Annotated in this window: 207 protein-coding genes, 2 tRNA genes, 2 pseudogenes and 1 riboswitch (2 of these 212 only partly in view); of the genes and pseudogenes, 115 read left to right on the top strand and 96 right to left on the bottom strand. The window is 72.1% G+C overall.

What is annotated here, in order from left to right:
- On the bottom strand, positions 1-895 hold the 5' portion of the coding sequence (gene leuA, locus ACQEUX_RS26275; RefSeq protein WP_433053638.1) for a 2-isopropylmalate synthase. The gene continues 857 nt to the left of window position 1, outside the view; 895 of the gene's 1752 nt are visible here — the first part of the coding sequence; its start codon is at positions 893-895; its stop codon lies off the left edge, out of view.
- Between the two features lie 237 nt (positions 896-1132).
- Positions 1133-2404 (bottom strand): MFS transporter, encoded by a 1272-nt coding sequence (locus ACQEUX_RS26270; protein WP_433053635.1) that lies wholly within the window; start codon positions 2402-2404, stop codon positions 1133-1135.
- A 77-nt stretch (positions 2405-2481) separates the two neighbouring features.
- On the opposite strand from ACQEUX_RS26270, the gene ACQEUX_RS26265 reads away from it, so the two are divergent.
- Positions 2482-3468 carry an ArsR family transcriptional regulator gene (locus tag ACQEUX_RS26265; protein ID WP_433053632.1) on the top strand — a complete coding sequence of 329 codons (987 nt, stop codon included), beginning with the start codon at positions 2482-2484 and terminating at the stop codon, positions 3466-3468.
- Positions 3469-3481: 13 nt separating this feature from the next.
- On the opposite strand, the gene ACQEUX_RS26260 is transcribed toward ACQEUX_RS26265, so the two are convergent.
- Together ACQEUX_RS26260 and ACQEUX_RS26255 are read right to left on the bottom strand one after the other, a co-directional pair.
- Positions 3482-4012 carry a nitroreductase family protein gene (locus ACQEUX_RS26260; protein WP_433053629.1) on the bottom strand — a complete coding sequence of 177 codons (531 nt, stop codon included), beginning with the start codon at positions 4010-4012 and terminating at the stop codon, positions 3482-3484.
- Between the two features lie 84 nt (positions 4013-4096).
- Entirely contained in the window at positions 4097-4885 is a 789-nt protein-coding gene (locus ACQEUX_RS26255; protein ID WP_433053626.1) for a hypothetical protein, read from the bottom strand.
- A gap of 259 nt (positions 4886-5144) precedes the next feature.
- On the opposite strand from ACQEUX_RS26255, the gene ACQEUX_RS26250 reads away from it, so the two are divergent.
- Together ACQEUX_RS26250 and ACQEUX_RS26245 are read left to right on the top strand one after the other, a co-directional pair.
- Positions 5145-6410: an aspartate kinase gene (locus ACQEUX_RS26250; protein ID WP_433053623.1), complete on the top strand. Its 1266-nt coding sequence runs from the start codon at positions 5145-5147 to the stop codon at positions 6408-6410.
- Between the two features lie 5 nt (positions 6411-6415).
- Positions 6416-7477, top strand: coding sequence for an aspartate-semialdehyde dehydrogenase (locus ACQEUX_RS26245; RefSeq protein WP_433053620.1), 1062 nt, complete (start codon positions 6416-6418; stop codon positions 7475-7477).
- Positions 7478-7595: 118 nt separating this feature from the next.
- On the opposite strand, the gene ACQEUX_RS26240 is transcribed toward ACQEUX_RS26245, so the two are convergent.
- Positions 7596-9005, bottom strand: a complete 1410-nt coding sequence (locus ACQEUX_RS26240) for a diguanylate cyclase (protein WP_433053617.1) — start codon at positions 9003-9005, stop codon at positions 7596-7598.
- Between the two features lie 199 nt (positions 9006-9204).
- On the opposite strand from ACQEUX_RS26240, the gene ACQEUX_RS26235 reads away from it, so the two are divergent.
- Together ACQEUX_RS26235 and ACQEUX_RS26230 are read left to right on the top strand one after the other, a co-directional pair.
- Entirely contained in the window at positions 9205-9984 is a 780-nt protein-coding gene (locus ACQEUX_RS26235; protein ID WP_433053614.1) for a phosphodiesterase, read from the top strand.
- A gap of 11 nt (positions 9985-9995) precedes the next feature.
- A complete protein-coding gene (locus tag ACQEUX_RS26230; RefSeq protein WP_433053611.1) occupies positions 9996-10646 on the top strand; it encodes a histone deacetylase in 651 nt (216 codons plus the stop codon).
- An 88-nt stretch (positions 10647-10734) separates the two neighbouring features.
- Here ACQEUX_RS26230 and ACQEUX_RS26225 read toward each other — a convergent pair whose 3' ends face one another.
- Positions 10735-11532, bottom strand: coding sequence for an alpha/beta fold hydrolase (locus ACQEUX_RS26225; protein WP_433053608.1), 798 nt, complete (start codon positions 11530-11532; stop codon positions 10735-10737).
- Between the two features lie 263 nt (positions 11533-11795).
- Here ACQEUX_RS26225 and ACQEUX_RS26220 point away from each other — a divergent pair, with 263 nt between their 5' ends.
- The gene (locus ACQEUX_RS26220) at positions 11796-13502 is read left to right on the top strand and encodes a bifunctional metallophosphatase/5'-nucleotidase (RefSeq protein ID WP_433053605.1); all 1707 of its coding nucleotides are present in this window, start codon (positions 11796-11798) and stop codon (positions 13500-13502) included.
- A gap of 69 nt (positions 13503-13571) precedes the next feature.
- Here ACQEUX_RS26220 and ACQEUX_RS26215 read toward each other — a convergent pair whose 3' ends face one another.
- On the bottom strand, positions 13572-14852 hold the full coding sequence (locus tag ACQEUX_RS26215; RefSeq protein ID WP_433053602.1) for an MFS transporter: 1281 nt from the start codon (positions 14850-14852) through the stop codon (positions 13572-13574).
- A gap of 152 nt (positions 14853-15004) precedes the next feature.
- On the opposite strand from ACQEUX_RS26215, the gene ACQEUX_RS26210 reads away from it, so the two are divergent.
- Complete coding sequence (locus tag ACQEUX_RS26210; RefSeq protein WP_433053599.1) at positions 15005-15478, top strand: hypothetical protein; 474 nt, start codon at positions 15005-15007, stop codon at positions 15476-15478.
- 17 nt (positions 15479-15495) lie between these two features.
- Here ACQEUX_RS26210 and ACQEUX_RS26205 read toward each other — a convergent pair whose 3' ends face one another.
- The 4 genes from ACQEUX_RS26205 to ACQEUX_RS26190 form a co-directional block, all read right to left on the bottom strand.
- The gene (locus ACQEUX_RS26205) at positions 15496-16320 is read right to left on the bottom strand and encodes a class I SAM-dependent methyltransferase (RefSeq protein WP_433053596.1); all 825 of its coding nucleotides are present in this window, start codon (positions 16318-16320) and stop codon (positions 15496-15498) included.
- A gap of 76 nt (positions 16321-16396) precedes the next feature.
- On the bottom strand, positions 16397-18982 hold the full coding sequence (locus tag ACQEUX_RS26200; RefSeq protein WP_433053593.1) for an ATP-binding protein: 2586 nt from the start codon (positions 18980-18982) through the stop codon (positions 16397-16399).
- Positions 18983-19140: 158 nt separating this feature from the next.
- Positions 19141-21150: an FG-GAP-like repeat-containing protein gene (locus tag ACQEUX_RS26195; protein ID WP_433057143.1), complete on the bottom strand. Its 2010-nt coding sequence runs from the start codon at positions 21148-21150 to the stop codon at positions 19141-19143.
- Positions 21151-21461: 311 nt separating this feature from the next.
- Complete coding sequence (locus ACQEUX_RS26190; RefSeq protein WP_433053591.1) at positions 21462-22244, bottom strand: hypothetical protein; 783 nt, start codon at positions 22242-22244, stop codon at positions 21462-21464.
- Between the two features lie 387 nt (positions 22245-22631).
- On the opposite strand from ACQEUX_RS26190, the pseudogene ACQEUX_RS26185 reads away from it, so the two are divergent.
- Positions 22632-23323, top strand: a pseudogene (locus ACQEUX_RS26185) (tyrosine-type recombinase/integrase); the annotation flags it as partial.
- 6 nt (positions 23324-23329) lie between these two features.
- Here ACQEUX_RS26185 and ACQEUX_RS26180 read toward each other — a convergent pair.
- Together ACQEUX_RS26180 and ACQEUX_RS26175 are read right to left on the bottom strand one after the other, a co-directional pair.
- Positions 23330-23403: transfer RNA gene (locus tag ACQEUX_RS26180), tRNA-Pro, on the bottom strand.
- Positions 23404-23535: 132 nt separating this feature from the next.
- Positions 23536-24429, bottom strand: a complete 894-nt coding sequence (locus ACQEUX_RS26175; RefSeq protein ID WP_433053588.1) for a metallophosphoesterase — start codon at positions 24427-24429, stop codon at positions 23536-23538.
- A 25-nt stretch (positions 24430-24454) separates the two neighbouring features.
- Here ACQEUX_RS26175 and ACQEUX_RS26170 point away from each other — a divergent pair, with 25 nt between their 5' ends.
- On the top strand, positions 24455-24910 hold the full coding sequence (locus ACQEUX_RS26170) for a GatB/YqeY domain-containing protein (protein WP_074315185.1): 456 nt from the start codon (positions 24455-24457) through the stop codon (positions 24908-24910).
- 144 nt (positions 24911-25054) lie between these two features.
- On the opposite strand, the gene ACQEUX_RS26165 is transcribed toward ACQEUX_RS26170, so the two are convergent.
- The gene (locus ACQEUX_RS26165) at positions 25055-27487 is read right to left on the bottom strand and encodes a penicillin-binding protein (protein WP_433053584.1); all 2433 of its coding nucleotides are present in this window, start codon (positions 27485-27487) and stop codon (positions 25055-25057) included.
- A gap of 407 nt (positions 27488-27894) precedes the next feature.
- On the opposite strand from ACQEUX_RS26165, the gene ACQEUX_RS26160 reads away from it, so the two are divergent.
- Positions 27895-28215: a WhiB family transcriptional regulator gene (locus ACQEUX_RS26160; RefSeq protein WP_030328078.1), complete on the top strand. Its 321-nt coding sequence runs from the start codon at positions 27895-27897 to the stop codon at positions 28213-28215.
- A gap of 6 nt (positions 28216-28221) precedes the next feature.
- Here the strand turns inward: ACQEUX_RS26160 and ACQEUX_RS26155 are convergent, their stop codons facing one another.
- Genes ACQEUX_RS26155 through ACQEUX_RS26145 form a run of 3 tightly spaced genes read right to left on the bottom strand, consistent with a single transcriptional unit; the run spans position 28222 to position 31085 of the window.
- Complete coding sequence (locus ACQEUX_RS26155; RefSeq protein ID WP_433053581.1) at positions 28222-29373, bottom strand: ArsA family ATPase; 1152 nt, start codon at positions 29371-29373, stop codon at positions 28222-28224.
- 54 nt (positions 29374-29427) lie between these two features.
- Complete coding sequence (locus ACQEUX_RS26150; RefSeq protein WP_433053578.1) at positions 29428-30405, bottom strand: ArsA-related P-loop ATPase; 978 nt, start codon at positions 30403-30405, stop codon at positions 29428-29430.
- A gap of 26 nt (positions 30406-30431) precedes the next feature.
- The gene (locus ACQEUX_RS26145; protein WP_433057141.1) at positions 30432-31085 is read right to left on the bottom strand and encodes an Rv0361 family membrane protein; all 654 of its coding nucleotides are present in this window, start codon (positions 31083-31085) and stop codon (positions 30432-30434) included.
- A gap of 477 nt (positions 31086-31562) precedes the next feature.
- Here ACQEUX_RS26145 and ACQEUX_RS26140 point away from each other — a divergent pair, with 477 nt between their 5' ends.
- The 7 genes from ACQEUX_RS26140 (at position 31563) to ACQEUX_RS26110 (ending at position 39582) form a co-directional block, all read left to right on the top strand.
- The gene (locus ACQEUX_RS26140; RefSeq protein WP_433053575.1) at positions 31563-32045 is read left to right on the top strand and encodes a hypothetical protein; all 483 of its coding nucleotides are present in this window, start codon (positions 31563-31565) and stop codon (positions 32043-32045) included.
- Positions 32046-32089: 44 nt separating this feature from the next.
- A complete protein-coding gene (locus ACQEUX_RS26135) occupies positions 32090-32245 on the top strand; it encodes a DUF4177 domain-containing protein (protein WP_007466198.1) in 156 nt (51 codons plus the stop codon).
- Positions 32242-32703, top strand: a complete 462-nt coding sequence (locus ACQEUX_RS26130; protein WP_179781329.1) for a RidA family protein — start codon at positions 32242-32244, stop codon at positions 32701-32703. The genes ACQEUX_RS26135 and ACQEUX_RS26130 overlap by 4 nt, the downstream gene beginning before the upstream one ends.
- A gap of 125 nt (positions 32704-32828) precedes the next feature.
- A complete protein-coding gene (locus tag ACQEUX_RS26125) occupies positions 32829-33665 on the top strand; it encodes an MBL fold metallo-hydrolase (RefSeq protein WP_433053571.1) in 837 nt (278 codons plus the stop codon).
- Positions 33662-37333, top strand: coding sequence for an adenylate/guanylate cyclase domain-containing protein (locus ACQEUX_RS26120; protein ID WP_433053568.1), 3672 nt, complete (start codon positions 33662-33664; stop codon positions 37331-37333). The genes ACQEUX_RS26125 and ACQEUX_RS26120 overlap by 4 nt, the downstream gene beginning before the upstream one ends.
- Before the next feature lie 218 nt (positions 37334-37551).
- Positions 37552-38055, top strand: coding sequence for a hypothetical protein (locus ACQEUX_RS26115; protein ID WP_433053565.1), 504 nt, complete (start codon positions 37552-37554; stop codon positions 38053-38055).
- A gap of 30 nt (positions 38056-38085) precedes the next feature.
- The gene (locus ACQEUX_RS26110) at positions 38086-39582 is read left to right on the top strand and encodes a serine/threonine-protein kinase (protein ID WP_433053562.1); all 1497 of its coding nucleotides are present in this window, start codon (positions 38086-38088) and stop codon (positions 39580-39582) included.
- Here ACQEUX_RS26110 and ACQEUX_RS26105 read toward each other — a convergent pair.
- Positions 39569-39901 carry a hypothetical protein gene (locus ACQEUX_RS26105; RefSeq protein ID WP_433053559.1) on the bottom strand — a complete coding sequence of 111 codons (333 nt, stop codon included), beginning with the start codon at positions 39899-39901 and terminating at the stop codon, positions 39569-39571. The two genes, ACQEUX_RS26110 and ACQEUX_RS26105, sit on opposite strands and share 14 nt — an antisense overlap.
- 176 nt (positions 39902-40077) lie before the next feature.
- Here ACQEUX_RS26105 and ACQEUX_RS26100 point away from each other — a divergent pair, with 176 nt between their 5' ends.
- The 4 genes from ACQEUX_RS26100 to ACQEUX_RS26085 all read left to right on the top strand — a co-directional run bounded on the left by ACQEUX_RS26100 (position 40078) and on the right by ACQEUX_RS26085 (position 43615).
- On the top strand, positions 40078-41019 hold the full coding sequence (locus ACQEUX_RS26100) for a transporter substrate-binding domain-containing protein (RefSeq protein ID WP_433053556.1): 942 nt from the start codon (positions 40078-40080) through the stop codon (positions 41017-41019).
- Positions 41016-42203 carry a hypothetical protein gene (locus ACQEUX_RS26095; RefSeq protein ID WP_433053553.1) on the top strand — a complete coding sequence of 396 codons (1188 nt, stop codon included), beginning with the start codon at positions 41016-41018 and terminating at the stop codon, positions 42201-42203. The genes ACQEUX_RS26100 and ACQEUX_RS26095 overlap by 4 nt, the downstream gene beginning before the upstream one ends.
- Positions 42204-42257: 54 nt before the next feature.
- Positions 42258-42605 carry a PadR family transcriptional regulator gene (locus tag ACQEUX_RS26090; RefSeq protein ID WP_433053550.1) on the top strand — a complete coding sequence of 116 codons (348 nt, stop codon included), beginning with the start codon at positions 42258-42260 and terminating at the stop codon, positions 42603-42605.
- A gap of 80 nt (positions 42606-42685) precedes the next feature.
- Entirely contained in the window at positions 42686-43615 is a 930-nt protein-coding gene (locus ACQEUX_RS26085; RefSeq protein WP_433053547.1) for a hypothetical protein, read from the top strand.
- 137 nt (positions 43616-43752) lie between these two features.
- Here the strand turns inward: ACQEUX_RS26085 and ACQEUX_RS26080 are convergent, their stop codons facing one another.
- From ACQEUX_RS26080 to ACQEUX_RS26040, 9 genes are all read right to left on the bottom strand, one after another.
- Entirely contained in the window at positions 43753-44916 is a 1164-nt protein-coding gene (locus ACQEUX_RS26080) for an acyl-CoA dehydrogenase family protein (RefSeq protein ID WP_433053544.1), read from the bottom strand.
- Between the two features lie 14 nt (positions 44917-44930).
- On the bottom strand, positions 44931-46892 hold the full coding sequence (locus ACQEUX_RS26075; RefSeq protein WP_433057139.1) for a biotin carboxylase N-terminal domain-containing protein: 1962 nt from the start codon (positions 46890-46892) through the stop codon (positions 44931-44933).
- A gap of 69 nt (positions 46893-46961) precedes the next feature.
- On the bottom strand, positions 46962-48563 hold the full coding sequence (locus ACQEUX_RS26070) for an acyl-CoA carboxylase subunit beta (RefSeq protein WP_433053541.1): 1602 nt from the start codon (positions 48561-48563) through the stop codon (positions 46962-46964).
- 19 nt (positions 48564-48582) lie between these two features.
- Positions 48583-49779, bottom strand: coding sequence for an acyl-CoA dehydrogenase family protein (locus tag ACQEUX_RS26065; RefSeq protein ID WP_433053538.1), 1197 nt, complete (start codon positions 49777-49779; stop codon positions 48583-48585).
- Positions 49776-51482, bottom strand: a complete 1707-nt coding sequence (locus tag ACQEUX_RS26060; RefSeq protein WP_433053535.1) for an acyclic terpene utilization AtuA family protein — start codon at positions 51480-51482, stop codon at positions 49776-49778. Before ACQEUX_RS26060 ends, ACQEUX_RS26065 begins: the two co-directional genes overlap by 4 nt.
- The gene (locus ACQEUX_RS26055) at positions 51479-52288 is read right to left on the bottom strand and encodes a TIGR03084 family metal-binding protein (RefSeq protein ID WP_433053532.1); all 810 of its coding nucleotides are present in this window, start codon (positions 52286-52288) and stop codon (positions 51479-51481) included. Before ACQEUX_RS26055 ends, ACQEUX_RS26060 begins: the two co-directional genes overlap by 4 nt.
- Before the next feature lie 38 nt (positions 52289-52326).
- Positions 52327-52932: a TetR/AcrR family transcriptional regulator gene (locus tag ACQEUX_RS26050; RefSeq protein WP_433053529.1), complete on the bottom strand. Its 606-nt coding sequence runs from the start codon at positions 52930-52932 to the stop codon at positions 52327-52329.
- Positions 52933-53015: 83 nt separating this feature from the next.
- The gene (locus tag ACQEUX_RS26045; RefSeq protein ID WP_433053526.1) at positions 53016-53759 is read right to left on the bottom strand and encodes a metallophosphoesterase family protein; all 744 of its coding nucleotides are present in this window, start codon (positions 53757-53759) and stop codon (positions 53016-53018) included.
- A gap of 109 nt (positions 53760-53868) precedes the next feature.
- The gene (locus ACQEUX_RS26040) at positions 53869-54546 is read right to left on the bottom strand and encodes a Crp/Fnr family transcriptional regulator (RefSeq protein ID WP_007466162.1); all 678 of its coding nucleotides are present in this window, start codon (positions 54544-54546) and stop codon (positions 53869-53871) included.
- Positions 54547-54689: 143 nt separating this feature from the next.
- Between ACQEUX_RS26040 and ACQEUX_RS26035 the strand changes: the two genes are divergently transcribed.
- The 6 genes from ACQEUX_RS26035 (at position 54690) to ACQEUX_RS26010 (ending at position 60020) form a co-directional block, all read left to right on the top strand.
- A complete protein-coding gene (locus tag ACQEUX_RS26035) occupies positions 54690-55352 on the top strand; it encodes an adenosylcobinamide amidohydrolase (RefSeq protein WP_433053521.1) in 663 nt (220 codons plus the stop codon).
- A 55-nt stretch (positions 55353-55407) separates the two neighbouring features.
- Complete coding sequence (locus ACQEUX_RS26030; RefSeq protein WP_433053518.1) at positions 55408-56586, top strand: CapA family protein; 1179 nt, start codon at positions 55408-55410, stop codon at positions 56584-56586.
- A 40-nt stretch (positions 56587-56626) separates the two neighbouring features.
- Positions 56627-57415, top strand: coding sequence for an endonuclease III (nth, locus tag ACQEUX_RS26025; RefSeq protein WP_433053515.1), 789 nt, complete (start codon positions 56627-56629; stop codon positions 57413-57415).
- Positions 57412-58089, top strand: a complete 678-nt coding sequence (locus ACQEUX_RS26020) for a TlpA family protein disulfide reductase (RefSeq protein WP_433053512.1) — start codon at positions 57412-57414, stop codon at positions 58087-58089. The genes nth and ACQEUX_RS26020 overlap by 4 nt, the downstream gene beginning before the upstream one ends.
- Positions 58086-58778 carry an NUDIX hydrolase gene (locus ACQEUX_RS26015; RefSeq protein ID WP_433053509.1) on the top strand — a complete coding sequence of 231 codons (693 nt, stop codon included), beginning with the start codon at positions 58086-58088 and terminating at the stop codon, positions 58776-58778. The genes ACQEUX_RS26020 and ACQEUX_RS26015 overlap by 4 nt, the downstream gene beginning before the upstream one ends.
- Positions 58779-58841: 63 nt before the next feature.
- A complete protein-coding gene (locus tag ACQEUX_RS26010; protein ID WP_433053506.1) occupies positions 58842-60020 on the top strand; it encodes a MarP family serine protease in 1179 nt (392 codons plus the stop codon).
- A 3-nt stretch (positions 60021-60023) separates the two neighbouring features.
- On the opposite strand, the gene ACQEUX_RS26005 is transcribed toward ACQEUX_RS26010, so the two are convergent.
- The 3 genes from ACQEUX_RS26005 to eccCa form a co-directional block, all read right to left on the bottom strand.
- Positions 60024-60767, bottom strand: a complete 744-nt coding sequence (locus tag ACQEUX_RS26005; protein WP_433053503.1) for a phosphatase PAP2 family protein — start codon at positions 60765-60767, stop codon at positions 60024-60026.
- Between the two features lie 52 nt (positions 60768-60819).
- Positions 60820-62160: a type VII secretion-associated serine protease mycosin gene (mycP, locus tag ACQEUX_RS26000; protein WP_433053500.1), complete on the bottom strand. Its 1341-nt coding sequence runs from the start codon at positions 62158-62160 to the stop codon at positions 60820-60822.
- A gap of 74 nt (positions 62161-62234) precedes the next feature.
- Positions 62235-66218, bottom strand: a complete 3984-nt coding sequence (gene eccCa / locus ACQEUX_RS25995; RefSeq protein ID WP_433053497.1) for a type VII secretion protein EccCa — start codon at positions 66216-66218, stop codon at positions 62235-62237.
- 100 nt (positions 66219-66318) lie between these two features.
- Between eccCa and eccD the strand changes: the two genes are divergently transcribed.
- On the top strand, positions 66319-67722 hold the full coding sequence (eccD, locus tag ACQEUX_RS25990; RefSeq protein WP_433053495.1) for a type VII secretion integral membrane protein EccD: 1404 nt from the start codon (positions 66319-66321) through the stop codon (positions 67720-67722).
- Between the two features lie 31 nt (positions 67723-67753).
- Here the strand turns inward: eccD and ACQEUX_RS25985 are convergent, their stop codons facing one another.
- Positions 67754-68260, bottom strand: a complete 507-nt coding sequence (locus tag ACQEUX_RS25985) for an inorganic diphosphatase (RefSeq protein ID WP_109816465.1) — start codon at positions 68258-68260, stop codon at positions 67754-67756.
- Positions 68261-68794: 534 nt separating this feature from the next.
- Between ACQEUX_RS25985 and dacB the strand changes: the two genes are divergently transcribed.
- The 3 genes from dacB to tilS all read left to right on the top strand — a co-directional run bounded on the left by dacB (position 68795) and on the right by tilS (position 72452).
- Positions 68795-70276 carry a D-alanyl-D-alanine carboxypeptidase/D-alanyl-D-alanine endopeptidase gene (gene dacB / locus ACQEUX_RS25980; protein ID WP_433057137.1) on the top strand — a complete coding sequence of 494 codons (1482 nt, stop codon included), beginning with the start codon at positions 68795-68797 and terminating at the stop codon, positions 70274-70276.
- Positions 70277-70378: 102 nt separating this feature from the next.
- Positions 70379-71449 (top strand): zinc-dependent metalloprotease, encoded by a 1071-nt coding sequence (locus ACQEUX_RS25975; RefSeq protein ID WP_433053492.1) that lies wholly within the window; start codon positions 70379-70381, stop codon positions 71447-71449.
- Between the two features lie 10 nt (positions 71450-71459).
- Positions 71460-72452 (top strand): tRNA lysidine(34) synthetase TilS, encoded by a 993-nt coding sequence (gene tilS / locus ACQEUX_RS25970; protein WP_433053489.1) that lies wholly within the window; start codon positions 71460-71462, stop codon positions 72450-72452.
- 117 nt (positions 72453-72569) lie between these two features.
- Here the strand turns inward: tilS and ACQEUX_RS25965 are convergent, their stop codons facing one another.
- Positions 72570-73532: a GlxA family transcriptional regulator gene (locus ACQEUX_RS25965; RefSeq protein WP_433053486.1), complete on the bottom strand. Its 963-nt coding sequence runs from the start codon at positions 73530-73532 to the stop codon at positions 72570-72572.
- 42 nt (positions 73533-73574) lie between these two features.
- Between ACQEUX_RS25965 and ACQEUX_RS25960 the strand changes: the two genes are divergently transcribed.
- From ACQEUX_RS25960 to folE, 4 genes are all read left to right on the top strand, one after another.
- Positions 73575-73820 (top strand): hypothetical protein, encoded by a 246-nt coding sequence (locus tag ACQEUX_RS25960; protein WP_433057325.1) that lies wholly within the window; start codon positions 73575-73577, stop codon positions 73818-73820.
- Positions 73821-73920: 100 nt separating this feature from the next.
- The gene (gene hpt, locus ACQEUX_RS25955) at positions 73921-74496 is read left to right on the top strand and encodes a hypoxanthine phosphoribosyltransferase (RefSeq protein ID WP_433053483.1); all 576 of its coding nucleotides are present in this window, start codon (positions 73921-73923) and stop codon (positions 74494-74496) included.
- Between the two features lie 473 nt (positions 74497-74969).
- On the top strand, positions 74970-76988 hold the full coding sequence (gene ftsH / locus ACQEUX_RS25950) for an ATP-dependent zinc metalloprotease FtsH (protein ID WP_433053480.1): 2019 nt from the start codon (positions 74970-74972) through the stop codon (positions 76986-76988).
- A gap of 35 nt (positions 76989-77023) precedes the next feature.
- On the top strand, positions 77024-77689 hold the full coding sequence (gene folE, locus ACQEUX_RS25945; RefSeq protein ID WP_425687781.1) for a GTP cyclohydrolase I FolE: 666 nt from the start codon (positions 77024-77026) through the stop codon (positions 77687-77689).
- A gap of 85 nt (positions 77690-77774) precedes the next feature.
- Here the strand turns inward: folE and ACQEUX_RS25940 are convergent, their stop codons facing one another.
- Complete coding sequence (locus ACQEUX_RS25940) at positions 77775-78494, bottom strand: hypothetical protein (protein ID WP_433053477.1); 720 nt, start codon at positions 78492-78494, stop codon at positions 77775-77777.
- Positions 78495-78519: 25 nt separating this feature from the next.
- The gene (locus ACQEUX_RS25935; RefSeq protein ID WP_433053474.1) at positions 78520-81081 is read right to left on the bottom strand and encodes an FtsK/SpoIIIE domain-containing protein; all 2562 of its coding nucleotides are present in this window, start codon (positions 81079-81081) and stop codon (positions 78520-78522) included.
- Between the two features lie 194 nt (positions 81082-81275).
- Here ACQEUX_RS25935 and ACQEUX_RS25930 point away from each other — a divergent pair, with 194 nt between their 5' ends.
- A complete protein-coding gene (locus tag ACQEUX_RS25930; RefSeq protein ID WP_433057134.1) occupies positions 81276-81836 on the top strand; it encodes a hypothetical protein in 561 nt (186 codons plus the stop codon).
- A 2-nt stretch (positions 81837-81838) separates the two neighbouring features.
- On the opposite strand, the gene ACQEUX_RS25925 is transcribed toward ACQEUX_RS25930, so the two are convergent.
- From ACQEUX_RS25925 to ACQEUX_RS25895, 7 genes are read right to left on the bottom strand one after another with little or no spacing between them, the layout of a single operon-like run.
- The gene (locus ACQEUX_RS25925) at positions 81839-82441 is read right to left on the bottom strand and encodes a hypothetical protein (RefSeq protein WP_433053471.1); all 603 of its coding nucleotides are present in this window, start codon (positions 82439-82441) and stop codon (positions 81839-81841) included.
- A 13-nt stretch (positions 82442-82454) separates the two neighbouring features.
- Positions 82455-83630 carry a M23 family metallopeptidase gene (locus ACQEUX_RS25920; RefSeq protein ID WP_433053468.1) on the bottom strand — a complete coding sequence of 392 codons (1176 nt, stop codon included), beginning with the start codon at positions 83628-83630 and terminating at the stop codon, positions 82455-82457.
- Positions 83627-84184 carry a hypothetical protein gene (locus ACQEUX_RS25915; protein ID WP_433053465.1) on the bottom strand — a complete coding sequence of 186 codons (558 nt, stop codon included), beginning with the start codon at positions 84182-84184 and terminating at the stop codon, positions 83627-83629. Before ACQEUX_RS25915 ends, ACQEUX_RS25920 begins: the two co-directional genes overlap by 4 nt.
- Positions 84181-86136, bottom strand: a complete 1956-nt coding sequence (locus ACQEUX_RS25910) for an MFS transporter (RefSeq protein ID WP_433053462.1) — start codon at positions 86134-86136, stop codon at positions 84181-84183. The genes ACQEUX_RS25915 and ACQEUX_RS25910 overlap by 4 nt, the downstream gene beginning before the upstream one ends.
- A 1-nt stretch (position 86137) precedes the next feature.
- Positions 86138-89533: an ATP-binding protein gene (locus ACQEUX_RS25905; protein ID WP_433053459.1), complete on the bottom strand. Its 3396-nt coding sequence runs from the start codon at positions 89531-89533 to the stop codon at positions 86138-86140.
- Between the two features lie 49 nt (positions 89534-89582).
- Positions 89583-89945, bottom strand: coding sequence for a hypothetical protein (locus ACQEUX_RS25900; RefSeq protein WP_007466101.1), 363 nt, complete (start codon positions 89943-89945; stop codon positions 89583-89585).
- A 13-nt stretch (positions 89946-89958) separates the two neighbouring features.
- A complete protein-coding gene (locus ACQEUX_RS25895; RefSeq protein WP_433053455.1) occupies positions 89959-90273 on the bottom strand; it encodes a hypothetical protein in 315 nt (104 codons plus the stop codon).
- Positions 90274-90618: 345 nt separating this feature from the next.
- On the opposite strand from ACQEUX_RS25895, the gene folP reads away from it, so the two are divergent.
- The 7 genes from folP to ACQEUX_RS25860 all read left to right on the top strand — a co-directional run bounded on the left by folP (position 90619) and on the right by ACQEUX_RS25860 (position 95196).
- Positions 90619-91494, top strand: coding sequence for a dihydropteroate synthase (folP, locus tag ACQEUX_RS25890; RefSeq protein ID WP_433053452.1), 876 nt, complete (start codon positions 90619-90621; stop codon positions 91492-91494).
- On the top strand, positions 91491-91859 hold the full coding sequence (gene folB, locus ACQEUX_RS25885) for a dihydroneopterin aldolase (protein WP_433053449.1): 369 nt from the start codon (positions 91491-91493) through the stop codon (positions 91857-91859). The genes folP and folB overlap by 4 nt, the downstream gene beginning before the upstream one ends.
- Positions 91856-92383, top strand: a complete 528-nt coding sequence (gene folK / locus ACQEUX_RS25880) for a 2-amino-4-hydroxy-6-hydroxymethyldihydropteridine diphosphokinase (RefSeq protein WP_433053446.1) — start codon at positions 91856-91858, stop codon at positions 92381-92383. The genes folB and folK overlap by 4 nt, the downstream gene beginning before the upstream one ends.
- Positions 92384-92402: 19 nt before the next feature.
- Complete coding sequence (locus ACQEUX_RS25875; RefSeq protein WP_433053443.1) at positions 92403-92942, top strand: DUF3180 domain-containing protein; 540 nt, start codon at positions 92403-92405, stop codon at positions 92940-92942.
- A 120-nt stretch (positions 92943-93062) separates the two neighbouring features.
- Entirely contained in the window at positions 93063-94277 is a 1215-nt protein-coding gene (locus ACQEUX_RS25870; RefSeq protein WP_433053440.1) for an ABC transporter permease, read from the top strand.
- A 53-nt stretch (positions 94278-94330) separates the two neighbouring features.
- The gene (locus ACQEUX_RS25865; RefSeq protein ID WP_433053437.1) at positions 94331-94639 is read left to right on the top strand and encodes a hypothetical protein; all 309 of its coding nucleotides are present in this window, start codon (positions 94331-94333) and stop codon (positions 94637-94639) included.
- A gap of 125 nt (positions 94640-94764) precedes the next feature.
- Entirely contained in the window at positions 94765-95196 is a 432-nt protein-coding gene (locus ACQEUX_RS25860) for a hypothetical protein (protein ID WP_433053434.1), read from the top strand.
- A 41-nt stretch (positions 95197-95237) separates the two neighbouring features.
- Here the strand turns inward: ACQEUX_RS25860 and ACQEUX_RS25855 are convergent, their stop codons facing one another.
- Positions 95238-96242: an ABC transporter ATP-binding protein gene (locus ACQEUX_RS25855; protein ID WP_433053431.1), complete on the bottom strand. Its 1005-nt coding sequence runs from the start codon at positions 96240-96242 to the stop codon at positions 95238-95240.
- A gap of 2 nt (positions 96243-96244) precedes the next feature.
- On the opposite strand from ACQEUX_RS25855, the gene ACQEUX_RS25850 reads away from it, so the two are divergent.
- The 3 genes from ACQEUX_RS25850 to ACQEUX_RS25840 all read left to right on the top strand — a co-directional run bounded on the left by ACQEUX_RS25850 (position 96245) and on the right by ACQEUX_RS25840 (position 98891).
- Positions 96245-96931, top strand: coding sequence for an ABC transporter permease (locus tag ACQEUX_RS25850; RefSeq protein WP_433053428.1), 687 nt, complete (start codon positions 96245-96247; stop codon positions 96929-96931).
- Complete coding sequence (locus ACQEUX_RS25845) at positions 96928-97668, top strand: ABC transporter permease (protein WP_433053425.1); 741 nt, start codon at positions 96928-96930, stop codon at positions 97666-97668. Before ACQEUX_RS25850 ends, ACQEUX_RS25845 begins: the two co-directional genes overlap by 4 nt.
- 218 nt (positions 97669-97886) lie before the next feature.
- Positions 97887-98891, top strand: a complete 1005-nt coding sequence (locus ACQEUX_RS25840) for a glycine betaine ABC transporter substrate-binding protein (protein ID WP_433053422.1) — start codon at positions 97887-97889, stop codon at positions 98889-98891.
- Positions 98892-98949: 58 nt separating this feature from the next.
- Here ACQEUX_RS25840 and ACQEUX_RS25835 read toward each other — a convergent pair whose 3' ends face one another.
- A complete protein-coding gene (locus ACQEUX_RS25835; RefSeq protein ID WP_433053419.1) occupies positions 98950-99303 on the bottom strand; it encodes a hypothetical protein in 354 nt (117 codons plus the stop codon).
- Positions 99304-99466: 163 nt separating this feature from the next.
- Here ACQEUX_RS25835 and ACQEUX_RS25830 point away from each other — a divergent pair, with 163 nt between their 5' ends.
- On the top strand, positions 99467-101146 hold the full coding sequence (locus ACQEUX_RS25830) for a hypothetical protein (protein WP_433053416.1): 1680 nt from the start codon (positions 99467-99469) through the stop codon (positions 101144-101146).
- Positions 101147-101164: 18 nt separating this feature from the next.
- On the opposite strand, the gene ACQEUX_RS25825 is transcribed toward ACQEUX_RS25830, so the two are convergent.
- Positions 101165-102352: an NADH-quinone oxidoreductase subunit D gene (locus ACQEUX_RS25825; protein WP_433053413.1), complete on the bottom strand. Its 1188-nt coding sequence runs from the start codon at positions 102350-102352 to the stop codon at positions 101165-101167.
- Entirely contained in the window at positions 102349-103647 is a 1299-nt protein-coding gene (locus ACQEUX_RS25820) for an SAM-dependent methyltransferase (protein WP_433053410.1), read from the bottom strand. Before ACQEUX_RS25820 ends, ACQEUX_RS25825 begins: the two co-directional genes overlap by 4 nt.
- A 302-nt stretch (positions 103648-103949) precedes the next feature.
- Here ACQEUX_RS25820 and ACQEUX_RS25815 point away from each other — a divergent pair, with 302 nt between their 5' ends.
- The 7 genes from ACQEUX_RS25815 (at position 103950) to ACQEUX_RS25785 (ending at position 110766) form a co-directional block, all read left to right on the top strand.
- Entirely contained in the window at positions 103950-104924 is a 975-nt protein-coding gene (locus ACQEUX_RS25815) for a Rossmann-like and DUF2520 domain-containing protein (RefSeq protein ID WP_433053407.1), read from the top strand.
- 55 nt (positions 104925-104979) lie between these two features.
- A complete protein-coding gene (gene panC, locus ACQEUX_RS25810) occupies positions 104980-105828 on the top strand; it encodes a pantoate--beta-alanine ligase (RefSeq protein ID WP_433053404.1) in 849 nt (282 codons plus the stop codon).
- A 44-nt stretch (positions 105829-105872) separates the two neighbouring features.
- Positions 105873-106301: an aspartate 1-decarboxylase gene (gene panD, locus ACQEUX_RS25805; RefSeq protein ID WP_433053401.1), complete on the top strand. Its 429-nt coding sequence runs from the start codon at positions 105873-105875 to the stop codon at positions 106299-106301.
- A 108-nt stretch (positions 106302-106409) separates the two neighbouring features.
- Positions 106410-107294 (top strand): septum formation family protein, encoded by an 885-nt coding sequence (locus ACQEUX_RS25800; RefSeq protein ID WP_433053398.1) that lies wholly within the window; start codon positions 106410-106412, stop codon positions 107292-107294.
- A gap of 108 nt (positions 107295-107402) precedes the next feature.
- Positions 107403-109097: an L-aspartate oxidase gene (locus tag ACQEUX_RS25795; RefSeq protein ID WP_433053395.1), complete on the top strand. Its 1695-nt coding sequence runs from the start codon at positions 107403-107405 to the stop codon at positions 109095-109097.
- On the top strand, positions 109094-109990 hold the full coding sequence (gene nadC, locus ACQEUX_RS25790) for a carboxylating nicotinate-nucleotide diphosphorylase (RefSeq protein WP_433053392.1): 897 nt from the start codon (positions 109094-109096) through the stop codon (positions 109988-109990). Before ACQEUX_RS25795 ends, nadC begins: the two co-directional genes overlap by 4 nt.
- Before the next feature lie 17 nt (positions 109991-110007).
- Positions 110008-110766 carry a type III pantothenate kinase gene (locus ACQEUX_RS25785; RefSeq protein ID WP_433053389.1) on the top strand — a complete coding sequence of 253 codons (759 nt, stop codon included), beginning with the start codon at positions 110008-110010 and terminating at the stop codon, positions 110764-110766.
- 40 nt (positions 110767-110806) lie between these two features.
- Here ACQEUX_RS25785 and ACQEUX_RS25780 read toward each other — a convergent pair whose 3' ends face one another.
- The gene (locus ACQEUX_RS25780) at positions 110807-111544 is read right to left on the bottom strand and encodes a class I SAM-dependent methyltransferase (RefSeq protein WP_433053386.1); all 738 of its coding nucleotides are present in this window, start codon (positions 111542-111544) and stop codon (positions 110807-110809) included.
- An 88-nt stretch (positions 111545-111632) separates the two neighbouring features.
- Here ACQEUX_RS25780 and lysS point away from each other — a divergent pair, with 88 nt between their 5' ends.
- The 3 genes from lysS (at position 111633) to ACQEUX_RS25765 (ending at position 116682) form a co-directional block, all read left to right on the top strand.
- A complete protein-coding gene (gene lysS, locus ACQEUX_RS25775) occupies positions 111633-113141 on the top strand; it encodes a lysine--tRNA ligase (RefSeq protein WP_433053383.1) in 1509 nt (502 codons plus the stop codon).
- A gap of 111 nt (positions 113142-113252) precedes the next feature.
- Positions 113253-113597 carry a histone-like nucleoid-structuring protein Lsr2 gene (locus tag ACQEUX_RS25770; protein WP_433053380.1) on the top strand — a complete coding sequence of 115 codons (345 nt, stop codon included), beginning with the start codon at positions 113253-113255 and terminating at the stop codon, positions 113595-113597.
- Between the two features lie 553 nt (positions 113598-114150).
- Positions 114151-116682 carry an ATP-dependent Clp protease ATP-binding subunit gene (locus ACQEUX_RS25765; RefSeq protein WP_433053377.1) on the top strand — a complete coding sequence of 844 codons (2532 nt, stop codon included), beginning with the start codon at positions 114151-114153 and terminating at the stop codon, positions 116680-116682.
- A gap of 151 nt (positions 116683-116833) precedes the next feature.
- Here ACQEUX_RS25765 and ACQEUX_RS25760 read toward each other — a convergent pair whose 3' ends face one another.
- Positions 116834-117745, bottom strand: a complete 912-nt coding sequence (locus ACQEUX_RS25760; RefSeq protein ID WP_433053370.1) for an A/G-specific adenine glycosylase — start codon at positions 117743-117745, stop codon at positions 116834-116836.
- Positions 117746-117841: 96 nt separating this feature from the next.
- Here ACQEUX_RS25760 and ACQEUX_RS25755 point away from each other — a divergent pair, with 96 nt between their 5' ends.
- The 3 genes from ACQEUX_RS25755 to ACQEUX_RS25745 all read left to right on the top strand — a co-directional run bounded on the left by ACQEUX_RS25755 (position 117842) and on the right by ACQEUX_RS25745 (position 119782).
- The gene (locus tag ACQEUX_RS25755; protein ID WP_433053368.1) at positions 117842-118354 is read left to right on the top strand and encodes a glycine cleavage system protein R; all 513 of its coding nucleotides are present in this window, start codon (positions 117842-117844) and stop codon (positions 118352-118354) included.
- Between the two features lie 95 nt (positions 118355-118449).
- Positions 118450-118935: a peptide deformylase gene (locus ACQEUX_RS25750; RefSeq protein WP_433057132.1), complete on the top strand. Its 486-nt coding sequence runs from the start codon at positions 118450-118452 to the stop codon at positions 118933-118935.
- Positions 118936-119053: 118 nt separating this feature from the next.
- On the top strand, positions 119054-119782 hold the full coding sequence (locus ACQEUX_RS25745) for a hypothetical protein (RefSeq protein WP_433053365.1): 729 nt from the start codon (positions 119054-119056) through the stop codon (positions 119780-119782).
- A gap of 6 nt (positions 119783-119788) precedes the next feature.
- Here ACQEUX_RS25745 and disA read toward each other — a convergent pair whose 3' ends face one another.
- The 4 genes from disA to ACQEUX_RS25725 form a co-directional block, all read right to left on the bottom strand.
- Positions 119789-120973, bottom strand: a complete 1185-nt coding sequence (gene disA, locus ACQEUX_RS25740) for a DNA integrity scanning diadenylate cyclase DisA (RefSeq protein WP_433053362.1) — start codon at positions 120971-120973, stop codon at positions 119789-119791.
- Positions 120974-121104: 131 nt separating this feature from the next.
- The gene (gene radA, locus ACQEUX_RS25735) at positions 121105-122562 is read right to left on the bottom strand and encodes a DNA repair protein RadA (protein WP_433053359.1); all 1458 of its coding nucleotides are present in this window, start codon (positions 122560-122562) and stop codon (positions 121105-121107) included.
- Between the two features lie 84 nt (positions 122563-122646).
- Positions 122647-123426: a hypothetical protein gene (locus ACQEUX_RS25730; RefSeq protein WP_433053356.1), complete on the bottom strand. Its 780-nt coding sequence runs from the start codon at positions 123424-123426 to the stop codon at positions 122647-122649.
- A 139-nt stretch (positions 123427-123565) separates the two neighbouring features.
- Entirely contained in the window at positions 123566-124405 is an 840-nt protein-coding gene (locus ACQEUX_RS25725) for a UbiA family prenyltransferase (RefSeq protein WP_433053353.1), read from the bottom strand.
- 46 nt (positions 124406-124451) lie between these two features.
- Here ACQEUX_RS25725 and ACQEUX_RS25720 point away from each other — a divergent pair, with 46 nt between their 5' ends.
- The 4 genes from ACQEUX_RS25720 (at position 124452) to ACQEUX_RS25705 (ending at position 128243) form a co-directional block, all read left to right on the top strand.
- Entirely contained in the window at positions 124452-125225 is a 774-nt protein-coding gene (locus ACQEUX_RS25720; RefSeq protein WP_433053350.1) for a class I SAM-dependent methyltransferase, read from the top strand.
- 41 nt (positions 125226-125266) lie between these two features.
- Positions 125267-126433, top strand: a complete 1167-nt coding sequence (locus ACQEUX_RS25715) for an acyl-CoA dehydrogenase family protein (RefSeq protein ID WP_433053345.1) — start codon at positions 125267-125269, stop codon at positions 126431-126433.
- A 94-nt stretch (positions 126434-126527) separates the two neighbouring features.
- Positions 126528-127577, top strand: coding sequence for a type III polyketide synthase (locus ACQEUX_RS25710; protein ID WP_433053342.1), 1050 nt, complete (start codon positions 126528-126530; stop codon positions 127575-127577).
- A gap of 33 nt (positions 127578-127610) precedes the next feature.
- A complete protein-coding gene (locus ACQEUX_RS25705) occupies positions 127611-128243 on the top strand; it encodes a hypothetical protein (protein ID WP_433053339.1) in 633 nt (210 codons plus the stop codon).
- A 19-nt stretch (positions 128244-128262) separates the two neighbouring features.
- Here ACQEUX_RS25705 and ACQEUX_RS25700 read toward each other — a convergent pair whose 3' ends face one another.
- On the bottom strand, positions 128263-128955 hold the full coding sequence (locus ACQEUX_RS25700) for a hypothetical protein (RefSeq protein ID WP_433053335.1): 693 nt from the start codon (positions 128953-128955) through the stop codon (positions 128263-128265).
- A 328-nt stretch (positions 128956-129283) separates the two neighbouring features.
- Here ACQEUX_RS25700 and ACQEUX_RS25695 point away from each other — a divergent pair, with 328 nt between their 5' ends.
- Genes ACQEUX_RS25695 through ACQEUX_RS25680 form a run of 4 tightly spaced genes read left to right on the top strand, consistent with a single transcriptional unit; the run spans position 129284 to position 132059 of the window.
- A complete protein-coding gene (locus tag ACQEUX_RS25695; protein WP_007073334.1) occupies positions 129284-129769 on the top strand; it encodes a CarD family transcriptional regulator in 486 nt (161 codons plus the stop codon).
- A 56-nt stretch (positions 129770-129825) separates the two neighbouring features.
- Positions 129826-130521: a 2-C-methyl-D-erythritol 4-phosphate cytidylyltransferase gene (gene ispD, locus ACQEUX_RS25690; protein ID WP_433053332.1), complete on the top strand. Its 696-nt coding sequence runs from the start codon at positions 129826-129828 to the stop codon at positions 130519-130521.
- Positions 130522-130534: 13 nt separating this feature from the next.
- Complete coding sequence (gene ispF / locus ACQEUX_RS25685; RefSeq protein ID WP_433057130.1) at positions 130535-131020, top strand: 2-C-methyl-D-erythritol 2,4-cyclodiphosphate synthase; 486 nt, start codon at positions 130535-130537, stop codon at positions 131018-131020.
- A 10-nt stretch (positions 131021-131030) separates the two neighbouring features.
- Positions 131031-132059: a tetratricopeptide repeat protein gene (locus ACQEUX_RS25680; protein WP_433053329.1), complete on the top strand. Its 1029-nt coding sequence runs from the start codon at positions 131031-131033 to the stop codon at positions 132057-132059.
- A gap of 21 nt (positions 132060-132080) precedes the next feature.
- Here ACQEUX_RS25680 and ACQEUX_RS25675 read toward each other — a convergent pair whose 3' ends face one another.
- Both ACQEUX_RS25675 and ACQEUX_RS25670 read right to left on the bottom strand, forming a co-directional pair.
- A complete protein-coding gene (locus ACQEUX_RS25675) occupies positions 132081-132815 on the bottom strand; it encodes a VOC family protein (RefSeq protein ID WP_433053326.1) in 735 nt (244 codons plus the stop codon).
- Between the two features lie 39 nt (positions 132816-132854).
- The gene (locus tag ACQEUX_RS25670) at positions 132855-134021 is read right to left on the bottom strand and encodes a homogentisate 1,2-dioxygenase (protein ID WP_433053323.1); all 1167 of its coding nucleotides are present in this window, start codon (positions 134019-134021) and stop codon (positions 132855-132857) included.
- 94 nt (positions 134022-134115) lie between these two features.
- On the opposite strand from ACQEUX_RS25670, the gene ACQEUX_RS25665 reads away from it, so the two are divergent.
- The 6 genes from ACQEUX_RS25665 to ACQEUX_RS25640 all read left to right on the top strand — a co-directional run bounded on the left by ACQEUX_RS25665 (position 134116) and on the right by ACQEUX_RS25640 (position 139001).
- Complete coding sequence (locus ACQEUX_RS25665; protein WP_433053320.1) at positions 134116-134985, top strand: hypothetical protein; 870 nt, start codon at positions 134116-134118, stop codon at positions 134983-134985.
- The gene (fahA, locus tag ACQEUX_RS25660; RefSeq protein WP_433053317.1) at positions 134982-136178 is read left to right on the top strand and encodes a fumarylacetoacetase; all 1197 of its coding nucleotides are present in this window, start codon (positions 134982-134984) and stop codon (positions 136176-136178) included. Before ACQEUX_RS25665 ends, fahA begins: the two co-directional genes overlap by 4 nt.
- 175 nt (positions 136179-136353) lie before the next feature.
- Positions 136354-136563, top strand: a complete 210-nt coding sequence (locus ACQEUX_RS25655) for a DUF397 domain-containing protein (protein WP_433053314.1) — start codon at positions 136354-136356, stop codon at positions 136561-136563.
- Positions 136564-136706: 143 nt separating this feature from the next.
- Positions 136707-137189, top strand: coding sequence for an SRPBCC family protein (locus tag ACQEUX_RS25650; protein WP_433053311.1), 483 nt, complete (start codon positions 136707-136709; stop codon positions 137187-137189).
- Between the two features lie 107 nt (positions 137190-137296).
- On the top strand, positions 137297-138553 hold the full coding sequence (locus ACQEUX_RS25645; protein ID WP_433053308.1) for a PQQ-binding-like beta-propeller repeat protein: 1257 nt from the start codon (positions 137297-137299) through the stop codon (positions 138551-138553).
- Positions 138554-138653: 100 nt separating this feature from the next.
- Entirely contained in the window at positions 138654-139001 is a 348-nt protein-coding gene (locus ACQEUX_RS25640; protein WP_433053305.1) for an LPXTG cell wall anchor domain-containing protein, read from the top strand.
- 49 nt (positions 139002-139050) lie between these two features.
- Here the strand turns inward: ACQEUX_RS25640 and ACQEUX_RS25635 are convergent, their stop codons facing one another.
- The 6 genes from ACQEUX_RS25635 to hppD all read right to left on the bottom strand — a co-directional run bounded on the left by ACQEUX_RS25635 (position 139051) and on the right by hppD (position 144805).
- A complete protein-coding gene (locus tag ACQEUX_RS25635) occupies positions 139051-139740 on the bottom strand; it encodes a hypothetical protein (RefSeq protein WP_433053302.1) in 690 nt (229 codons plus the stop codon).
- A 364-nt stretch (positions 139741-140104) separates the two neighbouring features.
- Positions 140105-140668 (bottom strand): hypothetical protein, encoded by a 564-nt coding sequence (locus ACQEUX_RS25630; protein WP_433053299.1) that lies wholly within the window; start codon positions 140666-140668, stop codon positions 140105-140107.
- Between the two features lie 139 nt (positions 140669-140807).
- Complete coding sequence (gene hisC / locus ACQEUX_RS25625; RefSeq protein ID WP_433053296.1) at positions 140808-141911, bottom strand: histidinol-phosphate transaminase; 1104 nt, start codon at positions 141909-141911, stop codon at positions 140808-140810.
- A complete protein-coding gene (locus ACQEUX_RS25620; RefSeq protein ID WP_433053293.1) occupies positions 141908-142855 on the bottom strand; it encodes an RDD family protein in 948 nt (315 codons plus the stop codon). The genes hisC and ACQEUX_RS25620 overlap by 4 nt, the downstream gene beginning before the upstream one ends.
- A 22-nt stretch (positions 142856-142877) precedes the next feature.
- Positions 142878-143588: an RDD family protein gene (locus ACQEUX_RS25615; RefSeq protein ID WP_433053290.1), complete on the bottom strand. Its 711-nt coding sequence runs from the start codon at positions 143586-143588 to the stop codon at positions 142878-142880.
- An 11-nt stretch (positions 143589-143599) separates the two neighbouring features.
- A complete protein-coding gene (gene hppD / locus ACQEUX_RS25610) occupies positions 143600-144805 on the bottom strand; it encodes a 4-hydroxyphenylpyruvate dioxygenase (RefSeq protein ID WP_433053287.1) in 1206 nt (401 codons plus the stop codon).
- A 136-nt stretch (positions 144806-144941) separates the two neighbouring features.
- Between hppD and ACQEUX_RS25605 the strand changes: the two genes are divergently transcribed.
- The 5 genes from ACQEUX_RS25605 (at position 144942) to ACQEUX_RS25585 (ending at position 153437) form a co-directional block, all read left to right on the top strand.
- On the top strand, positions 144942-145445 hold the full coding sequence (locus ACQEUX_RS25605; protein ID WP_357183539.1) for an Lrp/AsnC family transcriptional regulator: 504 nt from the start codon (positions 144942-144944) through the stop codon (positions 145443-145445).
- 70 nt (positions 145446-145515) lie between these two features.
- Positions 145516-146961 (top strand): PQQ-binding-like beta-propeller repeat protein, encoded by a 1446-nt coding sequence (locus ACQEUX_RS25600; RefSeq protein WP_433057128.1) that lies wholly within the window; start codon positions 145516-145518, stop codon positions 146959-146961.
- Between the two features lie 126 nt (positions 146962-147087).
- Positions 147088-148755, top strand: coding sequence for a fumarate hydratase (locus tag ACQEUX_RS25595; RefSeq protein WP_433053283.1), 1668 nt, complete (start codon positions 147088-147090; stop codon positions 148753-148755).
- Positions 148756-149013: 258 nt separating this feature from the next.
- Complete coding sequence (locus ACQEUX_RS25590; RefSeq protein ID WP_433053280.1) at positions 149014-151992, top strand: BTAD domain-containing putative transcriptional regulator; 2979 nt, start codon at positions 149014-149016, stop codon at positions 151990-151992.
- Between the two features lie 35 nt (positions 151993-152027).
- Positions 152028-153437, top strand: coding sequence for a class II fumarate hydratase (locus ACQEUX_RS25585; RefSeq protein ID WP_433053277.1), 1410 nt, complete (start codon positions 152028-152030; stop codon positions 153435-153437).
- Here ACQEUX_RS25585 and ACQEUX_RS25580 read toward each other — a convergent pair.
- Positions 153382-153725: pseudogene (locus ACQEUX_RS25580) on the bottom strand (hypothetical protein). The gene ACQEUX_RS25585 and the pseudogene ACQEUX_RS25580 sit on opposite strands and share 56 nt — an antisense overlap.
- A gap of 93 nt (positions 153726-153818) precedes the next feature.
- Here ACQEUX_RS25580 and ACQEUX_RS25575 point away from each other — a divergent pair.
- Together ACQEUX_RS25575 and ACQEUX_RS25570 are read left to right on the top strand one after the other, a co-directional pair.
- Entirely contained in the window at positions 153819-153905 is an 87-nt protein-coding gene (locus ACQEUX_RS25575; RefSeq protein ID WP_433057127.1) for a DUF397 domain-containing protein, read from the top strand.
- A gap of 126 nt (positions 153906-154031) precedes the next feature.
- Entirely contained in the window at positions 154032-154628 is a 597-nt protein-coding gene (locus tag ACQEUX_RS25570; protein WP_433053274.1) for a GNAT family N-acetyltransferase, read from the top strand.
- Here the strand turns inward: ACQEUX_RS25570 and ACQEUX_RS25565 are convergent.
- Complete coding sequence (locus ACQEUX_RS25565) at positions 154595-155140, bottom strand: CGNR zinc finger domain-containing protein (protein WP_433053271.1); 546 nt, start codon at positions 155138-155140, stop codon at positions 154595-154597. The genes ACQEUX_RS25570 and ACQEUX_RS25565 overlap by 34 nt on opposite strands.
- A gap of 87 nt (positions 155141-155227) precedes the next feature.
- Here ACQEUX_RS25565 and ACQEUX_RS25560 point away from each other — a divergent pair, with 87 nt between their 5' ends.
- Both ACQEUX_RS25560 and ACQEUX_RS25555 read left to right on the top strand, forming a co-directional pair.
- Positions 155228-156193: an EamA family transporter gene (locus ACQEUX_RS25560; RefSeq protein WP_433053268.1), complete on the top strand. Its 966-nt coding sequence runs from the start codon at positions 155228-155230 to the stop codon at positions 156191-156193.
- 77 nt (positions 156194-156270) lie between these two features.
- Entirely contained in the window at positions 156271-157050 is a 780-nt protein-coding gene (locus ACQEUX_RS25555) for an HAD family hydrolase (RefSeq protein ID WP_433053265.1), read from the top strand.
- A gap of 197 nt (positions 157051-157247) precedes the next feature.
- On the opposite strand, the gene ACQEUX_RS25550 is transcribed toward ACQEUX_RS25555, so the two are convergent.
- Positions 157248-157742 (bottom strand): endonuclease domain-containing protein, encoded by a 495-nt coding sequence (locus tag ACQEUX_RS25550; RefSeq protein WP_433053262.1) that lies wholly within the window; start codon positions 157740-157742, stop codon positions 157248-157250.
- A gap of 1117 nt (positions 157743-158859) precedes the next feature.
- Positions 158860-159582, bottom strand: coding sequence for an IclR family transcriptional regulator (locus ACQEUX_RS25545; protein ID WP_433053259.1), 723 nt, complete (start codon positions 159580-159582; stop codon positions 158860-158862).
- A gap of 63 nt (positions 159583-159645) precedes the next feature.
- On the opposite strand from ACQEUX_RS25545, the gene cysS reads away from it, so the two are divergent.
- Positions 159646-161061, top strand: coding sequence for a cysteine--tRNA ligase (gene cysS, locus ACQEUX_RS25540; protein ID WP_433053256.1), 1416 nt, complete (start codon positions 159646-159648; stop codon positions 161059-161061).
- Complete coding sequence (rlmB, locus tag ACQEUX_RS25535; RefSeq protein WP_433053253.1) at positions 161061-162191, top strand: 23S rRNA (guanosine(2251)-2'-O)-methyltransferase RlmB; 1131 nt, start codon at positions 161061-161063, stop codon at positions 162189-162191. Before cysS ends, rlmB begins: the two co-directional genes overlap by 1 nt.
- Positions 162192-162241: 50 nt before the next feature.
- On the opposite strand, the gene ACQEUX_RS25530 is transcribed toward rlmB, so the two are convergent.
- Positions 162242-162838 (bottom strand): hypothetical protein, encoded by a 597-nt coding sequence (locus tag ACQEUX_RS25530; RefSeq protein ID WP_433053250.1) that lies wholly within the window; start codon positions 162836-162838, stop codon positions 162242-162244.
- 168 nt (positions 162839-163006) lie between these two features.
- The gene (locus ACQEUX_RS25525) at positions 163007-164098 is read right to left on the bottom strand and encodes an ABC transporter ATP-binding protein (protein ID WP_433053247.1); all 1092 of its coding nucleotides are present in this window, start codon (positions 164096-164098) and stop codon (positions 163007-163009) included.
- Positions 164099-164438: 340 nt separating this feature from the next.
- Between ACQEUX_RS25525 and ACQEUX_RS25520 the strand changes: the two genes are divergently transcribed.
- Positions 164439-164515: transfer RNA gene (locus tag ACQEUX_RS25520), tRNA-Thr, on the top strand.
- Positions 164516-164588: 73 nt separating this feature from the next.
- Here the strand turns inward: ACQEUX_RS25520 and ACQEUX_RS25515 are convergent.
- Positions 164589-164744 (bottom strand): hypothetical protein, encoded by a 156-nt coding sequence (locus ACQEUX_RS25515; RefSeq protein ID WP_433053244.1) that lies wholly within the window; start codon positions 164742-164744, stop codon positions 164589-164591.
- Positions 164729-165109: a tyrosine-type recombinase/integrase gene (locus ACQEUX_RS25510; protein WP_433053241.1), complete on the bottom strand. Its 381-nt coding sequence runs from the start codon at positions 165107-165109 to the stop codon at positions 164729-164731. The genes ACQEUX_RS25515 and ACQEUX_RS25510 overlap by 16 nt, the downstream gene beginning before the upstream one ends.
- A gap of 93 nt (positions 165110-165202) precedes the next feature.
- Between ACQEUX_RS25510 and ACQEUX_RS25505 the strand changes: the two genes are divergently transcribed.
- Together ACQEUX_RS25505 and ACQEUX_RS25500 are read left to right on the top strand one after the other, a co-directional pair.
- Entirely contained in the window at positions 165203-165748 is a 546-nt protein-coding gene (locus ACQEUX_RS25505; RefSeq protein WP_433057125.1) for an HAD domain-containing protein, read from the top strand.
- 137 nt (positions 165749-165885) lie between these two features.
- Complete coding sequence (locus ACQEUX_RS25500; protein ID WP_433053238.1) at positions 165886-166389, top strand: DUF6188 family protein; 504 nt, start codon at positions 165886-165888, stop codon at positions 166387-166389.
- Between the two features lie 1324 nt (positions 166390-167713).
- Here ACQEUX_RS25500 and ACQEUX_RS25495 read toward each other — a convergent pair.
- Together ACQEUX_RS25495 and ACQEUX_RS25490 are read right to left on the bottom strand one after the other, a co-directional pair.
- Positions 167714-168106, bottom strand: a complete 393-nt coding sequence (locus ACQEUX_RS25495; RefSeq protein WP_433053235.1) for a GNAT family N-acetyltransferase — start codon at positions 168104-168106, stop codon at positions 167714-167716.
- A complete protein-coding gene (locus ACQEUX_RS25490) occupies positions 168061-168426 on the bottom strand; it encodes a hypothetical protein (protein WP_433053232.1) in 366 nt (121 codons plus the stop codon). Before ACQEUX_RS25490 ends, ACQEUX_RS25495 begins: the two co-directional genes overlap by 46 nt.
- Before the next feature lie 230 nt (positions 168427-168656).
- Between ACQEUX_RS25490 and ACQEUX_RS25485 the strand changes: the two genes are divergently transcribed.
- Positions 168657-169190 carry an N-acetyltransferase family protein gene (locus ACQEUX_RS25485; RefSeq protein ID WP_433053229.1) on the top strand — a complete coding sequence of 178 codons (534 nt, stop codon included), beginning with the start codon at positions 168657-168659 and terminating at the stop codon, positions 169188-169190.
- 328 nt (positions 169191-169518) lie between these two features.
- Here ACQEUX_RS25485 and ACQEUX_RS25480 read toward each other — a convergent pair whose 3' ends face one another.
- Both ACQEUX_RS25480 and ACQEUX_RS25475 read right to left on the bottom strand, forming a co-directional pair.
- The gene (locus ACQEUX_RS25480) at positions 169519-170781 is read right to left on the bottom strand and encodes a hypothetical protein (protein WP_433053226.1); all 1263 of its coding nucleotides are present in this window, start codon (positions 170779-170781) and stop codon (positions 169519-169521) included.
- A 207-nt stretch (positions 170782-170988) separates the two neighbouring features.
- Positions 170989-172191, bottom strand: coding sequence for an acyltransferase family protein (locus ACQEUX_RS25475; RefSeq protein ID WP_433053223.1), 1203 nt, complete (start codon positions 172189-172191; stop codon positions 170989-170991).
- A 232-nt stretch (positions 172192-172423) separates the two neighbouring features.
- Between ACQEUX_RS25475 and ACQEUX_RS25470 the strand changes: the two genes are divergently transcribed.
- From ACQEUX_RS25470 to ACQEUX_RS25460, 3 genes are read left to right on the top strand one after another with little or no spacing between them, the layout of a single operon-like run.
- Complete coding sequence (locus ACQEUX_RS25470; protein WP_433053220.1) at positions 172424-172825, top strand: helix-turn-helix domain-containing protein; 402 nt, start codon at positions 172424-172426, stop codon at positions 172823-172825.
- A 35-nt stretch (positions 172826-172860) separates the two neighbouring features.
- The gene (locus ACQEUX_RS25465; protein ID WP_433053217.1) at positions 172861-173280 is read left to right on the top strand and encodes a VOC family protein; all 420 of its coding nucleotides are present in this window, start codon (positions 172861-172863) and stop codon (positions 173278-173280) included.
- 53 nt (positions 173281-173333) lie between these two features.
- Positions 173334-173987 carry a histidine phosphatase family protein gene (locus ACQEUX_RS25460; RefSeq protein ID WP_433053214.1) on the top strand — a complete coding sequence of 218 codons (654 nt, stop codon included), beginning with the start codon at positions 173334-173336 and terminating at the stop codon, positions 173985-173987.
- Here ACQEUX_RS25460 and ACQEUX_RS25455 read toward each other — a convergent pair.
- A complete protein-coding gene (locus ACQEUX_RS25455; protein ID WP_433053211.1) occupies positions 173975-174478 on the bottom strand; it encodes a hypothetical protein in 504 nt (167 codons plus the stop codon). The two genes, ACQEUX_RS25460 and ACQEUX_RS25455, sit on opposite strands and share 13 nt — an antisense overlap.
- Positions 174479-174672: 194 nt before the next feature.
- Between ACQEUX_RS25455 and ACQEUX_RS25450 the strand changes: the two genes are divergently transcribed.
- Together ACQEUX_RS25450 and ACQEUX_RS25445 are read left to right on the top strand one after the other, a co-directional pair.
- Positions 174673-175440 (top strand): enoyl-CoA hydratase/isomerase family protein, encoded by a 768-nt coding sequence (locus ACQEUX_RS25450; protein ID WP_433053207.1) that lies wholly within the window; start codon positions 174673-174675, stop codon positions 175438-175440.
- Positions 175441-175527: 87 nt separating this feature from the next.
- Positions 175528-177030: a serine/threonine-protein kinase gene (locus ACQEUX_RS25445; RefSeq protein WP_433053204.1), complete on the top strand. Its 1503-nt coding sequence runs from the start codon at positions 175528-175530 to the stop codon at positions 177028-177030.
- 68 nt (positions 177031-177098) lie between these two features.
- Here ACQEUX_RS25445 and ACQEUX_RS25440 read toward each other — a convergent pair whose 3' ends face one another.
- From ACQEUX_RS25440 to ACQEUX_RS25430, 3 genes are all read right to left on the bottom strand, one after another.
- Positions 177099-177542: an HNH endonuclease gene (locus ACQEUX_RS25440; RefSeq protein ID WP_433053201.1), complete on the bottom strand. Its 444-nt coding sequence runs from the start codon at positions 177540-177542 to the stop codon at positions 177099-177101.
- Positions 177543-177831: 289 nt separating this feature from the next.
- A complete protein-coding gene (locus ACQEUX_RS25435; protein ID WP_433053198.1) occupies positions 177832-179361 on the bottom strand; it encodes an FAD-dependent oxidoreductase in 1530 nt (509 codons plus the stop codon).
- Between the two features lie 26 nt (positions 179362-179387).
- Positions 179388-179876, bottom strand: a complete 489-nt coding sequence (locus ACQEUX_RS25430) for an MSMEG_6728 family protein (RefSeq protein ID WP_433053195.1) — start codon at positions 179874-179876, stop codon at positions 179388-179390.
- Positions 179877-179971: 95 nt separating this feature from the next.
- Between ACQEUX_RS25430 and ACQEUX_RS25425 the strand changes: the two genes are divergently transcribed.
- The gene (locus ACQEUX_RS25425) at positions 179972-181939 is read left to right on the top strand and encodes a potassium channel family protein (protein WP_433053192.1); all 1968 of its coding nucleotides are present in this window, start codon (positions 179972-179974) and stop codon (positions 181937-181939) included.
- 134 nt (positions 181940-182073) lie between these two features.
- Here the strand turns inward: ACQEUX_RS25425 and ACQEUX_RS25420 are convergent, their stop codons facing one another.
- Both ACQEUX_RS25420 and ACQEUX_RS25415 read right to left on the bottom strand, forming a co-directional pair.
- On the bottom strand, positions 182074-183321 hold the full coding sequence (locus tag ACQEUX_RS25420; protein ID WP_433053189.1) for an APC family permease: 1248 nt from the start codon (positions 183319-183321) through the stop codon (positions 182074-182076).
- Between the two features lie 10 nt (positions 183322-183331).
- On the bottom strand, positions 183332-184048 hold the full coding sequence (locus ACQEUX_RS25415; RefSeq protein ID WP_433057123.1) for a phosphatase PAP2 family protein: 717 nt from the start codon (positions 184046-184048) through the stop codon (positions 183332-183334).
- A 132-nt stretch (positions 184049-184180) separates the two neighbouring features.
- On the opposite strand from ACQEUX_RS25415, the gene ACQEUX_RS25410 reads away from it, so the two are divergent.
- Positions 184181-185392: a DUF4032 domain-containing protein gene (locus ACQEUX_RS25410; protein WP_433053186.1), complete on the top strand. Its 1212-nt coding sequence runs from the start codon at positions 184181-184183 to the stop codon at positions 185390-185392.
- A 302-nt stretch (positions 185393-185694) separates the two neighbouring features.
- On the opposite strand, the gene nagA is transcribed toward ACQEUX_RS25410, so the two are convergent.
- The 3 genes from nagA to ACQEUX_RS25395 are packed head-to-tail and all read right to left on the bottom strand — an operon-like array spanning position 185695 to position 188677.
- Positions 185695-186804, bottom strand: coding sequence for an N-acetylglucosamine-6-phosphate deacetylase (gene nagA / locus ACQEUX_RS25405; protein ID WP_433053183.1), 1110 nt, complete (start codon positions 186802-186804; stop codon positions 185695-185697).
- Positions 186801-187751 (bottom strand): ROK family protein, encoded by a 951-nt coding sequence (locus ACQEUX_RS25400; RefSeq protein WP_433053180.1) that lies wholly within the window; start codon positions 187749-187751, stop codon positions 186801-186803. The genes nagA and ACQEUX_RS25400 overlap by 4 nt, the downstream gene beginning before the upstream one ends.
- Complete coding sequence (locus tag ACQEUX_RS25395; RefSeq protein WP_433053177.1) at positions 187748-188677, bottom strand: SIS domain-containing protein; 930 nt, start codon at positions 188675-188677, stop codon at positions 187748-187750. The genes ACQEUX_RS25400 and ACQEUX_RS25395 overlap by 4 nt, the downstream gene beginning before the upstream one ends.
- A gap of 200 nt (positions 188678-188877) precedes the next feature.
- Here ACQEUX_RS25395 and ACQEUX_RS25390 point away from each other — a divergent pair, with 200 nt between their 5' ends.
- From ACQEUX_RS25390 to ACQEUX_RS25350, 9 genes are all read left to right on the top strand, one after another.
- Positions 188878-189663 (top strand): DeoR/GlpR family DNA-binding transcription regulator, encoded by a 786-nt coding sequence (locus tag ACQEUX_RS25390; RefSeq protein WP_433053174.1) that lies wholly within the window; start codon positions 188878-188880, stop codon positions 189661-189663.
- 121 nt (positions 189664-189784) lie between these two features.
- The gene (locus ACQEUX_RS25385) at positions 189785-190795 is read left to right on the top strand and encodes an ATP-binding cassette domain-containing protein (protein ID WP_433053171.1); all 1011 of its coding nucleotides are present in this window, start codon (positions 189785-189787) and stop codon (positions 190793-190795) included.
- Positions 190792-191808: an ABC transporter permease subunit gene (locus ACQEUX_RS25380; RefSeq protein ID WP_433053168.1), complete on the top strand. Its 1017-nt coding sequence runs from the start codon at positions 190792-190794 to the stop codon at positions 191806-191808. The genes ACQEUX_RS25385 and ACQEUX_RS25380 overlap by 4 nt, the downstream gene beginning before the upstream one ends.
- A gap of 106 nt (positions 191809-191914) precedes the next feature.
- The gene (locus ACQEUX_RS25375; RefSeq protein WP_433053165.1) at positions 191915-192322 is read left to right on the top strand and encodes a DUF3263 domain-containing protein; all 408 of its coding nucleotides are present in this window, start codon (positions 191915-191917) and stop codon (positions 192320-192322) included.
- A 169-nt stretch (positions 192323-192491) separates the two neighbouring features.
- Positions 192492-193130: a hypothetical protein gene (locus ACQEUX_RS25370; RefSeq protein WP_433053162.1), complete on the top strand. Its 639-nt coding sequence runs from the start codon at positions 192492-192494 to the stop codon at positions 193128-193130.
- Positions 193127-193522, top strand: a complete 396-nt coding sequence (locus ACQEUX_RS25365; protein WP_433053159.1) for a phage holin family protein — start codon at positions 193127-193129, stop codon at positions 193520-193522. The genes ACQEUX_RS25370 and ACQEUX_RS25365 overlap by 4 nt, the downstream gene beginning before the upstream one ends.
- Before the next feature lie 22 nt (positions 193523-193544).
- The gene (locus ACQEUX_RS25360; protein ID WP_433053156.1) at positions 193545-194144 is read left to right on the top strand and encodes a DUF3618 domain-containing protein; all 600 of its coding nucleotides are present in this window, start codon (positions 193545-193547) and stop codon (positions 194142-194144) included.
- On the top strand, positions 194113-195000 hold the full coding sequence (locus tag ACQEUX_RS25355; protein ID WP_433053154.1) for a hypothetical protein: 888 nt from the start codon (positions 194113-194115) through the stop codon (positions 194998-195000). Before ACQEUX_RS25360 ends, ACQEUX_RS25355 begins: the two co-directional genes overlap by 32 nt.
- A gap of 141 nt (positions 195001-195141) precedes the next feature.
- Positions 195142-195651 (top strand): GNAT family N-acetyltransferase, encoded by a 510-nt coding sequence (locus ACQEUX_RS25350; protein ID WP_433053151.1) that lies wholly within the window; start codon positions 195142-195144, stop codon positions 195649-195651.
- Between the two features lie 59 nt (positions 195652-195710).
- On the opposite strand, the gene ACQEUX_RS25345 is transcribed toward ACQEUX_RS25350, so the two are convergent.
- From ACQEUX_RS25345 to ACQEUX_RS25310, 8 genes are all read right to left on the bottom strand, one after another.
- A complete protein-coding gene (locus tag ACQEUX_RS25345; protein ID WP_433053148.1) occupies positions 195711-196643 on the bottom strand; it encodes an SMP-30/gluconolactonase/LRE family protein in 933 nt (310 codons plus the stop codon).
- Positions 196644-196746: 103 nt separating this feature from the next.
- Entirely contained in the window at positions 196747-198972 is a 2226-nt protein-coding gene (locus tag ACQEUX_RS25340) for an AAA family ATPase (RefSeq protein WP_433053145.1), read from the bottom strand.
- 36 nt (positions 198973-199008) lie between these two features.
- Positions 199009-199524, bottom strand: coding sequence for a hypothetical protein (locus tag ACQEUX_RS25335; protein ID WP_433053142.1), 516 nt, complete (start codon positions 199522-199524; stop codon positions 199009-199011).
- Positions 199525-199562: 38 nt separating this feature from the next.
- Positions 199563-200324, bottom strand: a complete 762-nt coding sequence (locus ACQEUX_RS25330) for a GTP-binding protein (RefSeq protein WP_433053139.1) — start codon at positions 200322-200324, stop codon at positions 199563-199565.
- Entirely contained in the window at positions 200302-200784 is a 483-nt protein-coding gene (locus tag ACQEUX_RS25325; RefSeq protein WP_433053136.1) for a DUF742 domain-containing protein, read from the bottom strand. Before ACQEUX_RS25325 ends, ACQEUX_RS25330 begins: the two co-directional genes overlap by 23 nt.
- Positions 200781-201257, bottom strand: coding sequence for a roadblock/LC7 domain-containing protein (locus tag ACQEUX_RS25320; protein WP_433053133.1), 477 nt, complete (start codon positions 201255-201257; stop codon positions 200781-200783). Before ACQEUX_RS25320 ends, ACQEUX_RS25325 begins: the two co-directional genes overlap by 4 nt.
- The gene (locus tag ACQEUX_RS25315) at positions 201254-203779 is read right to left on the bottom strand and encodes a nitrate- and nitrite sensing domain-containing protein (RefSeq protein WP_433053130.1); all 2526 of its coding nucleotides are present in this window, start codon (positions 203777-203779) and stop codon (positions 201254-201256) included. The genes ACQEUX_RS25320 and ACQEUX_RS25315 overlap by 4 nt, the downstream gene beginning before the upstream one ends.
- Positions 203766-204944 (bottom strand): hypothetical protein, encoded by a 1179-nt coding sequence (locus tag ACQEUX_RS25310; protein ID WP_433053127.1) that lies wholly within the window; start codon positions 204942-204944, stop codon positions 203766-203768. Before ACQEUX_RS25310 ends, ACQEUX_RS25315 begins: the two co-directional genes overlap by 14 nt.
- A 373-nt stretch (positions 204945-205317) precedes the next feature.
- On the opposite strand from ACQEUX_RS25310, the gene ACQEUX_RS25305 reads away from it, so the two are divergent.
- Both ACQEUX_RS25305 and ACQEUX_RS25300 read left to right on the top strand, forming a co-directional pair.
- Positions 205318-208182: an alpha/beta fold hydrolase gene (locus ACQEUX_RS25305; RefSeq protein WP_433053124.1), complete on the top strand. Its 2865-nt coding sequence runs from the start codon at positions 205318-205320 to the stop codon at positions 208180-208182.
- Positions 208182-209048, top strand: coding sequence for an ABC transporter permease (locus ACQEUX_RS25300; protein ID WP_433053121.1), 867 nt, complete (start codon positions 208182-208184; stop codon positions 209046-209048). The genes ACQEUX_RS25305 and ACQEUX_RS25300 overlap by 1 nt, the downstream gene beginning before the upstream one ends.
- 9 nt (positions 209049-209057) lie before the next feature.
- Here the strand turns inward: ACQEUX_RS25300 and ACQEUX_RS25295 are convergent, their stop codons facing one another.
- On the bottom strand, positions 209058-209759 hold the full coding sequence (locus ACQEUX_RS25295; RefSeq protein ID WP_433053118.1) for a DUF4232 domain-containing protein: 702 nt from the start codon (positions 209757-209759) through the stop codon (positions 209058-209060).
- Between the two features lie 416 nt (positions 209760-210175).
- Complete coding sequence (locus ACQEUX_RS25290) at positions 210176-210481, bottom strand: ArsR/SmtB family transcription factor (RefSeq protein ID WP_433053115.1); 306 nt, start codon at positions 210479-210481, stop codon at positions 210176-210178.
- A gap of 90 nt (positions 210482-210571) precedes the next feature.
- Between ACQEUX_RS25290 and ACQEUX_RS25285 the strand changes: the two genes are divergently transcribed.
- The 3 genes from ACQEUX_RS25285 (at position 210572) to ACQEUX_RS25275 (ending at position 214363) form a co-directional block, all read left to right on the top strand.
- Positions 210572-211534, top strand: a complete 963-nt coding sequence (locus ACQEUX_RS25285) for a DMT family transporter (protein ID WP_433053112.1) — start codon at positions 210572-210574, stop codon at positions 211532-211534.
- A 67-nt stretch (positions 211535-211601) separates the two neighbouring features.
- A riboswitch (SAM riboswitch) is annotated at positions 211602-211737 on the top strand.
- 11 nt (positions 211738-211748) lie between these two features.
- Entirely contained in the window at positions 211749-213035 is a 1287-nt protein-coding gene (gene thrC, locus ACQEUX_RS25280; RefSeq protein ID WP_433053109.1) for a threonine synthase, read from the top strand.
- Positions 213036-213343: 308 nt separating this feature from the next.
- Positions 213344-214363, top strand: coding sequence for a GNAT family N-acetyltransferase (locus tag ACQEUX_RS25275; protein WP_433053106.1), 1020 nt, complete (start codon positions 213344-213346; stop codon positions 214361-214363).
- 9 nt (positions 214364-214372) lie between these two features.
- On the opposite strand, the gene ACQEUX_RS25270 is transcribed toward ACQEUX_RS25275, so the two are convergent.
- Positions 214373-216562, bottom strand: a complete 2190-nt coding sequence (locus tag ACQEUX_RS25270; protein ID WP_433053103.1) for a hypothetical protein — start codon at positions 216560-216562, stop codon at positions 214373-214375.
- A gap of 134 nt (positions 216563-216696) precedes the next feature.
- On the opposite strand from ACQEUX_RS25270, the gene paaN reads away from it, so the two are divergent.
- Positions 216697-218370 carry a phenylacetic acid degradation protein PaaN gene (gene paaN, locus ACQEUX_RS25265; RefSeq protein ID WP_433053100.1) on the top strand — a complete coding sequence of 558 codons (1674 nt, stop codon included), beginning with the start codon at positions 216697-216699 and terminating at the stop codon, positions 218368-218370.
- A 74-nt stretch (positions 218371-218444) separates the two neighbouring features.
- Here paaN and ACQEUX_RS25260 read toward each other — a convergent pair whose 3' ends face one another.
- Entirely contained in the window at positions 218445-218975 is a 531-nt protein-coding gene (locus ACQEUX_RS25260) for an N-acetyltransferase family protein (protein WP_433053097.1), read from the bottom strand.
- Between the two features lie 370 nt (positions 218976-219345).
- On the opposite strand from ACQEUX_RS25260, the gene ACQEUX_RS25255 reads away from it, so the two are divergent.
- From ACQEUX_RS25255 to groL, 3 genes are all read left to right on the top strand, one after another.
- Positions 219346-219549 (top strand): cold-shock protein, encoded by a 204-nt coding sequence (locus ACQEUX_RS25255; RefSeq protein WP_013288855.1) that lies wholly within the window; start codon positions 219346-219348, stop codon positions 219547-219549.
- A gap of 96 nt (positions 219550-219645) precedes the next feature.
- Positions 219646-220896 carry a hypothetical protein gene (locus tag ACQEUX_RS25250; protein ID WP_433053093.1) on the top strand — a complete coding sequence of 417 codons (1251 nt, stop codon included), beginning with the start codon at positions 219646-219648 and terminating at the stop codon, positions 220894-220896.
- Between the two features lie 273 nt (positions 220897-221169).
- Entirely contained in the window at positions 221170-222792 is a 1623-nt protein-coding gene (gene groL, locus ACQEUX_RS25245; RefSeq protein WP_145778699.1) for a chaperonin GroEL, read from the top strand.
- 56 nt (positions 222793-222848) lie between these two features.
- Here groL and ACQEUX_RS25240 read toward each other — a convergent pair whose 3' ends face one another.
- From ACQEUX_RS25240 to ACQEUX_RS25230, 3 genes are all read right to left on the bottom strand, one after another.
- Positions 222849-223097 carry a hypothetical protein gene (locus ACQEUX_RS25240; RefSeq protein WP_433053090.1) on the bottom strand — a complete coding sequence of 83 codons (249 nt, stop codon included), beginning with the start codon at positions 223095-223097 and terminating at the stop codon, positions 222849-222851.
- 87 nt (positions 223098-223184) lie between these two features.
- Positions 223185-224120: a GNAT family N-acetyltransferase gene (locus ACQEUX_RS25235; RefSeq protein ID WP_433053087.1), complete on the bottom strand. Its 936-nt coding sequence runs from the start codon at positions 224118-224120 to the stop codon at positions 223185-223187.
- Positions 224121-224230: 110 nt separating this feature from the next.
- A complete protein-coding gene (locus tag ACQEUX_RS25230; protein WP_433053084.1) occupies positions 224231-226765 on the bottom strand; it encodes a S8 family serine peptidase in 2535 nt (844 codons plus the stop codon).
- Positions 226766-226844: 79 nt separating this feature from the next.
- Between ACQEUX_RS25230 and ACQEUX_RS25225 the strand changes: the two genes are divergently transcribed.
- Positions 226845-227608 carry the 5' end (the start) of a glycerol-3-phosphate dehydrogenase/oxidase gene (locus tag ACQEUX_RS25225; RefSeq protein ID WP_433057121.1) on the top strand. The gene runs 1054 nt beyond the window's last position, so 764 of the gene's 1818 nt are visible here — the first part of the coding sequence; its start codon is at positions 226845-226847; the stop codon falls past the right edge of the window.

Below are 227608 nucleotides of genomic sequence, written 5' to 3'. Positions count from 1 at the left end.
TGCGCTCGCCGTTGCCGAACAGGCAGCCCTCGATGCGGTCCGCGCCGGCGAGCAGGCCCAGCTCGGCGGCGGCCACCCCGGTGCCCCGGTCGTTGTGCGGGTGCAGGCTCAGCACCAGGCTGTCCCGGCGCGGCAGGTGCCGGTGCATCCACTCGATCGAGTCGGCGTACACGTTGGGCGTGGCCATCTCGACGGTCGCCGGCAGGTTGATGATCAGCGGCCGGTCGGGCGTCGGGTCGATCACGTCGATCACCCGGGAGCAGACCTCCAGCGCGTACTCCAGCTCGGTGCCCGTGTACGACTCCGGCGAGTACTCGTAGTAGATGTCGGTGTCCGGGGTGTGGATCTCGGCGTACTTCTGGCAGAGCCGGGCGCCCGTGGTGGCGATGTCGGCGATGCCGTCCTTGTCCAGGCCGAAGACCACGCGGCGCTGGAGGGTGGAGGTCGAGTTGTAGAAGTGCACGATCGCCCGTTTGGCACCGCGCAGCGACTCGAAGGTCCGCTCGATCAGGTGCTCCCGGCACTGGGTGAGCACCTGGATCGTGACGTCGTCCGGGATCATGTCCTGTTCGATGAGCTGCCGGACGAAGTCGAAATCGGTCTGGCTGGCCGACGGGAAGCCAACCTCGATCTCCTTGTAGCCCATCTGGACCAGCAGCTGGAACATCCGCCGCTTGCGCTCGGGCGACATCGGGTCGATCAGCGCCTGGTTGCCGTCCCGGAGATCCACGGCACACCAGCGCGGCGCGGCGTCGACCTGCCGTGTGGGCCAGGTGCGGTCCGGCAGCTCGACCCGGAACTGCTCCCGGTAGGGCTGGTAGCGGTGGTACGGCATCCGGCTCGGGCGCTGCCGGGCGATCGGATCGGTCTCAGCGTCGGTGACAGGTTGAGCCATCTCAGAGTGCTCCCTGGAACATGTGGCGTCAGCAGATCGGAAGGTGTCGGCGAGATGCCGGGCGACGGTGCGCGGCGGTGCCGAGAAGGAACTCGGATGTGCTGGACGGCGCGATGCAACTCCGCGACGAGGTGCCGGCCGGTCAGGCCTCGTCGCGGCGGCTAAGGAGAACGAGCGCCTGCCACATGACCAGGTCACCCTACGTGATGAAACGGGGGGTGGGAAGGTAGGTCCGGACTATGGGACCGGTGTCATGGTCTGCTCCGGGGCCGCGGCACCCAGCCGCGGCGTCCGTCCGGCCCAGGCCACCACGGGTACGATCGCCAGCCCCACCAGCGCGAAGATCGCTGCCGTCGGTAACCAGCCCCACCCGCCCGTGGTCACCCCGAGCGCGGTCAGCCCCGCCGGGGCTATCAGGTACTGGACCTGCTCGCCGAGCCGCAGCGCCCCCACGTACGCGCCGCGCTCGCCGGCCGGCGGCAGGGTGGCGGTGAGCCCCCAGGTGCCCGCCGACTCGATCAGCTCGGCCAGAATCAGCAACACGGCGGCGGCCACCAGCACCACCACGGTGAGTAGCCCCCGGGTGACCCCGGAGATCGGCAGGACCAGGCAGAACAGGGCGATCAGCAGCCCGCCCCGGCGGGAGGCCCGGGCCGCGCCCGCCGCGGTGTCCGCGCCCCGGCTGACGCGTACCTGGAGCAGCACGATCAGGATCGTGTTGAGCAGCACCAGCCCGGCGATCACCGTCTTCGGGGCGTCGGTGTGGGTGAGGATCCACAGCGGCATGACCGTCAGGTAGAGCACCCCGTGCGCGGTGAGCAGCCCGGACAGCAGGGACACCGCCATGAACGGCCGGTCCCGGAGCACGGCGAGCCGGCTCATCGGCTCCGCCGGTCGGGCCACCTGCGGCAGCCGGGGCAGTCGCCGCACGAAGAGGGCCGTCACGAGGAAGACCGTCGAGATGAACCAGACCATCCCCCGATACGCCGTGATCGTGTCCACCGCCAGCACTAGGCCGCTGATCACCGCGCCGAGCCCGAAGCCGACGTTCAGCGACGATCGCTGGTACGCCATCGCGGTGACCCGCTCGGCCGGCGGGAGCGCGTTGATCGAGTAGACCTGCCGGGCCACGCCGACAGCGGCGTCCACGGCGGCCAGCGCCACCACCACGGCGAGGAAGCCGGCGAAGCCGCCCACGAACGGGTAGGTCGCGAAGAGCGCGGCGTTCAGCACCAGCCCGACCACCCAGACCCGCTGCGGTCCGTACCGGTCGGTGAGCCCGCCCAGCGGCACCGTACCCAGCAGCGACACGCCCGCCGCGATGGACAGCCCCAGCCCGACCTGGGCGGCGCTGAGCCCGAGCGCCCGGGTGAAGAAGACGGCGCTGCCGGCGTGGAACAGACCGCTGCCGACGGCGTAGACCATGGCCTGCACGGCCAGGGCGCGGGTCAGCCCGGCCGGCGGTACGACGTCTCGAACGGCGGTGCGAATGGTTTCTCTGGTCCCCATGATCGGTGAGTGAATCGGGTCCCCATGACCTCGGTCGAGTCTTTTAGGCTGGATCGAATCCTGCTCCAGGGGGGCGCGTGTCCGAGTTGCGGTTCAGCCTGGCCGACGTGGCGGGAGTGCGGCTCGCCGTGTCACCGGCCAACGAGACGGTCATGAGCATGTGGGCGCTGGCCAACCCGGTCCGCTACGCGGTGCACCTGCCCTGGATCGACCGGGCCCGCGTGACGTTGCGTCGTTCCGAGGTAGCCGACCGGGTCCGACCTCTGGTGGGGTTGGTCGTGCCGGGTCGCTGGCTGCCCGACTTCCTCACCCCGGCGGCCCGACCGAACGTGGAGATGGCCGAGCAGCTCGACCAGATCGCCGCGACGCCGCCGGCCGTGGTGGTCCAGGACCTGCTGGCGACCACCTGGCAAAAACCGCTGAGCCCGTTCGGGCGGGCGCTGCTCGCCGACCCCGGCGGGCTGCTGCCACAGGTCGTCGACGCGGTGCGGGTCTGGTACGACGAGGCGATCGCCCCGGACTGGCCGCGGATGCGGGCGCTGCTCGACGCCGACGTGGCGTACCGGGCCGCACAGCTCGCCGAGAACGGTGCCGGTCGGTTCTTCGAGCAGCTCCACCCGAGCCTGCGCTGGCACGGCGACCGGGTGATCAGCGACGACACGTTCGAGCGGGACTTCGACCTTCGCGATCGTGGGCTGGCGCTGAACCCGACGGTGTTCACCGAGCGGCACGTGCTGTGGAACCTGCTGGAGGATTCGCTGCCGGCCGGCGCGTACCCGGTCCGGGCCCTCGGCACGCTCTGGGAGGCGACCGCGCCGCCGCCCGGCGACCCACTGGCACGGGTGATCGGCCCGGGCCGAGCCACCCTGCTGCACCTGCTCGAGACAGCGGTGACCACCACCGACCTGGCCCGACTCGCCAGGATGTCCGCCGGAAACGTCTCTCAGCACCTGGCCGCGCTGCACGCCGCCGGCCTGGTTTCCCGGTCCCGACAGGGTCGGCACGTCCTCTATCGCAACACCGACGCCGCGCTGGTCCTGCTCCGGGCCAGCCGGGGCGAGTGACTTCGGCGGTCGATCAGCACAGCAGCAGGTCGGCGAGCGGGCGGCGGTGACGCAGGCCGGTCTCCCGGGCGCGCAGGTCGGCCGGGAGAGCGAACGGGTCCCCGAGCCGGCCGACGGCGGCGACCACGAGCGGTCGGACGCCGCTGGGCAGGTCGAGTTCGATGGCGAGGCTGGCCTGGTCGAAGCGGCTGAGCTGGCGCACGTGCAGGCCGAGCGCGGTGGCCTGCAGAGTCAGGTGGGCTATCGCCTGCCCGAGGTCGTACGCGGCCCGCTCGGCGTCGCCGCCGGTGTGCGCGCCGACCACCAGGGTCGCCGCGTGTCGAGCCCAGCCCTGGTCGCTGTCCGGGAGGCTGGTGAAAATCCGCTTCCAGTTCTCGTCGTCCCGGTGGCCGAGGGCGAACCGCCAGGGCTGCCCGTTGTCCGCCGACGGTGCCCAGCGCGCGGCCTCCAGCAGCGAGGCCGCCTCGTCCGGGGTCAGTTCGGCACTCGGGTCGAAGGCCCGGGGGCTCCAGCGGAAGGCGAGCAGCGGGGTCAGGTCAGCCATGGCGAGAATCGTCCTGTATGGGCGATTCGCCGCTCAGGATGGGGTCGTCAAATGTGGGCAAACACACCCGTAACGGGACGAAGGTCAGGGCGTTCCCGCGCTCGGGCTGTCGGACGGGTCCGGCGTCGGTGGCGCCGCGGTGTCGAGCGGGTCCCGATCGACCACCACCGGGCCGGCGAGCTGCACGGTGGCCGGCGCCGGACCGGGCGGGGCGGCCAACCTCAGCGTGCCCGCCGCCGTCCGCACGCCCGTCGGCGTGCCGTCCCGGTCATAGCAGTAGATGCCCACGTCCAGCGGGGCGTTGAGCGACGCCGAGGTGGAGTCCACCGAATAGCAGGTGCCGGTGATGCCCTCGGGCGGGCTGGCCGGGGCCACCGCCAACGGTGCGCGCCGGTCGGTGAGCACGTCCAGCCAGTCGGTGAGCGGGTGCTGGACCCGGGGGTCCGACCGGCGCGGAATCGCGTCGTCGCGTTCGCCGAGGCGTACGCAACTCGCCGACTCCGGTCGGCCGGCCGACGGCAGGGCGCACTGGAACAGCCCGTCGGCCGTGGCGGCCATCGAGACGTCGGCGGTGCCACCCAGCGCGCCACCCGGCACGTCGACCCGCCAACTGCCGTCGTTCGCGCTGGTGAACGCGATGGTGCGGTCCGGTTGACCCGCCCGGCTGTACACGTACTGCGTCACCATGTGGCGATCCTGGGCGGCTGCGGCGAGAGCGGCCAGCTCGTCCCGCGCGGCGTCCACCTCGACCACCCCCGGATCGGACGGTGGCGGGCTGGGAGGCTGCTCACTGGTACAGGCGACCAGGAGCCCCGGCAGGGCGAACACGAGCGGCCCGAGCACACGGCCGGCCGAGCGGATGAGGACGGGCACCGGCCCATTCTGGTGGGTGCGAGCGGTTGGTGGGGGCCGGCGCGTACCGGGCTCGTCCCGGCGTGTCGGACGGGGTCGTCCCCGCGTACCGCCCGACCCGGTGGGACCGGGCCCGTCGGCGGCGGAAGGGCCGGATGGTGGGATCACCTGACCCGGCGTCGTTACCCGCCGGATACCCTCAAGGGGTCTGACACGCGCCGCCGGCCCCGGTTCCGGCGGCGTCGGCACGCTCAGGGTCGCTGGGAGGGAGTGCACCGTCGTGGCACTCGTGGTGCAGAAGTACGGCGGATCCTCCGTCGCCAACGCCGAGCGGATCAAGCGGGTGGCTGAGCGCATCGTCGCCGCCCGTAAGGCCGGCGACGACGTGGTGGTGGTGGTCTCCGCGATGGGGGACAGCACCGACGAACTGCTCGACCTGGCAAACCAGGTCAGCCCGCTGCCGCCAGGCCGCGAGCTGGACATGCTGCTCACCGCCGGGGAGCGGATCTCCATGGCGCTGCTCGCCATGGCCATCCACAACCTGGGGTACGAAGCCCGCTCGTTCACCGGCTCGCAGGCCGGAGTGATCACCACCTCGGTGCACGGTCGCGCGCGGATCATCGACGTCACCCCCGGGCGGCTCAAGGGCGCGCTCGACGAGGGTTCGGTGGTCATCGTGGCCGGCTTCCAGGGCGTCTCACAGGACACCAAGGACGTCACCACGCTGGGCCGGGGTGGTTCGGACACCACCGCCGTGGCGCTCGCCGCCGCCCTGCACGCCGACGTCTGCGAGATCTACACCGACGTGGACGGCATCTTCACCGCCGACCCGCGGATCGTGCCCAACGCCCGGCACATCCAGCACATCACCTACGAGGAGATGCTGGAGCTGGCCGCCTGCGGCGCGAAGGTGCTGCACCTGCGTAGCGTGGAGTACGCCCGGCGGGCGGGGTTGCCGATCCACGTCCGTTCGTCATACTCGACCAACACCGGCACGATGGTCACCGGATCGATGGAGGACCTTTCCGTGGAGCAGGCACTGATCACTGGGGTCGCGCACGACCGTAGCGAAGCCAAGATCACGATCGTCGGCGTGCCCGACGAGCCGGGTGCCGCCGCGCGGATCTTCGACACCGTCGCCGGCGCCGAGATCAACATCGACATGATCGTGCAGAACGTCTCCACCGAGGGCACCGGCCGGACGGACATCTCGTTCACCCTGCCCAAGACCGACGGCCCGACCGCGATGGCCGCGCTCAGCAAGATTCAGGAGTCGGTCAAGTTCAAGGGCCTGCTCTACGACGACCACGTCGGGAAGGTCTCGCTGATCGGTGCCGGCATGCGCTCGCACCCCGGTGTGGCCGCCGGCTTCTTCGCCGCGCTCGGCGCGGCCGGGGTCAACATCGAGATGATCTCGACCTCCGAGATCCGGGTCTCCGTGGTCTGCCGGGACACCGACCTCGACGCTGCCGTCCGTGCCATCCACGACGCGTTCGAGCTGGGTGGCGACACCGAAGCCGTCGTCTACGCGGGGACGGGTAGGTAGCGCCGATGACGGCGCTGCCCACCCTCGCCGTGGTCGGAGCGACCGGTGCCGTCGGCACCGTGATGTGTGAGCTGCTCACCGGGCGCCGCAACGTCTGGGGCGAGATCCGGCTGCTCGCCTCGGAGCGCTCGGTCGGGCGCCGGGTGCGCTGCCGGGGCGAGGAACTCGTCGTCCAGGCGCTGACTCCCGAGGCGTTCGACGGGGTCGACGTGGCGATGTTCGACGTGCCCGACGAGGTCTCCGCCGAGTGGGCGCCGATCGCCGTCGCCCGAGGTGCGATCGCGGTCGACAACTCCGGCGCCTTCCGGATGGACCGGGACGTCCCGCTGGTCGTTCCGGAGATCAACCCCGAGCAGGTCCGCAACCGGCCCCGAGGCATCATCGCGAACGCCAACTGCACCACCCTCGCGATGATCGTCGCGATCGCGCCGCTGCACCGCGAGTACGGCCTACGGGAGCTGGTGCTCGCCTCCTACCAGGCGGTCTCCGGGGCCGGCCAGTCCGGCGTCGACATCCTGCACGACCAGCTCACCAAGGTCGCCGGGGATCGGGCGCTGGGCTCCCGGACCGGTGACGTACGGCAGGCGGTCGGCGACGACCTGGGCCCGTTCCCGGCGCCGCTGGCGCTCAACGTGGTGCCCTGGGCCGGCTCCCCGGCCGACGCCGGCTGGTCGTCGGAGGAGATGAAGATCCGCAACGAGTCGCGGAAGATCCTCGGCCTGCCCGACCTGAAGGTGTCCGCCACCTGCGTCCGGGTGCCGGTGGTCACCGGCCACTCGGTGGCCGTGCACGCGGTCTTCGCGACCGAGGTGGACGCCGAGGGCGCCCGCGAGGCGCTGCGCAACGCACCCGGGGTGATCCTGGTCGACGATCCCGCGGCGGGGGAGTTCCCGATGCCGATCGACGCGGTCGGCACCGACCCGTCCTGGGTCGGCCGGATCCGCCGCGCCCTGGACGACCCCCGCGCCCTCGACTTCTTCGTCACCGGCGACAACCTCCGCAAGGGTGCGGCTCTCAACACCGCCCAGATCGCCGAACTCCTGGCCAAAGAGCTGAAGAACTCCTAACCAACCTCCCCGCGTCCTCCTTCGCCCCCGCGATCTTGCACTTTCTGCCCCGACAAAAGGGGCCAAGGCGACTAATCGGCGACCAAAAGTGCAAGATCGCGGGGGTGAAGGGTGGGGGTTAGGCGGCGGAGAGGTGTACGCCGTCTCGGCCTTGGCGTTTCACCGCGTAGAGGGCCTGGTCGGCTCTTCTCAGGGTGCGATCGGGGGACTCGCCCGGTCGGGGCAGTGCGACGCCCACGCTGATCGTGCGGCCGATGCGCCGTGCCGCCTCGGTCAGCCGCTCGGCAATCCGGACCGCCTCCTCGGGGCGGCTCACCTCGATCACGGCGACGAACTCGTCGCCGCCGATCCGGTACAGCTCGTCGCCGTGCCGCAGCGCCCCCTCCAGCGCCCGGGCCAAGCCGACCAGCACCCGGTCGCCGGCCTGGTGGCCGTACGTGTCGTTGACGGTCTTGAAGCCGTCCACGTCGATCGCCAGCAGGGCCGTACGCCCCGGGGTGGCCGCCGCGATCCGCTGCCCGAACGGGCCGGTGTGCCGCAACCCGGTCAGCGGGTCGGAGCTGGCCTGCTCCCGCAGCCGGGACAGCGTGCGCAGTCGGTCCAGGCTCGTCCAGGCCTGCCCGGCGAGCAACTCCATCAGGCTCACCGTGGTCGGGTCCGGGCGCAGCGCGCGTTCGTCGGCGACCAGCAGCACCCCGCCGGCGTCCGGCGGCCCGAGCGGGACGGTGACCAGGGTGCGCACCCCCGCTCTGGTCAGCGGTTGGTAGTCCTCGGTCGGGGGGTGCCCCGGCTCGCCCAGGGTGTAACCGGCGCCGTACCGGTGGGCCCGGTCGACCATCCGGTCCAGTGCGCTCGGACCCGCCTCGGTCAACTCGGTGCGGATTCGGATCTCCAGGTCGCTCGGTGCCACCGGGGACGGGCCGAGTTGACCGGCGATCAGCAGGACGGCGGTGGAGAGGGAAGAGACCTCCCGGGCGGCGCAGGCCGTCACGCCCAATACGTCGCCCTCGGTCGGCGCGGAGGAGAGTGCGGTGGCATGCCGGAGCAGCTTCTCGCTGCGGCTCTCCGGCGGTGGGCCACCGAGGGCGGCGATCCGCGCGCCGAGTCGGCCAGCCAGCCGCTGCGCGGTCTCCCGCCACGGCTCAAGGTCGATCGGCTCACTCCACTGCAGGTCGAGCACGCCGATCGCCCGACCTGCCGGGTCGAGCACCGGTACGCACAGCTCAGCGGTCACGTCCGGGCGGACCGGGAGGTAGTCCGCGTCGACGGTGACGTCCGGGACCACGGCGGGGGTGCCGGTGGCGTACACCCGGCCGACGATGCCGGTCCCCGCCGGCACGGTGGCGAAGACCTGCCAGGCCCCGGTGGCCGCTACGCAGCGCAGACGGTCGTGGACCGTGAGCAGCACGGAGACGGTCGCCTGGGTGTGGCGGGACAGCGCGGTGACCGTCCACCGACAGGCCTCCAGCGCGCTCGACGCCATGGGCAGACGGACGGTGACGTCACGGACGACTCGCTGATGATCCACTCGCACGTCGTTCCAGGTAGGGGAGGGGCCCGGCCGGCGCCGAGCCGCGCGATCAAGCGTACTCACGGTGGCGCGAGGTCGAATTGGCTTCGTACACACGTGCTATCCACAGGCTGTGGACGCAGCCTGTGGGCGCCGGGCCCCCAGGGTGCCGCAGTCGGCGCTAGCGTGAAGCTCCCGGCGTCGAGGAGGCGAGCCCATGCTCATCGCCCAGCTCAGTGACCCGCACCTGACCACCGGCCTGCTCGCCGCCGAACCGGCGGCCGGGCTGCACCGCGCGCTCGGCCGGGTGCTGGCGTTACACCCCCGACCGGACTGCGTGGTGATCACCGGCGACCTGGTCGACCACGGGAGGCCCGACGAGTACGCGGCGCTGCGCGAGCTGATCGGCCGGTTCCCGCTGCCGGTGCACCTGGTCCCCGGCAACCATGACGACCGGGAGTCGCTGCTCGACGCGTTCGGGGGCACGCCGTGGCTCGGGGGCGGTTTCTCCGCCTACTACCACGTCGACCACGAGGCGGCGTCGATCGTGGTGCTCGACTCGCTCGTTCCGGGCAGCGGCGACGGCCAACTCGGCGAGGACCAGCTCGGCTGGCTCGACGGGGTGCTGGCGGGGCGGCCCGAGGTGCCCGCCGTGGTCTGCCTGCACCATCCGCCGGTCGCGGTCGGCATCCCCGCGGCCGATGCCATCCGGCTCGCCGACGGGGACGCGCTCGCCGAGGTGATCGGCCGGCACCGGCACGTCGTGCGGGTCGCCGCCGGCCACCTGCACCGCCCGGTCACCACGGCGTACGCGGGCACGGTGCTCACCGTGGCGCCCAGCACCTGGAAGCAGAGCACGCTCACCATGAGCGCGGACGAGCAGATCGGCTGGGTCGACGAGCCGACCGCCTTCCTGCTGCACCTGGTCGAGGCGGGCGGCTGCGTGACACACACCGTGCAGGTCAGCCACTCCGCCGGCCAGACCTGCGGCTTCTGAGGGCACCCGTCGTGGTTGTCTGGTACGTCGCGTACGGCTCGAACATGCACGCCGCCCGGCTGCAGTGGTACATCAGTGGTGGTTGCCCGCCCGGCGGGAAGCGGACGTACCCGGGCTGCCGGGACCAGCGTCCACCGAGCCGGTCGGTGCCGGTGTCGCTGCCCGGCGGCATCTACTTCGCCGGCGAGTCCGGCGCCTGGACCGGGGGGATGGCCTTCTACGACCCGCACCTGCCGGGCGAGGCCGCGGCCCGCGCCTACCTGGTCACCGTGGAACAGTTCGCCGACATCGCCGCCCAGGAGATGTACCGCCCGGCGGGTCGCACCGCCGACCTGATCCCGGCGACCCGCGCGGCCATCGACGCGGCCGTCGCCGACGGACGGGCCACGCTGGGCCCCGGGCGGTACGAGACGCTGGTCTGCCCGGGCAGCCGCAGCGGCGCCCCGATGCTCACGTTCACCGCACCAGAGGGTGCGTCAGCCGTGCGGTGCCGGCCACCCGCGCCGGTCTACCTGCGCATGATCGCCCGTGGCCTGCGCGAGTCGCACGGCTGGCCGGCCGAGCGGATCACCAGCTATCTGGCGGCCCGCCCCGGTGTGGCGGGCGGCTGGCCGCCCGACGCCGTCGCGGCCCTGGTCACCGAGGCGCTGGCCGACGGCTGATCGCCTGCGCCACGCCGGCAGTGCGGCGGGTCGGCGGCGGTGCGGTCCGGCCGGCCGGCCGGCGGTGCTGTCGGTTGGCCGGCGGCCATCACCCGAGCAGGAACTCGCGCAGCGCGGGAGCGAGCGTCGTCGGCGGCACGTCGTGGTAGTCACCGTCGAGGCTGATGGACCGGCCACCCGGGACCGCCTCGGCCGTGGCCCGACTCGCGTCCCGTAGCCACTGTGGGCTGCCGGTGCTGTCCACCGCGAGGGTCGGCGCGGCGACAGCCGCCAGTCGGTCGGCGGGGAATCGCCCTCCGGCGGTGACGATCGCGTCGTACGGCAGGGTGTGCGCGATCGCCGTCAGGGCCCCCCACATCGGTTGCGCCCTCATCTCGGCGATCGTCTCGGCCGGCAACCCCACCGAGGCGCTGAGGAAGATCTCCACCGCGCCGTCCCGGTCGTCGGCGGCGATCAGCTCGATGAGTTGCGCGGTGATGTCCTTCCAGACGCCCACGTGCGAGCCGACCTGAAACGGTGGCTCGAACACGACCAACCTGGTCACCGGCAGGCCCTGTGCGGTGGCGAGGGCGGCCAGGACCGCGCCGGAGGAGATCCCGTAGACGGCGGCGGAACCACCTGCCGCCGCGATCAGGGCGGCCAGGTCGTCGATTTCCCGGCCGATTTCGTACGGTGGGGTGTCGCCGCTGTGGCCCCGACCTCGGCGGTCGTAGCCGAAAACGGTGAAATCCGGTGCCAACGCCTCCCCGAGCGCGCGGGTCGCGTCGCGATCGCTGAACGCGCCGCCGACCAGAATGATCGGGGGCCCGACCCCGGACCGTTCGAACGCGATGGGCGTGCCATCCGCCGATCGCACCTGCTCCACCACCGGTGTCGCTTCGCTCACGATGCCGCCCTCCGTCCGCGCTGGCTGTCCCGTCCTTTCTAGACCCTGGGTCCGACGGTGTCCGGCAGACCCGCAGCAAACGGCGGGTGTACGCGCAGCTCTGCCTGCTGTCCGGGTCGACCGGTCGGCGTCCGGATGAGAGGCTGTCGGGGCGGGCGGCCACCCCCAGCGCCGCCATCCGCGACCGTTCCGACGGCGTCGGTCGGCGGCCCGGTCGACCCAGAAACCGGGCACCGCACGCGACGATTCTCATGAGGAGTTCCATGTCCATATCCAGGATGCGGCGGGCCGCTGTCGGTCTGACCGTGCTCGCGGTGGCCGCGTTCGGCGTGGTCACCACCAGCCCTGAGCAAGCCGACGCGCGGCCGAGGCCGGTCGACGTCACCCTCTTGGCCCTCAACGACTTCCACGGCAATCTCGAACCGCCGACCGGCTCCAGCGGCACCATCGCCGGGCAGCCCGCGGGCGGCGTCGAGTTCCTGGCCACCCACCTGGCCGAGCTGCGCGCTGCCGCCAAGAAGAAGAACAACATCACGGTCGCCGCCGGTGACCTGATCGGCGCGTCCCCGCTGCTCTCCGCCGCGTTCCACGACGAGCCGACCATCGAGGCACTGAGCATGGCCGGCCTGGACTACGCCAGCGTCGGCAACCACGAGTTCGACGAGGGCGCCGCCGAGCTGCTGCGGATCCAGAACGGCGGCTGCCACCCGGTCGACGGCTGCGCCGACGGCACCCCGTACCAGGGCGCCGGCTTCCAGTACCTGTCCGCGAACGCCTTCACGACCGCGACCGGCAAGCCGCTGATGGCGCCGTACGCGATCCACAGGGTGGCGGGTGTCAAGGTCGGCTTCATCGGGATGACCCTGGAGGGCACCCCGGAGATCGTCAGCCAGCAGGGCGTCGCCGGCCTCACTTTCGCCGACGAGGCGGAGACCGCCAACCGGTACGCTCGCGAGCTGCGCCGCAAGGGCGTGCAGACGATCGTCGTTCTGCTGCACGAGGGTGGCACCCAGGCGTCGACCGGCGGGATCAACGACTGCGTCGGCATGACCGGGCCCATCGTGGACATCACCAACCGGATGGACCCGTCGATCGACGTGGTGGTCAGTGGACACACCCACCAGGCGTACAACTGCGACATCAACGGCAAGCTGGTCACCAGCGCCAGCTCGTTCGGTCGCCTGGTCACCAACATCGACCTGAAGATCGACCCTCGCTCCGGCGACGTCATCAGCGCCGCGGCGGAGAACGTCGTGGTCACCCGGGACGTGGCCAAGGACGCGACGCAGACCGCTCTGATCGACCGGTACAAGACCGTGCTCGGCCCGGTCGCCGGCCGCGAGGTCGGCGTGACCAGCCAGGCGATCACCCGGAGCCAGGAAACCCTCTTCGGTACGAGTCTGGGCGAATCCCCGCTGGGCAACCTGATCGCCGACGCGCAGCTCGCCGCCACCGACGACGAGCAGGGCGCCGTCGCCGCCTTCATGAACCCGGGCGGCGTCCGGGCCGACCTCGACGCCGGCCCGGTCACCTACGAGGAGGCGTTCACGGTCCAGCCGTTCGCCAACAACCTGGTGACGCTGGACCTGACCGGCGCGCAGCTCTACTGCGTACTGGAGCAGCAGTTCGTCACCGGCCGGACGCTGTACCCGTCGGCGACGGTGGGCTACGTGGTCGACCCGAACGGCACCACCGGTACGGCGGCCGACCCGTGCGCCGGCACCCGGGTGGTCCGGGGCAGCCTCACCCTCGGCGGCACCGCGGTCGACACCGCCGCCACCTACCGGGTGACGGTGAACAACTTCCTGGCCGGCGGCGGCGACGGGTTCAGCGCCCTCACCGGCGGGACGAACCTTGTCACCGGCATGATCGACCTGGATGCCTTCGTGGATTACCTGACCGCCCAGTCGCCGGTCTCCGCGCCGACGCTGGACCGGATTCGCACCACCGCCGAGGTCCCCGCCGCCTGACGGACGACCCCGCGACGTCGGGCCCCGGAGCGGATGCTCCGGGGCCCGACCCGTCCCACGGCACTGGCGTCAGGCGGGGGTGGGGATCGGGGCGGGGGACGCCGGGGCGGTCGTCGTGCCGTCCTGTTCGGCGCTGAGCAGCCGGCGCAGGGAGAGCGCGACCAGCGAGGCGACGAGGCAGCCGCCGACCACCGTCGCCACCCAGACCTTGCCGTCCGCGGCACCGATGAGCGGGCCGGCGGTCACCGGGCCGATCACGCCACTGATCCCGAAGATCATCGAGCTCATCGCGTTGTACCGGCCCCGCAGCTCGTCCGTGGCCAGCGCGTTGGTCAGCGCCGGCATCACCGGCGACAGCAGCGTCTCGCCGAAGCCGAAGATCGCCGAGCAGGCCACCACGCACAGGGCGGCCATCAGGGCGTTCTCACTGCTGACCAGGCCGGCCGCGCCCAGAACCAGCCAGGCTGCCGCGAATACCGCCCCCACCACGGCCAGTGCCCGGGTGCGGCTGCGCCCCTCGATGCGGCGGATCACCAGCAGTTGCGCGAGCACGATCATCACGGTGTTGGCGGCGAGTGCCCAGGCCACCACCCGGGGGCTCACCTCGGCGACCCGCACCGCGTACGCGGCGAAGCCCACCTCGACCTGGGCGTACCCGCAGGTGGTGAGGATCAGGCCGAAGATCACCAACCGGCGGAACGGGCGGTCACGGAGCACGGTCAGGTAGCCGCCGGACGATGGTTCGCCAGCGGGCCGCCGGTCGCCGAGCCGGCGCCCGACACCCGGAAGGGTGAGCAGGATCAGCGCCGGCATCAGATAGCTCACCGCGTCCAGTAGGTAGATCGCCTGGAAGGTGCCGGGCCGGGCGGTGTCGATGATCGCCCCCGACGTCATACCGCCGATGCCGATGCCGAGGTTGAGCAGCGCGAAGTTCAGCCCGAAGACGCGTTGCCGCTCGTCGCTGTCGGTCAGCGAGGCGAGGATGGTGTTCTGCCCGGACCAGATCGCCGAACCGCCGATGGCGATCACCGTCATCACCAGCAGAGCCGACCCGGTCGAGTGGACCAGGGCCAGCGAACCGGTGCCCACCGCCTCGGCCACCAGACAGGGCACCACCACCCGGCGAGCCCCGAACCGGTCGATCAGCGTCCCGCCCAACGGCGACAGGGCCAGCGTGACCGCCCCGTACCAGCCGATCGCCAGACCGGCATGGGTGTCGCTGATCCCGCGGACGTCGGTCAGGTAGATGAACAGGAACGGCAGGGTCAGACCACGCCCGATCGCCGACAGGAGGGTGCCGACGAGGAGCCGGCGGGCTTCCCAGCGGCGGGGAAGGGCGCGACGCAACATGACCGGCATTCTGTCTGTCGGGTGTGACGCGGGGCGAACCGTTTTGGTGATGCCCCGCGGTCCACTGGGGGCGACCGGTGACCAATCCCACTATGATCCACCCGATTCGACGGCGGTCCGGTGGTGTCCGCCGGGTCTGCGATGCTGGCCCGATGACCGGCACCTGGCGACACCTGCCCGCTACCGCCCGCGCCATCGCGGTGGCCGCCACCGCGGCCGTCGCCGCCGCCCAGGCCCGCGACGGTCAGGCGTACGACGAGGCGGTCGTGGGGCTCGCCGCGGACGAGCGTTCCGGCCTGGTGCTCGGCGCGGTGGTTCGGCTGCTGCTGGAGGAGAGCCATCCGGACGGTTTGACCGGCGACGACATCCGCCAGGTGCTGACCCGCTGCGTGCAGGGCGCGACGCGGTGGCGTTCGGACGTGGACCCGCACGTGGTGCTCGTTCTGCTGGCCGGCGCGCTCGGGGTGTACGACCCCGAGGGCGACGACTCGCCTCCCGACGCGTCCGCCCTGGCCCGGCACGCCCCACTGCTCGTGGCCGATCTGTTGGCGGCGACCAGCGTGCCGCTGGACGACTACCTGGCCGCCGCGTTCGCCGAGATCGAGCGCACCGAACGGCAGGACTGACGGGCACACTGACCGTGTCAGGCCGGGTGGGGGATTCGCTGCGCCACGACCTCCAGGTACTCCGCCGGGATCCGTACCGTGCCGTCGGTGGCGCGGTTGTGCGTGCGACCCAACTCCACCAGATCGGCGTGCAGGTGCGGACGCCGTTCCTCGGGCAGCGCCTCGAACGCCTTCAGCGTCGGCCCGTAGTTGGCCCGGAAGAAGTCGGCGAACTCCTCCGGGGTGCCGAAACGGAAGACGAACTCACGGCGTACCACCCGCAGGTCGCCCACGGCCCCGCCGAGCAGCTCGCGGACCCGGCCCTCGTCGCCCCACTGCACCGGCGGGCGCAGCCCCGCCGGCGGCGGCACGTGCCGTCCCACCGTGCGGAACAGCTCGCCGATGAACCCCTGCGGCGTCCACGACGCCAGGGCCACCGTGCCTCCGGGCCGGCAGACCCGGACCAACTCGGCCGCCGCCCGCTCCTGGTCGGGCGCGAACATCACGCCGACGACGGAGAGCACCGCGTCGAAGGAACCATCGGCGTACGCCAGGCGCTCCGCGTCACCGGTCACGAACGTGACCGGGAGCCGTTCGGACGCCGCCCGCGTGTGCCCCCGCTCCAACAGTTCGGGTACGTAGTCGACGCCCGTCACGACGCAGCCGCAGCGGGCGGCGGCGATGGCGGCGTTGCCGGTGCCGGTCGCCACGTCCAGGACGAGGGCACCGGCCGACAGGTCGGCCGCGGTCACCAGCAACTCGGAGATCGGGTGGATGAGCGCGGCGACCGCGCCGTAGTCGCCGCTGGCCCAGGTCACCTGCTGGCGTGCCTTCACGGCGCTGAGATCGATTGCGGTGGTCATGATGGTCCCCCCTCGGACGGTTCGTCGTGCCACCGACGCTAGGCGTGGCGAGGCCCCCGGGGATCGGCAGAAACACCTATGTTGGCGGCACCAGGCCCTGCCGGCGGGCCGTCGCGGCCGCCTGGCCCCGGGTGGGCACCGCGAGCTTGCCCAGCACCGCCGACACGTGGTGGTCGACGGTCCGGGTCGAGAGCGACAGCCGGGCGGCGATCTCGGCGTTGCTGAGCCCGTCGGCGAGCAGCACGAGCACCTCCCGTTGCCGCGCGGTCAGACCTGTCGGGTGCGCGGCCGTCGCCGGTCGCGGCCCCCTCGGCACCCGGGCCATTCCGCGTCCGCGCAGGTCGGCCCGGACCCGTCGGGCCACCGCCACCGCACCCAGCCCGTCCAGGATGCGCAGCGCCTCGCCAGCCGCCGGGCCGTCGCCGCAGGCCAGCGCCTCGGCCCGGGGGTACGGGCAGCCGAGTTGCCGCCATTCGTCGGCCGCACCGGCCCAGTCGCCCTCGATCAGCCGCCGGTACGGCGATGCCAGCGCGCCCATGTCTCCGATCGGCTCGCCGGTTCGCCACAGCCAGTACGCCAGCTCGCCGGCGAACCAGGGCTGGCACGCCTCGACCGCGAGCCGGTACGCACGCCGCAGCTCGGCGACCGCCGGCCCCGGCTCCCCGGCCAGCCAGTGCCGTTCTGCCAACGCCGCCGCGACCGGCACCACGAACTGGAGTTCTCGGCTCTGCGCCGCCCAGCGCGCCGCCGTGTCCAGGTGTGTGGTCGGCTCGTCCCGGCGGGCACTGAGCCGGCCCAGTGCGGCCAGGGCCGGGACCAGGCTCCCGCCGGGCTGCGCGGCGCCGGCCAGCGCCTGTTCGGCGTCGGAGCGCGCCCCGGCCCAGTCGCCGGTGGCCAACCGCAGCCGGGCCCGGTAGCCCAGCAGGTGCCGGGTGTACCCGTCGAGGTCCCGGCTGGTGGTGAATCGCAGCGCCCGGCCCAGGGCCTCGGCGGCCGGCGTGACCCGGTGCCACTCCACCGTCATGGTGGCCAGGTTGACCAACGCCCGCGCCGCGTGATCGTCGAGGTGGTGTGCGGCGGCCAGGGTGTGCCCGCGTTCCAGCTCGATGATGCCCGCGACGTCTCCGCCTTGAAGGCGCGCCGAACCGACGTTGACCAGGGCGTGCGCCTCGGTCTCCACGTCACCGAGCCGCCGGGCCAGCTCCCGGGCCCGGTCACCCCAGTCGATGGAACGGTGGTTGTCGTCGGCGAGCATGAGCAGCTGCGACATGTTGCTGTAGGCCATCGCCAACTGCCTGCCGGGAGGCGTGGACTCCAGCACCTGGACGGCTCGGGTGCCCGCCGCCCGGGCCGCCGGACTGTCCCCGGTCCACCAGCACAGCCGGGACACCCAGCGCAGGTTCTCGCCGATCCGCAGCGGGTCGCCGTCGGCCTCCCGTAGGACCAGCGCCTCGCGACGGGCGTCGAGCGCCTGCGCGGCCAGCCCGGCCAGGTACGCCGCCGTCGCGTACGCCTCCAGCAGCTCCGCCCGGCGCGGCGCGGGCAGGCCAGCGGCGTGCGGCAGTGCGACGGCGTAGTGGTCGGCCGCCTGCCGATGGGCACCCGCCCGGCTGGCCCGCTCGGCCGCCACGGGCGCCCAGTGCAGCACGGCCTCCGGATCATCGGCGTGGTGCGCGTGGTGCACCAGCCGGGCGGCGTCCACGTCGGCACGTGGTGTGAGCCGAGCCAGCACGGCGGCATGCAGCGTCACCCGACGCACCGGGGACAGCGACTCGCGTACCGCCCGACCCAGCAGCTCGTGCCGGAACGCCACCGCGTTGCCGACCGACACCAGCACGCCCCGGTCGAGGCATTCCTGCACGGCGGCCGGCGGGTGATCGTCCAGCAGGTACGGTTCGGCCCGGGACGGAACCACCGAGACCAGGGCGGCGACCTCCCGGGCCGGCGGAGGCAGCGCGGCCAGCCGGGCCAGCACCAGGTCGCGTACGGTCGGTGGCACGCCCGGGCCGGTCGCGGCCAGCACCTCGGTGACCAGCAGCGGGTTGCCGCCGGTGGCCTGGTACAACCCGTCCAGGCTGCGGCCGGCGGTGCGGGCCAGCGCCGCGACGGCGTCTGTCGACAGCGCCGGCAGCGGCAGCCGACGGACCAGCGGACGGGGCAGGCCCGCGAGCACCGCGTGCAGTGGATGCTCCGCCCCGAGCTCGTCGTCGCGCACGGTCAGCACGAGCAGCGCCGGGTGGCGGGCCAGCCGCCTCCCCAGGTACGCGATCAGGTCCAGAGTGGCCCCGTCGGCCCAGTGCGCGTCCTCCACCACCATCACCGTCCGGCGGCCGGGCCGGGGACCGGTCAGCTCGTCGAGGAGCGCGTCGAAAACGGCACCCCGGCGTTCGGCCTCCGTCACGGCGTGCAGCGCGGACAGTCGGTCCGCGAGCACCCCGCCCACCTGACGGGCGACGTCGTGCAGCGGCCCGAGCGCCCGAGGCGTCAGCAGCGGATCGCAGCTGCCCCAGAGCACCCTGGCCCTGGTCGTCGCGGCGAACGCGCCGACCAGGGCGGACTTGCCGGCACCCGCCTCGCCCGCGACGAGCGCGATCGCGCCGCCGGGGGAGACCAGCAGCCCGTCCAGGGTGGCGAGCGCGTCCGCGCGCTCCAGCAGCTCCATCGAGGTCGATGCTAGTCAGCGGGGTGCCGCCCAGGCATCGGCCGCGACGGCGGCTTCCCCACGTTTTCGCAGCAGAGCTTGGGCCGGAGGGAGCGCCGCCCGCCGAGCACAACCGCTGCCTGGGCAGCCTCGGCGGGAACGGCGCTCTCCCACGTCACTCAGGCCCGACCCACCTGGACCTTCGCCGACATCGCCGCTGACGCCGCTGCGGGGCGTTGCGGTACCACCACGAGCCCGTAGTTGTAGTTGGCCATCAGCAGGTCCTTCAGGCCGTCGTTGTTGATGTCGGCGACCGCGAGCCCGCGTGGGGTGAAGGAGCTGGCGGGCGGCAGCTGGGAGACGAGGAACTCGTTGCCCAGCCAGCCGTCCGGCCGCTGCAGCAGGACGCCCGCCGAGCTCCAGCCGCCGTGGGTGATGGCCACGTCGTCACGACCGTCGTTGTTCACGTCGGCGATGGTGATCGCGTCCGGCACCTCGTAGACCGGGTAGCGGATCCACTGTCCGAACACGCCTCCGCTGTCGTGGGTGAGCACCTGCACCTGGGCGTTTGGCGCGTTGCCGGACACGGTGACGACGACGTCCTTCCTGCCGTCCCCCGTCACGTCGCCGACGGCCATGGAACTGACCACGCGCAGGTATCCGGCGGGAGCCTGGTAGCCCACCGGGTCGGCGAACGATCGAGGCGCGGTCTGGGTGCTGATCTGGATCAGCTGTCCGAGCTGCACCACCAGGTCCGGCCGGCCGTCCCCGGTCATGTCGACCACGTCCAGCACGAAGCCTCGGTGCGGCGAGACGAGAGCCGCGGGCGCGAAGCCACCGTTCTCGTCGCCGTACCGGACGAGAACGCCGTTGTCACTCACGGCGACGATGTCCGTCCGGCCGTCACCGTCCAGGTCGCGGAGCTTGAGGTCGATGAGGTCGTCGGCGAACGACAGGTGCTCGGCCGTGGAGAGCCCGGATCCGGTACGGCGGAACACGTCGACCCCGTCGCCCGTGGCGACAACCAGTTCGTTGGCGCCGTCGCCGTCCAGGTCACCGATGACCGGGTACATGCTGCCGCCGGTGGGCGTCGACATCGCCACCTGCTGCTTCAGCACGAGCTGGTTCTCCGCCTCCTGAACGAACAGGAAGGCGGAATGGTCGTGGGCGTCGTCGGAGTACTCGGTCGTCGTGACCACCACGTCAGAGAGCCCATCGCCGGTCAGGTCGCCGGCGGCGACGGCTTCCTCCCTGGAGCCGAGCTTCAGCCACGAGGGGCCGCCGAAAGCCACTGAGCCGTAGGGCTGGGTGACCACGGCCACGGCATCGCCGGACACGCTCGCTCCGGCCGGTTGCCAGTCGGACCCCTGGAACTGTGCGTAGACCGAGGTCGGAGTCCATCCAGTGCCATTGACCTTGGCGATCGCCGTGCCGTCGGTGCCGTCGACGTTGGCGAACGCGACCGCGCCGGCCGCGGACATGAACGCCACCTCGCCGCTGGGAATCCGGCCGTCCGCGTACCGCACACTCGCGACGAGCAGGATCGGCTGTCCCTGCTCCACCGAGCCCGGTGACACCGTGACCGTCGTCGTCGTGGCAGGGCCGGTGTAGACCCGTACGGCGTCGGACGTGGCGGTGGCGCCGCCCGCGACGACCGCCCGGATCCAGTAGACGTAGCGGGTGGCGACCGTAAGGCCGGTGTCCACGTACTCGGTCAACGTCGTGGTGCCGACCACCGTCTCCACCGGTGCCGCGTTGCTCAGCCGGACGATCTCATATCGCGTGGCGCCGGGCACGGCCTTCCAACGCAGGGTCATGCTCGTCTCCGCTGCGGTCGCCCGCACGTTGACGGGCTTCGGGAGCGAGGTCTGCACCGACGCCTCGGTCGAGTCGCCCGAGACCCGCTTGCCGGATCGGGACCGCACGACGTAGTAGTAGGCCGTGTCCGGCACGACGGTGTCGTCGACGTAGGACGTCCCGATGGCCGTTCCCACCATTGTGTACGGACCGCCCGACACGGTCCCGCGCCGTACCTCGTAGCTGCTGGCGCCTGCCACGGGCTGCCAGCTCACCTCGACCTGGGTCGCGGAGACTGCCTTCGCGCTGATCGAGGCCGGTGGCGGCAAGGTTGCCGCGAACGCCGGTGTGGTGGACGCCAGCGTCGCGAGCAGGGCCATCAGCAAGACCATCACGCCACGGCCCAGCCTTCGCTGTTGCGACAACATGCACATCTCCAGATCCTGGGGATTTCGTCGTGGGTAGTCGTCGGTAGCAGCGCCAGCGCATGCGAGAACGTCACGGCCGAAAGCGCGAAGGGCCGGTCTACCGTGCGGTGACCCCCCTTGACCTGCTGGCGCTCGCGCATGGCCCAGGGCGGGCTGCGGAGGCTGACGAGGGCGAGAGCGGTGACCACCCGGCGACCTGAGCCGATGGGGGAGAGGGCCGCGCCTGGAGCCTCGCGGTAGGGGCCATCGGGGTCGAAGCTAAAGGAGAAGCCGGATCATCGGCAGGCAGGCTCGGCGTCTCCCACGTATTCGTTCATTGAGATGCGGTAGCTCTCCGAGGCAAGCAAGCCTGCCATAAGCTTCGCGTTCTTGAAATGTTGCCGCGCTTCGTCGCAGGCGCGAACCTTCCGTTCCCAAATCGCCCAAAAGTTCTCGCTATAAGCTTGGCTGTAGATGCGCTCATCATGCGGGTCTGTTGGGGCGGTATCAATAGCAGCCTGCATTGCCTTGCGCGCATCATCTAACTTGCCCTGGCCAAAAAGCGCGCCGCCCTCTATCCTGTAGAGGCGCGGATGGGTTTTCCAATCAACCTTCTTGGAAGTGCCAATCTTGGCAATCTCCACGCTTTCGGCATATCTATCCGAATCGTAGAACGCCTGGGCCACTAGGTAACATTCGTGAGCCGAAACGTCTTGGGGGATCTCTCGAATGATGTCGGCCGCCCGCTGCGCCAGGGCCACTCTTTCGCTGTCGAGTCCCACACGAGGCTGCCTTCCAGTCACCTGCTCCTTGCCATTCTTAATCTCGGCGCCACTTTCTTGTGAGAGATCCGAAATTCGTTGTATCACCTGCCCAAGCTCTGACCTCGCCTCTTTCGATTTCTGCTCTACGTTCTGTTGATAGGTGGCGTAGGCGGACGCCACCGACACAACGAGCGCTAAGACTGCGACAAGGATACTGGGCTCCTTGTACCACGACCTGCGCTTCTGGGTGTCGGCTTGGAGATTTGCGATTCTCGACTCTAGTAGGGCAAGCTTTTCCTGCCCTTCAAACGTCACAGGCGACGTCGTAGACCGTGGCTCAGGGACCGACCGGGCACGAGGAACAGTCCGACGGCGACTCCTACCCAACACCCACCTCCGACTCGCTGGGACCACCCTTCAGCCACAGTAGAGCGATTCGTCAACCACTGAGCTGCGGCTATAGTCCGGAGCGCGCCGGCAGCCGGCCGGGCCGCGCGGCCACGAGCCCGCACCTCGACGGGTGGGGATCACCCGCGGCAACCCACCGGAAGCCGACGACCAGGCACCCACCCGTCCCGGCATCACCCAAGGTCCAGCAACCGGAAGGACCGGTGGTCCGAGGCCGATGGCCTGTGCCCCCGCCCTCCGGCGCGAGCCGCCCTCGCAGGCGGTGCCAGGAGACACCACGAACACCACCGACTGGATCAACGGGGCGTGCTGCGCTCGGCGCTCAACCACGCCGCCACCGAGGAACTGGTCACCCGCAACGCCGCCGCCCTGGTCAAGCTCCCACCCGTCCGCCACCGTAGGGGCAGGGCGTGGAGCAGCGACGAGGCGCGTCGCTTCCTGGAGTCCGCGCGGGCAGACCAGGATCTGCTGTACGCCGCGTACGTGCTGATCCTGGTGTGCGGCCTGCGCAAGGGCGAGGTGCTCGGCCTCACCGAGGATGCCGTCGACCCGGCGGCCGGGGAGTTGTCGATCGGCTGGCAGTTGCAGCGGGTTGGCGGCCAACTGCTGCACCGCGAGACCAAGACGCAGACCTCGGACGCCAGGCTCCCGGCTGCTGTTCACCACCCGCTACGGAACGCCGGTCGAGCCGCGCAACTTCAACCGCTCCTGGGACGCCCGCTGTGCCCGCGCCGGGGTCCGGAAGATCACCGTGCACGACGCCCCGCGTACCTGCGCGACCCTGCTCGTCGACCTGGATGTGCATCCGCGCGTCATCATGCAGGTGCTTCGGCACGTGGAGGTGTCGGTGACGATGGAGACCTTCGCAGGAGTCCTCGGACGCCACCCGCGACGCCCTCACGCGCCTGGGGGAGAGCCTGCGGTGGATCACCACTGCTCTAGGAAAGCATCAGGGGCCACTCTCATCGATGGAGAGTGGCCCCTGACCTCGGTCGGGGTGGCCGGATTCGAACCGACGACCTCTTCGTCCCGAACGAAGCGCGCTACCAAGCTGCGCCACACCCCGAGGCGTGCCGACAAATAGTAGCCCACCCGCCCCGATGGTCAAACTCGGTACCCCCGGGGCTCGGGTGCACCCCGGCCGGCAATCTTGAGGGGCGCGGTGTGTGGGCGCGGAGGCGGGGAGTGCCGCGCGGGGTCAGCGGGGGATGAGGGTGAGGATGCTCGCTTCCGGGGGGCAGGCGAAGCGGACCGGAGCCGTCGGGTGGGTGCCGAGGCCTGCGGAGACGTGCAGCCAGGAGTCCGAGCCCGGCCAGCGGTGCAGACCGCGGGCCATCGAGCGGGGCAGGCCGCAGTTGGTCACCAGTGCCCCGAAGCCTGGTACGCAGACCTGACCGCCGTGGGTGTGCCCGGCCAGCAGCAGCCCGAAGCCGTCGGCGGCCATCTGGTCGAGCACCCGTGGCTCAGGGGAGTGCGCGAGCGCGATGGACAGGTCGGCCGAGGACGAGACCGCGCCGGCCACGGCGGGGTAGTCGTCCCGGTCGATGTGCGGGTCGTCCACGCCGACCAGGTCGAGCTGCCGCCCGCCCGCCTTCAGCATCGTCCGGGCGTTGTTGAGGTCCGCCCAGCCCGCGCCGGTGAACACCTGGCGCAGCTCCTCGTAGGGCAGCTCGACGCCCTCGACGTACTCCCGGTCGGGCAGGAAGTAGGTGAACGGGTTCTTCAACACCGGCCCGGTGTAGTCGTTGGAGCCGAACACGAAGGCTCCCGGGTAGTCCAGCAGCGGTTGCAGGGCCCGCAGCACTCCGGGCACCGCGCCCGGGTGCGCCATGTTGTCGCCGGTCACCACCACCAGGTCGGGGTCGAGGGCGGCCAGCGACGCCACCCAGCGCTGCTTGCGCGCCTGGTCGGGCATCATGTGCAGGTCCGACAGGTGCAGCACGCGCAGCGGCTCCGCGTCGGCCGGCAGCATCGGTACGTCGTACCGCCGAAGGGTGAACATGTTGCGCTCGATGAGCGACGCATAGGCGAGAGTGGCCGCGCCGACCGTGGCGGTTCCGGCGGCGAGCCGGAATAGTGTGCGCTTTCGCATGGCGTTCAGGGTAGTTTGACCGTCCATGAGCACGCTGAAGGACCGCCTCACTGCCGACATGCGTTCCGCGCTCAAGGCGCGCGACGAGCTGACCACCTCCACGCTGCGGATGGCCCTGGCCGCCGTCGGCACCGCCGAGGTCGCCGGCAAGGCCAAGCGCGAGCTCACCGATGACGAGGTGCTCGCGGTGCTGACCAAGGAAGCCAAGAAGCGCCGGGAGGCGGCCACCGCCTTCGCCGACGCCGGACGCGCCGAGCAGGCCGCGAAGGAGACCGCCGAGGGTGAGGTGTTGGACCGCTACCTGCCCAAACAGCTCTCGGACGCCGAGCTGACCGAGCTGGTGTCGGGGGCGCTCGCCGCGGGCGGCTTCACCGGTAAGGCCCAGATGGGCCCGGCGATGAAGGCGGCCCAGGCCGCGGTGGCGGGCCAGGCCGAGGGTGGCCGGGTGGCCGCTGAGGTACGCCGACAGCTCGGCCTCTGACCGGCGGCACCCGGACCACCGCGGTCCTGACACTGCGCGGTCCTGACACCGCGCGATCCCTGACATCGCAGACGCGGTCCGGGCAGACGAAACGGGCGGGCACCCGAGGGTGCCCGCCCGTTTCATGCGTCCTGCTCGTCCGGCTCAGCCGCCGGGGCGGCCCGTGCCGGGTCGGTTGGGGCCGCCGGGCTGGTTCGGGTTGCCCGACGGGGTGTTACCCGGCGGGGCAGCGCCGCCGCTGCTGACCTGGATGGTGACCAGGCCACCCTTGATGGTGCGCCCGTCCGGGCTGGTGCCGGCCGCGGTGCCCGCCGGGCACGTCGAGGCCACCTTCGTGCTGGAGACGACCGGCTCGAAGCCGGCGCCCTTGAGCCGGGACTGCGCGGTCTCCACCGACTGGCACTTCACGTCGGGAATGCTGCGCTGGTCACCCTCGGAGATCTTCTGGCCCGGCGGCTCGAACTGGATTCGCGGCTTGCCCTTCATCGCGTCCCGCAGCGTCTCCCACACCGGCGGGTTGATGCCGTCCTTCTCGGCGTGCTTCATCTTGACGTTCGTCTGCGGCCAGTCCGGGTCAGCCATGATGCCGGCCACCGAGTACTGCTTGGTCATCGCGACCAGGGCGGCGGTCTTCTCCGAGTCGGTGGTACCGGACTTGCCAGCCACCGGCGCGCCGACATCCTTGCGCACGTTGCCGGCGGTGGCTCCCGTGCACTTCGACGACGACGACCGGTCACCAACCGGGCAGCGGGCCGCGTCCACCGCGGCACGGGCCACCTCGGTGCTGAACCGCTTCTCGCAGCGCGGGTTGGCGATGTCCAGCTTGTTGCCCTCCGGGTCCCGGATCTCCTGCACCGGGATCGGCTCGCAGAACTTGCCGTCCGCGGCCAGGGTGGCGTAGGCGTTGGCGAGATCCAGCGGGGTGGTCTGCGAGACGCCCAGGGTGAACGCACCCCACTGGTGCGCTCCCCGCTCCAGGTCCAGATCCTCCTGGGCTCGGAAGTTGATGCCGAGCCTCTTGGCGACCTTGACCACGTTCTCGGCGCCGACCTGCTGCTGGAGTGGCACGAAGTAGGTGTTCACCGACCGGCCGAAGGCGCTCCACATGTTGTGGACGCCGGCCATGCTGTCGCTCGAGTTGGTGGGGCAGTAGAAGTGGGTCCCGGGACAGGCGGCGTCACTGCTGCTGTCGATGATGTATTCCGACTTGAACTGCTTCGGCGCGTTGATGGGGTAGCTGAGCGGGATGCCCTTTTCCAGCGCCGCCACGAGGGTGAACATCTTGAAGGTCGACCCGGCCTGGTAGCCGGTGATGCCGTCACCGCCGGTGAGCAGCGGGTTGACCGTCGCCGGGTAGTTGCCCCGGATGCCCTTCCTGCTCTTCGCCGGATCGCTGGCGATCCTGTTCTTCGGGTTCTTCGGGTCGTCCAGCTTGAACTGCCGGTTGACCGCGAGTGCCCGGACCCGGCCGGTTCCCGGTTCGACCACCGCGACCATGGCGGCTTCCTTGCTGTTCTCGCTCTTGGCCTTGCGGACCGCCGTGTCCGCAGCCCTCTGCGCCTGCACGTCGATCGACGTCACGACGGTGTAGCCGCCGCTCTTCAGCCGCCGCTCCCGGTCGTACGTGGTCGAGCCGAACGTCTCCTGATCCATCCACCAGCGGTAGAAGTAGTCGCAGAAGAAGCCCCAGCTGTTGACGTTGGCCGAGACACAGCCGTTCGGGGTGCGCTTGTCCTTCACCTTGAGCTCGACGGCCTTGGCCGCGTCAGCCTCCTGCTGCGTGATGGCCTTGATCTCGACCATGTTGTCGATGACGTAGTCACGTCGCTCCAAAGCGAGCGGGTAACCCGCCTTGGTGGTCGGGTCGTTCGTCGTCGGTGCCTTGACCATGCCGGCCAGCAGCGCCGCTTCTTCAATCTTGAGCTTGCTCGGCGGCTTGCCGAAGTAGACCTGACTCGCGGCGAAGATGCCGTACGCGCCGTTGCCGAACGAGGCGAGGTTGAGGTAGCGGGTGAGGATCTCGTCCTTGGAGAATTCCTCGTCGACCTGCAGAGCCAGCCGCATCTCGCGGAGCTTGCGGGCGCTGGTGTCCTCGGTCGCCGCGACCACGTCGGCCGGGTGGGTGGCCGAGTAGGCGATGGCCAACCTGACGTACTGCATGGTCAGCGTCGAGGCGCCCTGCCGGCCGGCGCCCTCGTTCTGGTTGTTGACGAACGCGCGGGCGACACCGTTGATGTCGACGCCGTTGTGCTTGTAGAACTCATGGTCCTCGGCCGCGATGATGGCCTTCTGCATGTACGGCGAGATGTCGGCGAGCTTCACGTCCCGCCGGTTCTCGTCGTACATCGTCGCGAGCGGTGTCTTGCCGTCCGACGCCAGCAGGTAGCTGATCTGCGGCGCGCGGGCCACCGTCAGCTCCGTGGGCAGGGCGCCGAATGTCTGGGCGCCGGCCTTGGCGGCCAAGCCGGACATCGCCACCGCGGGGAAGGCCGCCGCAGCGACCACCACGCCGGCCAGCAGGCCACACACGAGCAGCGATGCGGCGTTGGTCAGCACATTGTGGTCACGTTTCCGCATCCAGGTCACCTCGACAGGGTACGCGAGTAGGGAACGAGGGGCGCTGGGGCGTTCTTTCCCCATTTCCTGCGCGCGCTGCCCTCGTTGTGCTAAACGCACGACCCCCGGTGCTTGGTTGCGTGTGACCTGGCGTGAGTCTCCTCTGATTCGAGGAGGCGGCGCAGCGTTATCGCCGACCTCGGCGGGGTAACCGGCGGTCGAAGGCCCGGGAAGCCGGGAGTGTCCGGAATGATGGATTTAGCCGACAACGTTGCGTAATCAGTCGACTACAGAGCATGATGGGGGCGGCGACAGCGCCACATGTCGTCCGCGCCGCCTTGGGGAAGGCGGGCCGGGCGATCGGGGGGAATTGCCGGCTGGCGTGCATCGACGAGGTCGGTAGGTACTGCAAGGGGGGACGTGTACACATGGGCATGATCACTGACTGGCCGTCGCTGGCGGCATGTCAGAACGGGGACCCGGACGCGTTGTTCGTACAGGGCGCCGAACAGAACGTGGCGAAGCGGATCTGCCGGAGCTGCCCAGTTCGGTACGAGTGCCTGGCCGACGCGTTGGACAACCGGATCGAGTTCGGTGTGTGGGGTGGCATGACCGAACGCGAACGGCGGGCGCTGCTACGTCGTCACCCGCAGGTGACGAGCTGGCGCAAGATGTTCGAGGCCGCGATGAAGAAGAACAGCAAGGACAAGGCCGGCAAGGACAAGATTCTCGTCAGCGCGGCCAACTGACGCCGATCACGGCCGGCTGATCGCCGCGCCGATCGTCCGTAGCCCGTCGACGTCGTGCACGTCGGCGGGCTGCGCCGTCACCGACACCGTCGGCACCGCCGGGAACGCCGCGGTGAACCGCGCGGCGACCTGCTGCTCGCGTACCGCCTGACGGGCCAGCGCCGCGTGCGCCCGCAGCACGTCGGCGGTGGCCTCATGCCCACCCAGCTCGGTCAGCCGCTCCGCGGCGACCCGGCTCTGCTCGGCGTCCAGCTCCGGCACCGCAGGCCGGTGCACCCGGTTGAGCACCAGACCGGCCAACGGCATCCGCTCGTCCCGCAGGCGGCCCGCGAAGTAGGCGGCCTCCCGGACCGCGTCCGGCTCCGGCGCCGCCACCAGCAGGAAGGCCGTCTCCCGCGCCTGCAGGATGCGGTACGTCTGCTCGGCCCGCTGACGGAAACCGCCGAACATCGAATCCAGGGCGGCCACGAAGCCGGACAGGTCGGTGAGCAGCTGCGCGCCGAGCACCTTCTGCACCACCTTCGAGAACATCCCGAACGAGGCCGTGACCAGGCTGAACATGCTCCGCCCGCCACTGCGTGCCGGGGCCAGCAGCAGCCGCAGCATCCGGCCGTCGAGGAAACGGGAGAGCCGGGCCGGCGCGTCCAGGAAATCCAGTGCCGAGCGGGACGGTGGCGTGTCCACCACGATCAGGTCCCATTCACCCCGGGCGTGCAGTTGGCCCAGCTTCTCCATCGCCATGTATTCCTGCGTGCCGGCGAAGGTCGAACTCATCGCCTGGTAGAACGGGTTCGCGAAGATCTCCGCGGCCTTCGCCGGGTCGGTGTGCTGCAGCACCACGTCGTCGAAGGTGCGCTTCATGTCCAGCATCATGGCGTGCAGTTCGCCGCCGCTGCTCTCGACGTCGATCCCCTTGACCTGGCGGGGGGTGTTGTCCAGCTCGGTCAGGCCCAGCGACTGGGCCAGCCGGCGGGCCGGGTCGATGGTGAGCACCACCGTGCGCCGGCCGTGGTGCTCGGCGGCCCGCAGCGCCAGCGCCGCCGCGGTGGTCGTCTTTCCCACCCCGCCGGCACCGCAGCACACGACGATCCGCACGCCCGGGTCGGCGAGGATCTGGTCGACGTCCAGCTGCGGCGCCGCGTCTTCGGAAGGCACCAATCGAGCGTATCGGGCCGCGTGGGTCCGCGTGCCTGTGCCGAGCTCAGGTGTGAGTCAATCGGCGCGGACGAGGGCCTGGGCCAGTGTCGAGAGCCCGGGCCGGTCGACCCCGTCGGGCAGCAACGGCAGCTCGATCATCGGCAGCCCCAACTCCACCAGGTCGGCGCGGAGCGAATCCTCCAGTTCGCGCCGGATGAGCTGGTCACGCGCCTCGTCGTGCAACCCGGCCACGGTGTCCCGATCGGCCGGCAGCCCGGCGGCGACCAGCCCGCGCTTCAGCTCGGCGGCGGTGACCGCCCGGCCGGCGGGCAGTGGGGGGCGTGTGCCGTTGACGATCACCTTCCCGATGCCGAAGCCGAGCGAGGTCAGGTCGGCTATCGCGTCCACCGTCTCCTGCACCGGCATCTCCTCCAGCAGCGTGACCACGTGCACCGCGGTCATCGGGGAGCGCAGCAGAGCGGCGACCCCCTCGCTCTGGGTCTTGATCGGGCCCACCTTGGCCAGCCGGGCCGTCTCGGCCGTGACGTTGAGGAACCGACCGATCCGCCCGGTCGGCGGGGCGTCCAGCACCACCGCGTCGTACGCCCGCCGCTGCCCGGAGGTGCGTGTGGTGGCCTCCTTCACCTTGCCGGTGAGCAGCACGTCCCGCAGGCCCGGTGCGATGGTGGTGGCGAAGTCGATGGCGCCGAGCTTGCGCAGCGCCCGGCCCGCCGCACCCAGCTTGTAGAACATGTCGAGGTACTCGAGCAGCGCCTCCTCGACGTCGACCGCGAGGGCGCGCACCTCACCACCGGCCGGCGCGTCGGCGAGGTGTCGCTCCTCGTACGGCAGCGGGTCGATGCCGAAGAGCTGGGCAATGCCCTGTCGCCCCTCGACCTCCACCAGCAGGGTGCGCCGGCCGCCCGCGGCGAGCGCCAGGGCCAGCGCCGCCGCCACGCTCGTCTTGCCCGTGCCGCCCTTGCCGGTCACCACGTGGAGACGGGCGGACCATCCGGTACCGGCCGGGTCGGTCGGCCGCTCAGCTGCACACACCCGTCGAGCCTATCCAGGGTTGGCGGTCAGGCGACCTCGCAGACCCACCAACCTGTCTTCTGCACCACCGTGAAGCGCAGGTCCTGGTCGGCCACCCTCTCGTCGGCGGTGGTCATGGTGACCCGGGTGGAGACGGTGGCCCGGTCCCCGGTCTGGTTGTCCACCTTCGGGCTGGTCCACCGGAAGCGCGGGTTCTGGTACGCGGAGGCGTACTTCTGCACCTCGGCCACCTTCGCGGCGATCTTGTCGTCGTCACGGGAGGCGGTGCAGACGCGGCTGGCCGCCTTGGTCGCGTCACGGTCCTTGTAGACGGCGGTGAGGAACTCGTCGACGGCGACCGCCGGGTCCTTGGCGCCCTCGCCGGTCTCGGCGTTGCGCAGGGTCAGGAACGCCACCACACCGCCGCCCACGCAGAGCACCATGATCACGGCCAGCGCGATCGCCGCGATCAGGAGACCGCGCTTCTTCTTCGGTTCGGCGGTGCCCTGGTAGGGCGGGTAACCCGGCGCGGGCGCCGGGATCGCCGAGGGGTCCAGGGTCCCCGGCTGCGTCGGTGCGGTGGCCGACGTGGCGCCTGCGGGAGGCTCCGGCTGGCCGGCACCGCCGGGCTGCCCGGGGAAGGGCTGAGTGGGAACGGCCGGCGGGGCGGGAAGTGCCGCCGGGGCGGGGGCCGGGGGCAGAGCGAGCGGCCCGGTCGGCGCGGTGGGGGCCGGCTGGCCGGGGATGGTCGGAGCGCCGGGCTGGCCCGTGGGATCCGGGTGGGCCGGCGGGAGGGCGGGTGGGCCGGCCTGGTCGCCGCTGGGCGGTTGGGTCATCGTCGTTCCCCCGGGGGTGCGGCGCCCGCCGCCACCCCTGGCGTCGAGCGTGATCGAACGGGCGGCCGGCGCTGCGCGACCGTCCGACCGGAAGGGTAGCGGTCAATCACCCGGTCGGTGTCGCCCCTGCCGTGCCGAGCGGCCGTTGGCAACCGAGCCCGACCCGACGCCGGGCCTCCCACCTGCGATGTGTCGCATATGTGACTAGTGGTGACCCCTTGTGCGCGTCCTGTTGGCGGGACCGTGGCCACCGACCTACCTTCGTCCCCGGTGCGGGGGCCGGAACGGACGAATGGGTCCGGACCGGAAGCATGATCCGAGAGGTACGACCGGAGGCAGTGCATGCGCGATGCGGACAACATCCCTCGCACCCAGTTCCCGACCAACGATCGGCCGCGCCGGCCCGGTGCCGTGGTCGAGGCCGGCGGGCCGGTCGGCAGCCAGCCGATCAACGAACGGTCGTACCGTCGGATGCAGGAGCCGACGGAGGTGTCCCGGCCGCCGAGCCGACCCGCCGAGCGGGCCCGCGACGACGACGAGCCGGGCTTCGTCATCCACCTGCCGATCCGGGTGCCGAACCTGGCGGCGGCGACCGTGCTGGCCGGCCGGGTCGCGGTGTCCCTGGGCTTCCTTCCCGAGCTGGATGCCGGCGAGACCACCGTGTCCAACGCCGACGACCAGAACAACCGGCACCGTGTCTTCTGCGACCTGCTGCTCCCCGACCGGTCCCGCTGCCCTCAGGGGTACGAGCACGAGGGGCCCTGTGGGGAGCTGCCGGCAGCGCCGGAGCAGCGTCCCGCGCCTCACCCGGCCAGCGGACCGTAGGCTGTCCCTCGAACAATTCCGCACCGAGAGGGAGCCCTTCAGCGATGCAGAAGTGGGAATACTCCACGGTCCCGCTGCTGGTCCACGCGACCAAGCAGATCCTCGACAACTGGGGCGAGGACGGGTGGGAGCTCGTCGCCGTGGTCCCCGGGCCGAACCCGGACCAGCTGGTCGCCTATCTGAAGCGGCCCAAGGCATGAGCAACGGTCCGCACGCCAAGCTCGCCGAGCTGGGGCTCGAACTGCCCGAGGTCGTTCCGCCGGTGGCCAGCTACGTGCCGGCCGTGCAGTCCGGGCAGCACGTGTACGTCTCCGGCCAGCTGCCGATCGCCGAGGGCAAGCTGCTCGCGACCGGCAAGGTCGGCGCCGGCATCTCCGCCGAGCAGGCGAAGGACCTGGCCCAGCGGTGCGCGCTCAACGCGCTGGCCGCGGTCGACTCGCTGGTCGGCCTGGAGAACGTGGTCAAGGTGGTCAAGGTGACCGGCTTCGTGGCGTCCGCGCCCGGCTTCACCGGTCAGCCCGCGGTTATCAACGGTGCCTCCGACCTCTTCGGCACCGTGTTCGGCGAGGCCGGCCGCCACGCCCGCAGCGCGGTGGGGGTGGCGGAGCTGCCCCTCGACGCCCCGGTCGAGATCGAACTGATCGTCGAAGTCGCCTGACGCGTCGCCACCCGCCCCGCGATCTTGCACCTCCGGCCCGGATGAAAAGCCCTGAACGGGGATGAATCAGGGGCTGCTCGTGCAAGATCGTGGGGTGTGGCGGGCGGGGTCGTACGATCGCAGCCATGAGCGGGCACGTGACGGCGCCGGCGGCGGCGCTCGCCGACGAGCTGCCGACCTGGGTGACACTGCTGCGTGCGCCGAACCCGGGACCGATGACCCTCGACGGCACCAACACCTGGGTGCTGCGCGCCCCGGCAGCGAAGTACGGGGTCGTGGTCGACCCGGGGCCGGCGGATGAGGGGCACCTGACCCGAATCGCCGAGCACGGCCCCGTCGGGCTGATCCTGATCACCCACGGCCACCCCGACCACACCGAGGGCTCCGCCCGCCTGAGCGAGCTGCTCGGCGGCGTGCGCGTCCTCGCCGTCGACCCGGTGCACACCATCGGCGCCGAGCCGCTGACCCAACCGGGTGCGCACCTCGAGGGCTTCGGCCTGGAGATTCGCCTGCTCAAGACCCCGGGGCACACCGCCGACTCGGTCTGTTTCCTGGTCGAGCACGGCGACGAGCAGGTGGTGCTCACCGGTGACACCATCCTCGGCCGGGGCACCACCGTGGTCGCCCACCCCGACGGGCACCTCGGTGACTACCTGACCAGCCTGGAGCTGCTGTCCGCGTACCGGGGAATCCCGGCGCTGCCCGGGCACGGCCCGGCGCTGGCCGACTGCGCCGTCGCCGCCGAGTTCTACCTCGCCCACCGCCGGGCCCGACTCGACCAGGTCCGGGCGGCGGTCGACGCGGGCGCCCGCACCCCCGCCGACGTGGTGGCGGCCGTCTACGCGGACGTGGACCGTTCGCTCTGGTGGGCAGCCGAATGGTCGGTCCGTGCCCAGCTGGAGTATCTGGGTGTCGGTATTGGGGAATCCGCGCCCGGGGTCAGTGGGTTGGAGCACACGTGACCTGCCCCGTGTGTGGAACCGTCGCCGTACCCGGCGCGCGGTTCTGCCACAACTGTGGTGCGGCGCTGCCGGCCGCCGCCACGTTGCCGGCGGCCGAGCGCCGGGTGGTCACCGTGCTCTTCGGTGACCTCTCCGAGTTCACCTCCTGGTCGGAGGACCTCGACCCGGAACGCGTCGGCGCGGTCACCGACCGGGTGCTCGCCGCCCTGGCGGGCGCGGTGAAGACCTTCGGTGGGCACGTCGACAAGCTGACCGGTGACGGGATCATGGCGGTCTTCGGCGCCCCGGTGGCCCACGAGGACGACGCCGAACGGGCCGTCCGTGCCGCCCTGTCCATGCAGCGGGCCGTTCGCCGGGTGCTCGACGACGAGCGGGGCGGTGGCGCGCCGCTCGGGCTGCGGGTCGGGCTGAACACCGGCGACGTCATCGCCGGTATCCAGGCCGCCATCGAGTACACGGTCATCGGCGACACGGTGAACACCGCCGCCCGGTTGGCCGACGCCGCTGCGGTCGGCGCGGTCTACGCCGGCGGGCGCACCGCCGCCGCCACCCGCCACGTGTCCTCCTGGCGGGCGCTGCGGCCGCTGCGCCTCAAGGGCAAGCGTGAGCCGGTCGAGGCGTACGAACTGCTGGGTCTGCTGGACGCTCCGGGCACCCGTTCGGGGCTTGGCGACGAGGCGCCGTACGTCGGCCGGGAGACGGAGATCGGCCGGGTGGCCGGCCGCCTCGCCGAGGTGATCGACCAGGGTGACCCGAGGGTGCTGCTGATGACCGCCGAGGCGGGCATCGGCAAGTCCCGGTTCGCCGCCGAGGTGGAGCGCCTCGCCGCCGGGTACGACGTGGGCGCTGGCCGGTACGCGGCGCACACGGGCGCCCGGGTGCTCTCGGTGCGCTGCGCCGCGTTCGGTGAGCGGCGACGGCTCGCGCCCCTGGCCGACCTGGTGCGTGCCGCCGTCGGCCTGCCCAGTGACGCCGCCACCGCGCTGACCCGACCGGCGGTGGAGGAGAGGCTGCGGCGGCTCGGGCAGCGGCTCGCCCGCTCCGGTGGTGAGATCGCGCCGATCGCCAGCGAGCAACTGCTCGCCCTGCTCGGCTACGCCGAACTCCCGGCGCACGGCGGCACCGACACCGGCGAGTGGGGCGGGTCGGGCACCCCGGCCGCCGATGCCGAGGCGGTGCCGAACGCGGTCGCCGGGCTGCTCAGCGGGCTCGCCTCGGAGGCGCCGCTGGTGATCGTGGTGGACGACCTGCACGACGCCACCGCGGAGACGATCAGCGCACTCGGTCTGACCCTGTCCCGGCTCACCGGCCCGGTGCTGGTGCTGCTGCTCGGCCGCCCCGAACTGGTGCGTACCGCCGGCGCGCTGACCCGGGTCGCGGACGCCGAGGTGCACTCCCTGCCGCCGCTGCGCGGCGCGGACGCGGCGCGGCTGCTCACCACCTACCTCGGCGGCGGCAAGCTGCCGCAGGCCGACGCGGACCGGCTGCTCGCCACCGCCCAGGGCAATCCCTTCTACCTGGCCGAGCTGGTCACCCTGCTCATCGAGCGCGGAGCGCTCACCACGGAATCAGCGCGCGGTGTCCGCGCCACGGAATCTGCGGAATCGGCCCGTGGTGTCCGTGTTGGTGGCGAGCGGTCCGGATCCGGCGAGCGGGACCAGAGCGCGCCCGCCGGCTGGCGGTTGGTGCCCGGTTCGCTGGGCAGCCGGCTGCTCTCCCGGGACCTCGCCGCCGTACTCGCCGCCCGAATCGACGCGTTGCCACCGGACGCCCGTTCGGTGCTGCGCGACGCCGCGGTGATCGGTGACGCGGTGCCGACCGGTGCGCTGGAGGCGATGCGTGAACAGCGCGCCGGTCGCGACGGCCGACCGTCGGCGGTGGTCGCCGTGGAGCTTGAGCGGGCTGTCGAGGAGCTGCTGCAACGCCGGATGCTGCACCGCTCCCGTACCGGCTACTCGTTCGCGACCCCGCTGATGCGGGAGGCCGCGTACGCCGGGGTGAGCAAGGCGGAGCTGGCCGAGCGGCACGCCGCGTTGGCCCGCTGGGCGGCACCGGCGGACGAGGGCACGGCCGGGGCGTCGGGTGGGTTCACCGACGAGGCCCGGGACGACTTCGTGGCGACGCACGTCGAGCGGGCCGCGACGCTCGCCGACGCGGTGAAGCTGCGCCCGGACGCGCCGGCCCGGGCGGTGGTTCCGCTCGGCGTCGCCGCGCTCGGCCGGGCCGCCCGCCGGTCGCTGTCCGCCGGTGAGCCGGTGCTGGCCGTCGAGTACGCCGAGCGCGCCATCGAACTGGCTCGCGACGGGGTGCCGGCGGCCGATCGGGTGGTGCACGCCCGTGCCTTGCTCCAGGTCGGCCGGGTCGTCGACGCGCTGGCGTACGCCGAGAAGATCGCCGCGAACGCGGGGGACGAGGCCACCCGGGTTGGCGCGCTGCTGCTGGCGGGGCAGGCCCAGGAGACCCTCGGCGATCAGGGCCGGGCGGTGGCTGCCTGGCAGGAGGCGTTGCAGGTGGCCACGGCGGGCGGGCTGCCCACGCAGCGTGCCACGGCGATGCGCCGGCTCGGCATGGCCGATTTCGTGGCCGGGCGGCTGAGTCAGGCGAGCAGCCGGTTGGCCGCCGCGTACCAGGTCAGCCTCGGCGCGCAGGACCGGCGCGGGCAGGCCTGGTCCCTGCAGAACCTGGCCTGGGTGACCACCACCCGGGGTGACTTCGCCGGCACCGACGCGGTGCTCGGCCGGGCCGCCCGGCTCTTCGCCGAGCTGAAGGACCCGTACGGGCGGGCCTGGTTGCGCGGCACGACGGCGTTCGCCCGGCTGCTCGCGGGTCGACTGCGCGAGGCGTGCCGGCTGGCGCAGGTGTTCCTGCCCTTCGGTGAGCGGGTCGGTGAGGCGTGGGCGGTGGGCACGCTGCGCGCGGTGGCGGCGTTCGCCACCGCCGAGCTGGGTGACCTGGCCGAGGCGGACCGGGAGGCCCGCAGGGCGTACCGGGAGTTCGCCGACGCCTCCGACGACTGGGGGCGCGGGTTCGCGCTGGTGGTCCGGGCGGTGGTGGCGCGCGGGCTGGGCGAGCCGGAGCACGCGGCGGACCTGCTCACCGACGCCCTGGCGTACGCCGAGCGCACCTCGCACCCGCTGCTCACCGGGATGGCCGGCACGCTGCGCGGCTTCGTCGCGTTGGACATGGGCGACCGCGAGACGGCCGAGCAGGTCGCCCGCGCGGTGCTGACCGCCGTGGAACCGCACAACCCGCAGGCCCCGGCACAGGTGGCGCCCCGGGTGCTGCTGGCCACGGCCCGACTGGCCGCTGGCGACTCGGCGACCGCGGTCGGGCTGCTCGCTCCGGTGGCCACGGCCGCCGCGACCGCGCCCTCGCTGCTCTTCTCCCGCCGGCAGACGATGGCCCAGTACGCTGCGGCGCTGCTCGCCCACGGTCAGCGGGAGCAGGCGTTGGACTGGGCCCGGCGGGCGGTCACCGCGCCGGCCGAGGATGTGCGCAGCCAGGTGATCGCGGCCAGCGTGCTGGCCGAGGCGCTGGCCGCCTGCGGTCACCCGACGGAGGCCCTGGCCAGTGCCGACGAGGCGGTCCGGCTGGCGTACGCGACCGAGCAGCGCAGCGAACGAGCCGCCGCCGACGCCCTACGCGCCCGCCTAACACCCCCCACCTAACCCAACCCCCACCCCCCGGTTGGGTCGGGTGATCAAGAGGTTTGCGTCAGGAAACGGGCTTCCGGTGACCGAAACCTCTTGATCAACGTGGCGAGGGCGGTGGGGCGGGCAGGGTTCTGCCGGTTCTGGGGATGTGGTGGTCGGGGTGAGCGGCTAGCGTGTCACCACCGTGTGCCGGTCCACAGTGGTGACCGTCGCCGTGCCTGGGGAGGCTCTTCATGAAGCTGCCGCGTTCGATCGCGGGCTGGACCATCGCGGTCTTCGGCGTGTTGGCGCTGGTGATGGGCGCGGTCGGGCTGCTCTGGCCGGAGGCGCAGCTGCGCATGCTCGGGATCGAGGTGCCCGCGACGCGCGCCGTTGGTGACCACACCGGCACGTTCCTGCTGGCGTCCTCGATGGCGGCGTTCAACATGGGCGTCTACTACCTGCTCGCCACGGTGACCGAGTGGCGGGCGTTCTACCGGTTCACTGTGGTCTTCCGGTTGGTCACGTTCACCGTGTTCAGCATCGCCGTGCTGGCCGACATCGCTCCGGACCGGTTCTTCGGGGTGGCGGCCTGGGAAGGGCTCGGGGCCTTGGCCACCGCCGTCGGCCTGCGCCTGGATGCCCGCAGGGGCGTTTCGGCCGCCGAGGTCGCGACGTCCGAGGGTGCCGGGACGGCCGCGGTCGCCGAGGAGGGTACCGGTCCGGCCGGTGCCGCTCCCGCGGACGCGGTGCGCTGAGCCACCGGCCGGGTTGGGTATTTTCGAGCGGTGACCGACACCCCGACCGGCGGCCCGCCGGTGCCGATTGTGCCCGGTCTGACTGATTTGCGGGTCTTTGCCCGGGGTGGATACGCGACCGTCTACCAGGCCACCCAGATCTCGGTGGGTCGTGAGGTCGCCGTCAAGGTAGAGAACCGGACGCTGGACAGCGAGCGGGATCAGGCCCGTTTCCTGCGCGAGGCGCGGGCGGCCGGCCGGATGTCGTCGCACCCGCACGTGGTGGACCTCTTCGACGTCGGGGTCACCGTCGACCAGCACCCCTACCTGATCATGGAGCTGTGCGACGGTTCGTACGCCGAACGGATGCGCACCTCGCCGCTCGGCCCGGTCGAGGCGCGTGACCTCGGCATCAAGATCGCCGACGCACTGGCCCACTCGCACGCGGCCGGGGTGCTGCACCGCGACGTCAAGCCGGCCAACATCCTCTACTCGCACTTCAACTCGGCGGTGCTCGCGGACTTCGGGCTGGCCGTGCTCGCGGAGCACCGGGACGCCTCGGTCACCCTGGAGGTGCTCACCCCGGCGTACGCGCCGCCGGAGATGTTCAGCCACAGCCCGCCGTCGCCGGCCGTCGACGTGTACGCGCTCTGCGCCACCCTCTACGCGGTGATGCACGGCCGACCTCCCCGCTGGCAGTCCGAGCGCAACCCCAGCCTGGTCACCGTGCTGGAGATGTTCAACCAGCCGCTTCCCGCACTGCCCGGCGTGCCGGACGAGCTGATCGACGTCCTGCGCGCCGGCATGGCCAACGACCCGGCCGAGCGCCCCTCCGCCCTGGAACTGCGCGACCTGCTCGCGAGCCTGTCCCTCGGTTCGGCGTCGGCACCGGTCAGTGGCGCCCCGGCCAGCGGTGGCCCGACCCTTTCCGGCTCGTACGCGGTCAGTCAGCCGGTGCCTCGCCCACCCGTTGAGGACACTCAGCAGGTGGTCCCCGTCGGTCGGCGCTGGCGGCGCTGGTTCCTCGGCGGTGTCGGCGTGCTCGCGCTCGCCGCCTCCGCCACCGTCGGGGCCTGGGTCGCCGACCGGGCGCCGCCGCCCGCCCCGAACCCGACGGTCACCCAGGTCGCCGCGCCGGCGACCGGTCCGCTGCCCGGCTGTGCAACCGGCACCGGCGCGCCCACCGCGCTGCCCGAGGGTGCCCGGTGCCTTGCCGAGTTGGAGTGCTTCGGCCCCATGCGGGTTCGCGGCAGTCGCGCCGAGGCGGCCAGGGTGTCCTGCGCTGGTCCGCATACCTGGGAGACGTACGCCGAGGGCATCCTGCCGGTGTCGCTGGTCGGCGCCGACTACGACGAGGTGATCGCCGCCCAGCCGGTGCGGCAGGTGTGCAGCGCCACGACGTTCCGGTTGACCACCGGGATCGCCGAGCCGACCGGTTGGCACCTGGAGGTGCTGCCGCCGGTCGACGGCAGCATCGACCGGGCCTACCGGTGCCTGGCCGGGCGGGGCGTGGACGCGCTCAGCGCGCCCACCCTCACCGGCCGCTGACCCCGTTCGACCCGCGCCGCCGGTCACGCACCGCACGCAGCGCGTCCCGGCTGTCCAGGGCGTCGAGGGTGTCCGCGTCGATCCCGTACGGGATCAGCTCGGGCGGCCCGACGGTCGCCGAGCGGTCCGCGGGCACCGGCTCGTCAACCTGACGGGCGGCGGAGACGGCGACGCCGGCCACCATGGTCATCAGCACGCACAGTAGCGCCAGGACTACGCCGAGGAGGTCCTGTCGGCGCCAGACGACCAGCATGACCAGGGGCGCAAGAGCTCCCAGCGCCGCGAGCACCGCCACCGTCCGCGCATCGGGTCTGGACAATCGACTCACCCGTCCAGCATGTCGTGACGGGGCCGGCTGTCAACCGCAGAGCCGACCGTCGCACCGATCGGCGTGGATCCGCACTGCACGCCCGACATGGTCGGCAGGTCCACACGGAATGGACGGTAACCGCTACTCTCGGTGTCCCGCAGGCTCTCCCGGCAGCGAGGTCGCCCATGAACCCAGGCAGTTCGCAGTCTCGGCTCCGCTCGGTCGCGTCGACGCTGGCGGTCGCCCTCACTCTGGTCCTGGCCGCCGCCGCCGGTTGCGACAGCCGGAAGGAACCGGACCTGCAGTCGGTGCAGGAGAAGATGCGCGAGACGCACATCTACGGCCAGTCGAAGCTGCGCATCGGTGTCGCCACGAACGAGCCGCTCATGGGTGAGCTGCGAAACGGCCAGCACGCCGGCTTCGACGTCGAGATCGCTCGGTACGTGGCCGCCTCCCTCGGCTACGAGGGGGACCAGCGGCTGGAGTTCGTGTCGGTGGCTACCGAGGACCGGATCCCGTCGCTCCAAGGCGGCACCGTCGACCTCGTGGTGTCCAGCTTCTCCATGACCGAGGACCGTAAGAAGCTGGTCAGCTTCGCCGGGCCGTACTTCGTGACCACGCAGGAGGTGATGGTGCCGGTCCGCCTCAAGGACAAGATCCGCACCATCGAGGATCTGCGCGACCCGGTCTACAAGGTCTGCACCAGCGGCGGCTCCACCACCGAGGCCGAGCTGGAGAAGCACCAGGTCAAGACGTTCGTGGTCAAGGACGTCGGCGACTGCGTCGATGGCATCCGGAAGGGCCGGTACGACGCGGTCAGCTCCGACGAGTCGATCCTCGCCGGTTTCCTGGCCAGCTTCCCCCAGGAGTTCGAGATCGTGGACATGCCGTTCGGTACCAGCGAGCTGCTGGGCATCGGCGTGCCGATCGGCGACCCCGCGCTGCGCGACCTGGTCGCGTTCTTCCTGCAGAAGAGCTACGAGCAGGGCCGGGACGGAGAGGCGAGCCCCTGGCTGACCGCGTACAACCGGACGTTGGGCCCGTGGCTGAAGGCCGAGAAACGTCAGCCGCAGCCGCTGGAGGTGCCGAACCTCGTCGACTTCGACGACAAGGCGCCCTCGAAGTGAGCGCGGCGCCGACCGCCGCCACCGGCGGTGATGGCCCGGTCCCACCGCCCCGCACGTCCGTGCCAGGCGACAACGCCGTCCCGATGTCGGCCGCCGACAGTTCGACCGCTGGTGCGGCACGCGGCCTCGCCTGGCCGGTCGGCGTGCCGCTCGCCGAACCCGCCGAGCCGGTCGTCGCCGACGCGGAGCCCGGGCGGGTGCGCTGGGACCCGGCGGAGCGGCGCGCCCGCGCCAGCCAGTCGTTCTGGACCGCCCTGGTGGGCGTACCGGCGATCTTCTCGGTGCTCCGCCTCGGCGTGGAGGCGGGTGGCGAACTCCAGACCACGCTGCTGCTGGTGGCGAACGTCGGGCCGGTCAACCTGCTCGCCGGTTTCCTGACCACGGCAGCCCGGCTGCTCTCGACCGGTATGGTCGCCGTCTTCGCGCTCGGCGCGGTGCTGGCCGTCAGCGCGGACCGACTCCCGCCGGGCACCGGGCGTCGTCCGCTCTTCGCCCGCTGGGCCGACATCACCCCGGCGTGGGCGGTGCTGGCCAGCTTCCTGCTCGCCCTGATCACCTGGCCGCTGCTGTACCTTCCGCTGCTGTTGCCGGCGTTCGTGGCCGCGTTTCAGCTCCACCCCGGGCGGCTGCACGAACGGGCGGCGCCACGGCTGCTGATCATCATCGCGCTGCTCGCCGGGTACGGCTGGCTGATGCTGCCGACGATGCGCGACGCCGGGCGGCAGGGCGACGTGCTGGTGCTGGCGCTCATCGTGGTGCCTCCGCTGCTGGCCCTGTTCATCGCGGGGCCGCTGCCCGGCGTGGTGATCCGGCCGCTGGCGTCGGTGACCGAGGTGGCGGTGCTGGCCACGCTGGTCTGGGCCGCGGTGCCGGTGATCAGCACGCCGGTGCTGCCGCTGACCGTCACCACGGTGGGCGTGGAGAACGGGCCGACCGAGGACGTACGCGGGCACGTGGTGACCACGGACGACGTCAACATGGTGATCCTGCAGGAGCGGGGCGGCGTTCGGTACGTTCCGGTCGGGTTGGTCCGCGCGCAGGTGCTCTGCCCCAGCGAGGAGGAGTTGCCCCGGCGCCAGCTGCGCATCCACGACTTCCACGTCGAGGACTCCCTGCTGGAGGGCATGGGTCGGCGAGTACGTCCGGTCCACCGCATCGATGCCACCTGTCGTACCCCAGCCTGACCGCCGCGGCCGAACTCTTCCCGTATATACAGTCGGACGGTATATGCTTCGGCAATGGCGAAGGCTTCCATGCATGAATCGACCTACCTCATCCTTACCGCGCTCGTCGAGGCCCCACGGCACGGTTACGCCGTTCTCGACGAGGTCCGCCGGATCTCCGACGGGCGCGTCGACCTGCGCGCCGGCACCCTCTACGCGGCCCTGGACCGGCTGCGGACCGAGGGGCTCATCGACATCGAGCGCGAGGAGCAGGTGCAGTCCAGGTTGCGCCGGTACTACCGACTCACTGCGTCGGGGGCGCAACGCCTGGCCGAGGAGTCGGCGCGTCTGCGAAGCAACGCCGACGCGGCGAGCGTGCGACTGCGTCGTGCCGGTCTCATCTTCGACGGCGGTGCGGCGTGACGTTGGAACACGGTTACCGGTGGCTGCTGGCCTGCTACCCCCGCGCCTACCGGCGGCAGTACGAGGACGAGATGATCGGGGTGTTGCTGGACGACGCGTCGCCAGGCCAGCACAGGCCTGTGGCACGAGACGTGCTTGCCCTGCTCGGCGGGGCGTTCCGTGCGCATGTCCGCCAGGCTGGTGCTCGATTCTCGGGCGATGCGTGGCGGGAGGCGGCGCAGGCGCTCGGTCTGATCGCCGCGCTGATGTTGTTCGTGCGAGCTGCGCGCGTTCCGGTGCTGCACCTCGCCATGTTCGTAGACAGCTATCCCGATGGGATCGGCGAGGAGTTCGTCTTCTGGCCGGGCTGTCTCGTGGCGGTGCTGTGGCTCACCGTGGCGCTGTCGGTCGTGTTCGGGTGGGGCCGGGCAGCAGCCGCGATCGCGGTCTGCGGCGCGGCGTTCGAGGTGGCTCCGGTCGCCGAGGATTACGGGCACCATTCCACGGTGTTCAATCTCTGGCCCGCCGTGCTCGCCGCGATGGTCCCGCTGGTGCTCGCCGTCCGCGCTCCGCGTTCCGCCACGGCTTCCCTCGCGCGCTGGCGGCTCGGCACACTGGCGGTGGCGACGCTGGTCAGCGTCGGTGCTCCGAGCGTCGCCCTGGTGACTGCTGCTGATCGCTCGACGACTCCCGTTTACGGCACATGGATCTTCACCGTCGGCGTCGGCCGGATCGAGGCGATCCTGCTGACTGCGGGATACCTGCTCTTCGCCCTTGCCATCCTGTCGATGCCGGCGGCGTTGCGGCGGCGCCTGCTCGCGCTCGTCGTTCCGGTGGGCGTCACGCTGCTGCTCACCCGGGTGGGGCTCGGCACCACGGGGACGTTCCTGGAGCGTTCCACCCACGACGGTGTCCTCGATGCGCTCACCCCGGCGCAGTGGCTGACGTTGGTGCTGGCGCCCGCGCTGCTCTTCGCGGTGGCCGTGGCGATCCTGCACCACCGGGAGCGGCCGGGCCCGCAAGGAGCGTGAGCAGGCCGTGCAGCGCGGCCTCAGCAGAGGGATCGACTCGGCTTTCTGGAAATCGGGGCGTCGCTGGACCTCGGACACCGCAGAATCGAGGAAACCGAGTCGATCACCCGCCGGGCAGGCCGACGGAGCAGGCCGGCTCAGTACGACTTGTCCTGGCCCAGGACGTGTTGGGCCACGAAGTTCAGGATCATCTCCCGGCTGACCGGGGCGATCCGGCCGGCCCGCACCGCGCCGAGCAGGGTCGCCACCCCGTACTCGGTGGTCATTCCGGCCCCGCCGAGCACCTGGACGGCGGTGTCGACGGCGAGCGCGGCGGCCTCCCCGGCCGCGTACTTGGCCATGTTGCCGGCCACCCCGGCCTCCAGGTCGCGGCCGGCGTCGTACAGGGTGGCCGCCTTCTGGATCATGAGGCGGGCCAGTTCCACCTGCACCGCCGCGTGTGCCAGCGGATGCGAAACGCCCTGGTGGGAGCCGATGCTCCGGCCACCCCACACCGTGCGGGTGGCGGTGTACTCGCTGGCCCGCTCGATGGCGTACCGGCCGGTGCCGGCGCCCATCGCGGCGACCGTGATGCGCTCCGGGTTCAGGCCGGCGAAGAGCGCCGGCAGCCCGGCGTCCAGCGACTCGCCGAGCAGTGCGTCGGCGGGCACGCGCACGTCGTCCAGGTAGAGCAGGAACTGGTTCTCCGGGGACACGATCTCCATGTCCAGCTTGGAGCGGGTCAGCCCGGCGGCGTCGGTCGGCACGACGAACAGCGCGGGCTTGAGCTTTCCGGTGGATGAGTCTTCGGTTCGGGCCACCACCAGCACGTGGTCCGCCTCGTCGACCCCGGAGATGTAGCACTTGCGGCCGTTGAGCAACCAGCCGTCACCGTCCCGGCGGGCCACCGTGCCGAGCCGGTGGAAGTTGGAACCGGCCTCCGGCTCGGTGATCGCGAAGACGATCTTCTGGGACCCGTCGGCGAGGCCGGGCAGGTGCCGCTTGCGCTGGTCCTCGGTGCCGTGCCGGTTGAGCACGGTGGCCGCGATGGCGGGGGAGACCACGAGCAGCAGCAGCGGGCAACCGGCCGCCGCCAGCTCCTCGCAGACGATGGCCAGATCGGTGATGCCGCCACCGCCGCCGCCGTACTCGGTGGGGATGTTGACTCCCAGGTAGCCGAGCCGGCCCGCCTCGGCCCAGAGTTCGGTGGTGTGTTCCCCGGCCTTCGCCTTCTCGACGAAGTAACCGTGGCCGTAGCGACGGCCCAGCGCCCGCACTGCGTCGCGCAGCTGGTCCTGCTCGGGGGTGAGGTCGAAGGTCATCGGGGTTCTCCTCTTCAGTTGTCGATGACGGCCAGCACGGCGCCGGTGCGCACCTGACCACCGGCCGGCACCGGCAGCTCGGCGACCACGCCGTCGGTCGGGGCGAGCACCGGATGTTCCAGCTTCATCGCTTCCAGCGTGAGCAGCGGATCGCCGGCCGTGACCCGCTGGCCGACCCGGACATGCACCCGGGTCACCGCGCCGGGGAGCGGCGCGAGCAGCGACCCGGCCGCCACCTCCGCGACGGGCAGCGGGAGACGCGGCAGCTCGGTCAGGCTCGCCGCCCCGTCCGGGCCGTCCACGAAGACCGCCGACCCCACCCGGTGTACGCGGTACGCGCGCCGAACGCCGTCGACGTCGAGCACGACCCGGTCCGGGGCAGCCTCGACCAACGCCACAGTGGGGTCGGCAACGGTGGGATCGGTGGACCACTCGGCGAGGCCGCCCGTGCGGTCCAGCCGGTAGCGGACCTCGATCTCGCCGTCCGGGCCGGCGAACCGGGTGACCTGTGGGACGGCCGGCACATTGCGCCAGCCCGACGGCAGCCCGGCCAGCACCCGAGCCGCAGCGCGACGACCGGCGGCGGAGGCGAGTGCCGCCGCGAGCGCGGCCAGCGGAAGTCGATCGGCGGGAAGCAGCGGGGCGAAGACCTCCGGGTGCCGGTCCAGGAACCCGGTGTCGATCTCCACGGCGGCGAACGCGGGGCCGCGCAGCACCCGGACCAGCAGATCCCGGTTGGTGGTCACCCCGTGCAGCTCGGCCCGGGCCAGCGCGGTGGCCAGCAGCCGGGTCGCCTCGGCACGGGTACGACCCCAGGCGATCAGCTTCGCCAGCATCGAGTCGTAGTGCACCCCGACCACCGAGCCGGCCACCACGCCCGAGTCGAGTCGCAGGCCCGGCCCGGCCAGCCCGCCGAACTCGGCCGCCACCTGAGGGACCGCGAACCGGTGCAGTGTGCCGGTGGCCGGCCGCCAACCCGACCCGGCGTCCTCGGCGCAGAGGCGTACCTCGATCGCGTGGCCGGTGCTGGTCGGCAGGTCCGCCGGCAGCGGCTCGCCCTCCGCGACGAGCAGTTGCAGCCCCACCAGGTCCAGCCCGGTGCACAGCTCGGTGACCGGGTGCTCCACCTGGAGTCGGGTGTTCATCTCCAGGAAGAAGAACTCTCCACCCGGGGCGAGCAGGAACTCCACCGTGCCCGCGCCCAGGTAGTCGACCGCGCGACCGGCGGCCACCGCCGCCTCGTGCAACGCCGCCCGCACCCGCTCCGGAACGACCGCCGGCGCCTCCTCGACGATCTTCTGGTGCCGGCGCTGGATCGAGCACTCCCGGTCACCGAGGGCCACCACCCGGCCGTGGGCGTCGCCGAAGATCTGCACCTCGACGTGCCGGCCGCGCTCGACGTACCGCTCGATGAAGACCGTGCCGTCGCCGAACGCGGCAGCCGCCTCGCGGCGCGCGGAGGCGACGGCCTCGGTCAGCCCGGCGGCGTCCCGGACGATCCGCATCCCCCTCCCGCCGCCGCCCGCGGACGCCTTCACCAGCACCGGGAAGTCGATGATCTCGTCGGCGTCGGTCCAACTCGGCAGCATCGGCACGCCGGCCTCGGCGAGCAGCGCCTTCGCCGCCAGCTTGTCGCCCATCACGGCGATCACCTTGGCCGGCGGCCCGACCCAGGTCAGCCCGGCGTCGGTCACCGCCGCCGCGAACTCGGCGTTCTCGGCGAGGAAGCCGTAACCCGGGTGGACGGCGTCCGCGCCGCTGCGCCGGGCCGCGTCCAGGATCGAATCCACCCGCAGGTACGTCTCGGCCGGCGTGGCCCCGGGCAGCCGGACCGCCTGGTCGGCCTCGCCGACGAACGGCTCGGCGGCGTCCGCGTCCGAGTGCACGGCGACCGTCTCCACGCCGAGCGCGCGGCAGGTGGCGAAGACCCGGCGGGCGATCTCCCCCCGGTTGGCCACCAGAAGTCGACTGATCATGGTCCCCTGTGCCTGCCCTTCGTTGGTCACTGCGGGACTCCGCTGCGGTGCGTTCCTCGCGCCCACCAGCTACATCCGGAAGACGCCGAAACCGTCGGCGCCCTGCACCGGTCCGTTGTGGATCGCCGAGAGGCAGAGCCCGAGAACGGTGCGCGTGTCCCGGGGGTCGATCACCCCGTCGTCGTAGAGCCGGCCGGAGAGGAACAGCGCGCCGGACTGTGACTCGATCTGCTGCTCGACCATCATCCGCATCGCCGCGTCGGACTCCTCGTCGTAGTCGCGCCCCCGGGCGGCGGCGGCCTGCCGGGCCACGATGGAGAGCACTCCGGCGAGCTGCGCCGGGCCCATCACCGCCGACTTCGCGTTCGGCCAGGTGAACAGGAACCTCGGCTCGTACGCCCGACCGCACATGCCGTAGTTGCCGGCGCCGTACGAGGCGCCGAGGTTCACCGTCAGGTGTGGCACCGTCGAGTTGGACACCGCATTGATCATCAGTGCGCCGTGCTTGATGATGCCCCGCTGCTCGTACTCCGTGCCGACCATGTAGCCGGTGGTGTTCTGCAGAAAGATCAGCGGGGTGTCCGCCGCGTTCGCGAGCTGGATGAACTGGGCCGCCTTCTGCGCCTCCTCGCTGAACAGCACCCCCCGCGCGTTGGCCAGCACGCCCACCGGGTAGCCGTGCAGCTCGCCCCATCCGGTGACCAGCGCGTCCCCGTACGCCGGCTTGAACTCGTCGAAGTCGCTTCCGTCCAGGACGCGGGCCAGCACCTCACGTGGGTCGAACGGCACCTTCAGGTCGGCGCTGGTGATCCCCAGCAGCTCCTCCGGGTCGTACTTCGGTTGCTGCGGCACGGCCGTACGCGGCGACGGGCCCTGCTTGCGCCAGTTCAGCCGGCGTACGCACTGCCGGGCCAGCCGGATGCCGTCCCGTTCGTCCTCGGCCAGGTAGTCGGCGAGCCCGGACGTGGCGGCGTGCATCGCCGCGCCGCCCAGCGACTCGTCGTCGGTGACCTCGCCGGTCGCCATCTTCACGAGCGGCGGCCCGGCCAGGTAGACCTGCGACCGGTTCCGAATCATGATCACGTGATCGGACATCCCCGGCACGTACGCGCCACCGGCCGTGGCGTTGCCGAAGACGACGCTGACCGTGGGGATGCCGGCCGCCGAGAGCCGGGTCAGGTCACGGAACACCCGGCCACCCGGGATGAAGATCTCCGCCTGGGTGGGCAGGTCCGCCCCGGCCGACTCGACCAGGTTGACCATCGGCAGCCGGTTGGCCAAGGCGATCTCGCCGGCCCGTCGGGTCTTCGCCAGCGACCACGGGTTGACCGCGCCGCCGCGTACCGTCGGGTCGTTGGCGACGATCAGACACTCCACGCCCTCGACCACCCCGATGCCGGTGACCACACTGGCCCCGACCGGGAAGTCGGTGCCGTACGCGGCGACCGCCGACAGCTCCAGGAACGGGCTGTCGGCGTCCACCAGCAGCTCGATCCGTTCCCGGGGAAGCAGCTTGCCGCGCGCGTGGTGCCGGGACACGTACTTCTCGCCGCCGCCGGCTCGCGCCTGGCCCAGCGCGGCGTCCAGCTCGGCCAGCCGCTCCAGCAACGCTGCCCGGTTCGCCACGTACGAGGGGGCGGACGGGTCGATCGCGCTGTCCAGGATGCTCACCGTGTCTCACTCCTCGCGCTCACAGGCCCATGCCTTTCGCGATGATCTCGTTCATGATCTCGGTGGTGCCGCCGCCGATGCCGAGGATCCGCGCGTCGCGGTAGTGCCGCTCCACCTCGGCGTCGCGCAGGTAGCCGAAGCCGCCGTGCAGTTGCAACGCCTGGTCGACGACGTGGTCGCAGGCGGCCACCGCCACGTTCTTGGCCATCGCCACCTCGGTCACCACCGGCTCGCCGGCCGCCACCCGGGCGGCCACCTCGTGCACGTACGACCGGGCCGCCTCGGCCCGGGTGTGCATCTCGGCCAACCGGTGCCGAACCAGCTGCCGGCTGGCCAGTGGACGCCCGAAGGTCTCCCGGTCCCGGCACCAGCGCATCGTCAGCTCGACGCAACGCTGGGCAATGGCGTACGCCTGCGTCGCCAGCGAGAGCCGCTCCGTCGCGAAGTGCTGCATGATCGCCAGGAAGCCGGTGTTCTCCGCGCCGATCCGGTTGGCCACCGGCACCCGTACGTCGACGAACGACAGCTCGGCGGTGTCCGAGCAGTGCCAGCCCAGCTTCTCCAACCGGCGCCCCACGGTGAACCCGGGCAGCCCCTTGTCGACGACCAGCAGGGTGAGTTCACCGCTGCCCGGGAAATCGGTGCAGACCGCCGTGGTCACGAAGTCGGCCCGGTACCCGCTGGTGATGTAGGTCTTCGACCCGTTCACCACATAGTGGTCGCCGTCCCGGCGGGCGGTGGTGCGGATGCCGGCCACGTCGGAACCGCCGTCCGGTTCGGTGATCGCCAGCGCGCCGATCATCGTGCCGGCCAGGGTGGGCCGGACGTACCGTTCGATCAGGTCGTCGTCGCCGGGGATCGCGGCGACGCCGAGCCGGCCGCCCAGCGATCCACCGGTGCGGGCGCCGGCCGCCGCGACCATGTGCGGCAACGCGATGCCGTGCGTGAACAGCGCCGCCACCAGCCCGGACGAGCCGCCGGAACGGATCAGCTCCTCGGTCACGAGAATCGAGTCGAGCAAATCACCCCCGCTGCCACCGACCGACTCGGGGAAGCCGATGCCGAGCAGGCCGAGCTTCGCGGCGGTGGCGTGCAGCGACCGGGGCACCTCGCCGGCCCGCTCCCAGTCGTCCAGGTGCGGCAGCACCTCCCGGGTCACGAAGGCGCGGGTCAGCTCGCGCAGCTGCCGCCGCTCCGGAGTGTCCACGATGCTCATTGGGCCACCTCCGCCGGCACCGCGGCCGGCAGGTCGACGATCCGGGCGCGCAGCAGCTCACCGAGCGCCTTGGCCTGCGGGTCGAACCGGGTGGACGCGGCGACCCCCGCCCCGAGCAGACCCTCGATCACGAAGTTGACCGCGCGCAGGTTCGGCAGCTCGTAGCGCCGTACCGACAGCGGCGCGGTCTCCGGCAGCAGCTCGGCCAGCCGCTCGACGGTCAGCCAGGTGCGCAGCCATGCGTACCCGGCATCGGAACGCGCCCAGACACCGAGGTTGGCGTCTCCGCCCTTGTCGCCGGAGCGCGCGCCGACCAGCTCGCCGAGCGCCCCGCGCCGGGTCGGGCCGTCGACCGCCGTCCCGCTGCGCGGTGCCGGCCCCGCCTCCGGGTCGGCCTCCGGGTCGGGCCCCGGCTCGGGCACGGGGGCGGTGCGGATCGGTGGGGCGATCGGCACCCGCTGGCCGTCGGGCAGCACCGCGACGTGCGGCGCCGCGTCCTGCGGCACCGCGTCGGCGGTGAAGACGCCGTACGGAGTCGCGTCGCCCGGCAGGGTGGTCAGTGTGCAGCCCGGGTAGGAGGTCAGCGCCAGCTCCACCGCGGCGGCCGAGAAGGCTCGCCCGGCTCGCACCCTGTCGCTGTCGCGCAGGTGGACGTGGAGGAGGGCGCTGGCAGCCTCGGTGTCGGCGGCGTCCGGGTGGTCGGTGCGGGCCAGGGTGAACTCCAGCCCGTCCTTGCTCACCGCCTCCTCGATCTGCCCCCGGACCAGCGTCGCCTTCGCCTCGATGTTCAGACCGCAGAGGACGAACGTCATCGAGTTGCGGAAACCGCCGAGGTTGTTGACGCCCACCTTGAGCGTGGCGGGAGGAGGCGTGCCCCGGACACCGGACACCCGGACCCGGTCCGGCCCGTCGGAGCGCAGTGTTGCGGTATCCAGTCTGGTGACCACGTCCGGCCCCAGGTATGCCGGCCCACCGACCTCGTAGAGCAGTTGGGCGGTGACCGTCTCCACGGTGACCGCACCGCCGGTGCCCGGATGCTTGGTGATCACCGTTGAGCCGTCGGCGTGCACCTCGGCGATCGGGAAACCGGGCCGGTGCCCACCGTCGGGCAGTTCGGTGAAGAAGCTGAAGTTGCCGCCGGTGACCTGTGCGCCGCACTCGACGAGGTGCCCCGCGACGGTCGCACCGGCCAACTCGTCGAGGTCGTCGCGGCCCCACCCGTAGCGGGCGATGGCCGGGCCGACCACCAGCGACGCGTCGGTGACCCGGCCGGTCACCACCACGTCCGCGCCGCCGTCGAGGCAGGCGGCGATCCCGAACGCGCCGAGGTAGGCGTTCGCGCTCAACGCGTCCGGCCGCTGGATCGCGTCGCCCTCGACGTACCCGACCCTGGTTGGCAGGCCCAGACGGCTGGCGAGTGCGTCGATGGCGGCGGCCAGGCCGGCGGGGTTCAACCCGCCGGCGTTGGTCACGATCCGCACCCCCCGGTCGAGGGCGGTGCCGAGGCACGTCTCCAGTTGCCGAAGGAACGTCTTCGCGTAGCCGAGATTGGGGTCACGCAGCCGGTCCCGGGCGAGGATCAACATGGTCAACTCGGCCAGGTAGTCGCCGGTCAGCACGTCCAGCTCGCCGCCGTCGAGCATCTCCCGCCAGGCGGTGAACCGGTCGCCGTAGAAGCCGGAGGCGTTGCCGATCCGGATCATGCCCGTGCTCCGTCCGCGCCAGCCGGGGCGGTGGCCGGCTGTCGGCCGGTACCCGGCGGGCCGGCGAACGCCTGCGCCACGTCGAGCCACTCGTCCGCGACCGGACCCGTCGCGACCAGGGCGAGGTCCGCACGGTGTCGGCGTTGGGTCACCAACAGGCAGAAGTCCCGAGCCGGGCCGGTCAGTCGGTCGGCGGCCTCCGCCGGACCCCAGCTCCACGTGTCGCCGTGCGGCCCGACCAGCTCGACCCGGACCGGCGTCGTCGGTGCCACCCGGCCGTGCGCGGCGAAACCGTGCCCGAAGGTACGCACACCGAGGTGCGCGACGTGCCGGAGTCGGTCGCTGGCGGGGCGGACGACGCCGAGCGTGTCGGCCACGTCCTCACCGTGTGCCCAGGTTTCCATGATCCGGGCGGTCGCCATCGAGGTGGCTGACATCCGGATGCCGTACCAGGTCAGCTTCTCGCCGGCCGGTACAGCGGCCAGTGCGTCGGCGAGCGCCGCCCGGCCGGCCCGCCAGCGGGCGAGCAGCGCGGCCGGCGGGGCGAGGAAGTCCTCGGCGCCGTGGTCGACGAGCCGGGCCGGGTCCGGCGCGGCCGTCACCGTCGCGAAGAACGCCGTGGGATCGGTGGCGGCCAGCAGCGCCACATGATCGGTCCAGGCGAGGTGGGCGATCTGGTGCCCGATGCTCCAACCCGGCGCGGGGGTCGGCCGTGCCCAGTCGGCCGCTGACAGAGGTGCGATCAGGGCGTCCAGTTGGCCGGACTCGGCGGCCAGATCCGCGAGCAGGTCGGTCAGGTCGACCATGGTGCCTCCCGGTCGGTGGTGGCCGCTGCGGCCGGCGGTCAGGGCGTGAGCAGGGTGACGAGTTGGCGCTTCCAGGTGGTCAACAGGGCGGAACGGCGGGCCGAGTCGTCATTGAGCAGGTTGGCCACCCCGAGCCCGCGCAGCAGGTCGAGGGTGGCCTGGACCGCCTCGCGGACGCCGGGTCGACGCTCGTCGACGCCGAGCATGGCGACGGTGAGGCGGTGCATCTCCCGGCCGACCGTCGCCTCCAGCGGCACCAGGGCGTCCCGAAGCTCCCGATCGGTGCGGGCGGCGACCCAGAGCTCGAGAGCGGCCACGAACAGCGGCCCGGTGAACGCCACGCCGAGCAGGTCGATCACCCGGTCCAGTCGCTGCGGGCCGGCCGGCAGCGCCTCAGCTTCGGTGCGCAGCTCGTCGGCCCGGCGTTCGGCCAGGTGGGCCACGGCGGCCGTCACCAGCGCGGCCTTCGTGGGGTAGTGGTGTAGCTGTGCCCCCCGCGAGACACCGGCCCGCGCCGCGACGAGCGTGGTGGTGGTGCCGGACCAGCCGTGCTCGATCAGGCAGTCGACGGTCGCCTCCAGGAGCCGGGCCCGGGTAACGCGGCTGCGCTCCTGCTGAGGGACGCGCGTCGATGTGGTGGACACGGCAACAGCCTGCGGCCCACGAAACAAACAGTCAAGACTGACTTTTTGTGGCTCTGGTCGTGGTTGGCGCCAGAGCTGCTGCTTCAGCGGCCGTCGCGGGGGCCGAAGACGGCCAGCGCGTCGGCGTCGCTGTGCTGGGAGCGCAGGTACTCGTCGGCCCAGGCGGCGGCGTCGGGAAAGGCCGACTCCGTCGCCACCCGGGCGCACGCCGCGTCCACGTCGAAGACGGTACGGCGCAACTGCACGCCCGGCCCGAGCAGCGCCCACCAGGCACCGGCACCCCCGTACGGCATGCCGATGCTGCCCGGGTTGACCACCAGACGCCGATCGACCAACCGGGTGAAGGGCATGTGGGTGTGACCGCAGACCACCGTCGAAACCTCGGCCGGGAGACCGGCGAACACCTCCGCCCAGCGTGCCATCCGGGAGTCGACGAGCACGACCTCCTCGTCGTCGCGGGGCGTGGCATGGCAGAACAGCGTCGGGCCGAGGCCGTTGATCTCGAACGTCGCCGTCGGCGGCAGCGCGGCGAGACGGGCCAGCTGGTCGTCGCGGAGCTGGGCGGCGGCCCAGTCGGACACCTCGATCGACGCGGGCCGGCCCGACCGCGCCTCGACCAGCTCGCGATCGGCGTTGCCGCCCACCCAGCAGACCCGGTCGCCGAGGCCGGCGAGCACGTCCAGCACCTCGACCGGCTGCGGGCCGGCCGCGATGTCGCCGGTGAGCACGATCAGATTGGCGGCGGCGACGTCCGGCTCGGCCAGCACGGCCTCCAGGGCGGGCAGTACGCCATGGATGTCGGACAGCACGGCAACGCTGTTCACCATGGCCCCACCCTCACCACTGGTGCTGGCCGGCGCCAGCGATTCTGCGCCGGGCAGACGAAAACGTCCCCGCCTCCCGTCACTGACGGGAAGCGGGGACGCGACGTGCTGCTCAGACGCGGGCGCGACGGGCGAGGCGCTCCGGGTCCAGGATGATGATGCTCTTGCCGTCCAGGCGCAGCCAGCCGCGCGAGGCGAAGTCGGCCAGCGCCTTGTTGACCGTCTCCCGGGAGGCGCCGACGAGCTGGGCGATCTCCTCCTGGGTGAGGTCGTGGGTCACCCGCAGGACGCCGCCATCGCGGGTGCCGAACCGGCCAGCCATCTGGAGCAGGTTCTTGGCGACCCGGCCCGGCACGTCCGTGAAGATCAGGTCGGCGAGCGAGTCGTTGGTCCGGCGAAGCCGCCGGGCGAGCACCCGGAGCAACTGCTCGGCGATCTCCGGGCGGTTGTTGAGCCAGGGCCGCAGCGCCTGCTTGCGCAGTCGCACCAGCCGGGTGTCAGTCACCGCGGTGGCGGTCGCCGTACGCGGACCCGGGTCGAAGAGCGACAGCTCACCGACCATGTCCGACGGCCCCATCACCGCGATCAGGTTCTGCCGGCCGTCCGCGGCGCGGCGACCAACCTTGATCTTGCCGGACAGCAGGATATAGAGACTGTCACCTGGCTCGCCCTCATTGAAGACGATCTCGCCCTTGCGGACCTCGATCGTCTCCATCTCCTTGGCAAGCGCCTCGGCAGCTTCCGGGTCGACACCCTGGAAGATCCCGCTGCGGGCCAGTACCTCATCCATCGCGCACCTCCGGTTGCGCGTGCCGTCCGTCGGCCGGGGTCGCCGTCCGCTGAACCCCTCGCGCGCCGCCAAGTCTAGGCGCACGTGAGCATGAATCAGAGGTCGCCCCTGGAATCTTGATCGGTGGGCGTAACCTGCCCGACGTGCTGAGCGAGCCGATTCTGACCAGCCGGGCCGAAGATGGGCGGGAGATCCCACTGCTCGTCTGGCGCGCTGACGTGCCTCTGCGAACGATCAGCAGCGGCGCACTGGGCGGTGGCATCGGTGCCCGGCTCTGGGTACTGAACGCGACCGTGCCCATGTCGTACGACCGGGACGACCCCGCCGCGCACCTGGCGGCGCTCGCCGCCGACCTGGCCCTCGACGGGCCGGGGGTTGGTCTGTTGACCGGTGTCGATGTGGCCGAGGTGATCGCGCGGACCGACACCGGAGTGCGGGCCTGGGTGACGGTCGGGCTCGGCACGCCGGTGCTCGCTGCCGCGCCGGCTCCGGCCGCGCTCGCCCAGCGCGTCGGCACGGTCAACATCGTGGTGTACGTGCCGGCCCGGCTCGCGGACTCGGCGCTGGTCAACGCGGTGGCCACCGCGACCGAGGCGAAGACCCAGGCGATCAGGGAGCTGGGGCTGCCGGGGACCGGCACCCCGACCGACGCGGTCACCGTGCTCTGCCCGGTGGACGGGCCGACGGCCGCGTACGGCGGGCCGCGCTCCACCTGGGGCGCGCCAGTCGCCCGAGCGGTGCACTCCGCGGTGCTCGCGGGCGGCGCCCGGGCGGTCGTGCCCTGGTCCGAGCAGCTCACGGGCTGAACTCCAACCGATCGGCTGTCGTCGGCGCGTTGTGAGGTCGGTAATGTCGCTGACGATGTATGCTCCCGCCCTCCTCGCGTCCCGCCCGCGTCGCCGCGTCGCCCTCGGCCTCGCCGCGCTGCTGGCCGCACTGCTCGTCGCCGGCTGTGCCGACCCGGGCGGGGAGGCACCCGTCTGGCAACCCGGCGCCGGTGGCGGTGGCACCGGCGCGCCGGTGGCCACGGCCGGCCCGAAGGCCACCGGGCCTGCGGCCTCCGGCGGGGGCGGCGCGATCTCGCTCTCCGCCACCGGCGACATCATCATGGGTAACGCGCCCAGCCGGCTCCCCGCCGGCGGCGGCAAGGGCTTCTTCGCCTCGGTCACCGAGGCGCTCAAGGCCGACCTCGTGATGGGCAACCTGGAGGAGCCGCTGACGGTGGACACCGGCACCGGCAAGTGCGGGGCCAACTCCACCCGCTGCTACCAGTTCCGGGCGCCACCGGAATACGCCGCACACCTGCGCGACGCCGGCTTCGACGTGCTCAACCAGGCCAACAACCACGGCTACGACTACGGGCCGAAGGGCTACGAGAACACCCGGAAGGCGCTGGAGAAGTACGACCTGAAGCACACCGGCGCACCGGACCAGATCACCGTGGTCGACGTCAAGGGCGTCAAGGTCGCCGTGGCCGGCTTCTCGTCGTACGTCTGGTCCAACAGCCTGGTCGACATCGCCAAGGCGAAGACGGTGGTCGCCAAGGCCGCCACCATGGCGGACCTCGTCGTGGTGCAGGTGCACATGGGCGGCGAGGGCGTGGACAAGACCCGGGTGAAACCCGGCACCGAGATGTTCCTGGGCGAGAACCGGGGCGACCCGGTGAAGTTCTCGCACGCCATGATCGACGCGGGGGCGGACCTGATCGTCGGGCACGGGCCGCATGTGCTGCGCGGCATGGAGTTCTACAAGGGCCGGCTGATCGCGTACAGCCTGGGCAACTTCGCCGGTGGCGGCAACTCGCTGAACAACGACGGCCGGCTCGGCTGGGGCGGGGTGCTGAAGGTGTCGCTCATGCCGGACGGCGCCTGGGCCGGCGGCTCGTTCACCTCGACGTACATGAACGACGCCGGCAAGCCGACGATGGACCCGGACGACCGGGGCCTCGGCCTGATCGGCGACCTGAGCCGCAGCGATTTCCCGAAGGGCGGCGCCCGGTTCGACGGGCAGGGCAAGATCTCCCCGCCAGCCGGCGGTTGACCCGGCGGGAACATCCGGGGCGCGACGTAGGCTGGCCGTCGTGACCAGTAGTCCTCCCGGTGCCAGCGAGACCGATCTCGGGCGCAAACGCCGTGCCCGCAAGATCGGCCGGGTGCTGGCCGAGACGCACCCCGACGCGCACTGCGAACTGGACCACTCCAATGCCCTGGAGTTGGCCGTCGCCACGATCCTCTCCGCCCAGTGCACGGACAAGAAGGTCAACGAGGTCACGCCGAAGCTCTTCGCCCGCTACCCGACCGCCGCCGCGTACGCCGGGGCCGACCGGGGCGAGATGGAGGAGCTGATCCGGCCCACCGGTTTCTACCGCAACAAGACCGACTCGCTGCTCAAGCTCGGCCAGGCGCTCCTGGACCGGTACGACGGCCGGGTCCCCGGCAGACTCGCCGACCTGGTGACGCTGCCCGGCATCGGCCGCAAGACCGCCAACGTGATCCTCGGCAACGCCTTCGACGTCCCGGGCATCACCGTCGACACGCACTTCCAGCGGCTGGTCCACCGGTGGCGGCTGACCACCGAGACCGATCCGGTCAAGATCGAGCACGCGGTCGGCGCGCTGTACGACAAGCGCGACTGGACCATGCTGTCGCACCGGATCATCTTTCACGGGCGACGGGTCTGCCATGCCCGCAAACCCGCCTGCGGCGCCTGCACGCTCGCGAAGCTCTGCCCCTCCTACGGCACCGGCCCGACCGATCCGACGGCCGCCGCCAAACTGCTCAAGGGTCCCCGGGCGCGTGACCTCGCGGTGGCGGCCGGGGTCGACCCGGAGCTGGTGCCCGCGCAGGCGGTCGCTGCGGAGGTGCCGTGAACCGGCGCCTCGCTCTGGTGATCCTGCCGCTGCTGTTGACCGTCGCCGGCTGCACCAGCGGCACGGCCGACGACGACCCGGCCCCCCGGCCGGCGGCAGCTGAGCGACCATCGCCGTTCCGGGACTGCTCCACGCTGAGCACGGTGCCCACGGCCGCGTCGCCTGGCTCCGCCACGACGGCCCCCGCCACGCCCGGCACGACGGCCCCCGCGTCGCCCGACTCCGGCACGACGGCCCGCGCCGCTGGCGGGCAGGCGCTGCCGGAGCTGACGCTGGCCTGCTTCACCGGCGGCACGCCCGTCGCGCTACGGGATGTGGCCGGGCCGGCGGTGATCAACGTCTGGGCTTCCTGGTGCCCGCCGTGCCGCAAGGAGCTGCCCGCCTTCCAGCGGCTCAGCGAGCGGGCCGCCGGGCAGATCCAGGTGGTCGGGGTCAACAGCCGGGACAGCCGCAGCGGCGCCCAGTCCATCGGTGAGGACTACGGCGTCCGGTTCCCGATCCTGATCGACCAGGGCGAGGCGCTGCAACGCGAGCTGAAGCGCAACGCCATTCCGCTGACCCTCTTCGTCGACGCCGACGGTCGGATCCGGCACATCGACGCCACCGGCGCCCTCGACGATGCCCGGCTCGCCGAGCTGGTCCGCCAGCACCTCGGCCTGGCGGTGCCGGCGTGACCCGTCGACCGCCCGAGTGGATCGAGCCGTTGCTGACCCGGTTGGGCACCGCCCGCGCCGAGGACTTCACGCGGCTGACCACCCCGGCCGAGGGTGGCCGGGAGAGCGCCGTGCTGGTGCTGCTCGGCGAGCAGCCCGGCGCCGGCCCCGACGTGCTGGTCCTGCAACGCGCCGCCACCCTGCGCAACCACGCCGGCCAGCCGGCCTTTCCCGGTGGCGCGGCCGACCCGGAGGACGCCGACGTCCGCGCCACCGCCCTGCGCGAGGCGAACGAGGAGGTCGGCCTCGATCCGACCAGCGTGACCGTGCTGGCCGAGCTGCCGAAACTGTGGATCCCGGTCAGCGACTTCGTGGTCACACCGGTGCTGGCCTGGTGGCACGACCCGCACCCCGTGCACCCCCGGGAGCCCGCCGAGGTGGCGCACGTGGCCCGGCTACCGGTCAGTGAGCTGGTCGACCCGGCCAACCGGCTGCGGGTTCGCCACCCCAGCGGCTGGATCGGGCCGGCGTTCTCGTCGCGCGGAATGCTCGTCTGGGGCTTCACCGCCGGGGTGCTGGCCACCCTGCTGGAGATGGGCGGCTGGGCCCGCCCGTGGCCGCGCGGCAGGGTGGTGGAGCTGCCGCCGACCGGGGCGACCCCGGCGCCGTCGGCCGGCACCGACGAGGCCGACGAGACCGCCCTGCGCTGACCGCACGGTCACCTTCCGCAAGCGATGGTCATCTGGCGGGCGCCCTGCCCGTACGCTTGACCCGTGTCGGTCGTGGATCTCGTCCTGCTGCTGCTCATGCTCGTGTTCGCGATCAGCGGATACCGCCAGGGCTTCGTGATCGGCGTCACGTCGCTGTCCGGCTTCTTCCTGGGCTTGCTGCTGGGTCTCCAGCTCGGGCCGCTGTTCGCCCGACAGTTCGTGGACGCCGGCACCCGGGTGCTGATCTCGCTGGTGGCGATCTTCGGGCTGGCGGTGGTCGGGCAGGCGCTCGCCGGCTGGCTCGGCTCGCACCTGCGCAAGACGATCACCAGCGACGTGGGCAAACGGATCGACGACGTCGGCGGGGCGTTCGTTTCGCTGTTCGCCGTGCTGCTGCTCGCCTGGCTGGTCGCCGTGCCGCTCGGCTCGTCCTCGGTGCCGTGGCTCGCCGCCTCGGTGCGCAACAGCGCGTTGATCACGGTGGTCAACCAGGTCCTGCCGGACCAGGCCCACCAGCTCTCCACCGCTCTGGAGGACACCGTCGACACCGACGGGTTCCCGGACGTCTTCGGTGACCTCGCGCCCACCCGGGCCCGACAGGTCGACCCGCCCGACCCGGCGCTGGCCGGCTCCCAGGTGGTGGTCAACGGCCAGCGGTCGGTCGTCAAGGTGCTGGGCTCCGCGCCCAGTTGCTCGCGCCGCATCGAGGGCTCCGGCTTCGTGTACGCCGACGACCGGGTGATGACCAACGCGCACGTCGTCGCCGGCACCCGCTCGGTCGCCGTGGAGCTGGGCGGCGAGCGGTACGACGGCAAGGTTGTCGTCTACGACCCGGACCGGGACCTGGCGGTGCTGCTCGTGCCCGGGCTGCCCGGCCCGTCCCTGCGGTTCGCCGCCGGCAACGCGGGCAGCGGCTCCGACGCCATCGTGCTCGGCTTCCCGCTCGACGGCCCCTACAACGCACAGTCGGCGCGGATCCGCGACGTCGACCAGATCAAAGGACCGGACATCTACTCCGCCGGCGACGTCACCCGGGAGATCTACACGATCCGGGCACTGGTGCGCAGCGGCAACTCCGGCGGGCCGCTACTTTCCGCCAACGGCCTGGTACTCGGCGTGATCTTCGCGGCGGCGGCGGATGACCCGAACACCGGCTTCGCGGTGACCGCGGCCGAGGCCCGCCCGGTGGCGCTGGCCGGCGCCGAACGCAACCGGCAGGTCGGCACCGGCGAGTGCACCTGAGCGTCAGCCCTGGGGCACGCGCCGGTCGGCGGGTGCCCGCCAGGTGGTGAGGGCGGCGGTGGTCGCCGCGACCACGGCTGTGCCGAGCAGCCAGCCACCGACCACGTCGCTGGTGAAGTGCACGCCCAGGGCCACCCGGCTCAACCCGGTCACCACGGTGAGCAGCGCCGCCGCGACCCACAGCAGCACCCGCCAGACCCCGCGATCCGCGTACGGCAGGAACACCACCAGCAGCACTCCCGAGGCAAGGGCGGCGTTCAGGGCGTGCCCGGACGGGAACGAGTAGCCGGCCGCCGAGGCCACCGGGTCGAGAAACTCCGGCCGGTCCCGGCCGACGAGCAGCTTGAGCAGCGGACCGAGCGACCCGCCCACCAGCATGGTGATGGTCACCCAGAGGGCCAGCCGGCGTACGCCTCGGCGTAGCAGCCAGATCACCACGAGCAGGGCGACGGCGCGCAGCGGCATCGGCGCGAAGACGTCGGTCCAGATCCGCATCACCGTGACCCAGACCGGGTGGTCGAGCGCGTACCCGTACAGCGCGTCGGTGACCGCCCCGTCCAGCCGGTGCAGCGGCGACCAGACCCCGAGCACGAGCAGTGTGAGCAGCCCGAACGGCACCAGCACCAGGAACGCCGCCGTCGCGGCCAGGGTGAGGCGCAGCCCCGACGAACGGGCCGGGTCGAGGCGGCGGTGCCGCCAGGACGGCCGGTCGGCGAAGGCGAGAGTGGGTGGCCGCAGCGTGCGCATGCGTCGGTTGTACCCGACCGGTCGTCCGGTCAGGCCTGGCGGTGGGCCACGATCAACGGGCCCGCTGGCGGAATCGGCGCAGCATGAACGCGGCGCCGCCCACCAGGATGACGAGAAGTGCCGCCCCGGTCCACAGTTGCTCCGGTGCGGAGGTGTCCTGGCCTCCCGCCGCCCGGGCCGTCCACCGGCTCTGCTGTCGGGGTGCGGCGAGGCCGAGCGGATCGCTGCCGGCACCGGCCACCGGATCGTCGTCGGCCGAGCCAGGAGCCGGGCCGAAACCAATCACGCCCGGCGACGTGTGATCGTCCAGCGGGTTGGCGGTCACCGGCGGCACGTCAGCGGTCAGCGCGGCCACCGGGTCAACGACCCCGTACCCGAAGCGGTCGTCCCGCCCGGTCGGGCCGAGGTCCCGAGAGGTGGCCAGCAACCGGTTGACCACCTCACCCGCGGGCATCTGCGGATAGCGGGACCGGACCAGCGCGGCGGTGGCCGCCACCAGTGGTGCGGCGAAGCTGGTGCCCTGCACCCGCCAGTACCCGCTGGGGGGCTTGGCGCCGACCAGCCCACTGGCGGGGGCGGTGAGCACCGTCGCCCGTCCGGTGATCGAACCGGACCACAGGTTGTCGCTGCCGCGCTCCAGGCCGGCGACCGCGATCACCCCTGGCTCACGGGCCGGATACCACACCTTGGTGCTGCTGGAGGTGGCCAGGTTGCCGGTGCAGGCCACCACGACCACGTCCCGGGCGAACGCGTAGTCCAGGGCCGCGGCCAGGGCCGGGCTGTCGCCGCTTCCGCCCAACGACAAGTTGATCACGCGGGCGCCGTTGTCGACCGCCCAGCGGACCCCCTGGGCGACGATCAGCGCGTCGTCGTAGCGGTTCTCCTCGTCGAGCACCCGGACCGGCAGGATCCGGGCGTCCGGCGCCAGGCCGACCACACCCCGTTTGTCGTCGTTGCGCCCCGCGATGAGCCCGGCGACCGTCGTGCCGTGACCCACCGGATCCGGGCCGGCACCACCGTCGGGACCAACCAGGTCCCGGCCCGGTAGCACCTGGCCGACCAGGTCGGGATGAGAACCGTCCACCCCGGAGTCGACCACCGCGACGATCACGCCGCGGCCGGTCGAGCTGCGCCAGGCCGTCTCGGCCCGCAACTCGTCGAGCTGCCACTGCTCGTCGCGGAACTGGTCGGTGCGGACGCCGGTGTCGCCGGGGGCGAACGCCATCGGCGCGCCGGCGAGCTGTCCGCCGTTGGTGGGCGCGGCGACGGGCGCGGCTGCCGCGGCCGGTGCCACGACGGCGAGCGCCGCGGCCACACCGAGCAGCGCCCGGCCGGTCGCCCGTCGGGCCACTGACGGACCGCTGTGCCGAACCCCAGTCACATCCCCAGCCATTCATCCCGACGGAACCATGACGATCGGAGATTACCGGTTTCCCCACCCGTCACGGGAAGAACCGGCGAGTCACGTCATGGCGGCGGCAGATGTGCGAGCTGAACGAGGCGTACGCCCTCCCGTCGGGTGACCAACCGACCACGTCCCGGTGGCAGCGGCCCAGGCCGCACCGGCCCGACGAGTGCGCCCTCGTCCGGGCTGCCCGCCATCACCAGACCCGCGGTCGAGAGCTCCCGCAGCCGCTGCACGATCGGCTCGTACTGTGCGCGGCCCGCTCCACCGGATCGCCGGGCCAACACCAGGTGCAGCCCGACGTCGCGGGCGTGCGGCAGGTGCTCCTCCAGCCCGCGCAACGGATTCGCCGGTCCGGCCGCCACCAGGTCGTAGTCGTCCACCAGCACGAACAGCTCCGGCCCCGACCACCAGGATCGGTCCCGCAACTGCTGCGGGGTGACCTCCGGCCCGGGGGCCCGCCGCTCCAGGTAACCGGCGGCGGACTCGACCAGGTCGGCGGTGTGCGCCGCGGCGGTGCCGTACCCGATCAGGTGTGGCGTCTTGATGGCACCGAGCAGGCTGCGCCGGTAGTCGACCAGGATCACCCGAGCCTGCTCGGGGGTGAACCGGGTGATGATCGACATGGCCAGCGCGTGCAGGAACGACGACTTGCCGCACTCCGAGTCCCCGAAGACGACGAAATGTGGCTCGGTGGCGAAGTCGAGCAGCACCGGGCGCAGGTCCGCCTCCGCGATCCCGATCGGCAGCCGCAGCCCGGTCGCCGCGGCGAGGTCCAGATCGGCGTACGGCAGCACCGGTGGAAGCAGCCGGACCCGGGGTGCCGGCGGGCCCGCCCACCCGTCGGCGACCCGTTTGACCAGGTCAGCGGTGTCCCCGCTGGCGGCGGCGAGCTGGGGCAGCGCGGTGAGGAAATGCAGGCCCTCCGCGGTCACCCCCCGGCCCGGGCGGTCCGGCACGTTCGCGGCGGCACGTCGGGCCACCAGCGAGTCGGCCGGGTCGCCGAGGCGCAACTCCAGCCGGGAGCCGAACAGGTCCCGGATCGCCGGGCGGAAATCCAGCCAGCGCAGCGCGGTGGCGACCACGTGCAGCCCGTACGACAGGCCCCGGGTGGCCAGATCGGTGACCAGTGGCTCCAGGTCGTCGTACTCGCCGCGGACGGTGCTCCAACCGTCGATCACCAGGAACACGTCGCCGAACGGATCGGCGCCCGGCTGACTCGCCGTACCGGCCGCGGCCCGGCGCTGCCGGTACGCGGCCATCGACTCCACGCCCAGTTCCGCGAAGCGGCGTTCCCGATCGGCCAGCAGGGTGGTCATCTCGCCGACGGTGCGTCGTACGGCGGTCGGATCCGCACGACCGGTCACCCCGCCCACGTGCGGAAGGTCGCGCAGCGCGGCCAGACCGCCGCCGCCGAAGTCGAGGCAGTAGACCTGCACCTCGGCCGGCGTGTGGGTGAGCGCCAGCGCGCAGACCAGCGTGCGCAGCGCGGTGGACTTGCCGCTCTGCGGCGCGCCGACCATCGCGACGTGCCCGGCCGCGCCGTCCAGCGCCAGCCAGAGCAGGTCCCGGCGCTGTTCCAGCGGCTTGTCCACGATGGCCAGCGGCACTCCGAGTGCGCCGTGCAGTTCCGGGTTGCCGGCGGTGAGCCCGCGTTTCGGGTCCACCTCGACCGGCCCGAGCAGCTCGTCCAGGGCCGGTGGTTGACCGAGCGGCGGGAGCCAGACCTGGTGCGCCGGTGGGCCCTGCCCGACGAGCCGGTCCACCAGCAGGTCGAGCAACGTCTCTCTGCCCTCATCCTCGGCCACGACGGGCACGACCGGGGTGGCCGGCTCGGGCACCGGCACGACGTGGGTGGTGAAGGTGAGCAGTCGCGCGCCCGCCTGCGCGGCCACGCCGGCCGTCGCGGCCCGACGGCGGACGGCACCGGAGACGTACGCGGCCTTGAACCGGGCCAGCGGGTCGGTGCCGGCGCGTAGGTAGCCATGGCCCGGCGAGCGGGGCAGCTCGTGCGCGTCCGGTACGCCGAGCACGGTGCGGGACTCCAGCGCCGAGAAGGTACGCAACCCGATCCGGTACGAGAGATGGGTGTCCAGCCCGCGGAGCCGTCCCTCCTCCAGCCGCTGACTGGCGAGCAGCAGGTGCACGCCGAGTGACCGGCCCAGCCGGCCGATCTGCACGAACAGGTCGATGAAGTCCGGCTTGGCGGAGAGCAGTTCGGAGAACTCGTCGCAGATCAGCAGCAGCGACGGCAGCGGGGCCAGCGGGCTGCCGGCCGCCCGGGCCCGCTCGTAGTCGCGCACGCTGGCGAAGTTGCCGGCGCGCCGCAGCAGCTCCTGGCGGCGGACGAGCTCCCCGTTGATCGCGTCGACCATCCGGTCGACCAGCGGCAACGCGTCGGCCAGGTTGGTGATCACGGCTGCGGTGTGCGGCAGCCGGTCGAACGAGGCGAAGGTGGCGCCGCCCTTGAAGTCGACAAGCACGAAGTTGAGCTGCTCGGAGCTGTGCGTGGCGGCAAGGCCCAGCACCAGTGTGCGGAGCAGCTCGGACTTGCCGGAACCGGTCGCCCCGATGAGCAGCCCGTGCGGGCCCATCCCGTCCTGGGCGGACTCCTTGAGGTCCAGCTCGATGGCGCCGCCGTCCGCGCCCACCCCGATCGGCACCCGCAGCCGGTCCCGTGCCGAGCGCGGGAGCCAGCCCTGCTCGGCCGTGAAGCTCTCCGGGTCGCCGAGCCCGAGCAGCTCGGGAAGGCCCAGGTCGGCCTGGAGTGGGGCGTCCGGCCCGCGCGCCGTACCGGCGAGCCGGAGCGGTGCCAACCGTCGGGCGACCGCCTCGGCGTCGGCGAGGTCGAGCTGGTCGGCGATGCCCACCTCGGCGTGCCCATCGGACGACCTTGAGTGCAGCCGCAGGCCGTGCAACTCGAGCAGCAGCGCGTACCGGTCGAGCAGCCGAGGCGGCGGGGTGTCGAGGTCCAGCACGGTGACCGCGTCGATGCCGCCGTCGCCGGTCAGGTCGCTGGCACCGGTCAGGTCGCCGCCGTCGAGCACCACCACCACGTGCGGGCCGTCGGTGGCCGGGCCGGCCGGGCTGAACCGGGACCGGCTGGCCAGCACGTCAGCCAGCAGCCGTTCCAGCTCGGCGGCGGAGTTGGTGACCAGCCGTACCGGGCCGAGCGCGTCGGTGCGGCCCGGATGGTGGGCGTGCGGGAGCCACTTCACCCACTCCCAGCAGGTGCGGCGTTCCGGCCCGGCGCAGACCGCGACGAGCAACTCGTCGGGGGCGTGGAAGACCGCCAGCTGGGTCAGCACGGCCCGGACCAACGCCTGCGCCGCCGGGTCGCCGGTGGACGGACCGCCGGTGGTCGGGGTCCCGCCCCCGGTGCGGCCGGCGGACCGTACGTGCACCCGGGCGAAGCTGCGCAGCGACAGCGCCACCGGCAGGTCCGGCACCACGGAGTACGCGTCCAGAAAGCGGCGCAGCGCCCCGGCGGTCATCGGCTCCAGTTCCTCGAGCGGCCGGGTGACCGGGGGGACGAGCGGGGTGGCCAGGGTCTGTGGCCCGACGGCGACCCGCACCACCGCGAAGTCCGGGTCCGCAGGGCGCCGCTCCCAGACCCGGTGGCTGTCCACGGTCGACCAGAGTCCGCCCGGGTCCGGGTGCCGGTAGTAGAGCCCGGCCCGCTGTTGTCCGGCGGTCCGCCGGACCCGTCGCCGCAACGTCGCAAGGTGACGCAGGTACTCCCTGCGGGCGGCCATCATCTCGGACTTCTTCGGGGTCCCGGAGGCGCTGCCCCAGGAGGTCACCAGCATCGCCAACGAGGAGAGGCCGAACATCCCGCCCACCACGTACGAGTAGGCGCCGCCGCCCCGGCCGAACATCATCGCCATCGCCACCGTGCCGCCGAGCATGGGCAGCAGCATGAGCATCTGCTGCCACCGCCCGCCGGTCACCACGGGGATCTCCGGCGGCGCCTCGACCGGCAGCTCGCCAGCGGGGATCTCTGGCGCCGGTCGACGCGGCGGACGCTTGATCACGACGGTGGACACTCGGCCTCCTGACAGCGCTGGGTAACCCGAGCCTGGCTCATGGTAGGTAAAGTCCTGTCGTCCGCGCAGCCTCCGATCCCCTCGATATGGAGACCAGTCGATGACTACCGGGCTGGCCCGCGTCACCATCAGCGCGCCGCAACGACGGGTGGACGTCGCCCTGCCGGAGCAGGTGCCCCTGGCCGAACTGCTGCCCGACGTGCTCCGGCACGCGGGGGAGGGGCTGGCCGACGACGGCGAGCAGCATGGCGGTTGGGTTCTGCGCCGCACCGACGGCGCGCTGCTGGCGACCGCGCAGGCGCTTCTGCCACAGGGGGTCCGCGACGGTGAGGTGCTGCACCTGGTGCCGGCCCGTGCGCACTGGCCCGAGCTGGAGTACGACGACGTGGTCGAGGCGATCGCCGACGGTGCCCGCCGCCGTGGGGGCGCCTGGTCGCCCACCGCCACCCGGGCCGCCGGCCTGGCCGGTGCCGCCGTGCCGCTCTCCGTCGGGCTGCTCGCCCTGCTCGCTGGTGGCCCGACGCATCAAGCTGGCTGGCTGGCGGCCTGCGTGGTGACACTGCTGCTCACGGTGGCCGGCACGGTGGCCTCCCGTGCCAACGGCGACGGAACCGCCGGGGCGACCCTCGGTGGCTACGCGCTGCCGTACGCGTTCACGGCCGGTGCCCTCGCGGTCGGCTCCGGCGACCCGGTCGGGCCGTTCGGGCCGGTCCGCTGGGTGGGTGCTCCCGAACTGCTGGCCGGCTCGGTGGCGTTGCTGCTGGTGGCGCTGCTCGGTCTGCTCGGGGTGGCCAGCCGGCTGCGGGTTTTCGTGGCCGGGGTCACGGTCGGTCTCATCGGCGTCGGCGCCGCGTTCGGTGGGCTGGTGTTGAGCCCGGCCGGCGCGGCGGCGGTGCTGCTCAGCGCACTGGTCTTCGCCGTCGGCGTGATCCCGCTGCTGGCCATCCGGCTGGGCAAGCTGCCGCTGCCGCCCATCACCCTGCCCAGCTCGACCCCCGGGGAAGAGCCGGAGCGAGCCCGGGATCTGCCGAACCGAACCCGGGTACACGCCGCCGTGACCCGCACCGAGGAGATGCTCACCGGGATGTTGATCGGGCACGCGCTGCTGGCGGTGGCCGCGGCGGTCGTACTCGGGGTTGCCGGCGGAACGGCCGGTCGGGTGCTCGTGGCAGTCACCTCGGCCGTGCTGCTGCTGCGGTCGCGGCTGTTCGTGGCGCTGCGGCACCGGGTGCCGACGGTGCTCGCCGGGCTGGCGGGCTACGCGGTGCTGGGCGCGGTGCTGGTCGACCGGGCCGACGACGCCGGGCGGCTGGCGCTGGTCCTGGGTGGTGCGGCGCTGGCCCTGGTGGCCGTCGCCGGCGGCACCGGGTACGCCCGCCGGCCGGTCTCGCCGTACCTCGGAAGGGTCGCGGATCTCACCGACACGGCCCTGGTGGTCGCCGTGGTGCCGATCGCCTGCGCGGTGCTCGACCTGTACGACCGGGCCCGAGGGCTGCTCGGTTGAGCGGCCCTCGGGCCCGGTGCGTCAGCGGTCGTCAGTGGGCGGATTCGCCGCGCGCCTCGGCGTCCCTGGCCCGCTGGTACGAGGCGTGGATCTCGGCCTCGGCCTCGGTGCGGCCGACCCAGGTCGCGCCCTCCACCGACTTGCCGGGCTCCAGGTCCTTGTACACCTCGAAGAAGTGCTGGATCTCCAGCCGGTCGAACTCGCCCAGGTGGTGGATGTCGCGCAGGTGCTCCTGGCGCGGGTCCTCGTAGGGCACGCAGAGGACCTTGTCGTCCCCGCCCTTCTCGTCCGTCATCCGGAACATGCCGATGGTGCGGCACCGGATCAGGCAGCCCGGGAAGGTCGGCTCGGGGACCAGCACCAGCGCGTCCAGCGGGTCGCCGTCCTCGCCCAGAGTGCCCTCGATGAACCCGTAGTCGGCCGGGTACTGGGTGGAGGTGAAAAGGGTGCGGTCCAGCCGGATCCGGCCGGTCTTGTGGTCCACCTCGTACTTGTTCCGGTGACCCTTGGGGATCTCAACCGTCACGTCGAAATCCATCTGCACGCTCCCTCGTCTGCCCACGCTGGCTAACGGAAACCACTGGCGGCCCCCCGGACAGGTGAATGCCCACCCGCCGACTCCGGCCGCCGCATAGTCTTCTGACCGAAGTAGTGTCACCCAAGCCAATTTTTGCTGGGGGAGGAGGGGGTCGTGGGGAGGGAAGATTCACACTACCGCCCGGACGGGGGCTCCGCGCACGGTACCGGACGATCCGGCTCCGGTGGTGCCACGGGGCGGGTCCCGGTGCCCGAGGCCCACCTCCCACGGGCTCCCGAGCCAACGCCGCCGGCACCGGAGACGGTGCCCGAGCGCCCTGCGCCGCTGCCCTGGCGTCCGCCCGGCGGGACGACCCAGCCCAGCCCGAACACCGGCCGCTTCCCGGTGGTCGGCGGTGATCGGTCGGTGAGCGGCCCGCCGCGCGGGAGCGCCGCGGTCCCGGTCAGCCCGGCGCCGGGCAGGCCGCCATCCGGTCACCCGCCGACCGCTCCCGGCGCCACCGGCGCCCCTCCGTTGGGTCCGCCGATCTCCGCGCTGCCCGCGCCCGCCGGTGCCGCACCGGCACCGGCACCGGCACCCGCACCCGTCGCACCGCGCCGACGGCGGCGGCTGCCGGTGGTGCTGGCCGTCGTGCTGCTGCTGGTGCTCGCCGGGGTCGGAGTCGTCGTCACCCGGCCGGGCCCGGTCGCCGGATGGCTGGGCGATGACTCCGGGTCCGCGCCCCGCGCCGCTGGCGTGTCCCCGGATCCCGACCCGTCGGACGTGCTGGCCGGCCCGGACCCGAACGCCCCGGTGCCCACCCCGGACGGCGTCCGTGCCGTGCTCGACCCGCTGGTCGGTGCCGCTGCCCTGGGCGGCCGGGTGAACGTCTCGGTCGCCGACGTGATCTCCGGCCAGACGCTGTTCGCCAAGGGGGCGGACGACGGCACGGTGCCCGCCTCGGTGACCAAGCTGGCGACGGCGGTGACGGTCCTGGCAGCCCGCGGCCCCGGTTACCGGATCCCCACCCGGGCGGTGGCCGGCGCGAAGGCCGGCGAGGTGGTGATCGTCGGCGGCGGCGACCCCACCCTCGCGATCGACAAGAAGGGCTACTACCCGGGAGCGGCGCGCCTGGACGATCTGGCCGCCCAGGTGCGCACGGCGCTCGGCGGCACCACCCCGACGAGTGTCACCGTCGACGGTTCGCTCTACTCCGGCCCGGTCTATGGCCCGGGCTGGGACGACGACATTCCCACCGGCGGGTCTGGCGGCGCGGTGACCGCCTTGATGACCGACGGTGCGCGCCGGGACCCGGGCGTCGAGCACGGGGCTGCGGAGCGCTTCGCCGAACCGGACCTGGCAGCCGGGAAGGCGTTCGCCCGGCTGCTCGGCGTGCCGGCCAATGCCGTGAAGCGCGGCAGCGCCCCGGCCCCGGCCGCAGCCGGCGGCACCCCGGCAGCGGGCGCCGAGCTGGGCGTGGTGCAGTCTCCGCCGTTGATCAGGATGGTCGACATCATGATCAGCGAGAGCGACAACCTGCTGGCCGAGGCGCTCGCCCGCCAGGTCGCGTTGGCCCGCAACCAGCCCGCCTCGTTCGACGGGGGAGCCGCCGCGATGGACGCGGAGGTGGCCGAGCTGGGCCTGCCCGCCGACGAGATCACCCTCTCCGATGGCAGCGGCCTGTCCCGCCGTAACCGAATCAGCCCCTCCCTGCTGACCGACCTGGTCCGGTTGGCGGCCAGCCCGGACCACCCGGAGTTGGCCGGCGTGTTCGGTGGCCTGCCGGTCGGCGGCTGGTCCGGGACCCTGAACGAGCGCTACCGCACCGCCCCCGGCACCGCCGCCGGGGCGGGCACCGTCCGGGCCAAGACCGGCACCCTGACCGCCGTGCACTCCATCGCGGGCCTGGTCACCACCGCCGACGGCCGGCTGCTCACCTTCGCGGTGCTCACCGACCAGGTGCCCGGCGGGAAGGAAACCGCCCAGCCGGCGCTGGACCGGATCGCCGCCGCGTTGGCCGGCTGCGGCTGCGGCTGACCGTCACCGGTCGGAGCTTCCGGCCCCTACCGGCGTCGCCATCGACATCGGTCGGGGGCGCGAGCCCGGGCCGGGGTGTCGCGGCGCGGGTACGGTGGGTCCATGGCGCAGTTCGTGGACTGGGATCTGGCCGCCGCCACCGCGGGGGCGCTGAGCAAGTCGGGCCCCCGGGTGTCGTACACCGAGGCCACCGACGTGGTCGGCGACCTGCGCCGACTGACCGATGAGGCGGCCGGGCACGTGGCCGACTACACGGGCCTGCGGGCGCAGGTGGCGCATCCGCCGGTCCGGGTGGTCGACCGCCGGGACTGGGCCGCGACCAACATCGCCGGTCTCCGCCAGGTGATCACTCCGCTGATGGGCCGGCTCTCCGGCGACAAGCAGCCGGGTGCGTTGACCGAGGCGATCGGGTCTCGACTGACCGGGGTGCAGGCGGGGACCGTGCTGGCCTACCTGTCCGGCCGGGTGCTCGGCCAGTACGAGGTCTTCTCGGCTGACCCGGGCCAACTGCTGCTGGTCGCACCGAACATCGTCGAGGTGGAGCGCAAGCTCGGCGCCGACCCACGGGACTTCCGGCTCTGGGTGTGCCTGCACGAGGTCACCCACCGGACCCAGTTCACCGCCGTGCCCTGGATGCGGGCCTACTTCCTCAGTGAGGTGCAGGCGTTTGTCGACGCCTCGTCCAGCGGCAGCGAGCCTCTGGTCGAGCGGCTGCGGCGCGGGGTGGCCACCCTCTCCGAGGCGGTCCGTGACCAGGAGAGCCGCACCAGTGTGCTGGACATCGTGCAGACCCCGGCGCAGCGGGCCGTTCTGGACCGACTCACCGCGTTGATGACCCTGCTGGAGGGGCACGCCGAGTTCGTCATGGACGGCGTCGGCCCACAGGTGATCCCGAGCGTGGAGCGGATCCGAGCGTCGTTCAACCGGCGCCGGGAGGCGGGCAACCCGCTGGAGAAGGCGATCCGCCGGCTGCTCGGGGTGGACGTCAAGATGCGCCAGTACGCCGAGGGGCGCAAGTTCGTGCACGGCGTGGTGGAGCGGGTCGGCATGGACGGCTTCAACTCGATCTTCAACTCACCGCTCACCCTGCCCCGGCTCTCCGAGTTGGGTGACCCGGATGCCTGGGTGGCCCGGGTACACGGCCCGGCCGGCACCATCCCGGCCGCCGGCTGACCACCCGCCGGTGGCAGCGCTCGCCCCGCCGGTGGCCGCGATCCGGGTGGCGGTCCGCCGCGCCCTGACCGGTCTGCCGTCCGGCGGGCCGGTGCTGGTCGCCTGCTCCGGCGGCGCAGACTCGCTCGCCCTCGCGGCGGCCACCGTGTTCGTGGCGCCTCGGTTGGGCCGTACGCCGGTGCTCGTCACCGTGGACCACGGCCTGCAGGACGGCTCCGCGGAGCGCGCCGCGACGGTGGCCAACTGGGCCCGTGAGGTGGGGTTCCCGTCGACGACCGTGGTCCGGGTGGAGGTGGCCGGGCGTCCAGGCGGTCCGGAGGCGGCCGCGCGGGAGGCCCGCTACCAGGCGTTGGCCGAGGTGGCCCGGCAGCAGAACGCGGTCGCGGTGCTCACCGGGCACACCCGCGACGACCAGGCGGAGACGGTGCTGCTCGCGCTCGCCCGGGGCGCCGGCCCACGCGGGCTGGCCGGAATGCCGGTCAGCCGGGAGTTGGACGGGGTGCCACTGCTGCGTCCGCTGCTGGAGATCGGTCGGGCGCAGACGCGCGCCGCGTGCGCCGTGCTCGGGCTGAGCCCGTGGCAGGATCCGCACAACATCGACCCGTCGTACGCCCGCTCCCGGGTCCGGGCCGACGTGCTGCCGGCGCTGGTGCGGGCGCTCGGGCCGGGTGTGGTGGACAACCTCGCGCGTACCGCCCGGCTGGTGGCGGCCGACAACGCCGCCCTCGACGAGTTGGCCGAGTCGGCGCTGGCGGCGGCCCGGCATCCGGAGGGTGGGCTCGGAGTGCCGGAACTGGCCGACCTGGCCCCCGCCGTACGCGGCCGGGTGCTGCACATCTGGGCGCGTGAGCTGGGCGCCCTGCCGGGTGCCCTGTCCTATCGGCACGTCGCCGCGCTGGACGCTCTGGTCACCGACTGGCACGGTCAGGGGCCGGCCGATCTGCCCGGGGGTGTCCGGGTGCTCCGCCGCGCCGACCGGCTGTCGCCGGTCAGCCCCGGCTGATTCACGCCGGTCGACGCCTCGAACGCACACGGCCGAGGACCCGTCCCACCCCGTGCGGTGCGCGGGTGGTGCATCGTCGGCCACCTGGCGAGGGCGTCCCGACTGTGGGAGCTGGCGTCAGGCGCTGTGCGCCCGGTCCCGGAAGGTGGTCCGGTAACTGTGCGGGGTGGCGCCGACCCGGCGGCTGAAGTGGTGGCGCAGCGCCGCCGCGTCGCTGAAGCCAGCCTGGTCGGCGACGGCCTCCACGGTCAACGGCGTCTCTTCGAGCAGCCGCCGGGCGAGCAGCACCCGCTGGTTGGTGAGCCAGTCGTGCGGGGTGGTGCCGGTCTCGGCGCGGAATCGGCGGGCGAACGTTCGTGGTGACATTCCGGCGCGGGCGGCCAGCTCCTCCACGGTGATCGTCCGGTCGAGGTGACCCATCAACCACTCCAGCACCGGCTCCAGGGTGGGCGCCTCGGGTGCCTTCGGGATGGGTGCCTCGACGTACTGCGACTGGCCGCCGTCGCGGTGCGGCGGGACCACCATCCGCCGGGCCAGTCGGGTCGCGGTGGCCGAGCCGTGCTCCTGGCGGATCAGGTGCAGGCAGGCGTCGATGCCGGCCGCCGTGCCGGCGCTGGTGAGCAGCCGACCGTCCTGGACGTAGAGCGAGTTGCAGCGCACCCGGGCGCGGGGGTGCCGGCGTTGCAGCTCGTCCACGTACCGCCAGTGGGTCGTGCATTCCCGGTCGTCGAGCAGCCCGGCCGCGCCCAGCAGGAAGGCGCCGGAGCAGACGCTGAACAGGTGGGCTCCGCGGGCGTCGGCCCGGCGCAGCGCGTCGAGCACCGGGCCGGGAACGGTGGTGCCCTGGCTGTGCGCGGGGACGGCCACCAGGTCGGCCTCGTCGACCGGGCCGAGGTCGGCGTGCGGGGTGAGGTGGAAGCCGGACGAGGTGCGCACGGGAGCGCCGTCGGGGCTGCACACCTGGAAGCGGTAGCCGGGGAAACCGTCGGCTGTCCGGTCGGTGCCGAACACCTCGGCGAGCACGCCGAGCTCGAAGGGGGCGACCTGGTCGAGGGCGAGGACGGCGATGGACCGGAGCATGTGACGAGGGTAACCCGGCGGGTGGCAGTAAATCGATGACCAATGGCATTCCTGCCACTGTCCGGTCGGCGCGAGTGGTCGCAGACTGGTCTCAGTCCGGTGCGCACCGGCGGCGAAACCGACAGCAACCATGCGAAAGTGAGCGCCGCCATGGAGTTCTTGCTCTTCCTTCTGTTCCTTGTCCTGCTCGTCGCCGCTTCGGCGGCCGGCCTCACCGTCGACAGCCACGATTCGGCCGACTGGAAGCCCAGCGAGGGTGGCCGTCGCTGGCGGTCACGCACCAACTGATGTGATTAGCACGATTTACACCGAAAATCCCTGGCGGGACCGCGCCAAAAGGTGCGGCCCCGCCGACGGAGGCCATCCGACGTACGGCAGGCTAGGAGTCATGGCTGACGGCTCCTGGTACGACGCCGACATCGACCACGTAATCATCTCTGAGGCGCAGATCCGCGAGAAGACGGCGGAGCTGGCCAAGCAGGTCTCCGCCGACTACGCCGACGTGACCGACGGACTGCTGCTGGTGTGCGTACTCAAGGGTGCGGTGATGTTCATGGCGGACTTCGCCCGGGCGCTGGGCCGCAACGGCCCGCCGGCGGAGCTCGACTTCATGGCCATCTCCTCCTACGGCCAGGGCACCACCTCCTCCGGAGTGGTCCGCATCCTCAAGGACCTGGACCGGGACATCGCCGGACGGCACGTGGTGGTCGTCGAGGACATCGTCGACTCCGGGCTGACCCTCTCCTGGCTGCTGCGCTACCTGGAGTCGCGCTCGGCGGCGAGCGTCGAGGTGGTCGCGCTGTTCCGCAAGCCGGACGCGGTCAAGGTGCCGGTCCCGGTGAAGTACGTCGGCTTCGACATCCCCACCGAGTTCGTGGTCGGGTACGGCCTGGACTTCGGTGAGCGCTACCGGGAGCTGCCGTACGTCGGGGTGCTCAAGCCCGAGGTCTACGCCCGCTCCTGACGAGGGGCCGGTCCGGTCGGGGTCACCCGGTGGCGGCGTGAGGCCGACTCGCATCGGCATCCATCAAGCCGACGTTCAGCGGGCTCTCAGCTGTTGCGGTTACCGTGGACCCCGGTGGCCCGGAGGTTTCTCCGCGCCCGACCCTCTCGACCGCGTGACCGGGCGTTCGGGTGGGCGGGCCGGACTCCCCGCCACGCCGGTTTCTTCCCGGACCCGTCGTACGTCGTTGCGGGGCTGGTGGGCCTACCCACGGTGGGTGTCGTCGATCTCGACGGTGCGCCGAGTGCGGGGCTCGCAAGCTCACTCCTCGCGTACACGGTGTACCGTCGAATGACCGCGGCGCGGCAGTTTTCGCGCCTCGGGGTCGAGGCCGGCCCGCACGGCGGCTCCGGCCGCCGCTCACCGCGGCGACACCATCAGACGGTCAGGACGTCGATCAGGAGGATGCGGGCGCTCCGGCGCTCGACAACAGTATGGAACGTACGCGTTTCTTCCGCCGACCGGTGGTCTGGATCATCCTGGTCATCCTCGGCGCCGTTGTGCTCAGTCAGCTGTTCACCGCTGGTCCCAGCTACCACCGCGTGGACACTTCCGTTGCGCTCGACCAACTCCACACCGCCAAGATCAATAAGGTTGTCTTCCAGGACAAGGAGCAGACGCTCCAGCTCGACCTGGCCCAGAAGACGAAGTTCGGCAAGACCGAGACCGACAAGATCGAGGCTCAGTTCCCGTACCAGGTCGGCGACCAGATCTGGAACGAGGTGCTGGACGCCAAGGCCGCCAACCGGGTCACCGGCCCGGCCGACGCCAAGGTCTCGTCGGACAGCATCTGGGTGAGCCTGCTGGTCAACCTGCTGCCGATCGCGCTGCTCGTGCTCCTGCTGCTGTTCTTCATGTCGCAGATGCAGGGCGGCGGCTCCCGGGTGCTCAACTTCGGCAAGTCCAAGGCGAAGATGATCACCAAGGACACCCCCAAGACGACCTTCGCGGACGTCGCGGGTGCCGAGGAGGCCGTCGAGGAGCTGCACGAGATCAAGGACTTCCTGCAGAACCCGGCGAAGTACCAGGCCTTGGGCGCCAAGATCCCGAAGGGCGTGCTGCTCTTCGGCCCGCCCGGTACCGGCAAGACGCTGCTGGCCCGCGCGGTCGCCGGCGAGGCCGGTGTGCCGTTCTACTCCATCTCCGGCTCGGACTTCGTGGAGATGTTCGTCGGTGTCGGCGCCAGCCGGGTCCGCGACCTCTTCGAGCAGGCCAAGGCGAACGCCCCGGCGATCGTCTTCGTCGATGAGATCGACGCCGTCGGTCGGCACCGTGGCGCCGGCATGGGCGGCGGCCACGACGAGCGCGAGCAGACGCTCAACCAGCTGCTCGTCGAGATGGACGGCTTCGACACCAAGGGCGGGGTCATCCTGATCGCGGCCACCAACCGGCCGGACATCCTCGACCCGGCGCTGCTGCGCCCGGGCCGGTTCGACCGGCAGATCCCGGTGGACGCCCCCGACATGGAGGGCCGCAAGGCCATCCTGCGGGTGCACGCCAAGGGCAAGCCGTTCACCCCCGACGTCGACCTCGACTCGGTGGCGCGGCGTACCCCGGGCTTCAGCGGCGCCGACCTGGCCAACGTGATCAACGAGTCGGCCCTGCTCACCGCCCGCAAGGACCAGCGGGCGATCAGCAACGACTCGCTCGAGGAGTCGATCGACCGCGTGATCGCGGGTCCGCAGCGGCGGACCCGGGTGATGAGCGACCAGGAAAAGAAGATCACCGCGTACCACGAGGGTGGGCACGCGCTGGTCGCCTGGGCGCTGCCGCACGCCGCGCCGGTGCACAAGGTGACGATCCTGTCCCGTGGTCGTTCGCTGGGCCACACCCTGGTGCTCCCGACCGAAGACAAGTACACCCAGACCCGCGCCGAAATGATCGACACCCTGGCGTACGCGCTGGGCGGGCGGGCCGCCGAGGAGCTGGTCTTCCACGAGCCCACCACCGGTGCGGGCAACGACATCGAGAAGGCCACCCAACTGGCCCGCGCGATGATCACGCAGTACGGCATGAGCTCCAAGCTCGGCGCGATCAAGTACGGCACCAGCGGGGACGAGCCGTTCCTCGGCCGCAACATGGGCCATGAGCGGGACTACTCGGACTCGGTGGCCGCCGAGATCGACGGCGAGATGCGGGCACTGGTCGAGCTGGCGCACGACGAGGCCTGGGAGATCCTGGTGGAATACCGGGACGTCCTGGACAACATCGTGCTCGAGCTGATGGAGAAGGAGACCCTCTCCACAGCCGACATGGCGCGGATCTGCTCCCGGGTGGTCAAGCGCCCGCCGCTGGCGCCGTACAACGGCTTCGGCAAGCGCCAGCCCTCCACCGAGCCACCCGTGCTCACCCCGGCGGAGAAGGACAAGCTCAAGGCACAGGCCCAGGCCGACGGCGCCCAGGCGTCGGTCGGCGGCGGGGCACCGTCGAACAACTCGGACGGCACGCACTGAGCAACGACCCGACGGCCAGCTCCCCGCACCGGGAGCTGGCCGTCTCCGCGACCGAGCCCGACGGCGACGACGGGCTGGACTACGTGGCCGCGCGGCTGATCAGCGGCAAGCTGACCGGCCGCCCGGTCGAGGACGCGGTCGACCTGGGCAGAATCGAGAAGGCAGTCCGGGAGATCCTGATCGCGGTCGGTGAGGACCCGGACCGCGACGGGCTCCAGCAGACCCCGGCCCGCGTCGCCCGCGCGTACGCCGAACTCTTCGCCGGCCTGCGGGTCGACCCGGCTCAGGTGCTCAGCACCACCTTCGAGGCCAACCACGAAGAGCTGGTGATCGTCCGGGACATCGACGTGATGAGCCTCTGTGAGCACCACCTGCTGCCGTTCCGCGGCAGCGCACACATCGGCTACATCCCCGGCCCGGACGGGCGGATCACCGGCCTGTCCAAGTTGGCCCGGCTGGTCGAGGTCTTCGCCCGCCGGCCCCAGGTGCAGGAGCGGCTCACCTCGCAGGTCGCCGACCTGCTGATGAGCAAACTCGCCCCACGCGGCGTCGTCGTCGTGCTGGAGTGCGAGCACATGTGCATGGCGATGCGCGGCATCCAGAAATCCGGTGCCAAGACCATCACATCAGCGGTGCGCGGCATCCTGCAGACGGACTCCAAGTCGCGGGCCGAGGCGATGGCGCTGATCATCCCCCGCTGACACCCCGACGCACCACGGCCGGCCGACCCCCTCCCGGGCCGGCCGGCCGTTCCGTTCCCGGACCCGGCCGTCCTCCCGCAACGGGTCAGCCCGCGAGCAGGGCCAGCAGGAGACCGGCCGTCACCAGCACCGCCGGCACCAGGCAGACCAGCGCGCCGAAGCGCACCGTACGGTCCAGCCGGTCGCCGGGGTCGACGCGGAACAACCGCCCGACGCCCACCCACCCGGCGACGAACGCGACCGCCGGCATCGGCAGCCCGCAGATCAGCGCCGCCACACTGGCCGGGCCCGCCCCGGTCGCCGCGTACAGCACGACCTGGATCAGCGGCACCAGCAGCGCCAACGGCCCGTACACCAGGAGATTGCGCGGCCGCGCGGGCCAGGATCCCGGCCGGAACCCGCGGCGCGCGGCCAGGGCCGCGTCCGCCGCCTCCGCGCGGCCCCGCGCGGCGCGCAGCGCCGCCAGCACGGCCGCCGGGCCGCCCCCCATCGACCTGGCCGCCTCGGTCAGCTCCGGCGGCGACGGCACCAGCGAGATCGCCGGTACGCCCAGCTCACGCAGTCGTTCCTGCTGGCTCGCCAGCCCGGTACGGACGACGGTCAGCTCCTCCCGGGCAGCCTCCGCCGACCGGGCCTGCTCACCGGCGGCGGCGGCCGCGCTTCGGCGTACCCCGTCCAGCTGACGGGCTGCCGCGAGGTACTCCGCCCAGGCCGTGGTGGGCTCCACCCCCGCTGGCGCGGCGTCCCCGCTCGCCGCGGCGGTCCGCTGCCGCCCCGGCACGGTCACCGCCGCGTCCGGACTCATCTCGACACCTTCCGTGCGCACCGGATCACCCGGCCTCGTCGGCGAACGGCACCAGAACCGTGCCCCGCTCGTCCGGACCGTCCCAGAGCACCGCCCGGTCCGGGCGAGCCCGCCACTCCACCGGCCGACCGAAGACCGCGGCGAGCTGCGCGGTCGGCACGTCCAGCACGGCCACGGCGGCCAGCTTGCCGACCTCGCCCTCCGGCTCCAGCAGCGCGGCGAACGGCGGCACCGCACGCCACCAACCCAGCAGGTGCCTCCCCGCCGGCGGCCCGTCGCGCAGCAGCGCACGCAGCCGATCCACCGGCAGCTCCCGTGGGCCCGGCCGGTCCAGCCCGAAGACCACCAGATACGTGGGCAGCTCGTCGGCCGTGTCCGCGAGCAGCGTCGGTAGGTCCACCAGCGCCGCCGAGTGCCGGGCCGCCAGCTCGGCCGTCAACGTCTCCGCCAGCGGTCGGGAGCCCGGGTCCGGTGCAGCCACCAGGAACCGGGCCGTGCCCGGGGGGTGATGGACCGCGGTGCTCCGGGCCGCCGTCACCAACAGACCGCCTGCCGACGCACCGGACCCCAGCACCGCGAGGTTGCGCCCCGCCGCCGGTCCCAGCGGTACGGCGACCGTCGAGCGGGCCACGTCCACCGCCCGGCCCAGCAGGGCGGCCGGCCCGTGCGCCTGGCCGGCCAACGCCGCCCGGTGTCGCGGATCGTTGCCCAGCAGCGGCCGGGCGTACCCGGCGAAGACCACCGGCGGCGTCGACCCGGCCGGCCGAGCCGCCCACAGTTCGTGCCGGAGCCCCTCCACGACCTCCGGGTGGTCCTGTGGGTCGGGGTGACGAATCAACCGTTCGTGACCACGGGTCGCACCCCGAGGGCCGCCGAGCCCGCCGGCGGTGTTCACCACGGCGCTGCCCACCGGCAGGCCCGCAGCCGAGTCGTTCGTCGGCTCCAGCACCGGGCTGCCGCCCGGCAGCGCCACCCGCACCGGAAACTGCCCGAGCACCGAATCCCGATGGCCGGCGTCTGCGCGAGCACTCAGCCCCAGCTCGCCCGGGCCGGCCAAAATCAGGTGTACGCCGTACGCCCGACCGGCCCGCGCCAGCCCGTCCAGTTGGGCGGCCACCTCGGTGGCCAGCCGGTCCCGCTCAGCGAAGAGAACGGGCACATTGTCCACCACACAGACGATCCGAGGCAGCGGCTGGTGCTGGCGCAGCTCCGCGAAGCGTTGCCCGCCGGCCCGCGCTCCAGCCTCCGTCCGTCGCTGCACCTCTGCCGTCAACTCCTCGAGCAGGTCCCGGACGTACTCCCGGTCGGCGGCCATCGCGGCCGCCCGCACCTGCGGAATCCACGACCGGTCCCGCTCGGTCTGCAGAAAGTCCACGAACGACTCGCCGTCGCCGAGATCCACCAGGTAGAGCGCCAGCTCGTCCGGGCCGTACCGGGCCGCCAGGCCGAGCAGCGCGGTGGTCAGGAACGCCGCGCGGCCCGCAGCGGACCGGCCACTGACCAACCAGTGCGGGGTCAACTCGGTGAAGCCCAGCGGCACCGATCGGCCCCCGGCATCACCGACCGTGGTGGTCAACCCGTCCGCGGAATCCGACTCCCACAGCCGCTCACCCGTCTGCGGTAGCAGAGCCGCCAGCGCCAACCGGGAGCCCGCCTCCACCTGCTCGGCGAGTCGCCGACAGACCGCGTCGACCAACTCGGCCGGCGGGTCCGACTCGACGAAGACCGGTGAGTTCAACCCGCCCGGCGGATCAGCGCCCGGGCCAGCGAAGGACGCTCCCGGCGGATCGCCGAGCAGCGCGTACGCGTTGCGCAGCGTCAGCGGCGTGGTGTGCGGCAGCGGCGCCCGGGCCGCGTACGCGCCGGCGGGAGGCCAGCCGGCCACCATCAGGTGCAGCCCGGCGGGCGGCCCCTGCTCAGCCAGCGCCTCGATCCGCGCCAGATCCGTCGGACCGGTCGACTCCGGCAGCGCGGCGACCACCAGCAGCAGTGTCCGATCGTGGCGGCGCCGCCCGCTCGCCCCCGGCGTAACCCACTGCTCCGCCTCGGTCAGCACCGCGCGTAGACCCGCCACGTCCACCGCCGGTGGCGGCAGCAGGCCAGCGTCAGCGAGCGCCCCGAACGGGGCCAGCACAGCGCCCGTGGCATCCACCGCGCGAACCAGCAGGGCACCCGCCGGCGCCGCGCCCAGCAACCGCAGCAGGACGGCCCGGAGCAGGCCTGCCACCCGCGGCTCCCGCGCGTCAGCGTCCACGCTCAGATGGCCGGTGCCGACCAGTGGCACCAACGCGGGGAAGCGGGCGTCGTCCAGCGGCGCCGCCGTGCCGACCCGGACGAACGGCGGCGGACCGTCACCCGCCGGAGAATCCACGGTGAGCGAGTCCAGTGTCGCGCCCGACCAACCCGGGGCCAACCGTGCCGCGACCGTTCGTAATCGGTCGGCCACCTCGTACTGGCGGCGCTGGTCGGCCGGGGCCGGTCGGGTCTCGTCCAGAATCCCGGCGGCGGCGGTCGCGACGGCCGCCGCACGGCGGTGCAGGGCTGCGGCGCGGTTCGTGCGTGCCTTCGGACCGGCCACCGCGTCCACCCCCTCTGCCCGAGGTTGGCAACCCCTCCCGAGCAGAGACGGTATCCCAGCCGGGGCCGGTCCTCCGGGAGGTGCCACGGCGATGCGCCGCTGTTGTCGCGGATCTCACCGGTGGGGAGGGGTCCGTCACGATCCGCTGGATCTGAGGCATTGGCTCCGGGGCGTCCACCCGATAACTTCAGGAGGTGGAATCAGTGCAGCCCCCCGCCGGTTCCCAGGTCTCCCGCGTACCGGCCCAACGGACGCCGTCCGATCAGCTACCGCCGGCCCCGGCACCGCCGGCGACGCAGCCGCCGCGCCGCCGAATGCGGACGGTGCTCACGGTCGTCGCCGGGGTCCTCGCCCTGCTCTGCCTTGGCGGGGTCGCCGCAGGCTATGTGCTGTACAACCGCGCGTCAGCCCCGGACCGCAGCGCACCCGACGTGGTGGTGGACAACTACCTGCGCGCATTCCTCGTGGATCGCAACGACGCGAGGGCCGACCTCTTCACCTGCGAGGGCGGATCGCAGTTGGAGGCGCTTCGTTCGCTGCGGGCCGACTTGCTCGCGCGCGAAGAGCGTTTCGGCGTCACGATAGCTGTCAGTTGGGGGAGCTTAGGCGTGGAGAAGCAGAACGATGACGCCGCTGCTGTCGAGGTCACGTTGATCATCTCTGCCCGCGTAGACGGCATCAACCAAAGCGATCGTCAACCCTGGCAGTTCGACACCCGGCTAGCGGAGGGTTGGCGAGTCTGCGGCGGCACACGGGCTGGCTGACCTCACTCAATCCACAGGAGATGCACCGGGACCTCCAGCGTGGTGGGTGACTGGCCACGCCAGGCCCAGCGGTACCACTCCACCTCGGGGGTGATCCGGACGCAGATGTCCCCCTCGGCGCCCGAGTAGGTCTCGGTGACCGCTCGCAGGTCGCGGTGCTCCACACCGCCTTCGACGTGCACGACCCGGCGCCCGGTGACGGCGTCCGCCTCGAAGACGGGCGTCGGGGTCCGATGAGCCGGGCCGTCCAGCGAGACCAACCGGATGCCGGTGCCCCGGGCACCCTCCGACCCCGGTGGCTGACTGCCAACCGTCTCCACCCATACCCGTTCCACCGGCACCAGCGGCGCGAACACCTCGACCTGGTCGGCCTCGGCCCGGTACCACTCGTGCTCGGGGATCACCGGCACGTAGGTCCGGGCGCCCTGCACCACCCGGTCGTCCGCGCGCAGGTCGCCTCGCCAGCCCAACCCCGGCAGCCCGACCAGCACCCGTCGTCCGCGTAGCTCCACCCGTTCGGTTGCGGGGACGATAGCCAGCGGCCGGGGTGGCCGGGGCGCCCAGTCGGGCTGATCGGCGAACGGGTCCGGTAACGGTCCGGTCATGCCCGTGGTGGCCTCACTCGGCGGCGCGCAGCGGTGCACCCCGCGCGCGCATGAACGGGACCGGGTCGACCGCACCCCGGCTGGACCGGTCGTTGCGCAGGTGCACCTCGAAGTGCAGATGCGGGCCGGACGAGTTGCCGCTGCTACCGACCTGCCCGATCACCTCGCCGGCCGGCACGATCTGATCGGGCGCGACCCGGGGACGGGTCACCATGTGGCAGTACCGGGTGATGTAGCCGCCAGCGTGCAGCAGGTCGACGAACCAACCGCAGCCGCCCTTGTCCGGGTATCCGTCGACGTCGCAGTCCCGCCGGCCCCTGTTGTCCGGGTCGCATCGGGCGACCAGCACACGCCCGGCGGCGGCGGCACGGATCTCGGTGCCCTTGGCCGCGCCGATGTCCACCCCGTTGTGGCTGGGCCGCTCGGTCGTCCGGAAGCCGGAGCCGACGTCGCCAGGGATCGGTGCGGTCCAGCCGGAGGCAGCGATCTCGCCGCGCTCGGCCGCGTTGCACACCGCCTTGCCGTTGATCTCGACGGTGCGGGCCGCGCCGCCGGCCAGCGCGTCCACGATCTTGCTGGCCAGCTCCTCGTGTTTGGCGTACGCGTCCGGGTAGGCGCTGATCTGGACCTGCTGTGCCACGACGGTCAGTGGTCGGCGCTGCCAGCTCCGGACTTTGACCAGCTTCTCGTAGAACTTGCGAGCCGTGTACGCGGGGGTCATCCGCTCGGCGACCGAGCCCCACCCCGGCCGCTGCTGGAACAGGCCCAGCGAGTCGTGGTCGGCCCCGACGCCCTCGTGTGGCAGGGCCAGGGACTCCGGCACATCGCTGTTCGCCAGGTTGCGCAGGGCGGACTCCTGCATCGCGGTGGCCAGTGCGATCACCCAGCCCCGCGAGGGCACCCCCAGGTCCTGGCCGACCTTGATGATGATCGCGGCGTTGCGGACCTGTGCGTCGCCGTACTCGGTGAACCGCGGCAGTTCGCCGGCGATGTCCACCGGGCGGACCGGGCCGCAGCCCCAGCCGGCCAGGGTGTCCCCGTTCTCCGCCTCGCCGCCGAGCCCACTGAGGAAGAACGCCGCAGTGCCTCCGGTGCAGCACAGCAGAAGCAGCACCCCGGTCAGAATCGTGGCGATCACGCCGACACGCACCGGTCGGCGGAGGGCGGCTGCGCCACGGGCGCTGGTCATTGTCGTTCCCAATCCACCACGTCGACCAGCCAGCCGTCGTCCGCGGTGACCAACTCGAGCCGGAGCCGACCGTTGTCGAGCGGCAGCAGCACCTCGACGAACGTCTCGGTGCGCGACCGCACCGCCGGTGGGCCGGTGACCTTCTCGGCCGGGACCACGCCGGGGTCAACACCCGCGAGTTTCTCGGTCAGCGCCGGCGTGGACAACGGCCGCAGGCCGGCCTGCCACTGCTCGGAGGTGATTCCGGGACGGCCGAGCCAGGCCGTGGTGAACCGGTCCGCGGTCTGCTCGGGTGTGCGCGCACCGGGTGAGGTCACCGGTGCGGGCGGAGCCTCGCTGGAGAGGACACCGTCGTCGCCGGCTGTCGGGTCCACTGTGGTGATCGGCCGGTTCGGTCGGCTGCTCAACCCGTCCGTCGGGTCGGCCGGGTCGGAGATCAGCCGGGCCGCCCCGAGCACGCCGAAGACGAGCACCGCGATGACGACCGCCACGCCGAGCCGGGACCGCAGCGCCCGGGTGACGAGAAACTCCAGGGCCCGTCGCATCGCTGTCACCGTGCCTCGGAGCGCACCCGCGGCCCACTGCGGTCCGGCGCACGCTCCGTGGAACCCGGCCGGTAGACCACGAACGACGGGTTCTCAGCCGGGACGTCGGGCTCGGTCCAGGTCGCCGGCTGCCGTCGGCGAGGCTGTGGCGCGACCGGGCGGCCCCGGCCTCTGGTCTCCTCCGCCGGTGCTTCGTCGGGGCGCTCCTGACCGTCGGGGCGCCCGGCATTGGCGCGCCGCTCATCGGGCACAGAGTTCGGCGTCGGAACCGGGTCCTCGCGCCGCGCCTCCGGGCGCAGCCGGGTCTGCGCCGCGTCCGGTGAGCGCCGACGCCCACCCACGGGTTCCGTCGTGCCGCCCGGCTCCGCCACGTCGAGTCGCGCGGCGGTCCGCATGTCTCGGAAGAACCGGCGGTGCCACGATCCTGCCGAGCTGACCGCTTCGCTGCTGTCCTTGCCACCGAGTTGGGTGATCCGGCGGTACGGCCGCAGCAGCAGCCAGCCGACCACCCCGCAGAGCCAGACCAGCACCACCTGGAGCCAGCCCGGCAGAGTGGGGGTACTCATGATCAGGTCGACGGCGAACAGGTAGATGGCGGCCCCGGTGCCGAAGATGGCGATGTTGAAGATCGCGGCGACCACGGCGTTCGCCAACCGCCGTAGCCCGGCGCTGGCCGGCCGGAGTAGACCGACGGTGCCCAGGATGGGTGCCGCGATCACCGCCCACCGGAAGATCAGGAAGCCCAGTAGGACCAGCAACGACGCTGTCAGGTCGAACATGGCGAAGAGCACCGCGGCCAGAACCGCGATGAATCCCGCGCCGACCCGGTCCATGTCCCGCACACCCTGGAGGTACTCGTACGCCTCCGGGTCCTCGGTCTGGATCTGCTGGGCCACCCGTGCCCACTGCTGCTGCTTCGCCTTGATCGTCGCTTCCCGGGTGGCCGGGTTGGCGCGCAGCTTCTCGACCTCGTCCCAGGAGAGTGCCTTGGCGTCGTATAGGGCCGGGCCGTATTTGCGGGCGGTCTCGCTGTCGGCCGAGCCGAGCACACCTCGGAGCCAGTTGCGGTAGAGCATCGCCTCGGTGGCGGTGTCGCTAGCCCTCACGGCGGGTGGGCGTTTGTCCACACAAGCGTCTGGGTTGGGAACGGCGCAACGGTCCGGCGGGGTGTCCCGGGCTGCGGGACCCACGGCGTCGTGCACCACGCCCAGGGTGGTGACCAACGTGCCGTCCGCGATGTTTGCCGACTTCACCGGCCAGGCAGCCAGTGCGGTGACCGCGACCATCACCAGCAGCGCCCAGCCGGCGGTGGTCATCGCGTTGCTCATGTCCGACTGGCGGGACCTCCAGAGCAGGTAGAGCCCCACCACGCACAGGGTGACGATCCCGAAGACGCTGAACACCTTCTGGTACACGGCCTTGGTCGCCTGCTCGACCAACGGGTCGGCCCAGCCCCACATCGAACGCGGGTCCCAGGCCCGCTCCCGCAGCGCGTTCGAGGCGCCCACGATCGCGGTGGCGACCATGAACTCCCCATTCGCCACCGTCGTGGTGAACTTGTAGTCCGGATGCAGGACCGACGACGCGCAGCCGCCCGGGATGTCGTATGTCGGGTAGCTGTAGCCGGCGTAGCCGTAGTCGCTGTAGAGCCCTTTCGGCCCAAGCTCCTTCGCGGAGTCTGGGCGACCAGCGAACCAGCCGGCGAGCCCGGAGTCTGGCGTACCGGGGGTCGGAGCGTTACGGCAGGTGACCTCGTCCTCGCTGACCGCCTGGAGCTTCGCCACGCAGGCCCGGAAGTCGGCCTGCCACTCCGGGGTGGTGCAGAGGTCGGCGCGGGCCTGGGTGGCGGGCGGTGCGGCGACTGCGGCCTCCGCACCGAGCAGTGGCCAGGTGAGGGTGGCCCCGGCCAGTACGCCGAGGGCGAGCAGGAACGACGTGATCCTTGCCCGGGCCCTCGCCATGTCACGCCTCCAGGTCCGGCAGGGGGATGCTCGGCAGCACTCCGGCCGCCGCGGCGATCGCGGCGGGCGTCGTGTCGAGATGGTCCAGCAGCCCTTCGACGTACGAGACGTCGACGCGGACCTTCTGCACCCGGCCGTCGACGTCGCGCATCACGAACTCGCGGAAGCCGAGCCGGGAGGCCGAGTTGGTGTCGGCGGCGGAGAGCGAGGCGAGGGTGGCCTCGTATCCGTCGTTGACCGGCACTCGCAGCAGCCGTAGTGCTTCGGAGGCGATCTCGGCGTCCTCGGCGATCCGGCCGACGAAGACGGTGGAGACGAGGTTCTGTACGTCGAGGCTGAGGATGTCGCGGGGGTTCTGCGAGGCGACCAGCGCGGCGAGGTTCCACTTGCGGGAGTCGCGGGCGAGCCGGACCAGGAACGAACGCCCGGACCGCCAGCCCTCCATGAAGTGCGCCTCGTCCAGGCCGACCAGCTTGCGGGACGACATCGAGCCGCCGTAGCAGCGGCGGACGGCGAGCCGGTGCGCGGTGTGCAGCATTGGCAGGGCGAGTGCCTCCTCGGCCGACCAGTACTCCCGTTCGATCTTGAGGTCGGGCAATCGCAGCCCGGCCATGGTGATCACGGTGAGCGCGGCGTCGGCACCGAGCAGGCCCTCCGGTGGCCGGCCGAAGAAGAGCATGGCCAGTGGCATCTCGGCGGTGTCCAGTAGGAGGTTCGCCAGCTCCTTGCCGGCGTCGTCGTCGAGCCGCCCGAGGCAGCTCACCACGTCGTCCAGGGTGGACGTCTCCTCGGCGGGGACCTGGCGGACCGCGTGCCGGAACAGGGTGGCGGTGGACGCCTCCCGGGCCACCTGCGGCGGGACGAGCATCATGCAGATGTCCTGGACCAGCATCCGCCGCTCGGCCCGGGCGTTGGAGACCGCGATCTCGAACTCCCGGTCGCCGGCGGCGCCGGCGCCGAACTCGGTCCGCAGCGGTGTCGGGATGAGCGAGTAGGGCGCCAGGGTGCCGTGCTCCGAGCCGGTCAGGTTCAACACCCGGGAGTACGGCCGCAGCTCGGGCATCGCGCAGAGTCGGGCCAGCGGCCCGGACGGGTCGAGCAGGGTCACCTGGACACCTCGGCGGGCGGCCAGGTAGCCCAGCGCGCCGAGCAGGGTCGACTTGCCACCGCCCGGTTCGGCAACGAAGACCGCGAGCCCCGAGCGTTCCCGGACCTCCATGGGGAAGTGCAGGTCGAGGAAGACCGGGCGGCGGCAGGTGCCGGCGGTCCGGCCGATCAGGTCGCCCCGCCGGTCACCCACGTTGGACGCGGCCTGGGGGAGCGCGGCGGCGAGCAACGGCACCGGCATGCGGCGGACGTAGCCGGTGTTGGCGATCGGCTCGCCGGGGATGAACTCGCGGGCAAGCCAGTCCTGGTTCTTCGGGTGCTGCAGCGAGATGCGCAGCTCCCGGGAGTAGAGCTGGATGAGCCGGCGGGCCCGCTCCAGGCACTCCTCCCTGGTCCGGCCGCCGACCGCGATCCGGTGCCAGCCGTGTGCTCGGGCCGAGTCGACCGGCAGGCCGGTGGTCATCTCGTCGCCGATCACCAGCGCGCGCTTGGCCAGTCGCTCCAGCTCCGGGGGTGCGTCGATGCCGTGCTCGGCGTAGTCGAGCTGCTGCGAGCGGATCATCCGCAGCCGGTGTTCGAGATTACGGAAGGAGTCGCCGGAGCCGAGGATGTCGACGCGGGTGGAGATTTCCATCGGCCACGGGAGCCGCTCGTGGAAGTGCAGCCAGGGCTCGTGCCGTTCCGGGATCTCCAGCGGCTCCATCCGGCCGACGGCGAGCACAGCCACGTGCCGTTCCTCGCCGGTCATCCGGTTGACCAGCTTGACGGTCGAGCCGTACGGGGTGCGGTAGCGCTCGACCTGTTCGGTCAGGGCGAGCAGGTCACCGCGTTCCCAGCGCCCGTCGGTCACCGGCGAGAGCGTGCCGGGTGGTGCCATGCACAGCGCCACCGAGCGGTAGAGCAGCCACTCCAACTCCTGGGCGGTGACCCGCCGGCCGCGCATGCCGAACGCGCCGAGCACCTCGTCGAACTGTTCCACGGTGCGGCCCAGCTTGCGGCGTTCGCCCTCGGCGGTGCCTTTGCCGAAGGTGCGCAGCAGCCGCTCGGTGAGGGAGTCGCCGAGGGACCGGCGGGCGAAGGTGACGCCCAGGTAGGTCTGCCCCTCGGCGTGGTTGACGGCCATCAGGTGCCGCTGGGCGGCGACCAGGTGATCGGCCCAACCGGTGGTGCCGGGCACGTCGGCGAGCGGTGCGGGGGTGTGCGCGTCGATGGTGCGCGCCCACTCGTCGGCGGGGAACGGCCGGGTGGTGCGGCGCAGGTGTAGCCGGAAGCCGGCCAGGCCGGCGTACTGCTCGGAGATCGCCGACAACAGCGCTTCGCGTTCGGCGTCCGGTCGGAACGCCCAGCGGACCTCGGGCAGCCAGTACCAGGCGGTGACGGTGTTCGGGGTGAAGGTCAGATGGCCGGCTATCTCGGTGATGGCCAGCTCGACCGACGGGTCCCGATCCCCGAATTTGATCTTCGGGGCGCGGACCCGGGTCGGCCGGACCGGCCGGTCCGGCCGGCTGGCGGCGCGCTGCCGGGGTGCGGCGAGCTCTTTCCCGGCCCCCTTGGGCCGCTCCGAGTTTGCGGCGCGGCGCGGCGTCCGCTCCAGGGCTGGCCGGTCCGTCGGGGCGGTTGGTGGGTCCACCGGGACCGTTGCCCGATCCACCGGGGTCGTCGGCCGGTCCACCGGTGCCGTTGGCCGGCTGGCGGGTGTGGCGCTGGGCTGAGTGGCCGCTGCGGCCGCCGTCGACACGGACGCGCCCTCGGCGGTCGGGTCCGGCTGACCCGATGGGCGAAGCGGCGGCAGTCGGTCGCCGGCCTGATGTGGCACCCGGGACTCTCCGGTCGGGTGGCCGCCTGCGCGTCGTGGCTCGACGGACCGCCCCCCACCGGGGGGTCGGTCGGCGGGCGTCCACGGTGGCTCCAGCTCGGGAACCGGACGGACCGGCGCCGGGGCGGAGACGGGCGGTTGCTGCGGGATCGCCGGCTGCTCCCGGGTGCTCGGGCCGGCCGAGACAGCTCGGGTAGCGCCGGGTCGGGCGCCGCCGAAGAGGTCAAGGAAGGGGGAGTCGATGTCGGCGTTCTCGCCGGCCGACACCGAGGTCGGCTCGGCGGGTGGCGTCCGCCGGGAAACCGGCCGGGGTGCCTGGAACACGCCGACCGCACCATGGCCGGGCGAGGTGACCAGCGCAGGATCCAGCGCCACCTCGTCCTCGTCCCCGGTGTAGTCGAATGACTGCGTACGGTGACCTGCCGGTGCGGCCGGGCGGCCGGCCGGGGAACCCGGCGTGGAAGAGCGACTCATGCGACCGCCTCACCCGCGTCGTGCGACGGACCGATCGGCGTACGCCCGGTCATGCCAGCTCCTCCCGAATCCTGATCCGGCTGCCGACCAGGCGCGGGTCGCGCTGCTCGATCGCCGGCTCCCGGGTGCGTCGCCAGTCGGTCAGCGCGGTGCGGATGACCACCCGCGCCGGTCGATCGGGGTCGACGTGCCGGAAGATGAACGACGTGGTCACGATGGCGAGCGCGATCTCCCAGGCGGGGAAGAGCTCGACCGTCAACGTGAACAGCCAGTGGATGAACATGTAGAGGGGGACGAGCAGCATGAAGAGCCCGTACTGGGCGTAGGGCAGGTGGACCGGAAGGGTGTAACCGGGCGGCCCGAGGTAGACCAGGCGGGCCCGGTAGATGTCGTCGTCGGTGCGCAGCCGCATCTGGTGAACGCGCCTATTCGAAGATCAGGTCGATCAGGTAATCGCCGACGAAGAAGAGTGTTGCCGCGCCGGCGATGAAGGCGAGCCCGACGATGGCGATCGCGGAGCTGGTCAGCACCTTGGAGATCTCGCCCCGGCTGGCGCGACCGATGAAGATGACGCCCAGGACGGCGAGCAGGATCGGCGCGATCTTGCTGGCGAAGAAGGTGACCACACTGTTGGTGTCGATCCCCTTCGGTGCCGGCTCGGCGAGCGGAGCCGACGCCAGGGTGGAGAGCGCGTGGGCGACGCCGGACGATGCCGTCTCCATGAGCTCGAAGGCGAACACTGGAACCTCCCCATAGCGCGGCCGGCGGTGCCGCGGCGGTGCAATAGGCAAGCCTGGCGGGAAATGTGCTCACAGGGCGGAGCGTTCTTGACCCTGCGTTCGTTACTCACCACAGAGCGTGGCGAGGTTTGGGCGGATTTTCCCCGCTTCGGCCCTCCCTCCAAGCTTCGCCATCTCGATGCTGGCCAATTCCAAAGCGTACGGGCCGCCCCGGATTGCGACAAGCCGCGAAGGGGCTGCCCGGATGACCGATAGTACGCCTGTTCTAATGAGCACGTCAGGGGTGGTGGTGCGGGGCCGACCCAGGTCGCTGGGTGCCGCTGCCACGACCGGTACCGTCTAGTCGTGACCGATCTGGTGCGGGCCTCGGGCCCGGTGGTGATGGGCGTCCTCAACGTCACACCGGACTCCTTCTCCGACGGCGGACGGTACGCCGACCTCGACGCGGCCGTCGGACATGGCGTCCGTCTGCGCGACGCCGGTGCGCACCTGGTGGACATCGGTGGTGAGTCGACCCGTCCCGGCGCCGAGCGGATCGACGCCGCGACCGAGGTGGACCGCGTGTTGCCGGTCATCCGCGAGCTCACCGCCGCCGGCGTGGCGGTCAGCATCGACACCAGCCGCGCACGGGTGGCGGAGGCGGCCCTGGCTGCCGGGGCGGCGGTGGTCAACGACGTCTCCGGCGGCCTGGCCGACCCGGACATGGCCCGGGTGGTCCGCGACGCGCACTGCCCCTGGGTGTTGATGCACTGGCGTGGACACTCCCGCGGGATGCGCGAGCTGGCCACCTACACCGACGTGGTGGCCGACGTCCGAGCCGAGTTGGCCCAGCGGATCGACGCGGCGCTGGCCGCCGGGGTGGCCGCCGACCGCCTCATCGTCGACCCCGGCCTCGGCTTCGCCAAGACGGCCGCGCACAACTGGGAGCTCAGCGCCCGCCTGCCGGAGCTGTTGGATCTCGGCTACCCGCTGCTCTTCGGTGCCAGTCGCAAGTCGTACCTCGGTGGGCTGCTCGCAGCACCGGACGGCACCCCGCGCCCCACCGCCCAGCGGGAGGCCGCCACCGTGGCCACCAGCGTGCTGGCGGTCGCGGCGGGCGCCTGGGGCGTACGCGTGCACGACGTGCGGGCCACCGCCGACGCGCTCGCCGTCTGGGTCGCGACCGGCAGCCCGCGCCTGGCCGCCGCGTCCGCCAACCACGAGCGAGAGGTGCAGCGATGACGACCGACCGGATCCACCTGACCGGCCTGCGGGCCCATGGGCGGCACGGGGTGTACGACTTCGAGCGGGCACAGGGTCAGGACTTCGTGGTCGACGCCGTCCTCGAGATCGACCTGAGCCGGGCCGCCGCCAGTGACGACGTCACCGACACCGTCCATTACGGCGAGCTGGCCGAACGCCTGGTCGCGGTGGTGACCGGCGAGCCGGTCAACCTGATCGAGACCCTCGCGGACCGACTCCTCGCGGTCTGCATGGCCGACGAGCGGGTCGCCGCCGCCACGGTCACCGTGCACAAGCCGGAGGCCCCGGTGCCGCACACCTTCACCGACGTGGCCGTCACCATGACCCGAACGCGTGACCGGTGACCAGGGCCGTGCTGTCGCTCGGCAGCAACCTGGGCGACCGGCTGGGTCACCTGCGTACGGCCGTCGCCGCGTTCGGGGACATTGTGCTCGTACTCTCCGGGGTGTACGAGACTCCACCGTGGGGTGACGCCGACCAGCCCGCGTACCTCAACGCGGTGTTGCTGGCCCAGGACGACGCCGCCACCCCGCGCGACTGGCTGGAGCGGGCCCGCGGCGCGGAGCGCACGGCCGGTCGGGTCCGTGACCCGCGGCGGCGGTTCGGGCCACGCACCCTCGACGTGGACGTGATCGCGGTCTGGGGCGACGACGACGAGCCGGTGCTCAGCGACGACCCGGAGCTGACCCTGCCGCACCCCCGGGCGCACCTGCGCGCCTTCGTGCTGCGGCCGTGGATCGACATCCAGCCGTACGGGCGGTTGCCCGGTCATGGCTGGCTGACCGACCTGCTGACCGCGGGTCCCGCGGCGGACGAGGCACTGGAACTGCGTCCACGGCCGGACTTGGCGTTAGAGTCGACGGCATGACCGAGCGGAGCCGGCCGGCATGACGCAGGCGAAGTCCCCACCACCGGGCGGGTCGGGCCCGGATCGGTCGCGGATGGGTCCCACCCGAATCTCGACCCTGGTCGTGGCCGCTCTGGCCGCGGCGGCGGTGGCCTGGCTGCTCATCAGCACCCTCTACTACAGCGGCGTCCCCCGGTTGCCCTGGCTGCCGGTGGTGACGCTGGCCGGGCTCGCCGTGCTCGAGGCGTATGCCGCGATCAACACCCGAGGTCGGATCGAGCGCAAGCCCGGCCGGGACCCGGTCAACCCGCTGGTGGTCGCCCGCTTCGTGGTGCTGGCCAAGGCGTCGGCGCTGGCCGCGGCCATCTTCGCCGGCTTCTACGCGGGGCTCACCGGCTGGCTCTTCGTGGAGACCACCCGCGCCGCCCTGGACGATCGGCCGGCGGCGGGCGGGGGTCTACTCGCCTCGCTGGCCCTGGTCGGCGCCGCGCTGTGGCTGGAGCGCTCCTGCCGGGTGCCGGAACGCCCCGACGACGAGCGCGAGCAGGATCCACGGGAGAGCCGCCCCGGCCAGCGCTGAGCAAGGGGTTACGCCCAGCTCCGGGCGCGGGTACGGTGCCTGCGATCGGAGAGCAAGGGCGCCCCACGGTCCGTCCGCACGCCGGACTGGGGACGGCCAGCCATTGGGGAGGCGGCGTTCATGGCGTACGAAGAAGCGGGCCGGGACCGGTCGGCCGAGCCCTCGTCCGGGGTGCCCGCCGTCGTCTTGGAGACCGTTTTCGACGATCCCACCCACGGTGAGCCCGGCCGGGATCGAATCGGCGTGCACCTGGGATGGGAGCTTCTGCTGCTGGCCGGGTTGGTGGCCCTGGGCTGGCTGCTCTGGCAGGACAATTCGGGCGCCGTGCGCGGTGAAAACCTGCGCACGTTGCTGGTCGACGCGGTCGGGCTGGGGTTGCTCGCCCTCGCCGCCGGGCTGAGCCTGCGCACCGCCGCACCGAACCTGGCCATCGGGCCGATCGCGGTCGCCGCCGCCCTGCACTACGCCGAGCAGGGCGATCGCGGTCTGCCGGCGTCGGTCGGCCCGGCCGTGGCGGTCGCCGCGCTGGGCGGGCTCGCGCTGGCGCTGGCCGTGGTGGTGCTGCACGTGCCCGGGTGGGCCGCCAGCCTGGCCGGCGCGGCCGGTGTGGTGGTGTACATCGAGCGCCGTTCGGCGCCCGTGCTGGTGCAGGGCGACTACGACCCTGGGCGCAGCGCCGGGTACCTCTTCGCCGGTTTCGCGGCGGTGGCCGTCCTCGGCGGACTGTTCGGCGCAATCCGGGCGATCCGCCGGCTGGTCGGCCGGTACCGGCCGGTCGCCGATCCGGCCCGTCGACGGGGGGTGGTGGCCGCCGTGGTCACCGCGGTCGCGTTGGTCGGCTCCACCGTGCTGGCCGCGCTCGCCGGTGTGCTGCTCGCTGCCAACGATCCCGGGCCGGTCGCGCCCACCTCGGGGCTGGACTGGACGATGCTGGCGATCGGGGTGACCCTGCTCGCTGGCACCAGCGCGTACGGCCGTCGGGGCGGTGTGTTCGGCATCGTGCTGGCGGTCAGCCTGGTCACCGTCTTTCAGACGTACGCCCCGGAGCGCGGCTGGACGTTGAGCAACTGGGCGGTCGGCGGTGCCGCGCTCGGCGTCGGATTGCTGGTCACCCGGCTGGTCGAGACGTTCGGGCGGCCCCGGCCGGGCAGCACCGACAAGCCCGAGCCGGTCGGCGACGGCACGATCAGCACGGGCTGGGCCATGTCGCAGACGCAGTCGGTCGACAACTGGCCCCCGACGCTGCCGACGCCGGCCGCGCCCCAACCGGTCGACCCCTGGCGGGATCCGCGTTGGGAGGACAGCCCGCGCCGGTGGAACGCCGACGAGCGGTGACCGGCGTCGCGTCCGCGAGGCCGGAGCTGATCTCGACCGTTAGGCTCGGTTGCATGACCGACACACCTGCCGCCACCCCCGGCGGAACCTCGTTCGAGGAGCTCGACGCGCTGTCCACCGAGGAGCTGCGGGAGCGGGCGTTCGCCCGGGCCCGGGAGCATCGCGACGTGGGGTTCTACTGGTCGGTGCTGCGGCACCTGCCGAACGCGGACGAGGCCACGGTGCTGGACGGCGCACCGAACTCGATCGGCCCGACCATCGACGAGGCCAACGCGCTGTGGCGGGAGCTGACCGGTCACGGCTACGAGGAGTCGGCGCCGCTGCTGCGGGCCGCCTTCATCGACTACCTGATGAAGCACTGAGCCGCTCGGGGCAGCCCAGGTCCGCTCGACCGAATGGTTCGGGGCCTGGGCGGATCACGTCGCTCATCCGCCGATCCGGCCCGATCAGCCGTTACGGCACCGCGGCCGGCACCGGCGCGCTCGCCGTGTTGTTGCTGGTCGGCATCGGCGGGAGCCCTGCCTACACCGGTTGGGCCGCCACGCAGACCGACCCGGAGTCGGCCGGTGCCTTCTACCTGCGCCTGCTCGCGTGGCCAGCCTGGCGGCTCGACGCGGACGGGCAGGCCGGCGGGTTGTTCGCCGCCGACCTGCGGGCCGTGCTGCTGGTGGTCCTCGCGGTGGCCCTGCTCTATCTCCTGCCAGCCGCCCAGGTGGCCCGCGTGCCCGGCCCGGTCAGCCAGTTCTTCTCCGGCTGGGCCGCGTACGTGCTGGCCGGTGGGCTCGCCGCCGTACTGGCGGCGCTGCTCGGCCCGGACCCGTCGCTGCTGGGCGCCCTGCAGGACGCCAGCACCGGTGCCGGCTACGGCTTCCTCACCGGGTGGATCATCGGCACCGCCAGCCTCGGCGGTCGCGCCTGAGTCGACCGGACCGCCGAGGCGGGCGGCCCGGTCAGTGCCGGTCAGCCCGTCGGGCGGCCGAGGTCGAGAAGTCGCTGTCGGCTCAGCGCACCCACTGGTCGGCCGGCGTCGGTCACCAGGAGCTGGTCCCGTCCCGAGGTGAGCAGCACGGCCAGCGCGTCGTACGCGGAGCCGTCCAGTGCGACGGTGGGCAGGTCCGCCGGGGCGTCCCCGGGTACTGGCTCCAGCGACTCCCGGTCGAGTGGGGTGACCGCCAGCCGGCGGATGCCCCGGTCGGCTCCGACGAACTCGCGTACGAACGGGGTGGCGGGTGCGCCGAGCAGTGCGGCCGGCGTGTCGTACTGCTCCAGGTGCCCTCCCTCGGAGAGCACCGCGATCCGGTCGCCGAGCCGGACCGCCTCGTCGAGGTCGTGGGTGACCAGCACGATCGTCTTGCGGACCTCGGCCTGGAGGCGGAGGAACTCCTCCTGGAGGCGGGCCCGGACGATCGGGTCGACGGCCGAGAACGGCTCGTCCATCAGCAACACCACCGGGTCGGCGGCGAGCGCGCGGGCCACGCCGACCCGCTGCCGCTGGCCACCCGACAGCTCGTGCGGGTAGCGGCCGCCGAACTGGGCCGGGTCGAGCCCGACCAGGTCGAGCAGCTCGTCGACCCGGGCCCGGGTCTGGCTCTTGGGCCACCGGAGCAGACCCGGCACGGTGGCCACGTTGGCTCGAACCGTCTGGTGTGGGAAGAGGCCGACGTTCTGGATCACGTACCCGATGCGACGGCGCAGCCGCACCGGGTCGACATCGGTGACGTCCTCGTCGCCGAGCGTGATTCGACCTCCGGTCGGCTCGATCAGGCGATTGATCATGCGCAGCACGGTCGACTTGCCGCAGCCGGACGGGCCGATCAGCACCACCAGCTCGCCGGCCCGAACGTCCAGGCTGAGCTTTCGGACCGCCTCAGTGCCGTCCGGGTAGCGCTTCTGGATGCCCTGCAGGGAGATCGACGCCGCACGCGCGGGTTGGGCCACGCTGGCGACCTCCGGGGTAACGTCCACGTATGTCCTTCCGCCTGAGCTACCGGGCCGACCCGGGTAACCCCTGGTTCTCCTGGCAGTACGTGCGGGACAACTCTGACACGATCCTCGCCGCGCTGCGCGAACACGCCTCCCTCACCGGGCGCGCGGTGTTGATCGCGGTGCTGATCGCCCTGCCGTTGTCCGTTCTGGCCTACTGGGTCCGTCCACTCGCCGGCCCGATTCTCGCCGTCAGCGGGGTGGTCTACACCATCCCGTCGTTGGCGCTGTTCGCGTTCATCGCGCCCTACCTGGGCACCGGGACCACCACCGTGCTGGTCGGGCTGGTCCTCTACGCGTTGCTGCTGATCGTGCGCAACGTGGTGGCTGGCCTCAACCAGGTGCCGCCGGAGGTTCGCGAGGCCGCCGAGGGGATGGGGTACGGCCGGTGGGGGCGGCTGTTCCGGATCGACCTGCCGCTGGCCGTGCCGGGCATCCTGACGGGTGTGCGGCTGGCGACCGTCTCCACGGTGGCGTTGGTCACGGTCGGAGTGCTGGTCGGGCATGGCGGTCTCGGTCAGTTGATCTTCGCGGGCTTCCAGAACAACCTCTACAAGGCCGAGATCATGACCGCCGCACTGCTCTGCGTGGCGCTCGCGGTCGTGCTCGACCTGCTGCTCGTCCTGGTCGCCCGGCTGGTGACCCCCTGGTCCACGAGGGGGGCACGGTGACCGTCGCGGAGAACCCGATCGGCCAGGCGGTCGTGTGGATCAACGACCCACTGAACTGGACCAACCCCGGAGGCATGCTGGACCGCCTCGTCGAGCACCTGACGATCTCGGCCATGGCGGTGGCGCTCGGCTGCCTGGTGGCCTGGCCGCTCGGTCTCTGGCTGGGTCACCTCGGCCGGGGTGGCGGTCTGGTGGTGCTGGTGTCCAACGCGACTCTGGCCATCCCCACCCTGGCGCTGCTGACCATCCTGCCGGTGGTCTTCGCCAGTGGCTTCGGGCGGACGCCGGTGGTGGTGGCGCTGGCCGTCTTCGCGGTTCCGCCGCTGCTGGCCAACGCGTACACGGGGGTGCGGCAGGTGGACCCGGAGGCCCGTGACGCGGCCCGTGGGATGGGCCTGTCCGGCGGGCAGTTGCTGCGCCGGGTGGAGCTGCCGCTCGCGGTGCCCTACCTGGCGGCCGGGTTCCGGACCGCCACGGTCCAGGTGATCGCGACCGCCGCGCTGGCCTCGTTCGTCAACGGCGGCGGCCTCGGCCAGATCATCCGGACCGGCTTCGGCCTCGGTATCGCGACCGGCGGGGGTCAGATCGTCGCCGGTGGTGTGCTGGTGGCCGGGCTCGCGCTGCTGGCCGAGGTGGTCCTCGGCGGCGTCGAACGGCTGGTCACCCCGCGTCCGCTGCGGCGCGGGCGGCAGCGCGCGGGGCGGCCCCGACCCGCCGACGCCACCGGGAGCGCCTGAGTCCCGTCTCGCGGTGACTCGTCCGGGTGAGCCCGCCGTCGAGCCGGCGGCCAGCGGTGAACCGATCGGTGACGATGCGGTGACGAAGTCCACCCGAAGTTGTCGGTCGCTCGCGGAGGATGTTGGGTGGATATTCGCGGGCGTCCGAGAGTCAGGATCGCCCGTCGGACACGCGGCCGGCCCGGGACGGGCCGCGCCGGGACACGGAAGGCGGGCACATGCGCGCACGTACACGTTTGGCGATCGGCGCTGTCGGCGCCGTCGCCGGGGCAGCGCTCCTCACCGGTTGCGGTGACGCCGGCTCGTCCGGCACCGACGCGCCCGCAACCAGCGCCTCCGGCGCCGGGTGCGCCCCGGTCGCCGGGCAGCAGCTCATCGCTCTGCAGGACGACAAGAAGCTCCAGAACTCCGACAACGTCATCCCCGCGGTCAACAGCAAGGCGGCCAACCCGCAGCTGATCGCCGCACTGGACAAGGTCTCCGCCGCGCTCGACACCCCGAAGCTGATCCAGCTCAACAAGGCCGTGAACGACGACCGTAAGACGCCCAAGGTGGCGGCCGAGGAGTTCGCCACCGCCAACAACCTCACCGCGGGCATCGCCAAGGGCCCGGGCGGCGAGATCGTGGTGGGCGCCGGCAACTTCGCCGAGAGCCAGACGCTGGGCGAGCTGTACCGGATCGCGCTCACCGCCGCCGGTTACCAGGTGAAGGTGCAGCAGATCGGCAACCGGGAGCTCTACGAGCCCGCGCTGGAGAAGGGCGAGATCCAGGTCGTCCCGGAGTACGCGGCGACCATGGCCGAGTTCCTCAACAACAAGGCCAACGGCGCCAACGCCCAGCCGATCTCCTCGCCCGACATCAACACGACGGTGACGGCGCTCAAGGCCGAGGGCGACAAGGCCGGCATCACCTTCGGTGCCCCGGCTGCCGCACAGGACCAGAACGCCTTCGCGGTGACCCAGGCCTTCGCCGACAAGTACGGCGTGCGGACCCTCTCCGAGCTGGCCGCGAAGTGCTCCGGCAGCGCGACCATCCTGGGTGGCCCGCCGGAGTGCGAGCAGCGTCCGTTCTGCAAGCCGGGCCTGGAGAAGACGTACGGGCTGTCGGTCGGCAAGTTCTCCTCGCTGGACCAGGGCGGGCCGCTGACCAAGAGCGGGCTGCGCGACGGCTCGATCAGCGTGGGCCTGATCTTCTCCTCGGACGGCGCTTTCGCCACCAGCTGACTTGCCCTTGGAGCGTTGACGACGCCCTCGACCTCACCGGGTCGGGGGCGTCGTCATGTCAATACGCTCGCGCCCAGCCGGTGCATGCCTCACCCGAGCACACCCGGTACTGCACCGCGTACGACGAACCGGAGGTGTTCTTCTGGCCGCACCCCGCGGCGGAGCCGTTCGGGTCCCGGACGTTGTCGGTGTAGCCGGTGTTCAGCCGGACTTCCGTCACCGCGCCGATACCGTTGGCTCGGTCGTCGCACGCGTAGAGCGTGTAGCCGCTGTTGATGACGCCCCCGTGGGCGAGCTTGATGTCGCCCATCCGGAGGGTCTGCTCCACCGCCCAGGCCGGCTGGCCGGTCAAGAGGACCACCAGCGCGGCGGCGCCCGCCACCACGGAGATCCGCTTCACCGTTCCTGGCACTCTCATATCCACCCCCATGATTGTTGTTTGTCGATTGAAACACGGATGCGCGCCGCGTTCGAGTGAGCCATGCAGATGAAGCGATCAAACGGCCAGGTCGAAGTGTGCGAGGAGTGTTCAGGTCCGTTCCCCTGGGCCGCGATCCTCGGTAGGCTGCACATCCATGCCAGCCCCGGCCACCTCTGACGCTCGGCGTCAACCACCGCTGCTGACCATGCTCTTCTGGGCGGGCGTCGCTCTCGCGCCGGTGGCAGCGCTGATCCTGCTGGTCGCCGACGGCAACGGCCCGCTGCGCTTCGCCGCGGTGCTCGCCATTGTCGCGGTGGTGCTGATCGGCCTCTCCATCGCGCTGCGGCGCGACGGCGAGGGCGGTTCGGCGCGGGCCGACGAGCTGCTGGACGAGATCGAGGAGCTCCGCCGGGAGTTGCGCAGCGAGATCGTGGCCGCCGCGCAGCGCGGTAACCAGGCGCTCGACCAGGCGCAGCGGGCCCAGGAGGGGGTCGCCGCGGTCCGCCGCCGCCTCGACGCCAGCGGTGCCGCCCTCGCCGGTGCCGTTCCCGCCGCCGAGCCGCCAGGTGCCGGGCGGGCTCGGGTGCCGGCCGTCGACCCGCCGGTGGACGACGCGCCGGTGGCCCGTCGCCGGGTCCCGGTGCCGGGTGACGCACCGGCGGGCCGCGCCCGAGTGTCGGGCCCTGACGACGCGCCCCGGTGGGGTCGCTCCGAGCACACTGACGACGACGAACCGGCGTACGCACGGGAGTCCGTCGAACCGCCGGCCACCCCGGGGATGTACAGCGCGGAACGACCGGCTGCCACCGCGTACGGCTCGGCCCGCCCCCGCGAGCACGACCGCCCGGAACCGGCGCACCGGCCGGGCGGCGTGGTCCGGCACACCGAGACCGTCCACGTCACCACCCGGCACACCGTGGTGGACGGCGGCCCGGCCGAGCCGGCTGGGCACTACGGCGGCGGGTACGCCGGCCAGTGGACCCCGCCCGCGCAGGAGTGGACCCGCGGTGGCGGCGCGGACGAGCGCCCCCGAACCGGGTACGACGACGACCGGATCCGCCCCGGCGACAACCGCTCCCGGGGTGCACGTCCCCCGACCTGGGGCGAGCCCGAGTGGAGCAGCGCGCGGGACGGGGCGGGGTGGGGTGCCGAACGGAACCTGCCCGACGTCGACGCCGACGAGCCGGGTTGGACAGGCCGCCCCGACGAACCGGAGTGGACCGATCCGCGCGACGCGTACGCCCAGCCCGACGAGCGCGGGCCGGTGGCCCGGTCGCATCGCACGCCGGACCGGCAGGCGCCGGGCTCCTGGGACAGCCCGGACGATCGTCGCTGGTCGGAGCAGCGCGATCGGGCGGACGCCGCCGCGCCGCAGCCCGGGCCGGCCCTGCGGGCCGACGACACCGGCGAGTACTGGTCTCAGTTGCGGGCCGGTGACCGGTGGGCCGCCGTCCGCGACGACGAGAACGGCCGTGAGCTGCGGGTCGGGGAACGCCGGGCCGAGTTGCACGCCGACGCCGCCGGCACCGAGTACCGGGTGGCCGACCGCTGGGCCGCCGTTCGCCACGAGGAACCGCGCCGTCACGAGGACGCCGGCCGGTACGAGGAGCGTGAGTCGTACCACCGGGCCGAGCCGGCGGGTCGGCCGGCGCTGCCGGTGGGCGGCGTACCGGTGCCGGACGAGTGGCGCCCACCGCGCCAGCGCGGCCACCAGGCGGAACCCGCGCCGGAGCGGGCCGGCCGGCGTCGGGTCGACGAGCGCTACGGCTATCCACCGCAGGACGACGTGCCGCGCGCTGGCGGTGCCCCGCCCCCCGGCGACCGTTGGCGCTGACCGGTCAGGTGGCTCGCGTCACTTGTCGATGTCGCCGACCACGAAGAACATCGAGCCGAGGATCGCGATCAGATCCGGGACCAGGCAGCCGGGGAGCAGGGTGGCCAGCGCCTGCACATTCGCGTACGAGGCGGTGCGCAGCTTCAACCGCCACGGCGTCTTCTCGCCCCGGGACACCAGGTAGTAGCCGTTGATGCCGAGCGGGTTCTCGGTCCAGGCGTAGGTGTGCCCCTCCGGCGCCTTGAGCACCTTCGGCAGTCGGGTGTTGATCGGCCCGGTCAGCCGGTCCACCCGGTTCAGGCACTGCTCGGCGAGGTCCAGCGATGCGTACACCTGGTCGAGCAGCACCTCGAAGCGGGCATGGCAGTCCCCGGTGGTGCGGGTGACCACCGGCACGTCCAGTTCGTCGTACGCCAGGTAGGGGTCGTCGCGGCGCAGGTCCAGGTCGAGGCCGGAGGCGCGGGCCACCGGCCCGGACGCACCGAACGCGGCGGCGTCCGCGGCGGAGAGCACACCGACGCCGACGGTCCGGGCGAGGAAGATCTCGTTGCGCCGGATCAGGTGGTCCAGATCGGGTAACCGCCGGCGTACCTCGCCGATCGCCGCGCGGGCCCGCCCGGTCCAGCCGTACGGCACCTCCTCCTTGAGGCCGCCCACCCGGTTGAACATGTAGTGGATCCGGCCGCCGGAGACCTCCTCCATCACCGCCTGGATGGTCTCCCGCTCCCGGAAGGCGTAGAAGATCGGCGTGATCGCCCCGATCTCCAGCGGGTAGGAGCCGAGGAACATCAGGTGGTTGAGCACCCGGTTCAGCTCCGCGAGGGCCATCCGCAGCCAGGTGGCCCGCTCCGGCACCTCCATGCCCATCAGGCGTTCCACCGCGAGCACCACGCCCAGCTCGTTGGAGAACGCCGAGAGCCAGTCGTGCCGGTTGGCCAGCACGATGATCTGCCGGTAGTCACGCACCTCGAAGAGCTTCTCCGCGCCCCGGTGCATGTAACCGACGATCGGTTCGCAGGCGACCACCCGCTCGCCGTCCAGCACCAGCTTCAGCCGCAGCACACCGTGCGTGGAGGGGTGCTGCGGGCCGATGTTCAGCACCATGTCGGTGCCGAGCTGCTGATCGCCGGTGCCGGCGACCAGGCCGGCCCCGGTGCCGACGGTCAGTTCGCGAAGGTCCCCGGCGTCGGTGGTCATGCCCGTCATCGTGCCACGGCCGGCCCGAGTGGGATGTCGACCGGTTGGCGCAGCCACCAGTGCCCACCGAGCCCGGCCGGGTCGGTCAGCTCGGCCACCGCCGACGCGGCGGCCAGCGCCCGCACGTAGCCTGCCGGGTCGGTGCCGGCCAGGCTCAGCGGCGGTCGGCGGCCGTCGGCCCCGAGCGCCCCCAGCGCCTCCCGCTGTGAAACCAGGGAGTACGCGCACCGGGCGACCGTCGCACCAGCGGAGGCGACCGAGTCCATGGCCACGTGGGCGGTCACATCACTCGACCCGTCCGGCACCGGAGGAACCTGCCGTCCACCCCGATACCCGGTCAACGTCCCGTCGACCGGTCGTGCCTCCCGCAGGTGCCCGTAGTCGACCGCGACCGCCAGCCCTCGGCTGATCTGCCGCACCGCGTGCGCCCAGGCTTCGTCCCGTGGCCTGCCGATCTCGGCGCGGTGGTCGCTGTGGGGGGTTTCCGGGCAGCCCGGCCGGCTCCGGGCGGTCAGGCTTGATCCCTGCGCCGGCCGGGCTGCCCGGAAACCCGACCCGCTTCCGCCAGTCGCACCAGTCGAGGTCACTACGCCGTCCGCGTCACGGTCTGTGCTGCGAGAGCTGGTGGGCCACCACCGCGTGAGCCAATCAAGATCAGCGGGGCTGACCAGCTCGCCGACCGTCTCCGCGCCGCTCTCGGGATCGACTAACACGTATCGCCAGCCGTCCGAGGTGTGCACCGCCACGTCCAGCGGAACGTTGTCCAACCACTCGGTCGCCAGCAACACCCCGTTGATCCTGGCAGGAATTTCGGACACCCAGTTGATCTCTTCAGCTAGGTGTTCGGGGCGCGGGGCCAGCTCGACGGCGGTGAACCGCACGCGTTCCGCGAGCGACGGACGGGCGGCGACGGACGACGGCTCGTCGCCCAGCGGACGGGCGGCTGCCGCGGGAGTCAGGGTTTCCGGGGAGCCCGCCCGCGGAGGGATCAAGCCTGACCGCCCGGAGCGGGTGGGCTCCCCGGAAACCCCCACCACAACCCCGACGGCGGATGCGGATGCGACGAGCCTGAGCAGGCTATGCAGGAGTTCCCCCCGCCCAGCCCCGACGTCAACCACATCGAGCCGGTCCGGGTGGCCGAGGGCAGCGTCGACCTGCGAGAGAAGGCGCAGCAGGGCGGTGGCGAAGGCTGGGGACGCGTGCACGCTGGTGCGGAAGTGGTCGGCCGGCCCGGTGCCGGCGACGAAGAAGCCGCCCGGCCCGTAGAGGGCCTGGCTCATCGCGTCTCGCCAGGCGATCGACATCAGTTCACTCCGAGTTCAGGGTGCGCCGCGATCACCCGCGTAGCTGGTTCGACGCCGCAGGGGTGCGTGGTGATCAGGTGATGAAAAGTAGGTCAGAAACGACCCGAGTGCCTATTTTTCATCACCTGATCAAGGTGGTCGCGGGAACGCGCTGGTGGCAGCGCTTCTGTGGCGGTCGGGGACGGTGGCGGAGGGCACTTCCGGGGGTGGTGAAGGTTTTCACACATGCTTGTCCGGGTTCGGTGGGCCGGGCGCATACTTGCGATCGACCGGTACCCCTTCTCGAGGACTGGATCGTGGTCATGAGCGCACCGTTGCGCCCGCGTCCGGCCGCCCCGCACGGGCCCGCCGCATCGCGGGATCGCGCCGTCACCGGCGCCTCCGTCTCCTCTCGCCTGCTCACCGTCGGTGTCGTTGGTGCCGGTCGGGTCGGAGCGGTGCTGGGCGCCGCACTCGCCGCCGCCGGGCACCAGGTGGTCGCCGTCACCGGCGGCTCCGGGGCCAGCCGTGCCCGACTCGCCCTCCTGCTGCCCGAGGTGCCCCGCCACTCGGTCCCCGTCGTGGCCCACGCCGCCACCGACCTGCTGCTGATCGCCGTACCGGACGACGCGCTGGCCGGCGTGGTGGCCGACCTCGCCGATCGGGGTGCGCTGCGCCCGGGCCAGGTGGTCGCCCACACCTCCGGCGCGCACGGCCTTGACGTGCTGGCGCCGGCGACCGAGGTCGGCGCCCGGCCGCTCGCCCTGCACCCCGCGATGACCTTCACCGGTACGCCGGACGACCTGGCTCGGCTCGACGGCATCTCGTACGGGGTGACCGCCCCGGCCCAACTGCGCCCGCTGGCCGCCCGGCTGGTCGCCGACCTGGGCGGTGTGCCCGAGTGGGTGGCCGAGTCGGACCGCCCGCTGTACCACGCCGCGCTGGCCCACGGCGCGAACCACCTGGTGACCCTCGTGAACGAGGCCATCGACCGGCTGCGCGACGCCGGGGTGGCCCGTCCGGAGAAGGTGCTCGCGCCGCTGCTGCGGGCTGCCCTGGAGAACGCGCTGCGGCTGGGCGACGACGCGTTGACCGGCCCGGTCTCCCGTGGTGACGCGGGCACCGTCCAGCGGCACCTGGCCCGGTTGGCCGCCACCGCTCCGGAGTCCGTCCCCGCGTACCTGGCGTTGGCCCGGCGTACCGCCGACCGGGCGATCGCCGCCGGCCGGCTGCGGCCGGTGGACGCGCAGTCGCTGCTCGGCGTGCTGGCCGACACCGGTCGGGAGGTGGCCGCGTGAGCGTGAGGAGTGAGCCGATCTTGCGAGCCCCGCAGTCGCGAACCGAGGTGTCGCTGTGACGCAGGTCGTGCACACGCGCGCCGAGTTGGCCGAGGCCCGGGCCGGGCTGAAGGGCACGGTCGGGGTGGTGATGACCATGGGCGCGCTGCACTCCGGGCACGAGACGTTGCTGCGCGCGGCCCGGGAACAGGCCGACCACGTGCTGGTTACGATCTTCGTGAACCCCTTGCAGTTCGGGCCGAACGAGGACTTCGACCGCTACCCGCGGACCCTCGACGCGGATCTGGAGGTGTGCCGGCGGGCGGGTGCCGACCTGGTCTTCGCCCCGTCGGTGGCGGACATGTACCCGGACGGCCAGCCTCGGGTGCGCCTCGACCCCGGCCCGCTCGGCTCGGAGCTGGAGGGCGCGAGCCGCCCCGGCTTCTTCCACGGTGTGCTCACCGTGGTGCTGAAGCTGCTCCAGCTCACCCAGCCGGACCTGGCCTTCTTCGGCGAGAAGGACTACCAGCAGCTCACCCTGGTCCGACGGATGACGCGGGACCTGGACGTGCCGGTCGAGGTGGTCGGTGTGCCGACCGTCCGAGAGGCGGACGGGCTGGCACTCTCCAGCCGCAACCGCTACCTCAGCGAGTCGGAGCGGGCCGATGCGCTGAGCCTGTCCGCCGCGCTGCGGGCCGGTGCACGGGCGGCCGACGACGGCCTGGACGCGGGGGCGGTGCTGACCGCCGCGCACGCCGCGTTCGGTGCCGGTACGCCCGGTGCCCGCCTCGACTACCTGGTGCTCACCGATCCGGAGCTGGAACCGGGGCCGGTGTCCGGGCCGGCCCGGCTGGTGATCGCCGCCTGGGTGGGCACCACCCGCTTGATCGACAACGCGGCGATCCACCTCGCCCCCCGTCCCTGACCCGGCCGCACCACTCTCCACCACTCCCGCGAAAGGCCACCCCGATGCTGCGGACCATGCTCAAGTCGAAGATCCACCGGGCCACGGTGACCCAGGCCGACCTGCACTACGTCGGTTCGGTGACGGTGGACGAGGACCTGCTCGACGCCGCCGACCTGCTCCCCGGCGAGCAGGTGGCGATCGTGGACATCACCAATGGCGCCCGGTTGGAGACGTACGTGATTCCGGGCGAGCGGGGCAGCGGCGTGATCGGCATCAACGGCGCCGCCGCGCACCTGGTGCACCCCGGTGACCTGGTCATCCTGATCTCGTACGGGCAGATGGACGACGCCGAGGCCCGGTCGTACCGGCCGCGGGTGGTGCACGTGGACGCCGACAACCGGGTGATCGAGCTGGGCGCTGACCCGGCTGGGGTGGCGCCGGGCATGGCCGGGGGCCCGGTGCCCAGCCCGCTGGCCGTGTCCGGAGTCTGATCCCGCGCGACGCGATTCCGGTCTGTTACCAGAAGGTCATTTCCGGTTACCCTTGGCGCGCTGGCGAAAGCCGGTCGGTGGCTGGGGGAGGCCGCTTTGCGCAGTGCCATGTCGACTCTGTTCGCCGCTGCCGTGACGGCACTGCTGCTGGTCGGCTGCGGTGGGTCCGGCGGCCTGGACGGTGACCTGACCGACGACTGGGAGGCGCTGCCGCCACCGTCGGCCTTCACCCCGGCCGCCGGGGTGTGTCAGGCCGCCGATTTCACCGATGTCGTCACCCTGGCCAGCTATGAGCCGGTGGACTGCGCCGGCCCGCACCGGGTGGAGACCGTCCACGTGGGGGCGTTCCCGGTCGAGCGCGCGAACGCCCCGGCGGGTGGCTCGGCGGAGCTGCGAGGTGCGTTCGCCGAGTGCGACACCCGGGCGACCGGCTTTCTGGGTGACGACTGGCGAGCCGGCCGGCTGCGGTTGTCCGTGGCGCTGCCCTCCGGGCCGGGTTGGGCCGCGGGTTCCCGTTGGTTCCGGTGTGACCTCACCGAGCTGACCACGGTCGAGGCGGCGGCCACCGTGGTCGTCCGGTCGGGCAGTCTGCGGGACGCGTTGAAGGGGGCCTCCGGGCTGCGACTGGGTTGCCAGCAGACCCGAGGTGCGGCCGGTAGGGGTGTGCAGACGCTGGTCCCGGTGGAGTGCGCCAGACAGCACGACGCCGAGTTCGTCGGGGTGTGGCGTGCGCCGGACACGCCGTACCCGACCCGGGACGCCGATTGGGCGCCGCTCTACACGGGCTGCCGCAGCGCCCTCGGCCGCTACGTGGGCGTGCCGGACGACGCCGAGCTGCGGTTCCGCAGCGGCGTGGTGGTCCGTCCACCGGGTGCGGGGCGCTGGCGGGTCGGTGACCGGGGTGTCCGCTGCTACCTGTGGCTCAGCGACCGTACGGTGACCGCCTCGTTGAAGGGCGCGGGCCCGGCCGGCCTACCGGTCCGGACGAAGTGACCATGCCCCGACGGCCGGCGCGGCGCGGGCGGGGTCGGACGGGGTAGCCCAAAACACTCGTCCCGCCCCCGCCGCCCCTGGCGAGGATGGTTCGGGTTGACTGAGGGGATGGACCTTCCGACCGTCGACCTGCCGGCCCTGCCCCAGTTGCTGGCCGCGCCCGCGCCCGGCTGGGTGGAGACCACCGACGTGATCGTGGTGGGTTCCGGGGTGGCCGGGTTGACCGCGGCGCTGCACCTGCGTGAGGCGGGCCTGCACGTCACGGTGGTCACCAAGGTCAGTATCGACGATGGCTCGACCCGGTGGGCGCAGGGCGGCATCGCCGCCGTGCTCGACCCGACGGACACCCCGGCGGCGCACGCCCGGGACACCGAGGTCGCCGGGGTCGGGCTCTGCGACCCGGCGGCCGTCCGGGTGCTGGTCGAGGAGGGCCCGACCCGGCTGCGCGAGCTGATCCGGATCGGCGCCGAGTTCGATCGTCACCCCGACGGCTCCCTGATGCTGACCCGTGAGGGCGGGCACCGGGCGGACCGGATCGTGCACGCGGGCGGGGACGCCACCGGCGCGGAGGTGCAGCGGGCCCTGCACGCCGCGGTGCAGCGCGACCCGTGGATCCGGCTGGTCGAGCACGCCCTGGTGCTGGACCTGCTGCGAGCGCCGGGCGACGGCCCGGACGGGCTCGGTGCGGCCTGCGGAATCACCCTGCACGTGCTCGGCGAGGGCAGCGAGGACGGCGTCGGTGCGCTGCTGGCCCGGGCGGTGGTGCTCGCCACCGGCGGGATGGGGCAGATCTTCTCGGCCACCACCAACCCGGCGGTCTCCACCGGGGACGGTGTGGCGCTGGCGATGCGGGCCGGCGCGGCGGTGACCGACGTGGAGTTCGTCCAGTTTCATCCGACCGCCCTGATCACGCCGCCCGGTGCCGGTGTGCCCGGCGCGGGGCACGCACAGCAGCCGCTGGTCTCCGAGGCGCTGCGCGGCGAGGGCGCGTACCTGGTGGACGCGGACGGCAAGCGGTTCATGGTGGGCCAGCACGAGTTGGCCGAGCTGGCCCCCCGGGACGTGGTGGCCAAGGGCATCCACCGGGTGTTGCTGGCCACCGGCGCGGACCACGTCTTCCTCGACGCGCGGCACCTGGGCGGGGACTTCCTGGCCGGGCGGTTCCCGACGATCGTGGCGTCCTGCCTGGCGATCGGCGTGGACCCGGCGACCGACCTGATCCCGGTCGCGCCGGCAGCCCACTACGCCTCCGGCGGCGTCCGCACCGATCTGCGCGGCCGCACCTCCATCCCCGGCCTGTACGCCTGCGGCGAGGTGGCCTGCACGGGTGTGCACGGTGCGAACCGGCTGGCCAGCAACTCGCTGCTGGAGGGCCTGGTCTTCTCCCGGCGGATCGCCGAGGACATCGCGGCCGGCCTGCCCGAGCAGGTGCAGCCGGCGGACACCGGCGCCTGGCGTGGGGGTACGGGCTGGGTGCTGCCGGCGGAGGCGACGCCGACCCTGCAACGGGCGATGACCCGGGGGGCCGGCGTGCTCCGTTCCGCCGCGACGCTGGCCGGGACGGCCGGGACGCTTACCGAGTTGGGCGTTGCCCGGGGCCGGCCGCGGACCGCCGACTGGGAGGCGACCAACCTGCTCACCGTGGCGTCGACGCTGGTGGCGGCCGCGTACGCGCGCGGCGAGACCCGGGGTTGCCACTGGCGGGAGGACTTTCCGACGGCCGACGAGCGGTGGCTGGGCCACCTGGTCGGGTCGATCGGGGCGCAGGGCGGGTTGACCCAGCAGTGGGAGGGAAAGTCATGATCGAGTCGACGCAGGCGGCGTTGCGGGCGGCCGGACTGGACCCGGCGCAGGTGCGGCGGGTGATCGAGAACGCGCTCGTCGAGGATCTGGGCCCGGATTTTCTCGACGTCACCAGCGTGGCCACCATTCCGGCGGAGCAGACCGACACCGCCGACCTGGTGGCGCGTGCGGACGGGGTGCTGGCCGGGATGGCCGTGGCCGCCGCCGTGTTCGAGGTGGTCGGCGAGGTGACCGGCTTCGGTCGTACCGTCGAGGTGTCGGTGCTGGCCCGCGACGGTGAGCGGGTGGCCCGCGGCGACGTGCTGGCGACGGTGACCGGGCCGACGCGGCTGCTGCTCACGGCCGAGCGGACGGCGCTCAACCTGCTCTGCCGGATGTCCGGGGTGGCGACCCACACCCGCGCCTGGGCGGACGCCCTGGCCGGCACGAAGGCGATGGTGCTGGACACCCGCAAGACGACGCCGGGCCTGCGGGCACTGGAGAAGTACGCGGTGCGTGCCGGCGGAGGCACCAACAAGCGGATGGGCCTCTACGACGTGGCCATGATCAAGGACAACCACAAGCTGGCGGCCGGGGGCATCACGGCGGCGTACCAGCGGGTCCGGGAGGCGTTCCCGGAGGTGCCGGTGCAGGTCGAGGTGACCACGGTCGACGAGGCGGTGGAGGCGGTGGAGGCCGGGGCGGATTTCCTGCTCTGCGACAACATGACGCCCGAGGTGCTGGCCGAGACGGTGACCGCGGTGGGTGACCGGGCGGAGTTGGAGGCGACCGGCGGGCTGACCCTGGCGGTGGCGGGCCGGTACGCGGCCACCGGCGTCGACTTCCTCTCGGTGGGTGCGTTGACCCACTCGTCGCCGATCCTGGACATCGCGCTGGACCTGCGTACTGACTAGTTGTCTAGGCTGCGTGCGTGCTGCTCTGCATCGACATCGGAAACACCAACACCGTGCTGGCGACCTTCGACGGCGACAAGCTGGTGCACTCCTGGCGGATCAAGACCGATGCCCGCTCGACGGCGGACGAGTTGGGCCTGATGTTCCGGGGCCTGCTGGCCGGGGACAACGTCGAGATCACCGGTGTGGCCGCCTGCTCCACTGTGCCGGCCGCGCTGCGATCGCTGCGCACCATGCTCGGCCGTTACTACGCCGACCTGCCGAGCGTGATCGTCGAGCCCGGGGTACGGACCGGGGTGCAGTTGGCGATCGACAACCCGAAGGAGGTGGGCGCCGACCGGGTGGTGAACACCCTGGCCGCGTACACCCTCTACGGCGGGCCGTCGATCGTGGTCGACTTCGGCACCACCACCAACTTCGACGTGATCAGCGAGAGGGGCGAGTTCCTCGGCGGGGCGTTCGCCCCGGGCATCGAGATCTCCTTCGACGCGTTGGCCGCCCGGGCCGCCCAGCTGCGCAAGGTCGAGGCGACCAAGCCCCGCTCGGTGATCGGCAAGAACACCGTGGAGTGCCTCCAGGCCGGCCTGTATTTCGGCTTCGCCGGTCAGGTGGACCGGATCGTCGAGCGGATGACCGAGGAGTTGGGTGAGGTACGGGCGGTGATCGCCACCGGCGGCCTCGCCTCCCTGGTGATCAACGAGTGCCGCAGCATCACCCACCACGAACCGATGATCACGCTGATCGGCCTGCGGATGGTCTACGAGCGCAACCTGTGACACCGACCGCCGCCGCCGGGGTCGTCTCCGCGCGCGGGCCTCACCGCCGCCGCGCGCGCAGAACCAGCGTCCGGTACGGCAGCTCGACGGTCTCCCGGCCAACCAGGGCGGGGTGGGTGTCCAGGAGTTCGGCCAGTTCCCGCTCGACCCGCTGCCGATCCTCCGTGGAGGCGGTGAGCCAGTACGAACGGGTGCGGATCATGCCGAACACCTCGTCCGGGGTGAGCGTGGTGCGGTGGGTGAACTCGCCCAGCTCGATCGCGCCGAACGCGGGGCCGAAGTCCGCGTACCTGTCGACCAGGTTGGCGGACTTGTCCCCGATGTGGGCGATCCGGCTCAGCTCCGCCACCCAGTCGACCCGGTCGTCCCGGATGTTCCAGATCGGGGCGAAGGTGCCGCCGGGGCGGAGCACCCGGGCGATCTCGGCGTGCGCGGGTTCCCGGTCGAACCAGTGGTACGCCGTGCCGACCAGCACCGCGTCCGCCGCGCTGTCGGGCAGCGGCACCGCCTCGGCGCTGCCCGCGAGCGCCGTCGCGCCCGGGGTGCTCTCGGCGAGCTGCGCCCGCATCCCCGGATCGGGCTCGACGGGTACGACCTCGTGGCCCAGCGCCTGCGCGGCGCGGGTCAGGATGCCGGTGCCCGCTGCGAGGTCGACGACCCGGGCGTTGCTCAGCCCATCGAGTGCCCAGCGGACCGCAGCCTCGGGATAACGTGGCCGAAACCGGTCGTAATCACCCGCGGCGGCGCCAAAGGAGAGGGCATGTGTGTGATCGACCATGACGGGCAGGTTATCCGCTAACAGCCCTCGGGGCGCTTGAGTACGCTCGGGCCTGACCCCCTGTATCTCCGTGACGAGGAAACGTGCCGTGAGCGAGCAGAACGCCGTGCCAGTGGACCCCGCCGACGACCTTCCCGAGCAGATGAAGGTCCGCCGGGAGAAGCGGGACCGGATGCTCGCCGAGGGTGTCGAGCCCTACCCGGTCGGCTTCCCCCGAACGAACACCCTGGCGCAGGTCCGGGCGCGCTACGCCGACCTGCCGACCGACACCGCGACCGGTGACCAGGTCGCGGTCACCGGTCGAGTGATCTTCGTACGCAACACGGGCAAGCTCTGTTTCGCGACTCTCCGGGACGGCGACGGCACCGAGTTGCAGGCGATGCTCTCCCTGGACCGGGTCGGCCCGGAGCGGCTGGAGGCGTGGAAGCGCCTGGTCGACCTCGGTGACCACGTCGGCGTCACCGGTGAGGTGATCACCAGCCGGCGGGGTGAGCTGTCGGTGTTGGCGCAGCAGTGGGACATGACCGCCAAGGCGCTGCGACCGCTGCCGGTGGCGCACAAGCCCCTCTCCGAGGAGGCCCGCGTCCGGCAGCGTTACGTCGACCTGATCGTCCGGCCCCAGGCCCGGGAGATGGTCCGTACCCGGGCCGCCGCGGTACGCAGTCTGCGCGATTCACTGCACGGGCAGGGCTTCATCGAGGTGGAAACGCCGATGTTGCAACTGCTGCACGGTGGTGCCGCGGCTCGACCGTTCGTGACCCACAGCAATGCGTTGAACACCGATCTGTATCTGCGAATCGCGCCGGAACTGTTTCTCAAGCGCGCCGTGGTCGGCGGTGTCGACAGCGTCTTCGAGATCAACCGCAACTTCCGTAATGAGGGGATCGACTCTTCGCACTCGCCGGAGTTCGCGATGCTGGAGACGTACCAGGCGTACGGCGACTACGACACGATGGCCGAGTTGACCCGCAATCTCGTGCAACAGGCGGCGATCGCGGTCAGCGGCTCGATGGTGGTGACCCACGCCGACGGGCGGGAGTTCGACCTGGGCGGCGAGTGGCGGTCCGTGACGTTGTTCGGTGTGCTTTCCGAGGCGCTCGGCGAGGAGGTCACGGTCCGCACCGAACGCTCGCGCCTGGTGGAGTACGCGGACAAGGTGGGATTGGCCGTGGACCCGAAGTGGGGCCCCGGCAAGCTGGCCGAGGAACTGTTCGAGGAACTGGTCGTTCCGGGCCTGGAGGCGCCCACCTTCGTGCGGGACTACCCGGAGGAGACCAGCCCGCTCACCCGGGCGCACCGGAGCGAGCCGGGGCTGGCCGAGAAGTGGGACCTCTACGTGCTCGGCTTCGAGCTGGGGACCGCGTACTCCGAGCTGGTCGACCCGGTCGTGCAGCGGGAGCGGCTGGTGGCCCAGGCGCAGCTGGCCGCCCGTGGCGACGACGAGGCGATGCGTCTCGACGAGGACTTTCTCCGGGCGATGGAGTATGGAATGCCGCCGGCCGGCGGTATGGGAATGGGAATCGATCGCCTGTTGATGGCCCTGACCGGGCTCGGAATTCGGGAAACGATCCTCTTCCCGTTGGTCCGCCAGGAGTAGTCTCGGCCGGCCCACGCCGAGCCGTAACGGCATCCTATTGACGCGGCGAGCGGCACCCGGGTTATTGTGCTCTCGTTAGCAGGAGTGCCCTGCTCGAAAGGAATGTGGGACGTGGCCAAGCAGATCATTCACAAGCTGGTCGATGACCTGGACGGCGGGGACGCTGACGAGACCGTCAAGTTCGCCCTCGACGGCGTTCAGTACGAGATCGACCTGTCGAGTGCCAACGCCGCGAAATTGCGCGAGGCTTTTGCCTCGTACGTCGGCGCCGGCACCAAGGTCGGCCGGGGTGGCGTGGTGATCGGTGGACGGGCTGCCCGCGGTCGGGGTGGCGCGACCGCCGATCGGGAACAGAACAAGGCGATCCGGGAGTGGGCCAAGAAGGCTGGCAAGGACATCTCGGACCGGGGTCGTATCCCGCAGGAGATCGTCGACGAGTACCACGCTAAGCGCTGATCCGTCAGCAGCTTGGTGGCCAGCCGCCACCGTAGGCGACACCGACGCCGGGCCGGAGCAGTTCTCCGGGCCGGCGTCGCCGTATCCGCGACCGCGCCTGCCGGGCGTGTCCGGGTTTGGGGGTCGATGGCCCGCCGGGTCCGGGTTGCGGGGCCGGGAAGCATCTCGTGCCCGCCGGCGTTGTCCACAACCAGTGGGACAGCTATCCACAGCCTGTGGACAACCTTCCCCAGGGTCGGGCGCGGCGTTCGTCGTGACCTCCGGCCCGCCCGCCCGGAGCCTCCCGGAGTGCTTCCGGAGCCGGGATCGGGCGTCCGTCGCGCCATCCGGATTTCGCTCTGCGCGTAGCGACAGGGCTACCGGAACACCTCCTGAGCGCGGACGGTTGTGCAAAACGACGTGGAACCGACCCAGACCGGAGACACACGACCTCAGCTGAGTCGGTCAGCGACGATAGAGTAAGGAGGCACGGACGCCCGTCCCGGACGTTCGTGCACCGGCCCCGCCAAGATCTTGACCATCAAGGCGCACGGCACGTGAGGAGCACGAGGGCATGTTCGAGCGGTTCACCGACCGAGCGCGACGGGTTGTCGTCCTGGCCCAAGAAGAGGCCCGGATGCTCAACCACAACTACATCGGTACGGAACACATCCTGCTGGGCCTGATCCACGAAGGTGAAGGCGTCGCGGCAAAGGCCCTGGAGAGCCTCGGCATCTCCCTGGAGGGCGTCCGCCAGCAGGTCGAGGAGATCATCGGCCAGGGCCAGCAGGCGCCGAGCGGGCACATCCCGTTCACGCCGCGGGCCAAGAAGGTGCTGGAGCTGTCGCTGCGCGAGGCGCTGCAGCTCGGCCACAACTACATCGGCACTGAGCACATCCTGCTCGGTCTGATCCGTGAGGGCGAGGGCGTCGCCGCCCAGGTGCTGGTCAAGCTCGGCGCCGACCTCAACCGGGTCCGCCAGCAGGTGATTCAGCTGCTTTCCGGCTACCAGGGCAAGGAGCCTGCCGCGGCGGGCGCCGCGCCGGGTGAGGCCGCGCCGTCGACCAGCCTGGTGCTGGACCAGTTCGGCCGCAACCTGACTCAGGCCGCCCGCGAGGGCAAGCTCGACCCGGTCATCGGGCGCGAGAAGGAAATCGAGCGGGTCATGCAGGTGCTCTCCCGCCGTACCAAGAACAACCCGGTCCTGATCGGTGAGCCCGGCGTCGGTAAGACCGCCGTGGTGGAGGGGCTTTCCCAGAAGATCATCAAGGGCGAGGTGCCCGAGACTCTCAAGGACAAGCAGCTCTACACGCTCGACCTCGGTGCGCTCGTCGCCGGTTCCCGCTACCGCGGTGACTTCGAGGAGCGCCTCAAGAAGGTGCTCAAGGAGATCCGCACCCGCGGCGACATCATCCTGTTCATCGACGAGATCCACACCCTGGTGGGTGCGGGTGCCGCCGAGGGCGCGATCGACGCCGCGAGCATCCTCAAGCCGATGCTGGCCCGTGGTGAGCTGCAGACCATCGGCGCCACCACGCTGGACGAGTACCGCAAGCACCTGGAGAAGGACGCCGCGCTCGAGCGCCGGTTCCAGCCGATCCAGGTGGGTGAGCCGTCGCTGGCGCACACCATCGAGATCCTCAAGGGCCTGCGTGACCGGTACGAGGCGCACCACCGGGTGAGCATCACCGACGCAGCTCTCGTCGCTGCCGCAACTCTGGCCGACCGGTACATCTCCGACCGCTTCCTGCCGGACAAGGCGATCGACCTGATCGACGAGGCCGGTGCCCGGATGCGGATCCGCCGGATGACCGCGCCGCCAGACCTGCGTGACTTCGACGAGCGCATCGCCCAGGTGCGTCGCGACAAGGAGTCCGCGATCGACGCGCAGGACTTCGAGCGTGCCGCCCAGCTGCGCGACAAGGAGAAGCAGCTCCTCGGGCAGAAGGCTCAGCGGGAGAAGGAGTGGAAGGCCGGTGACCTGGACGTCGTCAGCGAGGTCGACGACGAGCAGATCGCCGAGGTGCTCGGCAACTGGACCGGCATCCCGGTCTACAAGCTGACCGAGGAGGAGACCTCGCGCCTGCTGCGCATGGAGGACGAGCTGCACAAGCGCGTCATCGGCCAGGAGGACGCGGTCAAGGCGGTCTCGAAGGCGATCCGGCGTACCCGGGCCGGCCTGAAGGACCCGAAGCGCCCGTCGGGCTCGTTCATCTTCGCCGGCCCGTCCGGTGTGGGTAAGACCGAGCTGTCCAAGGCGCTCGCCGAGTTCCTCTTCGGCAGCGAGGATGCCCTCATCCAGCTGGACATGTCCGAGTTCCACGACCGTTACACGGTCTCCCGGCTCGTGGGTGCCCCTCCCGGCTACGTCGGCTACGACGAGGGCGGGCAGCTGACCGAGAAGGTGCGGCGTCGGCCGTTCTCGGTGGTCCTCTTCGACGAGATCGAGAAGGCCCACCCGGACGTGTTCAACACGCTCCTGCAGATCCTCGAGGACGGTCGGCTCACCGACGGTCAGGGTCGGATCGTGGACTTCAAGAACACGGTCATCATCCTGACCACCAACCTGGGCACGCGCGACGTCGCCAAGGCGGTGTCGCTGGGCTTCCAGGCGTCGGAGGACTCCGAGTCCAACTACGACCGGATGAAGCAGAAGGTCAACGACGAGCTCAAGCAGCACTTCCGGCCTGAGTTCCTCAACCGGATCGACGACACCATCGTCTTCCACCAGCTGCGCCAGAACGAGATCCTCTCGATCGTGGACATCATGATCCAGCGGATCGAGACGCAGCTGCGCAACAAGGACATGGGTCTGGAGCTGACCGACAACGCCAAGAAGTACCTGGCGCTGAAGGGCTTCGACCCGGTGCTCGGTGCCCGTCCGCTTCGTCGCACGATCCAGCGCGACATCGAGGACAACCTCTCCGAGCGGATCCTGTTCAACGAGCTGACCCCGGGTCAGATCGTCGTGGTGGACTGCGAGGGCGACCCGAACGACATCGACAAGTCCAAGCTCGTCTTCCGGGGCGCGGACAAGCCGGTCGAAGTTCCGGACGCCGTGCCGGCCGACCTCGGTGGCACCGCCGCCGCGGGCGCCGACGAGTAGCCCAACCAGCAGCAAGGGGCGGGGCCCCGGTGGCGCAAGCCACCGGGGCCCCGCCTTTTCGCGCTACCACCGGGTCACCCGCCATACCGCTCACCCCGTCCAGGATCAGGCCTTGGTGTCCGGCGGGGTGCGGAAGTGCGGCGTGCGCGGGTCAGATAGTGAGGTCGGCGGTGGGGAGGGGCGGGCCGTCACCGACGAGGCGGAAGGAACCGGTGCCCGCCGGTTCGACCAGTCCGTCCTGCACCAGACCGGCCAGGGCGCGGGCACGTTGCACATCGTCCGTCCACACCTGGTCCAGTCGCTGCTGCGGGACCGGCCCGGTCGTCTCCCGGAGCACCCCGAGCAGCAGTCCGCGTACCTGCCGGTCGGTGCCCGCGTACCGCTGGGGTCGCCGGGTCGGCCCGGCCGGCGGCTCCTGTCCGGAGGCCCGCCATGCGCAGACCGACTCGACCGGGCAGGCCGTGCAGCGCGGTGATCGGGCGGTGCAGATCACGGCGCCCAGTTCCATGAACGCGGCGCTCGCCAGCGCTGCCGCAGCCGGCTCTGCCGGCAGCAGCTCCTCGGTGGCGACCAGGTCGGCCGGCCGGGTGACCGGCCCGGCATCCGGCTCACCGGCCACCGCCCGGCAGACCACCCGACGCACGTTGGTGTCGACGACGGGGTGTCGCTGCCCGTACGCGAACGCGGCCACCGCCCGCGCCGTATAGGTGCCGACCCCCGGCAGCGCCAGCAGTTGCTCCAGCCGATCGGGCACCTGGCCGCCGTGCCGGTCGACGATCGCGACCGCGCATTCCCGCAGCCGGACCGCCCGACGGGGGTAGCCGAGGCGTCCCCACATCCGGATCGCCTCGGCCGGGGTGTCCGCCGCCAGCGCGGCGGGGTCCGGCCAGCGGGCCAACCATGCCTGCCACGCCGGCACCACCCGGACCACGGGCGTCTGCTGGAGCATGACCTCGCTGACCAGGATGGCCCACGGGGTGACCCCGGGCTCACGCCATGGCAGGTCGCGGGCGTGCTGTTCGAACCATCGGCTGACCAGGGTGGCGAAGTCGGTTTGAGTCATGGCGCCGTCGATGATGTCACGCGGTGGGTTCCCGATGGTTGGGCGACTCGGGCGGGGTGCCACGGCGGCGCTCGACGGATCGGGGAGAATGCGCGAATGAACGAGCTCGCGATCACCGTCATCGGTCGGGACCGGCCGGGCATCGTGGCTGACGTCGCCGAGGTGCTGGCTCGGCTGGGCGCGAACCTCACCGACAGCACGATGACGCGGCTGCGGGGGCATTTCGCGATGACCCTGATCTGCACCGGGCCGGAGGCCGTCGAGGTCGAGGCCGCGCTGGCGCCGCTGGCCGCCGAGGGTCAGTTGCTGGCGACGGTACGCGCCGTCACCCCCGACGGGGAGGTACCTCCGGCGGGCGAGCCGTACGTGATGGCGGTGCACGGTTCGGACCGGATGGGCATCGTGGCGGCGATGACCCGGGTGCTGGTTGACGCCGGGGGAAACGTCACCGACCTGAGTACCCGGTTGGCCGGTTCGCTCTACGTGGTGCTGGCGGAGGTCGAGTTGCCGGCTGGTGTGGCCGACACGCTGATCGACCGGCTGCACCGGACGGCTGCCGAGTTGGGCGTGGAGGTCACCCTCCGGCCGGCGGACCCGGATCTGTTGTGACCGGCGACGAGGGCCGGCCGGACGTCGGGACGTACGCCGGTCTGGGGGGCTGGACACCGGAGTCGCTGGATGTGCCGGGCGAGGTGCGGGCGGTGATGTCCGCCCCGCACCCGGTGCTGAGCCGGGCCGCTGACGAGGTCGACCCCACGGCGAAGGAGACGATTCAGCTCGCGGCCGATCTGGTCGCCACGATGAGGGTCTCGCCGGGCTGCGTTGGGCTGGCCGCGCCGCAGGTCGGGGTTGGCGCCCGTGTCTTCGCCGTCGATGTGACCGGCCATCCGAAGGCGGTCACCGTGCATGGGACCTTCGTGCTCTGTAATGCCCGGGTGGTCGAGGCCACCCGCTGGAAACCGGGCCGGGAGGGGTGCATGTCGGTGCCGGACCTGACCGGGGACGTGAAGCGGGCCAGTCGGCTGGTGGTGGAAGGTGACCTGCCCGGCACCGGCGAGCCCGTCCGGCTGGTGACCGACGGCTTCGAGGCGCGGGCGTTGCAGCACGAGATCGACCACTGCGCGGGGCTGCTCTTCCTCGATCGGGTGGCCGGGGCGCACGCCGTCTATCAGCGCAAGGTCTACCTCTGATCGGGTGCCGGACGATCGAGGGTTCCGTCCTCATTGGAGGATGGAAGGTGCGTCCGGGTGGGGCTCCGGCGCGTCGCGCCGCACTGGCGCGCACAGCGCGGCTACGGTGGAGGGCATCATGCGTCTGACGGTCGGCCCCCTGCCACCCGCCGTGTACTGGCGGCGTCGCGCCGTCGTACTCGGAGCGGGGTTTCTCTTCCTGATTGTCCTGCTCTATTCCTGCACCGGTTCGGGTCGTCCCGACGACGGCCGGCAGGCGGGGTCGACGACGACCTCGACGCCGACCTCGACGTCGACGTCCGCCGGGTCGCCCGGGCCAAGCGGTCCGGTGCTGACACCGCAGACCGGTGCTCCGCCGACGTCCGCCGACCCCGGCGCGACGAATCCGGGCCCCGCGATCACCAGCAACGAACAGCCGCCGGGCTCGGCCGCTGGTTCGGAGGACGACGGCACCTGCACCAACGAGGAGATCAGCGTGGTTTCGGTGGCGAGCCCAGCCTCGGTCCAGCGGGGGGCGGTGGTCGACCTGCAACTCAAGATCCAAAACACGTCGGACCGGACGTGCAGCCGGAACGTCGGCGCGGATCTGCAGGAGATCTTCATCAAGTCCGGTGCCGAGAAGATCTGGTCGTCGGACACCTGCGGCAAGGTCAAGGGCTCGGACGTGCAGTCCTTCACGCCCGGCTTCGTGCGCTCCTACCAGGTCGCGTGGAACGGACGGGACACGAGCCGGTGCGACGGCAACGGGCTGGCCGCCGGCCCCTTCCCGCCGCTCGGGACGTACCAGGTGTTCGCCCGGGTCGGCACGAAGCTGAGCGCGCCCGTGAAGCTCACCGTCACCGGCTGACCCGGGTCAGACGTACCGCTCCAGGATTGATGCCTCGGCGAGCCGGGACAGCCCCTCACGGACGCCACGGGCCCGGGCGTCACCCACCCCCTCGACGGCCTGCAGATCCTCCACGGTCGCGCCCAGCAGCCGCTGGAGGCTGCCGAAATGCACCACCAGGCGGTCGACCACCGCCACCGGCAGTCGGGGCACCTTGGCCAGCAGTCGGAAGCCGCGAGGGCTGACCGCGGCGTCCAGCGCGTCGGAAGCGGCCGGGTAACCGATCGCCTTGGCTACCGACACCAGATCGATCAGCTCGGTGGCACCGAGCAGGTCCAGCTCGACCAGCGCCTCGTCCAGCGTGCGCGACTTACGGCCGACGGGCAGATAGTCCCGGATGACCAGCGTCCGGTCGGCGTCCACGCCGGCCATCAGCTCGTCGAGCTGCAGGGCGAGCAGGCGGCCGTCGGTGCCCAACTCCACCACGTACCCGGCGATCTCGTCGGCGATCCGGCGGACCATCTCCAACCGCTGCACCACCGCCACCGCGTCCCGGACGGTGACCAGATCCTCGATCTCCAGTGCGGAGAGCGTGCCGGAGACCTCGTCGAGCCGGAGCTTGTAGCGCTCCAGGGTGGCGAGCGCCTGGTTGGCCCGGGAGAGGATCGCCGCCGAGTCGTCGAGCACGTGCCGCTGGCCGTTGACGTAGAGGCTGATGATCCGCATCGACTGGCTGACCGAGATGACCGGGTAGCCGGTCTGGCGAGCCACCCGCTCGGCGGTGCGGTGTCGGGTGCCGGACTCTTCCGTCGGGATGGACGGGTCGGGCATCAGGTGCACGGCCGCGCGGACGATCCTGGTGCCGTCGCTGGAAAGCACGACGGCGCCGTCCATCTTGCACAGCTCGCGTACCCGGGTCGCCGAGAACTCCACATCCAGCGGAAAGCCGCCGGTGCACAGGCCCTCGACGACCTTGTCGTAGCCGAGCACGATGAGCGCGCCGGTGCGGCCGCGCAGAATGCGCTCCAAACCGTCGCGCAAGGCGGTGCCGGGGGCCATCAGGGCGAGGTTGGCCCGTAGCGGATCTCCGGCGCTCCCGGCGGCTCCCGCGGTCACGTTCACGCTGATCGGGCGGGCGGGCGAGCCCACGGCGCCGGTGCGGGCCTGGGGCGGCGCGCCGGCTGGCTTGGTGGTATCGCGGTCGATCGGCACGGGCACAGTCTACGGACTGCCGTGCGGTGGGTGCTGTCGTGGTTACTGTGATGTGTCACGATGCGGCCCTTCCACGCGTTTCCCGCTTGCGACGTGCTGTCCGGTATCGCCGTTCTCGTCGGCATGGTGGGTCACTCGGCGGACGCGCGAGCCGCATGGTGCAGGGCCGAACGAACATCCGTGACCTCGGTCACCCGCATCTGTTCGGGGCCGGCGCCGGTGCTGGCCGGGCCGCAACCGGGAGGCACCAGGGCCACCTTGAACCCCAGCCGGGCCGCCTCGGCCAGCCGGCGCGGCACCGCACCGACCCGGCGCACCTCGCCGGTCAGCCCCACCTCGCCGATCGCCACCAGGTGCGGTGCGATAGCCAGGTTGAGCCCGCCCGAGGCGACCGCCAACGCGACCGCCAGGTCGGCGGCCGGCTCCACCACCCGGATGCCGCCCACCGTGGCGGCGAAGACCTCCCGGTCGTGCAGGGTCAGCCGCTCGGTGCGCCGTTGCAGCACCGCGAGCACCATCGCCAGTCGCGCCGAGTCGAGGCCGGAGACGGTGCGCCGGGGAGAGCCGGCCACCGTTGCGCCGATCAGGGCCTGCACCTCGGTGACCAGGGCCCGCCGCCCCTCCATGGCCACGGTCACGCAGGTGCCGGGGACCGGCTCCGCGTAGCGGGTCAGGAACAGCCCGGACGGGTCGGCGAGGCTGCTGATGCCACCCTCGTGCATCTCGAAGCAGCCAACCTCGTCGGCCGCGCCGAACCGGTTCTTCACGCCGCGCACCAGGCGCAGCGAGGAGTGCTTGTCGCCCTCGAAGTGCAGCACCACGTCGACCAGGTGCTCCAGCACCCGGGGCCCGGCCACCTGGCCGTCCTTGGTGACGTGCCCGACCAGCACGGTGGCGATGCCCCGCTCCTTGGCGACCGAGACCAGCGCGGACGTGACCGCGCGCACCTGGGTGACCCCACCGGGCACCCCCTCGGTGCCGGTGGTCGAGATGGTCTGCACCGAGTCGAGCACCAGCAGGCCCGGTTTGACCGCGTCGAGGTGCCCGAGCACCGCCGCCAAGTCGCTCTCGGCCGCAAGGTAGAGCTGGTCGTGCAGGGTGCCCATCCGCTCGGCGCGCAGGCGCACCTGGCTGACCGACTCTTCGCCGCTGACCACCAGGGAGGGGCTGCCGGCGCCCACCGCCCACTGCTGCGCCACGTCCAGCAGCAGGGTCGACTTGCCCACGCCCGGCTCGCCGGCGAGCAGCACCACGGCACCGGGGACCAGGCCGCCGCCGAGCACCCGGTCGAGCTCGCTCACGCCGGTGGGACGGGCGCGTGCCGGAGCGGCGCTGATGGTGGCGATCGGCCGCGCCGGCTCGGCCGGCATCCGGGAGCTGACCACCCGACCGGAGACGGTCGGGCCCGTCACCGTGCTCTCGACCACCGCGCCCCACTCGCCGCACTCCGGACAGCGCCCCACCCATTTGGGCGGCTGGTGCCCGCAGGCGTCGCACTCGTAGGCCGGACGCGGTTCGCGGGTGGTGGACCGCCCACGGGCGGCACCGGCCGTGCCGCCACGCGGAGGGGTTGATCGGGAGGTGGTCACATCAGGACGCTAGCCCTCGCGTACGACGAAAACACCCCGGCGTGGTGGTCACCACGCCGGGGTGTTCGTCGATGTGAAGGTCGGTCACTCGTGGGTCGTGCCGCCCTCGTCGCCCTCGTAGCCGCCCTCGCGCTCGATGATCGGCGAGGGGGGTGCGGCCGGGGTGAGCGGCACGGCGATCGGCGCCGGGCCGGTGACCGTGTTGCCGTTACCGAAGTCGAAGGTCACGAAGACGTTCTGGCCCGAGCGCAGAGCCTCGGTCAACCCGATCAGCCGAAGCTGCGTGGTGGCCTCGGAGTTGAGCTGGATGTAGCTCAGCGGAGCCAGCTCGATCCGGGCCGGCTGACCCGGGGCGGCCGGACTGGCCGAGCCCGACGCCCGCGCCGACTCCGGCGCGGACGGGGTGGCCGAGGACGACCCGGTCTCGGACGGGGTCGCCGACGGGCTGGCCGAGCGGGACCCGGAGGTCGACGGGCTGACCGAGCCGGACGGGGACGGGCTGGCGGAGGCGGCCTCCGAGGCCGACGGCGACGGGCTCGCCGAGCCGCCGCTGATCACCACCTCGCGGGCGCTCTCGGTGGTGACGGTGACCGTCACCGTCTCCTTCGAGTCGTTGTAGATCACGGCGCTGAGCGGAGCATCCTGGCCGGCCCGGTAGCCCTCGGTGCCCGGGTAGTCCACCAGCAGGCCACGTACGGAGAAGGAGCCGTTGTTGGTCGTGAGGTTGACGCCCTGGACCGACGGCTCCTTGTTGGCGGTCTCGGCGATCTGACCGGTGCCGCATCCGGACGCCAGCAGACTTGCCGCAGCAATTCCGGACAACAACAGGGCCGCCCGCCGGGATCCCCTGATCGAGCGCGTCACGTCGGTCCTCCTCGTCACAATCCCCACCCGGCCGCACGCCGGGCACGGTGGCCATACCCGCGCAGACCGCGCTCCAGGGTAGTTGGGACTGATCGAGGCCCGCACGCGGACCCGGCATTGCCACCTACCCGGGTGCCGTTCACACCACCCGACCGCTCGCGACCAGCAGGACCACGTCGATCAGGGCCACCAGCATCACCGCGCGGAACGCGGACACCGGCCGCCGGCCGGCCCGGACCGCCGAGCGTCCGGCGTACCAGCTCAGCGGCGGGACCACGGCGGCCGTGCCGACCGCCGCCATCCCGACGGCCGACGGTGGCCCGGGTGGCCCGAGGACCAGGGCAGCGGTCGCCACGAGGAGCAGACCGGCCGCCGCCGCCCGGCTGCCGGCGGCGCCCAGCCGGTGCGGCAGGCCGCGCACCCCGGTCCGAGCGTCGTCGGCCAGGTCTGGCAGCACGTTGGCGAAGTGCGCGCCCGCGCCCAGGCACGCCGCCGCCGCCAGCAGCCAGGCCGGTGGGGTCGGCTGGCCGGGCAGCGCCAGCACCACGAAGGCGGGCAGCGCGCCGAAGGAGACGGCGTACGGCAGCACCGAGAACGCGGTGGCCTTGAGCGGCCAGTCGTAGAGCAGCGCGGAGACCAGGGCGAGGGTCAGCCAGAACGCCGCCGTCGGGTTCGTGGTCAGCGCCAGCAACGGGCAGGCCACCGCGGCGGCCGCCGCGGCCCAGGCCGTGGCGCGCCGACCGACCGCGCCGGCGGCGACCGGTTTGTCGGTACGCCCCACAGTGGCGTCCCGCTCGGCGTCGAGTGCGTCGTTGGTCCAACCGACGGCGAGCTGGCTGGCCAGCACGGCGAGCACCACCGAGACGATTCCGGCAGGCCGGTGGCCCACTCCCCACGCCAGGAGACCGGCCACCGTGGTCACCGCTGCGGCCGGTTCCGGATGGCTCGCTCTGACCAGCCCTAACACCCTCGACGACATAAGGGAAGTCTGGTCGTTACCGAGCAGTCGTGCCACGCTCGGTGCCATGCGAAAGGTGGCTGCGGCCGCGGCGTCCACCGGTTCCCGGGTGCTGCCGCGTAACGATCCGCGCCAGTACGACGACCTGGCCGGTGAGTGGTGGCGGCCGGATGGCGCGTTCGCGATGCTGCACTGGCTGGCCGAGGCCCGCGCGGCGCTGGTGCCACCGGCCACCCGCCCCGACGCGGTGCTGGTCGATCTGGGCTGCGGCGCCGGTCTGCTCGCGCCGCACCTGAGCGGAAAGGGCTACCACCACGTTGGCGTGGATCTGACCCGCTCGGCGCTGGTCCAGGCCGCCGAGCACGGGGTGCGCGTGGTCCAGGGTGATGTCACGGCGGTCCCGCTGCCGGATGGTTGCGCCGACGTGGTCTCCGCGGGCGAATTGCTGGAGCATGTCCCGGCCTGGCCGCGCGCGGTGGCCGAGGCGTGCCGACTGCTCCGCCCGGGCGGCCTGCTGGTGTTGGACACACTGAACGACACGGCGCTGGCCCGGCTGGTCGCGGTCCGGATCGCCGAGCGGCTGCCGACGGTGCCGCGCGGCATCCACGATCCACGGCTCTTCGTGGACGCCCGGGCGTTGGTGGCCGAGTGCGCCCGGCACGGCGTCGACCTGCGGCTGCGGGGCATCCGTCCGCAGATCGGCGGTGTGGTCGCCTGGCTGCTGCGCCGTGCCCGCGCGGCTGGGACGCCCGATGCGGCGCCTGCCGGGCGCGCCCCGCGCATCGTGCCGACCCGATCGACCGCCGTGTTGTACCAGGGCCGGGGGGTCCGCAAAGGATAGTCGGATCGTGGCGGGGTATGGGACGCCGAGGAGGGGGCGAGATGACGGTGCACGCGCTTGAGGCGGCCCGCCGGTTGGCGCCGCGGTTCGCCGCGCGGGCGGCAGAGCACGACCGGGACGGTTCCTTCCCGGTGGATGATTTCCGTGACCTGCGGGAGGCTGGCCTGTTCGGGCTGATGGTGCCCCGGGCGCTGGGGGGCCTGGGAGCCAGCTTCGCCGAGTACGCCGCGGTGGCCACCGAGCTTGCCCGGGGCAACGGCGCGACCGCCCTGGTGTTCAACATGCACGCCTCGGTGACCGGCGCGTTGGGCGCGGTCACCGAGGAGTTGGCCGAGGCGCTGGGCGTGCCGGACGAGGCGTTGGCCGCACGGGACCGGCTGCTCACCGCCGCGGCACGGGGCTCCTGGTACGCGGTCGCGATGAGCGAGCGTGGCGCCGGTGCCCGGCTGTCCCAGCTGAGCACGGTCTACGAGGCGACCGACGGGGGTTGGCATCTGAAGGGCAGCAAGACCTTCTGCTCGGGCGCCGGGCACGCCGACGGTTACCTGGTGGCGGCGCGCAGTGCCGCCGACCAGTCGGTGGTCTCGCAGTTCCTGGTGCCGGCCGGCGACGGTCTGACCGTGGAGCCGACCTGGGACTCGCTCGGCATGCGCGCAACCTCCTCGCACGACCTGCACCTGGACGTGACCGTGCCGGCCGACCGGCTGCTCGGCGGGGTGGAGGGGCTGGCCCTGGTGGTCGCCCAGCTGATGCCGCACTGGCTGGTGGCCAGCTACGCGGCCGTCTACGTGGGGGTGGCCCGGGCGGCGATCGACGCGGCGGCCGAGCATCTCAACGCCCGCAACCTGGCCGGCCTGCCGGCGGTGCGGGCCCGGCTCGGGCGGGCGGACGCGGCGACGGCAGCCGCGCAGTTGGTGGTCGCCGAGGCAGCCCGCCGGGTGGACGAGGCGCCGGGCGACGTGGAGACCAACCGCTGGGTGTGGCGGGCGAAACTGCTCGCCGGCACCACGGCCGCCGAGGTCGCGGCGTCGGTGCTGGAGGCGGCGGGCACCTCGGCTACCCGCCGTGGGCATCCGTTGGAGCGGCTCTACCGCGATGCCCGCTGCGGCTCACTGCACCCGGCCACGTCGGATGTCTGCGCCGACTGGCTCGGCATCGCCGCGCTGGGTGGCGACCCGGACCGCGACGGATCGGCACCGCGCTGGTGAGCCGGCCCTGTGGGCTTCGCGCGGGGGATGGCCCGGCCGAGGTGGCCGGGGTGACGGCCAGGGGGAGGACAGCATCTGACGAGAGGTGGGGATCGTGTCCGTACCAGTGATCGCGGGGCTCGGGACTGCACAACCGCCGTCCGCCTCGCAGGACGAGTTGTGGGAGGGCTTCTTCTCCCGGCACTTCTCCGGTACCACCCGGTCGTTGGCCCAGCGGATCTTCGCGAACTCGGGGGTCACCCGGCGGCAGGCCGCCGTGAACCCTCTCCTGGAGGACGTCTCGGACTGGCCGACCGAGCGCCGGATGCGCCGCTACCAGGTGGAGGCTCTGCCGCTGGGCAAGGAGGCGGTGGGCCGTGCGTTGACCGCCGCCGGGCTGGGCGCCGGCGACATCGGGTTGTTCATCGTCTGCTCCTGCACCGGGTACGCCACTCCTGGGCTGGACATCCTGCTCGCCCGGGACCTCGGCATGGCCGCGGACACCCAGCGGATGTTCATCGGCCACATGGGCTGTTACGCGGCTCTGCCGGGGCTCGGCGCGGCGAGTGACTTCGTCACCGCCCGGGGGCGGCCGGCGCTGCTGCTCTGCGCGGAGCTGACCAGCCTGCACATCCAGCCGTCGAGCGCCAGGGTGGACACCCAGCAGATCGTCTCCCACGCGCTCTTCTCCGACGCCGCCGTCGCCGCCGTGGTCGTGCCGGGCGGCCCGGGGTACGCGTTGCGCGAGGTCACCTCCGTCACCGACACCTCGACCGCCGACCACATGACCTGGGACGTCACCGACGCGGGCTTTCGGATGGGGTTGTCACCGAAGGTGCCGCAGGTGCTGTCGAGGCACGTCCGCGGGCTGGTCGACGACCTGCTGGCCCGGCACGGTGTCACGAGTTCCGACGTGGACGGTTGGGCGGTGCACCCGGGCGGGCCGCGGATCCTCAACGTGGTCGAGCGGGAGTTGGTCCTGCCCCCGCAGGGGCTGGCGGCGTCCCGGGCGACGCTTGACGAGCACGGCAACTGTTCGTCGCCGACGGTGCTGCTGATCCTGGATCGACTGGGCCGCGCGACGCCGGCGGCTCGACGCGTCGTCATGCTGGCGTTCGGCCCCGGTCTCACGCTCTATGCCGCTATGCTCGATCGACAAGAGTGATCGCCCGGTAGGGCGGCGGGTACGCTCACCGCCATGGACACGGCGGATGACCGGCTGCGCTCGGCGGTGCTGGGCGGGGTGGCCCTGGTCGCGCTCGCGGTGGGCGGCTGGTGGTGGCGGGCCGCGGCGCCCGCCCCGGTGGCCGCGCCGGTCGGCCGGCCGATGGCCGAGGCGAGCGTCAGCACCCAACTGGAACGTGTCCTTGCCGACGGTGCGCCCGATGAGCGGGTGGAAATGCGGGTGGATTCGCAGACCGGCGAGGTCGTCCGGATGCGGGACGACGCGAGGGTGACGATCGACGCGGCGACGGGCACGATCACCGACATCGACGGCGATCCGCGGGCGCTCTTCCCGGCCGGTGATCTGCCCGCGTTCCGCGAGACGATCTGGCGGGAGCAGAGGGAACTTGCTCCTGGTCAGGGGGTGGCCCGGCAGTCCACCGATGACGGCTCCCGCTACCTGCTTCAGTACCGGTGCACCCGGCCCGGCACCCTGCAGGTGACGGTCACTGGCGCCTCGATCATCGGGTCGCCCCGGATCGACTGCGACGGCACCATCGCCAATGTCGAGGTGCTTCCCGCCAGCGGGCCGATCCGGGTGTCGCTGGCGACGGTTGGTGATCGGGAGATCGACGTCCAGGCGCAGCTCGTCGCGCTGCCCCGCTAGCTCGCCGGCCAGGCGGGGGTCAGGCGGCGAGGGCGCGCAGGTCTTCCCGGTACGCGTCGACCGGGCCAAGGTCGGGCAGCACCCGGGTCACCACGCCGGTGCGGTCGACCAGGAGGGCGGTCGCGGTGCCGGGGCGGGCCGGTTGGCCCAGGAACGAGCGCAGCCCGCCGGCGGGGTCGGCCAGCGCGCGGGCGTGCCGGGGGTTGGCTGGCCGGGCCGGGACCGTGCGCCCTCCGGTGACGGTGACCACGGAGACGCCGACGGGCGCAGCCGCCAGGGCGTCGGCCACGCGGTCCGGGCAGGGACAGCCGTCCAACAGGATGATCATGGCGGGCAGCAGGCTGCGCAGTGGCACCGGTGCCTCGCTCCCGTCGACCAGGTCCAGTGCGGGCAGCGCCTGCCCGGCGAGGGACGCAGATGGCTGGTAGGGCGCCGGGGTCGGGCTGTCGGTTCCGCGGTTGGCCCGGGGCCAGGTGACCAAGAGCAGCCCGGCCAGCGTGGTGAGGACCGCCACCAGCAGGACCAGCAGTGGCAGGCCGAGAGCCCGGTGGCCGCCGGGTGGGCCGGTGGGCCGGCGCAGCTCGCGGCGGATCTGGGTGGCCTCGGCGGCGAGTGCGGAGGCGTCGTCGGGGACCACCACCCGGCCCCACTCGGGTGGCAGGCCGGGCAGGCCGTCGGCTGGCCCGTGGCCCTCTGCGTCCGGCTTGCCCATCGGACCTCCTGGAAGCGTCTCGAGAGCGGAGTGCGGCTCGCTCTCCAGGGTCGCGTACGGAGGGCTCCTGCCGCTACACCTGGGCGCAGTCCCGCCAGCCGGAGTACCATGGGAGGAGCGCATAGCCCTTGATCTCGACGTTCTGTTCACCCGTACCGGGAAGTCATCCCATCGTTACGGAGCGTGTTCGAACCATTGGTTTGACCGCCTGTCAAGCTGAAGCAAGACCTCTCACAGGGCCCCTGAGCTGCGCCAACGGTCAGGACATCGGTGAGACATCGCTGCCTGACCGTGTTACCCTAGACACAGCGAAAGGGGTTTCGAACCTATGGTTTTCAGTGTCGGCGAGACCGTTGTTTACCCCCACCACGGGGCCGCACTCATCGAGGCAATCGAGACTCGGGTCATCAAGGGCGAGCCTAAGCAATACCTCGTCCTGAGGGTCGCGCAGGGTGACCTGACGGTCCGGGTGCCGGCCGAGAACGCCGAGATCGTGGGCGTTCGCGAGGTGGTCGGCGAAGAGGGCCTCGGTAAGGTCTTCGACGTTCTGCGGGCTCCGCACACCGAGGAGCCGACCAACTGGTCGCGGCGTTACAAGGCCAACCTGGAAAAGCTGGCCTCCGGCAACCCGCTGAAGGTCGCCGAGGTCGTGCGTGACCTGTGGCGCCGTGAGCGGGAGCGAGGCCTCTCTGCGGGCGAGAAGCGGATGCTCGCCAAGGCCCGCGACATTCTCGTCGGCGAGGTCGCGCTGGCTGAGAAGAGCACCAAGGATGAGGCGGAGACGCTGCTCGACAAGGTCCTCACCGAGGCCTAGTCCGCACAGCATCGTCGTACCCACTTCGTAGCGAAGAAACCACCGAGGACCGCGACGTGACCGCGCAGCTCAACCCGCGCGGTGACGTCGCGGTCCTTGTGCCTGCGGCGGGTGCCGGCGTACGGCTCGGCCCCGGCCGACCCAAGGCGCTGCGCCTGCTGGCCGGTGAACCGCTGCTGGTGCACGCCGTGCGTCGGCTGGCCGCCGCACCATCGGTGCACACGATCGTGGTGGCCGCGCCGGTCGCCGAGGTGACGGCCGTCCGGGAGTTGCTGGCCCCGGTCGCACCGGTGATCGTGGTTCCGGGCGGCGCGGAACGTCAGGCGTCGGTGGCCGCCGCGCTGGCCGCGGTGCCCGCCGGTCCGACGATCGTCCTGGTGCACGACGCCGCTCGGGCGCTCACCCCGCCTGAGCTGGTCGAATCCGTCGCGGCAGCGGTCCGCGACGGGTGTGACGCGGTGATCCCGGTCCTGCCGGTCGTCGACACGATCAAGGAGGTCGGTGCCGGCGAGGTGGTGCTCGGCACCGTGGATCGTTCCGCTCTGCGCGCGGTGCAGACCCCGCAGGGTTTCCGCCGGACCGTGCTCACCGCCGCGCACGCCGCCGCCGGCGACTCCCTCACCGACGACGCTGGGCTTGTCGAGAAGCAGGGCGTCAGGGTGAGCTGCGTGCCGGGCTCGGAATACGCCCTGAAAATCACCCGCCCGTTCGATCTGGCTCTGGCGGAGCACCTGCTTGCCGCTGCCGACTGACGCGTACCCTCTGATCATGATCGTTCCCCGGGTGGCCATCGGCACCGACGTGCACGCGTTCGAGCCTGGCCGGCCCTGCTGGGTGGCCGGGCTGCTCTGGCCCGACCAGGACGGCCTGGCCGGGCACTCGGACGCGGACGTCGTCGCACACGCCGCCTGCAACGCGCTGCTCTCCGCCGCCGGCCTCGGTGATCTCGGCGCCGCCTTCGGGGTGGGTGAGCCGGAGTGGGCGGGCGCGTCCGGTGTGGCCCTGCTGACCGAGACGGCCCGGCGGGTGCGGGCAGCCGGGCTGGAGATCGGCAACGTGTCCGTGCAGGTCGTCGGCAACCGCCCCAAGATCGGCCGGCGTCGTGTGGAGGCCCAGCAGGTGCTCTCCGCCGCCGTCGGCGCCCCGGTCACCGTCTCCGCCGCGACCAGCGACGGGCTCGGCTTCACCGGTCGCGAGGAAGGGCTGGCCGGCATCGCGGTGGCCCTGGTGTACGACGCGCCGGCCGCCTAGGCTCGCCGCGATGTCCAGCGACCCCGCCCCCGACCGGTCCGCCGCCGACGGTTACGTCCAGCGGGCCCAACTTCTCGCCGAGCTCGGCCGTCACGACGAGGCAGCCGGGGAGCTGACCTACGGGCTGGCCCTGCGGCCGGACGACGTGGACGCCCTCACCATGCTGGCCCGGGTGCACCTGGCCGCCGACCGCCCGGCCGAGGCGCTCACCGCTGCGGACGCGGCCGTGGCCGCCGCACCGGAGGCCCTCCCGCCGCTGGTCGCCCGGGGCATGGCGTTGGCCGACCTGGAGCGTTACTCCGAGTCGGCCGTCACCGCCGACCGGATCCTCGCCCTCGGCCCGGCCGACGCGTACGCCCAGCGGAGCGCGGCGGCGATCCTGGCCGGCGCCCGCAACGGTCAGCCGGCGCTGAACGCGGCCTGGCGCGGCGTCGAGCTGGCCCCGGACGAGCCGCAGGCGCACCTGGTGCTGAGCCTGGTCGCCGCCCGGCTGGACCTGTTCGACCTGGCCGAGCGTGCCTACCGGGAGGCGTTGCGGCTCGACCCGCGCATCGCCGACGCCGCGCACGACGTGGGTGTCATGCGGCTGGAGCAGCGGCGCTGGTCGGAGGCGTTGGAACACGTCGCCGAGGCGGTGACGGCCAGCCCGAGCCGAATCGACTCGCCACGGACCCTCGCGTACGGGCTGCACCGCCTGGTGCTCTACGGCGCGGGTTGGTCGCTGGTGGCGGCGGTGCTGGTTGCGTTCGCGGCCTCGGCGAGCGACGGGTTCTCCCGCATCCTGGCGGTGCTCGCCGCGCTCACCGGCGGGATCGTCGTCTGGCAGCTCGCGGCTCGGTTGCCGGGGCTGACCCGGACCGTTCTGCCCGCCCTGCTGCACTCGGACCGGGCGATGGCCCTGGCGATCTACGCCGTGGCCGCCGCGCCGGTGCTGCTGCTGGTGTACGCGGTGGTCGGCTCGCCGTGGCCACTGGTGCTGGCCATCGCCGCCACTGCGGTCGCCGAGTTCGCCGTCTTCACCCGCACTGCCATCCGCTGACGGCGGGAGGCCGGGAGGGCGTCAGGCTGGGGTGAGGAGGCAGAACTCGTTGCCTTCCGGGTCTGCGAGGACGGTCCACCTAACGCTTTGATCTAGGTCGATGGCGGTGGCGCCGAGAGTCCGCAGTCTGGCCGCCTCGGCCTCCAGGTCGTCGCCCGGGTATGGGCGGACGTCGAGATGGACGCGGTTCCACACGCTCTTCACCTCGGGCGTGCGGAGGAACTGCAGATATGGGCCGACGCCCTTGGCGGAGCGCAGTACCGCCCTGTGGTCGGTCACCTCGTGCAGGTCCCAGTCCGTGGCCTTGCCCCAGAAGCGGGCCATGGCTCGCGGATCCGCGCAGTCGACCACCACCGCGGCGATCGGCCCGGTGTCGCGGTAGAGCGGCCGGGGGTCCAGCACGCAGAACTCGTTGCCCTCTGGGTCAGCCATGACCGTCCATGGGACGTCGCCCTGACCCACGTCGGCAGCGGTTGCGCCGAGATCCTTCAGGCGCGCGACCACCTCCGCCTGATGGGCCACCGAGGTGGTGGCGAGGTCGACGTGCACGCGGTTCTTCACCGTCTTGGGTTCCGGGGAGACGACGAGGTCGATGCAGACAGCGACCGGGTCGGGGTAGACGAAGCCCTCGGGTTCGAGGTTTGTCACGCCGGGACCCTCGCTGGAGACTCCCCAGCCGAGCGCCTTCGCCCAGAAACCGCCCAGCGCGGAGTCGTCCCGAGCCTTCATGTTGATTTGAACGAGCCTCGTTGCCATGCCGGCGATACTAGGGCCCGCCGAGTCGGCGGTGGTGCCCTAGGCGCGACGCGCCCAGGTCCAGGCGTACCCCTCGTCCTCGCAGTCGCTGGCGGCGTCGCAGAGATCCAGGGGGCGGAAGGTGTCGACCATGACGGCCAGCTCGTCGAAGTAGTCCGCACCGATGGAACGCTCGGCGGCACCCGGCTGGGGGCCGTGGGTGAAACCGGACGGGTGCAGGGAGATCGAGCCCTGCTCGATGCCGGAGCCGCGCCGGGCCTCGTAGTTGCCCCCGGTGTAGAAGAGCATCTCGTCGGAGTCGACGTTGTGGTGGTTGTACGGCACCGGGATCGCGTCCGGGTGGTAGTCGACCTTGCGGGGCACGAACGAGCAGATGACGAAGTTGGGGCCCTGGAAGGTCTGGTGCACCGGCGGGGGCTGGTGGATGCGGCCGGTGATCGGCTCGAAGTCGTGGATGGAGAACGCCCACGGGTAGAGGTGCCCGTCCCAGCCGACCACGTCGAACGGGTGGTGGGCATAGACGTAGCGAGTCCAGCCGCGTCGGTGCCGGACCAGCACCTCGACCTCCTCGCCGTCGACGAGCAGCGGGGCGTCGGGGCCGCGGACGTCGCGCTCGCAGTACGGCGAGTGCTCCAGGAACTGGCCACGGACGGAGAGGTAGCGCTTGGGCGGCCCGATGTGGCCGTTCGCCTCGATGGTGAGCAGTCGGGCGGGCTGGTCGCCGGTGGGCACCAGCCGGTGGATGGTCGAGGTGGGGATGATGACGTAGTCGCCGGCGACCGCGTCCAGCACCCCGAACGGCGACTCGACCCGCAGCGTGCCCGCCTCGACGTAGAGGCAGTGGTCGCCGGTGGCGTCGCGGAACAGCGGCGAGGGCCGGTCGGCGAGCACGTAACCGATCCGTACGTCGTCGTTGGCGAGCAGGTACTGCCGGCCGAGGACCGGGTCGGCGTCGCCGGTGTCGAGCTTGTGGGTGCGGAGGTGGCGCGGCTTGAGCGGCAGGTTCGGCGAGCGGGTGAACGCGGGCGGGGTGAACTCGTCGGCGGCCAGGATCGCGGTGGGGGCGTGCCGGTGGTAGAGCAGGGACGAGTCGGAGGAGAAGCCCTCCTGGCCCATCAGCTCCTCGGCGTAGAGGCTGCCGTCGGGCTGACGGAACTGGGTGTGGCGCTTTCGCGGCACGTCGCCGACGCTGCGGTAATACGGCATCTCGCCTCCCGATATGTCCCGTTCACCGGCCAGAAGCGTCCGATAATCGGACGCTGTTGTCCGTTCCTCGTAGCGTCCCGTACATTCTTGTTCCGTGTCAACGCAGGTGCCCGCACTCCTCGACGGCCTGGTGGATGACGCCGCCGTCTTCCCTCCGGGCAGCGCCACGCTGCCCGACGCCCTGGCCGCACACCGTCGGCACCGCACCGCCTGGTACGCCGACCTGGTCGGCCCGCTGCTGGTCCCGGCCTCGACCTTGACGCGCGGCGACCTGAGCGGCCTCGTCGACCCGGGCGAGGGCCTGGTGGTCGGCGTGATCGGTGACACCGGGATCGGGAGCCTGCCATTGGCGCTGTCGTTCCTCGCGCCGGACGGCGTCACCGCCCGACAGGTCGAGGTCGCGGTCGCCCGGCGGGGCGAGGACCCACTGCCCGGCATCGCCGAGCTGCTGCGGGTGGCCGACTCCCTGCCGGACGTCGAGGCCGTCTACGCCGAGCTGCCGCTGACGTTCGGGCTGATGGGCGCGTTGGACGCGCTCGCCGCCGCCCGGGCCGACGGGGTGCCGGTCGCGGCCAAGTTCCGCACCGGTGGGCTGGCCGCCGAGCTCTTCCCCACCCCGGCCGAGCTGGCCGCGGTGATCTGCGCCTGCCGGGACCGCGACCTGCCGTTCAAGCTGACCGCGGGGCTGCACCAGGCGGTCCGGCACCTCGACCCGGAGACCGGGTTCATCCACCACGGCTACGCCAACGTGCTGGCCGCGACCCTGGCGGCCGCTCACGGTGGCGGTGTGAACGGGGTCTCCGAGCTGCTCACCGTCACCGACCCGCGCCCGCTGCTGGAGCGAACGACCGGCCGGCTGGACACGCCCCGCCCACTCTGGGTCGGCTTCGGCTCGTGCAGCATGCTGGAACCACTGACCGATCTGATCCGGCTTGGGCTGGTGAACGGGGGCTACGACGCATGACCTGGGTGACCGGCGCCGACGCTTCGCCGTACGGGGTGACGAACCTGCCGTACGGGGTGTTCCGGCAGGACGGGGGTCAGGCGCGGATCGGCGTACGGATCGGGTCATGGGTGTTCGACCTGGCCGCGGCGGAGGCCGCCGACCTGGTGCTGGCCGCCGGTGCGCTGTGCCGGCCCACCCTCAACGACTTCATGGCGCTGGGCCGTCCGCAGTGGACGTCGGTGCGACAGCGGATCACCGAGCTGCTGACCGACCCGGCGCACCGGGCTGCGGTGGAGCCGCTGCTGGTGCCCCTCGGCGACGTGGAGTTGCTGCTCCCGATCGAGGTGGCCGACTACGTCGACTTCTACTCCTCCGAGCACCACGCGGCGAACGTCGGTCAGATCTTCCGCCCCGGCCAGCCGCCGCTGCTGCCCAACTGGAAGCACCTGCCGATCGGCTACCACGGGCGCGCCGGCACGGTGGTCGTCTCCGGCACTCCGGTGATCCGCCCGACCGGGCAGCGCGCCTCCGCCGACGGCCCGGTCACCGGCCCATCGGTACGCCTCGACATCGAGGCCGAGGTCGGTTTCGTGGTGGGCGTACCCAGCCCGCTGGGCGATCGGGTGTCCGTCGACGACTTCGCCGACCACGTCTTCGGGGTGGTGCTGGTCAACGACTGGTCAGCGCGGGATATCCAGGCCTGGGAGTACCAGCCACTCGGTCCGTTCCTCGGCAAGTCGTTCGCCACCTCGGTCTCGGCCTGGGTGACACCGCTGGACGCGCTCAGTGATGCCTTCGTTCCGGCCCCCGACCAGGACCCGCCGGTGGCCGACTACCTGCGCGACGTGCCGCACCTGGGCCTGGACCTCCGACTGGCGGTCGAGTGGAACGGCGAACAGGTCAGCGAACCCCCGTTCGCCAGCATGTACTGGACGCCGACACAGCAGTTGGCGCACCTCACCGTCAACGGCGCGTCGCTGCGCACCGGCGACCTGTACGCCTCGGGCACCGTCTCCGGCCCGGACCGGTCGCAGGTCGGATCCTTCCTGGAGCTGACCTGGGGTGGGGCCGAGCCGGTGAAGGTGGGCGACGAGAGCCGCACCTTCCTCGCCGACGGTGACACGGTGACCATCACCGCCACCGCCCCCGGCCCGGACGGCACCACCATCGCCCTCGGCGAGGTCACCGGCACGGTTCGTCCGGCCCGCTGAGGGGGCACGCGCCGCCCGTCTCGTCCATGGGATCGGTGATCGCACCGGCTGTGCGATCACCGGCCCGGGTTGACCCGTTGATCGTCCGGATTCCGTTGCCTCGCCGCGCGATCCGGGCCGGGCTGTGCGCGGCTGCCAGCGGTGGGGCATCCCATCGCAAACGGAGGTAACGACGATGCACGATTTCGCGGGCGCGGTTTGGCGTACCAGCAGCCGTTCAAACGACCAGGGGCTCTGCGTGGAGGTGGCGGACAATCTGGTCGACGTCCATGGTCTGGTCGCGGTCCGCGACTCCAAGGACCAGGCCGGCCCCACACTCGCGATCAGCCCGCCGGGATGGACGGCGTTCATCGGCGCGATCCGGGCCGGTCGCTTCGGAGGCTGACGGGCGCCGCGACACCGGTCGACGACGACCGGCGACGAGCGACCGCCCAAGCGGACAGCGTGGCCTCCGGGTGGTGAAATTCCGTCCCGGAGGCACCCGTCGGGCCCTCACTCCGCGTACCGTCGGGGACACGGGAGGGTGGTATGTCGACGGTGGCGGTTACCGGGTTCATCCAGGCGCACGCTGTCGATGTCTGGCGCCTGTTGACCGACCTGCCCGGTCGCGCGGCCCGGCTGACCGCGGCCGGCCCGATCGAGGTGCTCACTCCGGGTCCGTTCGGGCCGGGCGCCGCCTGGCGTGAGGAGCGCGCCCAGCCGGGCGGCGGCACGCTGATCGAGGAGTTCCTGGTGGTGGAGGTGCTCGCCCCGCAGCGGCTGGTGCTCTGTTCCTCCGGTGCCGGCGTGGATTACCGGATCACCTGGAGCCTGCGGCCGGTCCGGCGTCGCGGTCGGGGTTGCACGGCGGTCACCGTCACCCAGGAGGCGGTGCCGACCGCCCCGTACGGTCGGGTGGTGGCGCTGCTGCTCGGCGGGCTCGCCGCGCGGGCGGTCGAGGTGGCCCTCCGGCGCGATCTCGCCGACCTGACCGTCGCGGCCGGTGCCCTCGGCTCCGTCGAAGCAGCCTGACCTCCACCCCGTTGACTTCGCCCGCCGGTTTCCCGCTCGGGCCGGCGGCGTGACCTGACCGGGGTCCGGCCGGTTCCGCTGGGTAGGGTGCCGGGCGGAGGTGCGGCATGGGGTTCCCGAGGGGCCGGCGACGGCTCGTGATGGCGGTCGTGGCGCTGCTCGCGACCGCAGCCGTCGCGATCATCGTCCACCGGGTGCTCGCGCCGGCCGAGGTGAGTACGGTGGCGCGGGCTGACTACCCGGCCCCGGCCCGACCGGCTGCTGGCGTGATCGGTCGACTGCCGGTCGCCCCATTGATCGTGGACTCCCGGCTGCGGGTGTACGCCGCGCACCGTCAGGTCTATGCCGACCGGCCGGTCGACGGGCGGCACCGGACCTCCCCGTACTGGTCGTACCGGCGCTGGCCGGCCGAGTTGGTCGGGGTCGTCGCGAGTGGCACCACGGTGGTGAGCCGATGGTCCGACGGTCAACTGGTCGCACTCGACGCGCCGACCGGCCGGGTGCTCTGGCGAACCGACGGCCCGGTGCCCGCCGAGAGCGGGGCGGTGGTGCGGCGGACCGGCGCGGCCACCGTCTGGGATCCGCGCGGGCTCCATCTCACCGACCTGCCGGACGGCCGGGTGGTGCTGGTGGTCACCGGGGACGCCCAGGCGCGTGGGGTCGAGTTGAGCGGCGGTCGGGAGCTGTGGCGGGTCGACCTGCCCGGCAGGTGCCGTAGCGACGTCGGCACCACCGCCTCCGGGCAGCTGATCGGTCTGGACACCTGCGCCGGGCCGGCCACGGTCGAGTTCCGGGACGCGGCGACCGGTGCGGTGCGCGAGCGCTGGCGACCGCCGGGTGGCTCGGACGAGTTGCTGGTGACTCCGCTCGGCTGCCGTACCGGCCGGTCGGACTGCCCGGCCCTGCGGACGGCCGGCCCGGGTGATGCGGGCGGTCGCGGTTGGCTGCTGGGCACCGGCGAGCCGGTCGCCGCTCCCGCGTTGGATCCGGCCGGCGCCATGCTGGTCGGTGAGCAGGCCGTTGTCGTGCTCGACGGGGTGGTGGTGGGTCGGTCGGCGCGTACGGGCACCGAGCTGTGGCGGTCCGCGCATCTGGGCACGGTTCGGGTGCTGGCCGGGCAGCCTGGCCGGGTGCACCTGCTGACCGAGGCGAACGACCTGGTGACGCTGGATCCGGTGAGCGGTCGGCAGCTGTCCCGCTTCTCCCTCAACGTCGGCTCGGACGGAACGGGCTGGGCACCCGGGGCGGTGGCGGCCGAGGGCGGCTACCTCGCGGTGGAACGGCTCCGCGAGCCGGTCGACCCGGATGGTGACGACCGGCGCTACTACCTGACAGCGGAGGCCGTGATCCTGGCCGCCACCTGATCGTGGCGTCTCCGACACCTTGCCACTCGACCTGCCCGTGCTCTTTGTCCAAAAAGGGTACGTTTCTCACGGTTCAGGTTTCGGTGGAAGGGGTCGGCGCATGGGTAGGACAGCAGCCAGCTACCTCGTGGGCGGCGTACTCGCCGCCACCGCGAGCCTCGCGTTGGCGGTTCCGCCGGTGCTGACTGCGGACCCCGCTTCGGCGCACGGGTCCAGAGCGGTCCAGGTCGAGCCGTCAGAGGGCGCCGGCGTCGCCTTCGAGATCGTGCCCGCGTCACCGACGCCTACGCCTCCCACGCCCACACCGACGCGGCCCACCCCCACCCCCAGCCACGGTGGCCAGTTGCCGGTCACCGGTTCGGGCGGGTCGACGCTGCTGCTCGCCGGGTTGGGCGCAGCCCTGCTCCTCGTTGGCTGGCTCGCCGTGCGCCGCCGCCGGTCGCTCTGACGTGCGCCGCCGCCGGCGGTCGCTCTGACGGGCGGCCGCCAGCGTGGCGTCAGCGTCCGGCCGGGACCCGCTCCCGCGGCCTGGCGGTGGGAGGTCGACCGGACCGACGGGACCGGCGGCGGGCCAGGAACGCGAGGCCGGCGATCAGCAGCAGGCCCGCGACGGCCGCCCCCACGAGCCAGCCGGAGCTGATCCGGGAGACGACGCTGGCCCGCTTCCCGACCTGACCCGCGTCGGGGAACTGGATCTGTGCGGTGACGCTCCGCTTCACCAACCCGCTCTCCAGATTCACCTCAGCCTTCCAGGGCCCGTTGGGCAAGTCGACGGGGAGCCGGGCGACGACCTGCCCGGAGCCACCCGGCGGTAGCGTGACGCCCTGCCCGATCGGGAACGGGCCGGCTCGGCTGCCGGCTGGTCCATCGGTCAGGGTGACCGCGCCGGTCAGGTCGATGGCACGGCCGCCGGTGTTGGTGACCTGGATCGTCACCGACGGTTCGCCCTCGAGGCTGCGAGCCGGGCGTAGTTCACCGATCGAGAAGTCGGAGGCTGGTTCGCCGCCGGGCCCGACGTCGAGGTACACCCGGACTCCGACCCGGTGGACCTGGGTGATCTCCCCGCCGGCCCGGGGCGTGGAGGCGGCGGACGCCCAGAGCACCCCGTACCGCTCGCCGCGTGAGGCGGCCGGCGGCACCGTGATGGTCGCTCGGACGCGGGTCTCGCCCCGCGGTTGCAACTCCACGGTGCCCTGGTCGAGGGTGATCCATGACGTCAGCTCGTTCTCGGCGCGGCCCTCGCCGAAGCGGAACGTCGAATCGTCCAGGGTCGCGGACGCAGGGTAGATGTCGATGCGACGGGTCTCGTCGGTGCGATTGGCGACCAGCAGTTGTCGCTTGATGGTGGTGCCCGGCGGTAGGTGGTCGACGATGTAGCGCAGCGCCCGGGGGTCGGTGCGGCGCTCGGCCGGGGCTTCCAGCAGCCGGATTCCGATGCTGCCCTCGTCCGACCCCGCGTCCGGCTCGACCGCGCCGGCCCGGGTCGACAGACCCGGACCGGCGAGGCAGAGCAGGGCGAGCGCGACCGCGATGGCCGACCGCCCCCGGGGCTCACGCCACCGAATGTGTCACCGTGCCCGTGTAGACACCCGCGATGCTGTCCAGCGGGACGTTGACCACCAGGGTGGGGGTCCAGTTGGCGCTGTTGCCGCCGGTGCCGCCGCTGTGGGTGAACGCGGTGAGCGGGGTCACGCTGGACAGCGGTGCCGCGTCGCCGGCGGCGGCCTGCCCCGCTGTGAAGGTGCCGTCGCCGGTGGTCGGCGGAACTCCCGTCGCCGGGCCGGACCAGTAGTCGATCTCCTCCGGGAGGACTGTCTCGGGCGGCGAGGAACCGCCGGTCTGGAAGACGGATGCCGTCACCGACGCGACCCAGGAGGCGTCGGCAGCGCCCCGGGAGTCGGTGACGGTCACCGTGCCGAGCGAGCCGCTGATGGTGCCGCCGGGGGCGCCGTCACCCAGGTCGGCGGTGGCCGGCGCGACGACGTCGAGGGTGCCGGCGAGCACCTCGAAGGTGGTGTCCGTGGTGTCGGTGGGCGCGGCGGCGGCCGGCGCGGCGAGGAAGCCCACCATCGCGGCGGCGGCCGCCCCGGCGAGACAAATCTTGGCAGTACGCACTGTCTGTTACCCCGTTTTCTCGAAGTGAGCCGGCGTGGTCCGTGGCACATCCGGCTACTTCGGAAGATAGGGCAGCTAACGGGCGGAATGGGACAAACAGTATTTACAGCGTGATTTGTTCATCAAGGAGGCGTGCTGGTCACGTCAACGCCAACTCCGCGGCGGCCAGGAACGCGTCGTTCTCGGCCGGGGTGCCGATCGTGACCCGGACCCCGTCCCCGGCGAACGGCCGGACGATCACCCCGCGCCCCTCGCACGCCTTGCCGAACGCCACGGCCCGGTCGCCCAGCGGCAGCCAGACGAAGTTGGCCTGGCTGGTCGGCACGTCGGGCACGAACTTGCGCAGCGCCTCGGTGACCCGGTCCCGCTCGGCGACGACCAGGCCGCAGCGGCGCTCCATCTCCGTAACCTGGGTCAGCGCGGCGAGCGCGCCGGCCTGGGCGGCTGTGCTCGTGGAGAACGGCGTCACCACCTTGCGGATCGCCGCCGCCACCACCGGCTGCGCGACCAGCCAGCCGATCCGCAGCCCGGCCAGACCCCACGCCTTGGACAGGGTCCGCAGCACCGCAACGTTCGGCCGGTCCAGGTAGTCGAGCCCGTCCGGCACCTCGGGGTCGGTGACGAACTCCCGGTACGCCTCGTCGATGACCACCAGCACGTCGTCCGGCACCGCGTCGAGGAACCGGTCCAACTCGGCCCGGCGCAGCGCGGTGCCCGTGGGGTTGTTCGGGTTGCAGACCAGGATCACCCGGGTCCGGTCGGTCACCGCGGCGGCCATCGCCGTCAGGTCGTGCCCGTGCCCGGCGTCGTTGGGCACCCGCACGCTGGTCGCGCCGCTGGTCGCCGCGATGATCGGGTACGCCTCGAAGGACCGCCACGAGTAGAGCACCTCGTCGCCCGGCAGGCAGGTGGCCCGGACCAGGTGCTCGGCGAGCGCCACCGACCCGCAGCCGGTGGCGATCCGGTCGGCGTCCACCCCGTACCGCTCGGCCAGTGCGTCACGCAACGCGACCACGCCCATGTCCGGGTAGCGGTGCGACGCGGTGACCGCCTCGGTGACCGCCTCCACCACACCGGGCAGCGGCCCGTACGGAACCTCGTTGCTGGCGAGCTTGATGGCCTCCGGCAGGCCCAGCTCCCGGGCCAGGTCGGCGGGACTGCGCCCCGGCACGTAGTTGGGCAGCGCGTCCAGGTCGGCGCGGGTCAGCCGCAGCGCCGGTTGGTGACGTCCGGAGTCGGTCATGGGGTGTCTCCCGGGGGCTGGTTGCTGTCGTTCGAGGGGGCGGAGCCGGTGGTGTGCGGGACTTCGACGACCACTGTCCGCGCGCGCTTGTCGTGCAGCGCCCGGCGCAGGGGGTGGTCGAAGAGGGGGGAGAGAGCGTCGACCAGTTGCAGCACCAGGCCGATCCCGGCGCAGTACCAGAGCAGGGTCGGCAGGCCCAGGCTGCTCCACCGGCTCATCGCCCGGCCGAAGCCCAGCGGCTCGTCGGCCGCGATCGGCACCGCCCGGATCCGCATCACCCGCTTGCCGATGGTCTGCCCACCGGCGGCCATGGCCGGCACCTCGTACGCCAGCCAGAGTGCGGTGGCGATCACGAGGATCACCACCAGGAGAAGGTCGCTCTGGTTGCTGGGCATCGGCAGCCCTTCGGCGGAGGTGTCGCCCCGAGCCGCTCGCCGGAAGACTTCCTGCCAGTACGGCGCCCACTCCTGGAGCCATCGCCAGACGAACCAGCCGTTGACCAGCACGTTCAGTGCGAAGACGAGGCCGAAGTCGATCAGCCGGGCGGTGAACCGGCGGCCGTAGCCGGCCAGTGTGAAGCCATGCGGTCGCGGCTCGGGCGGTCGCACAGGCCAGCCGGGATGACCGGGCGGTGGGACCCAGCCGGGCGGACCACCCTGCGGACCCCAGCCGGGAGGGGCAGCTTGTGGACCCCAGCCCGGGCCGTACCCCGGTTGTGGGCCGTGATGTGGCGGCCAGCCGGGCGGGACGGTCGCCGGGCCGGGGGCGGCCGACGCCGCGGGCGGGGCCGGCGTGACCGGGGCGGGGGGCGGCTCGACCGGCGGTGGGCCGTCCGGCGGGGTGGCGTCGACGGGGATGGGCGCACCGAGCCAACCCTCGCCGTCCCAGTATCGACGGGTCTCAGTGTCGGCGGGGTCGACGTACCAGCCGGGTTGAACGCTCACGCCGCCGCTCCGCTTCGCTCGCTCACGAGGACACCTTAACGACGACCGTCCCGGCGAACTTGTCGTGGAGGCACTGCTGCCAGGGCTTGTCCCACAGCTGCCAGAACCCGTCGAGGTAGTTGAACCCGGGAACCAGCGAGCCGGCCAGGAACTGCACCAGATATCGCCGGCCGGCCATCCGCCGGTTCAGCGCCTGGGTCGGGTCGAGCGGCACCACGCGCAGCTTCATGACCTTCTTGCCGAGCGTCTGACCGCCGCGCTTGAGGTACTCCACGTGGTAGAGCCAGTAGAGCCCGAGCATCAGGACGAGAAGCCCGAGTTGAAGCAGCAGGATCGGCAGGAAGAAGTTGATGAAGAAGGCGCCCGGGTCGGGCTGCACGAGGGTCCCGTCCGGGTTGGTCCGGGACATCTCGGTGACCATCCGCCACCAGAGGACGAGGAAGACCGGCATGAACAGCACCATCGACACCGCGCTGGCCAGCGCGGTGTCGATCAGCCAGGCCAACAGCCGGTCGCTGAAGCTGGCCAGCGGCTGCCCGCTCGGGCTCAGCGTCGGGGGCGGGGCCACCGGTCGCGGCGGTCCGGGGTACCAGTGCGGTGGGGCGTACCCGGGCGGGGCGTACTGCGGCGGCGCGGCGTACCCCTGCGGGTGTGGACCGGGCGGCGCGACGCCGCCGGTGGCGGGCTGAGGCCCACCGACCGGCGGCGTCGGGTACGACGGAGGCTGCGTCACGCTCGCAAGTGTTACAGGTTGCCGCGGGCTTCCTGCTCCCGCTCGATCGCCTGGAAGAGCGCCTTGAAGTTGCCCTTGCCGAAGCCCAGCGAGCCGTGCCGCTCGATCAGCTCGAAGAAGACGGTGGGGCGGTCCTGCACCGGCTTGGTGAAGATCTGGAGCAGGTAGCCGTCCTCGTCCCGGTCGACCAGGATCTTGCGGGCCTTCAACTCCTCGATCGGCACCCGGACGTTGCCGATCCGGCCGCGCAGTTCCGGGTCGTCGTAGTACGAGTCCGGGGTGTCCAGGAACTCCACCCCGGCCGCGCGCATCGCGTCGACGCTGGCCACGATGTCGTTGGTGGCGACGGCGATGTGCTGGGCGCCCGGGCCCTGGTAGAACTCCAGGTACTCGTCGATCTGGGACTTCTTCCGGGCGATCGCCGGCTCGTTGAGCGGGAACTTCACCTTGCGGGTGCCGTTCGCCACGACCTTGCTCATCAGCGCCGAGTAGTCGGTGGCGATGTCGTCGCCGACGAACTCCGCCATGTTGGAGAAGCCCATCACCCGCTTGTAGAACTCGACCCACTCGTCCATCCGGCCCAGCTCCACGTTGCCGACCACGTGGTCGACGGCCTGGAAGAAGCGCTTCGGCTGGACACCAGCGTCGATCATCGGCTGCCGGTCCACGATCGGGCCGCGGGCCACGAAACCGGGCAGGAACGGGCCGGTGTATCGGGACCGGTCGACAAGCGTGTGCCGGGTGTCGCCGTACGCGGCGATGGCGGCCATCCGGACCGTGCCGTGCTCGTCGGTCACCTCGTGCGGCTCGACGACGCCGGTGGCGCCCTGGGCGATGGCGTGCGCGTACGCGGCGTCCACGTCCGGCACCTCCAGCGCGATGTCGCTGACCCCGTCGCTGTGCTTCGCCACGTGCGCGGTGCCGTCCGCGTCCGGCCGTACCGCGCCGGTCAGCACGAACCGGGCCGAGCCGCTGGTCAGCACGTACTGGGCGTGGTCCCGGTAGCCCTGCTCGGGTCCGCGGTACGCCACGCAGGTCATCCCGAAGGCGGTGGAGTAGTAGTGGGCGGCCTGCTTGGCGTTGCCGACCAGGAAGTGCACGTGGTCGAGGCCCCTGACCGGGAAGGGGTCGCGGCTGATGTCGTGGTCGACAGCGCCGACGAGCCGGTCGACGTCGACGTCCTCGGTCGACTGGGGTCGGTCGATCGCCTGGGTCATGGTGGTCTCCCTCGCGTACCGGCCGGCCGGGTGGGCCGCCGTCGGTTCTTGTGGCGAGGATCGCTGCGCCGATGCCAGGTGGGCAACTGTCGGCGCAGATGCTGGTCAGGTTGCACATTCGGTATGGTCTTACCCCATGAATGGTGAGCAGAATGTACAGCTCGATGCGCTCGACGTGCGCTTGATCGAACTGCTCGCCGAGGAGCCGAGGATCGGCGTGCTGGAGTGCTCACGTCGGCTGGGGGTGGCCCGGGGCACCGTCCAGGCCCGGCTGGACAAACTGGTCGAGCGGCGTGTCATCGAGGGCTTCGGCCCGGAGATCTCGCCGGCCGCGATCGGGTTCGGGGTGACCAGCTTCGTCACCCTGGAGATCAGTCAGCGGCACGGCCACGACCCGGTCACCGCCCACCTCGCCGCCATCCCCGAGGTGTTGGAGGCGCACACCATCACCGGCTCCAGCGACCTGCTCTGCCGGATCGTGGCCCGCTCCAACACCGACCTGCAGCGGGTGATCGACCAGATCGTCTCCTCCGCCGGCATCACCCGGGCCTCGACCATCATCGCGCTGGCCGAGCAGATCCCCTACCGCACTCTTCCCCTGGTGCGCAGTGCTGTTCGGGCCGAGGGAAGAGCGCTGTAACACCTCCGAGCCCAGAAAGCGCGGCGACACGGCGGCGCGGGCGTACGGAAGATCCGTGATCGTGGCTACGGTGTGCGGTGTGGCGAAGGGGAGCGTGCGCGGCGGGCTGCTGCTTGGCCTCGCCGTGGTCGTCGCGCTCGCCGCGACCGGCGTGTGGAACCCCTTCCCCGGCCTGTGGGACTGGGTGGACCGCAGCGAACCCATCTCCGAGCCCGACGTGGTCTGGCAACAGCGGGTCGGCGGCACTCCGCGCAGCGTGACCATCGCCGGCGACGCCGTCGTGGTCGAGCAGCGCACCCGGGTCGAGGCCCGTAGCCTGGCCACCGGCACCCAGCTCTGGGAACGCAAGGCGGACTGGTCGGCGGTCGCCGGCGGCGACCGGGACCCGGTCGTCGCCGTGGGCAAGCTCCTGGTCAAGGGGTACGAGCTGCTCGACCCGGCCACCGGGGCGACCCGGCGGCGTGACGACGACGCGGTGGCCGTGTGGACGTACCGCAATCTGCTCCTGGACGCCCGGTGCACCGACGCCACCGACTGCACCCTGAGCGCCTGGGACCCACGCGGCACCGCGCCACTGTGGACCGCCTTCCTGCCCGGGGTGCACAGCGGCCTGCTCGCCGACAACCCGGGCCTGCGCGGCACCCGCCGGCTCACCGCCACCCGGATCGACGACGGCGTGGCCGGGGCGGAACCCGCACCACCACTGCTCGGTTTCCCGGTCGACGGCCGGGTGCACGTGGTCGACACCGCCACCGGCCGGGTGCTGCAGAACGTCGAGCCCGGCCGGGACGAGCGGCTCTCCGTGGTGGGCGGCCGGATGCTACGGATCGTCGCCCGCTCGCAGGACGGCGCCTGTTACTTCGACATCTCGGCCCGGGACCCGGCGACCGGGCAGGAGGCCTGGCAGCGGGCCGGTGTCAACCTGCGTACCGCCGACAACGCCGGCTGTGTGCAGCGCGAGGACCCGCAGGGTGCGCGGAACGTGCTGATCGGCGTCGGCCCGGACGGCCGCGAGGCGGTCATCGACGGGTACGACGGACGGCTGCTCTGGGTCGGCGAGCCGGGCACCAGGTTGATCGCGGTCGACGACCGTCAGGCCGTGTTCCGGGCCGCCGACAAGCGCTCGGTGGTCGCCCGTGAGCTGGGCACCGACCGGGTTCTGTGGACCCGGCCGGCCGGCGGCAAGTCCGGTGCCGTGCTCACCCCGTACGCGGCGGTGGTCTCCGACGAGAAGCCGTCCCGGTTGGCCGCGGTGGACCCGCGCAACGGCCGGGAGTTGGCCGTCCTGCGTACCTCGGCGAACGCCCTCGCGGTCGGGTCGCAGGGCATGGTCATCGGTGAGGGGCGGGAGATCGGGTACGTCCGCTTCGGCGCCACCGGGGGCTCGCCCGCCCGACCACCCGGCGACGGTGGGAATCCTGGCCCGGGTGGCACCGGCCCCGGCGGGCCGAACAACGGCGACTGCGGGCCGAAGGGGGAACTCTGCCCCGACCCGGGTGGCGGCAAGGACGGCTGAGCGGGCGGCTCGCTCGCTGATCTCCGGTGGTGCCGGTGCGCGTCGAGCCCGGCGGATGAGAGCGGCGTCCCAGGACCAGCCCGGCGGGTGGGAGTGATCGACCGGTCTGCCCTAGGCTTGCCGCTCATGAGCAGTGCCGCCGCATTCTCGTACGCCCCCCTGCTGCCGACCGGCCCGGACCAGACGGATTACCGCCTGGTCACCGACGAGGGCGTCGACGTCGTACATGGCCCGGGAGGCCGTCGGTTCCTCACCGTGGAGCCGGCCGCGCTCACCGCGCTGACCGCCGAGGCGATGCACGACATCGCGCACTTCCTGCGCCCGGCGCACCTGGCCCAGCTCCGGGCGATCATCGATGATCCGGCCGCCTCGCCGAACGATCGGTTCGTCGCGCTGGATCTGCTGCGCAACGCCAACATCGCCGCCGGTGGGGTGCTGCCGATGTGCCAGGACACCGGCACCGCCATCGTGATGGGTAAGCGCGGCCGGCACGTGCTGACCGACGGCGCCGACGCCGAGGCCATCTCCCGGGGTGTCTACCAGGCGTACACCAAGCTCAACCTGCGCTACTCCCAGCTCGCCCCGCTGACCATGTGGGACGAGCGGAACACCGGCAGCAACCTGCCGGCGCAGGTGGAGCTGTACGCCGAGGACCCGGACGGCCACCCCGACGCGTACAAGTTCCTGTTCATGGCCAAGGGTGGTGGCTCGGCCAACAAGTCGTACCTCTACCAGGAGACCAAGGCGCTGCTCAACCCGACGCGGATGATGCAGTTCCTGGAGGAGAAGCTGCGGCTGATCGGCACCGCCGCCTGCCCGCCGTACCACCTGGCCATCGTCATCGGCGGCACCTCCGCGGAGTACGCCCTGAAGACCGCGAAGTACGCCAGCGCCAAGTATCTTGACGCGCTGCCCACCTCGGGCTCGATGAGCGCGCACGGCTTCCGGGACCTGGAGCTGGAGGCGGAGGTGCTGGAGCTGACCCGCAACTTCGGCATCGGAGCGCAGTTCGGCGGCCGGTACTTCTGCCACGACGTACGGGTGGTCCGGTTGCCCCGGCACGGCGCGTCCTGCCCGGTGGCCATCGCCGTCTCCTGTTCGGCGGACCGGCAGGCGGTCGCCAAGATCACCCCGTCGGGTGTGTGGTTGGAGCGGCTGGAGACCGACCCGGCGCGCTTCCTGCCCGACGTCACCGACGACTCGCTCGACGCCGAGCTGGTCGTCCGGGTCGACCTGAACCGGCCGATGGACGAGATCCGCGCCGAGCTGTCCAAGTACCCGGTGAAGACCCGGCTGTCGCTGTCCGGCCCGCTCGTGGTGGCCCGGGACATCGCGCACGCGAAGATCGCCGAGCGGCTGGACGCCGGCGAGCCGATGCCGCAGTACCTGCGCGACCACGCCGTCTACTACGCCGGCCCGGCGAAGACCCCCGAGGGCTACGCTTCCGGCTCGTTCGGCCCCACCACCGCCGGTCGGATGGACGCCTACGTGGAGAAGTTCCAGGCCGCCGGAGGCTCACACGTGATGCTGGCCAAGGGCAACCGGTCGGGTCAGGTCACCCGCTCCTGCCGGCAGCACGGCGGCTTCTACCTCGGCTCGATCGGCGGGCCCGCGGCCCGTCTCGCCCAGGACTGCATCAAGCACGTCGAGGTGCTCGAATACGCGGAGCTGGGCATGGAGGCGGTCTGGAAGATCGAGGTGGAGGATTTCCCCGCCTTCATCGTGGTCGACGACAAGGGCAACGACTTCTTCGCCGAGGTCACCAAGCCGGTGCTCACCGTCGGCCGCCGCTGACCCGACAGGTATGCGAGGGGGCGCCGAGCGGATCCGCTCGGCGCCCCCTCTGTCGTCCGTGCTCCACCGACATCGGTGCGCCCGCCCTGCTGGGTGGAACGGGCGCACCGCCCCCGTCGGATGCCGTCACCGACAACCCGGAGCGAGTCTGCGGCGCACCGCTGTCGATCCACTCTCAGATCACTATCGACGGATCGCGGCGATCCGTGACCGCCGGGCTACTCTGCTGGAAGTTGCACCGATAATGCGGGAGAGCAGATGCGGTTCGGGATCCTGGGGCCTCTGCGGGTCGGCGGTGGCGAGTCCACCGTCACCGCGGGGCGCGACCGGGTCGTGCTCGCCATGCTGCTGCTGCGGTCCGGTCGGCTGGTGCCGGTCGAGGAGTTGGTCGACGCGGTCTGGGAGGAGCGTCCGCCGGCCACCGCCCGGGCACAGTTGCAGACCTGCGTGTCGCGGCTGCGGCGTCGGCTCGCCGAGCTCGGGTTGGCACCGGAGACCATCGTCACCGACCCGGCGGGGTACGGCGTCCGCACCACACCGGCCGACCTGGACGCCGAAGTCTTCGCCCGGGGCGTGGACGCGGCCCGTGCCGCCGTTGCGGCCGGTCGGCTGGCCGACGCGGGCACGCGGTTCCGCGCCGCCCTGGCGCTCTGGCGCGGGCCGGCGCTCGCCGGTATCCCGAGCCGCAGCGTCCGCCGTCGCGCACAGGCGCTCGACGAGCAGCGCCTCACCGCGCTGGAGGAGTGCGTCGACGTCGAGCTGCGCCTCGGTCAGGCAGCGGAACTGATCGAGGAACTGGCGGAGAGCGTCGACCAGCATCCGCTGCGGGAGCGCCTGCGTGGCCAACTGATGCTGGCGCTGTCGTCGGTCGGGCGGCAGGCCGACGCGCTCGCGGTCTACCGGGAGGGTCGGCGGATCTACGCCGACGAGTTGGGCATCGAGCCGGGCGTCGAGTTGCAGGAACTGCACCAACGGGTGCTCGCTGGCGACCTGGCGCTGGCCGGCCGGGAGACCCGGGCGATCGTTCCGGTCCGTTCGCTGCCCCGGGCGATCGGGGACTTCACCGGCCGGCAGGACACGCTGGCCCGCCTGGTGAAGGAGATCGAGGAGGACGGCCAGATCCAGCTCATCGACGGGATGGCCGGCAGCGGCAAGACCACGCTCGCCGTACACGTCGCCACCGCGCTCGCGGACCGTTACCCGGACGCCCAGCTCTTCGTGGACCTGCACGGGCACAGCGAGCGCACCCCGTTGACGACGGCCACGGCCGTGACAGCCCTGCTGCGCCAGCTCGGTGTGCCGGCGGAACGGGTGCCGGTCAACCCGGACGACCGGCTGGCGCTCTGGCGGACCGAACTGGCCGGCCGACGTGCACTGGTGGTGCTGGACAACGCGGCCACCGCCGACCAGGTGGCGCCGTTGCTGCCCAACGGTTCGCACTGCCTGGTGCTGATCACCAGCCGCCGCCGGCTGGTCGGTGTGGACGAGGGGCGGCCGTCGTCACTGCCCGTGCTGGACGCCGACGAGGCGATCGAGTTGCTGGGTCGGGTGGCCGGGGCGGAGCGGATCGCCGACGAACCCGAGGCGGCTGCGGAGGTGGCTCGCCGCTGCGGGTACCTGCCCCTGGCGATCCGGCTGGCTGGCGCGCGACTCGCGCACCGGCCGCAGTGGCGGGTCGCCGACCTGGCCGAACGGCTGGTCGCCGGTGCGGGACCGCTGGCCGAGCTGGCCGCCGGGCAGCGCTCGGTGGGGCAGGCGTTCGCCCTGTCGTACGCGCAGGTCACACCGTCGGCGCAGCGGCTGTTCCGGTTGATCGGTCTGTACCCGGGCGGACGGTTCGACAGTCGGGTGGCCGCCGCCCTCGCGGAGCTTCCGATGACCGAGACCCAGGACCTGTTGGACGAGCTGGTCGACGCGCACCTGGTGGAGGAGGTGCAGCCGGGCCGGTACCGGTTGCACGACCTGCTGCGCGAGTACGCCCGGTTGTTGCTCGCGCCTCCGCAGCGGCAGGTCGAACGACGGGCCGCCCTGGAACGGCTGCTGGATCACCATCTGTCCGTCACGTTGGCGATCGCCCGGACGATCGAGGCGGCGGGCAGTCGCCGCAACATTCCGGCGAGCACGCCCGGCCGACCCGACCTGGTGGCCGCCCCGGTCGCCGAGGGGCGGGCGTGGTTCGAGGAGAACCTCGCCGGTCTCACCGCCCTGGTCCGGCTGGCCGAGGAGGAGGACTTCCCGGCTCAGTGTTGGCAGCTCGCCCGGGCCTGCTGGCGGCTCAACTTCGACGGTGGGCACCTCGACGAGCTGATCGAGACCCATACGATCGGGCTTCGGGTCGCCGAGCGGCTCGGCGACGAGGCGGCGATCGCCGTGATGTTGAACTATCTCTCCTCGGCGTACTTCCGGCTGGCCCGCTTCCCGGAGGCGATCAGGTCGATGGAGGTGGCGCTCGACCTGCGCCGACGGCTCGGGCTGCGCGGCGACGTGCTCAGCACGCTCTGGAACCTCGGAATCTCGTACGCCGCGAACGGTGACTTCCGGCAGAGCAAGGCCATGTTCGACGAGGCAGTCGACATGGTCGACGGGCTGGGTGACGCACACGAACTGACCAACCTGCAGAACAACCTGTGCTTTGCGCTGATCGGCTGGGGTCGGTACGACGAGGCGCTGCGCACGGCCCGGCAGCACCTCCTCCTGGCCCGGCAGACGAGGGACATGCGGCAGACCGTGAATGCGATCGGGCACCTCGGCATGATCCGCCACCGGATGGGTGACCTGGGTCCGGCCCGTCGGATCCTGCGACTCGCGCTGCACCTGAAGCGCAAGGAGGGCAATCGGTTCGGCGAGGGCGAGGTGCTCAACGAGCTCGGTGTGATCGAGCGCGTCGACGGGAGGCCGGAACGCGCCGCCGCGCTGCATCGGGACGCGCTGGTGGCGATGATCGAGGTGGGCGACCGGATCGGCCAGTGCGCCTCGCGCAACCTGTTGGCCCAGGCGATCCTGGAGCAGGGGGACGTCGCGAGCGCGCTCGACCTGCACCGCCGGGTGCTCCACGACGCCACCCGACTGGGCGCCCGCTACGAGCAGGCTCGGGCGTTGGAGGGCGTTGCCCGCTGCGTACGCGCCAGCGATCCGGCGGCGGCCCGCACGCACCTGACCCGGGCGCTGTCCCTGTTCCGGCAGGTCGAGTCGCCGGACCAGCACGGGGTGGAACGGGTGCTGGCCGAGTTGGGCTGACGGATCATCTGCGAGTAGGCCATGGGCGCGGCAGGATGGTACGCGTGACGACTCCAGAGGCGACCGGTTACCGCATCGAACGCGACTCGATGGGCGAGGTGGAGGTGCCCGTCGAGGCGCTGTGGCGGGCTCAGACCCAGCGCGCGGTGCAGAACTTCCCGATCTCCGGCCGGGGGCTCGAGCCGGCCCAGATCAAGGCCCTCGCGCAGATCAAGGGCGCGGCGGCCGAGGTCAACGGCGAGTTGGGCGTGATCGACGCCAACGTGGCCGCCGCCATCGCCGCCGCCGCCGCACACGTGGCCGACGGCGGCTACGACGACCAGTTCCCGGTGGACGTGTTCCAGACCGGCTCGGGCACGTCGTCGAACATGAACACCAACGAGGTGATCGCCACCCTGGCCACCCGGGAGCTGGGTCAGGACGTGCACCCGAACGACCACGTCAACGCCTCCCAGTCCAGCAACGACGTCTTCCCGTCGTCGATCCACCTGGCTGCCACCCAGTTCATCGTCGAGGACCTGCTGCCGTCCCTGGCGCACCTGGCGTCGACGCTGGAGGCCAAGGCGGCGGAGTTCGAGACGGTGGTCAAGGCCGGGCGTACCCACCTGATGGACGCCACCCCGGTCACCCTGGGCCAGGAGTTCGGCGGGTACGCCGCCCAGGTCCGCTATGGCATCGAACGGCTGGAGGGCTCGCTGCCCCGGCTGGCCGAGCTGCCGCTGGGCGGCACCGCCGTGGGCACCGGGATCAACACCCCGCTCGGCTTCGCTGCCGCCGTGATCGGCAAGCTGCGGGAGTCGACCGGGTTGCCGCTGTCCGAGGCCCGCAACCACTTCGAGGCGCAGGGCGCCCGGGACGCGTTGGTGGAGACCTCCGGCCAGCTGCGTACCGTGGCGGTGGGCCTCTACAAGATCGCCAATGACATCCGGTGGATGGGCTCCGGCCCCCGGGCGGGCCTGCGCGAGCTGCGAATTCCCGACCTCCAGCCCGGCTCGTCGATCATGCCGGGCAAGGTCAACCCGGTGGTCGCCGAGGCGATGCGGCAGGTCTGTGCCCAGGTGATCGGCAACGACGCGACGGTCGGTTTCGCCGGTTCGCAGGGCGATTTCGAGCTGAACGTCATGCTCCCCGTGATGGGCCGCAACCTGCTGGAGTCGATCCGGTTGCTCTCCGCGGCGAGCCGGCTCTTCGCCGACCGGCTGGTGGTCGGCCTGGTCGCGGACGCCGCGGTCTGCCTGGCGTACGCCGAGGGTTCGCCGTCGATCGTGACCCCGCTCAACCGCTATCTGGGGTACGACGAGGCCGCGTCGATCGCCAAGGAAGCGCTGGCCAAGCAGACCTCGATCCGCGAGGTGGTGATCTCCCGAGGTCACGTCGACTCCGGCAAGCTCACCGAGACCCAGCTCGACGAAACCCTCGACCTACTCCGAATGACCCACCCCTGACGGCTGGCCCGCGCGGCGCCGCCCAGCCGAGGAAGCGGGTGAAGAGCGCCGCGGGGTCCGGGCCGTCGTGCGGGTTGAGCCGGTACAGGTCGGCAGCCGCGTCATGCAGGACCGTGCACAGGTAGGTGCTCAGCGCGATCCGGTCGTGGCGTACTCCTGCCGGAGGGTGAGTCGCGCGACCGGGCACGGCCAGGGTGCGGCGCAGACCCGGCATAGCCAGAGCGGGCGAAGCGGCAGGTGCGGCCGACGTGGCGTCGTCGCGCGGTCGTCCGGGGCGGTCCGGGACATGAGGCGGCCTTCCTATGGAGCTGAATCGTTTGCGGCATCACCCCCCGCTCGCCCCGGCCGTGGGACGGCGACGAATCTCGGGGACGTGGTCGGGTGCGGGACAGCAAGGACCCGGACGGGCCCGTGCTCGCCGTCGACGCGTACTCCCGGCGGCACTTCGTGGTCGCGCCCCCGCGCTGACGCGACCGTCTCGCCCGCGACGGCGGTCGGGGTTCCCCGCGCAACGTCGCCGACGTTGCGCGGATCTTGCGAAAGGCCCGGGTAAACGGCTCGACGGCGTCGCGGGGCGACGGGATGATCCGGCCCATGGGTGGAGATGGTGCGGGCCTGCCTGCGGGGACTGAGCGGTTGCGGCTGCGGCGGCTGACCATGGCGGACGTCGGCGCCCTGGTCGAGCTGGACAGTGACCCCGAGGTGATGCGTTTCCTCACCGGCGGTGTCGCCACCCCGTTGGTGACGGTCCGGGACGAGCAGTTGCCGAAGCTCCTCGCCCAGTACGACCGGCACCCCGGGCTGGGTCGGTGGGTGGCGCTCGACCGGGAGACCGGCGACTTCCTGGGCTGGTTCGCGCTCGACCCGTCGGCGGACGGCACCGAGGCCGAGCTGGGCTACCGGCTGCGCCGCTCGACGTGGGGGCGGGGTCTGGCGACCGAGGGTTCCCGGGCGCTGGTCCGGTACGCCTTCGACACCGTCGGCGTGCGGCGGGTGTGGGCCGAGACGATGACGGTCAACGAGCGCTCCCGGCGGGTGATGGTCAAGGCCGGGCTGCACTATGTGCGCACCTTCCACCTCCAGTGGGACGACCCGATCCCAGGCACCGAGCACGGCGAGGTGGAGTACGAGTTGCGGGCGGAGGAGTGGGCCGCGGCTCAGGAGCGGCCGGCCGCCCGGCGGGCGCGGTAGGCGGTCACCGCCGCGCGGTTGCCGCAGCCCGCCTCGCAGAACCGCCGTGACCGGTTGCGGGACAGGTCGACCACCACGTTGTCGCAGTCCGGGTACTCGCAGATCCGCAGCCGGCTCAGCTCGCGGGCGCGAACCAGGTCGGCCATCGCCATCGCCGCCTCCACCGCGATCCGGGTGGCCAGCGGCGCGTCGCGGGGTACGGCGTGCAGGTGGTAAGGCTCGTCGTCGTGCTCGATGAGCTGGGGCAGTGCCCGGTGCTCGAGCAGCAGGCCGTTGACCAGCGCGACGATCTCGGGCGGCTCCGCGTACCAGATGCGGCGTAGCCGGGGCCGCAACTCCCGGACGGCGCGCAACTCGGCGTCGGTGTGCTCGTGCCGCCCGCTGTAGGCGTGCCGGACGAAGAACGCGTCCAGCGCGGCGATGTCGGGCAGCAGCTCGCCGTCCCGACCCGCGGTGTTGACCAGCGCGGCGGCGGCGATGAGCGAACATTCGGTGTCATGAGCGAATAGCAACTTGACTCCTGTCACAGGGGCCGCCTAGCGTCATCAGCACAAGGATAGTTTGCTCATGACACCTGGTGCCGTACCGAGGAGCGCGACATGCACTCACGACCTGCCGCAGGCGCCGCGTTGGCGCTGCTCTCCGCAGTCACCTTCGCCACCTCGGGCACCTTCGCGCGATCGCTCATCGAGGCCGGCTGGTCCGCCGAGTCCGCGGTGATCGCCCGGGTCGGCGTGGCCGCCCTGGTGCTGGCGATCCCCGCCCTGCTGTCGTTGCGGAGCAGGTGGCACGTGCTGCGCAGCAACGCCACGGCCATCGGGCTGTTCGGGCTGCTCGGGGTGGCGCTGGCCCAGGTCTGCTTCTTCAACGCCGTGCGTTACCTGCCGGTCGGTGTCGCGCTGCTGCTGGAATACCTGGGCATCATCCTCGTCGTCGGCTGGATGTGGCTGCGGCACGGGCAGCGCCCCCGCCGGCTCACCGTGGCCGGGTCGGTGGCCGCCCTGGCCGGGCTGGCGTTCGTGCTCGATCTCGCCGGCAACGCCGACTTCCACCCGGTGGGCGTGCTGTGGGGTCTGGGCGCGGCATTCGGCCTGGCCGGCTACTTCGTGCTCGCCGGCCGGGTCGATCCCCGGCTGCCCTCGGTCGCCATGGCGAGCGGTGGAATGGCCGTCGGTGCCGCCGTGCTGCTCCTCATCGGGCTGACCGGCCTGCTGCCGCTGCACGCCACCTTCGGCGAGGTCACCTTCGCCGGGCAGCAAACCAGTTGGCTGCTGCCCATCGCCGGGCTCTCCCTGGTGGCGGCCGTCATCGCGTACCTGGCCGGGATCGCCGGCACCCGGATCCTCGGCCCCCGGCTGTCGTCCTTCGTCGGGCTGACCGAGGTGCTCTTCGCCGTGCTGATCGCCTGGCTGTTCCTGCACGAGCTGCCCACCGGCTGGCAACTGTTCGGTGGCGCCCTGATCGTCGCCGGGGTCGCGCTGGTCCGCCTCGACGAGCTGCGCGGGTCGCCGCCGGAGTCCGAGCCGGTCTCGCCCGAGCCTGTGCTCGCGCTCGATGGCCGGTGAGGTTGGCGGTCGGTTGTGTTGGTCGGTCTTTGGTCCGTCTGGTCGGTGTGCTGGACGGTCGGTGAGAGAGTGGCGTCGTGTTGACGACCGTGGTGTTTGACGCTGACGAGACGCTGCTGGACCTGCGTCCCGCGGTGACCGGCGGGCTGGTGGCCGTCCTCGACGAGATGCGGCGACGCACCCCGGCGGCGGCCGGGCTGACGCTCGCGGAGCTGGAGTCGGACTGGGATGCGGTCTTCGGCGAGCTGAAGGCAGCCCCGGTGATGGAGATCCGACGCGCCGCGCTGGCCCGATCGCTGGCCAGCGCCGCGCTGGACACCCACCTGGACGAGATAGCGGACCTCTTCTTCGCCCGCCGGTTCGCCCTCACCCGACCGTTCCCGGACGTGCCACCGGCGCTGGCCACGCTGCGCGGCCGGTACACCCTGGGCTTCGCCACCAACGGCAACAGCCGCACCGAACGGTGCGGGCTCGCGGGTGAATTCGCCTTCGAGCTGTACGCGCATGAGAACGGCCTGCCCAAGAAGCCCGCCCCAGAGTTCTATGCAGCGGTGGTCGCGGCGGCCGGCGTGCCGGCCGGGCAGATCGTGTACGTCGGTGACTCGTGGGAGCACGACGTGGTGGCACCCCAGCGTGCCGGCCTGCGATCGGTGTGGCTGAACCGGCTCGGTCTGCCTCGCCCGCTCGGTTGCACGCCCGACGCCGAGGTGGCGAGCATGGCCGACCTGCCGGCCGCGTTGGCAGGTCTGCGCGTCGACGCGGAGGGTGCCGGCGCTCTCGGTGCTCGTGTCGATGTGGCTGGTGCGCGCGCCGAACTGGAGGGATTCACGGCTATAGCGGACGTTCAGCTGGCGTAAACCGGCACGTTGGGCCCCGGGGCCCGGTCGACGATCGTCGACCGGCCCCCGCCGTCGTGCCGGGCCGGCTGCCCGTCGTCCCGGGCCTCGCCGTCGTCCGAGGCTCGCTGCCCCTCATGATCGACTCGGGTTTCTTGAAATCGGGGTGTCAGTTTCTGGAGGAAGGCACGGTTCCCAGGAACCCGAGTTGATCCTGCTCAAGAGGATGCTCCCCGTCGCCATCCGCGGCCGACCAGCGCGTCGCGCACCTCTCGGAGCACCGCCGGGAACTCGCCGTGCAGCCGCCGATTGGTCACGTGCAGGACCAACCAACCGGCACTGACCAGCAGGTTCAGTCGGCGGCGGTCGCGGTGCAGCTGCTCTGCGTCGGAGTGCCACTGCCCGTCGTACTCGACCGCCACCCGATATTCCGGCCACGCCAGGTCTGGGTGCAGGACAACGCCGCTGGGTAGGCGTACCGGATGCTGAACGGCCGGGCGCGGCAGCCCGCCGAGCACCAGCCGTACGCGCAGGTGCGACTCCGGCGGTGACTGGGCTCCGCCGTCAGCCAGGTCGAAGATCCACCGCGCCCGCCGCCCGCCGGGCCGGTCGGCGTTGCGGGTGGCCATGGCGGCCAGCGTGTCGCGATCGGTCAACCCTTGCCCGAGCAGCGAGTCGACGATGGCGACCGCACGAATCGGATCGAGCCACACGGCCGTCTCCCAGGCAGCGCGCCCAGGGTCGGAGTGGGGGACCGGGACGCCCGGATCCCCGTTGCGCCGGGGTGCGATGGTCGCCACTCGCCCATCACTCGGTCTGGCGACCGCCGTGCTGCCGCTGCTCGCTGCCGTTGCGCTCGACCGGGGCAGCTGACGTGTCGGGTGTGCTGGGACTCCGACGTCCGATGGTCGCCTTGTTCCCATGGGGAGCCCTGTTCTCGGGGGTCGCCCTGCGTCGGCTGGTCGCCCTGCGTCCGGCGATCGTCCTGTATCACGTGGACGTCCTGCGCCCGGTGCTCGGCCTGTGCTTGCTCGGCCTGTGCTTGGTGGACGCCCTGGCACCGGCGGACGTCGTGCGCCCGATGGGGTTCCGGACAGCTCCGGCGGCGCCTCGACGTCGAACAGTGGGGTGATGGCGTTGACGTGCACGCGGAGGCCGCGCTGTGGGCCGATCCGCAGCGGTCGGGGCACGAGTACGTGCACATCGTCGGTGAAGCTCGCGGCGTGTTCGACACCGTGCAGGTAGGCGGCCGATGGGCCTCCGACCTCTACCCCGGGCGGTAGCCGGAGGAGGGCGGCGCGGCAGGCGAGGGCGTGGTCCCGGTCCAGCCGTGCGTCGGCGTAGATGTCGTGGCGCAACCGCACCCAGGCGGCGCTGCGCAGCTGATGCTCGGTGAGCAGGCCATCCCGGACAGCATCGGAGCCGCGGAAGACCTGCCACGTCAGGGCGTCGGGGCGGTGCGGACGTGGTGGCATGCCGAGCAGCCTGCCGACCGCCGATTCGCCGCCGAAACCCCTGTGGACAACTCGGCCTGCGCCTGCCTCCGGCCCTGTGGACAACCACGATTCCGCCTGGTGATCGTGGTATGGCAGCGTCCGGATCGAACTTATTGGGCATTCCGGCGGCCGACGGGCGGTGATCCACTCGCGTTCCTGAAAGTCGGGCGGTCGCTGGCGCTCGGATACCGCGATATCTGTGAACCCGAGTTGATCAAGCTGCGGCGAGCGAGCGAGCGGGCGGGCGGGCGGGCGGGCGAGCGGGCGGGCGGGCGGGTGGCAGGCGTCGCTGCGCCGGGCGGGCGCGCGGGGGCGAGTGGTGGGCCGGCCGGGGTCAGGCGAGGGCGGTGGTGATGGCTGTGGCGGCGGCCAGGACCTGGGGGCCGATCGTGTCGACATCCAGCGGGGCGAGCGCGACCACGCCGACGCTGGCCTCCAAGCCAGGCACGCCGAGCACCGGCGCGGCCACCCCGTACGCACCGGCCTGCAACTCCCCGCTGCTGCTCACCGGCTCCGCCACCCCGGCTCGACCGGCCAGAATGGCCCGGCCCGCCGCCCCCCGGTCCAGCGGATGCCGTGCCCCGGCCCGGTACGCGACGTGGAACGACGTCCAGCTCGGCTCGACCACAGCCAGGGCGACGCCCTCGCCGCCCTCGACCACGGTCAGATGCGCGGTCGCGCCGGCCTGCTCAGCGAGGCGGCGTAGTGCGGGCAGCGCACCCTCGGCAAGCAACGGCTGAGCGCGTCGGGCCAGGTGCAGCAGCCCGGCGCCGAGGCGCAGCCGACCGTCGCCGTCTCGGCGCAGCATGCCGTGCCCGGTCAGCGGGCCGACCAGCCGGTAGACGGCCGCCCGGCCGATGCCGAGCCGGTTCGCGGCCTCGGTGACGGTCAGGCCGCCCGAGGCGTCGGCGACCAGGTGCAGCAGCCGTAACCCTCGGTCGAGGGTCTGCGACGTCTCTCCGACCCGGCCCGCAACGCCGTCGGCCTGCCCGGCGACGGTGTCGGCGGGGGCGCTGGGGCTGGCCGGTGGCTCACCGGAGCGTGCGGTCGCATCCACGCCTGGCAGCGTACGACCCGGCACCGGCGGACCCGGACAGGCACGGACAGCTACCCTTGTACGGTGACGCTACGCCTGTATGACACCGCCACCCGATCGGTGCGGGACTTCGTTCCGCGGGAAGCCGGCAAGGTGGGGGTCTACCTGTGTGGTCTCACCCTGCAGGCCCCGCCGCACATCGGTCACCTTCGCTCCGGCGTCAACTATGACGTCCTGCGTCGCTGGCTGCTGGCCGCCGGGTACGAGGTCACCTTCATTCGCAATCTGACCGACATCGACGACAAGATCCTGGTCAAGGCGGGCGAGCAGGGCCGACCATTCTGGTCGATCGCGTACGCCAACGAGCTGATCCTCGCCGAGTCGTACCGGGCGTTGAAGGTGCTGCCGCCCACCTACGAGCCACGCGCCACGGGGCACATCCCGGAGATGCACGAGCTGATCACGAAGTTGATCGCCGACGGGCACGCCTACCCGGCCACCGACGGCTCCGGCGATGTCTACTTCGACGTGGCGTCCTGGCCGACGTACGGGTCGCTGTCGGGCCAGTCCCCGGACGCGATGCAGTCGGCCGGTGACGCCCCCGACCGGGGTAAGCGGGACCCTCGCGACTTCGCGCTCTGGAAGGGTGCCAAACCGGACGAGCCGGCGGACGCCTACTGGCCGTCCCCGTGGGGGCTGGGCCGCCCGGGCTGGCACATCGAGTGCTCGGCGATGTGCTGGCGGTATCTCGGCCCGGAGTTCGACATCCACGGCGGCGGGCTGGACCTGACGTTCCCGCACCACGAGAACGAGCTCGCCCAGTCCCAGGCGGCGGGGCTGCCGTTCGCCCGCTTCTGGGTGCACCACGGTCTGCTCAGCATCGGCGGGGCCAAGATGGGCAAGTCCGCCGGTAACGCCCTTGGCCTCGCCTACGTGGACTCGCTCGGTGTGCGGCCGGTGGAGCTGCGCTACTACTACATCGCCGCGCACTACCGCTCGGTGATCGACTACTCGGAGGATTCACTCCGCGAAGCGGCGACCGCGTACCGCCGGATCGAGGGTTTCGTGCAGCGGGCGGCCGAGCGGGTCGGTGCCGGGCAGCTCGGTGAGCTGCCGGCCGGCTTCGTCGCGGCGATGAACGACGACCTCAACACGTCCGCCGCGCTGGCCGTGCTGCAACAGCACCTCCGCGACGGCAACACCGCGCTGAGCACCGGCGACGATGTGACCGTCCGCACCACCCTGGCCGTGGTACGGGCAATGCTGGATATCCTCGGGATCGACCCCCTCGACCCGGCCTGGACCGGTGGTGGCCGCTCTGATGATCTGCGTGCCGTGGTGGACTCCCTGATCGCGCTGGCCCTGGAGCAGCGCGCGCAGGCCCGGGGCCGCAAGGACTGGGCAGCCGCCGACGCGGTACGTGACCAGCTCAAGCTGGCCGGCGTGGTGGTCGAGGACACCCCCCAGGGCCCCCGTTGGACTATTGGAGAGCAGGACTGATGGCCGGCAACTCGCAGCGCCGTGGCCGGCGACTGACGTCGAAGGCAAGCGCCCCGAAGGGCAGCGGCGGCAAGAACAAGGACTCCTTGGCGGGGCGGGGGCGCACCCTGCCCGCTGACGAGCGGCCGTGGCACAAGGGCTACTCGGGCACCGAGAAGCTGCCCCAGCGCACCGCCTGGAAGCAGGACAAGGAGCGCCGCGCGGCGGCCGAGGAGGGGCGCGCCCCGAAGATCGGTCAGCCGGGCAGCAAGGACACCACCTGGGGCAGGGGCGGCGGTCGGGGTGTACCGGTCGGTCGGGGCGCCACCGGCGGTCGGGGCGGCAAGCCCACCGGGCGGTCCGGCCCTCGGGTCACTCCGGGGCGCAAGTCCAACCCGTCCAAGGACAGTCCCGAGCTGTTGGTCGGGCGTAACCCGGTGCTGGAGGCGCTGCGCGCCCAGGTGCCGGCGACGGCGCTCTACACCGCCCAGGGCATCGACATGGACGACCGGATCAACGAGATCATCCGGACCGCCGCCGACCGGGGCATCGCCAACCTGGAGATCAGCCGGGCCGAGCTGGACCGGATGACCGGCGGTGTGCTGCACCAGGGCGTCGGGTTGCAGGTGCCGCCCTTCGCGTACCAGCCGTTCGAGGACATGGTCGCCGCTGCCGTGGAGCAGCAGGCCCCACTGCTGGTCGCGCTGGACGGTGTCACCGACCCGCGCAACCTGGGTGCCGTGATCCGGTCGGCTGCCGCGTTCGGCGCGCAGGGTGTCTTCGTACCCGAGCGGCGGGCCGCCGGGATCACCGCGACCGCCTGGCGGACCAGCGCAGGCGCGGCCGCGCGGGTGCCCGTGGCGCAGGTGACCAACCTGACCCGGTCGCTGAAGGCGTGCCGGGACGCCGGCTTCATGGTCGTCGGCCTGGACGCCGACGGCGACACCGACCTCTACGACCTCGAGGCCGCGGTCGGTCCGCTGGTGGTGGTGGTCGGTTCCGAGGGGCGCGGTCTTTCCCGCCTGGTCGGCGAGACCTGCGACCTGACCGTCAGCATTCCGATGATCTCCGAGGTCGAGTCGCTCAACGCCAGCGTGGCAGCAGCGGTCGCCCTGGCCGAGGTCGCCCGCCGGCGCTCCGCCGAGCTGTAGAGCACGTCGTCGAGGCCTCCTTCCGCCGAGCGCGGGAGGGGGCCTCGACGTCAGATCTGACGGGTCCACGCGACGAAGAGCAGCGCCCCGGCCAGCGCCATCACCAGCACGGTCGGGATCAACCAGAGCGGACTCCGCTCCCCGTTCAGGCGTCCGGTCAGTCGCTGGTGCACGGCGGCGATGCCGATCAGGGCGGCGAGCCCGGCGGCGGCCAACGGCAGGCCGATGAGGAAGTGCGCCAGCCACGCGCCAGCCCGAGTCGGACCACCCCAGGCGCCGACGTACGGCCCGGAGACCACCACGCCGTACAGCACGCCGCGCAGCACCACCAGGAGCTCGACGCCGAGTGGCAGCAGGGCCACGGCACCGAGGAGCAGGCTGAGCAGCGCGTGGCCGAGCACCGCGGCCGTGCCGGGCCGCCGGCCGGGAGCGGGGGCAGGTGACGCCCCGAGCAGTCCGGTACGCAGGGTCCGCCAGCGTGCGGTGGCAAGACCGGTCCGGCCAAGCGGGGCGGTCACCAGCGCGAACAGGGCGAGCGGCACCAGCAGGGCGCAGTAGACGAGGCTACGGCGGGCCAGTCGGGCCGTCCGATACAGCCGGGAGCGTGTGGTCGGGGAAGCGGCGGGGTTGGTGAGCACGGTGGGCACGGCGTCTCCTCGGGGTCGGGCTGCCGTGACGGTACGAGCGCGACCCGCAGCGCCGAATCACCCTGTAGAGCCACATCGGCGCTGGCTCTACAGGGTGAAGAAGTGCCGCTGGTACGACGACAGGGGCGGCCCGCCAAAGCGGACCGCCCCTGTCGGTACGGCGTTACGTCAGATCCGGCTACCGGTGGCGGCGTGGAAGACGTGGCTGCGGCCGGTACGCGGCTTGACGAACACGGTGTCACCCATGTTCGGCATGGTGCGCCGGTCGGTGCGGACCACGAAGCGCTCCGAGTTGCCACCAAGCGCGGCGTGGCCGTAGACGTTGGCGTCCGAGCCGAGGTCCTCGACGAGCTCGACCACGACCGGCATGCCGCCCTCGGTCGGGCTGACCAGGTCGCAGTCCTCCGGGCGGAAGCCCACGGTGACCTTGCCGTCGCCACCCTCGGCCCGGGCCGCCTCGACCTGCTCCCGGGTCAGCGGGATGTGCAGCTCGGCGAACTCGGCACCGTTGTCGTTGAGCGGAACGGTCTTGATGTTCATGGCGGGGGAGCCCATGAAGCCGGCGACGAACACGTTGGCCGGGGTGTCGTAGAGCGCCCGCGGGGTGTCCACCTGCTGCAGGACACCGTCGAGCAGCACCGCGACGCGGTGACCCATGGTCATGGCCTCGACCTGGTCGTGCGTGACGTAGACCGTGGTGACGCCCAGCTTGGCCTGCAGGGACGCGATCTGGGTACGGGTCTGCACGCGCAGCTTGGCGTCGAGGTTCGACAGCGGCTCGTCCATGAGGAAGACCTGCGGCTCGCGGACGATCGCCCGGCCCATCGCGACACGCTGACGCTGACCACCGGAGAGCGCCTTCGGCTTGCGGCCGAGGAACTCCTCCAGCTGGAGCAGCCCGGCGGCTTCCTTGACCCGCCGGTCGATCTCCGACTTGGAGGTCTTGCGCAGCTTGAGGGCGAACGCCATGTTCTCGTACACCGTCATGTGCGGGTAGAGGGCGTAGTTCTGGAAGACCATCGCGATGTCGCGGGCCTTCGGGGGAAGGTGGGTGACGTCGCGCTGGTCGATGTAGATCGAGCCGGCGTCGACGTCCTCCAGACCGGCGAGCATCCGCAGGCTGGTGGACTTGCCGCAACCGGAGGGGCCAACCAGAACGAGGAACTCGCCGTCGCCGATCTCGAGATCCAACTCGTTGACGGCGGGACGCTCGGTGCCCGGGTAGATCCGGGACGCCTTGGAATAGGTGACCGTAGCCATGGTGAAGCGCTTCCTTTCACCGGCAGGAACGTGCCGGACGATCCGAGTGAAGGAGCAACCGGCACGTGTCCGTGCCGGTCAGCGGACGGCGACCCGGTCGCAGGGGCGACCGTGTTGTCATCCGTGTCACTGCACCGTAAACGGCTTTCCTCGCGCTGCCAAGGCGGGGAGCGCCGAACGTGGCCCATCGCCTACGCATTCCGGTCAGTCGGGCACGCTCGTGCACCAATCGACGCGTCGCCAAACCGCTGGGCGTCGGGTTGTTGACGTTTCCCGTGCTCGGGAGGCCTCGCGAGCGGGATATCCGGACGTCAGTCGCTATGCTGACCTCGACGCACGCGCCCCTGTAGCTCAGCTGGCCAGAGCACTCGCCTTGTAAGCGAGATGTCGCCGGTTCGATCCCGGCCGGGGGCTCCAATTCCACCAGGCTTTTCCCGACCGGCTCTGCCGTGAGTCGACCGGTTGACAGCAACGCTGACAGCAACGGCACTCACGAGAGCTTCCCGTCGAGCTTGCCGAGAGCATGACGCATCGCGTCGAGGTTGGCGTGAGCGTAGACCTTGAGCGTGATCTTCACATCGGCGTGCCGAGCGATGGCCTGAACGACGTGCGGCGGTACACCCAACTCCATCAGCAGCGAGGCCACGGTGTGCCGCAGGTCGTGTAGGCGGACACCGGCAGACCGGCGGTTTCCCGGAGCCGGGCGAATGAGCGGCTGAGGTTGGTGGGCTCCATCGGAGTGCCCCGTTCCGAGGGAAAGACGAGATCGTGGCCCTCCCACACCTCGGCGAGGGCGGCTCGCTCTGTTTGCTGCCGTTCCTGGTGTTCGAGGAGGGTGAGCCAGGTGACCTCGGGCAGCGGCAATACCGCCTCCGAGTCTTCGGTCTTGGCGTCCTGGACGTGGAGCTGCCCGGCAACCCGCTGGACGGTCTGCTGTACCCGTAGCGTGCCCTCGTCCAGGTCGAGATCCGACCACCGAAGGCCGACCAACTCACCTCGACGCAGACCCATGGTCGCCGCTACACCGTCGCTTCACTTGATGGGTGACACTCCGCAGGCCGGGATCGCTATCGTGCGACGGTGACCGCTGGTGCTGAGCGTCCCTTGCTCTTCCTCGACGTGGATGGACCACTTGTCCCGATTGGCGGGAGGCCGCCGCAGCACTCCGAAGGACGTGCAGCCAGGGCCGAAGCCACCGGCCAATGGGACGAGCTATCCAACCCCCTCCTGTCGAGGCTCAATCCGATGCACGGTCAGCGGCTCAGCATGCTCGGGTGCGAGCTGGTCTGGGCCACCACTTGGATGGCCGATGCGAACGAGGACGTAGCACCGCGAATCGGCTTACCAGAACTGCCAGTCGTCGGCTGGCCGGAGGAGGACGAGGAGCAACCGACCCGGAGACTGCACTGGAAGACCAAGGCCCTGGTCGCCTGGGCGGCCGGACGGCCCTACGTGTGGGTCGACGACGAGATCAGCGACGTTGACCGTGCATGGGTAGCCGCCAACCATCCCGGACATGCACTTCTCTGCCGTGTTGACCCACGAGTTGGACTTTCCGATTCCGACTTTGCTGCCATCGAGCGATGGCTTGCCACACGGGCCTTGTCCGACCAGGAGATCGTCAAGCTGGAAGTGTCACCCAGCATCTGACATCGATCTGTCGCCCATCAACTGGAGCCCGACACCATCGAAGACGCCGACACCACCTTCCGCGTCCACGACGGCGACCAACTCCTCACCAAAGCCCCCCGCACCACGCCAACCGGCACCTGACCACGACAGGCCCGATGAGAGTTCCCACCCCCTTGACCGGCTGCCGGGTCGACCGGACAGCCTTCGATTACCAGGTCCGGCTTAGCCTCTCCACGCTCAACCCCGACGAGGACTACCGAGTCGACGCCGAACTGAGCATCGAAACTCCGTTCCTGCTCCGCCATCCGGACGGGCAATGGCACGAGCTCGACCCCGGCACCGGTGCCAGCCTGGCGCCCGTCCTGGACCTGTTCGGCCAGACCATCAGCAGCGCCGAAATCCGCGACAAGGGAGCCCTCCACCTGACCTTCGGCAACGGCGCCGAGTTGCACGTCGGCCCCAACCACCACTTCGAGTCCTGGCACCTCACGGGCACGGGAGTCGGCCCGATAACCGTCGGCCCCGGCGGAGAAACCGACTGGCAGCCGGCTCCCCACCCAAGCCACGCCTCAACGGCTAACATCCACAACCAAGATCGTCCAGCCGGACGTGTCACGGATCAAGTGACAGCGATCCGTCATGCATCAACTGGAGCCTGACAAGGACTGCCGGCGAAATGTCGGGTCTCGGGACGTCCGTGACAGATCAGTCTCGGGACGTGGGTGACACGTCCGACTAGACGATCTTCCACCGTTGACGCGGGGATTACCGTTTTGGGCATGATCGTGCGTACGCGCTGGACGATGCCCTACCCGCCTGATGTGTTGTGGCCGGCACTCTGCGACTCACGACTCAATCTGCAGCCCCGGTGCCCGGTGTTCTACCTGGGTACGCCTCGGCCGACCGCGTGCCGGTTGCCCGATGGCCCAGGCGAGGTGGGCACGGCCCGGCAGTGTGTCTCGGAGCAGGGGGTGGTGCGGCAGCGGATCACCGTATGGGAGCCACCGACCCGGCTGGCGTTCCATATGGAGTCGACGGATCTTGGTTTCCACCGCTTCGTCGACCATCTCGGGGATCTGTTCGAGCTGGCCCCCCGCGGGTCGAGGCACGCAGGTTACCCGGACCACGACGGTGACAGTCCGCGGGTTCGGCCGCGCCGCGCTGTATCCGGCGCTATGGGTCGGGTTGAAATCGGTACACCGCTTCGTGTTCCGCAACTGGCAGAAGATGCCGATATCGCCCCCCTCGGCAGTGTGACGCTCCCTCCTACAAGGGCGGCTGCCGCATGTGGAGTCTCATGACCTGCGGTGCGAGAATGTAACGCACGTCCTGATACCGATCTGTCACGCAGGTCCCGAGACCGGACAAACGACTGCCGGCGAAGTGGTTCAAACTTTCTGTACGTCTTCAAGGCGGCCCTTGACGGGCCGCACGCGCCGCCGCCTGGGCGCGCGTCTGACCCCTCCCTTAGCCGGTCGGGGCCAGCCACGCCATCGCCCGTCGGCTGGCGCGGAAGCGGGAAGCCCAAGGGGCCGCCGCAGAACGACAGGGTGGTGACCGGTGGGGTGATGGGCCGGCAGTCGGCCGAGCCGCGCGGCCAGAACCCGCGCGGCTCAAGGGAGCGGACGCCGGCCGCGTCGGCGTGCTGGCGGCGGTCATGGGTTACGGCTACTGCGCCTCCGGCGGGGGCGCTCCGGCTCCAGGATGGCCGGGGACCGTCGGCCGGTCACGGTCCGTGGGTGGTTGCGGTAAGCCATCCCGCCTGCCCTCGACCCGGGCAAGCCGAGCAGACCACCGCCCGACCCGCCAGCGTCCGAACGTGCGTCAAGGTCCGCTTGACGTGGCGGGTCGGGCGGAGGCCTGCTCCCTGGAAGGCGGGTCGAGGGCACACGGGATGGCGGGCGGCGTGTTCAGGAGAAGAGGGCGCTAGCTATTGCGCCGGCTAATGCGCCAACTAGCGCGAAGCCGGCCGCAACGCGGGGCTCAGTTAATCGTCCGCAGGTACCAGACGGCCGTTGAGACTGGCTCGAAGCCGAGTCGCTGATACAGGGGCAGGCCGGCGGGGGTTGCGACGAGCGTGGCGATGCGGTCCGGGTGCGCGGCCAGCATTGCGTTCATGACCGCCCGCCCGAGGCCGGCGGAGCGATACTCGGGAAGCGTCGCGAGCCAGTAGATTCCAACAGCGTTGCCGCCATCGTAGGTATATCCCGCCGCCGCTGGCACACCGTCCCGCCGTGCCAGCCACACCCGCCATCCGGGCAACTGGAGCACCTGCGGCGGGAGCGCCTGCCCAGGGGTAATGGGCTGAAGATGGCGCAGCGGAAAGCCGTTCACGATGACCTGTTCAGCCTGCTCCAGACCTGGCAGGTCGAGCACGGAACCACTGACACGCCGTCCGGGTCCATCTGCGTCACAGGGGCGGGCGGGCGAATCATGACCGGCATACGCAGAACGGTGGTGTCGACGGGCGTGGCAACGTCGGGTGCTCCGAAGGGATCCTCGATCACGGTACGTCCGGTCAGGCCAGGCGCCGCGATTAGTGCGGTCAGACTGGCTCCCGACAACTGGCGCAGGGCGAGGAAGCGGATACTGCCCGACGTTCGCACCGCGAGCACGCCTTGGGGGCCAGGGACCAGCTGGCCAAGACTGGCCCACATCCCGGCCGAGTTGGTGGAGTAAACATCAGTTTTGGTCATTGGCGTGATAGTGCCAGAAGCCCAATGTGATGGCGACACCGATGGTGAACCGGGTGGCGAGCCGGATACGGGCGTCGCCGTTGGGTAGATGGGCCAGCGGCGCCGAGTGTAGGTGCGAGGATGTGCTTCCCGGCCCGCTACCCCTACGGATGGTTCACGTTCAGTGGGAAGCTCAGGTGCCGGGGTTGCATGTCCTGCGCTGCTCGCGCGCGCCGGTACCGTGATCGTTCATGCGCATTCGAATCGGTGGGCAGCAGGACATGGTTGGGATCGCTCGTATCCACTTGGCGACGCGGCAAGCTACCTACCGAGGGTTGCTACCCGACGAGGTGTTGGACGCCATGACATCAGAATCCTTGACGGCCTGGTGGCATGAGTACCTGCCGCAGGCACCCGAGCCGAACACCCTGCTGGTGGCCGACGTCGGCGGCACTCCACAAGGATTTGCTTTCCTCCAGAAGGCCGGTCAGCGGGGCGAGATCTTCGCCATCCATGTACACCCGCAGTCGCAGGGGCAGGGCGTCGGGCGGCGGCTGATGGAGCAATGCCTCGTGGTGCTGCGTTCCTGGGGATGCGATCGGGCCCTGCTGTGGGTACTCGCCGACAACCATGGTGCCCAGGTCTTTTACGGGAAGCTCGGATGGACGCCCATCCCCGAGGGCTCCCGCGTCGAGGAAATCGACGGTGCCCTGGTCGCGGAAGTGTCCTACGAGTTGTCGCTCACGCAAGAGATGCCCGACAGCCTGCCTCCGTCGCCTTTCTAAGTCGCGTGCGGCACCAGCGTCGACAGCAGCACTGACAGCAACCGGCCGGGACGAGGGCAGCCGTCGGCGGCCCATCACCGACATCCGCCCGAGGTCGCGGACGTGGATGGACCCTGCTGCACAGAGAGCGCAGAACTTGTAAGCGAGATGTCGCCGGTTGGATCCCGGCCGGGGGCTCCAATTCCACCAGGCTTTTTGCCGACCGGCACTGCCGCGAGCCTCAGTTGCCCACCTGCCGAAAGCGCGAAGGTCTGCGGCGTGACTTCAAGGCTCGAACGCCACTCGATCCGGGGGATATTCCCCCCCGGCTCGAGTGCTCGGTCGTCGGTCAGCAGGTCACCACGGCCGCGTTGACGACAGCCTCGCCGCCGGCGGTCGCGGTGACCGGGTTGGTCCAGGCCTCACTGGAGTAGAGGGAACTGTTGTCGTAACCGGCCAGGGGGGCGTCGGCGGTGGGCGTGAAGCAGTACGGCTTCCGAATGTAGAAGTCCGCCACGACACCACCGGGCCGGATCTGCGCGGTGAACGTACCGTCCCCACCCACCGACGCCGATACGCGGTTGTGACCCGTTGAGTCGGAGTACACCGAGACCTGAAGGCCGCTGTTCGTCACTCCCAGCTCCTCGGCGTCCCACACCCCGTCCCGGTCCGTGTCCAGCCAGACGGTGCCGTGCACCGTCGTCGGCTCAACGATCGCGAGGGTGGCCTGGGCAGTGTTGTCGGAGATGTCGTCTTCCAGCGACGTGGTTGTCGCCGTAGCGGTCACGGTCGCGATGTCACCCGGCGCGGCGCTGGTGACGGTGGCGGTCAGGTGAAGCGGGTCAGGGGTGTACCCGGCCACGATGTAGTTGTGTAAGCAGTCCCAGGCCGGCCGGCCGGAGACGGGATCGGTACCGAACGTGCAGCTCCAGGGGTAGCTGTACGGCTCGCCGCCGTGAGCGAGGCCGTCCGGCAGCGGCACCGAGACGTGGACGTCGCGTGCGGCCATGTTGCCGGCGTTGCCCACCTGCACGGAAATGTCCACCGTGTCGCCGACGATTGCCTCAGCGGGATTGGTCCGAACCGAGGTCACCTCCAGGTCTGTCACCCCCCGGACGTACGTGATCGCGGCCTCGCCCACGTTGTTGGCCGTGGAAACTTCGCTGCTAGTCGTCGCGGCCATCGCGGTCACCGTTGTCGTCGTGCCGGCCGGGGCGGGCGGGAATGCGAAGTCGAACCGCAGCCTTGGGGCGCTTGCCCCCGCGGCGAGCGTCCCGTAGCTGCAGGTGCCGGTGCTGAGGTCACACTCCCAGCCCTCTGGCGGCCAGTTGCCGTCGGTGAAGTAGGCGCCGGCCGGCAGGCCGTACGTCAGGGTGACGTCCTCGACCCGATTCTTGCCGATGTTGCGGACCTCGACCTCGACGGTGACACCACCGCCGACGTCGACGACCCGGTCGCGGGGGGCGATGGGGGTGGCGGTGACCACCAGGTCAGCCCGGCTGGGTGCTGCGACGACCGGCGATGCCGGCAACACCGCGGTCACCAGTGGCACGAGTAGGCCCAGGCTGAGCACCTGGACGAGACGACGACGTGGATGGGACGTGGAAGACATGGGATCCTGTCTGCCGCTGGGACCGGCCAACATGCCGCTCGACCGGAACGGGCGTCTGTGCCCGCCACATCTTGGGCGTCGGCCGAGCGAAGCCCGTTACGCAATCCCTTGTCCTGCTGGGGTTTGGGGTGTCGTGATCCTCGGGCACAGCTCTGGGTTCCGAATCGCTGGAGCCGGGCCGACCCTCGTACGCCTGACGGCACCTCCTCATGCCCGATGGGTGCCGGCGCCGGTTTCCTGGCTCAGGACACCGTGCCCGGTCAGGACGGCATCGGTACGAGGCCGAGGCACCGCGGTCGCCTCCAGTGGTGCCTGCGGCGCGGGCGGGACGCGGCGCGGGTAGAGGCCCCGCAGGAACCTCTCCACCGGGTGTTCGACCCACCGGTAGCAGGCCCACGCCAGGGCGATGCCCAGCACCGTCCAGACCAGGAGAACCTTGAGATTCGCCCAGCTCGCAGGGGTGGGCTGCACGGTGCCCATCAGCCAGTAGATGACCGACAGGTGGACCAGGTAGAAGGCGTAGGACCAGGCGCCGAGGGCGACCAGTGGCTTGCTCCGGAAGAACGAGGGCTTCCCGGAGACGTCACGAATCGCTGCCGCGAGCACCACCAGTACGCAGGCGGGCACCAGGCCCTGCTGCGACCAGTGCGGACCCCACCAGCCCTGTCGTGCGCCCCACCACAGCAACAGCACCGATGCCGGCACCGTTGACAGGGCGAACCACAGGTTGACTCTCGGCCGCCATCCGCGTAGAAGCGCGGCGGCGGTGATCATTCCCAGCAGGAACTCGATGAATCGGACCGGTGGGAAGCGGAGGAACCAGGAGAGCTGGATCCAGTACTGCTTCGGGTCGATGAAATCCTGAACGATGAACCAGTAGGCCCACTCGATGGCCAGGCCGGCTGCGGCGATGATCGCGAGCGCCGGCAGCCGCAGCCGCAGCAGCGGCCGGATGATGAATGGGAAGAGCAGGTAGAAGAAGGCCTCGCAGGAGACCGACCAAGCCGTTGGATTGGCGACGAAATGGTCCGCCGGTGGGAACCACGACTCAAGCAGCGACAGGCTCAACAGGGTGCGCTTCCAGGAGTCGTGCCAGACCTGGTCGAAGCTCACCCAGGCGATAAGGGTGCTGACCGCGAGCGCGGGCCAGACCCGGGCGAACCGGCGCCAGTAGAACGTCCCGGTGCTCACCGCGGGGGAGAACGACCAGGTCAGTACGAAGCCCGAGAGGACGTAGAAGAACGTGACCCCGGCGTCACCGAATCGGAAGAAGTCGCCGAGCCTGATGTCATGAACCGTCGGCAGCTTAATGATCTGGTTGGCGTGGAACAGGAATACGGCGAACGCGGCGAACCAGCGCAGCCCGGTCAGTGATTCAACCCGGGGCATGCGTTCCTTGGGAGAACTCATTGTGATGTGGCACCTTCGGGGGGCATCGGCCTGACCGGGGGTCGGCTGGCGCTCCAGGCATGATGCCAGGTCTCCCGCCATCGCGGCAGACGGGCCGGGCGGCAACCGCCCGCCTCGGAGCGCGGTACGTCGATCCCGCTCGAGCCGCCGGGGGAGCGGACGACGCGTCCCGGGTTTGGCGGGGGTCGACGGTAGCCTGGGCCTGGCAACGAGCGGAGCGAAGCGGGGGTCGATGAGTCGCGCGGTGGAGGAGTCGAACCGGGCGATGCTGCGTGCCCGGGACGCGATGGACCGGGCGTACGCGGAGCCTTTGGACATCCCCGCGCTGGCCCGGATCGCGCACGTCTCCGAGGCGCACTTCATCCGTACCTTCCGGGCCACGTTCGGTGAGACCCCGCACCGGTACCTGCAACGCCGCCGGGTGGAGCGGGCGATGGCGCTGCTGGTGGAGACCGACCGGGACGTCACGGACATCTGCTACGCCGTCGGCTTCAGCAGCCTGGGGACGTTCAGCCGGACGTTCCGGCAGATCGTCGGTGAGCCACCCTCGGATTTCCGGCGTCATCGCGTCGCGCCGGCCAACGTGCCGTCGTGCTTCACCAAAGCCTGGACCCGACCCAGCAGTTTTGGATAAGCAGCAGGTCACGGTCGCCCTCTAGCGTCATGGGCATGACGATGAACGCGATCAGCCGCTCCCAGATCTACGTCCTCGACCAGGACGCCGCGCTTGACTTCTACGTCAACAAGCTCGGCATGGAGGTCAACACCGACCAGGACCTCGGTTTCATGCGCTGGTTGACGGTCAACCTGCCCGGCGACCCGGAGCGGGAGATCCTGCTGGAGAAGCCGGGCCCGCCGGCGCTGGACCCGGCCACCGCCGAGCAGGTCCGGGAGTTGCTCACCAAGGGCGCCCTCGGTGGGTACCTCTTCATCACCACCGACGACGCCCGCAAGACGCACGAGGATCTCGTGGCGAAGGGCGTCGAGATCACCGACGAGCCGACGGAGCGCCCGTACGGGATCGACTTCGGCATCCGGGACCCGTTCGGTAACCGGATCCGCATCGGCCAGATGTTCCCTCGGTCGTAGGGAGGGCCGGGGGTGTGCGGCCCCCGCCCTTCCGGTGTGCTGAGGTGTGGGACATGGTGACCCGTCTGCTGTACCTGGCCCGACACGCCGAGCAGGACCTGACCGTGCTCGGGGACCCGGAGCTGACCGAGGCGGGGGAACCGGATTCCGGCCTGTCGGAGCGCGGCCGGCGGCAGGCCACCCTGCTCGGCGAGCGACTGCGAGGCCGCCCGTTCACGGCCGTCCACCACGGGCCGCTGCGCCGGGCCGCGCAGACCGCCGAGATTGTCGCGCAGTCACTGCCCGGGGTTCCGGTGTACGCGACGGAGCTGGCCGGCGACCACCTCCCGCACGACACGGATCCGGTTGGCCTGCCGCCCGCGTACGCCGAATTCCTGGCCCGGTTTTCGGCGGCCGAGCGGGTCGACGGGCCTCGGGTGACGGCGGACGCGGTAGGGCGGTTCGCCGGCCCGGTCAGCGAGGCGGCGTCCGGTGCCGAGCCGGTCCGTGAGCTGATCGTGACGCACACGTTCCTGATCGCCTGGCTGGTGCGGCACGCCCTCGACGCGCCGGAGCGGCGGTGGCTGGGCTTGAACCTGCACAACGCGGGGCTGACCGTCATCCGATACAGCCCGGCCGGTCCGCCGAGCCTGGTCGCCGTCAACGACGTGGCCCACCTGCCACCGGAGCTGCGTGGCACCGGCCTGCCTCCGGACTACCTGGTGTGAGTGGCGGTGGTCCGCAGCAGCAGCTTGACCAGCGCTTGCGTGGCCGGCGGAGGGGGCTCGTCGGCGGGGCAGTCGACGTACCCGGTCTCGATGCTGCCCACGGTGAGCCGATAGTGGAACGCGTCCGCACAGCTGGTCGGGCTGGTCGGTCGCCGCGCCTCGGCGGCCAGCCGGGGGTCGGCGGCCAGTCCCGTCAGTCGGCCGAGGTCGGCAGGGGTGAGCCGGCCGCTACGACGGCCACCGGCCTGGTCCACCGCGGTCCACTGACCGTCCGGCTCGACGGTCACGGCGTCACCGCGCCCGGCGAAGCCGCCGGAGCTTCGCAACGCCACTCGGGCGGCCACGCCGCTGGTCTCGGGGCCGACGGTGGGGGCGGTGGTCGGTTGCGGGATGCCGGTGGCCGTGCCGGTCGGACCGGGCGTGGTGGTGACCGGGGGCTGGTCGGGGGTGGGGGCTCGGTCGGCGCCGGTGCAGCCGGTCAGAAGAGCCATCAGGAGCGCGATCATGACGGTGGTCGTCGATGCGGGTCTCATGTCCGTCGGACGCAACGGCCCCGGCCACCGGTTCCGCTGCACGCCCCCGCAATGGTGGTCGCCCGACTCGCGCCGTTATGGTCGCCACACGGCGCGCGAAGCCGGCGGGCCAGATCGGCGGCGCCGGACGGTTCGCGCGGGAAGGGGCGGACGTGTCGGACGCGGAGTTGACCGTCGAGGTGACCGGACCGGTCGCGACCGTGGTGATCCACAACCCGGCCCGGCGCAACGCGATGACCGCCGCCATGTGGCGTCAGCTCCCCGAGCTGCTCGACCGGCTGGAACCCGACCCCGACGTACGGGCGCTGGTGCTCACCGGCGCGGGTGACGCCTTCTGCGCGGGTGCCGACCTCGGCGACCTGGCGGAACTGCTGGACGCCGGTGACGCCAGCATCGCGGTGGCCGCCGAGGAACGCCTCGCCCGCTTCGCCAAGCCGACTCTCGCGGTGATCCGGGGCGCGTGCGTGGGGGGTGGCGCTCAGCTCGCGGTCGCCTGTGACCTGCGGATCGCCGCGGACAATGCCCGGTTCGGCGTCCCGCCGGCCCGGCTCGGCCTGGTCTATCCGGCGCCGACGACCCGCCGGCTGGCCCGGCTGGTCGGCCCGTCCGCCGCCAAGCATCTGCTGTTCACCGCCGAGCTGGTCGACGCCGAGCGCGCCCTGCGAATTGGTCTGGTCGACGAGGTGCTGCCGGGCGACCAGCTCGCCGCCCGGGTGGACGACCTCACGGCGATGATCGCTCAGCGGTCGCCGCTGAGCGTCGCCGCCGCCAAGGAGATCGTCGACGACCGGGCCGGGCCCGCCCGGATCGCGTGGTGGCACCGGAAGGTGGCGACCACGGGCGAGGCCCGCGAGGGGGTCGCCGCGATCACCGAGCGCCGGCCGCCCCGCTTCGCGTGGCAGCCACCGACCCGCAGCTGACCGCAGGCGGACCTGCACGGTCAGCGCCCATCGCAACACCTCGATCCCGGGTGGTCCGCCACCGGGTCGGTACGGCAGGCTGTCCATGTGCAGCGTGATCAGTTGCTTGCGGGCCGCTACCGGCTCCTGGAGCGCCTCGGTAGTGGCGGCATGTCGGCGGTGAACCGGGCGTACGACGAAGTGCTCGAACGGGACGTGGCGGTGAAGGTGCTCGTCGCCTCGGACGACAACGCGCGGCAGCGGATCCGGGCCGAGGCCAAGACGGCGGCCCGGTTGTCGCACCCGCACGTCACCAGCGTCTACGACTACGGCGAGTCGTCATTCAACGGCGCGCGGGTCCCGTTCGTGGTGATGGAGTTGCTCGGCGGCCACAACCTTGAGCAACGGCTGGTGGCCGGGCCGTTGCCGTCCCGCGCCGGTCTGCGGGTCTGCGCCGAGGTGGCCTCCGCGCTCGCCGCCGCGCACGCCCAGGGTCTGGTGCACCGGGACATCAAGCCGGGCAACGTGATGCTCACGCCCACCGGCGCCAAGGTGCTCGACTTCGGCATCGCGGCGGTCGCCGGTGGGCCGGAGATCGACTTCGAGGGGCGGCTGCTGGGCACGCCGGCCTACCTGGCCCCGGAACGACTGGAGGCCGGCGAGGTGCTGCCGGCCTGCGACGTGTACGCCCTCGGCCTGCTTCTGCACCGGGTGCTCACCGGCCGGCTGCCCGGGCATGCCGAGACGCAGACCGGGATGCTCGACGCACACGTGCACGTCGAGCCGGAACCGCTGCCCCAGATCGACGGCGTACCGTCCGAGGTGCACCGGCTCTACCACTGGTGTCTGGCCCGCGACCCCGCCGACCGGCCGCCGGCCGCCGAGGCGGCCCGCATCCTGCTCGCCGCCTCCAGCGCGGCGATCGCCGTCGGCGGAGTCCCCGCCACGGACGAAGCGGCTGTCGTCGCAGCCGGACCAGCGGCAGTCGGGGTCGAGCCGACCGACACCGCAACCGCCGACCCGGCAGTGCCGGTGAGCGGCGCCGGCACCTCCCGCCGAGGGGCCTGGCGTCGACGACGGGCCCTGCTGGCGGTCGGCGGCGCGATGATCGCCGCGGTGGCGATGGCCGGGTCGCTCGGCGACTCGAACAATCGTCGGCAGGGACAGAGTGCGTCACCGACCGGTGTCGGGCCGGACGACACGACCACCGTCGGGCTGCCACGCGCAGCCGAGCCGGTCACCACGGCCGACCCCCGACCGTCTGTCGCCCCGTCGGTGCGAAGCGCCTCGCCCAGCACTCGGACCAGCCCGGGTGGGACGCCTGCCCCGAGCCCGACCACCAACACTCCAGGACCGACCCCGACCACGCCCATCGCTCCCTCCGGCGTGCCGGTGGACGCGCGTGGCGGAACGATCACTGTCCGCTGCGTCGGGAGGTCCGCCGAGGTGCTCGCGGTGACTCCCGCGCCCGGCTTCCGGGCAGAGGAGTACGACCCCGGTCCCGCGACGCGGATCCAGGTCGAGCTGACCTCCACCGAGCACCGCAGCGAGATCCGGGTGCACTGCCCCAACGGCCGTCCGAGACCGCAGGTCAAGGAACGTGCCGCCTGACCAGGGGCCGGCGGGTGCCGTGTCGGGGCGAACCTCGACACGGCCCCCCGTTCCCGCCGGCCGGTCCGTCACCGCCCGGCCAGCGCACCCCAGCCCGGGTTCACCGGCTCCCGGCGCAGCGGCATACCCGCCTCCGCCGGCGTCCGGTCGCCCTTGCGCTGGTTGCAGCCGTAGCAGGCGGCGGTGGTGTTCCGCCAGGTGTTCCGGCCGCCGCGCGAGCGGGGCAGGATGTGGTCGATGGTGGACGCCGGGCCACCGCAGTACGCGCAGCACCGGTCGTCGCGGCGCAGCACTCCGGCGCGGGACCAGGCCGGTCCGGAGTTGAACCTCCACCGGGTGACCACGTAGCGGACCAGCCGCACCACCCGGGGCATCGGGAAGACCCCGATCACCCGGTCCGGCTCGGCCTCGTGGATCTCTGCCACGCGACGGCAGAGCATCCGGACGGCGTGTTCAACGGTGACCCGGTGCAGCGGGCCGAGGTCGGCGTTGATGACGAGGACGGCGTCCACCGGGATCTCCTTTCAAGGGCGGACTGCTCCGGACAGCGAAGAGCCGCCCGGTCCGGCTGTCGGACGGGGCGGCTCAGCGCGTACGTGTACGCGTCAGTCGGGCCGACCCGCCCGGGGACCTTCCGCTCGGCAACCGTCGCTGGGCAGCATCGACGGCACGGTGGTGACGTGCGACATCGTCATGGGCTGCTCCCGCGGTGGTGGTTGACCTTGCGCGATCACGGTAGGGCGGGGTGGGGCAGGCGGGCAACGCATTTCGATCGCTCGGCCCGGGCGACGGGATGCGCGGTCAGCGCCGCCCGGCCAGCAGCCCGCGCGGGCGGACCGAGCGCACCCGCTCGGCCGCGCCGCCCTCGGCGCGCAGGATGTGGTTCGCGGCGATGATTCCGGTCGCCGCGGAGCGTTCCATCAACGCGCTCGGGAAGTCGGTGGCGATGCCGTCGCCGGCCAGGTAGAGGCCGGTCGCTTCGGTGCGTACCCCGGGTCGCCAGGCGTGGCTGCCCGGCGTGAACGCCGGCGCCTGCGCCTCCACCCGGGCCCGCAGCTCACGGACCCGCAGGTCGCCGGCCTCCGGCCAGAGCGCAACCAGCTCGCGGCGCATTCGTTCGGCCAGTTCCTCGGCCGGCACGCCGGGTTCGCAGGCGTACGCGTGCAGCTCGATGACGGATCCGCCGGTCTGCCGCGCCCAGCGCCGGGGCTCGTTCTCCAGCCGGTGGTAGAGCGTCACCGAGTCCAGTGTGGGCTGCCGGGACACACCGTTGAACACCGCCCGCTCGGTGGCCACATCCCCGTCACACCAGTACCGCGCGACCGCGTACGGCGGGCCGGGAGTGCCGAAGGTGGGCATCCGCGCGGCCAGCTCCGGTGCCTGCTCGGCCAGGTCGGGGGAGGCCGCGACCAGCGCGGCGAGCGCCGGTGGGTCGGTGGCCAGCACCACGTGGTCCGCTGGGTGGCTGCCGCCGCCGGTGGTCGTCACCCGCCAGCTGTCGGCGTCACGGTGCACCCCGGTCGCGGCCGAGTTGGTGAGCACCCGGCCGCCGTGTTTCTCCACGTGCCGGGCCAGCGGCTCCCAGATCGCCGTGGCGTAGTCCTCGTCGGGGCAGTCGAACGCCAGCCCCTCCGGGTTGCCGAGCAGATAGAAGTGGAACTGGGCGACCAACTCGGCGGCCGACATCTCCGCCTCGTGGTTGAAGAACGAGTGGGAGAAGACCTCGAACAGCATCGCCCGGGCCCGATCCGGCAGCCGCAGCGAGGCCAGCAGTTGGTCGGCGGTGGTGTCGTCCAGGTCGGCGTAGGTGCGTACCGGGTCGTAGCTGAGCAGCGGCAGCGCGGCGTCCCGGTCCATCAGCCGCAGGTCGGCCAGGCGCAGGCTGGGGCTGCGCAGCAGCAGCGCGAGCAGGTTCGCCGGTGGCGCGGGCGGTAGCCTGCCGAACTCCTCGGTCGGCCACCGCTCGCTGAGGATCGGGTAGCCCGCTACGGGTTTGAGGAAGCGCAGGTCGGGGTCGATCCGGCCAAGGATGGATCGCCAGTTGTAGTACTGCCGGAAGAACGCGTGGAAGCCGTGCTCGTTCCGCTGGCTGCCGTCGGCGAGCGCCTCCGGCCAGGCGCCCAGCCGACCGCCGAGGGTGGGTGCTCCCTCCAGCACCGTCACCGCCACACCCCGCTCGGCCAGCACCACCGCCGCCGACATGCCGGCGATACCGCCACCGACCACCACCGCCGTGACCGGTCGCGGCACGCGGTCGGCACCGCCGCCGCCCGGGTCCACCTGGTGCTGGCGTACGCCGATGAGGCGGCCCACCACTTGCGACAGCGCCATGGCGCCCAGTCTGCCGCACCCTCGGGTCAGTCGGGCGGTAAGCAGAGGCGGGGGCGGTCGGAGTCGGGCCAGACGTACTCCAGATCATCCGGTACGTCGTCGCCGAAGATGGGCCGGTAGTGCGCGGGATCCTTGCGCAGCAGCGACGAGCGGTGACTGAGGTGCAGGTCGTCACGGCCCAGCCACGGCGGCAGCTCACCGGCCCGGGCCAGATCGTCCTGGGTCCGTACGACGCCGGCCCCGCAGGCGGCGGCGAGGTCGACGGTCATCGTGGTGGCGCAGGTGTCGGCCCGCCCCGGTTCGGTCCAGACCGCGCACATGTCCAGCCCGTAGCGGGTGAGCGCCTCCTCGTACCCGGCCCACATCTTCACCGCCGGGTGGTTGCGCCAGCCGTACCCGGGTCGGGTGAGCCCGCGCAGCACCTGGATCGCCTCCACCCGCTGCTTGCCCAGCCGCCTCTGGTCCAGCGTGCGGGCGCTGGCCAGGAAGCCCGGGTACGGGAGGAACGTCTGCATGCCGCTGCTCTACCCGTAGCCGGGGCCAGCATGCCTGGTCGAGGGATGATCCGGACGGGGTCGCCCAGGGGGGCCGTGCTGATTACGATCCGGGCATGGCGGAGCCGTGGCGGGACCGGGCGCGACGGGCGGTCGAGTGGAACTGGCGGCTGCGTTCCGCTGGTGATCCGCGCCCGCACTACGTGATCTGTGGGCGGGATGCGCTCGCCTACTACGTGGCCCGGGCGATGCTCGAATCCGAGTTGCCGGCGGGTGGGGCCCGGGTGACCGTCGTGGTCCCGGAGCGCTACCGCAGCAACGGCCCCGACGTGGCGGGGTTGCGGGGGGTCCGGGTGGTCCGCTCGGATCGCCTGGACGTGGCCACCTTCGAGGCCGCCGGCCTGGCCGGGGCGGCCGGGCTGGCCCTGCTGCACCAGGACGACGTGGGCAACCTGCATGCCGCGCTCTGCGCCCAGGCCGTGGATCAGCGGGTCCGCCAGGTGCTGCGGATGTTCAACGGCACCCTCGCCGACGGTGTGCGCAAGCTGGTCAAGGCGCCGGTCGAGGTGCTCTCCGACGCCGAGATGGCCGCGCCGGCGTTCGTGGCCGCCGCGCTCGGCGAGGTCGACCCGAGCTCCTTCCAACACCGGGACAAGACGCTGCGGGTGGCGCGGCGGGCCGACGTCCGACCGCAGGACGTGGTCTGCGCGTTGGCGCACTTCACCGAGGCGCAGAGGGTGGAGCTGCTGCCGCTCGAGCAGGCTGGCGCCGACCTGGTGCTCGCCGAGGCGACCGGGCAGCCGCCGGGCACCGAGGTCGCCGCCCGTCGGCTGGTCCGGGCCCGTAAACGACGTCGTCCGGCCGCGATGCTGCTGCGCGCGGTGCGTGGCTTCGCCACCCGCAAGATCGGCGTCGCCGTGATGCTGGTGCTCGCGCTGATCGCGGTGCTGGGGGCTCTGATCTCCCGTGCCGAGGACGTCTCCCCGTTGGAGGCGTTGTACCTGACGCTGGTCACCACGCTCAGCGGCGCCGATCCCGACACCGACAAGGCGGCCGACGCGCAGATCATGCAGGTGGTGCTCAACCTGGCCGGGTTGGCGCTGATACCGCTGATCACCGCCGTCGTGGTGGACGGCATCGTCAACGCCCGACTGGCCCTGCATACCGGCCGGCTGCAACCGGCCCGGGCCGGGCACGTGGTGGTGATCGGCCTGGGAAACGTCGGCACCCGGGTGATGGCACAGCTCCGCGAGTACGACGTCGAGGTGGTGGCGATCGACAAGGATCCGGAGCCGCGCGGCGCCGCTCTGGCACGCCAACTGGAGGTGCCGCTGATCGTCGGTGACGCCGCGCTGTCGGAGACGCTGGTCGCCGCGTCGGTGGCCGACTGCCAGGCGCTGGTGGTGGCGTCCACCGACGACGTGGCCAACCTGGAGGCGGCGCTCGCTGCCCGCGATCTCCGTGACGACCTGCGGGTGGTGCTGCGGCTCTTCGACGGTGACCTCGCCGAACGGGTGGAGGAGACCTTCGCCCTCGGGGTGTCCCGGTCGGTCTCCTACCTGGCCGCGCCGGCCTTCATCGGGGCGCTCACCGAACGCGCGGTGATCACCACGATTCCGGTCGATCGGCACGCGCTGCCGGTCGCCGAGGTGCCGGTCGCCGCGGGCTCCGATCTCGACGGCCGGCCACTGGACACGGTCAACCGGGACGGGCAGGTCCGGCTGATCGCCCGCACCCCGGCGGGTGGTGCCAAGACGATCTGGTGGAAGGACCTCGACCCCCGACAGGTGATCTTCGCGGGCGACCGACTCACCGTCGTCGCCCGTCGGCGCGGGTTGGACTGGTTGACCAGGCAGTGTGCCCCGCCCGCCCCGGGGAGGGTGCCGATGCCGCACGGTCACGTCGGTTCGGTGCCCGGGCCCGAACCGGTCCTGCCGGCGGCACCCGAGTCACTGCGGGGACCGACCGGTCAGGAGGTCGCTGCCGCGGCTCCCGGTGCGGCTCATCCGGGTCCGGCCCCGTTGTCGCCGCTCGACGGCGCCCGACCGCCGACAGGCGACGCCGGGGCCCGCGTAGATGACTAGAGGTCGTTTGAACGCCGCCGGTTTCCCCTGAGCGACAATCGGTGTCATGCGTTTCCGCATCCTGGGGCCGACTCAGGTGGTGCTGGCCGACGGGCGTGAGATCGCCGTGGGCGGTCCGCGACTGTGCGCCGCTATCAGCGACTGAGTCGCTGACCAGGCCGGAGCGCGTACCAGGCGGCGCCGACGGCGAGCACACCGAAGCCGGCGAGGACGCTGCCCAGCGGCAGGTTGACCGCGAGCAGCAGGCAGCCGGCCAGGCCCAGGCCGGCGAGGACCCGGACCGGAATCCGCCGGTCCGGGTCCCGGCCCAGGGTGAGCGCCGCCGCGTTGGTGATCGCGTAGTAGACCAGCACGGTGCAGCTGGAGAAACCGATCGCCTGCCGCACGTCACCGAGCACGACCACCAGGATCACCACGGCGGCCACCGCCAGTTCGGCGCGGTGCGGCACCTGGCGTACCGGATGCACGGCGGCCAGCGCGCCGGGCAGGTCGCGGCGGCGGGCCATCGCCAGTGTGGTGCGGCCCACCCCGGCGACCAGGGAGAGCAGTACCCCGATGACCGCGATCGTGGCCCCGACGCGGACCACCCAGGCCAGGCCGGGCAGCCCGGCGGCGGTCACCACGTCGACCAGGGGCGCGGCGGAACCGGCCAGCCGGTCGGCACCGAGCACGCCGAGCGTGATCACGGCCAGCACCAGGTAGATCGCGAGCACCACGCCGAGCGCCAGCGGCACCGCGCGGGGAATGGTCCGCTGCGGGTCGCGGACCTCCTCGCCGAGCGTGGCGATCCGGGCGTACCCGGCGAAGGCGAAGAAGAGCAGCCCGGCGGCGGTGAGCACGCCGCGGGCGGAGCCGCCGGGGTCGGCCAGCCGATCCAGGTGCACCGGCCCACCCACCACACCGACGACCGCGACCAGGGCCAGCACCGCGAGCACCAGCGCGACCAGCGCTCTGGTCACGGTGGCCGTCTTGCCGATGCCGCGCAGATTCACGGCGGTCACCGCGAGCACCGCGCCGACCGCGACCAGCCGGGCCTGACCCGGCCACAGGTACGCCCCGATGGTCAACGCCATCGCCGCACAGCTCGCGGTCTTGCCCACCACGAAGCCCCAGCCGGCCAGAAACCCGGCGAACGGGCCGAGGCGTTCCCGGCCGTAGACGTAGGTGCCGCCGGACTCGGGGTAACGGGCCGCCAGCCGCGCCGAGCTGGTCGCGTTACAGAAGGCGATGAAGCCGGCCAGCACCAGCGCGGGCAGCAGGCCGGACCCGCCGGCCGCCGCCGCGGCCGGGCCGAAGACCACGAAGACGCCCGCGCCGAGCATCGAACCCAACCCGATGACAACCGAATCGGGTACGCCGAGCCGCCGCGCCAGTTGATCCACGGAACGAACCCTAGGGGTACGAGGTGAACGGGCGGTCCCAGGCGCGTAGCCGGCCGGGGAGCGGCACGTCGTCCCAGGGCACCCGGTGCAGCAGCCGGTCCAGGAAGAGCCCGAGCAGCAGGGCCGCCACGCCGTCGGTGAGCCAGTGGAAGTTCAGGTACGTCGTGGTGACCAGCAGGATCGCCGGCGGGGCACATCGGATCAGTAGGTGCAGTGTCGGGTGCAGCCGCCCGGCCGTCAGCGCGGTCAGCAGCACGGCCATCACCCCGTACCAGACGATCGCGTTGGCGACGTGTCCGGACGGGTAGGAAAGGTCGTACTCGGTGGGTGGCAGGTCGTTGAAGATCCGGACCGACTGGGCTGGCGGCAGATCCGAGCTGGGCGCGGCCCGGTCGGTCAGGACCTTGAGCGGCCCGACCGTCAGGTACAGGAGCACGAACGCCCCCGCCACCAGCAGCAGCGGCCGGACTGTGCGGGCCCGCCAGGCCACCGCCACGGCGAGCGCTCCAGAGAGCGGCATCAGCAGCCAGCCACCCTGCCCGAGAAAGTTGAACACCCGCGCCGTCCAGTAGATCGGCGCCGGGTGGTGGGCGTAGGCCCATTCCCGGACGGCGAGGTCCAAACCGAGCAACGCACCTCCGGCCAGGGCCAGGGTCAACGCGCCGAACCCGACCAGCAGCAGCGCGTCGAACCACCAACCGGCCGGTCGGACGGGCCGTAGCCGCAGGTCACGTCGTACCGCCGTGGGTTTGAGCACGGGACCACGCTACCGGCCCGGCGCGCGGCCGTGGCGTCCCGTGCTGTGTGCCCAGCCACGATGTGAGGCGGATTCGGGGGGCGACCAGTCATGCTTGTGCCCGTGCGGATCACGTCTGCCCTCGTGGACCCGGCGCTGCTCGACCTGCCCTGGTCGACACCGCTGGAGGAGTGGCCTGCCCAACATCTGGTGGCCCTGCCGCAGGGCATCTCCCGACACATCGTCCGGTTCGTCCGGCTCGGTGACTACGTCTACGCGTTCAAGGAGACTCGCGAACGGATCGCCGAGCGGGAGTACGACCTGCTCCGATCCCTGGAGCGGATCGACTTCCCGTCGGTCGAGGCGGTGGCGGTGGTCGCCGACCGGCAGACCGAGGACGGGGAGCCCCTCGAGTCGGTGCTGATCACCCGGCACCTGCAGTTCTCTCTGCCGTACCGGGCGCTCTTCTCGCACACCCTGCGGCCGGAGACGATGAGCCGGCTGCTCGACGCGCTTGCCGCTCTGATCGTGCGGATGCATCTGACCGGTTTTTTCTGGGGCGACTGCTCGTTGTCGAACACGCTGTTCCGGCGGGACGCGGGCGCGTTCGCCGCCTACCTGGTGGACGCGGAGACGGGCGCGCTGCACAACTCGCTCTCCAACGGGCAGCGCGGTGAGGACCTGGAGATCGCCCGGGTGAACATCTTCGGTGAGGCGCTGGACCTGCAGGCAGCCGGCCTGCTGCACGAGTCCATCGACCCGGAGGTGGTCTGTGAGGAGGTCGTGCAGCGCTACGAGCGGCTCTGGCACGAGATCACCTACGAGCAGGCCGTCGAGCGGGAGGCCCGGCACGACATCGAGGGCCGGATCCGCCGCCTGAACGAGCTGGGCTTCGACGTGGCCGAGGTGGCCATGTCGACCATCGACGACGGGCGCTACCTGGTCCGGCCGAAGGTCGTCGACGCCGGCTACCACACCCGGCGGCTGCTGCGGCTGACCGGTTTGGACGCCGAGGAGAACCAGGCCCGCAAGCTGCTCAACGACCTGGATGCCTACCGGGCGGAGAGCGACCTGACCGACGAGCAGCAGGCGGCGCACCGGTGGCTCACCGAGGTCTTCGAGCCGGTGGTCCGGGCCGTTCCCGCGCACCTGCGTCGCAAGTTGGAGCCGCAGGAGCTGTTCGCGCAGATCATCGAGCACAAGTGGCTGCTCTCCGAGCGGGCCGACCGGGACGTCGGGATGCGCCACGCGGTCCAGTCGTACCTGGCTGACGTGCTGGTGCACCGCCCCGACGAGCAGGCCGTCCTCGGTGTCGAGGTCCCCACCGCCGGCTGACCCGCGCTCGCGGTGCCGCCCTGGGCCCGTCGCCTTCTCGGCACCCCTGGCTAGGTGCGGCCGTTGCCTTTGGAGCTGATGTCGCAAACGATTCAGCGCACAACCGCCTCGTCGTGTGCCGGGCCTACCGCACGGTGTCGCGGTGTCTCGATCGCGCGGTGTCGCGATCGGGTGATGTCGTCAGCGATTCAGCTTCAAAGGAACCGTCGGGTGGGGTGCAACCCAGGCCGGTCAGGACGCGGTCGGTGTTCGGCCGGGGTCCACGCCGCAACGCCCGCTGGGCGCGGGCAGCGAAACGTGTGTCACTCCACCCAGGAGCCTCCGCGCAGCACGCGAACCACGTTCAGGTCGGCGTCCAGCACCACCAGGTCGGCGCGGAGGCCCACCTGGAGGGCACCGACACGGTCGCCCAGGCCGATGGCCCGCGCCGGGGTGGTAGCCACCATTCGCGCGGCGTCGGCGATCGGGATGCCGGCGGTCACGGCGTGCCGCAGCGCGGCGTCCATGGTCAGCGTGCTGCCGGCGATCGCGCCGTCGCGGGCGAGCCGGGCCACCCCGGCGGCCACGGTGACGGCCTGCCCGCCCAGCTCGTACTCGCCATCGGGCATCCCGGCGGCGGCCATCGCGTCGGTGATCAGCGCGGCCCGGTCCGGGCCCGCGGTCGCGGCGGCGAAGGTCAGCGTGCCGTCGTGCAGGTGCACCCCGTCGGCGACCAGCTCGCAGATCACGGTGGGCGCGTCGAGCAGGGCCACCACCGGGCCCGGCTCGCGGTGATGCACCGGCCGCATGCCGTTGAACAGGTGGGTGCCGACGCTGGCGCCGGCGGCGACCGCGGCTCGGGTCTGCTCGTACGTGGCGTCGGTGTGGCCCACCGCCGCCACCACCCGCTGCGCGGTGAGCAGCTTGATCGCCTCCAGCGCGCCGTCGCGTTCCGGGGCGAGGGTGACCATCCGGATGGTGCCCCGGCCCAGCTCGATCAGCTCGGTCAGCTCGTCGGTCGACGGGTCGCGCAGGTACTCCGGGTTCTGTGCGCCGCAGCGGGCGGCGGAGAGGTAGGGCCCTTCGAAGTGGACGCCCGCCAGCACACCCTCGTCGACCAGTGGTGCGAACGCCTCGGTGGCAGCGCGCATCAGCGGGAAGGGTGCGCTGACCAGGCTGGCCAGCAGGGTGGTGGTGCCATGGGCGAGGTGGAAGTCGGCCGCCGCCCGGGCCTCGTCGGCGTCCCCGGTGGTGAACGTGTGGCCACCGCCGCCGTGCGTGTGCATGTCGACGAAACCGGGCAGGATCCAGTGCCCGTCACGGACCGACGGATACTCGGCCACCGCGGTGATCCGATCCCCGTCCCACTCGACGCAGCCCTGTCGGATCACGCCGGTCGGGGTCACCACTCGGCCGTTCACCCGTACGGTCATCGCTTCTCCTGATGGTCACGGACACCCATGGCGTCCAGGGCGAGCAGGGCGGCGCCGAGGCAACCGGCCTCGTCGCCGAGGGCTGCCGCGACCAGCCGCGGCTCCCGGTGGAAGGTCATCCGCTCGTGCAGCGCCGCCCGCAGTGGGGTCAGCAGCCGGTCCCCTGCCTGGGCCAGGCCGCCGCCGAGCACGATCGTCGCCACGTCGAACAGCGCCTGGCCGGTGGCGAGGCCGTCGGCGAGCGCCTCGACCGCCTCCTGCCAGACCCGGACGGCGCACGGCTCGCCGGCCGCGGCCCGCTCGGCCACCTCGGCCGCCGACACGGGAGCACCGGCCGTCCCGCCGGCCAGTTCGGCATAGCGACGGGCGATCGCGGCGGCTGAGGCGACCGCCTCCAGACACCCGGGTCGACCGCAGCCGCAGCGTGGGCCGTCGGGCCGGACCAGGATGTGGCCGATCTCCCCGGCCGCACCGTGGGCGCCCACGGCAGCCGTGCCGTCGACGACGTGCGCCGCCGCGATGCCGGTGCCGATCGCTACGAAGAGCACGTGCCCGGTGCCGCGCCCGGCACCGAGCCGGGCCTCGGCGAGGCCACCGACGCGCACGTCGTGGCCGAGCGCCGTGGGCAGGCCGAGCCGCGTCGCCGTCAGGTCCCGCAGGGGTACGTCCCGGAAGCCCACGTTCGCCGACCAGACCGCGACTCCCCGCGCCTCGTCCACCACGCCGGGCACGGCGATCCCGACCGCGATCGGGGTGAGCCCGTCGGCGCGTGCCTTGCCGGCCAGCCCGTCGGCCACGTCCAGGATGGTGGCGATCACGGCGGCTGGGCCGCGCGCGGCGTCGGTGGGGTGCCGCTCGGTGCGTACCGCGACGCCGTCCGGTCGGACCAGGGCGCACTTCATGCCGGTGCCGCCGACGTCCAGCGCGACGACCACGCGGTCGTTCACGCCAGCACCACTGACCGGGTCAGGTGTCGGGGCGCGTCCGGGTCGAGGCCCCGGCTGGTCGCCAGCGCGACCGCGAAGCGTTGGGCCAGGATCAGGTCGGCCATCGGGTCGACCGGGGTGCGACCGGCGGACCAACTGCCCAGCACCGTGCGCCAACCGTGCGTGCGGCTGTGCACGAAGGCCGCGCCGGTGGCGGCCACGTCCTCGGGCAGCCCCTCGGGCAGCTCGCCGAAGGCCCAGACCAGCCGGCCGGGCGCGGCGACCGAGATGGGCCCGTGCCGGTAGTCCATCGCCGGGTACGCCTCCGCCCAGAACGTCGCCGCCTCGCGGCACTTCAGCGCTGCCTCCTGGGCCAAACCGACCGTCCACCCTCGGCCGAGGAAGGTGGCCTGCCCGATGGTGGCCGGGTCGATCGGCAGCGGGGAGCGCACCGCCACTTCGGCGTCGGCGGCGAGCGCGGTCACCGGGTCGCCGAGGTGGGCCCGGAGCAGGGCCAACGCGGTGGTCGCGAAACGGGTCTGCACGACCGACCGCTCGTCGGCGAAGGGCATGGTCACGGCGGCGGTGGCCAGATCGACCGCCGGGGAAGCCGGATCACCGACGATGACGGTGGTGGGCGTCCGGCCGTGCAGCGCGGCGAGCAGCTCCAGCACTTCGGTGGTGGTGCCCGAGCGGGTGATCGCGATCAAGCGGTCGTAGCGGCGCCCGGCGGGGAACTCGGACGCCTGGAAGGCGTCGGTCTCGCCCTGGCCGGCCTGCTCGCGGCGGGCCGCGTACGCCATCGCCATGAACCATGACGTGCCGCAACCGACGACGGCGACCCGTTCACCGGGGCGCGGGAGGTCACCGTGTACGACGTCGGCCAGTTCGGCCGCCTCCCGCCAGCAGTCGGGTTGGCTCGCGATCTCCGCGTCCACGTACGCCATGGGAAACTCCTTGCAGGGGCGACTGGTGCGCAATACGGCTCGTTAGACCCGCATTTCGCGCGTTATTCTGCGCGAGCGCGGGTGGCCGTGGCAACCGACCAGCCGATCGCGCAGGTCAGTCTTTTGCGCCAGCCTAGTTTCGCGCACTAGTGTGCACGCAATCAATCACCGTCCGTGCAGTCACTGGGAGGGCCCCCGCGGTGGACCGGTACGCCAGATGGAACGCCCTGCTCGAGATGCTGACCGACAACGGCCGGGTCAGCGTCGAGGCGGCGGCCGAGCGGCTGGACGTCTCCCAGGCCACCATCCGGCGGGATTTCGATCAGCTCGCCCAGCAGCAGATGATCACGAGGACCCGGGGCGGTGCGGTCGCCAACGGCGTCTCGTACGACCTGCCACTGCGCTACAAGACGGCCAAGCACTCGGCTGAGAAGCAGCGGATCGGCGCGGCCGCCGCGGCGCTCGTCACGCAGGGCACCGTGGTCGGCCTGAACGGCGGCACCACCAGCACCGAGGTGGCGAGGGCGCTCGCCGTCCGACCCGACCTGAACACCAGTGCCGAGGGTGCTCAGCTCACCGTGGTGACCAACGCGCTGAACATCGCCAACGAGCTGCTGGTCCGGTCTCGGATGAAGGTCGTGGTGGCCGGCGGGGTGGTTCGCCCGAAGTCGTTCGAACTGGTCGGCCCGCTGGGCGGGGCGCTGCTGCGCGAGGTCACCCTGGATGTCGCCCTGCTGGGCGTGGACGCGATCGACCCGCAGCTCGGTGCCGCCGCCCATCACGAGGGGGAGGCGGCGATGAACAACCTGATGGTGGCCCGCGCCAAGCGCGTGGTGATCATCGCGGACTCGTCCAAGCTGGGGGGTCACGCCTTCGCCCGGATCTGCCCGGTCGAGCGGGTGGAGACGCTGGTGACCGACTCCGGTGCCGCCCCGGAGGTCGTGGACGCGTTCCGCGCGGCCGGCGTGCAGGTCATCTGCGCCTGAGTGGTCACGTTCCGTCGATGAAATAGCCCGTTCGGCGCGTCAATGCATACCGCGTATTGCGGAGGCCTGCATACCGCGTATGGTGTCGGCTGTCACGCCCACCCATCGGGGGAGGTGCAGCTTGCCAGCTGTCCTGGAGATCGAAGGTCTACGTAAGACGTACAAGAGTCGTCGACGCGGCACCCGCAACGCGCTCGACGGCTTCGACATGCGGGTCGACGCGGGGCAGGTGCACGGGTTCCTGGGCCCCAACGGGTCTGGCAAGACCACCACCTTGCGGACCCTGCTCGGCCTGATCCGGTCCGACGGCGGCCGGATGGCGCTGCTCGGGCACGAGGTGCCCGACGCGCTGCCCACGGTCGCCGGTCAGGTCGGCGCGATCGTGGAGAGCCCGCAGTTCTTCCCGCACTTCTCCGCACGGGACACGCTCTCCCTGCTGGCCGGGGCGGGCGAGGTGCCGGCCACCCGGGTCGACGAGGTGCTGGAACTCGTCGGGCTGCGCGACCGGGCCGGCGAGCGGGTCAAGACGTACTCGCTGGGCATGAAGCAGCGGCTCGCCGTCGCCTCGGCCCTGCTGAAGAACCCGAGGCTCCTCATCCTCGACGAGCCGGCCAACGGCCTCGACCCGGGCGGCATCCGGGAGATGCGCACGTTGATGCGCAACCTCGCCGAATCCGGGATGACCGTGGTGCTGTCCAGCCACATCCTCGGCGAGATCCAGCTGATCTGCGACTCGGTCACCATCATCTCGCTGGGCCGGCGGGTCGCCTTCGGCCCGGTCGACGAGGTGCTCGCGCAGCACTCGTCCGGCGCGGTCCGGATCCGGCTGGAAGCCGTCAGCGACCTGCCGGCGGCCACCGAGGCGCTCACCCGGGCGGGGATCCGGGTCACCGGGCACCCGGACCACCTGATGCTGGCCGGGGTCGACAAGCCGGCCTCCGTGACGCGGCTGCTCGCCGAGCACAACCTCTACGTCAGCGAGTTGGCTCCGATCGCCGTCGATCTGGAGAGCGTCTTCCTCGAACTGACCGCCACCGCGCCGGTACCCGGCCAGCACCGGCAGGTCGACGAGTCCATGAAGGTCGGTGGGACGGGACAGCCCGGCGCCACCGGGGGAGGATGGGGCGCGTGAGCCTCTATCGTACGGAGCTGCGCCGGCTCACCAAGCGGCGCTTCACCCGCTACATGACGCTGCTCGGCCTGCTGGTGCTGGCCGCGGTGGTGGCCGGGGTGTTCCTCACCAACCAGAAGATCGACGCCGACCAGCTCGCCCGTGCCGAGCGGCAGGCCGACCAGCAGTACCAGGAGCAGGTGCGGTGGAGCGAGCAGGAGCGCATCGCGTGTGAGCAGGCCAAGACAGCCGGCACGAGGAACGAGGGCCGCTACCCCGACGACTGCTCGATGATCGCGCCACCGCCCCGGGACCAGATCCAGGCCGAGTGGTTCCTGCCCTCGACGTTCAACTTCCGGGAGACGTTCGCCGAGACGCTGATTCCGTTCGCGGCGATCCTCGCCCTGGTCGGGTTCGTGATCGGCGCGTCCTTCGTCGGTGCCGAGTGGAGCACCGGCGGCATGATGAACCTGCTGCTCTGGCGGCCGAAGCGGCTCACCGTACTGCTGACCAAGCTGGCCGCGCTGCTCACCGGCATCCTGGCGGTGACGCTGCCCGCCGCGGTGCTCTGGTTCGCCGGGTTCTGGGCGATCGCCACGTTCCGGGGCAGTACCGAGAAGGTCACCTCCGGGGTCTGGCAGTCGTTCGCCCTGACCGGGCTGCGCGGCGTGGTGCTGGTGCTGGTGCTCACCACCATCGGCTTCGCTCTCGCCTCGCTGGGTCGGCACACCGCGATGGCCCTCGGCGGTGTCGTGGCGGTGATGGTGGTCGGCCAGTTCGGCCTGGGCATCCTGCTGTCGATGGCGGGCGTACGGTTCGCCGAGGCATGGCTGCTGCCCACGTACGCGCTGGCGTGGATGACGAAGAAGGTCACGTTGCAGGACTGGAACGCCTGCAACGCGACCTACTACGGGGAGTGCAAACCGGCCACGCTGGACATCACCTGGCAGCAGTCCTCCGCACTGCTCTCCGTCGGTGTGGTGGTGATCCTCGGCGCGGCGCTCTGGGCGATGCGTCGCCGCGACATCTCCTGACCGAAGCGACGCGACGCGGCCGGTCCGGTCGTCGGGATTCCCGGCGGCGCGGGACCGGCCGCGCCGGCTGCTGCGACGCTGGTCGAGCCTGGTTAGGCTGAGCGTCATGCCCGCCGACACCACCCCGACCGCCCCCGAGCCGTCCACCGACGCTCGTCCGGGCGATGCGGCGGCTGGTGGCGGGCCCACCGTCCCGACTCCCCGGCCCGCACCGTCCGTCGAGAGCACCGACGATCTCGCCCCGGACGACGACGGCGACGACGGCGCGCCGACCGCGCCGGTGGCCGGGCTGACCGAGCGGGAACGGGCCATCCTCACGTTCGAACAGCAGTGGTGGCGGCACGCCGGTGCGAAGGAGCAGGCCGTCCGGGACACCTTCGGGGTCTCCTCGACCCGGTATTACCAGCTGCTGAACGGGCTGCTGGACAACCCCGCCGCACTTGCCGCCGACCCACTGCTGATCGGTCGGCTCCGCCGGCTGCGTTCGTCGCGGGCCCGCAACCGCCGCCGCTGACCGCGCTGCCACCTTTTGTACCCTGCGGGCGGATTCCGCCTGTTCCTCCCGTCGACGCCGTCTCCGCGTCCGGGCCAGCCGGTCCCGCCGCATGCCGGCTGGCCAGGCGGGTAGGCCGGAGGTGTTCCGGGGTCGCCAGGCGACCGAGCACCCAGGAGGGGAGCGGAGCATGACGGCAACGAATCAGAGCGGGCGCGGGCAGCAGGCCCGGCAGGAGGCCTCCCGAGTCGGCCACCAGGCCACGCAGGCCGGGGGTCAGGTCGCCCACGCCGCCGCCGAGCAGGGCGGGCAGGTGGCCGCCGAGGCGCGGCGACAGGCCCAGCAACTGACCGGCCAGGCCAGTGGGCAGCTTCGGGATCAGGCGCAGACGCAGCAGCGGCGGGCCGCCGAGGGCCTGCGCGACCTGGGTCGGGAGTTGGGGTCGATGGCCGACCGGGACGGTGATTCCGGGCTGGCCGGTCACGCGGTACGGCGGGTGGCCGACGCCGCCCAGCAGGCCGCCGGATGGCTCGACGAACGCGAACCCGGCGAAGTTCTCGACGAGGTACGCACGTACGCGCGGCGCCATCCGGGGACGTTCCTGGCGGGTGCGGCAGTCGCCGGACTGCTGGTCGGGCGGCTCACGCGCGGTCTGACCGGATCGGCCTCCGGCAACGGTGGGAGTGCGAGCGCGGGCGGCGCTCCGGCGGCGCCACAGGGCGTCCCGGCGGATACCGGTCAGCAGCCGTACGCCGGGACGGCGCGGGCGCAGAACGTCTCGCCGGCCGGCCGGCCCGAGTCGGATCTGCCCGGCGGGGTGGCACCGTGAGCGCCCCGGAGAAGGAACGGACCCAGGCGTCGGTCGGTGAACTGCTGGGCGACGTGACCCGGGACATGTCCACTCTGGTGCGTAAGGAGGTCGAGCTGGCCAAGGCCGAGCTGCGCGAGGAGGTCGGTCAGGCCGGCAAGGCCGGCGGTATGTTCGGCGGTGCGGGGCTGGCCGGTTTCCTGGCGGTGCTGTTCGTGTCGTATGCCCTGTGGTGGGGGCTGTCCAACGCGATGGACCAGGGGTGGGCTGCGCTGATCGTCGCGGTCATCTGGGCCGCCGTCGCCGGTGGGCTCTTCCTCAACGCCCGGACCCAGCTGAAGCGGGCACGTGCGGTTCTGCCCCGGACGAAGCAGAGCGCCCGGGAGTTGCCGGACGCCCTGCGGGGCCGGTGAACGAGTCGGGAGGAAACAGGTCATGTCCAGTGATCCGGATCGGATCCGGCGGGAGATCGAGACCACCCGCAACGAGTTGAGCAGTGACGTCGACGCCCTGGCCGACAAGGTCAACCCGCGTCGGATCGCCGGTGACAGCGTCGGGCAGGCTCGCGGCGCGCTCACCCGAGCGAAGGAGAAGATGATGGGCAGCTCCAACCACCTGGGTCAGGAGGCCGGCCAGCGGATGTCGCACGCCGCCGGCTCGGTCCGTGACGAAACCCGGTCACTCGGGCAGCAGTCCCGCGAGCAGGCCCAGGGCAACCCGATGGCCGCTGGCCTGGTCGCCTTCGGCGTCGGCCTGCTGGCCGCCTCGCTGATCCCGCCGAGTGGGCGCGAGCGGCAACTCGCCGGCCGGGCCCGCAGCATGGTCAGTGAGCACTCCGACGAGCTTCGTCAGCAGGCGAGCCAGGTCGGCCACCAGGTCCAGGACAACCTGCGGGAGCCCGCGCAGCAGGCGGCCCAGTCGGTGCGGTCCACCGCCCAGCAGGGGGTGTCCGCGGTACGCGACCAGGGCCGTTCGGCCACCGGTCAGGTGCAGGGGGAGGCGCATGCGGCCGCCAACGACCTCCGGCAGCGCTGATCCGATCGGTGCGGGGCCGGTGATGCGGGTGCGATCCGCGTCCGCGCCGGCCCCGGGCCGGCCGGTCAACGAGGACCTGGTCTTCCGGTTCGGTCCGTTGGTCGGTGTCCTGGACGGCGCGACGGTGCCGGAGGGCTTCGACACCGGCTGCGTGCACGGGCCGGAGTGGTACGTCCGGCACCTGGCCGCCCGCATCGGCGTGGCCGAGGCGGTACGCCCGGCGGCCCGGCTGACCAGCAACCTGGCCGCGGCCATCCTCGCCGTACGCGCCGACCACGGCGGGCAGTGCGACCTCGACCATCCCGGCACCCCGTCCAGCACGGTCTGCCTCCTGCGTGACTGCGGGGACCAGGTGGACTATCTGGTGCTCTGCGACAGCCCGCTGGTCCTGGACGCCGGCGGGCAGGTCAGTGTGGTGACCGACGACCGGCTGGACGCGGCGATGGCCGAGCTGCGGGAGACAGTGGCCACCGTGCCGGGCGGCGCGGCCGACCCGGTCACCCGGTTCCGGCACGCGGTGGGCGTCCAGCGGGAGCGGATGAACCGCACACACGGGTACTGGGTGGCGGCAGCCGACCCCGACGCGGCGTTCCACGCGGTGACCGGCACGTTGCCCCGGCACGGCCCGGGGGCGGTACGCCGGGCGGCGCTGCTCAGCGACGGCGCGTCCAGCGCGGTCGAGCAGTTCGGCTTGACCGACTGGGTCGGTCTGCTTGACCTGCTGAGCGCCGACGGGCCGGGCGCGTTGCTCGACCGGGTCCGCGACGCCGAGCGCGACCACCCCGACCGGCTGCGCCGGCACAAGGCCACCGACGACGCCTCGGTGGTGTTCTGCGAGTTCGAGCGGACGGCCTGAGCGCTCTTTCACCCCGACGGGTGACAGCGGAGCGTGAGGAGGAACACCCACGCCGCCCGACCGGCCGGTACCGGTGACCGGACCGCCACTGGATGCCCAATGGGGTGGACTTCGGCCGATGAGGCCGGCAGACTGCGGCACGTGGCGGGTGCGGTCCGGCTGGAGCCGGTGGACGAGCGGAACCTGGAGCCGTTGCTCTCCGTAGCGGCTGCCGAGGCCGAGCCGGATGATGTGATGCCTCCGGTGGAGGCTCCCGCCGGATGGTCGCTCGCCCGCCGGGAGGCGTTCCGGGAGCTCCACCGGGCGAGTTTCGGTGGCCTGGACGGCCCGACCGGCTCCCAGATGTACGCGATCCTCGTCGGCGGCGAGGTGGTGGGCATGGTTCGGATGACTCGCTGTGACGAGCCGGGCACGGTGGAGACCGGAATGTGGCTGGGGCGCTCGGCGCGGGGTCAGGGGATCGGCGCCGTCGCCCTGCGCGAGTTGTTGAACGCCGCCGCGCGGGCCGGCATGCGGGCCGTGGTGGCGGAGACGACCCCGGACAACATCGGCGCGGTCTCCGTACTCGAAAAATGCGGTGCGAAACTGCGCGAGGACGGCGGCAAGGTGCGTGCCGAAATTTGCCTTGATTCGACGCCCCCCGCGCTCTGAGGCTTCCTTGTGTCCGGGTCGGCCGGCGGCGGCCGGTACGGTCGGCGCCGGCCGCCGGATCAGGCCGGGACCCGGACGATGTCGTAGTCGGTGCTCGGCGTCGACTCCACGTCGAAGCGGCCGTTCACGACGTACAGCGCCGAGCCGAACAGGTCACCGGTGGCCGGCACCCGCAGCTGCGGGCCGGTGATCTCCCGCTGCACCACCCCGGCGGTGTACCCGGCGTTCATCCGGACCACCGCGATGACGCTGGTCAGGTTCCGGATCACGTAGAGGGTGCGCCCACTCAGCACCAGCCCGTCGGCCCGCTCCACCGAGTAGCCACCGAGGTCGACGTACCGGCTGCCACCGGTGCGAGGGTCGATGCGCACCAGCCGACCGGGCAGCATCTGCGCGACCAGCAGATCCCCGTCCGGCAGCGCCACAATCCCGTTGTGGTACACGTCCGGCGTCGCGGCCGGGCCGGTGAGCTGCAGGACCCGGAAGGCGGTGGGGGCCGGCAGGCGACCACCCGGGCCCAGCGGCACCACGTACAGCACCTGCCGGGCGGAGTCGGTGAAGTAGACCGCCCGCTTGGTGATCACCAGGTCGTTGACGAAACTGCCCGGCTCGTCGGTGAACTGGTAGTGGGCCAGCTTGGCGCCGGTGCCCGCGTCGTACACGCTGGCGCCGCCGCCGGAGAAGTCGGCAGTCCACAGCCGGCCCTGCTGGTCGAGCTTGAGGCCCGCCTTGTCGGTCCCCGGGTTGCCCGGGATCAGCACCGAGCCACGGCCGGTGCGTAAGTCGCCCCGCCACACCGCACCGTCCAAAATGGACCCTACATACACGGTGGTGCCGTGACCGATCGTCAGCCCCTCAGGAGTGAAGCCGTCGGGCAGGGCGATCCGGGCCGGGAACGGCTTCGCCGGGTGAGCGACCGCCGGTGAGCCGACCGTGGACAGGGTCGCCGCCGCCAGCAGCGGAACGACGATGAGAGAGAACAGCCTTTGCAAGGAGCACCGCCTGACGCCGAGTGGATAACTCCACTGGGGAATGTGACGTCATAGGAACACCCTGGGTGCGACGAAAGGTTGACTCGCGTCCAGTCGTCTCTGATCACGCCCGTCCGGCGGCGTACGCGGCCAGCCAGGCGACCTGGGCCGGGTCCAGCGACGGGCGTACCCGTGCCCGCGCACTCGCCACATGCTCGGCGGTGACCGTGGCCGCAGCCAACGACTCCCGCATCGCGGCCAGCGCGGCCTCCCGGACCAGCGCCGCGCAGTCCGCCGCGGAGAAGCCGGTCAGCTCGTCGCCGAGGGCCGCCAGGTCGACGTCCGGTGCCAGCGGCACCTGCCGGGACGCGGCCCGCAGAATCTCCGCGCGGGCGGGCCCGTCCGGCGGTGGCACGTAGACCAGCCGCTCCAGCCGGCCCGGCCGCAGCAGCGCCGGGTCGACCAGGTCCGGCCGGTTCGTCGCACCGACCACCACCACGTTGCGCAGCGTCTCCACCCCGTCCAGTTCGGTGAGCAGCGCGGCGACCACCCGGTCCGTGGTGCCCCCGTCGGTGGCCTGGCCGCGTACCGGCGCCAGCGCGTCCACCTCGTCCAGGAAGATCAGGGTGGGGGCCGCCTCCCGCGCGCGGCGGAACAGCTCGCGGACCGCGCGTTCGCTCTCGCCGACCCACTTGGAAAGCAACTCCGCGCCCTTCACCGACAGCACGTTGGCCCGGCCCGACCCGGCCAACGCGGTGACCAGGTACGTCTTGCCGCAGCCCGGTGGCCCGTAGAGCAGCACGCCGCGCGGCGGTTGCACCCCGAGCCGGGCAAAGGTGTCCGGGTAGGTCAGCGGCCACAGCACCGACTCGGTCAGCGTCTGCTTGACCTCGTCCAGGCCACCCACGTCGTCCAGCGTCACCGAGGCCAGATCGAGGGTGGATGCCGCCATCGTGGTCGGTCGTACCACCTCCAGTGCGGCGGCGAAGTCGGCCATCGACACCGTTGGCGTCTCGGCGGCCTTCTGCCGCAGCGCCGCGCGTACCCCGGCCTCCCGGACCAGCGCGGCCAGGTCCGCCGCGACGAACCCGGGGGTACGCGCGGCCACCTCGTCCAGCCGGACGTCGTCGGCCAGCGGCACCTGCCGGGTCAGCACGGTGAGCTGTTCGCGGCGCAACGCCGGGTCGGGGAGCGGGATGCTGATCCGCAGCGACAGCAGGTCGGGCGCGCGCAGTGCGGGGTCGGCCGCCTCCGGCCGGCCGGTGGTGCAGACCACGGCGACACCGGCTCGGACGGTCTCCGCGAGCACCTGGCGGAACACCGTCGCCACCGGTCCGGGCTCGTCCGCCGGCGCGAGCGCCTCGACGTCGGTGACCAGCAGCACCGCCGGCCCGCCGGCCCGGGCCGCCGTCGCCGCGCCGCGCAACCGGTCGGCGGCGGCCTGGTTGGCCAGGGCGGCCACCTCGGGTGCCCAGAGCGGATGGACGCGGGCACCGACCCGGGCGGCGACGGCGCGGACCAGGGCCGACTTCCCGGAGCCGGCCGGCCCGACGAGCAGCACCCCCAACGAGATGGTGGTGCTCAGCCGGCCCAACACCTCCCGGTGGTGGAAGCCGAGGTCGAGCAGTTCGGTCAGCTCCTCGGCCTGGGCCCGCAGCCCGGGCAACTCGTCCACATCCGGAGCATCGTCAGTCGGCTCCACCACCGGGACCGCGTCGGCCGTCCCGCGCGGCTGGGCCGGCGCGGCGCCGACCGGTGCGGGCCCGCCGTGGGTGGCCGGGCCGTGCTCCCAGGCGACCACCGTGTCCATGGTGACCAGCGCGCCGGCGGCCGGCTCGACCGTGACCACGGTGAGCAGGGTGCTGGTCCAGGCGAAACCGACAGTATTGGCGAGGCTGCGCCGAGCCGCCTCGACCAGGCTGCGGACCGAGGCGTCCGGCAGCACGTCCTGTGGCAGCAGCGAGACGTCGTCGCCAGCGGTGAGCACCTTGCCCAGCAGGGCGAGCCGGAGCATCTCCGGGCTGACCGCCGCGACCACCTCCACGGGCCCGGCCAGGATGACCCGGCCCGCCGGGACGAGCGGCACCGGGGTCACCCGCACCTGGCCGCCGTCGCGCAGGCCCAGGTTGCCCAACGTCAGATCATCGGCGTACAGCAGGGCGCTGCTCGCGCCCGGCGTGGCCGCTGCCACGATGCCGGCCGTCTCCCGGCGTCCGGCGAGCCGGACCGGGTCGCCGGGGCGCAACCCCAGCGCGGTCAGCGCCTCCGGGTGCAGGCGCACGATGCCCCGTCGGGCGTCCAGCGCGGCCGGTCGTAGGCTCGCCGTCAGGGTCAGGTCGGGTTGCGCCACCGCCCGACCGTAGCCGCCAGCAGCCAGCCCCGCCGGTCAGCGCGGCGGATCCAGTTCGTCCAACAGTGACGGGTCCCGCCGGATCAGCTCGGCCAACCGGGCCGCCGGGTCCGGGGTCAACCCGTCCGGGCCGGGTGCCCAGGCGGGCACCGTCCGGCCGGACAGCGGCCAGGCCGGTGGTGGTTCCACCGGGGCCGCCGGGGGCACCGGCCCGACCGTGACGTCCGGTCCGTCCCAGGAGACCCGCAGCGGGTACGTCCGCCCGGCGTGCTCCACCCCAACGGTCACCACCAACCCGGGGTACGCGCCGACGACCTGACGGACCGCCTCGGCCACCTCCTCGACCGGCCCCCACCCGGCCACCTCGCCCGGGGCGTCCACTCCCGCGTGGCGGGCGTCGTGCCGGCCCGGCCCGGCGTTGCGGGCGTCGCCGCGGCCGAGCCCGGTCTGGCCCGGCGTTGGCCCGGTGTCGTCGCGGTCGTTGACCCGCCGGCGCAGCGCCTCCTCACGCCGGGCCAGCCGGGCCAGCGTCTCGTCCAGGTCGCCCCTCACCAGATCACTCCTTCCCGCCACGGCCGGAGCCGGTCGGCTCAGGCCCTCCTGTCCCGGGTGGCACGGTCCAGCGCACGGTCCAGGACGACCAGCAGGGCGTCCCGCACCGAAAGCCGGTCCCGGGCGTCGAACTGCACCAGGGGAACATGGTCGCCGATGGCCAGTGCCCAGCGGATCTCGCCGAGATCCAGGGCGAGCCGCCCGTCGAAGGCGTTGACCCCGACCACGAACGGCAGCCCGGCCCGCTCGAAGAAGTCGATCGCCGGGAAGCAGTCGTCCAGCCGGGCGCTGTCGACCACCACCAGCGCGCCGAGCGCTCCTCGGGCGAGGTCGTCCCACATGAAGCCGAATCGACTCTGCCCCGGCGTGCCGAACAGGTAGAGCTTCAGGCTGCGGTCGATGGTCACGCAGCCGAAGTCCATCGCCACCGTGGTGGTCGTCTTGGTGGACCGGGCCCCGGGGTCGTCCACGCCGATCCCGGCGCTGGTCATCTCGGCCTCGGTGGTCAGGGGCGCGATCTCGGAGATCGCACCGACGGTGGTGGTCTTGCCCACCCCGAACCCACCGGCAACCAGGATCTTGACCGGGATCGGTGGTGCGGCCGGCCTTCCGACCGGTGGTGGCGTCGCCGCCGGTCCGAACGAGGGCCGGTACGGCGGAGGCGGTGCGGTCGACGGCGGGCCGGTACGCCCGACTGTGGGCCCGGTGCCCGGGGACATGCCGTAACGGGCGGCGGCGCTGTTGCCGGCGACCCCGCCGAGCGGGGCGACCGGCCATTCAGGAGATCGCACGAAGTCCATCAATCACTCGCAGGATGAGGTCGGGGTCGAAGGCATCGTCGGTGACGTGCACGTCCAGGTGTCCGGCGGCCCGTAGGTCACCGACCAGGACCCGGGTCACGCCGAAGTGCAGCCGGGTCCGGGCCGAGATCTCGGCCACCGAGATCGGTTCGGCGCAGAGCGCGATGATCGCCTGGATTTCCGGTGCCAGCAGGGTGCCGGGCGGGCCGGTCCACCAGCCGCTGTCCCTGCGGGCGGTCACCTGCGTCTCCAACCCGATCGCCGGGTCGGCACCCGCCACCCGCCCGGACGTGAGCACGAACGGACGGGGACCGGCAGGGCGGCCATCGCCCTCCTCCGGGTCGGGCAGCGCCGGTGCCACCGCCGTGCCCTCGCCGGTCGGGGGTGGCGTGCGCAAATACGGGCGGATCCGGGCCGTGGGTTCCGGGTCCGGATCCTCGCCGGCGGCGTCGGCGGTCACTGCTGGACGGCGTTCTTCAACTCGACGATCAGGCGCGGGGTCAGGGCGCCACCCGCCCGCCCGGCGAAGAGCGTCATCTCGTACGCGACGGTGCCCAGGTTGGCCGACCGGTCAGCGACCACCCCGAGCACGGAACCACTGCTGATCGCGCTGATCAGCAGGTAGCCGTCGGCCATGTCGACGATCACCCGGTTCAGACCGCCGAGCGCGTACCAACTGGCCGCCCCACCGGCGAGGCTGGTCATCCCGGAGACCACGGCGGCCAACCGCTCCGCGTTGGACCGGTCCTTGATCGCCGACATCGCCATCAGCAGGCCGTCCGACGAGACCGCGATCGCCTCCAGGACCCCGGCGGTGCTGGAGGTGAAGGAGTCCAGCAGCCAGTTGAAGGTGCGGGCCTCCGGGCTGAGGTCCCCACTGGTGCCGGGCTGGCTCTGGTGGTCGACGTTGTCGTGCAGGAAGGGGCTGGTCACCGTGATGATCCTTCTTCGTTCCGGCGGTCTGGGCTGACTTCGCGGAGAGCGCGGGCGACGCCCGCCTCGAACTCGGTGATGAGCTTGCGGACCTCGGCCGGGTCGCCGAGCTGCGTACTGGGCGGTTGGCAGGCCGGAACGACGGTGAGGTTCGCCCCCGGCACCCGTCGGCTCAGCCGGGGCCGGTCCGGTGTGGCCTCGGCCGAACCGCCACCACCCGCCACGGTGGGGCCGACACCCCCCGGCGTGCTCGGCAGGTCGACGTTCAGCTCGGCCCGACGTACGCCGGCCTGGAACGCCTCGACCAGCGCGCGGGCGGCGGCCGGGTCCGCGCCGGTGGCGTCGACCGGCCGGGTCGGTGCGGCGGCGGCGTGCAGGCTGGCCCCGGGCACCCGCTGTCGGACCCGTGGCCCGGCCGGTGTACCAGACCGCTCCGGGCCCTCGGGTGTGGGAACGGCCCGCTCGGGCTGGCCGGCACCGAACGCGTTCCAGGACGGGCCGGCCTCCAGGCTGCGGGTGGCACGGCTGAGCAGGTCCGAGTCGAAACGGGCGGGCGCGGCGACAGCGGTGGTGAGGGACCGAGTGCCGTGGTCGGGGTTGGGCGCTGCCGTACGCCGGTCTCGTGCCGGCACCGCGGCGCGGGCCACCGTGGCCCCGGCCGGGTCGGCGCGGCGCAGCACCAGTGACGTCGACGGGATCTCCAGGTGGGCGGTCACCCCACCACCGGCGGTGGAGGCCAGGCCCACCTCCCAGCCGTGGCGGCGGGCCAACCGTCCCACCACGAAGAGACCGAGCACCTCGGTCGGCGCCAGGTCGAGCCGTTCCCGGCGGGTGAGCCGGGCGTTCTCCTCAGCCAGCCGTTGCTCGCCCATGCCGATGCCGTGGTCCAGCACGGTGATCCGCGCCCCGAGGCCGGCCGCCTCGGCGGCGACCAGCACCCGGGTGTGGGGCGGGGAGAAGACGGTGGCGTTCTCCATCAGCTCGGCCAACGCCAGGATGAGGTCGCCGACCACCGCTGGCGCGGCCGAGATGCCCGCCGGCACCCGCACCTCCACCCGGGTGTAGTCCTCGATCTCGCCGAGCGCCAACCGGACCACGTCGGCCAGCGGCACCGGCGCGGTGTGCGGGTCGGCCCCGGCCGACCCGGAGAGCACCACCAGGCTGCCGGCGTTGCGCCGCAACCGGCTGGAGATGTGGTCGAGCCGGTACAGATGCTCCAGCCGGCCCGGGTCGGCCTCCTGCTGCTCCAGCCGGTCGATCAGCGCGATCTGCCTGCCCACCAGGTTCTGGGTACGCCGCCCCACGTGGCCGAACATCTGCGCCACGTTGCGTCGGCCGGCGACCTGCCGCTCGACCAGTCGCGCCGCGGTGCTCTGCACCCGGTCGAAGGCCCGGGCCAGGTCGCCGATCTCGTCGTTGGCCCGGATGTCCACCGGCTCCAGCCGGACCGGCTGCGGGCTCTCCGCCTCGTCGTCGGTGACCCGGACCAGCTCCGCCTCGGCGACCCGGGCGACCCGGTCGGCCGAGCGGGTCAGTCGGGTCAGCGGTCGGGCCACCGTCCGCGCGACCACCGCGCTGAGCAGCACCACCAGTGCCAGGATCAGCGCCGCCGCGCCACCGACCAGGTACGCGGCGGTCAGTGCCCGCCGCTGCTCGGCGGTCACCTCGGTGAGTACGTCGGCGACCAGCTTCTTCTCCACGAACTGACCGAGCCGGATCATCGTGCGGACGGCCGGGAAGAGCGCGTCCATCGGCACGTCGCGGACCGCGCTGGCCGGGTCCCGGGCGCTGGTGACCAGGAAGTCGGCGCTGGTACGCGCGGCCACCGCCGCGTCGTTGAGCTGGGCCACCTTGAGTTGCTCGGGCGTGATCAGACTGCGGAAGCGCTGACTGTTCACCTGGAGCGCGGCGATGCACGCCACGTATCCGGCGTTGGTGTCCGGGCTGCCGATCGCCTTGACCAGCACGCTCAGGGTGGCGCAGGCACCCAGGCCCTCGTCGGCGCGAAGCAGCCCGTCGAGGGCGAGCACCTGACGGCCCGGCAACGTGTCGGTGTCCACACCGAACGTCAGCCGCAGCGATTCGATCATCCCCATGTTGACCGGGCCGAACGCCTCCATCACCTGGCCCGGGTTCGCGACCCGGGCGAGCACGGCGGTACGCAGGTCGATGAGGCTGGACACGCCGTCCAGCGCGTGGTCGACCCGGTCGGTCAGCGCGTCGCTTCCTCCGGCCCGCAGATCGGCGACCCGGTCGTCCACGTCGGCGGACTTGCGGACCAGCTCGGTGCGTTCGACCCGGCCGAGCAGGTAGCCGACCGAGAGGATGCGTTCCTGTTGGAGGTCCTGCACGAGGCTACCCACCCGGCTGGCGAGGCGTACCCGGTCGGCGGTGTCCCCGGCCCGCTGTGCCGTGGCCACCCGGTCGAGCACCACGGGCACGGCCAGGCCGACCATGCTGAGCAGCGGGATCACCACGAGCAGTGCGAGCTTGCCGCGGATGCGGAGCCTACCGAGCAGCATCGAAAGCCCTCCACTGCGCGGCCTCCGGGCCAGCGACCGCGCCGGCCGGTTGCAGCCCTCGCGGGTCGCCGGCCGCCGGTTGCCAGGGGTCGCCCTGCGAAGGGGTGTCGGGGCTGTCCGCGTGGGTCGCGGCCAGGGCGGCCCGGCGTCGGGCCCGGCGTCCGGCGTTGATCAGCAGCGCGGCGAGCCAGCTCAGCAGCAGCCCGGCGGTCACCCCCGCTCCGATGGTCAGCCAGCGGTCCCGGTCGAGCTCGTCGATGCGCTCGACCAGCAGGGCGTCCAGCTCACCGAGGATGACCGGCTGGAGTTGGCGGGCCGCGCGGTGCGTGTTGAGCCCGGCGGCACTCAACTGTCCCGGGTCCACCGCGCCCGTGCCGTTCGCCGGGGCGGAGTTCACGGCCAGCGCCTCCACCGAGCGTTGGTAGTTGTCCAGCGGGGTGAGCACGTTGGCGCCGAGGTCGGTGCTCTCGGAGCCGTCCACGGCGGAGCGCAGGTTGTCGACGAGGTCGTTGGCGGGGGCCAGGGCGGCCACCCGCAGGCTGGTCAGCTCGATCAGGCCGCGGGGCTGCTCGGCAGCCGGCCGCCGGGCGATCAGCGTGCCCAGGTCGGCGAGCCGGCTGGCGGCCACCACCGCCTCGGGCAGCTCCTGGCCGGCGCTGTCCTGGAGGAAGAAGGAGTCGGGCGCTGGGTCCCGTACCAGCCCGGAGCTCTCCCGGACCTTGCGGTGCAGGGCCAGCAGCAGGTCGGTGACCTCGCTGTACGCCGTGTAGGCGGACTCCGGGTCGGCGGGGCTGCGGTCGCGTAGCGCTTCCAGTTTGGCCCGTACCCCGGCCCAACGTTCCTGGCTGAGCAGCTCGACGCCGATCCGCGCGTCCACCGCGGCGGCCTCCTCGATCGCCCGGTTCAGCGTCTCCCCAGGGATGGGGCGGCCGTTGACCGCGGCGGACTGGGCCTCCACGAGGGCGTCGGTGACCGGGGCCAGAGCACTCAGGTACCGCACGCCGAGTCGTTCCCGGGCGGCCAGGTCCCGGTCGTCGGTGGTCTGCCGCCAGGTGGACGTGAGGAGCAGACCCACCGGTGCCAGCAGCGCCCCGATCAGCACCAGTGGCAGCAGCCGGCCCAGCGTGGACGGCCGTCGACGGGCCCGCGGCGCGGGGACTGTCATGTGTGTGTCTCCTCCGGCGTGGGGCGCGGTCGGCCCGGTGTCGGGTTGGCCGACAAGTCCCGTGCACCGGACCGGAAAACTAACCGAGCCCCCCGCTGATCAGGCCTTGGCTGACGAGTCAGGTTCGCGTCAGTTCGAGTGATGTCACCATTCGTCCGCGTTCCCGGCACGCTCTGTTTCGCCAGTGGGTGTGACATGGAGGGATCGAGATGGATTTCGACCGAAGATCGGAATTCACGGGATCCGAACTCAACTCACTGGACCGCGCCGGACGATGCGCGCTCGCGCCGCACCGGTCACCGATCGGGGCAACCGGACGGACGTACGGCGATTCTCAGTCAACGCTCAGGCGGTGGGCCGTACCGTGTGCCGCATGACATCGCCGTCGCCGGCCGTGTGGTTCCGGCGTGCCCTGCCCACCCGCCGCCGCGCGATCGCCGTGGCGGCGGTCGTTGTGTTGTCGGCCGCAGCTGTGACCTGGGCGGTGTGGCCTAAGGGACCGGGAGTACGCACCGAGAGCGCGATGCTCACCGTCCGCTCTGGACCGTCCGGCGACCAGCCGGTGGACCTGGACACGACCCTTTACCTGCCAAACGACGCCTCGTCCGGTCGGAAGGTGCCGGCGGTGCTGTTGGCACATGGGTTCGGCGGCACGAAGGAGTCGGTGCGCTCCGACGCGGAGGAGTTCGCGGGTCGCGGCTACGCGGTGCTCACCTGGACCGCGCGGGGCTTCGGGCGCAGCGGCGGCGAGATCCACCTGGACAGCCCCGACTACGAGGTGCGCGACGCTCAGCGGCTGCTGGACTGGTTGGCCGCGCGGCCGGAGGTGCGCACCGACGCCGCCGGTGACCCGAAGGTCGGTGTGGTCGGCGGCTCGTACGGTGGCGGGTTGGCACTGCTGCTGGCCGCCCAGGACCGTCGGGTCGACGCGATCGTTCCCATGATCACCTGGAATGACCTGTCCCGAGCCTTCCTGCCGGAGAGCACCGGCGGTGCACCGACCGAGGGTGTGTTCAAGAAGGGCTGGGCTGGCCTCTTCTTCGGTGGTGGCGGCAACGTGGGCTCCGGGCCGGCCGGGCTCTCCGGCGGGACCGCCGCCCAGCCGCAGGGCGCACCGGCGTCGGCCGGTCCGCCCAGCCCCGGGCCGGGCGCGGGCCCGGGCACCGGTCCCGGTGGCGCCCCGGCCGGGGCCGCCGACCCGTCCTGCGGTCGATTCGCCGCCGACGTGTGCGCCGCGTACCTGCGCATCGCCACCACCGGGCGCGCCGATCAGGCCGCCGTGGACCTGCTGCGCCGCTCCAGCCCGGCCTCCGTACTGGACCGGATCAAGGCGCCCACCCTGCTGGTTCAGGGCGAGGCGGACACGCTCTTTCCGCTCGGTGAGGCGGACGCGAACGCGCGCGGCATCGCCGCCGCCGGCACCCCGGTGCGGGTCGCCTGGTTCACCGGTGGGCACGACGGCGGTGCCGGTCCCCGTTCGGACTCGGACCGGGTGAAGTTCCTGACCGTCCAGTGGCTCGACCACTACGTCAAGGGCGAGGGCGAGGCGCCCGGCGACGACTTCACCTGGTCGCGGATCGCCGGCTTCGACGCGCTCGACCGGGGTCTCGTCGCCACCGGCTTCCGTCGCGCCGACTACCCGGGCCTGGCCGGCAACGCCCGTCGGGAGGTCGCGGTCGCCGGCCCGGCCCAGCCGATCGCGAACCCGCCGAACGGCAACCCGGCCGCCATCTCCTCGATCCCGTTCGCCGGCGGGCTCGCCTCGCTGCTCGATGGTGTGGCGGGCGACGTGCCCGGCCAGCACGCCCGGTTCGAGTCGGCGCCGCTGACCGAGGCGGTGGACGTGGCGGGTGCCCCCACGGTCACCCTGCGGGCCGCGTCGCCGACCGGCGAGGCGGTGCTCTTCGTGAAGCTCTACGACGTCGACAAGGACGGCGCGGCCACCCTGCCGAACGGGCTGGTCGCCCCGGTTCGCCTCACCGGCCTGCCGCAGCGGGTGCAGGACGCCCGCCCGGTCACCGTGACGCTGCCCGGGATCGTCCGGCGGGTGGAGGCCGGGCATCGGCTACGCCTGGTGGTGGCCACCTCCGACCAGGCGTACACCACGCCGGCCCAGCCGACCGTCTACACGGTGGCGGCGGACGGCGCGGTCACCCTGCCCACGGTCAGCGGTGAGCCGATCCCCACCACGGCGACGATCTGGCGCTGGGTGCTCGCCGGTCTGCTGGCCGCCATCGCTATCGGCCTCGTCGTGGTCGTCGCCGTGGTCCGTCGCCGGCACCGCCGCCAGGACCGGTCGGTGCATCCGGAGTACGCGGACACCCCGCTGGCCGTGCGCGCACTGCGCAAGGAGTACGCGGACGGCTTCGTCGCGGTGTCGAACGTGGACTTCGAGGTGCACCCCGGTCAGGTGGTGGGTCTGCTGGGGCCGAACGGGGCCGGCAAGACCACCACACTGCGGGTGCTGATGGGGCTGACCCAGCCGACCGCCGGGGAGATCTACGTCTTCGGTCGCCGACTGGTGCCCGGCTCGCCGGTGCTCTCCCGGATCGGCGCCCTGGTGGAGGGGCCCGGCTTCCTGCCGCACCTGTCCGGTCTGGACAACCTGAAGGCGTACTGGCGGGCTACTGGACGGCCGTGGGAGGACGCGCACTTCGACGCGGCGCTGGAGATCGCCGGGCTGGGCGACTCCGTGCACCGGAAGATCAAGAACTACAGCCACGGTATGCGCCAGCGCCTCGCGATCGCCCAGGCGATGCTCGGACTTCCCGAGCTGCTGGTGCTGGACGAGCCGACCGACGGGCTCGACCCGCCGCAGATCGCCGAGATGCGCCGGGTGCTCCAGCGCTACGCCACGGACGGCCGGGCGGTGCTGGTCTCCAGCCACCTGTTGGCCGAGGTGGAGCAGACCTGCACGCACGCGGTGGTGGTGAACAAGGGCCGGATCGTGGCGTCCGGGCCGGTGGAGGAGATCGTGGGCGAGTCGCCGAGTGTGCTCTTCGACGTCACCGACCCGGTCGCGGCGCGGGCGGTGCTGGACCGACTGCACGGGGTCCGGGTGTTGCCGGAGAGCGACGGCCAACTTGTGGTCGACACCAATGGCACGGCCCGCAGCGAGGTGGTGGCCGAGCTGGTGCGCGCCGGCATCGGAGTGGATCGGGTGGTGCCCCGGCGGCGCCTAGAGGACGCGTTCCTCGCCCTGGTGGGCGAGAACTCTCGGGGAAGCGGTGACCGGTGATGGTTGTTTCCGATGCGGGTGAGGCCCGGGGCTACCGGCCGTCGGCCACCATGCCGTTCGCCGCGGAGTTCCGCCGGCAGGCGTCCCGGCGGCGTACCCAGCTGGCGCTCGGTTTCATGGTGCTGCTGCCGCTGATCATCCTGATCGCGTTCCAGTTCAACTCCGGTGGCGACGACGACAACGGCAACAACGAGTTCGCCAGTCTGGTCGAGCTGGCCACCTCCGGCGGGCTCAACTTCACCCTGTTCTCGATTTTCGTGTCGGCGTCGTTCCTGCTGGTCGTGGTCGTCGCGCTGTTCTGCGGCGACACCGTGGCCAGCGAGGCGAGCTGGGGCAGCCTGCGGTACCTGCTGGCGATTCCGGTGCCCCGGGCCCGGTTGTTGACGGTGAAGCTGGTGGTCGCGCTCGCGTACTCGGGACTGGCCCTGCTGCTGTTGGCCGGCACCGCGCTGGTGGCCGGCACCCTGCGCTACGGCTGGTCGCCGCTGCGCAGCACGGTCGCCGCCGAGCTGGAACCCACCGAGGGGTTGCTCCGGTTGCTGGCTGTGCTCGGCTACCTGGCGGTCGTACTGCTGGTGGTGGCCGGGCTGGCGTTCCTGCTGTCGGTGACCACGGACGCCGCGCTGGGCGCGGTGGGTGGTGCGGTGTTGCTGTGGATCCTGTCCAGCATCCTGAACCAGATCACCGCCCTGGGTGCGCTGCGGGACTTTTTGCCCACCCACTTCAGCGACGCCTGGCTGGGGCTGCTCTCCACCCCGGTGCAGACCGACGACGTGGTGCGTGGCTGCATCTCGGCGATCAGCTACGCGACGCTGTTCTGGGGGTTGGCGTTCTGGCGCTTCACCCGTAAGGACATCACGTCGTAGCCGCTGGTCTCACAACCGGCTGTCGGGCGGGCTCACTGACGACGGCACCGCGCTCGGCGCCGGCGGCGGGGCCGGTCGCGTCGGCACCGGCGTGGACGGGTCGGCCTTCTTCCAGGCGCTGACGCCGATCCGGCCGGTGTTGCCCAGGTCGACCGGCCCGTCCGGGTCGACCTCCGCGGCCGGCTGCCCGGCAGCGGGTGCCACCGTCAGAAACTCCCCGTTGGTGGCGACCACGGTCGAATCGGTGACCAGGTTGCGCCAGAGCAACACGGCGGTGGCCCGCTCGTTGGGAGCGAGGGTGACCGGCCGGGGTGGCTGGTCGAAGCCGGAGGTGATCTCCTTGGCGCCGTTGACCACGCGCAGCATGACCGGCTCGCGCTGCTCGTCGAACACGTGCGGCACCGGGTACCCGTTGAGCTGGTAGGGGCGGTCGCCGCAGTTGACCAGCTCCAGGCCGAGGGCGCGCAGGCCCATCGCGGCGTCCGACCCGGTCGACCGGATCTGGACGCCGGACGCCGGGCACGAGGCCAGCGGGTCGGCACTCGCCGGCGTTGTGCTGGATGCGGCCGGCGGCCGGCTCGGGCCGTCCCCGGCCTGGCCCCGATGGTCGGCCGGAGTGCATGCACCGAGCAGGAGAGCCGCCGCGCCCGTCGCGCCCGCCGCGCCCGCCGCGCTGATCCGGCGCCATGCCGCCGCGTCCTGGGAGATCATCCGCCGATCCTCGCCCATGCAGGCGTCCCACCTCCGACCGGCCCCTGTAGAGCTGCCCCAGATGTGGGCCGGCATCACTGCCCCGCCACGCCTCGATCCTGCCGCCGAGTCGATGGGGCCACCCCTCCCGGTGTGCCTTTGGAGCTGAATCGTCTACGACATCACCTGGCAGGTGGGCCGGATCATTTCTCGGCATGTCAGCCATTCGCCCCGCATCTGGGGCAGCTCGACAGGCCGTACGGGAAGGGGTGAGCGCCCACTGTGCGTCGGTGACCGGTACGGCTGCCTCCCAGGCTGCTCGCCACCGTCGTGCTGACCCCAGCGTCGTTTCCGGCAGGGAGCTTCCCGCGTGCGCCGGTGACCGGGCCCACCCGGCCGGCGTGGGGCTCGCGGTCGGCGAACGGGAGCGGTGCGGGTCAGGCCGGCGGGCGGGGGGTGAGTACCGCGTCCAGTAGGCCGGGGTAGAGCTTGTCCAACTCGTCGCGGCGGAGTCGGACCAGACGGCTGGTGCCGGCGGCCCGGGTGCGGGTCAGGCCCGCTTCGCGCAGCACCTTCAGATGGTGGCTGCGGGTCGCCTTGGAGACGCCGAAGTCGAAGCTGCCGCAGGCGGACTCACCGCCCTGGGCGAGTGCCCGGACGATCTGCAGCCGCACGTCGTCGGCGAGTGCGGCCAGCACGGTGGTGACCGGTACGGCAGTCAGATCGGGTTCGTGCGGCTCCATGTGACCAGTGTAACCCTTGTTCGACAATTATCGAACAACACCCTATGGTCGAGTCGCTGGTTCGACGATATTCGAACATTGGAGTTGACGATGCGATCCCGTGCCGCCGCCTATCCGCTGCTCGCCGTGCTCGGCTGGGGAGTGATGTTCCCGGTCCTGGCCAGCGCGCTGACCCGGGTCGATCCGCTCAACCTGACCACCGCCCGTTACCTGTTGGCGGCCGGCATCCTGGTCGCCATCCTGCTGCTCCGCGAGGGTGCCGGCGCGCTGCGGCACGGCGGCCGGGCGGTCGAGGTGGTGGTGCTCGGCGTGGTCGGCTTCGCCGGCTTCAACGTGTTCACCAATTTGGCACTCGCACACGCGGCCCCGCAGCAGATCGCTCTCTTCGTGGCCACCACGCCGGTGATCACCCAGCTCGTCCGCTGGGCCCGTGACGGCGTACGCCCGAAGCCGCTTCTGCTGGCCCTCTCCCTGGTGGCGCTCCTCGGCGTCGGCCTGGTGATCACCCGCGGGAGCCTGGCCGGTCTCGGCCAGTTCGGTCTCGGCGGCCTGATGATGATCGGTGCCGTGCTCGGTTGGGGCATCTACACGCACGGTGCCAGCCGATTCGGCGAGTGGTCACCGCTGCGCTTCACCACCCTGACCGCGCTCGCCGGTACGGCCGCCATGCTGGCCGCGAGCATCGGCGCCGACGCCGTCGGCTGGCAGCACGCGCCGGCCGCCGCCGACCTCGCGGCGGTCGCTCCGCAATTGGCGTACGCCGTGATCGTGGGTGCCGTGATCGCGGTCCTGGCCTGGAACACAGGCGTGCAGCGACTCGGCGCCGCCAATGCCGCGCTGTTCATGAACCTGGTCCCGGTGACCACCTTCGTGGTGCAGATCGCCCGCGGCTACCGGCCGGAGCCCGTCGAACTGGTCGGGGCCGCCGTCACCATCGCCGCGCTGGTCGCCGCGAACCTCGCCACGCGGGCACGGCCGTCGTCGCCGCCCGGAGCGACGGCGGTCACCGACCCGGTCGCGGTGGTCGACCCGGTGGCGGTGGCCACCCGCTGACCCACTTCCTGGGATGCCCGGTGGAGGCCACGGGCACGGTTGCCTAGACTCGACGGCACAACTGCATACCTCATCCAGAGGGGCTGAGGGATACGGCCCGACGACGCCCCGGCAACCACCCCGCGCGCTCACCGCTGAGCGACCCGCGGGGCAGGTGCCAATTCCGTCCCCGCCGCAGGGTGCGATGCGGGGAAAGATGAGAGGACTCCTCGACATGACGTCGACGCTCGCCGCCTCCGGCATCGACACCTCCGCCAGCCCCGCCCGCGCCCTGGTCTGCCGCGCCTGCTCGGCCCGCTACCCGCTCGCCGCCCAGCACGCCTGCTACGAGTGTTTCGGCCCGCTGGAGGTCGACTACGACACCGCCGCACTGGCCACGGTCACCCGGGAGCAGATCGAGGCCGGCCCGCAGAACATCTGGCGGTACGCCGCGCTGCTTCCCGCAGGTCAGGACCCGGCCAGCCGGGTCACCCTCGACCCGGGGCTGACCCCGCTGGTGGCGGCCCCGCACCTCGCCGCCGAACTGGGCATCACCGCGCCGCTCTGGGTCAAGGACGACAGCGCCAACCCCACCCACTCGTTCAAGGACCGGGTCGTGTCGGTGGCGCTCACCGCCGCGAAGGCGCTCGGCTTCACCCGGTTCGCCTGCGCGTCGACCGGTAACCTGGCCAACTCGGTGGCCGCGCACGCCGCCCGCGCCGGGGTGCCCTCGGTGGTCTTCATCCCCAGCGACCTGGAACAGGGCAAGGTCATCACCACGGCCGTCTACGGCGGCGAACTGGTCGCCATCGACGGCTCCTACGACGACGTGAACCGGCTCTGCGGTGAGCTGGTCGAGACCGACGAATTCGAGGACACCGCGTTCGTCAACGTCAACGTCCGGCCGTACTACGCGGAGGGCTCCAAGACGCTCGGCTACGAGGTGGCCGAGCAACTCGGCTGGCGGATCCCGGCGCAGGTGGTCATTCCGATGGCCAGCGGCGAACTGCTCACCAAGATTGACAAGGCGTTCTCCGAGCTGGTCGAGATCGGCCTGGTCGAGGCACCGGACGGCGGCTGGAAGGTCTTCGGCGCGCAGTCGGCAGGCTGCAACCCGATCGCCACCGCGCTGCACGCCGACACCGACACGATCACCCCGGTCAAGCCCACCGGCATCGCCAAGTCACTCAACATCGGCGACCCGGCCGCCGGCCTCTACGCGCTGGAAGCGGTCCGCCGCACCGGCGGTTGGATGGAGTACGCCGACGACGACGAGATCCGCGCCGGCATCCGCCAGCTCGCCCGCACCACCGGGGTCTTCGCCGAGACCGCTGGCGGGGTGACCGTGGCGGTGCTGCGCAAGCTGGTCGAGTCCGGTCGGCTCGACCCGACGGCGGAGACCGTCGTGTTCAACACCGGCGAGGGCCTGAAGACCATCGACGCGGTGGCCGGTCAGGTCGGCCCGACCCACCACATCAAGCCTTCCCTGCGCGCCGCCCGCGACGCGGGCCTCCTCGGCTGAGCCCTCGCGGCCGCCACGCCACGCCCCGCCGCTTGGGGGACGGGGGATCGCCCGGATGGGGGATCGGGTGGATCCGCCGGGTAACTGGCTTTTCGCAGTGAGTGTGGAAAACCCGCCGCTACGGACTTGACGGCAGGAACCGGACGGCGCAAGATGCTCCGTGCGGGAGGGCATTTCGCCGAAGACTTTTGAAGTTCTTGCGACCCAACGCCGGAGGCGTTGTGCGAGTGTCCCTCCCGACCACGTCCGATCGGGCCAGCGAATAATTCGCTGGCCCGATCGCTTTTCCAGGGTGCACGCTCAGCGGCATGAGCATCACGATCGCGTCGTTCGACGGCGCCGACCAGGCTTCGGTCGACGAGGCGTACCGAATCGGGGCGGCGGCCAACGACGTCGATCTGCCGGACTTCCCGCCGTTCTGCCGGCGCCGCTTCGACGCGCTGTTCCACACACCGATGCCCGGCAACGAGTCGCTCTGGGCGCTGGCCCGGCTGGATGGTGTGCCGGCCGGCTACCTCCAACTGGACCTGCCGCAGCTCGACAACACCGACAACGCCACCGTCGAGCTGGTGGTGCGTCCCGAGCTACGGCGGCGGGGCGTCGGCCGGGCACTGCACGAGTACGGGGTGCGCCTGCTCCGCGAGCACCGGCGCAAGCGGGTGGTCGCGATGACCGTCTCCGCGCTGCCCGACGGGCCGGCCCGACCGGTGGCGGGCGACGCGTTCGCCGCCTCGACCGGCGCCCAGGCCGCGTTGGCCGAGGTGCGTCGCCGGCTCGACATCAGTGAGATCGACCGGGTCGCGCTGAGGGCGGCGCTGGCCGAGGCCCGCCCACGAGCCGAGGGCTATCAGTCGGTCTGTTGGCAGGGGGCGACCCCGCAGGAGTACGTCGCGGACATCGCCTACCTGGACGGCCGGCTGCTCATGGACGCGCCCATGGGAGACGTCCAGTGGGAGCCGGAGCAGGTGGACGCTGAGCGCATCCGTGGCAACGAACGGTCATTGGACGCCCGGGGCCGGCGGCGCTACCACCTCGGGATGCGCCATGAGGCGTCCGGGCGGCTGGTCGCCTGGACCCTGCTGGACGTGAGCGCCTCCACCGACTGGCACGCCTTCCAGCAGATCACCATCGTCGATCCGGCCCACCGTGGGCACCGGCTCGGTCTCATCGCCAAGGCGGAGAACCTGCACCACCTGCTCACCCACGAGCCGGCGGTACGCGTCATCGACACCTTCAACGCCGCCAGCAACAGCTACATGGTGGCGATCAACGAGCAGCTCGGCTTCCGCCCGGTGGACGCCTGGAACAACTGGCAGCTCACCCTCTGATCCGGGCGGTCACCCGTTCGGCTGGTCCAATCGTCCGGCCAGCTCACCGACCGCGGCGTGGAAGTCCTCGTCGGGGGTGAACCGGTGTCCCTGCACCGCGGGCGGCACGGTGTCGGTCGGCGGGATGAGCAGTCCTCTGGGATCCCGTACCCGGCGGTCGACCTGGGCTGCCGGACCGTCCGTGGCCGGCGTCGCAGCGAACACCGGCCCACCCACCGCGTCCGTGTACCGCCAGAGGTTGATCCACCGCCAGGACAACCGGTCGCCCAGTTCCCGCAACACCTCGTTGTTGACGTACGCCGGGAAGACCCGGCAGTACCGGTTCCCCAGTGGGGACGCGTAGGTGAGCAGCGCGACCCGCCGCCGGCAGTCATCCGGGAGTTGAAGCACCGTCACCGCGACCAGCACGCTGCCGTGGCTCTGCCCGGACAGCACCACGCCCTCCCCGTCGGCGGTGAGCTGGCTGATCCGGCGGGTCAGCTCGGGGACCGCCCGCTCGACGTAGCAGGGCGGGGCGAACGGGTGCGCGGCGCGCGGCCAGAAGGTGGCCAGGTCCCAGAGCACCCCGACCAGCCGGATCGCGCCGGACCGGTAGGCGACCAGTCCCATTGCGGCGAGGACCAGGGCGAACAGGCCGATCAGCAGGGCTCCGAGGTCGGTCACGAAGACCACCGGACGGGCCAGCGACTCGCCACCGAGCGACAGGGCGAGCGCCCCCGGTCCGAGGCCGATCACCGACAGCCCGGCCGCGGTCAGGGTGAGCGCCGCGAGCACCGCGTACGCGGCAGACAGCAGCGGCCCGAGTCGTTCCGTCTGCCAGGCCCGGATGATCGCGTCCCGGACCGCCCGGGCCCGTTCCGGTGGCACCCGGGACGCTTCCGGGTATTCCCGCCGAACCAGCTTCTCGGCCTCCCGCCGGTGGCGGGCCCGGCCAATCCGGGGTGCGAGCAGCGCCACCACGATCACCACGAGGACCGCCAGCGAGAAGCCCAACGTGACCCACCGGTAGGCGATCGGCGGCGCCAGCGGCGGCGCGTCGGGCGGCAGCGGCCGGGCCGGCGTCGGGCTGGAGCCACGGTCCAGGTACTCGGCGAGGCCGTAGGTGAGCCCCGAGGAGTACGCGACACCCAACCCGATCGCGACCGATATCAACACGGGCGCCCCCACCCCGGTGAGCAGCAAGCGCGGCCGGGGCAGGCGGCGGCGCTGCACCAGGACCACCAGGCTCAACACCGCGAGCAGCGCCATCTGCCCGGCGAAGAGACCGGCGACCAGCACGTCGTACCCCGGCAGCGTCCCCTCAGCCGACCACGGCGGCCGGGGCGTCCCTGCGTACCCCAGGGTCAGTGCGGTGAGCGCGACCGCCGCCCACCGGATTGTCGACGCGCCGATACGGCCCTGCTCGCCGCGCCGCTCTATCGCCGGCCGGCAGAGCAGCACCACCGCGCCGGCGAGCAGCACCACGTCCGCGGCCAGCAGCAGCCAACCGGGCAGGGCGGCGTCGTGCGGAGCCAGGGCCAGCAACAGCGTGACGTTGAGCGTGCCCAGCGCCACCGCGACGTGGACCGAGCGCAGTCGGTGCAGCAGGGTGCGGGTGTCCCAGAAGGCGGGTGTGTCGATCCGATCCGCGCCCACCCCGGGCGCCCGGACGCTGTCCTCGGGGAGTTGCCACGTCCGTGCGCCGAGTCGCCCGGCAACGGCGATCGCGATGATCGGCAGCACGGCCAGCAGCGCGAGGCGCTGGCCCGGCGGCACGCCGGCCAGCCAGGAGATCTCTCGACGCCCCTCCATGCACCTCGGGTAGGCCGCGCACTGCCAGGCGATCAGGTCGAGGGACACCCCGATGCTGGAGAGCACGTACATGGCGGTCATGGTCGCGGCCAGCAGACGGCACACCGACCGCGCGGCGGCACCGCTGCGGCCGGGGACCGGCAGCGTCCAGATCGCGATGTTGCTGAGCATGAACGGCAGCAGCAGAACCAGCGAGAAGGTCCGCGTCGCGGTGCCGCCGGTCAGTCGGCTCCAGCGGTACGCCTCCAGCGTCGCCCCGCCCGGGTCAGCGGGGTCGCCGAAGCCGGGCCGGGGTCGGTAGAAGCCCGCGTCGTCGTTTCCGGCGACCCGCACCACGATGGGTCGGTCGAGGATCATCTCCGGACCCTTGTCGGCCACCCCGTGCACCCGGATCTCGGTGATCCCCACCCGTCGCCCTTTCCTGGCCGGAGCGCGGCGGATACCCGCTGCCGCCCGGACCAATCCCGACCGTCGCGTGGCCTGCCGTGCTGTCGGGCATCGGCGCTTCTGCTCGGTCGCCCGGCTGCGGCATGATGGCGGGCATGACGGAGACCCCGCATCCCCTGTACGACAGGCACGCCGACACCCTCAACCGTGCGCTGACCGCGATCACGGAGCGGGGCTACTGGTCCGCCTATCCCGAGTCCCCCAGCCCCCGCGTGTACGGCGAGACCGCCGCCGCCGACGGTAAGGCCGCCTTCGAGGCGTACCTCGGTGGCGACTTCCCGCTCGACCAGCCGGGCACCGGCGTTCGGGTCGCCACCGAGGCGAGCCCCTTCGGGGTCCAGCTGGCGGTGCGTTACCCGCACGCCGGCACCGACGAGCTGGTCGGCGCCGCCTCCGCCGCGCTGCCGGCGTGGCGCGACGCCGGCACGCAGGCGCGGGTGGGGGTCTGCCTGGAGATCCTCGACCGGCTGCACAAGCACATCTTCGAACTGGCCAACGCGGTGCAGTTCACCAGCGGGCAGGCGTTCGTGATGGCCTTCCAGGCCGGCGGCGCGCACGCGCTGGACCGGGCACTGGAGGCGCTGGCGTACGCGTACGCCGAGATGACCCGGCACCCGGGCACGGCGGGCTGGGAGAAGGCCGCCGGCAAGGGCGACCCGCTGCGGATGACCAAGACGTTCCACGTGGTGCCGCGTGGGGTGGCGCTGGTCATCGGCTGCAACACCTTCCCGACCTGGAATTCGTACCCCGGGCTGTTCGCCTCGCTGGTCACCGGCAACCCGGTGATCGTCAAACCGCACCCGCGCGCGGTGCTGCCGCTGGCCATCACCGTGAGGTACGCCCGGGAGGTTCTCGCCGAGGCCGGCTTCGACCCGAACCTGATCATGCTGGCGGCCGAGGCGCCCGGCGAGAAGCTCGCCAGCGACCTGGCCCTGCACCGCTCCATCAGGATCGTCGACTTCACCGGCTCCACCGAGTACGGCGACTGGCTGGAGACGCACGCCCGGCAGGCCTCGGTCTACACCGAGAAGGCCGGCCTGAACACCGTCGTCATCGACTCCACCGACGACTTCGCCGGCATGTGCCGCAACCTCGGTTTCACGCTGACCCTCTACAGCGGGCAGATGTGCACCACCTCGCAGAACATCCTCATCCCCGCCGGGGGCATCGAGACCGACCAGGGGCACAAGAGCTTCGACGAGGTGGCCGGCGGGATCGCCGCCGCCGTCGGCAAGCTCACCGCTGACCCGGCCCGGGGCGTGGAGCTGACCGGCGCCATCGTCAACGACGGGGTGCTGGAGCGGCTGGCCGAGGTGACCAAGGTCGGTGAACCGGTGCTGGAGTCGCGATCCGTGACCCACCCGTCGTACGCCGACGCGGTGGTGCGTACCCCGACGATCGTGAAGCTGGCCGCGGACGACGCCGAGACGTACGGCCGGGAGTGGTTCGGGCCGATCTCGTTCGCCATCGCGACCGACTCCACCGCGCACAGCCTGGAGCTGCTGCGCCGGACGGTCGGGGAGAAGGGCGCGCTTACCGCCGGGGTCTACTCGACCGACGAGTCGGTGCTGGACGCGACCGAGGCGGTGGCGGTCGAGGTCGGGGTGCACCTGTCCTGCAACCTGACCGGTGGGGTTTTCGTCAACCAGTCGGCGGCCTTCTCCGACTTCCACGGAAGCGGGGCCAACGCGGCGGCCAACGCAGCGCTGACGGATGGCGCGTACGTAGCCAACCGCTTCCGCATCGTCCAGTCCCGGCGTCACGTCTGACGTGCGGTGATCAAGAGGTTTGCGTCAGCGGCGGCGCTCTCCTTGACGCAAACCTCTTGATCGCCAGGCTGGTCTCAGGCTGGGCGGCGCATCTGTAGCTCGGTCAGGGCTGGGATGGTGGGGTGGGGGACCCGTACGCCGGTGTCCTCGAAGCCCAGCCGTTGGTAGGCGCGGTAGGCGCGGTCGTTGCCGACCACCACCTCCAGCAGCAGCTCCGGCCGGCCACAGGCCCGGGACCAGGCGGCCACCTCGTCGATCAGCTCACCGAGCAGGCCGCTGCCCCGCCACGCCGGCGTGACGTAGACCGCATAGATGACGGTCAGCCCGACCTCGCGCGGCGCGACCGTGCCACCAGCGTGCCCGACGAACCGGCCGCCGGGATCCGCCACGAACTGCGCGGTGTCCGCGCCGCGCGAGGTGTACGCCACCCGCGCGGCGTACTCGGCGTGGGATCGGGCCGCCGCGTCGGCGATCGTCTCCAGGAAGGCCAGCGGCGCGTCGGCGAGCATCTCCAGGCGCAGCGCCCGCATCCGAGCGGCGTCCTCCGGCCGAACCCGGCGGATCTGCGCCTGCCGCAGGGCGGGCGAGCCCGTGTTGGTGGTCATGTCCGCATGCCTACCACAGGGGCGGACGTTGTTCCCGGCCGAGCCCGCGCCCGCGCACCGTCGCCGGCAGCGCGGATCTCGACGTTCTGCTCCGGGGTCTGTGCGCCTGGTGGGGAGGTCTCGTGCGCTCGCCCGCCGCCATCCATAATCGTGAATCCGGCAGGTCGGAGACCCGGCCTGTCGGTGGGGTCGAGGCGCCTTGAAATATGCCCGATTTGTGGCCGTGCACGGCCGTCACTCCTCGTGTAGCGTGCGATTTCGGTCACCTGTTTCAGCGGCCGTCATCGATCGCTGGGGCGGTGGTCCGAGGGCGCCCGGCCGTGCCGTGCGCCGGTTCAGGCAACGCCGCGCAAAGTGAGGGAAGTGAACCGTGGCACAGGGCACCGTGAAGTGGTTCAACGCCGAGAAGGGCTACGGCTTCATCGCCGTCGACGGCGGTCAGGACGTGTTCGTTCACTTCTCCGCGATCGAGATGGATGGCTACAAGGCGCTGGACGACGGCCAGCGGGTGGAGTTCGAGATCGCCCAGGGCCAGAAGGGCCCGCAGGCGGAGCGCGTACGCGTCATCGCCTGAGATCCCTTCCCCGATCGGCCCCGCGCGTCGGGGCTGCGGCGCGGGCGCGCAGCCGGGAGGATCGTGAACCGTTCCAGCCGATGCTGAGGAGCGTTCATGACCGACCAGCCACCCCCGCCCACCCCACCCCCCGGGCCGGGGGAGTCGGGCCCGTTCGACCCGGCCTCGCCCGCCGGCGGTTCCGGCGCGACGCCGGGCGCCCAGCCCGCCTCTGAGTCGCCGCCCGACCCGACGCAGGGTTGGGGTCAAACGGGTCCCGCCGGCCCGCCGCCCGGCTGGGATCCCGCGCAGGCTGCCTGGGGTACGCCCGGTCCGCCGCCCCAGGGTTGGGTGTTCCCACCGACCGGCGGCTACCCACCCGGCGTCGGCCCCTACGGGGGCGGCTACCCACCCGGCGTCGGCCCCTACGGGGGCGGCTACCCACCCGGCGCCGGCCCCTACGGCGGGCAGCCGTGGTATCCGGGGCCGCCGGTTGGCTGGTACCCGCCGGGTTACGGGCTCGACCCGAACGACCCCCTGGTCACACCGCCCGGTGCCGGTCTCGGGGGGTGGTTCAACCGGTGCGGGGGAGCACTGCGCCGGGGCTGGCGGCAGTTGCTGCCCATCATGCTGCTCAGCCAGGTGTTGCCCGCGGCGGTGCTCTCGGTGATCTCCCTCGGGGTGGACCCGTCGGCGAACTGGGCCGCCCAGGCCGAGGCGAATCCGAACGCCGTGCTGCCGGACAATTTCGCCGCCGAGTTGGGGAGCCTCCTCGTCGTGCTGGTCGGCGGCAGCCTGTTGGTCGGGCTGGTGCAGGCCGTCGGGTGGGCCGCCGGCAGCTGGGTGATCACCCAGCAGGCGGCCGGCCAGCCGGCCGGCCTCGAATCCGCGCTGCGCTACGGCCTCCGTCGGGCGCTCGGGCTCTGGGGCTGGACCCTGCTGATCAGCGTGCTCGTCGGCATCGGCGTCTGCTTCTGCGTGCTGCCGGGCATCTACCTGGCGTTCGCGCTGAGCATGGCCGGCCCGGTCTATCTCTTCGAACGCCGGAACCCGATCGGTCGATCGTTCCGGATGTTCCACGACCGGCTCGGCCTGCTGCTCGGTCGGGTGGCCCTGGTGGCCCTGGCGGTGATCGTCGGCACCCTGATCCCCGGTTTCCTGGAAGGGGTGGGCACCTCCGCGTTCGGTGTGGATCCCCTCGCGTCGCCGGGTGCGGCGGTCGGTGCGGTGGCGGTGATCGGGGTCACGGCGGCGCTGGCCCTGCCGGCCCACCTCGCGCAGATGATCGGTCTGCTGGTGACGTACGCCGAGCAGCGGGCCCATGAGGCACCGGTGAACACTGCCGGGCTGGCTGCGGAACTCGGCTGAGCGGCGTCATCGTGCTTGCACTCGGCAGGGGAGAGTGCTAAACAAGTCATTGGCACTCGCATACCGTGAGTGCCAATGGTCGGGACGGTGGGGCCAGGTTGCGCCGGCATGGAGACGCCGGGGCAGCACATGGCCGGTCGTCGCGGGCTATCCGGCCCGGCCGAAGGACGTCGTCGTCGCCAGGTGGCGACGTCCCAAGGTGCGTACACCAGGCGGCCCATCCGGGGGCACACATCTCGGGTGGCCCGTGAGTGTCCAGGAGGACAACGCCGTATGGCCAAGATGATCGCGTTCGACGAAGAGGCGCGCCGCGGCCTCGAGCGGGGCATGAACCAGCTCGCCGACGCCGTAAAGGTGACCCTCGGCCCGAAGGGCCGCAACGTGGTGCTCGAGAAGAAGTGGGGTGCCCCCACCATCACCAACGATGGTGTGAGCATCGCCAAGGAGATCGAGCTCGAGGACCCGTACGAGAAGATCGGCGCTGAGCTGGTCAAGGAGGTCGCGAAGAAGACCGACGACGTTGCCGGTGACGGCACGACGACGGCGACCGTCCTGGCCCAGGCCCTGGTTCGCGAGGGCCTGCGCAACGTGGCCGCTGGCGCCAACCCGATGGCCCTGAAGCGGGGCATCGAGGCTGCGGTCGCGAGCGTCTCGGAGGAGCTGTCCAAGCTCGCCAAGGACGTCGAGACCAAGGAGCAGATCGCCTCCACCGCCTCCATCTCCGCTGGCGACAGCACCGTCGGCGAGATCATCGCCGAGGCGATGGACAAGGTCGGCAAGGAAGGCGTCATCACCGTCGAGGAGAGCAACACCTTCGGGCTGGAGCTGGAGCTCACCGAGGGTATGCGCTTCGACAAGGGCTACATCTCGGCCTACTTCATGACCGACCCGGAGCGTATGGAGGCCGTCTTCGACGACCCGTACATCCTGATCGCCAACAGCAAGATCTCGTCGGTGAAGGACCTGCTCCCGATCCTGGAGAAGGTCATGCAGTCGGGCAAGCCGCTGCTGATCATCGCCGAGGACCTGGAGGGCGAGGCCCTGGCCACCCTGGTGGTCAACAAGGTTCGGGGCACCTTCAAGTCGGTCGCCGTCAAGGCGCCGGGCTTCGGTGACCGCCGCAAGGCCATGCTGACCGACATCGCCATCCTCGCCGGTGGCCAGGTCATCAGCGAGGAGGTCGGCCTCAAGCTCGACGCCGCCAGCCTCGACATGCTGGGCCGCGCCCGCAAGGTCGTGGTGACCAAGGACGAGACCACCATCGTCGACGGTGCCGGTGACGCCGAGCAGATCCAGGGCCGGGTCAACCAGATCCGGGCCGAGATCGACAAGAGCGACTCCGACTACGACCGGGAGAAGCTGCAGGAGCGGCTGGCCAAGCTGGCCGGCGGCGTTGCGGTCATCAAGGTCGGCGCGGCCACCGAGGTCGAGCTCAAGGAGCGCAAGCACCGCATCGAGGACGCCGTTCGCAACGCGAAGGCCGCCGTCGAGGAGGGCATCGTCCCGGGTGGTGGTGTCGCGCTGGTGCAGGCCGGCAAGACCGCCTTCGACAAGCTCGACCTGGTTGGCGACGAGGCGACCGGCGCGAACATCGTCAAGGTCGCGCTGGACGCCCCGCTGCGGCAGATCGCCGTCAACGCCGGCCTCGAGGGCGGCGTCGTGGTGGAGAAGGTCCGTAACCTCGAATCGGGTCACGGCCTCAACGCCGCCAACGGCGAGTACGTCGACCTGCTGGCCGCGGGCATCATCGACCCGGCCAAGGTGACGCGCTCGGCGCTGCAGAACGCCGCTTCCATCGCGGCGCTGTTCCTCACCACCGAGGCCGTTGTCGCGGACAAGCCGGAGAAGACCCCGGCTGCCCCGGCTGGCCCGGGTGGCGGGGACATGGACTTCTGAGTCCAGATCCGACACAGAACGGGGCGGGCCGCTGACGCGGTCCGCCCCGTTCGTCGTCAGGTCGGTAGTGGGCGCTGGTTGCGCCGCTTCTGCGCCCGGTCGTACGGCGGAAGCAGTTGGATCGGCGCGTCCACCATCTCCTGCGGTTCTTCGACCATCGCCGGCTCGCCATCGGTGGTCATCTCGGCCAGTTGCTCGGCGTCGCCGTAGTCGAGCCGGTCGAACGGGAGTTGGCCAGGAAGTTCCCCGACCGGTTTCCAGGTGATCGGCGGGCCGTCCTCGGTCTGGTCGTCATCCGTGGTCATGGCTGCCTCCTCTACCAAAACGGTAGGGGGCGTCGATGGGCGATGCGGGCGAATGGCGCTATCTGGGTCTATATCCCATTCGCCCCTTTATTCTGCGCCGACAGCCCGCCGGTACAGAAAGAAGACCCGCTCGATCCGGGCACCCGCGCTGCCCGAGTAGAACGGCACCGGCCCCACCCAGCCGATCTGCGCCCGGTCCAGCCCCGCCGCCCGCTGGTCCCGCAGGCAGCGCCGCAGCAGCACCCCACCGATGCCCGACCCCTCGGCGGTCGGCGCGGTGCCCATCGGCCCGAACCAGCTCGGCCGGGACGACCCGTACGCGGCGAAGCCGAGCACCTCGCCACCTCGTTCCGCGAGGTGACAACCGGCGCCGGCACGACCCACCGACCCGGCCAACTCGCCGTCCCATGCGCCACCGAAGGTGGACCGGGCGAACGCGGTCAGAGCCGGCAGATCCGCTGGCTCCGCCCGGCGTACGGTGACGCCCTGATCGGCCAGCCGCCGCTCCGCCGCCTCGGTGGACCGCAGCGCCGCCGACCCGTCGTACGACAGGTCGGCGGTCATGTTCCAGGCCGTCCGGTCCTGCTGGTAGCCCAGGGCGAGGGCGGCGCAGACCGCTGGCGTGTAGCGAACGTCGATGCCCGGCCATGCGTAGTACGGCGGGTTCCCGGCCAGCAGCACCTCGGTCACCCCGCGCTCGGCGAGCACCCGCTCGGCACGCTGGAGCAGCGCTCGGCCGACACCCCGGCGGCGCCGATCCGGGAGCACCGCGACCAGGTCCACGTGCCCGATGCCCGGCTCGGTCGACGACACCGAGCAGAGGAGTACCCCGACCAGATCCCCACCCTGGTACGCGCCCAGCGCGACCACCGGTCGGTCGGCGGCGGCCCGGGGCCAGAGCACGTCCACGATGGGAGCCGCCTCGGCGGCGTCCTCGGGTAGGTCGAGAGCCTGCTCGCAGAGCCGTACCACGGTGGGGACCAGGTCGGGGGTCAGGTCGGTGACGGTGATCTCGGCGTCCATGGTGGCCGACCTTAGATCACCGCGGGTCGGCCCGCGCTCCCGCCCATCGTGTATAGGAAGGAACCTTTCCGGTAGGAGGTGCCCTTGCTCATCGCTGGGCGGCCTGGCCCTTACCGCTGGGCGGCCTGGACGGCGGCGTAGGCGTCGACCTGGCCGGCGCCGGTGATGTTCGACGGGGCACCGCAGGCGTCGGTCGGGTTGCGGGAGCGGTAGGTCGGTGTCGCCGCCGTGGCGGTGTCCCGCAGGATCTGCCGGGTCCGGGTCACGTCGCCGACCAGCGCCGGGTTCGCCGACCACATCAGCGCGACCACCCCGGCCACCTGCGGGGCCGCCATCGAGGTGCCGTCCAGTGTGGCGTACGTGCCGCCCGGCATCGCCGAGATCACACCCACGCCCGGCGCCAGCACGTCCGGCTTACCCGTGCCGCCCGGGACCGGCCCGCGCGAGGAGAACTCGGCGACCCGGCGCTGCGCGTCCACCGCGCCAACGGTCAAAACGTCCGCGTACGGCGCGGGCGGGTCGTCGATCGACGCGCACCACGGGCCCGTGTTGCCGGCGGCGGCGACCACGAAGATCCCGGCGGCGTCCAGTGCCGCGGTGGCCGGTCGCAGTACGCCCCGGTCGCAGCCCTCGATCGGCGGGCAGCCCCACGAGTTGGTCAGCACCTGCGGGGCACGCTCCGGACGGCCGTCGGTGAACGGGTCACCGCCGGTCGGGAAGGGCGCCAGCATGAACTGGAGGCAGTCCAGGTAGTGCCCGGGGCTGCCCAGGTTGCGGTCCAGGTTGACGCAGCCCACCCACCGCGCGTCAGGTGCCACCCCGATGCCGCCCCGCCCGACCGCGCTGCCCACCGTGTGGGTGCCGTGCCCGCCCTGGTCGGTTGGGCTCCGGGTGCCGTCCCACGGGTCGTACCAGGAGTCGTCCCCGCCACGGAACCCGGCTCGCAGCGCCGGATGTGTGCCGTCCACCCCCGAATCCGAGCTGCCCACCACGATGCCCGTGCCGGTCACCCCGAGCTGGGACCACACCCGGTCGGCGCCGATCTGGCGGATGTTCCACTCCGGGCCGGTGGGCGCGGGCGCGGTGCCCCGGTTCTGCCCGGCCGGGGCCGGCAGTGGCCGCAGGCGTTGGCTCACCAGCACCCGGGCCACCTCCGGTCGGCGGGCGAGCCAGGCCCGCACCGCCGGGCCGCCGTCCACCTCGACGGCGTTCACCAGGTAGTACGACACCGGTTCGAGTCGCAGCCGGGTCAACCCCCGGAGCAGGTCGGCCTGGCTCCGCTCGGCCGTCGTCACCAGCCGCCGGTAGACCTCCGTCGCGCGGGCGTCCCGGCCGGCCCGACCCGGTGCGCCGGCTGGCAGACCCGTCAGGTCGGCCTGCGCGCGCAGCACCACGAGCAGCCGCTCGCCGTACAGGCCGGGCTGGCCGGGACCGAGGTCGACCACGCCGAACGCCACCAGCAGCACCACGGCCGCCGCCGTGGCGACCCGACGGCTCGGGGGCCCTGCCGCCGGCCGGGCGAGCAGCACCGCGTACCCGATGGCGACCAGGACGGCGACGACGAGCCCGGCGCCGGCGGCGACCGCCACCCAGAACGGCACGTCCCGGGTGCCCACCAGCAACAGGGTGATCTCTTCCGGGTCGGTGAAGGCCAGCGGGCCGAGTGCGGCCAGGCCCACGAGCCAGCCCGTCGCCGCTCGGCCGGCGCGTGCGGCGCCCGCCGGGTCGGCGGTGGCCCGCCAGGTCGCGGCCCAGAGGGTGGCCAGCGCGAAACCCGCCGGTGGCAGGGTCAGCAGCGCGGGCAACTGCGCGCCGGACTGGCCGGTGCCGGCCGCGAGCAGCAGTAGCGCCACCCCGGCGACCAGACCTCCGACCAGCACCAGTCGAGCCGGCCGGGGTGGCCGGCCGACCGCGAACCGGGACCAGAAGGTCGCGTCCAGCAGAGTCGCGGCCAGCACCCCGAGCGCGGCGGCCGCCAGGAGTGCGAGCGCGGTCTCCAGGAGCCCGCCGAGCGCCCCCAGCCAGGCCCACGGCAGGAGCAGCGCCAAGCCGGCGGCGACCGCGAGCAGTGACACCGGGCCGGGCCGGCGCAAGCCCTGCCCGCGTCCGGCCGGCTCCGGGCTTCCGGCGGCCTCGGGCCGCGCGGCGTCGCCGTTCCCGGTGGGCGCCGCGCCGACGACCGGGTCGGCCGGTTCGAGGTACGCCGACCGGCGCGCCGACCAGCGCAGGATGAGCGTGCCGAGCGCCGCCGCGCCGGCCAGCGCGGCGATGTACACCTCGTGGTGCACCGGCGGTACGACCCGCAGCAGCGTGAGCGCCCCCAGTGCGAGTACGCCGACCAGCCAGACCCGCCCGGTGGCCCGGACCGTGGTCGAGCGGGGCAGTACGGCGAGCAGCAGGGCGGGTGTGCCCACCAGCACGACGGTGGCGAGGCCCAGCACCGGCCAGAGCCAGTCGATCCGGTCCCGCCCGAAGCCCAGCAGCACCTGATCGGTGACCCAGCCACCGGTCTGGGTGGCCACGGTGACCGCAACCGTCCAGCCGCCGGCCAGCACGGCCGCGACCACCGGCCACCGGCTTGCCCGGCCCGGCGGCAGCGGGTGGGGCGGCGTTCGACCAACGGGTGACGGGGGCCCGACCTGCATGACTCGCACAGTACGGGTCGGGCGGCGAATGTCGACACGCTGGCGCGACGGTTACGGTGGATGGGTGCGTGACCCCAATATCTCCCGATCCGTCGCCGGTCAGCTCTCGCCGGTCCGCCGTGCGTCCGACCTGCGCCGACTGCGCGCCGAGCGCTTCGACGTGTTGGTCATCGGTGGTGGGGTGACCGGTGCCGGCGCCGCCCTGGACGCGGCGTCCCGCGGCCTGAAGGTGGCCCTGGTCGAGGCGCGCGACCTCGCCTCCGGGACCTCCAGCCGGTCCAGCAAACTCATCCACGGCGGCCTGCGTTACCTGGAGCAGCTGGAGTTCCACCTGGTCCACGAGGCGCTCACCGAGCGCGGCCTGCTGGCCACCCGGCTGGCGCCGCACCTGGTGCGCCCGGTGCCGTTCCTGGTGCCGCTGCCGGCCGGGCGGGGCCTGCGGGACCTGCCGGCCCGGACCTTCCGCCGCTCGTACTATGGCGTCGGCGTGGCCACCTACGACGCCTTCGCGGGCGTCTTCGGCGGTGGCCGGGGGATGCCCCTGCACCGGCACCTGACCCGGGAGGGGGCACGGCGGGTCTTCCCGAGCCTGCGGGCGGAGGCGCTGGCCGGGGCGATCCGCTACTACGACGGGCAGGTCGACGACGCCCGGCTGGTGGTCACCCTGGCCCGCACCGCGGCCAGCCTCGGTGCCACGGTGGTGAGCAGTGCCCGCGCCGTCGGGCTGATCCGGCAGGCGCGCGAGGTGACCGGGGTCCGCGTCCGGGACCTGGAGGCGCCGGCCGGCTCACCGGACGCCGAGTTCGAGGTGCGGGCCCGTACCGTCATCGCCGCCACCGGTGT

Origin of the sequence: Micromonospora sp. CA-259024 (genome assembly GCF_050936255.1) — a bacterium.
GTDB lineage: Bacteria > Actinomycetota > Actinomycetes > Mycobacteriales > Micromonosporaceae > Micromonospora.
This window is presented reverse-complemented; position numbering and strand designations above follow the sequence as displayed.

What these genes read in the sequence shown, in the direction of transcription:
- hisC (WP_433053296.1), bottom strand. Translation starts at nt 141,911, where the DNA reads ATGACCGACTCCGGACGTCACCAACCGGCGCTGCGGCTGACCCGCGCC.
- ACQEUX_RS26245 (WP_433053620.1), top strand. Translation starts at nt 6,416, where the DNA reads ATGACGGCGCTGCCCACCCTCGCCGTGGTCGGAGCGACCGGTGCCGTC.
- ACQEUX_RS25705 (WP_433053339.1), top strand. Translation starts at nt 127,611, where the DNA reads ATGGACACGGCGGATGACCGGCTGCGCTCGGCGGTGCTGGGCGGGGTG.
- ACQEUX_RS25260 (WP_433053097.1), bottom strand. Translation starts at nt 218,975, where the DNA reads ATGACCACCAACACGGGCTCGCCCGCCCTGCGGCAGGCGCAGATCCGC.
- groL (WP_145778699.1), top strand. Translation starts at nt 221,170, where the DNA reads ATGGCCAAGATGATCGCGTTCGACGAAGAGGCGCGCCGCGGCCTCGAG.
- ACQEUX_RS26125 (WP_433053571.1), top strand. Translation starts at nt 32,829, where the DNA reads ATGAGCGGGCACGTGACGGCGCCGGCGGCGGCGCTCGCCGACGAGCTG.
- ACQEUX_RS25570 (WP_433053274.1), top strand. Translation starts at nt 154,032, where the DNA reads ATGGGTGGAGATGGTGCGGGCCTGCCTGCGGGGACTGAGCGGTTGCGG.
- ACQEUX_RS25640 (WP_433053305.1), top strand. Translation starts at nt 138,654, where the DNA reads ATGGGTAGGACAGCAGCCAGCTACCTCGTGGGCGGCGTACTCGCCGCC.
- ACQEUX_RS25230 (WP_433053084.1), bottom strand. Translation starts at nt 226,765, where the DNA reads ATGCAGGTCGGGCCCCCGTCACCCGTTGGTCGAACGCCGCCCCACCCG.
- ACQEUX_RS26130 (WP_179781329.1), top strand. Translation starts at nt 32,242, where the DNA reads ATGAGCAACGGTCCGCACGCCAAGCTCGCCGAGCTGGGGCTCGAACTG.
- ACQEUX_RS25650 (WP_433053311.1), top strand. Translation starts at nt 136,707, where the DNA reads ATGTCGACGGTGGCGGTTACCGGGTTCATCCAGGCGCACGCTGTCGAT.
- thrC (WP_433053109.1), top strand. Translation starts at nt 211,749, where the DNA reads ATGACGTCGACGCTCGCCGCCTCCGGCATCGACACCTCCGCCAGCCCC.
- ACQEUX_RS25675 (WP_433053326.1), bottom strand. Translation starts at nt 132,815, where the DNA reads ATGGCAACGAGGCTCGTTCAAATCAACATGAAGGCTCGGGACGACTCC.
- ACQEUX_RS25315 (WP_433053130.1), bottom strand. Translation starts at nt 203,779, where the DNA reads ATGCTGCTCGGTAGGCTCCGCATCCGCGGCAAGCTCGCACTGCTCGTG.
- ACQEUX_RS25285 (WP_433053112.1), top strand. Translation starts at nt 210,572, where the DNA reads ATGCGATCCCGTGCCGCCGCCTATCCGCTGCTCGCCGTGCTCGGCTGG.
- ACQEUX_RS25830 (WP_433053416.1), top strand. Translation starts at nt 99,467, where the DNA reads ATGCCAGCCCCGGCCACCTCTGACGCTCGGCGTCAACCACCGCTGCTG.
- ACQEUX_RS26175 (WP_433053588.1), bottom strand. Translation starts at nt 24,429, where the DNA reads ATGCGAAAGCGCACACTATTCCGGCTCGCCGCCGGAACCGCCACGGTC.
- ACQEUX_RS25295 (WP_433053118.1), bottom strand. Translation starts at nt 209,759, where the DNA reads ATGATCTCCCAGGACGCGGCGGCATGGCGCCGGATCAGCGCGGCGGGC.
- ACQEUX_RS25300 (WP_433053121.1), top strand. Translation starts at nt 208,182, where the DNA reads ATGGTTGTTTCCGATGCGGGTGAGGCCCGGGGCTACCGGCCGTCGGCC.
- ACQEUX_RS25465 (WP_433053217.1), top strand. Translation starts at nt 172,861, where the DNA reads ATGACGATGAACGCGATCAGCCGCTCCCAGATCTACGTCCTCGACCAG.
- ACQEUX_RS25485 (WP_433053229.1), top strand. Translation starts at nt 168,657, where the DNA reads ATGCGCATTCGAATCGGTGGGCAGCAGGACATGGTTGGGATCGCTCGT.
- ACQEUX_RS26115 (WP_433053565.1), top strand. Translation starts at nt 37,552, where the DNA reads ATGAAGCTGCCGCGTTCGATCGCGGGCTGGACCATCGCGGTCTTCGGC.
- ACQEUX_RS25695 (WP_007073334.1), top strand. Translation starts at nt 129,284, where the DNA reads ATGGTTTTCAGTGTCGGCGAGACCGTTGTTTACCCCCACCACGGGGCC.
- ACQEUX_RS26260 (WP_433053629.1), bottom strand. Translation starts at nt 4,012, where the DNA reads ATGGCTGACCTGACCCCGCTGCTCGCCTTCCGCTGGAGCCCCCGGGCC.
- ACQEUX_RS25870 (WP_433053440.1), top strand. Translation starts at nt 93,063, where the DNA reads ATGGCGTACGAAGAAGCGGGCCGGGACCGGTCGGCCGAGCCCTCGTCC.
- ACQEUX_RS25820 (WP_433053410.1), bottom strand. Translation starts at nt 103,647, where the DNA reads ATGTCGATCGCCTGGCGAGACGCGATGAGCCAGGCCCTCTACGGGCCG.
- ACQEUX_RS25370 (WP_433053162.1), top strand. Translation starts at nt 192,492, where the DNA reads ATGACGGCAACGAATCAGAGCGGGCGCGGGCAGCAGGCCCGGCAGGAG.
- ACQEUX_RS25360 (WP_433053156.1), top strand. Translation starts at nt 193,545, where the DNA reads ATGTCCAGTGATCCGGATCGGATCCGGCGGGAGATCGAGACCACCCGC.
- ACQEUX_RS25825 (WP_433053413.1), bottom strand. Translation starts at nt 102,352, where the DNA reads ATGACGGGCATGACCACCGACGCCGGGGACCTTCGCGAACTGACCGTC.
- ACQEUX_RS25700 (WP_433053335.1), bottom strand. Translation starts at nt 128,955, where the DNA reads ATGGGCAAGCCGGACGCAGAGGGCCACGGGCCAGCCGACGGCCTGCCC.
- ACQEUX_RS26220 (WP_433053605.1), top strand. Translation starts at nt 11,796, where the DNA reads ATGTCCATATCCAGGATGCGGCGGGCCGCTGTCGGTCTGACCGTGCTC.
- ACQEUX_RS25250 (WP_433053093.1), top strand. Translation starts at nt 219,646, where the DNA reads ATGACCGACCAGCCACCCCCGCCCACCCCACCCCCCGGGCCGGGGGAG.
- ACQEUX_RS26005 (WP_433053503.1), bottom strand. Translation starts at nt 60,767, where the DNA reads ATGCGCACGCTGCGGCCACCCACTCTCGCCTTCGCCGACCGGCCGTCC.
- ACQEUX_RS25480 (WP_433053226.1), bottom strand. Translation starts at nt 170,781, where the DNA reads ATGTCTTCCACGTCCCATCCACGTCGTCGTCTCGTCCAGGTGCTCAGC.
- ACQEUX_RS25985 (WP_109816465.1), bottom strand. Translation starts at nt 68,260, where the DNA reads ATGGATTTCGACGTGACGGTTGAGATCCCCAAGGGTCACCGGAACAAG.
- ACQEUX_RS25910 (WP_433053462.1), bottom strand. Translation starts at nt 86,136, where the DNA reads ATGGCGAGGGCCCGGGCAAGGATCACGTCGTTCCTGCTCGCCCTCGGC.
- ACQEUX_RS26055 (WP_433053532.1), bottom strand. Translation starts at nt 52,288, where the DNA reads ATGGTCGACCTGACCGACCTGCTCGCGGATCTGGCCGCCGAGTCCGGC.
- ACQEUX_RS25490 (WP_433053232.1), bottom strand. Translation starts at nt 168,426, where the DNA reads ATGACCAAAACTGATGTTTACTCCACCAACTCGGCCGGGATGTGGGCC.
- ACQEUX_RS25960 (WP_433057325.1), top strand. Translation starts at nt 73,575, where the DNA reads ATGGCATTCCTGCCACTGTCCGGTCGGCGCGAGTGGTCGCAGACTGGT.
- paaN (WP_433053100.1), top strand. Translation starts at nt 216,697, where the DNA reads ATGACGGAGACCCCGCATCCCCTGTACGACAGGCACGCCGACACCCTC.
- ACQEUX_RS25750 (WP_433057132.1), top strand. Translation starts at nt 118,450, where the DNA reads ATGTCCGCCCCGCACCCGGTGCTGAGCCGGGCCGCTGACGAGGTCGAC.
- hppD (WP_433053287.1), bottom strand. Translation starts at nt 144,805, where the DNA reads ATGACCCAGGCGATCGACCGACCCCAGTCGACCGAGGACGTCGACGTC.
- ACQEUX_RS26195 (WP_433057143.1), bottom strand. Translation starts at nt 21,150, where the DNA reads ATGGTCTTGCTGATGGCCCTGCTCGCGACGCTGGCGTCCACCACACCG.
- eccD (WP_433053495.1), top strand. Translation starts at nt 66,319, where the DNA reads ATGACTACCGGGCTGGCCCGCGTCACCATCAGCGCGCCGCAACGACGG.
- ACQEUX_RS26065 (WP_433053538.1), bottom strand. Translation starts at nt 49,779, where the DNA reads ATGAGCATCGTGGACACTCCGGAGCGGCGGCAGCTGCGCGAGCTGACC.
- nagA (WP_433053183.1), bottom strand. Translation starts at nt 186,804, where the DNA reads ATGACCGTACGGGTGAACGGCCGAGTGGTGACCCCGACCGGCGTGATC.
- ACQEUX_RS25760 (WP_433053370.1), bottom strand. Translation starts at nt 117,745, where the DNA reads ATGACTCAAACCGACTTCGCCACCCTGGTCAGCCGATGGTTCGAACAG.
- ACQEUX_RS25590 (WP_433053280.1), top strand. Translation starts at nt 149,014, where the DNA reads ATGCGGTTCGGGATCCTGGGGCCTCTGCGGGTCGGCGGTGGCGAGTCC.
- ACQEUX_RS25905 (WP_433053459.1), bottom strand. Translation starts at nt 89,533, where the DNA reads ATGAGTCGCTCTTCCACGCCGGGTTCCCCGGCCGGCCGCCCGGCCGCA.
- ACQEUX_RS25840 (WP_433053422.1), top strand. Translation starts at nt 97,887, where the DNA reads ATGCGCGCACGTACACGTTTGGCGATCGGCGCTGTCGGCGCCGTCGCC.
- folB (WP_433053449.1), top strand. Translation starts at nt 91,491, where the DNA reads ATGACGACCGACCGGATCCACCTGACCGGCCTGCGGGCCCATGGGCGG.
- ACQEUX_RS25460 (WP_433053214.1), top strand. Translation starts at nt 173,334, where the DNA reads ATGGTGACCCGTCTGCTGTACCTGGCCCGACACGCCGAGCAGGACCTG.
- ACQEUX_RS25290 (WP_433053115.1), bottom strand. Translation starts at nt 210,481, where the DNA reads ATGGAGCCGCACGAACCCGATCTGACTGCCGTACCGGTCACCACCGTG.
- ACQEUX_RS25755 (WP_433053368.1), top strand. Translation starts at nt 117,842, where the DNA reads ATGAACGAGCTCGCGATCACCGTCATCGGTCGGGACCGGCCGGGCATC.
- ACQEUX_RS25235 (WP_433053087.1), bottom strand. Translation starts at nt 224,120, where the DNA reads ATGGACGCCGAGATCACCGTCACCGACCTGACCCCCGACCTGGTCCCC.
- ACQEUX_RS25560 (WP_433053268.1), top strand. Translation starts at nt 155,228, where the DNA reads ATGCACTCACGACCTGCCGCAGGCGCCGCGTTGGCGCTGCTCTCCGCA.
- ACQEUX_RS25925 (WP_433053471.1), bottom strand. Translation starts at nt 82,441, where the DNA reads ATGACCGGACCGTTACCGGACCCGTTCGCCGATCAGCCCGACTGGGCG.
- ACQEUX_RS25595 (WP_433053283.1), top strand. Translation starts at nt 147,088, where the DNA reads ATGAGCAGTGCCGCCGCATTCTCGTACGCCCCCCTGCTGCCGACCGGC.
- ACQEUX_RS25355 (WP_433053154.1), top strand. Translation starts at nt 194,113, where the DNA reads ATGCGGCCGCCAACGACCTCCGGCAGCGCTGATCCGATCGGTGCGGGG.
- ACQEUX_RS25865 (WP_433053437.1), top strand. Translation starts at nt 94,331, where the DNA reads ATGACCGACACACCTGCCGCCACCCCCGGCGGAACCTCGTTCGAGGAG.
- ACQEUX_RS26045 (WP_433053526.1), bottom strand. Translation starts at nt 53,759, where the DNA reads ATGGTGAACAGCGTTGCCGTGCTGTCCGACATCCATGGCGTACTGCCC.
- ACQEUX_RS25375 (WP_433053165.1), top strand. Translation starts at nt 191,915, where the DNA reads ATGCCCGCCGACACCACCCCGACCGCCCCCGAGCCGTCCACCGACGCT.
- ACQEUX_RS25780 (WP_433053386.1), bottom strand. Translation starts at nt 111,544, where the DNA reads ATGGTCGATCACACACATGCCCTCTCCTTTGGCGCCGCCGCGGGTGAT.
- ftsH (WP_433053480.1), top strand. Translation starts at nt 74,970, where the DNA reads ATGGAACGTACGCGTTTCTTCCGCCGACCGGTGGTCTGGATCATCCTG.
- ACQEUX_RS25975 (WP_433053492.1), top strand. Translation starts at nt 70,379, where the DNA reads ATGGCGCAGTTCGTGGACTGGGATCTGGCCGCCGCCACCGCGGGGGCG.
- ACQEUX_RS26075 (WP_433057139.1), bottom strand. Translation starts at nt 46,892, where the DNA reads ATGATCAGTCGACTTCTGGTGGCCAACCGGGGGGAGATCGCCCGCCGG.
- ACQEUX_RS26140 (WP_433053575.1), top strand. Translation starts at nt 31,563, where the DNA reads ATGCGCGATGCGGACAACATCCCTCGCACCCAGTTCCCGACCAACGAT.
- ACQEUX_RS25920 (WP_433053468.1), bottom strand. Translation starts at nt 83,630, where the DNA reads ATGACCAGCGCCCGTGGCGCAGCCGCCCTCCGCCGACCGGTGCGTGTC.
- ACQEUX_RS25725 (WP_433053353.1), bottom strand. Translation starts at nt 124,405, where the DNA reads ATGTCGTCGAGGGTGTTAGGGCTGGTCAGAGCGAGCCATCCGGAACCG.
- ACQEUX_RS25510 (WP_433053241.1), bottom strand. Translation starts at nt 165,109, where the DNA reads ATGGGTCTGCGTCGAGGTGAGTTGGTCGGCCTTCGGTGGTCGGATCTC.
- panD (WP_433053401.1), top strand. Translation starts at nt 105,873, where the DNA reads ATGCTGCGGACCATGCTCAAGTCGAAGATCCACCGGGCCACGGTGACC.
- ACQEUX_RS25745 (WP_433053365.1), top strand. Translation starts at nt 119,054, where the DNA reads ATGCGTCTGACGGTCGGCCCCCTGCCACCCGCCGTGTACTGGCGGCGT.
- ACQEUX_RS25875 (WP_433053443.1), top strand. Translation starts at nt 92,403, where the DNA reads ATGACGCAGGCGAAGTCCCCACCACCGGGCGGGTCGGGCCCGGATCGG.
- ACQEUX_RS25425 (WP_433053192.1), top strand. Translation starts at nt 179,972, where the DNA reads ATGGCGGAGCCGTGGCGGGACCGGGCGCGACGGGCGGTCGAGTGGAAC.
- ACQEUX_RS25645 (WP_433053308.1), top strand. Translation starts at nt 137,297, where the DNA reads ATGGGGTTCCCGAGGGGCCGGCGACGGCTCGTGATGGCGGTCGTGGCG.
- ACQEUX_RS26080 (WP_433053544.1), bottom strand. Translation starts at nt 44,916, where the DNA reads ATGACCTTCGACCTCACCCCCGAGCAGGACCAGCTGCGCGACGCAGTG.
- ACQEUX_RS26200 (WP_433053593.1), bottom strand. Translation starts at nt 18,982, where the DNA reads ATGGAGCTGCTGGAGCGCGCGGACGCGCTCGCCACCCTGGACGGGCTG.
- hpt (WP_433053483.1), top strand. Translation starts at nt 73,921, where the DNA reads ATGGCTGACGGCTCCTGGTACGACGCCGACATCGACCACGTAATCATC.
- ACQEUX_RS26210 (WP_433053599.1), top strand. Translation starts at nt 15,005, where the DNA reads ATGACCGGCACCTGGCGACACCTGCCCGCTACCGCCCGCGCCATCGCG.
- ACQEUX_RS25800 (WP_433053398.1), top strand. Translation starts at nt 106,410, where the DNA reads ATGTCGACTCTGTTCGCCGCTGCCGTGACGGCACTGCTGCTGGTCGGC.
- ACQEUX_RS25585 (WP_433053277.1), top strand. Translation starts at nt 152,028, where the DNA reads ATGGTACGCGTGACGACTCCAGAGGCGACCGGTTACCGCATCGAACGC.
- ACQEUX_RS25720 (WP_433053350.1), top strand. Translation starts at nt 124,452, where the DNA reads ATGCGAAAGGTGGCTGCGGCCGCGGCGTCCACCGGTTCCCGGGTGCTG.
- ACQEUX_RS25605 (WP_357183539.1), top strand. Translation starts at nt 144,942, where the DNA reads ATGAATGGTGAGCAGAATGTACAGCTCGATGCGCTCGACGTGCGCTTG.
- ACQEUX_RS25655 (WP_433053314.1), top strand. Translation starts at nt 136,354, where the DNA reads ATGCACGATTTCGCGGGCGCGGTTTGGCGTACCAGCAGCCGTTCAAAC.
- ACQEUX_RS25850 (WP_433053428.1), top strand. Translation starts at nt 96,245, where the DNA reads ATGTCCTTCCGCCTGAGCTACCGGGCCGACCCGGGTAACCCCTGGTTC.
- ACQEUX_RS26235 (WP_433053614.1), top strand. Translation starts at nt 9,205, where the DNA reads ATGCTCATCGCCCAGCTCAGTGACCCGCACCTGACCACCGGCCTGCTC.
- ACQEUX_RS25455 (WP_433053211.1), bottom strand. Translation starts at nt 174,478, where the DNA reads ATGGCTCTTCTGACCGGCTGCACCGGCGCCGACCGAGCCCCCACCCCC.
- ACQEUX_RS25470 (WP_433053220.1), top strand. Translation starts at nt 172,424, where the DNA reads ATGAGTCGCGCGGTGGAGGAGTCGAACCGGGCGATGCTGCGTGCCCGG.
- ACQEUX_RS25900 (WP_007466101.1), bottom strand. Translation starts at nt 89,945, where the DNA reads ATGCGGCTGCGCACCGACGACGACATCTACCGGGCCCGCCTGGTCTAC.
- ACQEUX_RS25815 (WP_433053407.1), top strand. Translation starts at nt 103,950, where the DNA reads ATGAGCGCACCGTTGCGCCCGCGTCCGGCCGCCCCGCACGGGCCCGCC.
- ACQEUX_RS25795 (WP_433053395.1), top strand. Translation starts at nt 107,403, where the DNA reads ATGGACCTTCCGACCGTCGACCTGCCGGCCCTGCCCCAGTTGCTGGCC.
- ACQEUX_RS25965 (WP_433053486.1), bottom strand. Translation starts at nt 73,532, where the DNA reads ATGCTCCGGTCCATCGCCGTCCTCGCCCTCGACCAGGTCGCCCCCTTC.
- ACQEUX_RS25670 (WP_433053323.1), bottom strand. Translation starts at nt 134,021, where the DNA reads ATGCCGTATTACCGCAGCGTCGGCGACGTGCCGCGAAAGCGCCACACC.
- ACQEUX_RS26215 (WP_433053602.1), bottom strand. Translation starts at nt 14,852, where the DNA reads ATGTTGCGTCGCGCCCTTCCCCGCCGCTGGGAAGCCCGCCGGCTCCTC.
- ACQEUX_RS25715 (WP_433053345.1), top strand. Translation starts at nt 125,267, where the DNA reads ATGACGGTGCACGCGCTTGAGGCGGCCCGCCGGTTGGCGCCGCGGTTC.
- ACQEUX_RS26100 (WP_433053556.1), top strand. Translation starts at nt 40,078, where the DNA reads ATGAACCCAGGCAGTTCGCAGTCTCGGCTCCGCTCGGTCGCGTCGACG.
- ACQEUX_RS26270 (WP_433053635.1), bottom strand. Translation starts at nt 2,404, where the DNA reads ATGGGGACCAGAGAAACCATTCGCACCGCCGTTCGAGACGTCGTACCG.
- nadC (WP_433053392.1), top strand. Translation starts at nt 109,094, where the DNA reads ATGATCGAGTCGACGCAGGCGGCGTTGCGGGCGGCCGGACTGGACCCG.
- ACQEUX_RS25275 (WP_433053106.1), top strand. Translation starts at nt 213,344, where the DNA reads ATGAGCATCACGATCGCGTCGTTCGACGGCGCCGACCAGGCTTCGGTC.
- ACQEUX_RS25435 (WP_433053198.1), bottom strand. Translation starts at nt 179,361, where the DNA reads ATGGCGCTGTCGCAAGTGGTGGGCCGCCTCATCGGCGTACGCCAGCAC.
- ACQEUX_RS25330 (WP_433053139.1), bottom strand. Translation starts at nt 200,324, where the DNA reads ATGGACTTCGTGCGATCTCCTGAATGGCCGGTCGCCCCGCTCGGCGGG.
- ACQEUX_RS25305 (WP_433053124.1), top strand. Translation starts at nt 205,318, where the DNA reads ATGACATCGCCGTCGCCGGCCGTGTGGTTCCGGCGTGCCCTGCCCACC.
- ACQEUX_RS25500 (WP_433053238.1), top strand. Translation starts at nt 165,886, where the DNA reads ATGAGAGTTCCCACCCCCTTGACCGGCTGCCGGGTCGACCGGACAGCC.
- ACQEUX_RS26090 (WP_433053550.1), top strand. Translation starts at nt 42,258, where the DNA reads ATGGCGAAGGCTTCCATGCATGAATCGACCTACCTCATCCTTACCGCG.
- rlmB (WP_433053253.1), top strand. Translation starts at nt 161,061, where the DNA reads ATGGCCGGCAACTCGCAGCGCCGTGGCCGGCGACTGACGTCGAAGGCA.
- ACQEUX_RS26040 (WP_007466162.1), bottom strand. Translation starts at nt 54,546, where the DNA reads ATGGATGAGGTACTGGCCCGCAGCGGGATCTTCCAGGGTGTCGACCCG.
- ACQEUX_RS25475 (WP_433053223.1), bottom strand. Translation starts at nt 172,191, where the DNA reads ATGAGTTCTCCCAAGGAACGCATGCCCCGGGTTGAATCACTGACCGGG.
- ACQEUX_RS25430 (WP_433053195.1), bottom strand. Translation starts at nt 179,876, where the DNA reads ATGCAGACGTTCCTCCCGTACCCGGGCTTCCTGGCCAGCGCCCGCACG.
- ACQEUX_RS25940 (WP_433053477.1), bottom strand. Translation starts at nt 78,494, where the DNA reads ATGAGTCCGGACGCGGCGGTGACCGTGCCGGGGCGGCAGCGGACCGCC.
- ACQEUX_RS26030 (WP_433053518.1), top strand. Translation starts at nt 55,408, where the DNA reads ATGTATGCTCCCGCCCTCCTCGCGTCCCGCCCGCGTCGCCGCGTCGCC.
- mycP (WP_433053500.1), bottom strand. Translation starts at nt 62,160, where the DNA reads ATGGCTGGGGATGTGACTGGGGTTCGGCACAGCGGTCCGTCAGTGGCC.
- fahA (WP_433053317.1), top strand. Translation starts at nt 134,982, where the DNA reads ATGACCTGGGTGACCGGCGCCGACGCTTCGCCGTACGGGGTGACGAAC.
- ACQEUX_RS25395 (WP_433053177.1), bottom strand. Translation starts at nt 188,677, where the DNA reads ATGGCGTACGTGGACGCGGAGATCGCGAGCCAACCCGACTGCTGGCGG.
- ACQEUX_RS26135 (WP_007466198.1), top strand. Translation starts at nt 32,090, where the DNA reads ATGCAGAAGTGGGAATACTCCACGGTCCCGCTGCTGGTCCACGCGACC.
- ACQEUX_RS25525 (WP_433053247.1), bottom strand. Translation starts at nt 164,098, where the DNA reads ATGGCTACGGTCACCTATTCCAAGGCGTCCCGGATCTACCCGGGCACC.
- ACQEUX_RS26060 (WP_433053535.1), bottom strand. Translation starts at nt 51,482, where the DNA reads ATGATCCGGATCGGCAACGCCTCCGGCTTCTACGGCGACCGGTTCACC.
- ACQEUX_RS26170 (WP_074315185.1), top strand. Translation starts at nt 24,455, where the DNA reads ATGAGCACGCTGAAGGACCGCCTCACTGCCGACATGCGTTCCGCGCTC.
- ACQEUX_RS26160 (WP_030328078.1), top strand. Translation starts at nt 27,895, where the DNA reads ATGGGCATGATCACTGACTGGCCGTCGCTGGCGGCATGTCAGAACGGG.
- ACQEUX_RS25680 (WP_433053329.1), top strand. Translation starts at nt 131,031, where the DNA reads ATGTCCAGCGACCCCGCCCCCGACCGGTCCGCCGCCGACGGTTACGTC.
- ACQEUX_RS26205 (WP_433053596.1), bottom strand. Translation starts at nt 16,320, where the DNA reads ATGACCACCGCAATCGATCTCAGCGCCGTGAAGGCACGCCAGCAGGTG.
- ACQEUX_RS26165 (WP_433053584.1), bottom strand. Translation starts at nt 27,487, where the DNA reads ATGCGGAAACGTGACCACAATGTGCTGACCAACGCCGCATCGCTGCTC.
- ACQEUX_RS25310 (WP_433053127.1), bottom strand. Translation starts at nt 204,944, where the DNA reads ATGACAGTCCCCGCGCCGCGGGCCCGTCGACGGCCGTCCACGCTGGGC.
- ACQEUX_RS25765 (WP_433053377.1), top strand. Translation starts at nt 114,151, where the DNA reads ATGTTCGAGCGGTTCACCGACCGAGCGCGACGGGTTGTCGTCCTGGCC.
- ACQEUX_RS25240 (WP_433053090.1), bottom strand. Translation starts at nt 223,097, where the DNA reads ATGACCACGGATGACGACCAGACCGAGGACGGCCCGCCGATCACCTGG.